This window comes from Mucilaginibacter glaciei (assembly GCF_014773245.1).
Lineage (GTDB): Bacteria > Bacteroidota > Bacteroidia > Sphingobacteriales > Sphingobacteriaceae > Mucilaginibacter > Mucilaginibacter glaciei.
Genome location: NZ_JACWMX010000003.1, coordinates 1 through 230686, shown reverse-complemented (window position 1 = coordinate 230686; position 230686 = coordinate 1). Strand labels below are relative to the sequence as shown.

Sequence of the window (230686 nt, the reverse complement as noted above, 5' to 3'; positions counted from 1 at the left end):
GAGGTACCAGCCACAAAAATCCGGCTAATACAATAAGGTCTACCTGTAAGTTTTTAAGCAAGCTGATCACATCATCAGTTTCGTAAAATTCGTGCCTGGAAAATATGTGCGACGGGATCTCAAAGTTATCGGCGCGTTGTAAAACGTAAGCCTGCGGGTTATTGGTAAGGATCAGTACAACTTCGGCATCTGAATTTTTTTTGAAATGCTCCATTATCTTTTGAGCATTTGACCCTGACCCTGAAGCGAAAATGGCTATTCTTTTTTTCAAAACGACGGATAGATTTTGTATTGCAAATTATAAAAAATAACCTGCTTTTTATTTAGAAGTTGTTCTTTGCCTGATAAAGCCATAACGCTTTATGGTACGCACCTGCGCAGCTGTATAATAAGTTTGCAGATCGCCGGTATTAAACACTAATGAAAATTGCCCTAAGTTTACAAACTGTACGCTTAAAAACGGTTGCGATTTACCCGCAGTCGTGTTATCCTGTACAGTAATATTTGAGTTTAAATACAAGCGGTTACTCGTAATGGAATAATTCCCTTTTGCTGTTGGCTGTATTCTACAATCGAAATTGGTGTAAGTAAGCGTATTATCTTTATTAAAAACGAGTACCTGGGTAGTATCACATTTGGTATTAAGCGTATCTGTTGATATTTTGGAGTCGCCAACATAATGGTCAACAGTTAACGTGGCCAGTTGCCATACCCCTGTAGTGAGCAGGTTAGGGATATTGCTTTGATCTTCCTTTTTGCAGGAATTAATGAAAAAGCTTATGGCGATTACCCCGGTCAATAAAAAGTATAAAGTCTTATTCTTCATTTAAGCTTCAAAGATAGTTAATAACACAATTTAAACCATTGCTTAAGTATAACTGTTTATATAGCTTTATATTTTTGCAGCCTGTTATATTTGTAATATGCGCATTCCCTACTACCAATTGAAAGCGGAGTTTAAACGGATTCTTTCATCCTTAAATTTTACAGAAAAAAAAGCCGACACCTGCGCCGGCATTTTTGCGGACAACAGCCGCGATGGCGTACAAAGCCACGGTTTAAACCGTTTCCCGGTTTTTGTGCAGTATGTCAAAGAGGGCCTGATCGATCAGGAGGCTGAACCCATATTGGTTAACAGTTTAGGCGCTGTTGAACAGTGGGACGGTAAACTTGGCCCCGGAATGCTTAATGCAACCTTTTGTATGGATAGGGCTATTGAACTGGCAAATAGCAGCGGCATAGGCTGCGTGGCCATTAAAAACACCAACCATTGGATGCGTGGCGGCACCTATGGCTTGCAAGCTGCCGGTGTCGGTTATATAGGCATTTGTTTTACAAATACCATTGCCAATGTACCGCCCTGGGGCGGCACCGAGTCCCGGCTGGGCAACAACCCTTTGATTATTGCCATCCCAAAAACTGGCGGGCACGTGGTTTTAGATATGGCCATTAGCCAGTACTCTTTTGGTAAGCTTTACCAATACGATAGCTCCGGCAAACCGCTGCCTGTGCCCGGCGGCTACGATAGCGAGGGCAAATTAACTACCGATGCAACCGAAATATTAGAAACAAAACGCGCATTGCCCATAGGGTTTTGGAAGGGCTCAGGCTTATCTTTGGTACTCGACCTGCTGGCTACATTATTAAGCGGCGGGCAATCAACCGCAGCCATTACGCAATCAGGCAAAAAGGAAACTGGGGTTTCACAGGTATTCATCGCCCTAAAAACGGATAATGAAAAAAACGTTTCACTTATACAGGAGATATTGGATTATACAAAAACGAGTACTACTGAAGCTGGCAGCGAGATCCTTTATCCCGGCGAAAACATGCTGCGCACCCGCGAGCGAAATTTAAAGGAAGGAGTGTTGGTAAATGAAAAGATCTGGAATGAAGTTTTGGCGATGTGATTATTAAAGGCAACTCAAATTACTAATCTTGATTTTGAGTTTCTTAAATCATGATTCCTGGTGCCTACCTCACCAGCCCCTCAAATTTTTCCCAAAAGCCGTCTTTAGGTAAGGGTGCTACTATTAATATCTGCTCGTGTTTTACAGGGTGTTCAAACTGCAGGCGGCGGGCATGCAGGCAAATGCTCTTGCGCAGGCTGCCGCGGGGGTAGCCATACTTATTATCGCCAACAATGGGGCAACCGAGGGTGGATAGCTGCACGCGTATCTGGTGCGGCCGGCCGGTTATCGGGTCAACTTCTATTACATAATAACCATCAAGTTCGCCAACCAGTTTATAATTTAATTCGGAACGCAGGCTGCCTGCTACTTCTTTATCATGCGCCTTGGTTACATTCTTTTGAGGGTTTTTGATCAGGTAATGCACCAGGTTGCCGGCTTCGGGGTACGGGCGTTTGCGCACAATGGCATAATAGGTTTTGTGCATCTCGCGGCCTTTAAACAGTTTATTAATGCGTTCTAATGCCTTGCTGGTTTTAGCAAATAGTATCACGCCGCTAACGGGCCTGTCTAACCGATGAACTACCCCTAAAAAAGCACCGTTAGGTTTGCTGTATTTTTTAGCAATGTATTTTTTTACCTTATCATCTAACGATTCATCGCCGGTATCATCTACCTGTACAATGTCGCCTGCGCGTTTGTTTACCGCTATCAGGTGGTTGTCTTCATACAAAACGTCCTTATCGGTAATATCCAGGCTGGTATAATTATGTTCGGGTCTTGCCATTTGAGTTATTATTTCCCCTGCGCAATTAAACGTTTAGCCAGGGGTTCTTTTACAAAATGCCTGTTATCACCAAAGGTAGTAAAACGCTCAGGGCGTTTAATTTTAGCCAGACCGGCGATGAGGATATCATCATCACCTGTAAACCATAGGATAGCTTCTTTTTTATTTAATGTGCCTTTATACATAAAATCGATCTGAAAGGGTTTTTTTGTAAAGTCAACTATATAAGTTGCCTCTTTTTTGGTACCATCTTCATAAGTAAACGTCACGTTTTGGTCATCAACAAAAATAAGGTGATTGCCTGTTATCTTTTTGAAATTCATATACCAATCGCCTATCAGGTCTTCCTTAGTCGGCAAATGCAATGATTGCGGATTTTTCACTTTGTGATAAACCAATATATTATGATCGTTCGTGTCAATCTTTACCGGCATTTTTTTCTTGTTAACCCTTAAAAGAGTGCTATCATTTAAAAATCTGATGATGCTTGCGGATGAATCTCTGTTGCTTTCTAAATGAGAATATAATACAGACGTATTATCTTCAAAACTCCAGGTTTTATAATTGGTATTAAGTATCATCCCATTTTGTGATACGGTTTTCAGTGTCGAATCATTTGAAAATACAATGCAATAATTTCGGTTTGCAACTTTATAATAAACCTTCCACTGCCCTACAAGATCCTTCCGGGTGTGATGTTGTGCGTAAGTGTTTGTAAGTAAAAAAATAAAAAAGGTAGAAACGAGTAGTTTTTTTAGCATACTAAATGACTTTGTTGTTTACCACAATCAATACCCCTCTTTCTCGTTAGGGAAGCTTTTGGCTTTCACATCGCCTACATAAGTTTGGATGGCATCGTTCATCACATCAAACAGATTACTGTACTGGCGTAAAAAACGGGGTTTAAAGCCTTTATTAATACCCAGCATATCGTGTACAACCAAAACCTGCCCGTCGCAATTCTGTCCGGCGCCAATGCCTATGGTTGGTATAATTAAACTTTCTGTTACTTGTTTAGCCAGTTTAGCGGGTATTTTTTCTAACACTACGCCAAAGCAACCCAGTTCCTGTAATTTTAAAGCGTCTTCCTTCAATTTAGTGGCTTCGGCCTCCTCTTTAGCCCTAACCGTATAGGTACCGAATTTATAGATAGACTGCGGCGTTAAACCCAGGTGGCCCATTACGGGAATGCCTGCAGTTAAGATCCGGCTGATGGATTCGGCTATTTCAACACCGCCTTCCAGTTTTACCGCATGCGCGCCCGATTCTTTCATGATCCGGATAGCCGATGACAAAGCTTCTTTAGAATTGCCCTGGTAAGAACCAAAGGGAAGATCAACTACTACCAATGCCCTTTTTGCAGCACGTACTACCGACGACGCATGGTAGATCATCTGATCGAGCGTGATGGGCAGTGTGGTTTCATGACCGGCCATCACGTTAGACGCCGAATCGCCCACCAGTATGATATCCATCCCGGCGTTATCTACAATGGCAGCCATCGAATAATCGTACGCCGTTAGCATGGCAATTTTTTCACCACGGTTTTTCATTTCCTGCAATATATGCGTGGTAATCCTCTTTACTTCTTTATTTACCGACATGGCTTTTGATGGTTAACGCCTAAACGTACGCAAATGTAAAAACTAATTACACTTTAAGTTAGCCACGCCTTATTTTGTATGGACCGTAAAAAGCAATACATCAACTCAGGGTTAACAACAGGTAAACAATACCACCTTTCAAACAATAATTAAAATAAATATTAACCACTGCGTAAAACTATTAGGAATATTATTTATCTTTATACCAACCTATTACAAAACTACTTTATGAGTAAACCCTAATACTCATGGCAAATAACAAACATCACTGCTTTAGGTGCAAACGCACACTTACCGACCGCATCCCGCGAAGTAAGTTTATCAAAACTTTTTTTCCCTTTTTACATATTAAAGTATTTTTTTGCGGGAATTGCCTTGCTAAAAGGTACGTTTTTGGCAAAGAAAAACGATTAAAGGTTAGTTAACCACCCGCCGACTTTAATTAAGTATATTTTCGACAGTCGTATGCCTGTATTTTTTGAAAATTTGGCTTCGTCCATTAGAAATAAAAACCTATTTTTGCGCCGTGAACAAAGAGGTTATCCACTTCCGCCATCCGGTATTGTTTCACGGGGCCTTTCAACAGGCAAACCGGTTTTTTAATCCTTTCAATTTTTTTGCAAAATGAATCATTTCACCAAACTACCTGCAGTATTGTTACTGGCCGATGGCACCGCTTTTTATGGCAAAGCCGCGGGCAAAATAGGCACCACTACCGGCGAGATCTGCTTTAACACCGGGATGACCGGCTACCAGGAAATTTTTACAGATCCCTCATACTTTGGGCAAATAATGGTGGCTACCAATGCACACATTGGTAACTACGGTATAAATACCGAAGAAGTAGAATCGGGCCAGATCCAGATTTCGGGATTGGTTTGCAAAAACTATAATATTGCCTACAGCCGTAAACAGGCCAATGAATCTATCCAGGATTACTTTCAGGAACAAAATATTGTGGGTATCTCTGATATTGACACCCGCCAGCTGGTTCGTCATATCCGCGATAAGGGCGCTATGAATGCCATCATCTCTTCAGAGATCTTAGATATTGACGAACTGAAAGCCAAACTGGCCGAAGCACCTGACATGGACGGTTTGGAACTTTCTTCACAAGTATCAACTAAAGAAACATATACTTTCGGTAACGAGGATGCCGCCTACCGCGTGGCTGTGCTTGACCTTGGTGTAAAGAAAAACATCTTGCGTAACTTTGACGACCGCGATGTATTTGCCAAGGTTTATCCTGCAAAAACAACGTTCGAAGAAATGGAGAAGGACTTTTCCCCATCGGGCTATTTCATCTCTAACGGCCCCGGCGACCCGTCTGCAATGCCTTATGCCATTGATACCGTAAAAGAAATATTAAAAGCCGACAAACCATTGTTCGGTATTTGTTTGGGCCACCAGTTACTGGCCCTGGCTAATGATATCCCTACAAAAAAGATGTTTAACGGCCACCGCGGTTTAAACCACCCCGTTAAAAATGTGATCATCAACCACTGCGAAGTTACCTCTCAAAATCACGGCTTTGGTGTAGTGCAGGAAGCTGTACGCGCATCTGACAAAGTAGAGATCACACACGTGAACCTGAACGATCAATCGATAGAAGGTATCCGTGTAAAGGATAAGAAAGCTTTCTCGGTACAGTACCACCCGGAATCATCTCCCGGCCCGCACGATAGCCGTTACTTGTTTGATGATTTTATCAATTCGATGAAAAAATAAAGGCGGCTCGCCATATATCGATATATTTAGTCGGGCTTAACACGTTAAGCCCGACTTTTTTTTGACTTGTTATCAAATTATATTAAGCGATTATAAGGCGTAATTACTATATTGATTCAAACTGTATCTATGAAACGACTCCTGCCATTATTAGCGATTCTACTTGTTTTTTTCGGATGCGCACAATCGCAAGACTGTCCGGAAAACATCAACAAATTGCCTATGTATGGTAAATTAAGTAATTTAAAAAAATGCAAGGAACAGATTGCTTTTGACAACGATTTTATAGCGTTGGTTGATAAACAATACAAGAAAAGAGAACAAGGTGCCGATCATATGGTAATGCGAGGATGGCAATATTTAAGGTCGCAGAAGTTGGATACGGCAATGATGCGATTTAATCAGGCCTGGCTTTTAGATAGCACCAATTACCAAATTTATTGGGGTTATGGCGATTTATTAGGTATGCAGAAACTATTTAAGCAGTCTATCCCTTACTTTGAAATAGCATTGAAAATCAATAGTAAAGATGCCAAATTATGGCAAGATGTTTCGACAACTTACGGTAACGTATTTTATGAAACCAGGGACAAGAAATATTTAGACCTGGCTATTAATTCTTTAAAAAAAGCTATTGCCTTAGATCCTAAGAACCCTAATTTATATGGTCAGTTAACTGCTGCTTACAGCTATGTTATGCAAAAGGATAGCGCTCAGAAATATCTTAAGCTGACAGATAAGCTCGATCCTAACGCTGTCAACCAGAAGTAAGGGCAATTCTTAAACAATAACCTATCCGCGCATTTTACCGCCTTTTTCACAAATCAAACACCCCATTAAAAAGGCCGCAAAAGTGTAAACCCACCCTTTTCACATCTATTTGATTATCAAATTTTTAACATAATTTTTTATCGATATATGTAAACCTTTGTAAACCCATTTGCATGTTTTTTAACGCTGTTGAAACGCTGATGTTTAAGTGTATTTACAAACGGTATTTTAATGGTTAAACCATTAAAAGTTTGGGGAGATCACCGATACAGATATTGGTAGCTATTAAAAATGACCTCCGTCTACTCCCTTACGGAATACCTTTACCGACAATTTACCGCTGCTCGCCTAATATCGCTAACGGAGGGGCTGGTTTTGATACAATTTTGTAGTGTTAAAACTAAACACAATCATGACATCATTACTTACAGCCCCCTTAATTTACACCATAATTTGCTTTGTGCATTATGCGGTAATATTGTTCCATCTAATTGGCAGCCTTATTTGCTGATAAGCGCTAAGTCACCGCTTTAAGCCGCACTTACGGCCATTAAGTTATGTTCCTTAATTAATACTGATTGCCGATATTGCTTTTTATTAATGTTTTTGCTTAAGTTAGGCTATCCATCACAATCGCCTAATGCTACAGAAAAACTTAAAAAAGCTGGTGCTATTTGCCTCGCTCCTTTTTGCTTTGCCGGCACTTGGTAATGCGCAGCAGCCCAATCCTGCTGCGCATAAAAACACCGACTCGATACTGGCTGTACTACCGGCATTACCAAAAGAGAGCGTATACCTACAGTTTGATAAAAACAGCTATAATATTGGCGATACCGTTTGGTTTAAAGGCATCATTACCGCGGGCGATGATCATCAAACTTCTGACCTAAGCAATATACTTTACGTGGAGCTGATCGACGCACAAGATTCGGTGATTAAGAGGTTAACGTTATATGCGTCTCGCGGGTTATCCAACGGCGACTTCCCGGTATTAAATGACTACGTTCCGGCGGAGTACCGAATTAGGGCATACACAAAATATATGCTCAATTACGGCCCCGATTTTTTTTTCAATAAGGTGATCCCTTTTGGAGTGGTTGCAGCTCCAAATATGAGCAACGGTAGGCTCGGCCTATCGCTTTATCCTGAGGGTGGTAATTTGGTAAATGGCATAAGGTCTAAAGTGGCTATCGAGCTGATTGCGCCGGGTAATACAGCAGAAGCTGCCTCGGGAACTGTATTCGACAGCGATAAAAACGAAGTAGCCACCTTCATTATCGGTAAAGATGGCTTAGGCGCATTCCCTATTACGCCTGTTGCCGGGAAAACCTACTGGATAGCTATTGATTTAAATGGAAAAACGCTTTCAAAAAATTTGCCCAATGCATCGGCCGCCGGTTTTATATTAACGGTAAACAGCTTTTTGAGAGATAGCATCTACGTTAAAATTTCAGGCAAACTGCCGGCGGCCCAAACCCCGACCGGTTTTAACGTAAGACTTGTAGCACGGGCAAAGGGAGGAACTTATTACAGCAGCCAGGGCAAATTTACGGGTTTGGCTTTGGGCATCAATATTCCCAAAAACATCCTGCCACCGGGTGTCATACAATTTGTTTTACAGTCGGCAGCCGGCGACGTTTTAGCTATAAGGAATATTTTTAATAAAACGAATGATAAACTGCTTTTGGACTTGAAAAACGAAGGGCTCAATACATCAAAAACCATAAATAACTTTACGTTGCAGGTTAAAAACCCTGCGGGGCAATTAACCAACAGTAACTTTGCGGTATCAGTTGTGAAGGTAGATGATGTGCCTAACACTAAACAATACTCCTGGCAGGATTTGTACGCCGATGTTAATTTAACGTCGGCCTATTATGGTGAGATCAAAACGCCAGAAAAATATTTCACTAACGGTGCTGTCGATTTACTACCCGACCTTGATCTGCTAATGCTTACCCGGCCGGATTTTAAGTATAAGTTGGCTGGCGTAAATCAGGTTTATAGTGATAATAGCTTACAGCAACCCGAAAAGAATTTAACCCTTGAAGGCTTAATTAAAGGTATTGACGATAAGCCTGTAAAAGGGGCAAAGGTATCTGTGTTTGCCCTGGCAGAGGGCTTTAAAAAAGACACCCTGACCAATGAGCGGGGCTATTTTAAATTTGATGATCTTGATTTGCCGGATAGCACAAAGCTTTTAATTAGTGCACAAAAAAAAGGGGTGAGATTTTGCAATGTTTATGTTGCCGCACCTGTTTATCCTAACGTGGATGCTTTGCCTGCTATCGATGCGATATCTGACAGCACTTGGTTAGCCGACAATCAAAAAGTACAAACGCCTGACGATAAAAAACAGCCGCAGTTACCCAAAAAAACACGGATATTAAAGGAAGTGAAAATAACTGCCAAAAAAGTGGAGAAGCCAACATTGCTGAATAGGTACGGAACCGATAATTCTTATACCGTTAAGGGCAAAGATTTGAAAGACTGGGGCAAGCTTTCGGTTGGCCTGCGAATTAAATTGCCGTTCGTTTTGTATAATAACGGTGTTTTTTATTCATTAAGGTATCCAAATCCAGCTTTGCATGTGGTATTTAATAATGTTGAAATTGATCCGCAAAGAATAGATGACTATTTAGATGCAGATGATATTGAAAATGTAAAAATATTAGAAGGCCTACATTATAAAACCCTTTATGGTATACCTATCAATCCCAAAGCAATGAATTTGGACGACATTATATTGATTACTACAAAGCAATGGGCCGGTACTGCAAAAACAGCTTACGCGCTCAAAAAAGTGACACTCAATATCGCTGACGAAAATGGCGCGATGAAAGAACGGATCTTTTATACAGGTATGGAGCCGGGTAATAAAATGACTTATAGTTTTCCGGGGTATGCTAAGCAAAGCGTATTCAATCCAAATTTTTCCGGGAATTTAAATTCGGCTAAAACCATATACTGGAACCCTAATATTGATACCAATAGTAATGGCGAAGCATCCATCTCCTTTATGCCACCTGCCAAAGGCAATTATAGGATAGAGGTAACGGGCATTGACCAGGAAGGCAACCTGGGCAGCCTTAACTATCGGTATAAAGTAGAATAGAAACCAAACCATTTTTGAGTGCTGGTTAACTATTTTTTGAAGATTGCCTTCTATCGGAATAGAGGTGTTTTTATTATATTTACCCTATGGCAAAACAACCTATAATCACCGTAAATAACCTGGTAAAAAACTATGACGATTTCCAGGCTGTAAAGGGCATAAGCTTTGAGGTTTACGAGGGCGAGATCTTCGGCTTGCTTGGCCCAAATGGGGCCGGCAAAACCACCACGTTGGAGATCATAGAAACCCTGCGCGATAAAACATCGGGTGAGATAACGGTGGACGGGTTCAACATTGAGACCGATGCCGCCAGCATAAAGCAACGCATTGGTGTACAATTACAAGCTGCCGGTTATTACCCTAACCTTAACCTTTCAGAGTTGATCGTGCTTTTTTGCGGATTGTATGGCGTAAATAAAAGTCCGCTGGAAATGCTGGAGAAGGTTGCGCTTACCGATAAAGCAAAGGCTAAATATAAAGACTTGTCTGGCGGGCAAAAGCAACGCTTCTCTATCGCCACAACGTTAATAAACAACCCACGCATCATTTTTTTAGATGAGCCCACCACCGGCCTCGACCCGCAGGCACGCCGTAACCTTTGGGACTTGATCTTAGAGATACGCGCGGCGGGCACCACAGTTGTTATTACTACCCACTACATGGACGAAGCCGAGGTACTTTGCGACCGCGTAGCCTTTGTAAATGGCGGCCACATCATCGGTATAGATACGCCCGATCATTTTATTGACCAACTGGTAGCCAGCGGATTCGAGCGAAAAAAAGAAACCAAAGGCGCCAACCTCGAAGATGTGTTTATTAACCTGACAGGTAAAGAATGGCGGGAGAATTAGCCACAATGGCAGATACGGTGTACCAACAAAATGACTCAATGATCAATGACTTAATGACAACGTTTTTATATGAAATACAGTAACCTACGCGCTACACTGGCCATTGCCAAAGCAAGTTTCCGCTCCATTATCCGCAGCCCATCGGCGGTAGTATTTAGTCTGGCCTTTCCGCTTATATTTATTGTAGTGTTTGCCAATATTGGCGGCAGTGGGGTATCTGTTGATGTTGGCGTTGTAAAAGGCTGCGATACCTTAAACCCAGTTTACATAGCACTAAAAAACAGCAATGTTATCCATCTTATAAAAGACCAGCCGGCAGATGAGATGAATAAAAACCTGGCTAAGGGCAGTATCGATGCCATTGTTGATATTAAACCTTACACGCCTGGCAAAGCTTTAGGCTTAAATGTGCAATACAGTAAAGCATCAGCGGGCAAGGGTGGTATTTTAAAATCGTTACTGAACAACGTTTTTTATCACATGCAGTCGGAGTTGCTGAAAAAGATCCAGTCGTTCTCCGCATTACAGATCCCTAAAGTGGTCGATCTACAGGAAACCACCATCAGCGGCCGCGAGTATAAATACATTGATTTTATCTTGCCCGGCCAGTTAGGTTTCTCCTTATTAAGCAGCGGGGTTTTCGGTACAGCATTCGTGTTCATCAGTTTGCGGTTAACCCTTGTTATTAAACGCTTTTTTGCCACCCCGGTTAAAAAATACAGCATTGTTTTAGGCGAGGCATTGGCCAGGCTGGTATTCTCACTATTAGGTGCTACATTTATAATTTTGGTGGGCCACTTTATGTTCGGGTTTACGCTCATTCACGGCGTGGTCACGGTGCTGAATATGCTGGCACTTTCAACAATCGGGCTCATTATATTTATGGGCTTTGGCTTTGTAATATCAGGGCTGGCTAAAAACGAAAGCTCCGTACCGCCGATAGCGAACATCGTAACGTTGCCGCAGTTTCTGCTTTCGGGCACTTTCTTTTCGGTAACGGCTTTCCCAAAATGGTTGCAACATTTAAGTAACGCACTGCCGCTAACCCATTTGAATAATGCCATGCGTAAGGTTGCCTTTGAAGGCGCGGGCATAGGCGATGTTACCCATCAGTTATTGATCCTTTTAATATGGGGTATAATTGTGTATTCGGTTGCGGTCAAGACCTTTAAATGGGAATAAAGAAGAGACAAAAGAATTATTAACCTTAAGAATAGTCAAAAGCATTGGCAGGCGCTAACGACTACCGATTAATTAACTTACAGGTCACTATTATCGTTTATTTTTAACGCAACGGGTTAACAATCACTACAAATACAAAATTTCCGTTGCGATTTCCTCTTTTTGCGCTTAACTTAGCCCACCAAATCACTAAAGTAGATCACTCAAAAAATCATACAATAAATTATGAGCTTAATAATTGATGTTCATGCGCGCCAGATACTTGACTCACGTGGCAACCCTACAATCGAAGTAGATGTAATTACAGAAAATGGTGTTGTTGGCCGCGCCGCAGTACCTTCTGGTGCTTCTACCGGTATGCACGAAGCTGTTGAACTTCGCGATAACGACAAAGCCGTTTACATGGGTAAAGGTGTTTTAAAGGCCGTTGCTAACGTAAACGACATTATTGCCGACGAACTTAAGGGTGTTGACGTATTTGAACAAAATGCAATTGACAGCTTAATGATTGCGCTTGATGGTACCGAAAACAAAGGTAAATTAGGTGCTAATGCTATCTTGGGTGTTTCCTTAGCAGTTGCTAAAGCTGCGGCGCAAGAGAGCCGCCAGCCATTATACCGCTACATTGGTGGTGTTAACGCCAACACTTTGCCTATCCCGATGATGAACATCGTTAATGGTGGCTCGCATTCTGATGCGCCTATCGCGTTTCAGGAATTCATGATCATGCCGGTTGGCGCTTCATCTTTTTCTGAGGCTATCCGTTGGGGTACCGAAGTATTCCACAACTTGAAAAAGATCTTGCACGACCGTGGTTTATCTACCGCTGTAGGCGACGAAGGTGGTTTTGCACCAACTTTTGAAGGTACCGAAGATGGTGTTGAAACCATTTTACAGGCTATTGAAAAAGCAGGCTACAAGCCGGGTGTAGATATCTTCATCGCGTTTGATTGTGCTGCTTCTGAATTTTACAAAGATGGTAAATACGACTATACTAAGTTTGAAGGCGACAAAGGTGCTATCCGCACCAGTGCCGAGCAGGCAGATTACCTGGCTGAATTAGCTAACAAATACCCAGTTATATCTATTGAAGATGGTATGGCCGAGGATGACTGGGACGGCTGGAAATTGTTAACCGAAAAAATTGGCGATAAAGTACAATTAGTAGGTGACGATTTATTTGTAACCAATGTTAAGCGTTTACAACAAGGTATCGATAACGATACGGCTAATTCTATATTGGTTAAGGTAAACCAGATTGGTTCATTAACGGAAACCATCAACGCGGTTAGCCTGGCACAAACCCACGGTTATACCTCGGTAATGAGCCACCGTAGCGGCGAAACTGAAGATGTTACCATTGCCGATTTGGCTGTAGCGTTAAACTGTGGCCAGATCAAAACCGGTTCGGCTTCACGTAGCGACAGGATAGCGAAATACAACCAGTTACTACGTATCGAAGAAGAATTAGGTTCTTCGGCTCGTTTCATCGGTAAAGATTTCAAGTACTTTAAAAAGAGATCATAAGCTGTAAAGCATATAAAATTGGAAGCCCCGGGAAATCGGGGCTTTTTTGTGAGTCCACCTTTTTGCAACCGTATTTTAGTTGCAATTTTAATAAACTCTTGCTACCTTTATATCAAAGCGCGATGCGATATTTACAGGATACCAAGGCGGTATACTTTTTTGTTAAATCAGGAAGATAATTTTATGAAAAACGTATTAAAAAAATTGATACATGTCACGACAAGAAAAATTAGTGAGTCGTTTATTATTGGTTCCAAAGGATTTCACTTGGGACGAATTATGTAGAGTTGTAGCTTTTTACGGCTACGAAGAGTTAACGGGTGGGAAAACAGGAGGTTCACGCAGAAGATTTGTTGATGAAAGTAAAAACATCATTACGTTGCACAAACCTCATCCATCAAACATTGTTAAAAGTTATGCGATCCGTGAGGTTATCGCTCATTTAAAAGAAAAAGGTCACGTCAACGATGAATGACATCTTACAATATAATAATTACTATGCATCAGTTCATTTTAGTGCTGATGATGAGGTATTTCATGGAAAAATATTAGGTATTAATGATCTGGTAAGCTTTGAGGGCGCATCTGTTAAAGATCTCAAAAATGCATTTGAAGAAGCTGTAGAAGACTATTTGGAAACCTGCACAATGATTGATAAAACGCCCGAAAAAACGTATAAAGGGACGTTCAATGTCAGGGTATCATCAACCTTGCACAAAGAGGCTGCTATCTTCGCAGCGGTGAACAATATCACACTGAATGAATTTGTCAAACGTGCGCTTTCGTTCACTCTTAGTCACAAGAACGGCATTGTAGTAGATCAATAATTTGGTCGATTTCCTTTTCCGCCTTTCTCTCGTTACTTTAGCCCCAATGAACAGGAAAGGAATTATTCGCACCATTATGATATTGGCTATATTGGCTATTACCATAGCATGCGACCAGATATCAAAATCAATTATCCGAGCGCGGCTGGATGTGTATGATCATTATAACTTTTTAAATCATCACTTCAACGTGTTTAAAGTAGAAAATACCGGCGCATTTTTAAGCTTAGGTAATAATCTGCCTGACCCTTTTCACTTTATCCTGCTAACGTTATTACCCGTTCTGGCACTTTTAGGCGGATTAGTTTATATTATTATTAAACAAGACATCACCAGGCTCACCCTGATCGGAATCATCTTCGTGATCGGTGGCGGTATGGGTAACCTTTACGACCGCATTGCCCACGGCTCGGTAACAGATTTTATGCATATCGATTTCGGGGTCTTTGAAACGGGCATTTTTAATGTAGCCGACGTATCTATCATGATCGGTATCGGATTGATATTTTTGGATGGATTTGTGAAGAATAAGGAAGTGAAAGAGCAGGAAATTTTAGCCTCGGAGTAATGAACTTTTTACAGCTTTTATCAAAATACGTCACAGGTAATTTTCCGACAGATCGGTTATCTGAAATTGGCGTTGTGGCGTTATCTGAAAATTTAGACTCTCCCTCATTACGCATTTTGGCGGGATTGGGAAAAAACGAATCTTCGTCTGTGGTAGAACATTACCTAAAGTTAAGCCTCCAAGAGCTAAAAATTGTGATGCCAGGTAAACGAAAAGCGGCTTTAATATATGCGCTATTTGTAACGAATGAAATAATCTCTGGTGTAAAAGAACTTACAGAGGGCATTTCGGAGATAAAAAGTAAGGCAATTGACAGCTTTGATTTCCGCTCAGAAACTAAGATGTATGTGTATGACAGCATTGGGTTTGAAGAATTACATGGATTATACGTCACCTATGACGACCTGACAGACATCAATCCTCCGTTAAAAACAGATCATGACAACATAATTGAGGTTAAAAAGCAGCTGCAAAACGCCTTGACATCATGGAAGCCACAATTGGAACAGCTGTGTGAGGATAGTTAGTAAATAACTCTTCGCGTTAAGGATTGCAGCGGATACCGGCCTTGTGGCTAAGGCCCGTGCAGTATGAGCGAAAAGCCTGGCCCGCCTCTATCTGCGGGAACGTCCAGGCAATACCAAATCCCCTCCTGCCAACACTCATCCCAAACATTTACTTCTCAATATTGAAAATAGAAAACCACCCTCGCCCGTCACTCAAAACACACAACTCAGCACTCCCTACCCTACTTAATAATAAAAGCGTATCTTTGCGGATAATTACCCGTTGATTTACGGTTTTGATCATTACACACTCTTCAGATCCGCTTAATGCTTCGCGTTAGCACATATACATTACAAACAATACATGTCATTCGAAAATTTAAATTTAATTGAGCCTATTTTAAAGGCTTTAAAAACAGAGGGTTATACAACCCCTACCCCTATACAAGAACAAGCAATACCTTTTATACTACAACACCGCGACCTTTTGGGCTGCGCACAAACCGGCACCGGTAAAACAGCCGCTTTTGCTATTCCTATTTTGCAATTATTGTTTTTAGATAAACAAAAACACAAGGAGCAAAAATCTATCAAGGCCCTGATATTGACCCCCACCCGCGAACTGGCCATCCAGATCAGCGAAAGCTTTACCGCTTACGGTAAAAACACCGGCTTAAAAAACCTGGTGATTTTTGGTGGTGTATCGCAAAACCCACAAGTTGATGCTTTGCGCCGCGGTGTAGATATCCTGATAGCCACACCGGGCCGTTTGTTAGACCTGATGAACCAGCGCCATGTGCACTTAGATCAGATCAAAATGCTGATATTGGACGAGGCAGACCGGATGCTGGATATGGGTTTTGTGCACGATGTTAAAAAGATCATCGCCAAGGTGCCGCAAAACAGGCAAACGCTGTTTTTTAGCGCTACCATGCCTAACGAGATCCAGAGCCTGGCCGATTCTATTTTGCAGAAACCCGCCAAGGTGGAGGTTGCCCCGGTATCGTCAACTGCCGATACCATACAGCAGTCGTTATACTTTGTAGAAAAAAACGATAAGCGTTTATTGCTTAACCATATTTTAAAAGATAAAAACATTAAAACCGCGCTGGTATTTACCCGTACCAAGCACGGCGCCGATAAGGTGGTTAAAGATCTGGTAAAGGCCGGCATCACTGCCGAGGCTATCCACGGTAATAAGTCACAAAACGCACGCCAGCGCGCACTGACAAACTTTAAAAACCGTACTACACGTGTTTTAATAGCTACAGATATTGCCGCCCGCGGTATTGACATTGATGAGTTGACCCACGTAATCAACTACGAGATCCCTAACATACCAGAAACTTATGTCCACCGTATTGGCCGTACCGGCCGTGCAGGTGCCAGCGGTATTGCCCTTACTTTTTGTGATGGCGAGGAAGAAATTGATTTCCTAAAAGATGTGCAAAAGCTGATAGCAAAGGATATCCCCGTACAGGAAGATCATCCTTACCCGTTGAGCATGCAATCGATGACGGAGAAACTGATGAGTAAAGCCAAAAACGCTCCTGCTAAAGGAAAAAGCGGCGGCGGTGGCGGTCGTTCTGGTGGTGGTAACAAACGCCCCGGTGCAGGCGGCAGGCCAAGTAGCCACCGTGGTGGTGGTAGCCCAACCAACAGCCGCGGCGGTGCCAGCGGCATGAGTGGCGCAAGCAAATCATCAGGCCAAAGGCGCAGGGATTAGGTTTTAAAAACTAAGATCAGAGGTTGGAGATTAGAGGTTAGTTAATGCTGGCTTTAACCCTTCAACCTCTTTTTTTGTGCCTTATTTTCAGCACATAACGATATTTTTCCGATCTCTATGCGCTAATCATCAAGCACTAAATTAAATTTGCATCCCTCAAAGAAATTAAATAGCTTTAAAGTGAAAATACAGCCTGCACAAATGAGACGCCTTTTTGACCTTATCAAAAATAAATTCTTTCTGGCAACAGTAGCATTTGTTATCTGGATGATTTTCTTTGACCGCAACGACCTGTTCTCCCAATACGAGTACCACCAGCAACTTAACAAGCTTAAACAGGAGCAGCTATTTTACAAAGCCGAAACCGAAAAGGTTAATAAAGACCTGGATGAGCTGACATCCGATAAGGCCAAACTCGAAAAATTCGCCCGCGAAAAGTACCTCATGAAAAAAGATAACGAAGATATTTTTGTTATTGTGCATGAGAAGAAACAATAACTCTAAACTCTCCAGGCGTCATTGCGAGGTACGAAGCAATCCCCAATAGGGTAGGTCGTCACTTTATCTCTAAGATATAGAACCTTTACTCCAAATACACCTCGCTATCGTTCAGGATAATAACATCGTTTATTCAATCCACCAATATCCTTACTAATACCACTACCCCAATAACCATGAGCAAAAACAGCCAGGTGCCTTTGTGCGCAAAGTTAAAAGTCCAGCCTAAGCCATAGCGCTTGTTAATAATCAGCTTTGGGTTATGCGGATTGTAGTAGATCAGCCCCCATTTCCAGTGGCTGTTGTCATCGTTGTTTAGCTCGTTCATTTATATTAATGATTAGTTGCGGGTATCTATTTTAGGCACGGCAAACATAGCCTCCTTAATATATTTAACCGGCGCACTGCCATAGCTCAGGAATTTCTCGTTAAATTCCTTCAACTTATAAGCATTGGCTTTCTTCTTTTTCCATTCATCGCGCAGGGCGGTAATTTCTTTATAGCCGGTATAATAACTGGTTAACTGCACACTGCTCACGCTTACCCGCTTCCATTTGCTATCTGCCTCGGCCTGTTGTTGGAAAGCGTCTTTAGTCAGCATTTTAACAGCTTGCTCTTTAGTCATATTGTTGGCGTGCACGCTATAGTCCAATATGGTATTACAAACCGATCGCAAGTTCCATTTATACCACATCAGGCGCATCTCAGGCTCACTGTTGCCAAAGCCTGCATCCAGCATCATTTGCTCGGTATAAACTGCCCAGCCTTCAATCATCGCACCATTCCCAAAAACGGATTTGATGATACTTGGCGATTTATTGGCGTAAACCAATTGCGTATAATGCCCGGGGATAGCCTCGTGAATGCAAAGGATCTGTAAAATGTATTGGTTGTACTCGCGCAGGTAACTCTCTGCACGTTCGGGCGCCCAACCCGCAAGGCTACCCACATTGTAGTAAGTATTACCGCCCTTATCATAAGGCCCCGGTGAACTTACCGACGCGCCTGCTACTCCGGCCATATAACCCGGCTCTTTACGTACTACTAAAGGTTTAGAAGGATCGAGCGTTAGCAAATCCTTTTGCTTTATGAAAGCGGTAAGTTTGGGTATCTGTGCCTCAATAGCCGATTGGAATTCGCCCGGTGCAACGTGTTTGGATGAAAGTGTATCTATCATCTGCGCGATTAGGTCAAGTGAATCTTTAGGCATTGTTTTAGTACCAAAATATTTTGGCCACAGCTGGCGGCTCAGTTTAGTCATTTCGCGGTGCAGGTATTTTTTACGCTCAACCGCAGCGTTGTAGGTTTGTTGTGCGGTGCCTTCGGCCTGGATGTCATATTTAAACTTAGCTTCATACAAATCCTTCCCTAACCTAAAGCTGCGTGGTTTATCGTTCTTGAACGCCTTTAACCAGGCTGCAAAGCCCTTTATTGCTTCGGCAGATACCTTGGCACGCTCAACCATCAGCTTTTGTTCTGCGGCGGGGATGCTGGTCTTTTTTAATGAATCGGCAAAGTCGCTCTCTATCACACTAACGCCACCCAGATGCTGATCAATAGCCAGTTGGGTTAATTCTACAACAGGGTTCTTGATCTGTTTTTCGGCTTCTTTATAATAAGCTGGTATAAAGGCCATCTTTTGATAGAAATTACGCAGGCGCTTGGGTAACGGCGCATAATTTTCATTCAGGATATATGCGAATGTGCTGATCACATTGTAAGATGATGGGTTCCACTGGTAATCTTTCAGTTGTTCCAGGTTCCATTGCATAGATTCCATTTGGTTTTGTATCAAACGGTAATCCATTTTATTTGCATCAGATAAACTCCCGACGGGGAACCTGCTTAATGAGTCCATTTGCTGCTTGGTGAAATGGACCATCTCACTATGGCTTTTATCTGTAGGGATAGTAAGTAAACTATCATACTTATGGTAACCAACCGTAGTTGCCCAATCCGGGTTTAACTGCCAAAGTTTATCTAAAAAATGCGTTTCATATAAGGTAAATGCGGCATCATCTTTAGTAGTGAGTTGCTCGCCGCCCTGGCCATCTTTTTTACAGGCTGTGAAAGCCGCTACGTAAAACGAAAGTAATAGTATCTTTTTTATCACTGTTTAATGCTTATTTGCTTGAATGTATAAACTTAAAACATTTGGGGGATATAAAATCAAACCGTTAAATAATTTGTTAAACTGCAAAAGCAATTTATGATGGCCGAGCACCAGATTTTAATAACCGAAATTGTGAAACTTTTAGAAGGCGGCGGCGCGCATGCCACCCTAAAAGATGCACTGGCAGACATACCCGCCGATAAACGCGGTATCAAACCAAATAATTTGCCCTACAGTATTTGGCAACTGGCCGAACACATCCGCATTGCGCAATGGGATATGCTGGAATTTAGTAAAGATGGCAGCCACGAATCGCCCAAATGGCCCGATAAGTATTGGCCCGAAGAGAGCAGCCCGGCCGATGATGCCGCGTGGGACAAAACTATTGACAGCATTAATACCGACCGCAAAGCTTTTATCAGTCTATTAAAAAGCGGGGATATCTATGCACAAATCCCGCATGGGACGGGCCAGACAATTTTACGTGAGGCCCTGCAAATGGCCGATCATAATGCCTACCATACTTCAGAGATCATATTGTTAAGAAGGTTGCTGGGTATCTGGAAATCGTAAAGATGTGCGGATGTGCAAATTTTAAATGTGCAGATGTTTTGATTTGCATATCTGCACATCCACACATTTGCATATCTATTTTAATCCCTTCACAAAGTCAACAATACTGCTAACCAATTCGGGCTTGAGCGGTAAGCTGGGTTGGGTATAGGTAGCACCATTAAGGGCACGGTCGGCCGGTGCTTCTTTCAAAACATGGTTCATACCGGGTATGATCACCAGCTTAGCGTCAGATGGGGCGGCTTTTTTCAACTTTTCCGCATCGGCAACGGTTACTTGTATATCGGTTGTACCTTGCAATATCAGCATGGGTAATTTTATTTTTTTGATCTCTCGGGTGGGGTCGTACCTGAACCATGATGCCAGGTAAGGCTGCATATCCGGCCCGGCAATGGCGTAGATCTTTGGGTCGATGCTTGGAGTGAATTTTCCCTTCTTTAAACTATCCAGCATTGTTTTAAAATTATCAGCAATATATTTAGGCTGCGATTTCATTTGCTCGGTCATGATCTTATCTGCCGACTGGCCCGCACCTGCTACAGATATAAATGCTTTAACCGGCTGGTCGCGGCAAGACAGCATACCCACCAACGATCCTTCGCTGTGCCCTAAAACAATTACTTTTGAGAAACGCTGATCGTCATTAAGCAAGTTTATCAAACCAACGGCATCATCCACATAATCGTCAAAACGCAGTTCTTTTGTTTTGGTTGAGGAGATGCTTTGCCCAATCATGCGTTTATCATATCTTAACGACGCAATACCGCTTTTGCCCAGTTCGTTAGCCAGCATTTTGTAGGTGTTGCCACTTAAACTGCCCATATTGTTGTTACCATCCCTATCTGTAGGGCCCGAACCGGCGATGATCAAAACCACCGGAACTTTGCCTGATACACCTTTGGGCATTGCCAACGTGCCCGATAAAGTACCAGACAATGTTTTGAGTGATACAGGTGACTCGGCAACAGAAGCATCAACCGGGATATTTATTGAGGGATCTTTATAAGGCTTAAAGAAAATTTGCGTGAGTTTGCCCTTTCCGTCTAACGAAAGGTTAAGCAAAAAAGTAATATTCGCAAATACCGATTTATAAATAGCAGTTGGCGCAGTGTACTCCACAAATTCGGTTAGCCCAAGGGTGCCTAATTGGGTTTTTAGCTGTGTTGTTGTTGAATTCCATTTATCTGCCGGAATGCTTGCCTTTAATTCGGGACTAAACATAGCATAAACACTGTCGGGCTTATTGCTATTGTAAAACTGCTTAAACTTATTTAAAGCCGTTGCATAATTTGCCGGAGCAGTTTGTGCAGATATTTGAGCGGAAACCAATAATACCAACGCAATAACATATAATCTCTTCATTCTTTTGGACGGGAAAATTTGTGCTTTGCGAAAATAGCAAAAATAGGGATGCCTTTAAATTTATACTTATCGTAACCAACAACATTTATTTAAAAAGATGCGTAAAAGGTAACATTGAGTATAAACGATAGTAATATTGTTGTTATATTTAACGCTTTCTTTAAAGGAAATACTATCGAAAAATTTCTACAAAACAATTAATGAGGGTTAAATCAGGATGCTATCTGATAGCGTTCATAGCATGTTTTTATAGTTTTAGTTACGCGCAAACCAAACCACCGGTAATACGTGGCTATGTTTTTTTACAAAATAAAACTGCCGCAGAAGCCGCCACAGTAATTTTGTTAAACCAGCAAGATTCGTCAGTAGTATCGTCGGCATTGGTGAATGTTGCGGGTGCTTTTATTCTGCAAAATATTAAACCCGGCAACTATTTAGTTTTAGTTACCAGGTTAGGTTACCAGCGCGCGCTGTCTGAAAACTTTCAGCTCACCGCGGGCCGCGACATTACCGTTCCCCGCATGATATTAATGCCAGCCAATACTGAACTTAAAGCAGTATCGATATTTGCTAAAACGCCTTTTGTTGAAACCCGCCCGGGCAAAATTATTATTAACCCGCAGGCCAGTATCACGGCCGATGGAAAATCAGCATTAGAAATACTGCGGCAATCGCCAGGTGTAAAGGTTGATAACAATGACAATGTGAGTATTAGTGGTAAACAGGCCGCTTTAATATTAATAGATGGCAAAACTACCAACCTGAGTACTTCTGATCTGGCTACCTTGCTTCGGAGCACCCAAGGGTCAACCATAGAAAGGATCGAGCTTATCCGTGCAGGTTCTGCCAGGTATGATGCCGCGGCCGGTGGCATCATCAACATTATTATTAAAAAAGGTAAAAATACCGGCACCAATGGCACCTATACAGCCACCGCAGGCTACGGCCGTTATTACAAAGCCAATACAGGTATATTGTTTAACAGCCGTAATAGCAACGTTAATATTTTTGGCAACTATAACCTCGAATCCCGTAAGAGTTTTAGAGATATCTATACAGACAGAAACATTACCAGCATAGGCGGTTTAAGTAACTATAACTCTACTTATACAAATACGCAGCAGTATTTGAGCCATACCTTTAAAGTTGGTGCCGATTATTACATTAGCCCGAACCACATAATTGGTGTAGTAGTAAACGGGGCAGTTACTAACGTTGACTTTGCAAAAGACAACACACTGAAAATTACTAATAATGGTAATTTAGATTCTGTTATAAAAGCCTCATCAACTATAGCCCGCGCGCTTAATAACATTAATTATAACCTTAACTATAGCGGGAAATTAAATAACAAAGGAGACAATATATCGGCCAACCTCACCTATACCCCTGTTAACCGCCATAATGATGAGTATATCGCCAACAATTTTTTCAATTCGGCAGGCAGCTCCTATCGTAACCCATTGCTGTTACAAAATTTGTCGCCATCTAACCGTAATAACTGGACAGCCTTGTTAGATTACGCTAAATCTATGTCCAAAACCGGGAAGTTAGAAGCTGGGTTAAAGTATAGCACTACCCACAGCAATAACGACTTTGTTTTTGGCCCCAAGGTAGGCAATACTTATGTAAGCGACCCAAATTTTAGTAACCAGTACATTTATACCGAAAAGGTAAGTGCCGGGTATTTGAATTATAGAAATTCATTCGGCCGATACGACCTGGAAACCGGCATCAGGGGTGAATACACCAGTTCTTTAGGCAATTCAATAATTAACAACGAAGTTACCTCCCGTAAATATTTTAACTTATTTCCATCTGTATTGCTCAATTACAGAGCCAACGAAAAGAACCAATTTAATATTGGCTTTAGCCGTGGAATATTAAGACCTGAATATGAAAAACTCAATCCATTTTTCCAGTTTTTAGATCTGTATAGCTATCAGGCAGGCAATCCATACTTAAAACCTTCATATACCAATGCCATTTCTATCGGCCATATTTACGATGAAAAGATCTCAACTTCTATTTATGCCGATTTTAATACAGACCAGATCCTGCCCTATTACATACAAAACAACACCAATAAAATTGCTGTATTAACCAACGTCAATCTCGGCACGTCTAATGTTTTTGGTTTAACGTTAAACATTCCGGTGCGTTTTTTTAATTGGTGGAACAGCAGCTACAGCATAAATGCTTCCTACCAGCATTATAAATCGTACCCGCTATATGGAAATTTAAACCAGCAAACGGGAGATATGGTAGCCACCACTACACAAAATTTCATGCTTAATAAATTTTTAAGTGCCGATATTTTTGGAAGTTATGAAACGGCCAACGCTTACGGCGTTAACCAATTCAAGCCGCAGTATTTTATAAATGCTGGCTTAAAAGCCAGGTTGCCGGGTAATAGGTCGTCTTTAAGTTTAAACGTGTCTGATATATTTAATACCTACAGAGATAGGTATGCCACCCACTTTCAGGGGCTTGACCTAACCCAAACAGATAAATCTGAAAGCAGGATTTTTAGATTAAGCTTTAGTTACCGCTTTGGCAAAAATACGGTTAAGGACGCACCGAGCAGAAAAACAGGTAACGAAGCCGAACAGAACAGAATGAGAAGGGGCATTTAATTCTATAGCCTGATCGTGTTAATTAATTTTCATTTCCGGGTATTTACCCTTTACCTTTTTCACAAAGAAGGCACCTAATGATTCAGCGCTGATAAATTTTTTAAACATGGTTACCTTAACGCCAAAATATTGCCAAACGCCGCCATTATCTTTAAACTCCAGTTCGAGTATTTTGGCCTTGGCATCATAGCCAACACTTTGCAATGCTGTTGATTGTACTGTATGCCTTTGCATATCATAAAAGCAATCGAAAATAAAAACGGTTTTTGAAAGTTATTATCAGCCGGCGTGGCCGCTTACAGCACTCATAATTATAATGAGCAGCACAATAAAGGTGATAACGGTGTACAGGTGGTCTTTCTCCATTATAAACCCAACTGCCGAAAACGCTACCCTTATTACTGGCGTGGCAATCAGTAAGACAATACCGGCCTGTATAATAGCCCTGCCCCTGAAGGTGAGGATGCCGTTAATAACACCGGGAATGGTTTGTACAAAGTCGGGCACGCCTTTGAAATGGCTGTAGTCGGCAATGGTGTGGCCGTGGCGGTACAGGTAAACAACGCCACCAATAAAAACAACAGCCATAGATATGAATACGCCTAAACGCAGCACCCACCCTATTACTACCTGCATGTCTTTATCCTTGAACTTTCCGGTCATTACATTTACGCTGTAATGCCGAAATTAATGGATATAAGGTAGCCTTCCAACTTTAATGTTTCCCTATCTGTATTGTAGTCTTTTATTACTCACCAACCAGTAATCAATCAATTTTGTTATTTTCGCATCCTCACAGGCGGAAATAATAAAATGGACTATCAATTTAAAGATATAGAGAAGAAGTGGCAAAAGTTTTGGGCGGATAACAACACCTTCGCTGCAAAAAACAATTCTGATAAACCCAAGTATTACGTACTGGATATGTTCCCCTACCCAAGCGGTGCGGGGCTACATGTTGGCCACCCGCTGGGTTATATCGCTTCTGATATTTTTGCCCGTTACAAACGCTTAAAAGGTTTTAACGTGCTGCACCCTATGGGTTACGACAGCTTTGGCCTGCCTGCCGAGCAATATGCCATACAAACCGGCCAGCACCCTTCTGTAACTACCGAAGATAATATTGCCACCTACCGCCGGCAGCTGGATCAGATAGGTTTCTCGTTCGACTGGAGCCGCGAGGTACGCACCAGCAGCGCAGGGTACTATAAATGGACGCAGTGGATCTTTATGCAGTTGTTTAACAGCTGGTATAACAAGGATGCTGATAAAGCGGAGCCCATTGCCGACCTTGTTGCACATTTTGAAACTAACGGCAGCAGCGGCATCAACGCCGTGTGCGACGAAGAGATACTAAGCTTTACCGCAGACGAGTGGAACGCCATGAGCGAGCAAAGCCAGCAGGCCGAACTTTTAAAATACCGCCTTACCTACCTGCGCGAAAGTACCGTTAACTGGTGCGCCGCCCTGGGTACTGTATTGGCTAACGACGAAGTAAAAGATGGCTTTAGCGAGCGTGGCGGCTACCCTGTTGAGCAAAAGAAAATGATGCAATGGAGCATGCGCATTACCGCCTATGCCCAGCGTTTGTTAGAAGGCCTGGATAAGATAGATTGGCCCGAGCCCTTAAAAGAAATGCAGCGCAACTGGATAGGCAAAAGCGTTGGTGCCAGTGTGAAGTTTCCATTGGATGAAACCACTCACCTCTCACAACTCGCTACTAACTATATAGAAGTTTTCACCACACGTGTCGATACCATATTCGGGGTAAGCTTCATGGTAATAGCACCCGAGCATGAGCTGGTAGCTTCACTGACCACGCCGGAGCAAAAGGCAGATATTGATGCCTACATCACCTTAACCAAAAAGAAGAGCGAGCTGGACCGTATGGCCGATACCAAAACAGTATCGGGTGCATTTACGGGCAGTTATGTAACTAACCCGCTGAACGGCGAGCAGATCCCGGTGTGGATTGCCGATTATGTTTTGGCCGGATACGGCACAGGTGCAGTCATGGCTGTACCAAGCGGCGATCAGCGCGATTACCTGTTTGCCAAACATTTTAACCTGCCTATTATCCGGATTATGGATATCCAGCAGATGGATACCGAAGCCGACCCTACCAAGGAAGGTAAATATGTAAACTCGGCTTTCATCAACGGTTTAGGTTACAAAGAAGCAACCGCAGCTGTAATTGCCAAACTGGAAGAACTGGGCTTAGGTAAAGCAAAGGTAAACTTCAGGATGCGCGATGCCATTTTTGGCCGTCAGCGTTACTGGGGCGAGCCGGTACCCGTTTACTTTAAAAATGGCTTGCCTTACCTGATCGATGAAAGCGAATTGCCATTGGTGTTGCCAGAAATAGACAAATACTTACCAACCGAAAGCGGAGAACCGCCACTAGGCAGGGCGACGGACTGGAAACATCCAGAAGGAGAATATGAGCTTTCAACCATGCCAGGCTGGGCAGGCAGCAGCTGGTACTGGTACCGCTATATGGATGCTAATAACGACCAGGATTTTGCATCGAAAGAAGCGATTGAATACTGGAAAGATGTTGACCTGTACATTGGCGGAAGCGAACACGCTACCGGGCACCTGTTGTATAGCCGTTTCTGGAATAAATTTCTGAAAGATATTGGCAAAGTGGTGGAAGAAGAGCCGTTTAAAAAGCTTATTAATCAGGGGATGATACAGGGAAGAAGTAATTTTGTGTATCGTTTGAACTTAGTTGATGATGGCAATGTAAGAAGTTATTATTTGTCAAAAAATAAATATCAGGAATGGAAAAAGGCAATATCAAAAGCGGAGCAACAACAACTTTTTAACGAATGGGGGCTTCAATTTCATTTTAGTAGTCTTGACCCACTTGTTGTGACGCAACAGTTAGCATATGAAACTGAACTTCACGTTGACGTAAATATTGTTGATAACGATATTCTTGATATCGCCAAATTTAAAAAATGGCGACAGGAGTTTATGGACGCCGAATTTATTTTGGATGAAGGCAAATACATCTGCGGTGTCGAGGTCGAAAAAATGTCGAAGTCAAAGTTTAACGTGGTTAATCCCGATGACTTGATTGAGCGTTATGGTGCCGATACGTTGAGGATGTACGAGATGTTCTTAGGCCCGCTGGAGCAGAGCAAACCCTGGAACACCAATGGAATTGAGGGTGTTTTCAAATTCCTGCGTAAATTCTGGAGGTTGTTTCATGATGCCGAATGGAACTTTAGCGTAAGCAACTCAGAGCCGACAAAAGCGGAGCTGAAAGCTTTACACAAGATCATCCGCAAGGTGGAGGAAGACGTGGAGCGTTTCTCTTTCAATACCTCCGTATCCAGCTTTATGATAGCGGTTAATGAGCTTACAGATCTTAAATGTAACAAGCGCGCCATCCTGCATGATCTGGTGATCATCCTGGAGCCCTACGCGCCGCACATTTGCGAGGAGCTCTGGGTATTACTGGGTAATGAGCCAAGCACATTATCGTACGCTGCCTATCCTAAATTCAACCCGGCTTATTTAGTGGAGGATGAATTCAGCTACCCGGTATCTATCAACGGTAAAATGAAAACCAATATCAGTTTTTCATTAACAATGGATAATACCGAGATTGAAACCGCCATCCGCTCGCACGCCGATGTGCTGAAATACCTGGACGGCAAGGAGCCCAAGAAAGTGATCGTGGTAAAAGGCCGGATCGTTAATATTGTAGTATAAACATTAATGTCATTTGAGCTTGTCGGACTATTAGCCACGCGATGAGTCTTCGACAAGCTCAACTGACATAGTAAAGAATGATCGACAAGTTCAGAATGACATAGATAAAAGAAACGTTATCCCGAATTTATTTCGGGACCTCTCCGGATAGGCGGCAAGCAAATTCAACATATTGCAATAGGGATACTGAAGTAAATCCAACATGATGGAAGGCTAATCTGAATTAGCCCTTATATAAGCTAACCAACCAGTACCTCTCAGTCGCCTTAGTGTAACATCTACATGACAGTTACAGATATTTTACATAAAACGATAATCGGGCTGTAACATTTTAGCCAATTTCGCCTCTTAATACCAAAATAACCAGAATATGAAACGATTACTACTTATAATTATAATTTTCTGTGCTACACTTTCTGCCAAAGCGCAATTTGGCGTGGGTGGTGGCTCATCTATCAAAGGCCGTATATCGGGTACCGTGATAGACTCACTGTCAAAAAAGCCGGTGGATTATGCAACCATCAGCTTATTTAAAAGCGGCGCAAAAACCCCTATCAACGGTGTATTGACAGACGATAAAGGAAACTTTAAGCTTGACAATATCAGCGCGGGCAGTTACAAGATCACCATATCTTTTATCGGCTACCCAACCAAAACTATAGACCCGGTTGTAACAACTGCATCTAAACCAGATAATAACATGGGTTCGGTAGTTATTGCACCAAGTGCACGTGCTTTAAAAGAAGTACAGATTGTTGGTACAGTACCGCTGATAGAAAACAAGATTGACAAGATCGTTTACAATGCCGAAAAGGATTTAACAGCAGCAGGCGGTAACGCGACAGACGTTTTGCAAAAAGTGCCTTTGGTATCGGTAGATATGAACGGCAACGTAGCCCTGCGCGGCGATCAGAACGTAAGGGTATTGATCAATGGCAGGCCATCGGGTGCAACATCGGCAAGCTTAAGTGATGTGTTGAAAACCATCCCTGCAGATCAGATCAAAAGTATTGAAGTGTTAACCTCACCGTCTGCTAAATATGATGCAGAAGGTTCGGGCGGTATCATCAACATCATCACTAAAACCAAAAATGCATCGGGCGTGAGCGGTAGTGTGAGCGGTGGTGTAGGTACCCGTCAAAACAACGGTAACATGAACTTTAATTATAATAAAAACCGTTTTAACTTCTCTGCCAACTTAGGCGGTAACGCAGGCTGGCCGCAAACGTCTTTTACAGAATTAAACCAAACGCTTACTGCACCTGGCGTGAGCCAACGCAACACCAACAGCTCGAGCAGCGAAATTAAACGCCATGGTATACGCGGATCTATCACAGCAGGCTATGAGTTTAATGGCTTTAATAGTATTAACAGCACACTGGCTTTAAATGACGGTGGTTTTAACAGGACCGGCGGCGGTAACTACAGTTTCGAAAATCTACTCGATCCTACAAAAAACCTGGTTTACACAGGTACAACTACTTCACGTAATAAATTCAGCGGGTTTGACTGGAACGTTGATTACACGCATAAATTCAAAAAAGAAGGCCATGAAATTGTGGTTTCGGGACAATGGAGCCATAGCATTATTAAAACCGACTATAGCAACTTATTCAGCGCGCTGTATCCTAACCAGGCGGGTAATAACAATGGTAAAAATAATGAGTATACCGCCCAGGCAGATTACACCTTACCGATCAGCAAAGTATTTAAGTTAGAAGCGGGTGGTAAAACTATCCAGAGACGCATTAACAGTTTATACGATATTTACGCGGTAAACTCAGACGGCAGCAACCCGATACTGGACAGGCAAAACTCAAACCTTTACGATTACAACCAAAACGTATACGCGGGTTACTCGGTATTTACCATCAACCTGCCTAAAAATTATGCGATATTAGCAGGTGCCCGATTTGAGAACACCCAAATTGAAGGTGACCCGCAAACGCCTTATGCAAGTGGCACTAACGCACAAACATTACAGCCATTCACCGCCAGCTATAACACTTATATCCCAAGTTTAACCCTGCAAAAGGTATTAGGTGCAAATACCATAAAACTATCATACAGCAAGCGTATCCAACGCCCAAGCCTGCAGGTTTTAAACCCGTTTATTGACCGTAGCAACCAGCAAAGCCAAACCGTAGGTAACCCTAACCTTGCGCCGGAAGTATCGCAAACGGTTGAGCTGAATTATAATGCATTCATTAAAAGCTCTGTGGTAAACGTATCTGCCTATTACAAACACACTGCCGATTTGATAGAAGGTATTGCCAGCCCGGTAAATGATAACGGTGTTGTAATTAACCGTACTGTTCAAAACAACGTTGCGGCAAACAATTCGCTTGGTGCAAGCTTCTTTGGGTCTATTAACCCTATTAAGGCCTTAACCATCCGCGCCAGCATCAACGTGTTTACCTACAACCCAAGTGTTTACGCGCAATATGCCAGCTTTATTAACCCCGATGCGTTAAAAACCAGGGTAATGTCTACCATGTTCGGTAGTGCAAGTGTAACCCTGCCTAAAAACTTTATAGTGGAGGCATTTGGTTTCTCTAACTCGGCCCGCAGAACCATACAAGGTTCGAGCCCGGCATTTGGTATCTATGCACTGGGCATCAAAAAACAATTCCTGGAAAAGAAAGCCTCTATCGGTTTCAATACCATACAGCCATTCGCGGTTGATAAATCATTTAACCAGGAAATCTCAAGCCCGGGCTTTACACAAAGCGTACGCACACGGATCCCGTTCCAATCATTCGGTGTAACGTTTAGCTACAGCTTTGGTAAAGTAAGCTTTGCGCCTGCTAACCCTAACAAGAAGAAGAAAGGCGTTAACAATGACGACGTTATACAAGGCGGCGATCAAACCGGTGGTGGTGCAGCCCCAGCCGGCGGTAGATAATAATTTAGAATCAAGATTCTAAGAATCAGGATTCAAGACAATTAAAAGGGCCTTCAGAATCATCTGAAGGCCCTTTCTTATTTTAAAAAGCAATCGTTAATTAATAACGTAACGATAGATCAGCTTAGATCTTTTCCATTTCGGCCTTTACAAATTCGGCCAGTTCTTTTACGTAGCCTGCGCTAAAATCAAATTTTACCCCGGCAGTTTCATAGATCTCTTTAATGGTTTTGGTGTAACCCAGTTTTAAGGCATCCATATATTGCTGCAGGCCTTTCTCCGGGTTTTCCTTATAGTTTTTCCAAACGGCAATGGCGCCTAACTGGGCCATACCGTACTCAATGTAGTAAAACGGAACCTCGAATATGTGCAGCTGTTTTTGCCACAGGTTTTGTTCAGCCTCCTTGTGTTCGCTCCAATCGGCAAAGCCTGCACCAAATGGTTCATAGATCTTTAACCAGGCTTCTGTACGCTCGGCGTCGGTATGATTGGGGTTGGTATAGATCCAATGCTGAAACTGGTCAACCACGGCTACCCAGGGCAGGGTTTTCAACACGTCAACTAACTGATCCCGTTTGGCACGCTTCAGATCCTCTTCGTTATCAAAGTAAACATCCCAGTTATCCATCGAAATCAACTCCATAGACATAGAGGCCAGCTCGGCCACCTCGCTTGGGCAATGTTTAAAATCGTTCAGTTCCAGGTCGGCAGTCAGGAAGGTATGCACCGCGTGGCCCCCTTCGTGTACCATAGTAGTAAGATCGCGGAAGGTATTTGCCGAATTCATGAAGATGAACGGCGCGCCGGTTTCAGAGAGCGGGTAGTTGTAGCCGCCCGGTGCTTTGCCTTTGCGGCTCTCCACATCAAACAGGTTATTTTCTTTCATGATCTCTAAACGCTCGCCCAGGTACCGGTTAATATTACTGAAGCACTGAATAGATTTTTCTACCAGTTCTGCACCGCTGTTGAAGGGCTTTAAGGCTGGTTTGCCTGACGGGTCGACATCCATATCCCAGGGTTTAAGCGAATCAACACCTAAAGCTGCTTTACGTTTTTCGGCCTGCTCGCGCAGGATGGGTACGATCTCAGTTTCAATCGCCGCATGGAAGGCGTAGCAATCCTGCGGGCTATAATCAAACCTGCCCAGCGCCTGGAACATGTAATCGCGGAAGTTCTCAAAACCTGCATTCAAAGCCACCTTATGGCGCAAGGCACGCAGGTGATCAAATAAGGTATCCAATATGGTTTTATCCTGCAGGCGGCGTTCGGTTATCTTTTCCCAAACTTCCTGACGTTTAGCGCGGTCGGTACCTTTTAAAAATACGGAGGCCTGCTCTAAAGTATACTCTTTATCATCGATATGTACCGACATAGCCCCGGTGATCGATTGATATTTTTGCTGCTCTACCTGAATCTCCGTCTGCAAAGGGATATTCTCCTCGCGGAAAAGCTCCAGCGATTTTTTAACCGCGCGCAGCATAATGTAGTATTTCTCCTCGCTCAACTGGCTTACAAATTCACTCTCTACCAGTTTTTTATTCAGGTCGTTATTGTAAGGAGCTGTTTTAGGTTCTATCTCGGTAGCAAAGTACTGGAAATTGGCCAGCAATTCTTCACTGTTGGTATCGCAGGTCATGCGGATGTATCGCCAGGCAAAATCCTCTTCCATGGCAGCCTGCAACTCGCTGCCATCTTTCAGCCATTTTTCCAGTTCTGCTACCGAGCCGATAGGGCGGGCAGATAATTCCTGGTAGATAGGTTCCAGCGTTTCCCATTTGATCTCCAGATCGGCGGGGATATATGTTCTTGTTTTTTTATGTATCATGTTTTTATTGATGTGCAGATATGCAAATGTGCAGATTATTTGAGAAGTCCGAAAGTCCGCAAGAAGGTAAGTGACAAAATGGTTAGTAAAACATAAAAGTCCGGAAGATAAATCTTCCGGACTTTCCGACTGCGGACCTCTTAGCTATTACTGTTTCTTATAAATTGTTTCCGCAACCTGTTTTAACCCATCCTCGTACGATGTTGGTTTAAAGTTAAAGGCCTTTTCAAACTTATCGCTGTTAAAAATATAATCGTGATCGTATTGGTAGTACATCTCTACCACGCCTCCAACGAATTTCTGGAACAAACCAATCGCCCATAGCATCCATTTCTTCAGGCTAAGATACGATGGTTTTACGCCGTAGATATTAGCAGCCAGTTCCAAAAACTCTTTACCCTTACGTGCCGGTGCAGTAGGCAAATGCCAGATCTGATTATCACTTTCAGGGGCTTGGCCCAACAGGTACATCGCGCGGCCGGCATCAGGTATATAGATATAATTGTGCAGTTTGTTAACATCGCCTATCCATTGTGCTGTTTGTTTTTTAGCATATTTATCCAGCACCATCATATCAAATGTACTATGCATATTGTCGGTGCCGTAAAAATCTGGCGCGCGGGCAATAGTCGCCTGGATGTTGCCGGCTTTAACTTCGTCCATGATCATATTGGCAATCATAGCCCTTACTTTTCCCTTTGCGCTTGTAGCGTTATAAGGTGTATCTTCTTTCATAAGGCCGTTAACCAAGCCATACATATAAACGTTATCAAAAAAGATAAACCGGGCTTTAGTTTCTTTCACTACGTTAATCACATTTTGCATCACCACAGGCCATTGCTCTTGCCACACTCTGGCATCGTAAACTAAACCGGCGCATAGGTAAATCACCTTTGACCCACGGGCTGCTTCCAGCACTTCGTTATAGTTGAGCAGGTCGGCTTTTTTCCAGCTGACGTTATCGGCTGTAATAGTTACCGGTTTACGGCTCACTAATCTTACAGTTTCGTTATGGTTGATTAATTCGCGGCTTAGTGCGTTGGCTACCGGGCCGCCTGCCCCTAATATTGTGTGCATCTTGTTTTCCTCCTTATTTGTATGAAACAAATGTAGGTGGTGGCTGATTAACAAAACGTTATCTTAAGATAAGAATTTGGGGTTGTTTTGCAGAGTAGTTAAAAAACGCATTCGCTTGGCTCCAGCCGAGTGACGACTATTTGTCGGCGTCCCGCCGACGGGATGAGGCGGCCGGAGGCCTAATAATACTTGTTACCCGGCTGCAGCCGAGCGACTGCTTGTGATTACCAGAACGTTATCTAAGATAAGAGTATTGGGTTATTTTGTGGAGTAGTTCAAAAACGCATTCGCTTGGCTCCAGCCGAGTGACGACTATTTGTCGGCGTCCCGCCGACAGGATGAGGCGGCCGGAGGCCTAATAATACTTGGTTACCCGGCTGGAGCCGAGCGACTGCTTGTGAAGTAGAGAACTTGAAAAAGTTATGAAATCCACCCTACCGGGGAGGATTTAGGAGGGGCTTAAAATCCTTTTCCTGATCCTGGATAATGATACCGGGGTTATGCCCAAAAAGTTGGCTATGTAATGTTGCGGCATTCGCTGTAAAACCTCGCGGCCTGTTTCTAATAATTTAAGGTAGCGCTCCTCGGGCGTTTGGGTGACAAAAGAAGCAACACGGTCTTCATAACAGATCAGGTAATGCTCGGCTATCAACCTTCCGAAACGTTCCATTTTGTAGGCCAACATGGGGTTAGCCAGCATCAGATCCATATTTTTTTTGGTGATGATTACAATTTGCGTTGGCTCCAGCGCCTGGATATAATTGATAGCAGGTGTTGCTGTCAGGAAGCTTTTATAAGAACTTGTAAATTCGTTCTCGAAGCTGAAGTAGCCCGTCACGTCATTCCCCTCAACCAAATGATAATACCGTACCGATCCTGTTAAAATAAAGCCGAAGTAATTGCAAACTTTACCTGCTTCGGCAAAATGCTGTTTCTTTTTATAGGTTTTAATTGAGATGTGCTGAATAAAGACGATCCACTCCGCCTCGTTAAAAACAATAAAGGGCGCAATACCCGCACGGAAAGCGGAAAGCTGCACATTTGTTATCTCATCCATACCCTATCCATCAAAAAGAAGGCGGCGAATACCACGCTGGCAATACCGTTAGTGGTCATAAATGCGATGTTCACTTTACTCAGATCGTTAGGTTTTACCAAAAGGTGCTGGTAGATAAGCATGGCGCAGAAGAATGCGATACCGATATAGTAAAGCAGGCCTACGTTGGTGTAAAACACGGGCATCAGCACAAAAAAAGCCGATAAAATGTGCAAAAAGGTAGATAACCTTAAAGCATTTACCTTACCCAGCCAGGCTGGGATGGAGTGAAGTTTTTCTTCGCGGTCAAAGTCTTCGTCCTGCAGGGCGTAAATGATATCAAACCCGCTTACCCAGCACAGTACAGAAAGCGAAAAGAATAACGGCGTAAGTGCAAAGGCACCTGTTACCACCAAATAGGCCCCGATAGGTGCTAATGATAAGCCTAACCCTAATACCATGTGGCAAAGCGCGGTAAACCTTTTAGTTGCACTATAACCCAGTACCACCAATAATGCCACCGGCGAAAGATAGAAGCAAAGCGGGTTAATAAACCAAGTTACCAATACAAACAACGCGCAATTGGTTAAGGTAAAGGTTAACGCTGCTGCCGGACTGATCCTGCCCGCAGGGATATCCCTTAATTTGGTACGCGGGTTCTTAGCATCGATATTGCGGTCGAGGTAGCGGTTAAAGGCCATTGCCGAGTTCCGCGCCAATACCATGCATAAAAGCATCATAACCAGCTTTTGCCATTCGAATTGATGATTGGTAGTGGTTACCGCCAAAAAAAAGCCGATAAAGGCAAACGGCATGGCAAATATGGTGTGGGAAAAGGTTACTAATGATAAATACTTTTTCATATATAAGCCCCCTTTTATGAGGGGTTAGGGTGTGTTCTAAAATATGTGTTCAACTTTCTTCATTCCCCTCTTGAGAGGGTTTGGGAGTAAGTTCTAAAATATGCGTTTTAAATTTCTTCATCCCCTCTTGAGAGGGGAAGTATGGTTTGTGCTCAATTTAACTATAACGTTCCTCGTTGTACTCAGGTACTTCAAATTGCTGGTTAATGTTGCTGATAAATGCCAATACTTCTTCCCGGCCCATCATATTGTCTGACGAGGTGATAAAAACCTGCGGCACTTCGTCAAACATATCCAGAATAGCCTTGCGGAACTTGGCAATATTCTGATCGGTTTTGATGCTCGATTGCTTATCGGCCTTGGTAAATATCAACACAAAAGGCAGGCCTTTTTCACCCAGCCAGCTGCAAAATTCAAGGTCTATTTTCTGCGGCTCCAGGCGGCTGTCTATCAGCACCATTACACATTGCAGGCTTTCGCGCTTATCCAGATAGGTTTGGATGAACTTATTCCAGTCGGCCTTTTTACTTTTTGATGCGCGGGCGTAACCATAACCGGGTAAATCAACAATGTACCAGGTCTCGTTCACATAAAAGTGATTGATCAGTTGTGTTTTGCCCGGGGTTTGTGATGTTTTAGCCAACCCCTTTTTTTGGGTAAGCATATTGATCAGCGACGATTTCCCAACGTTACTGCGGCCGATGAAAGCATATTCGGGCTTGGTAGGTGGCGGCAGTTTAGAAATCTGGGTATTACTGCAAATAAAGTCGGCTGATTTAATGATCATACTGCAAAGGTAGTGATTTGTAAATTAAGCAGGTAAAGCACCTCACCCGGTGAGTTTGCCCGGTTTACATCCTCCCGCTTGGAAAAATCATCGCCGGCCCGCTTTTCATTTGCTTATCATCGCTTTTAACTGTGGACTTTGTGAATTTGAATTGCAGGGTCAATAAAAAATACCGCCTGATAATCTGCGATTGGGTATCGGTAACGGAGTTTTGATTAATAGACCGATAGGTGTCGATGTTTTGGTTAAGCAAGTCATAACATGATAGTTTGATCTCGCCGCGGTCATTCTTCAGGAACTGGCGGGCAAGGCTCAGGTTAAGCAGGTTGCAGCTCTTTTGAAAACCGGCCGGTACCAGCGGGTTGTAGCTGTAATTATAGGTACCATCGATATTGGCTTTAAAAGGCATGTAAACGGTAAAGTGGGCGTTTACGTTATGGGTTAGGTATTTTTGATTATTGTAGTCGAAACCGGTATAGGTTGTATAAACCTGGTTAAGCGAATACGTGGGATCTATCTGGAAAATTTCCTTATATTCAAGCGAAAGATGCTCAGAGATAGTACCCCTGTATGAATCCTGGAAACCATCCATTCGGTTTAGCACAAAAAAATCGTGATTTTTTGATATATTAAAATTGGTGGTCAGGCTAAGTTTTAAGTCGCCTTCTTTCTTCACCTGCTTGTTAATGTAACCGCCTGCATTCAAATTATACCGGCCATCTCGGTTAATAGGGGTACTGGTCTCTACCAATTGCGCGTCGAGCGTACGCTGCCTGAAAACGCTGTTATGAGAGAAGCCTGCCGATGCGTTAAAGTTGTAACTAATACCTTTTTGGAAATTGTATTTTGAGTAGTTAAGATTGTAGCTTTCGCTTGTGGCGGGTTTTAGGTTGGGGTTACCGGTAACAGAGTATGACGGACTAAACACGACAGTGTAAGGCACCAGATCGCCAATGTTAGGCAGCGATGTGTATCGGTTATAACTTGCCGAAAAACCCTTCGCACTGAAGTTTATATTCGGCATAAAGAAAACAAATTGTTGGTCGAGATTGGCCGAGTTACGGCCAAACATATTGTTTACCTGTTGAAACTGTGTGTTAAAGTGCAGCCTGATCCTTGCATCCTTTGGCAGGTTAATAGTAACACCGGGGTTAATAGTCTGCATCCATCTATCGCGGTTAAGGTCGCTGCTTTTTTCGAGCAAAAAGCTATCATAAAGCCCGGTTACTGGGTTATAATCGTAAGTAGATATTTTATCTAAACTGTGCGTAAAGCTCCCCTGGGCGGTAAGATCTACCGTAACAGCTTTGGTTAAAGGATAGTTGATCCCTGATGATAAACTGACGTCGGTATTACGGCTGCGGGTATCGCCCAGTTGCCTGAATGAGTAGGATGGAAAAGCAGTTATATACGAGGTGAGGCTGGTGTTATCGTAATTAATATTGTTACGCGGGCTAATGGAAAAGCTATGATCGATATTGATTGAAGCGCCTTTCTTTTTGAGTTGTTTATTATAGTTGAATGATTGTGAAAAACTAAACGTATTACCGCTCGAACTGCCGGTGTTAGCGGAATTGTTTACCGGGTTTATAAAATTGCTGAAACTGTTCGCTGCGTTTGCCGTAGCCGAATTATTGCTATTAATATTTAAATACGGCGTGTACCTGATACGGGTTTTATCGTTTGGCTGCCAAACCACCGTACTACTTATCGAGTGCCCGTAATTATCATTATTCCGCTTAGTGGCCGAGTTGGTAAACAGTATAGTATCGGTCAGGAACTGTTGCCTCCTGGTAACAGAATTATATTCGCCTACATCGCTTTTATAAACATAAGCCAGGTTTATCTTTAACTTTTTGCCATAGTCGGTATTGATATTTACACCGGCGCTGGTGGCCTTTTGCCTGCCACTTCCACCCCCACCAAATGCCAAGCCTGCCCGTTGTATTGCCTCGCCCCCACGGTCCAACCCGCCAGAGGTATAAAGGTCATTAAAATCGAATCCTGTACTGTTCAAGTTATTTGACGAGCCCAATACGCTGATTTGTAAAGTATCCCTGAAAGAGTTCACCAATCCGCCGGCCTGGTAATGCTCGCTCGTACCCGCTCCGCCGTAGCCCTTACCGAAGATGCTTTTCTTGTACTTCTTTTTGAATTTCAGGTTGACAATCTTGTTCAGTTTTGCTTCGAGTACCAGGTGGTCGGGATCGTTGTCGCGGTCGTCATACACCTGGATCTTGTCTATCATATCGGCGTCGATGTTTTTGGTGGCCATCCGCGTATCGCCCGAAAAGAACTCGTGCCCGTCCACCAAAACCTTGCTCACGGCCTTGCCCATTACCGTAATGCTGCCATCGTTTGATACTTCCATGCCCGGCAGCTTTTTCAGCAGGTCTTCAACAACAGCATTCGGCCTCACTTTAAACGCCTCGGCATTAAATTCAATGGTGTCCTTTCGAATCACGATGGGCATCCGTTCGCCGGTTACGGTAACGGTGTTCAATTCTTTGATGTTCAGTTTGATCGTGCCAAGATCTACTACATCAGTCTTATCTGTCGTGATAATTTTTCGGTATTGCTGATAGGCCACAAAAGATATAAATACCTTAATAGGGATGCCCCTCGGAATATTATGCAGGTTAAAGGCACCCGCTTTATCTGTAATGGTGTAAGATAGCAGGGTGCCTGTAGTGTCGCGGTAATCTAAAATCGCCACCGTCGCAAATTCAATAGGTGTATTATTCAATGAGTCAATCACCCTGCCTTTAATTATTGCCTTTGCCTGAACCGTTTTTGTTTGCGCTTGCAGATTAAAACACACAAAAAGCAGCAGCGGCAGCAGTAGAATTTTAGACATGTAACAGGTGGGCTGTAATTATTCCTAAAAATGTGTAAAATATTTTGATAAAGGTCAATATGTTAACATCATAACTAATATTAACCATGTTGTTACAAAGCAAAAATTACAATTACTCTACATCAGCCATTGTGCAATATATGTTTAAACACATATATTTGTTTTATTAGTAAAATTGAAAATGGAAAGTTATAAAATACCCGCTCAAACCCGGATTGGCCATCTGCATTTAAAAGTGAGCGACCTGCAAAAGTCGATGGCTTTTTACTGCGACTTGCTGGGCTTTGAATTAGTGACCATGTACGGCGATCAAGCCGCTTTTGTATCAGCAGGTGGTTATCATCATCACATCGGGTTGAATACCTGGCAAAGTAAAGGTGCTTCCCCCGCTCCCGAATATGCACCGGGTTTGTACCATACCGCTATTTTATACCCTGAGCGTAAAGACCTGGCCGCGATTTTACAACGGCTGATAGACGCTAAGTATACGCTCAGCGGAGCAGCGGATCATGGCGTATCTGAAGCGATTTACCTGAACGACCCTGACGAGAATGGTGTAGAATTATACTGGGACCGCCCCAAAACAGACTGGCCGTTAGATGAGCAGGGCAACCTGACCATGTACACCCGGCAATTGGATATTCCCGGTTTGCTGGCCTTATTAAAATAGGCTTATTCGTTAGTCATGTATTTGTCTATCCCTGCGGCAGGTTTCCATTTGTCGCCGGGTTCAAAGTAATGATATAACAGTGCCGAGATCTTTTTGATCATTACGGATGCCTCATTATCGGCTGTCCAGCGCTGGTCTTTGTTATTGTTGGTCATAATGCTAAAAACGTAGTCGCCATGCGGGGCGTTAACTAACACGGTTTCAGATCTCGAAGCATCTACCGCACCCTGCTTGGAAAACACCTGTACATAGGGCGGGATCTGCGACAGTGCATTCTCGTCCCAATAGATGCGGTTAAGCGTTCGCTGCATACGCTCGCTTGCCGCCGGGCTCACCACTTTACCTTGTTTGATCAGGGTAAACAAGCGTGCCATTTCAAAAGGGGTTGCTACGCCCCATCCAAATATCTTCCGGATGTCTTCGCGCCCGGCCACTCTCGAATTTACCCGGAGTACTTTAAAGCCGTTGTCCTGCAGCCAGTTGTTTATGTACTTGCCATCAACCAGTTTTTGCAGCCAAAGGCTGGCCGTGTTATCGCTCATAGTTATCATCAGCATAGCTACCTTACTCAGCTGGATAGTGTCTTTATCTTTAAAAGAACCCAGGATATCCTCGCCGGCATATAACAACGAATCGCGGTAGACCAGTTTTTGATTGTATTTAAGCTCACCTTTTTCAATCTTATCCATCAGGCCGCTTAATATGCTCACCTTGATCATACTGGCCGTAGGAAACAGAGTATCGGCGTTTATAGCGGCTGTTTTACCCGTTTTTAAATTTTGCACATAAACACCAACCTGCCCGTTAAAACCTTTAACAGCGCTTTGCAATTCGGCGGTGAGTTTTTTATCAGTTTGGGCAAAGGCAGCGACTGTTATAAGCGAAAATAGAATGGCCAGGGTGTACTTCATGTGATTTTTATTGATAGCTAAAGTTATGTATCTTTATCTTATGGAAATTCAAAAAGTTATTAATATCGATAACGATGTTTTAAGCGGCCAACCTGTTTTCACAGGGACGCGGGTGCCTGTCGAATCTTTATTTGACCACTTAGAGGCCGGAGTTTCGTTGAATGAATTTTTAGAAGATTTCCCTTCTGTTGCTAAAGAGCAGGCAGTGGCCTTATTAGATATGGCCAACAAGATCGTTACTTCAAAAGATATTTTAAAGCTTTATGAAGCTGTTGCTTGACGAAAACCTCCCTAAAAAATTAAAACTCGACTTCGCCGAACACGAAATCTTTACCGTTGGAGATATGGGTTGGAACGGAATTCAAAATGGTGAACTCTTAAAATTGCTAATTCAAAATAATTTCGACGCGCTACTTACTTTCGATAAAAACTTACAGCATCAGCAAAATTTCAAAAAATACACCATTTTAGTTTTTGTACTAACTGCGCCAATTAATACCTATGCTGTTTTAACAACTTTAACCGTCAAAATTAAAGAGCATTTACTAAATGGCGTAGCCAACGGCCCGGTAATCATTATTTCATAAGTGCTGTTTTTCCTATCTTTGCACCTTCAATGAAATACTTGCGCCTCCTTTTATTACCGTTTTCAATAATTTACGGTTTAGTAACAACTATCCGCAACTTATTGTATAATGCCGGCATCTTTAAAAGCCGGGAATTCGACCTGCCGGTGATTAGTGTAGGTAACCTGGAGGTTGGCGGGGCCGGTAAAAGCCCTATGACGGAGTATCTTGTCGAATTACTAAAACCCGATCATAAATTAGCTACTTTAAGCCGGGGTTATGGCCGCAAAACAAAAGGATTTCTTACAGCAAACACAACCACTACTGCAGCTAAAGTTGGCGACGAACCCGCGCAATTCAAACATAAATTCCGGGATGTTACCGTTGCCGTTTGCGAAGACAGGGTGGCGGGAATAGAGCAATTGGTTGCTGATCATGAGGTGATCATTCTGGACGATGCCTTTCAGCACCGGGCTGTATTGCCTGGCTTGAGTATCTTACTTTTCGATTATAATAAATTGCAGGACCCGCATTTGGTACTGCCAGCCGGTAACCTGCGCGAGAGCTTTACGGGGCGTTGGCGATCTGACGTTATGGTGGTGACCAAATGCCCGCCAGATATAGATTTTGACAGCATGAACCGCGCCTATTACCGGGTGGAGCCCAACAATCACCAGCCGGTATTCTTTACTTCGATAAATTATCAGCCAATGACGGACCTTAGCGGTAATAAAATCGAGTTTGTAATCGACGCAGATACAGCAGTATTTTTACTTACCGGAATAGCTAACCCTACGCCATTAGTGCAGCATATCAAAACCTACACAGCACAGGTAATTCACCACAATTATCCCGATCATCATCAGTTTAGCTTAAAAAATATCAGTAAACTTGCCGGAGAGTTTACAGCCTGTAAATCACAAAAAAAGATCATCATCACAACAGAAAAGGATGCGCAGCGTTTAGGGGTACGTGAACTTGCTGCCGCCGTGGCCAAATTACCCATTTGGGTATTGCCTATAGGGGTGAGTTTTTTAAATGACGGTAAGCAGGAGTTTGACCAATTAGTTTTAAATTATGTTACAGAGTATACAGAACGCAACTAACTATATTAAAAGCCGTATTGGCGATTTTGTGCCCGAAGTAGGCATTATTTTAGGCACCGGCCTGGGTGCTCTGGTAAATGAAATTGAGGTTGAAAAACAGCTGATGTATAGTAATATTCCCGATTTCCCGATGTCGACACTGGAATTCCATTCCGGCAAGCTAATCTTCGGGACGCTGGGTGGTAAAAAGGTGGTAGCTATGCAAGGCCGCCTGCATTATTACGAGGGTTACACCATGCAGCAGATAACCCTGCCGGTGAGGGTGATGAAAATGCTGGGCATCAAAACTCTGCTCGTGTCAAACGCCAGCGGTTCGCTTAACCCTGATTTTAAAAAGGGCAGCCTGATGGTGATTGAAGATCACATTAACCTGCAGCCGTTAAACCCGTTGGTGGGCCGTAACGACGCCGAACTGGGCCCCCGCTTTCCGGATATGAGCGAGCCTTATCGTCATGATATGATAGATCAGGCTTTGCAAATAGCCGCCGCAAATAATATTACCTGCCACAAAGGCGTGTATGTTGCCGTTACCGGGCCTAACCTGGAAACCCGTGCTGAGTATCGCTATCTTAAAATAATAGGCGGTGATGCCGTAGGGATGAGCACCGTACCAGAAGTAATTGTGGCTAACCATATGGGCTTGCCGGTATTTGCCATATCGGTATTGACAGATGAAGGTTTCCCCGAAGAGTTAAAACCGGTTTCGGTAGAGGATATCCTGGCCGTAGCGCACGAGGCCGAACCTAAAATGACGATCATACTCAAAGAACTTATCGCAACGCTTTAATGGCGCAAAAGCTTAAATATTTACTATTGCTTTTAATCTGCGCTATGGCACAGGAGGGCTTGGCGCAGGTTTACCCCAACCAGCAGCAAAGCCAACCGGTTTACACACGTGATACGGTCAGGAACCAATCCCGGAAATCATCCGATAATCTGGACACCTTGCGCAAGCGCGAGGAGAACCGCAAAGATTCTATTGAGTTCAATTCCAAATACATTAAAATAACCAGCGAACGGTTGTTGAGCGATAGTACCCAGTTATTTCCGCTGGATACAGGTTTGGTAAATTTTGAGAATTACAGCGTACTATCGCAACCGCGTAACCCGAAAATTAGTTTAGGCTATCTTGGGGTTGCCCAGCGCGACCTGCTATTTAATCCCCGCAAAACTATTGGGTTTGATGAGGGACAGCACAGTTTAGACGCCTACCTGCTCAACCCGCAGGATATCAGTTATTTCAATGCTCGGGTACCTTATACACTTTTATCGTTATCCAGCACGATTGGCGGACTCAAAGAATCGCTATTTAAGGTACTGCATACGCAGAATGTTAAACCCAACTGGAATGTAGGTTTCATGATGAATTTTAACGGCTCGCGCGGTTTTTATGCAAGCAATAATATCCTGGCTCAAAATGTAAGTGATGTTAATGTGGCCTTATTTAGCTGGTACCATTCGGTTAACAAACGTTATAACTTACTAACCAACGTGATCTTTAACAATTTGAAAGCACCCGAAACGGGTTCGATACTCAATGATGACGTTTTTACGAGCGCACAGGGTTCGTTAGATAAGACTACAGAAAACGTGCGCCTGCGCAGCAGTTTCGAGAACTGGAAAAATGCCAGCATCTATCTTAAACAGATGTATTACATTGGCCGCATTGATAGTAACCGCAAGGCGAACGGCATTACAAGCGTACTGCCAACGCAACGTATCACCTATACTTTTAACTACGATTCGCGCAAGTATCACTATCTGCAGAACGATGTGGATACCTACAACGTATTCCCTGATTATTACTTTAGCGCTAACCGATCGCGCGATTCATTGAACGTGTTGCACCTGCAAAATGATTTTACTTATAGCTTTTATCTGCGCGGCAAATCGTTAAAGATGGTAAAGAACGAGTTGAAGCTTGACCTTGGCCTAACGCAGGATTTTTATAAATACAGCCAGTTTGTTAGCGACAGCGTGCTGAACGATGTGGGCCGTAAAGAGATGCGGCCGGTGAGGGTACAAAACTCAACCTTGCAAAACATTACACTCAAGGCTAGATTAGGTTACCGTTTCAGCGACAGGATCAACCTGGATGGCGACATCCGCCAGATTATCCAGGGGCGCAATTTTGGCGATCTGTTGTATGACGCCAAGCTAACCCTTGCAGGCGGCCGCAAAACGGGTAAGATCGTATTAGGTGCCTACCTGCAAAGCAGCTCGCCGGGGTTAGTGTACACCAATTGGATCTCCAACCATTATATTTTTAACAACAGCGGCTTCAGTAACCAAAAGATCACTAACCTGAGTTTTAATTATCAGAACGATGCGCTCAAACTCGACCTGAAGGCAGAGTATTTTTTGGTGACCGATTACCTGTATTTTAAATCGCAGCCCGGGGGAATTGATGCCACACCAACACAATATGCCCCGGCCATCAATATGCTGAAGGTAAGTGTGGGTAAAAATCTGGCATTCCGTAAATTCAATTTTGATAATTACGTGGTCTATCAAAAAACAGATAACAAAGATATCTTGCGTACGCCCGAGGTTTACACGTATAGCAGTTTGTATTACAACACCATGCTCTTTGTGCTGAAATCACAGATAGGTATGTCGGTACGATATAACACCGCTTATGTTGCCCCATCTTACGCCGTAGGCTTAGGCCAGTTTTACAATGGCAAGGATGTTACCTTCACTTCCTACCCTATTGCCAGCGTATTTTTTAAAGGAACGTTGCAACGCACCAATATTTTCTTACAGTATGATTATGCCAACCAGGGCTTGTTCAGTAAGGGATTTTACACAGTAAACCGTTACCCGCAAATGGATTCAGCCATTAAGTTCGGCGTAGCGTGGACATTTTATAATTAAGAATTTGGTGTGTGATTCTGGATCGGAGAGCGGACATTGATAGTACGTTTGCCCATCGCCACAGGCGCACCTAACACGCGCACCCCGCTCCTTTACAAACTTTTAATTACGTTTTCTGTTTCTTCTTCTTTGCTGCCGGGAAAAGCACATTGTTTAAGATCAGCCTGTAGCCGGGCGAGTTGGGGTGAAGTTTCAGGTCGGTTGGTGGGTCGCCTACCTGGTGCTGGTAATCTTCGGGGTCGTGGCCGCCGTAAAATGTCCACTGGCCCTTTCCATATTCGCCATGAATATAGCGGGCCTCGTTGCCGGTTTTCATTTCGCCCATAATAAGCACACCGGGTTTTAAACGGTTCTTGTTAAAAGCGGTGGTCAGCCCCATAAAGCCCTTCACCACTTTATCATGGTTTTGGGTAAGCATGCTGGGCACCACATCCCATTTGGCCGAAAAATCAAACAACGTAAAAAAATCGCGGGTACGCTCTACCTGCCTTGTTTGGTTTACATCGATATTGGCAAAGCTGTGCGAGGTAGGGTTCATATCCAGCGTAAAATTCTGGAAGGCGAAGGTGTTGCCAAAATCAAGTTTGGACTGCGCTGCAGGGTCGGCACCATCACCATCAAACATGGCTTCACAAATGTCTGTATTAGCGGCAGCCAGGGCGATATCAAAAGTGTCGGTACCGGAGCACATGGCAAACAGGAAACCGCCACCAGCGCAAAAATCGCGGATATGTTCAACCACTGCCAGCTTCATTTGCGATACTTTTTTAAACCCTAATTTATTAGCAGTAGCCTGTTGGGCCTTAACATCATCTACATACCATGGGGCGTAGCGATAGGCTCCGTAAAACTTGCTGAATTGCCCTGTAAAGTCCTCGTGGTGCAGGTGCAGCCAGTCGTATTTAGGCAAATCACCGCGGATCACTTCCTCATCATAAATCACATCATAAGGGATCTCGGCATATTTTAAAACCATGGTAACGGCATCGTCCCAGGGGAGTTTACTTTTTGGAGAGTAAACCGCCATTTTGGGTGCCTTTTCTAGTTTTACCAGATCCATATTGACGGATGGGTCACTTACTTCCGTCTCGATCTGGGTAACCTTTGCATCAGCAATTACTTCGTAACTCACCCCGCGGATCTTGCATTCTTCTTCCAGGGTTTTATTATATTTCATCATGAAACTGCCGCCGCGGTAGTTAAGTAACCAGTCGACCGTTTCGCCGTTTTTCAAAGTCCAGAAAGCGATACCGTAGGATTTCAGGTGGTCTTTTTGCTCCTCATCCATCGGGATCAGGATGGAGGCCGCTTTTAAGCCAAAAGGCAAAAGCAAAAAGGTAAAGAGCAGTAAGCTTTTAGGTAAAAGGTTAAAGGTAAAAGGCGAAAGGAGCTTCTTGAGAATATTCATGGCCGTTACCAAATGTAACGATTAATTGGAAATGGTATTATATTAGAGGCTCAAAGTTTAAACCAACACGATGGATAAATTTATAAGGGTATTTTTTTCGGTTTTATCATTATTAACGTTGTTATCATTTAGCGCCAGCGCTCAGGAGAAAGGTGATCCACCTCCTGCAATGCCGGGGTTGGAAATAAAGCGTTCGTACCTTATTAAACAAATGCAATCATCAGATAGCACATTAATATTTAAAGAAGTACCTAAAATTGATGGTGAAGAGAGTTATTTAGCTGTGGATAAGGATGGTAGTTCGATGCAATTTTTTGGTAAGGAAAACTATCTCAAAAAGGTTTCATTCACGTTTAAATTTACAACGTATAAAGATGTCAACCTGTTGCAATACAAAAGGATGTCATACTTTGCGTTTTTGATGGGCGGAGATAAATGTTTGAAATGGTTTGAACACTGCGCTGCCGAGTTTGTAAAAGATAAAACTAAGTTCTTTACCGATAAGGCAAATTTCGACTTTAACCGAAAGGGAGTTTATACTTACAATCCTGCTAATAAAGCAATGGTACTTACATTTATTGAATGGTAACCTTTATCCTTTCGCCTTTTACCTTTCGCCTCAAATCCTTACCTTTGCCAACTGTTTAAAATATAACAAAATGAGCAAAGCAATAATCAAAACCGAAAAAGGCGACATGACCGTTCAATTTTTTGACAAAGATGCGCCAAATACCGTAGCAAACTTTTTAGGTTTAGCTAAAACTGGTTTTTATGATAACGTAACTTTTCACCGTGTTATCCCTAATTTTATGGTACAGGGTGGCGACCCAACCGGTACCGGTGCAGGTGGCTCCGGCAAACGTATCGACTGTGAACTGACCGGCGATAACCAATATCACGACCGTGGTGTATTATCAATGGCACATGCGGGCCGCAACACCGGCAGCTCACAATTCTTTATTTGCCATAGCCGTGCAAACACCGCTCACTTAGACCGTAACCATACCGTTTTTGGTAAAGTGGTTGAGAACGTTGATGTTGTTGACGACATCCGCCAGGGCGATAAAATTTTAGGAATAGAGATCATAGAAGAATAAATTAAAGTTGATAGAGTTGGAATTGTTCAACCTTTACAACTCTTACAACTCTTATAACTAAATAGATGAATTTACAGGGAATTGTTGCAGTATCGGGTAAACCGGGTTTATGGAGGGCGCTTGCGCAAAACAAAACCGGTTATGTTTTAGAAAGCCTTGATGCGCAAAAAACGAAGCTGATAGCCAACCTTTCGACCGCTAAATTGGCGGCTTTGAACGAGATCACTATTTTTGGACTGGAAGACGATATTAAACTAACTGATGTTTTTGAGCGCATGAAAGCTGCCGATAGCATCCCTACCGGTAAGGAAGATGGCAAAAAGCTCCGCGAGTTTTTTTACACCGTAGCTGCCGACCATGATGAGGAGAAGGTTTATGCATCTGACATGAAGAAGATCATTACCTGGTTCAACCTGCTGAAAGAGTTGCCTTTATTTAACGAGGAAGCCCCATCGGCACCGATTGCTACAGAACAAGAAATATTAGCACCTGAACCTGTAAAGGAAGAAGTTGCAGCACCAGGCGCCGAAGCACCAAAAGCCAAATCGAAAAAAGCACCTGCAAAAAAAGCGTAAGTTTTTATTCTTTAGAAATATATTAAGCCCCGGTAGGATTGTCCTATCGGGGCTTTGTTTTTTATAAATAATACATTGTGAGGGGCGATAGCGACGTGGCAATCTTAGCATATCCATTTGTCCTATGAGATTGCCACGCTATCGCTCGCAAGGACATGATGGAAATTTAACAAAAAAAGGTGTCATCTCGAGGAGCGATAGCGACGTGGTAATCTTAGGATATCCATTTGTCCTATGAGATTGCCACGCTATCGCTCGCAGGGACATGATGGAAATTAAACGAGTAAAAAAAAAGTGTCATTGCGAGGGGCGATAGCGACGTGGCAATCTTAGCATATCCATTTGTCCTATGAGATTGCCACGCTATCGCTCGCAAGGACATGATGGAAATTTAACAAAAAAAGGTGTCATTGCGAGGAGCGATAGCGACGTGGCAATCTCAGCATACCCATTTGTCCAATAAGATCGCAGCACTATCGCTCGCAAGGACATAATGGAAATTTAACAAAAAAAAGGCGTCATTGCGAGGAGCGATAGCGACGTGGCAATCTCAGCATATCCGTTTGTCCTGTGAGATTGCCACGCTATCGCTCGCAAGGACATAATAGAAATTTAACAAAAAAAGGTGTCATTGCGAGGAGCGATAGCGACGTGGCAATCTCAGCATATCTAAGCGACAACAACATACAGATTCAATCGTACCAACCGTAACTTAAATCATTCCAATCTGGATTTTGACCAATAATAAGATCTGTTTTCTTTTTTCTCGAACCAGCTTTTATTTGTTTTTCGCGTGCGATGGCATCATCAACCCATTGAAAGGTTTCGAAGTAAACTAATTTACCACATTGATACTTCGCAGTAAAACCGGTTTTTATTTTTCCTTTATGTTCCAGCACCCGGTTTTTTAAATCGCTTGTAACCCCGGTATAATATACATTATTGGAGTTATTAGTGATTATGTAGACGCAATATTGATTAATCTGCATGCTTACTTATTGTATGCGTACCAATCCTATGAGATTGCCACGCTATCGCTCGCAAGGACATTGTTAGAGTTAAGGTGTAAATACGGCGTTATTCTAAGGTGCGACAGTGACATGGAGATCTCAGCATATCCGTTTGTCCTATGAGATTGCCACGCTATCGCTCGCAAGGACATAGTTTATCATTTTACGCGTCTACCGCATCATAAACAATTACCTTTTCCCAAAGGTGGCTATGGGTTTTTATAAACTCCTGGTGAATGGGGTGGTTTTGATAGGTGGCCTGCCCCGCCAGATCGGCAAAGAACATCACTTCAGATACACCCCAGCTGTTATCCACCACCTCGCGTTTTTCGGTACTGGCTACAACGCCTACGTGCAGCTCTTTTATGGTTGGGATCTTGCCCAATGATTTTACACCTGCAACCAGTTTGTCGCGATCTTCAATAGAACCGGGGTTTTTTAGCCAGAACAAGGCGTGGTGAACAATGGGATATCTGTTTGTCATGTTTGTAGTTTTTATTAGGGTTGGCATAGCCGATGCCACAACGGTGCCCGCGGCAACGGTAGTTGCGGTAGCAATAAATTTACGTCGGTTAGTGGTGCTCATGGATTGCTAAATTTATTGAAAATATTTACACTTTAAAGCCACGCGTCATTGCGAGGTACGAAGCAATCTCCCGATATGCCAAAGAGGATATGCAAGTTTAGAGATTGCTTCGTACCTCGCAATGACGCAATTTATTATTTTCAAGAAAGGCTCTTAAAAAGATACAACTCTGAAAAAATCCATACTTAACAATCCGGCTGCTCACATTTCTCGTCAGAAAACTCCGGTTCAAAAGTACTGTGACTGATGGAAAGATGCTCTAACCGGTGGCGCAGATCGTGCTTGATATCATCAAACATATTCATATTCTCGGGTTTGACTACCAGGTGGGCAGTCAGCGCGTTTTCGGTAGTACTTAGGGCCCAAACGTGCATATGATGGATGTCTACCACTCCTTTTGCCTTTAACAATTCGGCCTTGATCTTTTTTACGTCTATCTCTTTAGGTACGCCGTCCATTTCTAACCGGAGGCTGTCTTTCAGTAAATTCCAGGTACCCATCAAAATCACGATACCAATGATGATACTTACCGCACTGTCTATCCATGCCAGGCCGGTAAAGTAAATAACAACACCCGATATTACCACGCCTAAAGATACAATGGCATCAACAGCCATATGCAGGTAGGCACCTTTAACATTCAGGTCGCTTTCCTTATCTTTCACAAATAACCAGGCCGTAAAGCCGTTTACACCTATCCCCGCCAGGGCTACCCATGCAACCGTACCGCCTGCAATAGGCTCGGGGTGCATAAAACGGATCACTGCCTCGTAAATAATAAAGCCTACAGCAACTAACAAGATTACGGCGTTGAAGAACGACACGATGATGGTACTGCGTTTGTACCCGTAAGTGTATTGGCTGTTTGATTTTGCCTTAGCCAGTTTAAATGCCAGCAACGCCAACGCCAGCGATGCCACATCGCTCAGGTTATGCCCGGCATCTGTGAGTAATGACAATGATCCGCTCATCAAACCTGCAATCACCTCGATAATGACGAATGCCGAGTTTAACACAATGCCCCAGATAAAGGCAGCATTCAGATGGTCGAGTTTGGGTGTATGATCGTGATGGTGGCCGGAGTGGTCGTGACTGTGCATAATATGATGATGTGCAAATGTGCGGATATGCAAATGTGCGTAAAAAATGTGCAGATGTGCAAATATGCAGATTTCATATTGACTGGATATTCATTCTTTTCATCTGCACATCCGCACATCTAAAATCTGTAAAAAATGTGCAGATGTGCAAATATGCAGATTTCAAATTGACTGGATGTTCATTCCTATCATCCGCACATCCGCGCATTTAAAATCGGCATATCTATTGGTGATGATATGGCTCGCCCTTAATAATACTGAAGGCGCGATATAATTGCTCAGTAAAGAACAGGCGCACCATTTGGTGGGAAAAGGTCATGCGGCTTAGCGAGATCTTATCGTTAGCGCGCTGGTAAACCGAATCATCAAAACCATAGGGGCCGCCCACGACGAAGATCAAGTTCGCCGATGAGGTTACTGACCGCTTATTCAAATAGTTTGCAAACTGCACGGAGGTAAACTCGGTGCCATTCTCGTCCAGCAAGATCACATGATCCAACGGGGTAATTTTTTTCAAGATCAATTCTGCTTCCTTTGCTTTCTGCTGTTCTTCTGTAAGGGCCTTGGTATTTTTAAGTTCGGGGATCTCGGCCATTTCCAGTTTGGTGTAATGCTTTAACCGCTTTACATATTTTTCTATTCCCTCTTTCAGGTAAACATCTTCGGTTTTGCCAACAGTTATAAAAGTGATCTTCATAATTAAGGCGCAATTTATAAAGTTGAAATGTTATGTTATTGTTGTAAAATTGAATTTTGTAAACTATTTAACATTTAGCAGTGATTGCTAACCTATGGAACAGGATATTATAAACGAATATACACGCGCCGGGCAACTGGCCGGCCAGCAAGCCGATAAATTTAAAAAGCTGGCCAACACTTACTCCCTACTGCGCCTCGGGCTTTTTGCGTTGATGATCTTTGCCGTTTATCTGACCATCACACAGGATACTTTTACTATTATGGCCATAGCTTTTGTATTGCTCTTGGCCGGGTTTGCCTGGCTGGTAAGTCGGCAGGGCGAATACGAACGCCAGCGCGATTACTACCTTAACCTGCAGCGCATTAATGAGAATGAGATCAGCAGCCTGCAAAGTAATGCTAACCTATATAATAACGGCCAGCGCTTTAGTAACGAAAAGCATTTTTACACATCCGATCTGGATATTTTCGGCAACGCCTCGCTCTTTCAGCTCATTAACCGTACGGCCACATCTGCCGGTAACAATAAATTAGCCAGTTGGCTGGATGCCCCGGCAGATAAATCAACTATACTCTTTAGGCAGCAGGCTGTTAAAGAGTTGGCCACCAAAAACGAGTGGAAGAAAGAATTGCAAACGCTATTACTTTTTGCAAAAGATGAAGACCTTAACCGCCTGAACAACCTTTTCAAATACCTGCAAATGCCGCTCAACCTTAGCGGCGAGCGGTGGCTGGATATCTATGCTAAAATTGCACCTTATTTGCTGATAGCCGCCATCATCGGCGCGGTGTTTTATCCGCCGGTTAAGGGTGTTGCTATTTTTATCGCGTTAGCAAACATGGGTATCGTATTTTCAAAGGCGGCTTACATCCGCAAGGCCGATCTGATTGCCGATAAGATTGGGAAAATGCTGGGCAGTTATGCCAATGTTTTTAACAAGATAGAATCGCAGGATTGGCATGGGGCGTACAACTTATCGTTAGCGAAAAAGCTAAAGGACGATCAAACATCTATCAAGATAAAGGAACTGTCTAAATTGATCGATAAGCTCAATTACCATTTAAACATCATCGTTGGCGTATTGCTGAATGCCTTTTTATTATGGGACATCCGCCAGATCATCGCGATAGAAAACTGGAAACGTACTAATTCCGCCAACCTGGAAGTGGCTTTTGATGTGATAGCAGAATTTGAGGCGCTCATCAGCATCGCCGTGCCCTCCATCAATTACCCTGAATGGGTTACGCCAATTATATCAGGCACCGGAGGCTACACCTTAACTGCAACCAATATCGCCCACCCGCTGATCCGCAGCGAAAAGCGGGTAGATAACAATTACGATTTGCGGGATACCTTCAAGATAGATATTATTACTGGCAGCAACATGGCAGGTAAAAGCACTTTTTTGCGCACTATCGGCATCAATACCGTATTGGCACTGTCGGGGGCAAACGTTTGTGCATCGGCAATGGAATTATCAGTCATCACTATTGTAAGCTATATGCGCATCAAAGATTCGCTCAACGAAAGCACATCGACCTTTAAGGCTGAATTAGACCGTTTACAAATGCTGTTGGCCGCGGTTGTGCAGGAGCATCGGGTATTCTTCCTGATCGACGAGATGCTGCGAGGTACTAACTCTATGGACAAATACCTGGGCAGTAAGGCCGTGATAGAGCAGCTTATTGCCAAGAAGGGTGTGGGCATGGTGGCTACGCACGACTTGCAGATTGCCCGACTGGAAGATAAGTACCCAGACTATGTACGAAACTATTATTTTGATATCCAGGTGCTGAATGGCGAAATGCTGTTTGACTATAAGATCAAACACGGCGAGTGTAAAACCTTTAACGCATCGTTGCTACTGAAGCAAATAGGGATTGAGGTTGGGGCAGAATAGGTTAAGACATGCAGAGTTGAAATTTACCGGTTAGAAAAACGTTATTACAAAGGCGTAGTATTCTTTTCACTAATATATCAGTGCTATTCAATTAAGGTATTGCTAAATCCTTTTGTAATTCACCAATTTATTTAACCCTATGAACCAGGCCATCAATTTCTTCTGGACGATAATTTGCTTTATCCCGGTTATTGGCTTTTGGGTAGGGATAAACGATATGCGTACCTGTTGCTTGTTTATCGGCATTAGTGTAGTTAGCCTGCTTTTGCCCGCCCGCATCTTACAGCTAAGTGATAAACCGGGGCTGTACGAGCGGCTTGGCGTAAAATTCTTTCGCAAGTTTGTGCAAAACGGCGAGTTAGTCAATCGGTTCATTAAAAAGAACGCTCCACAATACGCGCTGATCAGGAATAAATCTACTGCGGCTAACTATATGCGTACGGTTGCCATGTATGAGCGTTATCATTTGCTTTGCTTTGTATTCTTTTTACTTACGGCCGGTTACGCCATAATTACCACGCATTATGCCATGGGTGCATCCATCCTTGGTTTTAATGTTATTTACAACATTTGCCCGCTACTGTTGCAGCAATATAACCGTTCAAGACTCCTAAAACTCTCGCGATAATTATTATCATGATGGTTAAAAACAGGCAAGTATTATTATACTAAGTTCATAATTACCTATCGTTTCAAAACTTATGTGTGTTTTTCAAGTTACTCCATCTATGAAAAAGATACTCATAAGTTTAAGCCTTGTCCTGCTTACAGTTGCAGGCTTCGCTCAAAAATTGGTACCCGTCAAGATAGACAGCCTGGTTACGGTATCATTACCGGAGAAATATGTTCGTAAAGATACATTAGGGCAAACCAATGTATCCGGCAATAGTCAGTACGGCTACATGGTGGTGATCCGCGCACCCAATGCAGAGGGTAACAAACCCCTGAAAAAAGAGCGCGACTTGAATAAGGTGCTTAAAGATTATATCAACGGCATTAAGGGCCAGTCGAAAGGAAGCGCGCAATATGTACGCGATACCACCATCGGCCACCTGAAGGCCAAAACGTTCACCTTGTCTACCAACGATGGTTCGGGCGTAAAACTGCGCAACTTTATTGTTATTTATACCCAGGAAGTAACCTACACGCTCGAGTATTTTTATGAAGAGGCCCGCCAGGACCTGATAAAAGAAGAGTACAAAGCTTTCAGCAGCTCCATCAAATTATCGCCAGAACTTAAGCGTACGGACCAATACTTAAGCAATGCCAAAGGCATCTCGCCGGGCCTTAAATACGGGCTTATCGGCGGCGGTATATTAATCCTGATCATTGTGATTGTTGTAGTACAGCGCAGAAAGAAAAACCAGGAAGAGGCTTAATCCCCTTTTCTAAGCAGCCCCCGGATCCATCGGGGGCTGCTTAGAAATTCGCGGCGGTCTACCCAGCTTAGCCAGAGCACTGTAACCATTACGCCCACTACAGATCCTGCCATCACATCCTCAAAAAAATGCTGGCTTAAGTACATCCGCGAGTAACCAACCAGTACGGCAACCACAAAAAACAGTATCCCCCATTGCTTATTTTTTAGCAGGTAGGTGAGCACCATCCCTGCCGAAAACGCTGTAACTGTATGCCCCGACGGGAAGCTATGCACGGTAAGGATGTAAAGCCCCTTTACAAAGTGGATCTTACTCAGCTCATGCTCAAAGTAAACCTTGGGACGGGGCGCATCAAACGCGTACTTTAAGGCCTGCGCGGTTAATGAGGTAATGGCATAACTGGTAATTAGCAAAAAAGCAGGGCGGTAACTAAAGAGTGCCAGTATCACCGATAAAATAATTATAGTAGTGCCGTCGCCGATATCGGTAATGTAGGGCGCAATAGCATCTGCCCAATAACTGTAAAGTCTGTTAACCGCAAAATAGATCTCGGGGCGGGTATAAAGCAATTTGATGATCAGGCAGCCACATAGCAAAACGATGTACGGTATCAGGAAAAACCTTACCTTATATAAAACATCCCCGGCGCCTTTATTCATGTAGCACAAAGTAAAGCATATAGTTTTTCATTGCAAAAATTTGGTTATGTTTGGTTTTGAAGAACTAAACTGATCAAATTAATGTCTAAAAGCATATTTCGCCGGAAGTCTGTAGATAAAATACTGGCCGATGTTGCCAACGGTTTCAGCGATAGCGAGCACCCGGGTTCGGCCTCGCAGTTAGAAAAAGCCCTGAATGTAAAAGATTTAACCCTGATGGGGATTGCGGCAGTAGTTGGTGCAGGTATTTTCTCTACTATTGGCGAGGCATCCTTTAACGGTGGTCCCGGTGTTACCTTACTCTTTGTATTAACAGCTATCACCTGCGGGTTTTCGGCCCTTTGTTATGCCGAGTTTGCATCGCGTATCCCGGTTGCGGGCAGCGCGTACACTTATGCCTACGCTTCTTTTGGCGAATTGATCGCCTGGATCATTGGCTGGGACCTGCTGATGGAATATGCCATCGGCAACATAGCTGTAGCCATCTCATGGAGCGAGTATTTTGTAAACCTGCTGGAGGGTTTCAGGATCCATATGCCTACTTACCTCACGATGGATTACTTTTCGGCCTACACAGCGCATGAAAAGATCCAGCAATTCACCGCCAGCGGAAATTTAGCTGAAATTACCGACCGGATGAAGATTGCCGCATCGGCATGGGCAACTGCACCGGGTGCAGGCAACATCAAATTCATCGCTAATATACCGGCGCTGGGTATCGTATTTTTGATCACTTACCTGGTTTATATCGGTATACGCGAAACTAAAAAGGCTACTAACGCCATGGTTTATTTAAAGATAGCCATCGTGATAGCGGTGATCGTTATCGGTTTCTTTTATGTTACACCGGCTAACTGGCATCCATTTTTACCTAACGGTTTTGGTGGGGTGATGAAGGGCGTATCGGGCGTATTTTTCGCCTACATAGGTTTCGATGCCATATCAACTACTGCCGAAGAATGCCAGAACCCACAGCGCGACCTACCCCGCGGTATGATCTATTCGCTTATTATCTGTACCGTTCTGTACATACTGATAGCCTTGGTGCTCACCGGCATGGTGAACTATAAAGACCTTCAGGTTGGCGACCCGCTGGCCTTTGTTTTTGCCAAGGTTGGTTTAAAAAAGATCAGCTACGTGATCTCTATCAGCGCGGTGGTGGCTACCGCAAGCGTATTGCTTATTTTCCAGTTAGGGCAACCCCGTATATGGATGAGCATGAGCCGCGACGGTTTGCTGCCCAAGGCGTTTTCGCGCATTCATCCTAAGTTCCATACACCATCGTTTGCCACTATCGTAACCGGTTTTGTAGTGGCCATACCTGCCCTGTTCCTTAACCTTACCGAGGTTACAAACTTAACCAGTATAGGCACCCTGTTTGCTTTTGTGCTGGTTTGCGGCGGCGTACTGTTATTACCGCGCGAAGCTGCCGTAAAGGGTAAGTTTCATTTGCCGTATATCAACTCGCAGTATATTGTACCTGTGCTATTTGTGATTGGCGTTGCCGCATTCCACGGGAAAGTGGCAGGCCTTTTTAGCGGCGATAACCTGCACGAAAAATTCCCTTATTTCTTGTTCATCTTGCTATCGGCTACCTTAACGGTGCTGGCCTACATCAAAAAACTGTCGTTAATCCCTGTTTTAGGATTGGTTAGTTGTTTTTACTTGATGGCCGAACTGGAATACCAAAGCTGGATCCGTTTCCTTGCCTGGCTCATTATAGGCCTGGTGATTTATTTTAGCTATGGCTACAAGCACAGCGTGATGGGCAAAGGCGACAATGCCAAATTAGCGCGATAATATTAAACTTTAAGATTTGTAGAAGCCGGTTAATAGCCGGCTTTTTTAGTTGGTACCAGTCGCCTGGCTAACTTCGGATGAAAATTTTGTAGCGTCCCACTTCACCTGAGGCGGCCGGAGGCCTTATAATACCAAGTCACTCGGCCGGAGCCGAGCGACTGCAGGAGAGTTAAGATATTTTTCAGCTGCCAACATTTGTTGTGGCGGCCGGAGGCTTATAATACCAAGTCACTCGGCCGGAGCTGAGCGACTGCAAGAGTAAATTCTTTCGTCTTTTTTCATAACCCTCTTTTCGCTTTAGCGAAGAGAGGGTCGGACAGCTTAGCGAATCCGGGGTGAGTTACCTTCGCCGCTCGTGCCCTGTCATGCCTAATTCATTTCGGCATCTCTCCGGAAAGATAACAAACTTACAGATGCGTTGCATGAGGGTTGCTGAAACAAGTTCAGCAACACCGAAAGATTGAAATAAAAAAGCCTGATCGTTTAAATCAGGCTTTAAATATTAGATCCGGCCGTGTGGCGAAGCGGTTACCCGCTGAATATTTACGGTATCGGGCGAGGTAAGCATCAACGGCACTTTTTCGACCGTTACAAAACTCAGGTCGAGGCCAAAGTTGCGCTCTTCAGACAAGCTTACCTTTTTTAATTCACCGTAAATGAACATGATCACCCGTTCAAAAAACGACAGGTTATGCGAGCGCGATAAAACTTTTTCGATCACTACAAACCTAAAATCGCCAACAATTTTATGTTTATTTAACGATGGGTATTGGCTGGTAATATCAATTTCACCCCCCTTAACCAAATCTTCCACTACTTTGCGGAATAACAGGTTGATCTGTTGCTCTACCCTGAAACCAAGTTTAAAATCGATACGGATCAATTTACCAGGCACTAAAAAGTCAACCTCGTATTCGCGTTTGTACGGCTCATCCACCACATCAACATGTACCAGCCAGTATACGTCGGCACGTTTAGGTTGTTTTTGTAAAATGGAATAAATGATCTTTGATTCTATTTCTGAATTGAAGTTTGCGCTGGTTAAATATACCAGTTGCGATGCATATTTGGGCACGCTTTCGTCCTCACTCATTTCTTTGATGATGTTAAAGTAATCATCAATCTCAATAAACTTTACGTAGCGGTTTTTGATGCGGCGGGCAGTATGCCAGGTCCACATTACGATAAACAGTACCAACCCGATAGAAAGCGTAAACCAACCGCCGTGTACAAATTTAACCAGGTTACCCATCAGGAATGTACCCTCGATAAGCAGGTATAATACTAAAAACGTACCTATAATATAAGCGGGGATCTTTTTGCGTTGCAGGAATTTCGACACCAGGATGGTGGTCATTAACATGGCTACGGTAATACTTAACCCATACGCAGCCTCCATCTTTGCCGAATGCTGAAATAACAACACCACGCCGATACAGCCTGCACACAACAACCAGTTTACGCTGGGCACGTACAACTGGCCCTTTTGTTCTGACGGATAATTGATGCGCACTTTTGGCCAAAGGTTTAAACGAACCGCCTCTGCAATTAGCGTAAACGAGCCCGATATAAGCGCCTGGCTGGCAATAACTGCTGCAATGGTAGCGATACCGATCCCGAAAATAAGGAACCAATCGGGCATTATCTTATAGAAAGGGTTATTCACACTCAGGTCTATCACCTTACCTTCGCGCTGTAACAGCCAAACCGCCTGCCCCAGGTAGTTAAATACTAAACAGGTTTTAACATATATCCAGCTGATACGGATATTATCGCGGCCACAATGGCCCAAATCTGAATATAAAGCCTCGGCACCTGTAGTACATAAGAAAACCGCACCTAATATAATAAACGCATCGTAGGTGCTTGAGGTGAGTAACTGGTATGCATAATAAGGGTTTAAAGCTTTAAGTATCCCCGGCGATTGTATGATATAGGATAGCCCCAAAACGCCCATCATAGTAAACCAAATGAACATAATTGGCCCAAATGCCTTACCTACCAATGATGTACCGAATTGCTGAATAATAAACAAGCCCGCTATAATGGCAATAACAATTTGAACGGTGGGCAGCTGCGGGTAGTAGACTTGTAGCCCCTCAATTGCCGACGAGATGGTAATTGGTGGTGTAATGATACCATCGGCCAGCAAAGCACACCCACCAACAACTGCAGGCACTATTAACCATTTTGCTTTACGCCTAACCAATGAAAAGAGAGAGAAAATACCGCCCTCGCCCTTGTTATCGGCACGCAGCGTTATCACCACATACTTTAAAGTAGTTTGCAGGGTAAGTGTCCAAAAAATAAGCGAAACACCCCCTAAAACCAATGCTTGCGTAATAGGTTGTGAATTTGATGAATGCTCTGACCCTATGATGGCCTTGAACACATATAGAGGTGAGGTACCTATATCACCGTAGATTATTCCTAAACTAATCAGGAGGCCGGCGGCCGTTAGTTTTTGTAGATCTTTATGATTTGACACTATATTTTATAAGAGGATGCAAAACTATTAAAAAAAAACCATTACAACTTAAACTATCAATATTCGTACAAGTCAGATAATTAGGTTAACTGACAAATGCGTATTTTGTTAAAAAATGTTAAAAATATTTAATATTGATACATGTATAAAAATGCTGAGCAGTTTATTTATACTTTTGCGTAATAATACTATGGGTAGAAAATTTACTTATCTAAATTCCTGGTTTACCGTAATTGCGCTGGCAATAGCTGTAAATGTTGCGCTTGCGAAAGGAGTTGTTGCCCAAAAAAACGATACATCATACTTAAAGCTGCTGCGAAGCAAGCCAAAGGCCACGTTATTTAAAAATACGTTACACCTGGCTTTGCCGCCGATTAAGCCTGCCGTTATATCAACCACTAAGATCAGTATCCCCCGTAACGACGACAAGCTGCTTACCAACGTGCAGATATACCCTAACCCCGTTACCGAGATCATTAATGTTAAATATAATGTATCGCGTAATGCCTTTGTAAACGTTAAAATAATGGATGTATTGGGTAATGATGTGGTAACGCTGTTTAGCCAACGTGTAGAGAACGGCGAGCAAAACATTACTTATAATGTAAATAACAGGCTAACCCGCGGTTTTTATTTCCTGCGCATAATGGCCGGTTCCGAATCCATTAACAAACGGATCTCTGTTTTATAGGCGGTATATCCTTCATTCCCTTTAATATTTTTTGCTTTTCAAACTATCCCTGTAGGGTAAAAGCCGACTACTACCATGCAATATTTTATTTCTTTGATTTAGCCCGCAGAGTTTCTAAATTCGGCTTCTATGAAAATAATAGCCATTGGCCGCAACTATGCCGAGCATGCCAAAGAATTAAATAACCCCGTACCAAGCACCCCGGTGATATTTATGAAGCCGGATACGGCTTTGTTAAAGGATAACAAACCGTTTTACCACCCCGAATTTTCGCAGGATGTACACCACGAGATAGAGATAGTACTGAAGGTGAGCAAAGAGGGCAAGCATGTGAACGAAAAATTTGCCGCTAACTATTATGAAGAGATAGCACTGGGTATCGACTTTACCGCGCGCGACATACAGACTAAACACAAAGAAAAAGGCCTGCCCTGGGAATTGGCCAAAGCATTTGACGGGTCGGCACCGGTGAGCAATTTTGTGCCTAAAAGCCAGTTTGCAGATCTGTATCAAATAAATTTTAATTTAGATGTGAACGGCGAGATAAGGCAACAAGGTAATACCAAACATCTGCTTTTTTCGTTTGAGCGCATCATCGCCTTTGTATCACAATATATTACCCTTAAAAAAGGCGACCTGATTTACACCGGCACACCGGCTGGCGTTGCCAAAGTAAACATAGGCGATCACCTGGAGGGTTTTTTAGAAGGTACCAAACTACTTGACTTTTACGTTAAGTAATCTTTTCACATATCGACGCTGGCTGCTTATCAAAATTGAAATCTTTGCGCCTTAGCGCCTTTGCGCGAAAACATTAACTAAGCATTACAGTTAAGCTTACTTCTAATAAACTATTATGCCATTCCGAACGAGGAACACGGAGCAATCCTGTTCATTAGCTGTTAACAAAAACACCTTGCAAACTATCCGAATTGCATTCATTTCTGCAGTCCGAAATAACAAGTTCTTTTTAATAGTACTTGCAGTACTTTTATCCGCCACCACCCGGGCCCAGGAAACCATTCAAAGCAAACCCTACCCGAAAGATTATTTCCGCTACCCGCTTGACCTGCCGCCCAGCACTGCTGGTGCCTTTGGCGAATTAAGGCCAAACCATTTCCATTCGGGTTTAGATTTTAAGACCAACCAGCGCACGGGCTACCCGGTACACGCCGTTGCAGATGGTTATGTGTCGCGCGTGCGGATCCAGTTTGGGGGCTTTGGCCAGGCGTTGTATCTAACTCATCCGGCAGGTTACACCACGGTTTATGGGCACATTGCCAGTTTTACGCCCGAAGTAGCTAAATACATTCGCGATTATCAATACAAGTTTCAAACTTTTGAGGCCGATATCCCTTTACCGCCGGGATTATTTAAGGTGACCAAAGGCGATGTAGTAGCCGTATCCGGTAACGAGGGTGCATCGGCAGGCCCGCATTTACACTTTGAGATCAGGGACACCGCCACGCAGGAAACTATCAACCCGCAACTATTCGGCTTAACCATTCCGGATAACATCTCCCCTGCCATTACCAGTATTGGCATTTATCACCTGAACGGCAATCCCTTCAGCGAGAAAACGCCAAAGGAGTTTTTACCGGTTACCGGGGCGGCCGGCAATTACCGCCTGCTTAAACCGCAAACTTTGAACCTGAGCGGCAACATTGGCTTTGCTATCGGGGTAACGGATATGAACAGCGCATCCTTCAACAAAAACGGCTTATACTCGCTTGAATTAAAGCTGGATGGCAAAACCTTTTACACTTTCGCGGTAGAGCGTTTCGCGTTTGATCAAACGCATGCCATTAATGCTTATATCGATTACCCGGCCTTTTTAACATCGCACAGGTGGATGCAAAAGTGCTTTATATTACCGGGCAGCCGAATTTCGCTCTATCCGCAATCCATTAACCAGGGCGTTTTAGTTTTTAACGATGATGCCGAGCATGAGGTAGAATACATCGTAAAGGATGTAGCAGGTAATACTTCATCACTTAAATTAAAGGTAAAATCATCCCCTAACAATTTCACGCCCGATAAACCGGTTGGTAAATGGCTACGATTCGATCAAAAGAGTGAGTTTGTGAACGATAAGGTACACGTTACCATCATGCCGGGCAATTTATATGACAACCTTGATTTTATCTATTCGGCCCAGCCTGCTAAACCCGGCGCGTATTCTGTCACACACAGAATCCATAATAAGTTCACTCCTATCCATGACGAGTTCGAGATCTGGATAAAACCCGATATAAATTTGGGCGCATATGCCGACAAGGCAGTTGTGGTGAACGCGGCAGCAGGAAGCGTTGGCGGTACCTGGGAGGGTGGTTTTGTAAAAGCAAAGGCCCGTAATTTTGGCGATTTTTATATCCGCATAGATACCGTGCCGCCTGTAATTACCCCGATTAACATCCGCGATGGCGGCAATATGCGTTTGGAAAAGGCCATCAATTTACGTGTAGGCGATAATCTTTCGGGCGTAAAATCCGTTACCGCAAAAATTGATGGTAAATGGGTGCTGCTACAACAGAGTTATAAAACAAAGCTATATAGTTATACCTTTAATAACGATATTGCACCAGGTAAGCATAACTTTGAACTGGTGGCGGTCGACTGGAAAAACAACACATCCGCCTACAAGGCAGAATTTAATAAGTAACAAAATGGCAACACTTACAAAAGGCGATAAAGCCCCCGATTTTACAGCTAATGACCAAAATGGCGCACCCGTTTCCCTGTCAGATTACAAGGGTAAAAACGTGATTTTGTATTTTTATCCAAAAGATGATACTCCGGGATGCACGGCAGAGTCATGTGATTTCAGGGACAATTACCAATCATTGGTCGGTAAGGGTTTTGAGGTGATAGGCGTTAGCGTGGATGATGAAAAATCGCACAAAAAATTCGAAAGCAAATACCAACTGCCCTTTACATTAATTGCCGATACCGAACATAGCATTGTAGAGGCTTACGGTGTTTGGGTAGAAAAGAATATGTACGGCAAAAAGTATATGGGTACTGCCCGTAAAACGTTCCTGATCAATGGCGATGGCATTATAGACCAGGTGATTGATAAGGTAGATACCAAGGCGTCGTCGCAACAGGTTTTAGACCTGGTGGGATAACCGTCAAATAAACATATCTAAAACAAAAACGCGTTATATTTATTTAAGAGAATAAATTCTAATAGATGTCCACTCAGGTAGAAGACGAAGAGATACTCAGCAAATTCAGGGAAGATAGCACACGCAACGAAGCTTTTAACCTGTTGCTTAAAAAGTATCAACAAAAAATATACTGGCACGTGCGCCGCATGGTGATAGACCATGACGATGCCGATGACCTGGTGCAGGATGTTTTTATCAAGGTTTGGAAAAACCTGCCGGGCTTCCGTGCCGATGCGCAGTTATACACCTGGATGTACCGTATTGCTACCAATGAGTGCATTACCTTTCTGAATAAAAAGAAGCAAAAGAACAATATATCGCTTGATGACGTTGATTTTTCACTGGCAGATACGCTGGCCAGTTCTGATCAGTTTAGCGGCGACCAAATACAGCGTAAATTGCAGGATGCCATACTAACCCTGCCCGATAAACAGCGGCTTGTTTTTAACATGAAGTATTTTGACGATATGAAATATGAGGAGATGAGCGATGTTTTAGGTACCAGCGTTGGGGCCTTAAAGGCATCTTTCCACCTCGCGGTAAAAAAGATAGAGGCATTCATCACCAATACTGATTAAATTCTGGATAATTTTTAAATTAGCATTAAACCTTTGAGAGAATTATTCATCTATAAAAGAGTATGAAAAGCGATATGGAGAATAAAGAGTGGGCTGACGAAGAAATGTCACTTAAACAGGTTACCAAAAATAACCCGTTCACAGTGCCTGTCAGCTACTTTGAACAAGCCGGCCAGCGCATTTTATCCCTCATAGCAATAGAAGAATTTAATACGAACAACCCGGCACAGGGCTTTACTGTCCCTGCAAATTATTTTGATAACCTGAGTGCTGATATCCAAAGCCGCATCAACATAGAAGCGGCTGTAGAAAAAGAACAGCCTGGCTTTGCCGTTCCTCAGGGTTACTTTGAACAGCTGAACAGCAACATTCAAAGCCGGGTAAAGTTAGAAGCTGTTAATGCAAACGAGCAAAGTTTTGCAGTGCCCGAAGGTTATTTTGAGCAGTTGACTAACAATATCCAAAGCCGTATTAATTTGGAAGCCGCCGCTAAAGCGGACGAAACCAGCTTTAGTGTGCCTGCCGGATACTTTGAAAACCTGCAAAGCCAAATAGCTGCCCGCATAGCGGTTGAAGAGGCATTTGAAGCCGGCAAGCCGGAGTTTACCGTTCCTGATGATTATTTTGAACAGCTTAACAAAAGCATTTTAAACAAAACCGTTAACCAGGATATGGTTATCCGTAAAACAATTGTGCGAAAGTTGTGGGCATCAAACACATTTAAATATGCAACTGCGGCATGCCTTACTTTAATAATTGGTGCCGGTGTATTTTTAAGGCAGGCTGCTGCGCCGGTAACACATACACATACCTACCTGCATACCGAATTATCTGGTGTGCCTGTAAACGAAATAGAGGATTATCTGGACCTGCGTGCAGAGGGCAGCGATCCGTTAATAGAAAACGATAAGCAAATTAATACTGATGCGCTTGATGCAAATCTTCAGGATTATATAGAGCTTAATCAATAACATTTTAAATGAACAAATTGCTCAAATACTTCTTTTCTGCATTAGTGATAATGGGGCTTGGTAATGATGAAACATTTGCACAGGCAGAGAACCTGCGTAGTAATTTTCGCGGCAGTGCCGGCAATACTATACCTAATGCAAATTTAAGGGTAAAACGCAACCCAAAGCTTTACGCTGCCCGCAACAGGTTTTTGTCGCAGCAGTTGGCCTTAAGTGAAGCCGATGCAAGCAAATTTTGGCCCCTTTATAACCAATACCAGGAGCAATTAACCGCCGTACTTATTTTAAGGCGCATGAATAACCAAAACGCGCAGGTTAGCGGCACCGAGCAAATTGACAAGGAGTTAGCTTATGACAGCCAGGTTGTGAGCATTAAAAAGCACTATCGGGATGAGTTTCTGAAAATACTCCCTGCCGATAAGGTTAACTTGCTTTATAAGAGCGAGCGTGAGTTTAACGACGAAGTAAAGCGCCAGCTCAACGAACGCAGCATCCGCGCGGGGAATTAATTAGTGATTTGTTGAATTAGTGTTTTAGTGATTGATGCTTTAAGTTTCAATCATATTGCCGATTTTTGCATTTGAGTTTTAAAATCACTAATTCAATCAATCACTAATTCACTAAATAATTTGCTCACTCTTCGCCAGCTTTTCCTAAACAATAACGCTCAAACAACACATTTCCCGTTGCTGCTCGAATTTGAGCGCGCCGAGGGCGTTTATATGTACGATACCGAAGGGAAGGCACATATTGATCTGATATCGGGCATTGGCGTAAGTAACCTCGGCCATAGCAACCCTAAAGTCATTGCTGCTATAAAAGCCCAGGTAGATAAATATATGCACCTGATGGTATACGGCGAATACGTGCAAACGCCGCAGGTGCGCTTTGCCGAAAAACTGGTATCCATCCTGCCCGATAGATTAAACTCTGTTTACTTCACCAACTCTGGCGGCGAAGCCGTTGAAGGTGCATTAAAGCTGGCCAAACGCTTTACAGGCAGGCAACAGATCATATCGTTCCATAATTCTTACCACGGCAGCACCCACGGGGCACTAAGCGTAATGGGTAACGAAGAGTTTAAGCAAGCCTACCGACCGCTATTACCGGGGGTCAATTTTATTAGCCTGAACAATTATGACGACCTGCAACTGATAACCGACCACACCGCCTGCGTAATTTTGGAAACCATCCAAGGCGAGGCCGGTGTCCGCGTGCCGGATGTGGCCTACATGCAGGCTTTACGTGAACGTTGCACACAAACAGGCACTTTGCTGATATTGGACGAGATCCAGGCCGCATTTGGCCGCACCGGCAAGCTATTCTCTTTTGAACATTTCGATATTGTACCCGATATATTACTATTAGCCAAAGCTTTGGGCGGTGGGATGCCTGTCGGCGCCTTTGTAGCACACGCAAGTGTAATGGAGGTTTTTAAGGAAAACCCTCTTTTGGGCCATATCACCACTTTTGGCGGCCATCCGGTTTGCTGTGCTGCAGGCCTGGCTGCCTTAGAAGTTTTGCTGGATGAAAAGCTAATTGAACAGATGCCCGCTAAAGAAGCTCTGCTCCGCAAAAACCTCGACCATCCGGCTATCAAATCTATTCGGGGCAAGGGCCTAATGCTGGCATTAGAATTTGAAAGTTTCGAGCTCAATAAAAAGATCATCGATACCTGCATAGCTAACGGCGTAATTACCGACTGGTTTTTGCATTGCAGTAACTCCATGCGCCTGGCCCCACCCCTTATCATTACCGAAGAGCAGATCGTCGAAGCCTGCAAGGTGATTGTAGCGGCTATCGAGGAGCATACAGCTTAAATTCGCTAACCATAGCATTCCGGTTATAAAAAACGTAGCCCTACTGCTGTGCTTTTTATCTAATGGGTTTTACATTACAATATTCCTCTTTAGAGTACCACTTTAATGCTAACTTGGTACAATTTATGCTCATATAGGTTTACCTGCACCTTAATATGCTTATTGTCCAATAAACCTTGTTTTACCATGGGCAATGCATAGTATTAAAGTCAGGGTGAGCGGATGCTTGTACAATCTTATTTACATCACTGCTCTTCACAATTAACAGTTTGCACTCAAACATGAAAATAGCCTACATTTCTACCTATCCACCCCGCGAATGCGGTATCGCTACTTTTAATACCAACCTTAAACTTGCCATAGGCGCTAACTTTCCCGATAGGAAACACATCCTTGACGGAGGATTTGTGGTGGCCCTGAACGATTCAGAAAACATGCAGGAGTATGAATACCCTGCAGATGTAAAATGCGTTATCCGCCAAAACCATCAGAAAGATTATATCCGCGCAGCTAACTACATTAACTCAAGTACGGTTGATGCGGTTATACTGGAACATGAATTTGGAATTTACGGGGGCGAGAGTGGTATTTATATTTTACCGCTAATAAACAGGTTAGAAAAACCGCTGATATCTATTTTACATACCATACTTAAAGAGCCCAGTTACGTGCAGCGCATCATCATCCGCGAAATTGCCGAGCAGTCGTCAAAGATCATCGTGATGAGCAAGCGTGCCGTAGAGTTTTTGACCACTATCTATGATGTCCCTGCCGATAAGATCCAGATCATAGAACATGGCGTACCAGATTTGGAAGCCCCGGAAGTTAACCCGGTAAAAAGCCTGAGCCAGTTTAAAAACCACCGCGTATTGTTAACCTTCGGCCTGCTAAGCCGCAATAAAGGTTTAGAGACCGTGGTAAAGGCTTTACCAAAAATTGTTGAGAAACACCCGGATGTAATGTATGTGGTATTAGGTAACACACACCCCGGTGTTATCAAAAACTCGGGTGAAGAATACCGTGACCATTTGAAAAGCCTTGCAGCACAGTTAAAGGTGTCGCAGCATTTATCATTCATTAATAAATTTGTAGCCGAAGATGAGTTGATAGATTATTTGACCGCTACCGAGATCTATGTTACCCCATATCTGAACGAGGCACAAATCACCAGCGGAACGTTATCCTATGCCGTTGGCGCAGGTGCTGCCGTAGTATCAACCCCTTACTGGCACGCTACCGAATTGCTGGATGATAACCGTGGGCGCCTGTTCGACTTCAAGGACTCGGACCAATTAGCTGACACCATCAACGAATTATTGGATAATGATGAAGTATTGAACGAATTAAAGGAAAATGCTTATGAATACGGCCGTCATCTGCGCTGGCCGGTTATAGGTGCAGAATATATCAGAGTTGCTCAGGAAGCTGCTAATGAGCACGACTTTAGCGATAAAATTTTAAAGAACAGCATTGTAGACCCTGAGATACTGCCCAAATTTAGCTTGACGCATGTATTCCGGTTAACGGATGATACCGGAATTGTACAGCATGCCAAATATGGTATCCCTAACCTAAAAGAGGGTTACTGCCAGGACGATAATGTGCGCGCCCTGATCATGGCGTTAATGGCTTATCAGCGCAATAAAAGCGACGAAGCCTTTAAACTTTTGCCGATATATCTGAGTTTCATTCATTATATGCAAACAGAGGATGGTAACTTCCGTAACTTTTTGAGCTTTAGCCGCCAGTACCTGGATGAGATAGGTTCTGAAGATTCATTTGGCCGTACTATCTGGGCCTTAGGGTATTTGATAAGCGGCGCGGCAAGCAACTCGTACCGGGAATTCGCGGTAGAGATCTTCCATAAATCGGTTAAACATTTCGAAAAATTAGAACACATTCGCGGTATCGGAAATACGATTATAGGCGTGAGTCTGTATTTACAGGCTTTCCCAACCGACGAAGGCATGCAGAAAGAGTTGGTAAAGCTTACCCAGCCGTTGATTGATGCCTATGATAAAAACCGCAGCGATGATTGGGAATGGTTTGAAGATAAGATGACTTACGATAATGCCATTATGCCTTTGGCTCTTTTACACTCCTGCGAAATAACGGGTAATGAACGTGCAAAAGAAATCGCGTTAAAAACGATGGCGTTTTTAGATGACCTTACATTAGCTAACGGCTATTTGAGCCCGGTAGGTAACGAGGGTTGGTACAGCCGGGGCGGTACCTTCCCTGTATATGATCAGCAAGCCATCGAAACAATGGCAATGGTGCTGATGCATTTCCAGGCCTACCAGATATTCCGTAAACCGCAGTATATCGAAAAAATGTTCCTGTGTTACAAATGGTTCCTGGGTGAAAACTCCCTGCGTGCACCATTGTATGACCATGAAACCAAAGGATGTTGTGACGGCTTGCTGCCAACCGGTATAAACCGTAACCAGGGTGCCGAAAGTACGCTGGCATATATGATATCGCACCTGACTGTTTTAAAGGCGTTTGAACTGGAGCACGAATACAATAAGATGGATCAGGAACAAAAAGTAAAGATCCTTTAACACGATGAAAGCAGCCATATTAGCCCCCGTTGCCTGGCGCACACCGCCCAGGCACTACGGCCCTTGGGAACAGGTAGCCAGCAACATTGCCGAAGGATTAATAAAATTAGGCGTTGACGTTACACTATTTGCTACCGGCGACTCCATAACTGCGGGTACCTTACAATCGGTTTGCGCAACCGGTTATGAAGAAGACCGTACGCAGGATGCTAAAGTGTTGGAGTGCCTGCATATTAGTAACCTGATGGAGCAGGCGCATGATTTTGATATCATTCATAATAACTTCGATTTTTTACCGCTTACTTATACCGGGCTCATCAAAACGCCGGTAATTACTACTATTCACGGCTTTTCATCGCCAAGGATCATCCCGGTTTATAAAAAATATAATTCGCGCGGGCATTACGTATCAATCAGCAACGCCGACCGTAGCCCCGAGTTGGATTACCTGGCAACTGTTTACAATGGCTTAGATACCAAAGATTTTAAATTTACCGAAAAGCCTAACGACTACCTGGTTTACTTTGGCCGTATTCACCCGCATAAAGGCGCTTCTGAAGCGATAGAGATAGCTAAAAAAAGCAATCGCCGGTTGATGATAGCCGGCATTATCCAGGATGAGAATTATTGGAAGGAAAAGGTAGAGCCACAATTAAATGATCAGATCCAGTACGTTGGCCAGGCAGGCCCTGATAAACGTAACGACCTGTTGGGCCACGCCGCCGCTTTGTTGCACCCCATTAGCTTCGACGAACCTTTTGGCATGAGTGTAGCCGAGTCGATGCTATGCGGTACGCCGGTCATTGCCTTCAACAGAGGCTCGATGCCGGAGCTGATCAAGCATGAAGAAACCGGCTTTTTAGTAAAAACGGTTGATGAGGCCGTAGCTGCGATAGATCAGTTAGGATCAATTAACCGTAACGATTGCTTTGACTGGGCCAGTTCCCAATTCTCTAGAGAGAAAATGGCAAATGATTATTTTGAGTTGTATAAAAAGATATTGGCATAAGCATGTTAAAAAAATATCATTGCGAGCGATAGCGCGGCAATCTGATAGGACAAGGATACACTGAGATTGCCACATCGCTATGCTCTTCGCAATGACATGATATTTTTCTAAAACTTATGTACTACATGAAATGGTTAGGATATATCGCTGTAATCGTGCTCTTTTCGGGTTGTGTGCCTGACGACAGACTGAAAAGTGTGTCTGTTGCTATCGGCTATTGCCCCGGCGGCTGTGGTCTATCGGCCATAGAAATTAAGCGGTCGTTAGCCTATCATTACTTTGGCGATAAAAATGCCGCGCTAAAGGGAAGTTATGAGGGCCAATATGCGAAGGCAGATTGGGATAATTTAGAACAAAACATCCAACGGATAAACTTAGCGAAGCTTAAACCCACCCGCGGCCACAGCGGCGAGGAGTTGATGATCGAGCTGATCATTACCGAACAAAATCAAAGCACCCACGTAAAGTGCGATTACCCTAATCTTCCTATTATTCTAAAACCGTTGGTTAATACCTTACTGGATAGCTATAAAATAGTAAAGCTCACCAAAACTGATGAGCCTTATCTCTTTAAAACCACGTTTCAGGAGGGCGGAAATTTGTTGCAGGATCCTGCTCCTAAACATGATAATTATTAATCTATCCCGTCTTCTTTAAACTTGGCTAACAACTCGTCAAGGTCAACTTCTGCAAATGAGGTTGATGAGTCGGAGATACCGTAAGGTATGATCAGTTTGTTATTATGTACGATAGATCCGCAAGAGTATAATACGTTGGGTACATAACCTTCCCGTTCATCGCTATTAGGAATCAACAGCGGTTCTCTTAAACGGCCTATCTCTACCGCGGGATCGTCCAGCTTCAACAAACTTGCACCCAGCACGTAGCGGCGCATAGGCCCTACACCGTGGGTAATCACTATCCAACCGTCTTTCGTTTCAATAGGTGAGCCGCAATTACCAATCTGTACAAATTCCCAGGTAAATTTAGGTTTTTGCAATAATTCAGGCTTAGCCCAGATATTGATCTTATCGGAATACATGATATAGTTATTACAGCCGTCTATCCGGGAGATCATCGCAAACTTGCCGTTTATTTTACGGGGGAACAGCGCCAGGTTCTTATTCTGCGCACCATCGCCGTATAAAGGCATTATTTTAAAATTATAAAAATCGGTGGTTTGTAACAGCTTAGGCATGATGAGCGAGCCGTCATAAGCCGTGTAGGTAGCATAATAAACAGAGCTGCCGTCTTCATTCATAAATTGTACAAAGCGCGCATCCTCTATCCCTTTGCGTTCGTATTCAGATATCGGGAAGATCACCCTGTCAGAGATATCGGTATCCAGTGAGAAAACGATCTCGTAGTAAGAATCAGCCAACCAAAGTACTTTGTCATACTCCAGTTTCTTCATGTCGCTTTCCTGCAGCTTTTGTGAGTCTAATATAATACGGCGCAGGTTAGAGTATTCGAAGTGATGGTCCAGCTTACTTTCCAGTTCACCTATCACATCAATATTGATTTGGGTGATGGCGGCTTTCTCAAAGAAAAGCTTTTTGTTGTAAACCGCGTTACGTACAATTTCGGCCTCGTCAATATAGTTACCGGCCGGTAAAACGGTTATTTGGTTATCCTTATCTATCAGCGCACGGCGGAAGGTGATTGAGGAAATGTGCCCCTCGCCTACTGCCCTAAAACTGATTATTACGCGGCGTTGCCCTTCTTCCAATTCGGCCTGATCAGGATCTTCTACAATCGACGGGTTAAAAAACGCCGCCGACTCGATAGAATACTCATGCGTAAAATAAGATCCGATAAGCAGCTTGCGGTTAACTGTAAGGCTGTCAAAATCTATCCCCAATTCAACAAAAAGCGGCTTTAACTTGCTGCAATGGCGGTTTAATACGCGGGTAATGTTACGGTGGCGTTTAGAGTACTCCTGCAACAGCGGCGATATAATACCAAAGGCTGTCTCTTCGCTTATATTCATTACCCGTTCTAAAACCTCTTTTGCGCGATCGTTTCCATTAAAGAAAAACCTGGCAATAACACGTTTTGGATCGGGATTTACCCTGATGGGCTTGCGTTCGATGGATAATCTCATACTTAAAAAAAATACGTTTAACTTTTTAACACCAATATGGATGATTTGATTTGGATAATTTCATAAAAGCTGATCATGCTTATTAATAACTACGGACGGTTTAGGTTAGTAAAACCGATCGCTCAACTACGTACGTCAAACCATGCGGTTGCGTTTGATCAGATACTCGCGCAGTATTTGGTTGTAGCCCTGGCTAATGTCGGCATCCACCAGATCAATGTGGTACTGGGCACATTTCAGCTCCAACTGGTGCCGGTATTCGGTTAATGATGATATATAACTGTCGCGAATCTTATTAGGGTGTACCCGCACTTGCTGGCCGGTTTCTATGTCTACAAAATGATGGGGGCGGTTATCAAAGTTAAAGTCAACCTCGTGCTGTTTGCTGGTTACGTTAAAAATTACCACTTCGTGCTTTTTATATTTTAGATGTTGCAAAGCGGCAAAAAGGGCGTTGGTCCTTTCGGTACTCATGCTATTCTCCAGCATATCGCTAAAGATGATCACTAACGACCGCTGGTGCACCTGCCCGGCTATATGGTGTAATACCTGCGATATATTGGTACCCGTGTTAACCTTTGGATTATTATACATGCGCTCCAGTTCGGCATACAAATAAAACAGATGTGCCGATGTGGAGCGTGCCTGGCTCATCCATTCCATTTTATCAGCAAACAGGCAAAGCCCGAAAGCATCGCGCTGTTTTTTGAACAAATACATTAACGAGGCGATGGCGTAAACCGAGAATTGCAGCTTGTTCATCCCAACCTCCGGGAAGTTCATAGACGATGACGTATCCAGCAATAAATAGCAACGGAGGTTGGTTTCTTCTTCAAACTGCTTTACAAATAGCTTATCGGTACGGGCCAGTAACTTCCAGTCAATGTTTTTTACGGACTCGCCATTGTTATACAGCCGGTGTTCAGCAAACTCTACCGAAAAACCATGAAACGGGCTTTGGTGCAGGCCGGTGATAAACCCCTCTACCACTTGGCGGGCAAGCAGTTCCAGATTGGCCAGTTGCCGTATGTGCTGATCGTTGCTGAGTGTGGGCATTAAGCCAAGATAGTAAATATCTTTAACGCGGTGGCAAATGTATTTAGTGCCCTTTGCTTTTAAAACCGCGTATAAAACGCTACTTGTATGACGTGGTTGATGGTGTATGCTGTTGCCGATTTGGTATATTGATTGAGGTAACCCGCTTCTACATCTACCTCCTTGCGGATGCGGTAACCTAAAGCGGCATAAGCCCTGTTTTGATCAAAAAAATGGTTGTTTACCTTTTCTTTGTTTTGCACATTCACAAAAATCTCGTCTTGCAAGGCTGCAAACGGCCCCTTTATAAAAGCCTGTCCGTGCTTAAACGGAACGATGGCACGGGCAAAATAGCGCAAACGCTGGGCAAAGTAATGGTTGTTAGTGTTGGTTGTATTACCCAAAAAACGCTGCTCTAATCTAAAACGGTGCTGCAAAGTATTATTGCTGCCAAATTTAGTATTGATGGTAAACTGCTGCCAGATGCGGCTTTCGGGCCTAAAAGTTTTATCGCCTGATGCTGTGCGGCCATTTAAGGTAACGTATGCATAACCCAAAGCAACCATTTTATTACCATCGAAATGATAATTGACGGATGGGCGCAGCAGGATATTACGCAGATAATCAAAATGGCTGGCTGAACGGAACTGACCGTCGAACGATGCCCCCCAGTGTTTACCAAACCGCTGTGAATGGAAGATAGCCCCCCAACCGGAGAATTGGTTCTCTTGCGCGAATAATTTAAAGGGCGTTAAAAACGCCACGAATAACAATAGTAAAATGCCCCTCTTCATGAAGTAAAATAGATGTATAGTGTAAATTCCGGCTGCGGCAGTGGGGGCATACTTAGGCAACTGGCGTAAAATTAATATTTTTTGGCTTGATTTGTTAATCTTTAAACTTGGCCACGCGTTTGCGGCCAATATCATACGTCAACCGGAATGCTTCCTGGTTACTGCCGCTACTCTCCGGTGTTTGGTGAAAGCTCAGTATAAACTGACCGCGCAGGCCCTTATATAAAAACGGCGTATAAATGATATCCAACCGATTGTAGGTTTTGTAACGGTAATAGGCATCACCAAAGGTTACATTATGGCCCTGGCCTTTGTAAAATTCATCAAATAGGGCAAACCGTTTGTAACTTAAAAAGGCGCTGGCTACAAAGCCGGCTGGTTTTTGGAAACCGTCGATACCGCGGGTGCGCTCTAATGACAGCATCCCACCGGCCTCGAAAGTCAGTGAGTCAAGCATGGTTTTATGGCTCAGATCTAAACCCAAACGTATTTGCGCCGCGCCGTTATCCTGGATATGGTCGTTAGGGATAGCAATTGCCGGCCCTGCATCGTGCAGTAAAAAGAAATAATGCGACACATAAAACGGCCCTCTTAAAGCCGGTTTGTATTTACCCGAAAACCCGAAAAGAAACTGCTCACGGTCGGTATTGGTTTGTCGGCTCACCCAATCTATCCAGATGGTTTCTGATACGTGGTCGCTATGGAATTTGGTGAGCAAGCCCTCCACATTAGGGCGATAGTAGCGCAATGTATCGTTCAGCATGGCACGGGGATAGTCGGTTAGCAGCCCCTCTCGCGGGAACTCACCCGCGTTAAACAGCCAATTTTTGCCCGTAAAGCTGTAATAGGCAACGGGGTTTACCTTTACAAAGAAAGGGTTAGCACCAAACTCATGCAAGGCGTTTACGCCTACAATAAAATGATGTACGCTATCCAGGTTTAATCCCACATCCAAATTGAGCCTCGTACCCGAGTAGGTACGCGAGCGCAATACAAACTCCTTGTATTCGCGGTTATCAAAAAAACCCAGGCCGTTAAAATGCACATCAACGGTTTGCGCGGTAACTGCTCTGGTAGCGAAACAAAGTAGTATAATAAAGTAGAGTTTTTTGATCATGCCTGAATTTATTCAATGGTAAATTTTATCAGCGGGCTGTTTTTGCTGCCGGCAAACGGTTCGGTACGTAACGAGAATAGTAAAATGTATGTTCCCTTTTTATCAGGCGTAATAAAACTAAATCGGTAGGGTTTACTTTGCCCATTTGCTAACGCAATGTTGTTAAAAGTGCTGCCGGCTTTTTGTACATCTATCAAATCTTCACCTTTAAATAAACAACTCTCCAACACCACGGGGTTCGTTTGCCCAAAGTTGGTAAAATTAACAGCAATTGGGTAAGGATTAGTTAGGTTAAGGTCAAATTCTATTTTTTGCCCGGCGTGCGCTTTTATCTCCGTTGTTTTGAGCCCTATGATGATCTTTTGATACGTGCGGGCATCATTAACCCAGCCGCCATACCAGGTGCCAGCCTCGCATTTGATACTATCGGTGGTTAACCCGACAACTTTATTTTGCATCAGGTAATAAACCTTTTGGTGCTGCAAACTATCTTCCATCGGCCATATATCAAACATAGTGCGGCCGTAAAACCGCGAATCGTAAGCAAAGCCTTTTAACGACCGCGTGTAATAAGAATATTTCGACGGATTTTGAAAACCCTCGTCCATCACCACAAAGGCATTGCCTGCTTTTTGATGCACCTTATCGGCCCATTCATGGAAACCGAAATAGCTTTTTAGCGCCTCCACCTGTTTTACAAACGGCAACCCGCTCATCAATGCCAAACGGATGAACAGGATAAGCACTACGTTTGCGATAGCCAGCCTGTAAAACCAAACGGACTCTTTGCCTTTTCGGGTTAAACTGATCAGCACCAAAACTACCAATGGCACAAAGGCAATCAGCGTGTAATGCGGCTGTACATTTACTTTTAGCGTGTTGAATAAAAAGAACCCGAATGTGCCGATAGTATTAACCAACAACGAGCGCATAAACACATCGGTAACTTTAGTGGTAAAGCCACGATAGAACAGATACCAGCCTATTAACACTCCCCCTAAAGCCAACTGCCCCCCTAAGAAAACGTAGCTGAATGAAAAATCATACCCGCCCTCGGCAGATCGCTCGAACAACTTATAATTAACCGCCGGGAACCCATGCGCCTGCTGCCAAAGTATATGCGGGATATATAGCAGCACCCCTGTTGCAAGCGCCAGGTAAAAGCTTTTCCGCGTAAACAGTTTTAGGTTTGATAACACTGTAAAACCGATAAGCAATACCCCATGATACTTGCTGTACAGCAAACAAGCAGTGATGATACCGATTATCAGTGCGGTGATCCAGCTATCCTTATCCAGATATTTTTGGTAGAAATAATAAAACAGCACCGCGAAGAAAAACAGCGGCGCATCGGGCGTGCTGGTAAAACCGTATACATGAAACACCAATATCCCCGACACCAGCAAAATAAACCACCTGGCGCTAACCTGGTATCGTTTAACAATTAGCCATAACAGGTATATAGCCAAACTATTGCTCAAAACTGTTAACAACCTAAGCCCCAACTCATTCGGTATCAGGCTATCCCCTATCTTAATAAAAAGCGCTACCATCGGCGGATGGTAAAAATACCCCCAGTCCAGCTTTTGGGCGAAGAGCCAATAATAAGCTTCGTCAGCATGGAGTTCAAGCGTGTAGGCTTGCAGGGCGTTCAGCAAAGTCCAGCATAAGATGAAATACCAGATGGGTTGATCAGACTGTACAGGATGGCTTGCCTCGGTAGATGTCATTTACGGTGATGAACTGCAAAGTTAAAATAAAAGCTATAACGTAGTTATTTGTTATTCGGTACCTGGTGATAGTCTGTTATGCCTAAATCCGGATAAAAATCCAATATTTGAATCATGACAGCTAAACAAATTGAGATCATTAAACAGCCCCGGTTGAAGGTGCTTGAAATTCTAAACGATTTTATGATTGAACAATTAAATGTTATCCCCGCGGGATACAATAATAACCTGATCTGGAACCTGGGCCACATGGTAGCTACCGATCAGGCTATCTGTTATAAACGCGCCGGGCAGGACACTTGGGTAAATGAAACCTTTTTTGAAGCTTACAAGCCCGGTAGCAAACCCGAAAAATTTGTTACTACTGAAGAGTTGGACGAAATAAAATCCTTATTTGTTAGCAGCCTGGAGCAGCTTAAAAAAGATTATGATGCCCACCTTTTTTCTAACTATCCAGCCTGGACCACCCGCTACGGTGTAGAAATAACCAGTATTGAAAATGCCATTGCCTTTTTACCTTTCCACGAAGGGTTACATATTGGCTATATTATGGCGATGCGGAAGTTGGTGTAGATATTTATTTTCTGTAAATTTGATTGAACAGATCATTAAACATTTGGATATGAATCTCCAATTTATTCACGACAATAAGGGAAATACGACGGGGGTGTTTATTCCTATAGAAGAATGGCAGACTTTAAAAGAAAAGTATGCGGAACTACAAACGGAAGAGGCCGTAAGTACTATTGAACTTGCTTCTTGGCAAACGTATATAATTGATCAACGATTGGCTGACTACTACACCAACCAAACGGATATAGAAGATTTTGACAACATGCTTAATGATATAGAGAAATCTCTGTGAATTACAAATTTGTAAATCGTCCCGGAGTGAGGGGCGATATCATCAATGCCGTTGATTATTATAAAGAAATTTCCCCGAAGCTTGCGAGGCTGTTTTTATTCAGAATAAGAGAGGCTTAAGTTCATATTGGCAGAACACCTTTAGGTTTTCAGGTTAAATATAAAAATGTCAGGACACTGCTGCTAAAACAGTTTCCTTTTCACGTTCATTATTTAGTTGATCCTGATAAACAATTGATTATTATTCTTGCAATAATTCATGCCTACAAAAACCCGAAAGATTATTCTCTTAGATAATTATGAATAAATATTATCTAATGATTTTATTGTTTGCCTTAAGCTCTTGCCAACAAAAGTTTGACAAAAATTTGTGGAGCGAGCGAAATGACTTGGGAATGTATCCCAATAGAAAATCAATGCTTGACGACGTAGTAAAAAATCATAAAATTAAAGGCCAAAGCTATAAACAAATAATTGAGTTGCTCGGTAAATCAACAGGATTAGAAGACAACAAACTTTACTACAATATTATAACGGACTATGGGTGGGATATAGATCCAATATACGCAAAAGATCTTATAATCACCTTTAATAGAGACTCAATCGCAACGGGGTTTAATGTTAAGGAGTGGAAACACTAATCTACGATGCTGTTTTCATTCATCACGCACTTTTAACTGAAATACTAAACCATCCATAAAAAAGTCAATCTTTCCAACATACTAAGATTGCCGCGCTATCGCTCGCAATGACACGCTTTTTTATCGACACAAAAAAAGCCCGGCATAACCGGGCTTCCATATTTTCAATCTATAAATTACACGCCTAACAGTAACCTTGCTGGGTCTTCCAGTAATTGCTTTACACGTACCAGGAAGCTTACAGATTCCCTACCGTCGATGATGCGGTGATCATATGACAGGGCCAGGTACATCATCGGGCGGATAACCACTTGTCCGTTTATGGCAATCGGGCGTTCGATAATGTTGTGCATCCCTAATATAGCCGATTGTGGCGAGTTGATGATCGGGGTAGATAACATCGACCCAAACACGCCACCGTTGGTGATAGTGAAGGTTCCGCCGGTCATTTCTTCGATAGTCAGTTTGCTTTCGCGGGCTTTACCTGCTAAAACAACAATGGCTTTTTCAATCTCGGCAAGGCTCATTCTCTCCGCATTGCGGATAACCGGAACCACTAACCCTTTAGGCGCAGATACAGCAATAGAAATATCGGCAAAGTTGCTGTATATTACTTCCTCGCCATCTATGCGGGCGCCAACAGCAGGCCATTCTTTCAAAGCCTCGGTAACTGCCTTAGTAAAGAACGACATGAAGCCTAAGCCTACGCCATGTTTCTCTTTGAATTTATCTTTGTATTTACCACGCAGTTCCATTATGGGCTGCATATCTACCTCGTTAAAGGTGGTTAACATCGCAGTTTCGTTTTTAACGGCTACTAAACGCTTGGCAACTGTTTTACGCAACGACGACATTTTTTCGCGGCGATCGCTTCTTGGGCCTTGAGGAATTGAAGGGGCAGCAGCAGCTGACACAGCTGCAGATTTTGCGGCTGGGGCAGGGGCAGCAGCAGGCGCGTTCTGCGCGTTTAATGCGTCACCTTTGGTAATGCGTCCATCAACACCTGTACCATTTACTGAGGATGTTTCTATACCTTTCTCTGCCAATATCTTGGCAGCAGCAGGCGATGGTGTGCCTGATGCGTAGGTAGATCCTTTTGAAGGCGCATTTTGTGGTGATTCATTAACCGCATCGGCTACTGCTGGTGTAACGTGTGCAGGAGAAGGGGCACTTGCACCACCTTCAATTGTACAAACTACAGCTCCGATGGCTAATGTATCGCCTTCCTTGGCTATAGTTTTTAAAGTACCTGCTTTTTCGGCAGTTAATTCAAAAGTTGCTTTATCAGATTCCAGTTCGGCAATGGCTTCATCCATTTCTACCTGGTCGCCGTCCTTTTTCATCCAACGGGACAGGGTAACCTCGGTAATAGATTCACCTACGGTTGGTACCTTTATTTCTAAAGAACCGCCGCCGCTTTGGTCAGGTGCAGGTGCGTAACCGTTTGCAGGCACTTCAGGGCTAACCGCTTTTGCAGGTTCGTCTTTAGCGGCTACGGGGGCTGCAGGTGCTTTTTCGGCAGCTGCGGCCAGTGTTGCGGCACCGCCATCTTCAATAGTTGCTACAATTGCGCCGATGGCTAAAGTATCGCCCTCGGCAGCAGTTAATTTTAAAGTCCCGGCCTTTTCGGCAGTAAGCTCAAAAGTTGCCTTGTCTGATTCCAGCTCGGCTACCACTTCGTCCATTTCTACGTGGTCGCCATCCTTTTTTTTCCAGGCTGACAAGGTTACTTCGGTAATGGATTCGCCTACCGGCGGAACTTTTATTTCTAAACTCATATGATAAGTAGTTGTATGTTTTTAATTGGTGCGTATGTTTTTGGAGCGGGGTGCGGAGATAGTTAAAATTTAACGCTCCTCGCTCCCATTACCGGCAACCTCAAATCAATCCGCCCCGGCATTTGCCATTTTTTCTGTTGTCTTTTTGATGCTTTCTTTAACCGTTTTACCGGCAGGTGCTTCAAATGCCTTTGCCACAATATGCGACTGCTGCGCGGCATGCTGCTTGGCAAAACCTGTTGCGGTGCTTGCACCTTCTAAACGAGATATTACCTGTAAATTCAGATGTTTGTCGTTATGGAACTTGCGGCAAATGTACGGCCACGCACCCATGTTTTCCGGCTCTTCCTGTACCCAGATAAATTCGGTAGCCTTTTCGTAGCGGGCCTTCATTTTCAAGATCTGCTGGATAGGTGTAGGATAAAGTTGCTCTACACGTACAATGGCTACGTCCTTGCGTTTATCTACCTGCTGTTTTTCCTGCAGATCGTAATAAACCTTACCTGTACAAAGCAATACGCGTTTAACCTTTTTAGGATCGGCGTAAGTATCTTCTATCACTTCCAGGAATTTACCATTGGTAAAATCAGCCATCGGCGATACGCACTTAGGGCTGCGTAATAAACTCTTAGGGGTAAAGATGATCAGCGGTTTACGGAAATCGCGGTGCATCTGCCTCCTCAATATATGGAAGAAGTTTGCAGGTGTTGAGCAATTAGCCACCTGGATGTTATCGTCGGCACAAAGCTCTAAAAAGCGCTCTACGCGTGCAGATGAGTGCTCAGGGCCCTGGCCTTCGTAACCGTGCGGCAATAGCATCACTAAGCCATTACCACGCTGCCATTTCGTTTCGGCACTGGCAATGTACTGGTCAACAATGATCTGAGCACCGTTAAAGAAATCACCAAATTGCGCTTCCCAAATAGTTAGGGCGTTAGGGTTAGCCAAAGCATAACCATACTCAAAGCCTAATACACCATATTCAGATAGCAAGGAATTAAAGATGCTCAGTTTTGCATCGGTGTCTATAGTTTCTAAAGGAGTGTACTCATCTTCCGAATCAACCAGCGTTAACACCGCATGGCGATGCGAGAAGGTACCGCGCTTAACATCCTCACCGCTTAAGCGAACCGGGAAACCGTCTTTCAACAATGTACCGTACGCCAGCAGCTCGCCCATTGCCCAGTCAAACACTTTGGTTTTATTCACCATTGCATTACGGTCTTCAAATAATTTTTCGATTTTTTTGAAGAACGCCTTACCCTGGGGCAACACGGTTAGCTTATTCCCTATTTCAACAATCTCTTCTTCCTTAACAGAAGTGTCAATTGCACTTATTAATTCTTTATGATTTGCCAGGTGTAAGCCGGTCCAGGCACCCTCAAACATGGCTATGGTGTCGGTAAACCTATCTTCCGCCTTTGATTCATCCAGCATTACCTGTAATTCGGCACGGAAATCTTTTTCCAGTTGTTTGGCGTACTGCTCGTCAATGGTACCATCTGCGATCAGTTTTTTGTTATAGATCTGCAACGGGTTAGGATGCGCCTCGATAGCTTTGTACAATACAGGCTGTGTAAACTTAGGCTCATCAGCCTCGTTATGGCCGTAACGGCGGTAGCACAGGATATCGATAAATACATCCTCGTTAAACACCTGGCGATATTCCATTGCCAGGTTAATTACGTACACCAATGCCTCCACATCATCCCCGTTTACGTGGAACACCGGCGACAGCACTGTTTTGGCCACATCTGTACAATAGGTACTCGAACGGGCATCTTTATAGTTGGTGGTAAAACCTATCTGGTTATTGATAACCAAATGCACGGTACCGCCGGTGCGGTAACCATCCAGTTTTTCCATCTGTAAAACCTCGTAAACAATTCCTTGCCCGGCTACAGATGCGTCACCATGTATTAATATCGGGGCGATCTTTGAATGGTCGCCGTTGTATTTAAAGTCAATTTTTGAACGGGTGATACCTTCTACCACAGGATCTACCGCCTCTAAATGCGATGGGTTAGGGCAAAGGCTCAGGTGAACGTTCTTACCATTCTTAGTTTTTATATCTGTCGAGAAACCCAGGTGGTACTTAACGTCGCCACCGAAAGGTGATTCAGAATCAAAGTTCTTGCCTTCAAACTCAGAGAATACTTCTTTATAAGTTTTCTCCATGATGTTGGTTAGCACATTCAGGCGGCCACGGTGGGCCATACCGATGATGAACTCCTCGATACCCAGTTCAGATCCTTTTTTGATAATAGAATCAAGCGCGGGGATCAAAGCTTCGGCACCCTCTAACGAGAAACGTTTCTGGCCCAGGAACTTGGTGCCCAAAAAGTTTTCGAAAACCACGGCCTCGTTCAATTTAGCCAGCATCATTTTCTTCTCGTCGGCAGTAAATGAAGGCGTGTTGCGTTTGGTCTCCATCCTGTCTTCAAACCATTTTAGTTTGATAGGGTTACGGATATAGCGGTACTCGGCACCAATGGTTTGGCAGTAAGTATCTTCTAATAATTGGTGGATGTCGCGCAATTTCGCGGGGCCAATACCCACCTCAACACCTGCGTTAAACACAGTGTCCATATCGGCTTCGCTTAAGCCAAAAGTTTCCAGCTCTTTGCCGGGGAAGTACTTGCGGCGTTCGCGTACCGGGTTAGTTTTGGTGAATAAATGGCCGCGGGTACGGTAGCCATTTATCATATTCATAACGTTAATTTCCTTCAGCAGCTTATCGGGTGTACCGGTACTTGCCGCGGCTGCCGGTGTAGGCTGCGAACCTTTACCGAAATCAAAGCCTTCAAAAAACTTCTGCCAGCCAAATTCTACTGATTCAGGGTCTTGTTGATACGCTTCGTATAATGAACTAATGTAGGCTGCGTTTCCGCTATTTATATAATTTAGGCGATCCATGAGAAACCGTTATTGTAAACGGCACAAAATTAAACATAATAGTACAATATGCCGAAAATTATATACTATAACTTTTAGGTATAATGCATTTTTTCCTTTTGTGACCTTATTGTGTCATCAATAACCTTTAACATCGAATCTTCACCATCCGCATCCTGCAATAACTGCCAAACCATTACCCCGCCCGCAGTTTTGAGGGCAAGTACTGTTTTCGTCTTGATGGTTTGCGTACCATTGTAGTAAACCACAGCACCGCCCGGCAGGGTTAGCTGGTCCGCATCTTTAGCATCCGGATATTGAACCACAATTTGTTTGTAGGTCATGCTTTCGGGCGCATCAGCCCCAAAACCGTAGCCATAAAAGGGTAAACCCAGGCTTATTTTTTCCTTAAGAATGCCGCGTTTATTAATCCAGTAATCCAGGTCGTTTACTGCCATTTCATAGGGCGCATGCAGGCCGGGTTTATTTGGCCGCCAGGGGCCGGTTTTATCATAGCTCATCACGTTTATAAAATCGTAAAGGGCCAGCACCTTATCGGTGTATTTTTGTGCGTTATAGGTAGCAACCGCGGCGGTCATCAACTTACCGTTTACCTTAAGCGACGCAGCCAGTTTGGTTACAAACCCCTCATAATTATCATTTATCAGCAAGCCTTCCAGGTCAACGTCAATGCCATCCAGGTTGTAACTGATGGCGATATTTGTAAGTGCCGTAATCAGTACATCCTGTTTATCGCCATAAATATTAACTGGCAGATATTTGGGTGGCGTGCCCCCGCCTATCGAAAGTAAAACCTTTACATTTTTAGAATGCGCCAGCAGCACTACATCTTTTAAGCCGGGTGCAACCAGCAGGCTGCCTGTAGAGTCAGGATTAATGAAAGCGATATTGAGGTGGGTGATCCTATCCAGGTTGACCCTTTTAATAGCGTCGGCCAACCCGCGCTGGTTACGCAGGTAACCCACCACCCTAAATTTGGATTGGGCCGAAGTTGTAGCAGCCATTATCAGCAATAACAAGCCTGGCAAAAAGCACTTTAATTTAATCATCGTTAGCAAAGCTACTACTGTTCATAACTTCCTAACTTAATATCAATATTTTGACAAAAAGTTGATAATGCCGTTAAACTATTGCGGCTCTTACCGGTCAAAAAAAAGATACCCCATATTAACATACCCTATATCTTTCCATTTATGAAAACCTCTAAAACCTACCTGCTTTTTGCCATGCTATTTTGCTTTTTCCTCACAGCGTGTGATACTGTTGCTTATCTGGGCGAGCGTTACCCTGTGAAAAACGATCTTAAAGTTTACTATGCTGCCCGCGATGTAAAACGCGACTATAAAGTTATCGGCCATTTAAGCAATGCTGTCGCAGGCAGCGAAGAAACTTCGAAAAATGAGATCATCGAAAAAGCGAAGAAAGTAGGTGCAGATGCTGTGATATTTACCGGATTTGGGACCACTGCAGGTAAAAACGGCAGCGATACGATAACGGCAGATGCCATACAATATACCGACGGCAAACAAAAAGAAACGACCGACTAAGGTTGATATTGATCAGGCAGACACTTTTGCACTGTCGTCTGCAAGAGGCAGCCAGGTACTGATGAAATCGCCTTTGCTTTCTAACTGGGCGACTGGCTTGGCAGCAGTAAAAAAACGGTTACTCTTGGCATCGTTCCCTACACCTGCTATAAAAGCCCAATTACCCCAATTACTCGCCGGTGAGTAATCGATCAATTTTTCTTCGAAGTAAAGCGCGCCCTTTGTCCAATCTACTTTCAGGTCATTGGTGAGGTAGGCAGCTACGGCCTGGCGGCTATAATTGCTGATGAACCCAGTGGCATTCAGCTCATGCATGGCTGCATCTATATAGGGTACGCCGGTTGCGCCATTTTTCCACTGATCGAAAAGCTCATCCTGGTTGTTGGCTACATCAGGGGCTTCGTCGGTAAACCCTTCCGATCTGAAGAATGTTTGCCCATGTTTTTTAAACATAAAGCGGAAATAATCGCGCCACAGCAATTCCAACATTAACGGTTCTAAATTTTGGAGCTGGTGTTCGCGCTGGAATTTCACCACCTCCCAGTACACCTGCCTTGGCGAAATACAGCCCATAGCTAACCAAGGCGATAAAGTAGACGAACATGTTACCCTGCCTTTTGTGCTGTTATTTTGCAGGCAAGTATCCAGATAATTCTGTAATTGCGTTAATGCTGCAGTTTCGCCGCCTGTAAAGATATGAGTAGCGCGCGGGTCGTCTATTGGCTCGGGCACGCCCAGGTCGGCCAAAGTTGGTAGTTCGCCTGCATCAGTGATTTGCGGGGTGATGATAGCCTCCGGGCTAACCGTGCTCGGGCGTACGGTGCTATCGCGTTCAACCTTCTTTTTAAACGTAACAAAACTGTCAGGGATATCCTTTATAGGGAAGGGAAGATCTTCTTTATGGTACATGGTATGCCCTATAAAGTGCTTCAGATTAAGCTTGATCTTCCAAAGAGCAGTTTCTACCGCTTCAGATATAGTTGTTTCATCGGGCGCAACCTCACGGTGATGATAAACCTCGCTTACCTGATACTCTTCGGCCAGTTGAGGTAGTAACTCAGCGGGGTCACCGGTGCGGATAATGAGATCGGCACCAAAAGCCTGCAGATTTTTACGAAGACCGGCAACTGATTCTAACAAGAACCGGGCCCTAAAACTGCTGGTTTTTAAAGCACCTGTACTATCTGTTTTAAAATAGAATGGGTCAAAAATAAATACGGGTAAAACTTTATCTGCCTTGCGTACGGCTTCAGATAATATTTCATTATCGTGTATGCGCAAATCATTTCTAAACCAAACCAGTATTGTTTTTTCACTCATAGGAACAACTAATCTAAACTTATTTAGATCAGTAGCAAAAATGGCAATTATTTATTTCTTCTGCACCGCTCACTGCAATATTTGACATCATCCCAACATTTAGCCCATTTTTTGCGCCAGGTAAAGGGTTTTTTGCACGTTTCGCAAATTTTGCTCGCCAGGTTTTCTTTATTGCCTTTATGTACCACTATAGATTGTAATTTATAGATAATCATCAACGGAACAAAGCACACGCGATAATGTTATTAACGTGATGGTGTTAAGTTAATGCGTTAAGTATTTTTATACGCGTAACCGCTTTATTTACATTGTTTAAGACCTCTCTTGGGGGAACGGTTTTACAAGATACATTGTCATTAAATTATACACAAGCATGATATTTGCTTTGGGTATAAGTGGTAACTTTAACTCATAAATATAAACAACTATGGCTACTATTGAAAGCATCCAGAAAGCGTATATGGATTTTGTACTGACAGAAGGTGCACAACCTAAATCGGTTTATGTATTTGCTAAAAAAAATAAAATGCCCGAAGAGGAATTTTACCGATACTTCGGTTCATTTGACGCTATTGAGCAAAGCGTATGGACAGATCTGGCCAACAAAACCATCCTCGAAATAAAAACACAGGAAGTTTGGGGGCAGTATTCGTCGCGCGAAAAAGCGTTGTCGTTTTTTTACAGCTTCTTTGAATTACTCAAGGGCCACCGCAGTTTTGCTGTTTACAGCCTTAAAAAACAGCCAAAAGGAATGAGCACACCGCGTGTAATGGAGGGCCTGAAAGATGCCTTTGAAAACTTTTCACAGGAAATCTTGAACGATGGTATTGAAAGTACCGAATTAACCGACCGTAAATTCTTCAGCAAGCGTTACAAAGATGCTCTTTGGATCCAGTTTGGTTTTGTGTTGAATTTTTGGATCAATGATATTTCGGCAGGGTTTGAAAGAACCGATGAAGCGATTGAGAAGGGTGTAAATGTAACGTTCGACCTGTTTCAGCGTTCGCCGATAGATAACTTGTTCGAGTATGGCAAGTTTTTGGTTAAGAATGGCGGAATGAAAGAGAGGATGGGTTTATAAACGCCTCACCCTACCCTCTCCAAAGGAGATGGTTTATAAAAATATATTGAGTAATAGTAATCAGAATATTAAGACACACTTGGCCGGAGAGTACTTAGGAAAGTCAGGTTTCGCAGTCATCTTTGATATGGATGGCACCTTGGTTGATAATACGCCGTTTCACTATAAGGCGTGGCAGCAACTTTTTAAATTAAAAGGGTTGCCCGAATTAAGTAATGAAACCTACAAAGCCGAAATTAGCGGGATACCGATAGCCGAAACGGTACGCAGGTACTTTGGCCAGGCTGATGAAGCCACTGTGCAAGCCATTTCAGATGAAAAGAAGCACTTTTATCAGCAAGCTTTTTTACCGTACCTAAAACCTATTAAAGGCTTAGAAAACTTCCTGGCCAAACTTAAAGATGCAGGTGTAAAGATGGCGGTGGCAACATCGTCAGACATGGAGGATGTTGATTTTATTTTTAACGCCATACCTATCCGCCAATACTTTGATGCTGTTATTATTGGCAGCATGGTAAGCGAACCTAAACCAAGTCCGCAGATATTTTTAAAGGCTGCCGAAGAGTTAAGTACCGATCCGGCGCGTTGCGTGGTTTTTGAAGATTCTACCGCGGGTTTAAAGGCCGGCAACAGTGCAGGCATGAAGGTAGCAGGCATCACTACCGCACACCCTGCGGGGGTAATTAGCAAGGTAGCCAGCCTTGTTATTGATGATTATGCGGATTTGACGCCGCAACAACTGGCTGTATTATTTGAGTAAAAACAACATGAGCGATAACACATCGAAAGAACAAAATAGTATCCCCACCACTAAGGTGGAACGTAGCGCCAAATTTGTAAAAACAGGCTTTAAAATTGGCGGTAACTATATTAAACACTACTCCAAAAAACTGTTTAACCCGGATATGGATAAATCTGAGTTGAATGAGGATAATGCTGCGGATATATATCAATCGTTAAGCGAGTTAAAGGGCAGTGCATTGAAAGTAGCGCAGATGCTGAGCATGGATAAAAACCTGCTGCCGCAAGCGTATGTAGATAAGTTCACGCAATCGCAATATAATGCGCCGCCTTTATCCGGGCCGCTTATTGTGCAAACGTTCAAAAAATATTTCGGTAAAAACCCCGATCAGATCTATGATAAGTTCAATATCCGATCTACCAACGCCGCTTCTATTGGGCAGGTGCACCGGGCAGAACTGAACGGTAAAAAGCTGGCGGTAAAGATCCAGTACCCAGGCGTGGGCGATTCTATTTCATCCGACCTGAAACTGATCAAGCCCTTTGCATTCCGTATGCTCGGCATGAGCGAAAAGGAACTGGATGTGTACATGCGTGAGGTGGAAGAACGTCTGTTAGAAGAAACCGACTACGAGCTGGAAGTACGCCGGTCCATCGAGTTTTCTGAAGCGTGTGCCAACCTCGATAATATTGTATTCCCTAAGTATTACCCCGAATTATCCAGCAAGCGTATCATTACTATGGGTTGGCTGGAAGGAATGCACCTGAAAGAGTTTTTGGCTACTAATCCATCTCAGGAATTACGTAATACCATTGGCCAGGCGTTGTGGGATTTTTATAACTTTCAGCAACATGAAATGCGCGCTGTGCATGCCGACCCGCACCCCGGCAATTTTATGATAACCCCGGATGGTAAGTTAGGCGCCATCGATTTCGGTTGCATCAAGGTAATGCCCGATGATTTTTATTATCCTTTCTTCTCGCTTACCTCTACAAATTTATTCGACAGTAAAGAAGATACTATCAAAGCCTTCCGTAAGCTGGAAATGATATTGCCAAACGATACCCCGGCGCAGGTTGACTTTTATTATACCACCTTTAAGCAGATGATCAGCCTGTTTGCCAAGCCCTACATTACAGATCATTTTGATTTTAGCGAGACCGCCTTTTTTGAAGACTTGTTCAGTTTTGGAGAAAAGGTAGCTAAGATGCCTGAGTTTAAACAGGCGCGTGGCGTTAAGCACTTTATTTATGTAAACCGTACCAATTTTGGGCTATACAATATATTGCACGAATTAAAGGCTAACGTAAAAACAGATACATACAAGCCGCATGTGGAGGCTGTTTTATAGTTATAAAATCATAAGTATAAAGCCGATTGATAAACCGCCGGAAAGTATCCAGCTAAAAGCTGCTTTTATAGACCATGCCTCGATTTCGGCTACCCGGCCCGTGCCGATGTAAGATTGCGATTTATTCCGGCAGTAAAGGGCCAATACTACTAAAGAGATAATCAGCATTAAAAAAAGCGTAATCAGTAGTTTTTGAAAATGTGGCGACATCATGGCGTTATTCCTTTATTGTTTAAACAGTATTTTGTATCAGTTCAACCCGTAGCGGGAAGGTTTTAAAATGGTTAGCCTAATTGTGGCCATTGTTACTTTTATCGGGCAATAATTCCCCTTAAACTTGCGCCGGGTTTATTCATTTAGGTTAGATACGTAAATAAACCATCCACGGATACTAATAATGACCAAGAATAATACCATAAAATTTATTCAAACCAAAATGGGGCGAAACAAAGCAGCAACCATTAATTTTTTGCTGCGGTATCAATCAAAACACACGGCCATTTCTGTTGTTGCAATACTATCATGAAAATACTACTGGCAGGCGCCAACGGATATATAGGTACACGGCTCATCCCGGTGCTGCTGCAGGCGGGCCACAATGTGGTGTGCCTGGTACGCGATAAGCGGCGTTTTCATGAACAAAGCGATTATACCGATAAGGTTACCCTCCTCACCGGCGATTTGCTGCACCCCGAAAGTATAGAACATTTTCCCGCAGATATTGACGCCGCTTACTACCTGGTGCATTCCATGTCGCAGTCCGGCGATTTTGGTAAACTGGAGGCACAATCGGCAGAAAATTTTGCCAGGCAGATAGATCAAACCAATTGCCGGCAGATAATTTATTTAAGTGGTATCACCAATGATTCTGACCTGTCTGATCATTTGAGCTCGCGCAGGCATGTGGAAGATGTACTCAGTGAAAGCAAGGCAGCGTTAACCGTATTGCGGGCAGCCATAATTATCGGCTCGGGGAGTTCATCGTTCGAGATCATTAGAGATCTGACCGAAAAATTGCCTGTAATGACCGTACCGCGCTGGGTAAATTCCAAATGCCAGCCAATTGCCATCCGCGATGTGCTGGGTTATTTAGAAGGTGTGTTATTAAATGAAGTTGCATTCAACAAAACATTCGATATCGGCGGCCCGGACATCCTTACTTTTAAAGAGATGATGCTCACTTATGCAAAGGTGCGGAAACTAAAAAGGCATATCATTATTATACCATTCCTGTCGCCCAAGATTTCTTCCTACTGGTTATACTTTGTCACCTCTACCAGCTATTCGCTGGCGCAAAGCCTGGTAGACAGCATGAAGAACGAAACCATCATGAAAAATCATGATATAGATACTGTAGTAAAACGCCATTGCATCACCTATGAAGAAGCACTGGAACTGGCCTTTAACAAGATAGAACAAAACTCGGTAGTGAGCAGCTGGAAGGATGCCCTTAACAAGGGTTATCTTACCTCAGGTTTTATGGACCAGATAAAAGTACCCCAAAACGGCACGGTAGAATATAAGGTAAAACAACCTTTTGAGCGTGATACGAAAGAGGTGCTTAACAACATCATGGCAATTGGCGGTAACCGCGGCTGGTACTACTGGGACTGGATCTGGAACTTGCGCGGTTTTTTAGATAAACTGGTTGGTGGCGTAGGCATTCGGCGCGGCCGCACCAGTAATGTTACGGTATCTGCCGGTGATGTGATTGATTTTTGGCGCGTGCTACTGGCCGATAACGTTAACTGCCGCCTGTTACTTTATGCCGAGATGAAACTGCCCGGCGAGGCCTGGCTGGAGTTCAAAATAATTGAGCGCAACCAAAAAACTTTTTTAAGCCAGGTAGCTACCTTTAGGCCCCGCGGCCTTTTCGGAAGGTTATATTGGTACACCATGTGGCCTTTCCACTTGTTTATTTTCAAGGGTATGGCAAGGGAAATTGTGAATTATAAATTGTGAGTGGTTATTGGTGAGTGGTGAGTGGTGAGTGGTGAGTGGTGAGTGGTGAGTGGTGAGTGGTGAGTGGTGAGTGGTGAGTGGTAAGAAGTTATATTAAAAGAACTAAGTTTTAATGAGTACTAAAAAAAATATATTAATTACCGGCGGTACCGGGCTGATAGGTAAACAACTTACACTGGCCCTATTGGCAAAGGGCTACCGGGTATGCCACTTAAGCCGTACGGAAGGCAAAGACCCTCAGGTAAAAACCTTTTTATGGGATGTGGATAAAGGGCAGATAGACGAAGCCTGCCTGGATGGGGTAGACACGATTGTACATTTAGCCGGTGCCGGCATTGCCGATAAACGGTGGACAGACGAGCGCAAAAAACTACTGGTAGACAGCCGCACCAAAACCATCGGGTTGATTTACAGCCTGATGAAAAAGAAACCCAACCAAGTAAAATCGGTGGTATCGGCATCGGCGACGGGGTATTACAGTGACCGGGGCGATGAACTGCTTACCGAAGACAGCATGCCGCAACACGATTTTTTAGGCACCTGCTGCATAGAATGGGAAAAGGCAGTGGATGAAGGCCAGGCATTCGGCTTGCGTATTTTAAAATACCGTACGGGCGTTGTTTTGACTAAAGACGGCGGCGCATTGCCGCAGCTGGCACTACCCGCAAAGTTTGGCGTCGGCTCGCCTATTGGCACCGGCAAGCAATGGATTCCCTGGATCCATCACCGCGATGTGGTAGATATGTACCTGGATGGTATTGAGAGCGAAACCATGGCAAGTGTGTATAACATGGTTGCCCCCCACCCGGTGACCAACACGCACATGAGCCACGCAGTGGCCAAACAACTTAACCGCCCATTTTGGGCGCCTAACGTGCCTGAATTTGTAATTAAACTATTATTGGGCGAAATGGGCGCTGTCGTATTAGGCAGTACGCGTGTATCTTCACAAAAAATACAAGATGCCGGTTATAGCTTTGCCTACTCCGATATCGCATCGGCATTAAAAGAAATATATGGATAAGAGCACCCCTGTAAGCATTTTTTGGTTTCGCCGCGATTTACGGATGGAAGATAATGCCGGCTTGTACCATGCCCTTAAAAGTGGCAACCCGGTTTTGCCCCTGTTTATTTTCGACAAAGAGATACTGGATAAACTGGAAGATAAGGACGATGCCCGGGTAACCTTTATTTACAAGGCTATTGAAGAGATCAACAAAGAATGCCACAAGCACCATAGCGGCTTGTTGGTTGTATATGACAAACCCGAACACGCCTGGGCAGCGCTCATCAAGGAATACACTATTGCAGGCGTTTATACCAATCATGATTACGAGCCTGGTTACGCCAAAGAGCGTGATGAAGCAATTAAAAAGTTGTTGGCAAAACACGATATCCCGTTCAATACCTACAAAGACCAGGTCATATTTGAAAAAGACGAGGTAACCAAGGATGATGGCAAGCCCTATACGGTTTATACGCCTTATAAAAACAAATGGTATCAAAAGTTAAAGCCCTTTTACCTAAAGGCCTATCCTACCGAAAAGTATTTTAAAAACCTGCTCACATTCCGGTCACCTGCGGTGCCGTCTTTGCAGGATATGGGTTTTGAGAAAAGCCCTATCACCTATCCCGAAAAAGAATACGATAAGGTAATTGCCGACTATGCAAAAAACCGCGATTTCCCGGCCATAACGGGCACATCGCACATCGGCATACATTTACGCTTTGGCACGGTAAGCATCAGGCGCTGCGCACGGGATGCCAACAAAGCGCACGAAAAAACCTGGCTGAATGAACTGATCTGGCGGGAATTTTACAGCGTTATAATGTATCATTTTCCGCAAACGATAGATTATGCCTTCCGGCCCGAATATGATAACATCAAATGGATAAATGACGAGGAACAGTACCAGGCCTGGTGCAAGGGCGAAACAGGTTTCCCGCTGGTAGACGCCGGCATGCGCGAGCTGAATGCCACCGGTTATATGCACAACCGGGTACGCATGGTGGTGGCCAGTTTTTTATGTAAGGACCTGCTGATCGACTGGCGCTGGGGCGAGCGGTATTTTGCCCGTAAGTTGTTAGATTATGAAGCCGCAAGTAACGTGGGTGGCTGGCAATGGGCGGCCGGCAGCGGTACAGATGCCGCGCCTTACTTCCGTATTTTTAACCCGGAGAGCCAGTTGAAAAAATTCGACCCGAAATTACAATACGTAAAAAAATGGGTTCCGGAATATGCCGACTTTAGCAAATATCCAAAACCCATTGTAGATCATTCCTTTGCCCGCGAACGCTGCTTAAAAGTATTTAAGGAGGCGCTGAGCAAATAATATTTTATGCTTAATTAGTTACCGTAACTATTTGAAAATCGAAATATAAAGGAGCGTTAGAAGGAATTGTAGTAGAACTCCCCGAAATGCCGTAAGCTAACCTGGACGGTATTATCATGGAAACTGCAGACCCGACGGATTTGCCCAACAAAATCTCTTTGACACCCGCAACCGGCTCTGTTGCCGACACCCCGTTAGTAAACGAAGTATTGGCTGAAGTACCAACTTCTAACTGAACATTATTTAAAAGCTTTAACGTGTAATTTGCCGAATAGGTAGAATTGCTACCAATAATAGCCACATTATCGCCGGCCACCACATTTTTATAATAAATACCGCTGGCTGTTTTGGAGTAGCCTGTTAAATTATTGGCTGTTATATAATTGCGTATCACCAGGTCGTCATACACCTGCTGGTCATTTATAACGTGTACATAATACTCCAAGCTTTGGTTACCTGCAATATTGGTATTAACATTTGTAATACTGCCATTTTGAATCCCTTTTGTACCGTATGCCAATCGCGAAGGGATCAGCAAACGCATACTGCCATCACGATATTTCAGGATGTTTTTGATAGCCTGCTGCAAACCTATCGGCAAGTTTGCCGACGATGCGGCAGCCACGGTAGCAGACGGTGCCAACTGGCCTAAGTATCTATAAATATGATTTGTAATAGTATCGCTTGAAGTGTATTTACCATCTAAAGTCTTCAACGTAAATACAAGTGAAACACGGTCAGAGTATTCTAATGGCACACCGGTGCCTTTGTTAATGATCTTGTAATACATGCCCGAGCTATCCGCGGCTACGGTATCCTTAACAAATCCGGTCAGGCCATTGGCAGCTATATATCCCTGTATTTGCTGGTCATCGTATTGTTTAATATCAGGATCTGCTTCCTGGCTTTTTTTGCACGCAGTAAAGCCGGTAACGGCTAATAGTAATAAAGTAAAAATTCGTTGTTTCATCTAAATCAGTTCGTTACATCTATAAGTGTAATATCAAAATCCACCACAGAGTTTGCAGGCAGGCCTATATCCGGCTGGTCATAAGCGCCGTATGCATAACGTGATGGGGTTAATATTCGTATTCGCCCGCCTTTTTTAATTTGGGGGATAGCTAATTTCCAGGCCCTTATTACAGCGCCTAAAGCATAGGTAGCATGAAAGTTATTGGCGTTGGTAAACAATTTGCCGGTTGTCAGTTCCTTACCCGTAAAATCTACCGTGATATTGGTCGAGTTGGTAAACAGCGCGTTGCCAGTGCCGGGTGCCAGCACCACATAGTAAATACCGGTAGCCACGCCGGCACTATCCAGCTGTTTTGCGGTACTGCTTAGGCTGTTCGTAGCTAAATAATCTAATATGATCTTATTATCTACGCCCGCCTGCACGTTTATCTTATCAACCTCGCTCACTGCTTTTTTGCAGGAGGCAAAGCCAACAACACACACCAGTAAAATGAGTAATACCCTATTCATCCCGTTTTCAAAAGGCAAATTTATTGTTTTATAATTCAAAAACGGCAGCTTAACACTTTTTAACAATTGGCAGCTTCATTTAAGGGATGTTTCAGGGTTTGTAATTAACCGTAAGCTGGTTTATTTTCTTAAGCATATCCGTCAGGTATTGCTTATCGGCCTCGCTGATGTGGGCATTCAGATAATTATTAAATTGCTTCACTACGTCTTTAGCTTGCTGGCGTTTTTCCTTACCCAGGTCGGTCAAAAAGATCTTTACAGACCGCTTGTCTCCCTGGTTACTTTTGCGGTAAATAAGGCCGGTTTCTTCCAACTGGTTAAGCATACGCGATAAGCTGGTCGATTTTAAGCCCAGCAATGCCGCCGCCTGTGATACAGTTGTACCCTCCTCATCGATATTAATAAGCAGGTACCCGATAGATTGTGTAATGCCAAATTCGGTAACTATCTGGTTGTAACGGTTAGCAACCGTTTGCCAAACTATCTTCAAAAAATAATCGATAGTTTCCTGTTGTTTTACACTGCTTCGCATAGCTGGCAAACATAACGTTTTTTATGATAGTTCATTGTGGGCGTCAATAGCTTTTATTGGGCGTTGCCTGCGGCCGGGCTATCCACTTATACGCCTACAGGCATTATGCACAAGGCCGGTATCCGCTCCTATCCCTAACGCCACCTTGCATACGGGCCACAAGTGAGGACACTTGCGGCAGCGGGGCGATCCGATATGCTAAGATTGCCACGTCGCTGTCGCTCCCCGCATGACATGATTATTAAATAACCAACGCACGCGTGCCGCCTGTGCATGATTTGACTTGTAGCGGCAGGGTCACACGCCACCGGCGTACGCCAGCTTGTGATCCAAACGCCAAATATCCCCAAAAGAAGTGTAAACCCATCTTTTTCATAAAAAACTGTTTTACAATTGATTAAGTCATTTTTTAGCTGAAATATGTAAACCTTTGTAAACCCATTTTGCGTTTTTAGGCTAAATTTCCTAATCCAATAAATAATCTTACCAACCCATCTTCGTATCATCGCCCCTTGGGTCAGCACCACCTTCATAGTAGCCCCATTTGGTTTTCAGGATGCCGTCTACCCGGCCTATCGGGCCGCGCGGGGTGATCTTATAACCTTTTTGTTGCAATTTATCGGTGGTCAGGCTATCCAATGCGTCCTTCTCTATATAAAGCAGGTCGGGCATCCACTGCGAGTGGAAACGCTTGGCCGCAACCGCCCCCTGGATGCTTTTATCAAATTCGATCACGTTCAATACCGTCTGGAAAACTGAGGTAATAATGGTAGAGCCACCCGGTGTGCCCACCACCATGAATAGTTTACCGTTCTTCTCCACAATAGTCGGCGTCATGGCCGAGAGCATGCGTTTATTGGGCTGGATGCTGTTGGCCTTACCGCCCAGCAGGCCGTACATATTGGGCACGCCCGGTTTCGAGCTGAAGTCGTCCATCTCGTTGTTCAGCAAAAAGCCCGCGCCCTTCACAAAAATATGCGCGCCGAAAGTATCATTCAAAGTTGTGGTGATAGATACCGCGTTGCCCTCCCTGTCCACTATGCTAAAGTGGGTGGTTTGCTCGCTTTCATAACCAGCAATGGCCCCCGGCTGGATGCTGGTACTTGGCGTGGCCGCATTCCAGTTAAAGTTTTGCATTCGGCTTAAAATGTATTTGGTATTCAGCAGGCTATCTACCGGGACTTTGTAAAAATCCGGGTCACCCAGGTATTTGGAGCGGTCGGCATACACCCGGCGCTCGGCCTCTACCATCAGTTGCACGGTCGAATCTTTATTGAACCCCCACTGGTGCATCGGGTACGGCTCAACAGATTTAAGCAGCTGCAGTAAAGCAACACCACCGCTTGATGGTGGCGGCATGGTAATGATCTTATACTCCTTATAATTACCGGTTACCGGTTTGCGCCAGATGGAATGATAGTTTTGCAGATCGGCTTTGGTAATCAGTCCGTTGCCCAGCTTCATTTCGGCAACCATCATATCGGCAACGGTGCCATCATAAAAGCCTGCACGGCCCTTATCACGGATCTGCTCCAGCGTGTGACCCAAGTCTTCCTGCACCAGCACGTCGCCCTCCTGCCAAACTTTGGTAGTCAGATAGTTTTTATCCGGGTTGTATTTTTTAAACTGGCCGGCGTTCCGGTTAATATCGGCTGCCAGCCGCGCCGTCATTTTAAAGCCGTTCAAGGCCAGCTTTACGGCAGGGTCAACCAGGTCGGCCCATTTGAGCTTACCGTACTTTTTATGTGCTTCTACCATCCCGTCTACAGAACCGGGTATGCCAGACGCCTGGTGGGTATATAAGCTTTTGTTGGGTATCACGTTCCCCGCGGCATCCAGGTACATGTCGGTACTGGCTTGCGCGGGGGCCTTTTCCCTAAAATCGAGCGTATTGGTTTTACCTGATGCCGACCGGTACACCATAAAACCGCCACCGCCAATGTTGCCCGCCTGCGGGTGGGTTACGGCCAGCGCAAACTGCACCGCCACGGCTGCATCTACCGCGTTACCGCCCTTTTGCATGATCTCTATCCCTATTTTGGCGGCATCGGGGTAGGCGCAAACCACCATTCCGTTTTTGTAGTGCCCGCTTATATTTTGGCCCAGCTGCCCCCTTACACACCCTGCCGAAAAACCTGCTAAGAAAACAAGCCACAATGCTTTTATATATAATCCCGATGTATATTTCATGCAAATAAAGTTGAAGATTTTTGAAGCAATTTAGTTTATTTCGGCTAAAAAATGGCATGTAATATCAGGTCAATCGTTACCCGTAATTTATTCAGATTAATTTTTACAACCATAAAAGGCTTATTTGTGCGTTATCATTTCCGAGGTCAAATAACTGACACCGGAATACATTTATCACCAGGCTGCTACCTGCAAAAGGATCAACAACCTACGTTCAACCCAAATGAAAAAACTAATTACAATCACCCTTGTCTTGTTTTGCTTTTTATTGATCACCAACCGTGCCGCCGCACAAGATTATAAAATGGCCATCGGCTTAAAATTTGGCGGATATGAAAACGGCATCTCCGGGAAATACTTTCTCAACCAAACCAGCGCGCTGGAAGCGATCATTGGTTTGCGGAGTCATGGTGCAGCACTGACAGGTTTGTATGAATTTCATCTACAGGCATTTAATGTCCCCGGCCTAAACTTCTATTATGGCGCAGGCGGCCACCTGGGTGGGGTTGGCAACAGGGTCGACAAATCCTTTGGTAACGATAACTACTACCGAAGCAAAGTTTTAATAGGGGCCGATGGTGTTTTAGGCCTGGAATATAAGATTGACCGGGCACCAATTGCCATCAGCCTTGACCTTAACCCGCGGATAGAATTTGCCACCGGCCCCTTCTTTGACCTGGCACCTGGGCTGGGATTGAAATACACTTTTTAACCCCGTGGTGATCGCGGCTACGCTTATTTGGTGATGATGATCTTTTTAGAATACGACTTTTTATCGAGCGATACCTTTAGCAAATAAGTACCCGGCAACTGGCCTGCTACATTAATTACCGTGCTAAAATTACCTGCCACTATACTTTGCTGCTGCTGGTAAATAATCTGCCCCGCTGTGTTTATTAACGACAGGGTGAGGTTGCCTGCAGCCAGTGCAACAAAAACAACATTAACATTGGCCACCGCCGGTACAGGAAAAATAGCTAACCCAATATCAGTCGACTTATCGGGGTTTCTGGCAATAAGCGCATAGTTAAACACATCCGATTTACTTAAACACCCGTTACCTACGGTTACACCTACCTGGTATTTGCCGCTTTGCAATGGCGAATAAGTAGCACCTGTAGCGCCTTCTATCTCCTTATCGTTTAAAAACCATTGGTTGCCGCTCGCAAAGCTGGAGTTAAGTACTTCGCCATTTTGGGTGATAACGGGCTTATTCAACGCAACTGCCTGCCGCGCCGCCGAAGGGCAACTGGTGCTTTTCACATGCACATCGTAAAAAAAGTAGTAGAAGTTTTTATAGTAGGTAGTATCGCTTGCATTTGTGGGCGACGTTGCATTGTTACCCGTGATGCTAAAAATATTACCGATGTTAAAAGGGTAGCCGGTAACGCCGCCATTGTTACGGTATAAAGTAGCTCCGTTTTCGTACGTGGTTGAGATGGTATAGTTGCCTGCTGAAGGCAGTGTAAGGTTAAGATTGTAAACTCTCCCCTGGTCGGTCGGGTCATCTGTAAGAGCGCCGGCAGCCGGGTTTATCCGCGTAGCCGCGACATTTAACGTGGTTGATGATACCACCTGGCCATTATCGGCCTTTACAGTAAAGGTTACCTTGCCGGGGTTACCAATGTACAGTCGGGCGGTTTCTATCACAACAGGTATACTGGTGCGCACTTTTACATCGGGTGTAAACTGGTTATATCCACCCGCCGGGAAAGCGCTTTTATTTACCGGCCCCACGTTCCCGCTAAAATCGTTAAGCCCCGCATAGAAGGTGCTATTGTTGGGTGCTTGCGCTGTTATTACCGTATTACCATATGCAAACGGCAATACATCGGTTAATGATCGGTACCATAGCAGCTGCCCATCGCCATTCCCTGTTAGCAAATAGGTGTTATTGTTTGCACACAAGTAGGCCGAAAGGTCATTAGCTACCGGTGGCTGGCTAATGATAATAGAACCCGTTGCCCGGTTATTGGTGGCAATAGGGTCGCCGGCCAGGGTTGTTTGCGCGGAAATGGTGTAAGTTGCACCTGCCGTAGTATTAAACTTGCCGGTTAAAGTAAAGTCCACCTCGTCGTTAACGGCAATGGTATTTGTGTACACTTCATTAAAGGTGACTACCGTACCCGCAGGCGATGTTACGGTAACGGTAACCGGCACATTGCTTATGACTGCGCTGCCGTAGTTCTTTATTCTTACGGTTACCGCCGTAGCTACAGCGCACGATGTGCCCGCCTCGCCGTTCAATACATTAGTAATCCCCGCGTCGGCTGTTGGTTTAAAGAATTGGACGCGGTAATCCTGCGTTTCTCCCTTTAAATAGTTGCCACAGGGTGTTATCCTGGCGGTATCGGCCGTTTCTGTAAGCACTACCCGTAACAAACCAAAGTTGCCCGCCACAACAGATAGCGGCACGGTAATGTTGCCTGTGTAAGTGCCGGTACCATTAATAACGCTTGTAACGGCAGCAAGCTCGTTATTGTCAAAAATGCCGTTGCCATTCCAATCGACATACACCTTAGCGGCCTTGTTAAAATTAGCACCGCAAGTACCCAACGTTATACTAAATGGATAGGTGCGCGCCTGCTCCAACTGTATGGTGCTGCCCGTGTTATCGGTATAGCCCGTGCAACCTGCGGGCGCGGTATAGTTAACGTTCGAGACTGTAAAATTATTGATCTTAGAATCGGCAGTAAATGTTGGGGCGGATGTGCAATAGGCCGATCCGCCAATACCAGTTGCGATAACAGCATACGCCTGGCTGCCCGATGTTAAGGTGCCTTTATGCGTAATAGTAACCGTATATTTTTTACCGGGAATAGCATTGGCAATGTAAACCTGCTCTATATTATCACGGATATTATCACCTGTTGTCGCAGCGGCTGCCGGGTTATCGGGCATTAGCACCCACGGACTAAAAGTATTAGTGCCATCGCTTATGCGGATATCTAAATCATTAACCAGTTTGGGGGTGCGGCTGTTAACCGTACCATCGGCAGTAATGGTACCTTCAGGGTCTGTCCAGCAAATGGTCACCGCTAATGGCCCATTCCCCGAAGCTACGACATCAAATGTACGTCGCTGGCCCTGGGCAAGGGTAGCCTCGTTGATCATGCTTTTTACGCCGTTATCGGTAATGGCCTGTGCCGCGGTGGGCATTCTTAATAATCCCCATCCATAAATATAATCGGGCCCAACCCTGCCGGCGTCGAAAGCGGTGTGGCAGGCCAGGCCTTTTAAAGTAGCCGCGCGCATAAAGCTGCCCGCGTTTTTTTGCAAATAATATTCCTGCAGCAAATACAAGGAGCCTGTAACATTTGGTGCCGACATAGACGTACCCGACAAGGTTAAATACGCCGTCGGGCCGGTAACACCTGTCGACAATACATTCTCGCCGTCGCCAACCAGATCAGGCTTGATGCGTCCATCATCCGTAGGCCCCCAACTGCTAAAAAACGAAATCTTTACGTCGTCGCGGTTAACGGGCCCGTTAGGTAACCCGGCAACTGCGCCTACCGTTAATATATTCTTTGCGTTGCCCGTTGTGCTGATAATATCGTAACCGCCATTATTGCTGATCCCTGCGGGCCGCGGGCCTTTGTTAACAACATTGGCATTGGTGCGGCTTTGATAGCCATAATAGGTTTCGCCAATAGCAGGGCCATTACTGCTCCGGCTATTACCTGCCGATTCAACTATCAGGTAATAAGGTGCATTATAAGCGATCTTGTCCCAGGCTTGCACCCGTTCGTCATAAAAACCAAAGTTGTAATCAACCGAGTCGCCCGGCAAACCGTACCATTCCCACCGGGCTGCGCTGCTGTTATAATCCCAGCCCGCAACATCGCCATAGGAGTGATTAGATAGCAATAAACCCGGTGCCGCAGTGCTCATTTCGGCCACGTCATTATCAAAATCCCAGGCAGATAGGGTGCTTGCATTGAAGGCCATCCCCTTAGCAGGCGCGTAAACCCCTTTTGCCAGCATGGTACCGGCAACGTGTGTGGAGTGATCTAAAATAGCCGAGCCATCTTTAGCCGTAATAGTTTTACCGGCAAATTCCTGGTGCTGGCTATACACTTGCCCGCCATCCCAAATGCCCAGTTTGTTATTTAAAACCACGGTTGATCCCGATAGGTTGAGCCCCAGCGCACCGCCGGGCTGTACTGCGTTTGTGCCTGTTGTAGCGGCGGCAATGGTGTTATTATGCGTAACCAGGTAAATGGGGAACCCCGAATTATTAACCCCCTGTAACTTAATTAAGTTACCTGTTTTTGTTTTGCGCTGCGTTGCCCAGCCTCGGGCCGGTGCCAGCAACAGAGCCCTTAGAAAATTGGCGTCAAACTTTTGGCCTGCTGCAACAGCAATCTGATCCAGCTGCTTTTTGGCAACCGCATCAACCAATTGCCTTTGTGCAAACACCTGCGTAACACAGCAAAAAAATAGAAAACTAAAAAGGGTTGCCGTGTAAATTTTACGCATAAATTATAGTCAATTCCAGTGAGGGAAAGTTCATCAATAATTAGCGAAAATAAAACCCGAATTAGGAACATTTATACGGTTAGAAGAATGCCATTACTCCTTATGGGAATACCAACAGTTGGCTATTAAATCCACATATTAAATACTAAGAAAATATTTGTCCATAGAGCAATTTATGCGCAATTAATTACCCATATCGGGTATTCAATTACACATTTATAGCAGACATTAATTACGTGGATTCCTTTATTTGGAAAATCTAATTGTTTAAATTTAGCGTAATTAACATCACAATATTAAATAATAATTATAAACTGCCGTTTGCCCATTGCTTGCACCATTTTTGCAGTATGCGCGCGAGCAGCAATGTTCAATCCTAAGCTCCTGATTAATGATGAAACTTTTACTCAGATATATAATTTTATCCGTATTATTTTGCTGTTTGATCGGACGAAAGGGATACGGGCAGGCCCCAAGCATTAGTTATACCACTCCTCAATCGTTAACTTTAAACGTTGCCTTATCAACGGCTATAGCGCCTACGAATAGCGGAGGTGCAGTACCTGCAGCCGTATATGGCACTGTATCCACTTTTGCAGGGAGCGGCGCAGCAGGAAGAACTAACGCGACAGGTACCGCAGCCTCGTTTAGTTCGCCACGCGGAGTAGACATTTCAGCTACGGGTAATCTTTATATTGCCGACCAAGTTAACAATGAAATCAGGAGAATTACTCCTACCGGCGCAGTAACGCTATTTGCAGGAAGTGCTACCGGCGCTGCCGGCAGCACAAATGGCAATGGATCTGGCGCACTATTCAATGGCCCATATGGAATAACTGAAGATGGGGCATCTCTATATGTAGCTGATTATGGTAATAATCAAATCAGAAAGATCAATGCCGCGGGCGATGTAACTTTATTTGCAGGAAACTCGGGAGGCACAAGCGGTACTACCAATAATGCCACAGGAACTTCTGCATTATTTAATGGTCCAGTGGAATTTGCGTATTCCCAATCCGCAAACGCGATATACATGTCGGATTTTCTCAATAATCAAATCCGAAAAATTTCACTTACCAGCCCCTACGCAGTAACGCTTTTCGCAGGTAATGCAGCAGGCACGGCTGGTTCTACAAATGGTACCGGTAACGGTGCAAGTTTTAACGGACCCAATGGGATGGCGGTAGATAATTCGGGAAACTTATATGTTGCAGATCAAAATAACAACCTCATCAGAAAAATCACTCCCGCTGGCGTAGTAACAACGCTTGCTGGTAATACTACGGGAGGATCGGCTGATGGAACGGGTACAGCAGCAAGTTTTTTAACGCCTCGTGGATTAACTGTTGATATTTCAAATAATGTTTACATCAATGATAGCGGCAATAACACTGTCCGTTTTATCACTCCCGCGGGAGTGGTAACAACCATCGCAGGTGTCGCTGGTACAACCGGTTCAGCAAATGGTGTAGGTACGGCAGCCTCTTTCAACGCTGCAAGAGGATTGAATTTCGATCCCACATCCGGTAATATTTTTCTCGCAGATTATGGCAACAATTTAATCAGAAAAATTATAACTACAGGTTACAGCATAAGCCCTGCCTTACCTACGGGATTAATTTTCAACGCAACAAACGGGCAAATTACGGGAACTCCCACAGCATTATCACCTGCAACAGATTATACCATAACTGCATTTAACCAAAATGGCAGCTCGGCCACAACCTTAAATTTAGCGGTTGTTAATCCACCTGTTTTCAGCTATACTAATCCACAGATTTACACATCGAATGTTGCAATTAGCAACCTGACACCCACCAATAGTGGCGGCACTATCATTAGCGCATCAACAAGTCCTGCATTGCCTGCCGGGCTTAGCATAAGTACAACAGGCGTTATATCAGGCACACCTACGGTTGTTTCAATTCCTACAACTTACACGGTTACCGCCAGCAGTTCGACCGGCAGCAGCACGGCAAACGTTAACCTAACCATTAACCCGAAAGCCCCGGTGATTACTTACACTACGCCGCAAACCTTTATTACAAACGTTGCGGTTTCGCCGGTAGTGTCGCCTTCAAATACAGGTGGCCCGGTGGGCACTTTCGGGCCTGCAACAAGCATTCTTAATGTTCCTTCTAATAACAACACTAATAGTAATGGCATAACGGTACGTACAACAACGGGTGAGATATATGTAACAAGTGAAAATAACAAAGCCTGTTATGTATACAATTCTTCAGGCACGCTTACTTTTACTCAAAACACTGCTGCAGGCATTTCTTATACCCGCCCTGCCGGGGTGATAGTTGATGCGGCAGGCACTACCTATGTTGCCGATAGAGGCATTAACGGCAGTACAGGCACAGGTAAAATTTTTAAAACCACTACAGGTGGCACTAAAACCCAGATCACGGGTTTTGACGAACCTACGGCATTAGCATTTGACCCGACGGGAAATTTCATCTATGTGGTAGACAGAAATAGCACGATTGCCAATGGCGGAAAGATTTACAAGATAGCCACCACCGCCACTAGTGCAGGCACTGCATACATCAGTAATTTAAATGCGCCCTGGGGTGTAGCTGTTAACACCGCCGGTGATATGTATATTTCGGTACCCGGAGCATTCCCGAACAATAGTGTCAATTCTATATTAAAGGTGCCGGCGGGCAGCACCGTCCCATCAACCTTTGTTGCGGCAAATACGTCATTCAATTCGCCTCGAAACATGGTGGTAGATGCATCCGGCAATATTTATGAAGCTGACGCCGGAAGCAGCTCTATCAACATAATCAGCCCGTCAGGTGTGGTTAACCGGATTGCTACTACAGGCGATTCGCCGCCTGCTATAGCGATGGATGCATCCGGCAACTTATACTATTCTGACTATAATTTCGGCGGCGTTAAAAGGATCCTGGCAGGGGGATATGCAATCACACCAACGCTTCCGGCAGGTTTATCATTCAGTACCTCTACCGGTGTCATCAGCGGTACTCCAACTGTTGTATCTGCGGCCACTAATTATACGGCCAGCGGCAATAATATTACCGGCAACTCGTCGACAACTATCAACATTGCAGTTCTTGCTGCCAGTTTAACAGATGCAAATGCGTCTGCAAACGGCATTACACAAGGTACGCTGAGGCCAGGCCAAACTTCTGTTGTTTTATTTGGTTTCGGCATTACTTCGGGCAGTGCAAATACTTATAATAGTTTTACAATAAACACAACATATTCAAGTCAAAACCCTTCATTTTATTTTACAGGCTATAAATTGTACAAGAATACTGCGGCAAACACGTTTACAGGCGCTGTGCAAGTTAGTGGAGCACAATTTTCTTACAATTATTTATCGTCAGCAATTGCTTCACTATCTATCACCAATATCAGCGAGGTAATTACAACTGGTAGTACCCCTACCTACTATTTTATAGTTGCTGATATCAACTACAACTTTAACACCCTGGCGCAAGCTGCCGGCACTATGCAGTTTAGCTTTGCTACATCCCAAACTAACGCCCTAACCACAAGCACTACCAACATAAGCCCGAATGTTAACATTACAGGAACTACCTTTACCATTGCGCCGCCAACGCTCACATCAACCGATAATAATTTTACGGCAAATGGTATAACCAGCGGGTCGCTTTCGTATGGTCAAACAAACATCGTACTCTTCAGTTTTAAGATGGTGGTTGATGGTGTTTTCACTATCAATCAATTTGATATACCCAGCAACATTAGCGTTAACCCATATTTTCAAAACGGACAGATATACAGATCTACTACCCAATATTTTTCTGATGCGCAACCCATAACCGCTACAGTTGCCTTTAACGGAACCAATACGGCAGTTACCGGGATGACGGAGAATTTCAATAGTTATACAGGTAGCAGCACGTTTTATTATTTTTTGCTTGGCAACCTAACTAATACCAATGCGGGTACAGGGCCTCTCAATTTTTCTTTATCAACAGCTACCAATGCTTTTACCGAAGCAAATCCATATAAACAATACGCATCATCCGGCAACATAACCGGCGTATCTTTTACGGTTTTAACAACTTACAAATGGGTTGGCACAAACAGCGCTGACTTCAATGCTGCAAATAATTATTTAACGCTTAATAATAACACTATAACCACCGCACCGAACGCAGCCAGCCCGGCAGCCAACATTTACATTCCTAACGCGAATACGCGTTTACCTATCTTATCTGCAAGTTTAACAGTAGGTGCATTAACTTTTGATGGAAATGCCACACCCGTATTGGCGTTAAATAGTAAAACTCTGACTCTTAGTAATAGCTTAACCACCACCGCAAATACAGTTGCAACCATCAACGGTGGAGCTGTCGCATTGACTAATGCTGCTTTAACTTCAAACTTAGGCGCAGGTTCAATATTAAATATGACAGGAAGTGCTGCTTTAACAAATGCCGGCATATTTACCATGGCATCTACATCAGCATTAAATGTAACCAGCGGAACGGTCGCAAATAGTGGTACCTTTATCTTAAAATCTGATGCATCGGGCTCGGCAACTATCGGCCCTGTTCCAAGCGCGACTACATTTAGTGGTAATTACCAAGTGCAGCGGTATGTAACTGGATCAAGTTCGGCCGCGCCTGCATACAATACTACCCGCGGAAACTATACTTACAGAAATTATCGTATAATGTCATCTCCTGTATCTACGGGTACAAATGCCACTTTTCCGGTTTCCTCGCTAACGTATGTGCCTTTAAGTGCAATTGTAACCGGTTTGACGTCTTGTACGGGATGTACAAATACGCCTACTGCAACTGGTAACCCAACGTTATATTTATACCGTGAAGACTTTGCTGGCACCAGTACTTCTTTTACAAGCAGCAATTTTAGGCCAATAACTGCAATTGGTGCACCTGTACTCAATGTTACAGGAACACCGTCTACAGCATATTTATATGCAGGTATGGGTTACTTATTTTACTTTAGAGGAGACAGGATTAATAATACAACTGCAAAAATAGTTTCACCATACGTAGCGCCAGAAAATGTTGTTTTTTCAAACACAGGCACACTTAATCAAGGTGATATTAAACTTATAAACTGGACTAATAATTCAGTTACATTAACGCGTAGTGCTCTTAGTGCAGTTGCATCTTACGGTTTGCAGCTGGCAGGTAACCCCTACGCATCATCAATAGATTGGGATAATAGCGCAGGCTATACAACAACCGGAACTATTTCTACAAGTATTTATCAGTTCAATCCAAAAACTAATCAATATGATACCTACGTAAGGGGTACCGCTGGTGGTAACGGCACTGGTGGCAGTAACGAAGGTATCATTACCAGCGGGCAGGCATTTTTTATACGCGTAACAACCGCTCCTGCTACATTTACATTTAAAGAGGCGGCAAAAACAACAACACAATTAACTGCCGCCACAAATCTATTGCTAAGTAGTGCTTCAACAACTGAATCAGATAAAGGCGGCTTTATGAGAATCAGGTTGGCTATAGATTCAACCAACCACGACAACGTTATTTTGTCTTTCAAAAAAGGTGCAAGTGAAAAGTATATCGAAGAAGAAGATGGTATCGATTTAGGTGGTAGTGGCGCTTTTGAAAGCTTATCTGCTTACTCAAAAGACGATGTAGCATTAGCGGTTAGCACAATGCCATTGCCAAGTACAAATGCCCAAATTGTGCCATTATCAGTTAACGGAAATGTAACCGGGATATATCAGTTACAACTAAACGATATACAGGGAATACCTTCGTTATACGATGTTTGGTTGATGGACAAGTTAAAAAACGACTCTTTAGATTTACGAGCTCATTCTACTTATAACTTTAATTTAGACAGGACAAACGCAGCCACTTTTGGAAAAAACAGGTTTCAAATAATTATCCGAAAAAATCAAAATAAGATTTTGAGAATGCTCGACTTCACTGCTAATAAAATACTTAGCGGTGCTAAAATAGCATGGACCACCGAGAACGAATTTGACTACACCAAGTTTGTGGTTGAAAGAAGTATTGATAACGGCAAAACGTTTGAAGTTTTAGGAGATGTAAAATCAAACAATTTAGGAAATTATTACTTCCTGGACAATTCGCCAATTATAGGGCTGAACCAATACCGCTTGAAAGAAGAAGACTTCGACGGAACGGTCACTTATTCGAAAATAGCAACTTTAATGTATTCAAATACATCGGGAAACGTTATCAATAATATGTTAAGCGTATATCCAAATCCTACTGCAGACATCATAAACGTCGCTATTAATGCGCCTTTAACAATTACTCCAAGCTATACTATAAAAATCACAGATGGTGTGGGAAGGGTTGTTAAAACTGCAACATCCACACAATTAACTTGGCGAGACAATATTGCCGGCTTAAAGCCCGGAACTTATTTTGTTCAATTAATAAATAATCTGACAAAAGAAATTGTAGGCAATAATAAATTCATCAAGCTATAACACTAAATGAGTATAATTAAAAAGATTTTGTTTACAATTTCAATAGTGATTCTTAATATTTCTTTTGCATTAGCTCAAGGTGATATTGATCCTAACCCTTGCGGCGGAGATGCAGATCCAGAAGATGTTGGGGCATGCCCTGTCCCACTTGATACCTGGGTTTATGTATTAGTTGTTGCTGCACTTATCTTTGGCGCTTACAGGCTTTATAAAAATAATAAAGCGTTAGCAGCATAATTTTAAACAGCATTAATTATGCCTTGTAATTAACAAATTAACAGTTAGTTACAAGGCATTTCCTTTTTCAGGCCAAATATTTATTAGTATTATTTAAAACTAACAGTAGAGCGTGGGGTTGTGCGCTCCCCTCGGTTTGTAACTTGTGTATCGAAGATATACAATGCTTACATGCTTTTACCACCCGATGAGTGCAGTTCAATCGTAAAGTCCTACTTAAGAATAGTTATTCTCCTTGGCTTATTCTTGGGCATTTGCATACATGGCAATGCACAAAGTATCACCATAACTTCGCCCGCAACTAACCCGGCCACTTATGGTGTGGGCACTCCTATCCCCGTAAGCGCAAATGCAAATCCGGGTATTGGGTTTGTTACCAGTGTAGTTTATACATTACCGCCACTTAGTGCTGTAACGGGCACAGGTGGTTCGTACACGGGCTCATTCAACACATCTACGTTAGCCATTGGTAACTATACGCTTACGGCTACCATGAGCTACACGTTTACGGTAGTTCCACAAACTCCAATAAGCACTTCAACCGCTATTGTTATTGTGCCGGCCGCACCAAGCGCAACCGCCCCGGCAACTTGTATAGGCAGCCCAGCGACCATATCTGTATCTGGTGGATTGCCAGCAGGAGGCACATACAATCTCTATACGGCGTCGGCAGGCGGTACTTTGCTATCATCTACCAGTGGCAGTACAATTATAACTCCGGTTGTCACCGCAAATACCACTTATTACGTTAGTTATAAATCTGGCACTTTTGAAAGCTTTCGTACAGCGGTAACAATTACTGCCAGCACCTCTCCCGCCACACCTGTGTTCACTGCTACGTCAACGGTTGCTACAGGTGCTAATGCCACTATAACTCTTACACCCGTGGCCGGTTTAACTTACAGTTGGGATTTTTCAGGCGGCACGCCTGCTACCGGTACCGGCAACGGGCCTTTTTCTGTATCATGGGCTACAGCTGGAGCAAAACTGATCACAGTTACGGCAACCAATGCCGGTGGGTGTACAAGTACCGCCACTCAAACCGTTACGGTTACTAAAACAGTAGCGTCGGGCAATTACGCATTTAGTCAATCTATTACTTTAAATGAAACGGGGGCGGGCATGGTTGGAGCGGTTAGCAATTTTCCGGTACTGGTTTATATCAAAGAAGATGCGCTTAAATCGGGCGTTAATTGTGCCACTAACGTTAAATTCCCAACAGGGGGTACAAACGGTTACGACTTTGCCTTTACTGCAGTTGGCGGCACTAACGAGTTATTTTACCAGGTAGAAAGCTTTGACGCCAGCACAGGCACTTTGCTTGCCTGGGTACAAGTACCTGTTTTAAATACAACTACCACTAACTTAACCTTCTATTTCGGATCATTAATACCGGCGCACAACACCAGTTTTGGTAATGCCACCTGGCCAACCGACTACCAGGCTGTTTACCACTTTAGCGAAGCCGCGGCAGCAGGTAGCACCACTGCCGATGCAACCGCCAACCTGCATACCGGTACAACCAGTAACCTTACGGCTGCAAGCAACACAACAGGTATTATTGGTAGCAACGCCTACACTTTTAACGGCACCAATACGCGGGTAGCCGCCAATGCAGTAAACATTTCTTCTTCGTTTACGCTATCGGCATGGATCAAACTAAACGCTACCGGCATCGATCAAAAGATCATGACCAACCAAATAGCTACCGGTAGTGCCAGCGGTGGATATAAACTGGGGGTTTATACTGATAATACAATAGAAGCCGAATCGCCACAAATAAACAGAACCAGCACACCTGCCGCCCCTGCCTTTACCACTACCGGCTGGCATTATGTACAGGGCGTATTTAATACTACCGATAATACGCTACGCACGTATACTGACGGTATTGCTAACAAAGTATTGACAACAAACACGTCGCCAAGTTCATTAAACCCGCTGTACATCGGTGTAGGCGAGGGCGGTTTTAATTGGTGGTTTAATGGAATTATTGACGAAGCCCGGATATCGAATACTGCCAAAACAGGTGATTGGATAAAGGCCGAGTATTTTAATCAGTTAAACTATCTGACCTTTACTACCAGTACAGGTACCATAGTAGGCAATGTTGCAAACGCTGCGGCTATAGGCGGATCAATTGTTTACACCTGGACAGGCACAACAAGCACCGATGTAAACGTTGCAGGTAATTGGCGCACTCCAGCATCGGGCAACCCGGTTGCATCCGCTGCCCCGCCTTCAGATGGCACCGCCAGTCTAAATATCCCGAGTGTAACCAATAAGCCTATATTAACGGCTAATGGGGCTTATTATGGGGTAACTATTGCATCCGGCTCCAGCTTAAATCTAGGTACGTTTACATTAACTGTGGGTTGTAATGTATACAACAGCGGCACTATGAATACAGCCGCAGTAGCTAATACATCAACCATTGCCTGGAACGGAACATTCACCCCGCAGCTATATACCGGCACAAATACGGCCGGCACCGCCCAATTTGGCAGTTTTATAGTAAATAACACAGCTTCATCGGGAATTGTGAGGATAACCGGCGGGCCACTTGATGTTTACAATACATTAACCTTAACAGCCGGTGGTTTGGCTATTGATAATGCTGGCAACGGTGCACTTACTCTAAAAAGCACAGCTACATTAACGGCTTCGGTACCCACTTATGCGGGCAGCGGTACAGTTACAGGTAACGTTTTCGCGGAGCGTTATATCCCCGGCGGGGCTAACCGGCGGGGTTACCGCTTGCTCTCCGCTCCGGTCTCTTCACAGTCGCCGGGCGCTATTGACAGCTATGACTTTATCGAGCCGATAAAAACAACCTTAGTATCAGGCCCGGGTAACTCCAGCTTTACCACGGGAGCTGTGAATAATAATGGGTTCGATGCGTCACCAAATAATAATTCGGCCCCCTTGGTTTATAAGGAATCGGACATAGACCCAACCACGAGGAACGTTATCGGCAGCGATTACAAGGGATGGGCGAGTATCAACGAGTATATCCCGATGGGAAACGGCGTCCTGTTCTTTTTTAGAGGCGACAGAGTACTCACACAGGCTGGTAATACATCAGGCAATTCATTTATACCGCCATATCCCAATCCAAATAATACTACGATAAGGTTTACGGGTAAAATTGTTACCGGCGATGTATTGGTGCAAAGGCCGGTATTTACTTCGGCAGCCACTTATTATAATATTAAAAATACGGCTGTTGCGCCAAGTAACATACAAACAGTTACCTCTTTTTCGTCTGCGCTATCGTTTACAAATAACCCGGGCAATAAGAATGGTTTTAACCTGGTTGGCAACCCCTACCCCTCTACTATTGATCTTGAAAAGATAGTTCTTACCAATATGGCGGGTACCCGGCCCACAATTTACACGTTAAATAACGTAAACGGGCTTGGTTTCGGCACCTATCAATTATCAGGAACGGGCAGCGGTGCCAGTAATATAGACGGTTCGGCATTGAATGGCGGCAGTCGGTATGCCTTATCGGGAGAAGGCTTTTTTGTGAAAGCCACAAATTCCTCTGCAACGGTAACATTTAAGGAAGCGGCCAAGGTAGCCTATCCGGCGGTGGCGAATATCCCTACCGTATTTTCAATTGCCCTTAAAAACCCTTCGTTAAGAATAAAACTGGTACAAGACAGTATTTTGTACAACGAAACCCTCATCAACTTCAAAGAAGCCTCCAGCAACAACCTTAATGAAAATGAGGACGTTGTTTACCTTACTGCGCCAAGCCAACTCATTTTCATGTACAGCAACACCGCCGATGGTAGCCCTTGTGTTATCAATAATATGGGCAGTTTGCGTACCATAAAATCGGTAAGCCTATACGCCGAAGCTTCTTCTACAGGTATTTATCAGATACAATTTACAGGGGCAGAAACCATTGACAGCCACTACCGCATCTTTTTAAAAGATGCCTTTACGAAAGATTCGCTCGAAATTACCGCCCATCCTACTTATAATTTCAACATTAACCGGGCAGATCCAACTACTTATGGCGCAAACCGCTTTTCGTTGGTGGTGCATACCGATGTTACAGGGCCTTACAAATTTGTACGGTTAACGGGCAATAAAACACCAAACAGTATTCAGCTTGATTGGGAAACACAAAACGAAAGCGATGTGGTAACCTTTAGCGTACAAAAGAGTACAGACGGCGGCAATAGTTTTGTAACGCTCGCTACCATTCAATCTGCAAACAAGGGGGGCTATACTTACAATGATGATAACGCCGACCTGGGCATTGACAACATTTACCGCATTAAGCAAGCGGATGTTGCCGATGTAGTTACCTACTCAGATCTGTTGACGATAACAAAACCGTCAGCCATAGCTAAACCTGCTATTACCGGTGGCATAATGGTTTACCCTAACCCGGCAAGTGAAAGCATTAATGTGATTATCACAAAAAGTGTTATTGCGCCGGTCGAGCTGCATATCGTGAACGCTAACGGCAAGATAATCAGGAAGGGCAATTTTTCCGCCGCACAACAATTTCAGCAAAATGTTACCGGCCTTCAGCCGGGCGTATACATCATTGACGTTTTTGAAACTACCACCAATAAAAAATTAGCCACCACCAAATTCATTAAAAATTAAAGGATATGGCAAGGATAGAAAAATGTTCCCTCATCATAATGCTCCTGTTGCTGATTAGCCTTAACGCGTTCAGCCAATGTGCGGTCGACCCAAACAACCCAGATATACCTATCGACGAGGATGACCCTACATGCCAGGTACCCTTAGATACATGGGTTTACGTTTTAGTATTAGCAGCTGCTATATTTGGCGCTTATCAACTGTATAAAAAGCAAAAAGCCACTCTCAGTTAAATGAAGTGGCTTTGTTATCCTACATCCCGTTTACACGGGTATTATCATTATGATTTTTTTGCGACAGGTGCCAGCTCCAGCTGTTTGATGATGCCTTCAACAACTTTAGGAATCTCACGCATAGTTTGCTTAGGGTTGGTTAATTCGCCTACACCATAACCACGCCACACAATGGTGTTGGTTCTGGTATCTATCAGGTCGATAATTATGGTTCCTTCTTTATAGTGCACTTTTTGGCCGTAGCCTCCACCGAAACCATAGCCACCGAAACCATAACCGCCATAAAACGGACTATATCCAAAACCAAATCCCCACGGGCGATAAAAACCACCGTAACCGAAGCCATAACCCCAGCCACCGTAGTAAGGCGAGTAGAATTCGGTTTTGGTACCCTTTCCGGTAACCGCAGCATAACTCACTAACAGATCAGGATTTTGCTGCTCTAATACCAGCCCCTTTTGCTGCAGTGCAACTTTAGTGGCTTCTTGTATTTTCCCGTTTCCAATCTCATCTAAAGGGCGCCATTGTTTATTGGGGTTTTTACGCTGCGCAGCCCAGGCAAATGTTTTATATTGTGTGAGGTTGGTTTTATTTGCAGCGGCAGTATAATAATTATAGCTGCTGCAGGCCGACAGTGCCGAAACCAAAACTACTGCCAGCATTAAGTGAATATATTTTTTCATGATGCGTGAGGAATAAATTATATAGTCTTAGACCACCTATTGAACAAAGGTTTAACCAAAAAAGTATTAAATGTAAAAATTAATTTTACGACAAATATTTACCCACAATTGGCATACGCCTGCCCATACCAAAAGCCTTTGGCGACACCCTTAAAATAGGCGGGGTTTGGTAGCGTTTATGCTCGGCCAGGTTAATCAAACGGATCACCCGTTGCACGGTAGGCGCGTCGTATCCCAGTTTAACAATCTCTGCCGACGAGCATCGGTGCTCCACATATTCCTCTATAATTTTATCTAAAATATCATACTCCGGTAACGAGTCAGAATCCTTTTGGCCGGGCCGCAATTCGGCAGATGGTGGTTTAATGATAGAATTGATCGGGATGATTTCCTTATCTTTATTGATATGCCTTGCCAGTTCAAAAACCTGGGTCTTGTAAACATCCCCCAAAACAGAAATGCCACCGCACATATCACCATATAAAGTACCGTAGCCTACGGCAGCTTCGCTTTTGTTGGATGTGTTCAGCAAAATATACCCAAACTTATTACACATGGCCATGAGCACTACCGCTCTACTACGCGATTGAATATTCTCTTCGGCAATGTTAAACGGCAGATTTTCAAACTGAGGGTGTAATTGCTCTTCAACGGCATCGGTTATTTTAGCGATAGCCACTGTTTGGCTCATACAGCCTAAGTTAGTAACAAGATCCTCTGCATCCTTTATAGAATGGTCACTGGAGAATTTGGACGGCAGCAGCACCGCCATTACGTTTTCCGCGCCAAGTGCTTCGGCAGCTAAGGCACAAACCACGGCAGAATCTATCCCGCCGGATAAGCCTAAAATGGCCTGCTTAAAGCCCGACTTATAAAAGTAATCGCGAATGCCCAATATCAAACCTTGGTGTATCTGCTCAATATTACTTTCTCGCCCGGGCTTAATAGTTGAGGTATGATCAAAGCTGATCTGTGCATTATCATCAAGCGTGTAATAAGCCATGCGCTCAACAAAATAGGGCATTTCATCGGCCAGTTTACCTTGATTGTCAAACACCAAACTGCCGCCATCAAAAATTAGTTCGGTTTGCGCACCTACATGGTTTACATAAAACAGCGGCAAATTATAACGGCTGGCATTGTCGCTTAAAATATCTATGCGTTCTTCATCGTGATTATAAGCAAATGGCGACGCAGCGATATTGATCATCACATCGGGATTTTGCTTCATAAGCACGTCCATAGGCCTTGTTATGTACAAGGGGTTTTCGATGGTGTTCCACAGATCCTCGCAAATAGTAAGGGCAATACGTTTACCCTTGAAATTAATACAGTTAAACGATGTCGACGGTTCAAAATAGCGGTACTCATCAAATACGTCGTAGTTGGGTAAAAGTGCTTTATTAACGATAGCCTTTACCTTACCATCTTCAATAAAGTAGGCGGAGTTGTTAAGGTCCTTTCCTTCGGGGTTATTGTTAGGTGTAGGCAATCCTATTATACAGGCAATGCCTACGCACTCCTCCGCAATTTTATTAGCGGCTTCTTCGCAAAGGTTGATAAACTCCCTGAATTCCAGGAAATCACGTGCGGGGTAACCGCAAACACATAATTCCGAAAAAACAACCAGGTCGGCACCTTTTTCCTTTGCCTCATGGATATGGGCTATGATTTTGTTGGTGTTTGATTCAAAGTTGCCTATATGGTAATTAAGCTGGGCTAATGCGATCTTCATGGGTATACAACAAGTAATGCTTACGCGTAATGCAAATAAAAAAATTATTTTTGCTAAAACGTTATAAATGATGTCTTATTCCCCAAAAACAATACTAATCTTCTTAAGTTTTTACACCTGCCTGTTATTTACAGCATGCAGCCACAAAAACAAAGTTGATGTAAGCAATATAGCTGTTGATGTGAAGATTGAACGTTTTGACCATGACTTTAACCAGCTTAAAACTAAACCCATTACCCCTCAAATAGCTATTTTACAAAAAGAGTATGGTGTGTTTTACAACGATTTTATTGAAAGGGTAATCAAATTAGGCAGCACAGCCGATACCAATTATTATAAAAACCTGCGCGATGTTTTTGCCGGTACGGCCTACAGCGACCTGAAACATGACGTGGATGCCCTTTATCCCAATACTAATAAGCAAGATGCCGAACTAACCGATGCGTTCCGCAGGATTAAATATTATTACCCGGAAAAAAAATTGCCACGGATTTATGCCTACATATCGGGCTTTCAGGCACAAGTATCATTGGGAGACGGGTACTTCGCAGTTGGGTTAGACTTGTTTTTAGGCGCCGACTCCCGGTTTTATAAATCGCCGGCATTGGTAGAAACCTTCCCGATGTATATCTCCCGCCGCTTTACCCCTGATAATATCACACCCCGCGTTATTGAAGGCATAGCACGCGAAGATATGTTCCCGGAACCCGACGAGAATAAATCGTTGCTAAGTAAAATGGTGTACAATGGCAAGATCATGTATTTTATGGACCAGGTACTGCCTGATCTGGCCGACTCGACCAAGATAGGTTTTACCGCTAAACAGATCAAATGGTGCGATGATTACAAAGGCAATATTTGGCGCTACTTTTTAGAGGAGAACTTGTTGTATGAAACAGATTATCAGAAGATCCAGAAATACTTAAACGAAGCCCCCTTTACGCCGGGGCTTGGCGCGGATAATGAATCGGCACCGAAACTGGCGGTGTGGACCGGCTGGCAAATTGTAAAACAATACATGGAAAAACATCCAAATGTTACCTTGCCGCAACTAATGACCGATAACGACGCCCAAAAAATATTAAACGAAGCCAAATACCGGCCAAAGGATAAGGAGTGATTTTTAAAGACAATTTAAGTTCTATATCGATTGTTTTAGACGAAAAATTCAATTACCAACCTACAAAAAAAGCGCTCATGATGTTCATGAACGCTTTTAACTATATTTTAATCAGGGTTTATTTCAAGATGCCGAATACTGCTTTCAGCGCAACGAAAGATGCAACTAATAATACCAGGTTTGATACCAGTGTAGCGTGAGGAAATTCAGCAAAACGTAAATAAACACCCACCAAACCTGCAACTATTGTAAGAACTAAAAATTTGTAGTGCCCTTCTGCATTGGCGTTTTCCATTGATTCCATTGTACTGTGTTTTTTATCTGAAGCAAAAATATAAATGTTTGCCGAAAAACCCAGCATGTTTTTTGATTTTAATCTAATTATTAGCAACCGGTTGGGCCAATACAGCAACTGCCTGTAAAAACCAGGCCGCATGCGGGATCCATTGTTCGGTCCAGCGCCATTCGTTGCCTTGAGCCTCTGTTTTAAAGTCGATACCGCTGCCGTCGGGGTTGTCATCTTTTCCGGTTATGCCGTTATTGATGCCCCCCTTTTCGGACCCATGCCCAAAGCTGGATTTCATGTAGGGAACGTTGTTATTGCCAAACCCATATACAAAGCAGCGGCTGTAAGGATTGCCGCCCATTATCCACCCTAATTGGTTATTGGCAAACGCTGCTAAAGCAGCATTAGTACCCCAGTTGCCTTTTGCCGGGTAAACCAACCTGCCGCCAACAACCGCAGCGGTAGCCAGCGACCCCAAACGGGCATTTTCGCCCTGCCACCACCAGCCGGTTTCATTTTCGTGCGGGATAAAAAAGCCATCCCTTACCTTACCTTTAAACATAAAGCTTTGGCGGGCATAACCAAATGGGTTGTTTACCCTGTTGGTGACCGTTAAATTATAATCAAGCGCTTTTTTGATGGTTGTCAAAGCAGGTGTACGGTACGCTTGATCCTTTTCCGCATCCAGGTAGCGGCTTAAGGCTACTACAGGCAGTCCCGCGTCTGATGCGTGCCAGTACGGCCGGCCGGTATCGTTTGCATAAAAGTAGCCTGCAGGGCTCATGCGGGTGGCTAGTATTTTGGCTCGCTTCCTTGCTTCGTCACGATAAACAGGTTTTCCGGTGGTTATCCAGAGCTCGGTGGCGGCCATAAGCGCGCAGTAATCGTCAATGATGTTCTCTTTGTGATCATCATCATATTTCAGGTTGTTCTTTTGCAAATGCTCAAAGGCCCGCTCGGCACCTGCCAGGTATTGTTCGGAAGTGAAGTTGCCATTCTTTTTCCAGCGGGCAATGCGGGCTAAAGCGGCAATGGCCATGCCCCCGCCCTCACGGTACGCGCACTGGTAGTCGGCAGTAGTTTTACTATCGGCCAGCAAGCCAACCACATGGCGGGCATTGGGATCTTTATTAAAATAACTGAACACGATCATGTAAAAATAGCCTTCCTTGCTTAAGGCCCGCATCATATAATCGGCACCGTAAAGGGCTTCGTTGTCCAGCGAGTCTTTTACGCCCCATTTGGTAAGTAAGGCGGGGATAGCCTCAGACGCGCTCACCATAGACCAGGTGACCAGCGGCGTTTGCTGCGGCGACATATAATTGGCGTAAGCCAGGTGCGAAAAGTACTTACTGACATCGCCCGAAGCATCGCACCAGCCACCGCGCATATCGACCGTTTGGTTGCTACCGAATAATTGCATTTTAGCATCTGCTGCTAACTCCTGCGGGGTGTTGGCGCGTTGCCTATTATAATAGTGGATGATAGCGCCTATGGTTTGCTTCGCGATAGCATGTTCGCCGATCTCGAAAGCGTAAGAAGTATAAACCTTGCCGCCCGAAGTAACGGTCAGTTGATACTTACCCGGCTTGTTAAACCTTGAGAAGTCTGCCTTGTAATACATTTTGTCCGGGAACCATTCTGTGATAAATTGCGGATCTGTTAAGTGGCCTTTAAAAACGGCTTTGCCCGAAGCTGTATTGGTTATTGTAAAAGCAAGGTTAACCTTTTGCGGTGCATCAAATTGCACCACCGCCGTTTTTGGGGCGTTGCTGTCAAAAGCTATCTGGTTCACGTAAATGATGGGGTTGGCCAACGCCGTAGCATTAAACAATATTAGCCCGAAGAGAAGCACTTGCCTTTGAATATTTTTCATGGTAAGGTAGTTAATGAGGCGCAAAAAAGGTTTACAAAAGTTTACATATTTTGCAAATGTTTGTATTTAAAATACAAACAATCAGCAACTTGCAAAAAAGCTGGGTTTACATATAAACGTAAAAACGGGATGCCCTGCAAAAGCAAAACATCCCGCCTAAAATAAGCATTTTAATAATACCTAATTCTTTAAAGCCCAAACAGACACAGAGCCGGCCCTGGTAAAGAATTCGGCCCAGCCATCTTCGTTTACGGTTACCTCGGCATCGTGCTTACTCAGGTAGTCAACAAATACTTTACCGGCATGCGCTTTACCTATCTCCATCGTCTTTGAACCTTCGTCGCCGTTAGACAATACCACTGCACAGCCCGAGTTTTCATGATCGCCATCGCCTTCGCGTGTCCACCCTATACAGTTGGGGTGGTCAAAGTAATCGCGCTGCTGCCCGTAGGCTAAATGCTTGCGCACGTAAAGCATCGGTTCAAGTTCTTCAACTTTAGCCAATATGATCTCCTGCTCGTTGCCTTCGGCGTCTTTATCTTTATAGGCTGCCCCGTACAAATCCGGATAAAAAATGCAGGGGTAACCATCCGCGCGCAATAAGATCAGGGCGTAACCAAGCGGTTTGAACCAATAGTCTACCGGCTGCTCTAACGATTGTAAAGGTTGCGTATCATGATTCTCTACCAGGGTTACTGCCAGCGCCGGGTTTGCCGCCACTAAGGAGTTATCAAATATTTTACTTAGGTCGTAATCTTTCCCTTTAACGGAAGCCACGTGAAATGCGTTATGCAACGGCGCGTCAAAAAGCGACATGCGGCCACCGGTAGCATCGATATATTTTTGCAGATCACCTATCTCAAAACTCCAGTATTCGCCAACAGTAAATAGTTCCTGCTGTAGTTCGCCTCGCAGGTGATCGAGCCAATCATTATAAAAGTCAAACGACATATGTTTAATAGCATCTAAACGCATCCCATCAAATTGGGCTGTTTCTACGTACCATTTGCCCCAGCGCTTTAGCTCGTCGCGCACGGCGGGGTTGCGGGTATCGATATCGTTCAGCATCAGGTAATCAAAGTTGCCGTTCTCATCGCCTATTACATCTTCCCAAGCTTCACCTGCCTCGTTCTGGATACTATAAATAGCAGTCTCTTGCGTGTTGCTGTCATAATCAACGCCCGAGAAGCATTTCCAATCCCAAACGAATTGAGAATAATTACCCTGCCTGCCCGGGAATGTGAACTTTGTAAACGATTCTATCTCGTAAGGGTCACTTATAAATTCGTTGCGGTTATCGGGGTTTACCTTGCGCACCATAAACTTTTCAGCTTCTTCTGCCCCGCCCATGTGGTTCAGTACAATGTCTGCATATACGCTAAGACCTGCACCTTTTGCTGCCTGTATAGCATCCAGGTACTGCTGTTTTGTACCGTATTTGGTACGTACCGAACCCTTTTGATCAAACTCGCCCAGGTCATAAATGTCATACACATCATAACCTACACTGTAGCCGCCGGCCGCACCCTTATAGGCAGGTGGTAACCATACCGCATCGATCCCTATACTCTTTAACCTTCCCGACTCATCTTTTAAGTGATCCCACCAATTGCCATCGCCATTGGTATACCATTCAAAAAACTGCAGCATTGTAAAATTTTCCATCCTGTAAGTATAATTATGTTAGCCTAAACCTTGTAATCATGATATAGTTTTTAACGGATATATAAATTATTGCAATTAGTTTTACGTCAATAATAGTTTTACTGGATGTTAAAATTATTATCGAGCCCTAAGCGTCCCCGTTATTTTACTATACCCTTTAACCTTTAGCTGTATTGGCATTATAGTTGTACAATTATCATACATTTATAATAAAAAACTTAAATCATGGGCTTACTAAAATTTATAGCTGTTGGCGCTGCCATCGGATACGGAATAAACTATATTACTAAAAAAGGCGATAATGGCCGGTCTATTTTAGATGACATCACCGAGGATGCACCGGAATGGTTTGAGAAAGCCAAAGCATACGCGACCGAAAAAATTGACTTGGCTGTTGATGAGGTTAAGCAAAAAAGAAACGATTACCAGTAAAAGGTAAACACGTTGAAAACACAGGTTCTTGCCGTAAAGGTAAGGGCCTTTTTTTTACGCCTTTTTTACCGGGTTATTATAATTTGGCTTTTAACATCATGGCCGCCTGGGTGTACCCACCTTCAGATCCATCTACAAAGTGGATATGATCATCAACCATATCGCGTACGTAGCACGACATTACCGACTCTTTACTAACATGCAATCCGTAAATAATTTCGCCCCGGGCTTCAAACACATCTAACGCACGCTGTAAAGCGATACGTTGTTTGGCAGTGCCCGATATTACGGTATTTATCTTCCCGTCTATCACCAGCGTATCAGACATTTCTACCAGATTTTCCAGGTAATTTTTACCATGGGTAGTACGGAAATATAGCGGACCCAAAAAAGTAAGCACCCAGGTTTTAACAAACTCAAACACCTTAATCTTACCCATCCGGGCGCGGATCTCTGCACCAATCTTATTAAACGTGGTTTTTAGCTTTAATTTTGGAATAGATATCGGCTGCCGTTTTTGCGGCGAGCCGTAAAACTCATCTATTTTTATGATCACCTTTTTAAAAGCTTCAGATTGCCTTACCCCCTGGCCTGCTATCACTAACAAGGTTACAATTTCTTCCTTATTCTCTGGCGGGGGGATCCTGTCCCAACGGCATTGCATCCCGGTAAGGTCAAGCGCTTCGGTTTGTGCCGGCAAGGGCGCTAAAAGGTAATTGTTGCCTTTAACCAATTTTTCGGCATAATTGAGGCCGTTCCCTAATAAAACAGGAATAGAGAATGATTTGCCCGCACAAAACCGGGCAATATGCAGTTCGTTGCCGTTAGCGTATATTTCCTTTACAGGCACGGTACCAATGCGCAATTCCAGTTTAAAATTGGCCATTGTGCTCTCTTTATAAAGGGCTAACGCCTGCATCACTTTATCGATAATTGACGGAGGTACTATAAACGTAGCCCCATCGCCGCCAAAAAAGAATGGGGCCGTAACATGAAGCGCATAGGCAATGTTCATCACCGTAACAATGCTGCCGGTTGCCATTAAGTTGATATCCTCGTGCCGACCAGTTTGCACTGCCTTTGTAGAACCAATAATATCGGTTATGATCACATGCCAATCGGCAGGTATGTTGGCAAAAAGCTTAGCGCTGGTCAGCAGGTTACTCAGCGGTATTTGATGTACCGGCAAACGGGCGTAAAACTGATCGTTTGTTGACGACATATTTATAATTTAACAACTTAATAGACGAAAAAATGTATCGCTAAAGATCAAATAACTTAGGAACACAAATGGGCTACTTAATTTAATGCCTGCTTGCACCATAAATAAAATAGCAATTTACAACAAGGTAGGTGGCCAATAAAACCTGCGCGCACCAGAAATCAAACCGCTTGGCTTGCTCTACCTTTTCCCGTTTGATCAATCGTAACGAGTATGACGTACAAATAATTACTGTCAGGATAAATAGCAAGGTGGTGCCATGCAGGGTATCAACAAGCGTAAAGGTGGTAGACTCGGGCAGGGCCGAATCGATAATATATTTATTACCTATCACCGCAAACAGGGCGCCTACACTCAGGCCAAAGCGCGAGTCGATACTATCGGTATGGATATAAAAGCACATATAGGAAATTAGGAAGGCCACATACATGCCCAAAAACATTTTCCAGAAAAGGCCCATTGCGTCACGGTCTATTTGGAGGCGTACCTTAAAGTTACTGTACTCCGTATGTGGTTTGGCCAGGCTTGCATCGCCAAAGCCTGTTTCATAAGTTTTGATGCCGGTAGAGATATCCAGGCTGTCGATATTCCATCCGCGCAAGGTAAAACGCGGGTCGAAGTTTTTGCCGAGTGTATCTGCCTTAAATACTAATGATTTCGAGTCGAACTGAGAATTTTCTATCGAGAACCGAAGTTTCTGCCTGTCGAAAGGGAAATTATCTATCGCCCAGGAGTCTTTCATTACGCACTGCAGTTTCATTAACAGATAGATTTTGTTATCGCTCGAATCGACAGTGGAAAAAGAGGTAGTTACCGATTTAGCCTGCGGCACCTCAAGGTTATGCAAAAAATCGAATTTTTTATTCTTGTATTTTAACCAAAGCCACATGTTTACATTGTACTCTTTATCCTTAAAGTTAATATCATGGATACTGGTTATGTAAACGCCGGTTGTAACCGTATCGGGGGCAATCTTTTGCGCTTTTGATAATGTTGGGATCAGAATAAAAACCGTTAAGCAAACAGATATAATGACCTGTCTGACAAAATATTTCAGCATAAAAATCAAGGTTTTAGAATATGCCAAAATAAGCTTTTTGTTTGATGTGTAAAGGCCTGTGAGCAATTTTCCGATTGAGCTATCCGAGGAGCTTCGCTAAATAAGCCTATGCTGGCTACCGCCGGCAAAACGGTTAACTTTTTTAACAAAATCGCTTAACTCAAAAGGTTTTGCGATATAGTCGTCTGCACCGCAATCTTCTTTTATTTGTGCCAGGTCGGTATTTGCCGAAACCAATATTACCGGTACATGCTTCAGGTCGGCGTGCGATTTGATATAGCGGCACATAGAATGCCCGCCTTCACCGGTCAAATTAAGATCGAGCATGACCAGCGCAACCTCGTTCGACTCCAATTTTTTCCGTGCCATGCCGGTGTCGCTCAGGCTGATCACTTTATAACCCTCCATCTCCAATAATATACACATCATCTCGCCAATAATCGGCTCATCCTCTATAACAAGTATTTTTTCACGCATAATTGCTAACTCGCAAATTAAAGGCCACTATTTACAGGTGCCAAAAGTTATTACGCTGACGATGTTAGTGTTGCGCTTTGAAAATAAAAAAAGCCTGACCAAAGCCAGGCTACGTCAACATAATTTTTGTTAATAGGAAATAACCCGTAATGGCAATTGGCTGGCGGTAGCCAGGTCAATGAGCTGTTTTGTCCCTTTCGACATTCCATCCCAAAAACAGATGCAAGCATCAGCAAATTTCAACATTTGACTGTTGCAATAACATTCCACCATGTCTCCTTCGACATGATCATACGGGAATTCGGCAACCTCATATCCAAATTCACAAGCATACGCCTCGCCCAGCATATCGCCACCCCGGACTGTGCTGGAAACAATGACAATTTCAAATTCAGCAACCTTATCTGCCAGGAGATCACTCACGCTATCTTTTAAAAGCGCATAATCAAAAAAATCACGCCCACCGGCAATGATCAAATTAAAATATTTCATCTTATAAAGTATTTTAAAATTGAGGTATCCAAAGCATGAAATTAAGTATTCGCTTGTATTAAAGCAAATTATGTAAAAATTATAATAATGTAATAGCTTACTTAGCCGGGCCAATACTATGGTGTAATTTTCAAGCCATTCAATTTCTCTTCAGAAACCGATAAATCTGCTATCAGCAAATCAATAAAACCCGAGGCTTGGCCCGGCAGATCATTAAACAAGCTTTTATAATAAATGATACCTGATTGTAATTGTAACTTAAACCGTTCCAATTGCATCGTCTTTTTCTCTGTTAATTGTTTAAGATGTGATTGCAGGTCAGATTGCAAATATTCTATATAAAGATTTAGTTCTTTGATAAAAATATGTGGTCGTTTAATCTTATCTAACAAATCAAGACTGCCGTAGATATGGCTAACCATTTCATCAAGTGAATACGTCCGGTTAAAATAGGCCAGGTTCGGCCCCGGGCAAATAGCTACCGCACTGTTCTCTTTAGGCTTAGTTATCCGGTATTTAAGGTACGCTGAGGAACATAGACCTTCGCACAAGCATATTTTTTCGGTGATCGTTTGATACCGCTGGTCGTATTCTTCCTTTATTAAATGGGCAGCTTGCAGTTCTGCTATTTTCAATCCCTGGTATTTACTGGAGGCCGTACAAATAGGTAACTCTGTAAACTCGGTGTTGGTGCATAGATATTTTTTGGTGCAGGGGCTGCCGGGCCTGCCGGTTGCCAATCGCTCCAGTCTTTGTTTCTCGATAGAACTGCCTTTAAAGTTATTGAATAATATACCTAAAGGCGATGAGTTGCTCAGGTAATAATCCGGCTCGCTTGCCCCAGTCAGTTTGATGAGTGTTTCATCATCAACATTTGTCGCTTCGGGTACTAATAGAAAAGGGCTTCCCCAACCGGTGGCATCCAGGTGATAGTGTTCCATAAGGAATGTATTTTCATCAGATGTACCGATGCCTCCCTGTACGCTTAAGCGTTGCATAGGTTCGGTCACCAATTCCAGCCCTTTATTAACCATAGCTGACCGGTAAAGTAAAATTAATTCAGTAAGCATATCTAAACGCTTCACTTTAAACTCTTCCAGGATAGGCCCCAACAAGTATCCTTCTGTTGCAAATGCATGCCCACCGCAATTCAGTCCCGATTCCACCCTAAATTCAGAAACCCAAAGTCCTTTTTTTGCCAGGAACTTCGCTTGTATAAAAGCCGAGCGAAAATCGCTTACTTTTAGTATGATCTTTTTTTTGAAGACCCCGTGTTCATCAGGTAAAAATGCATCAAACTTTTCCAGGTAACTGTACAATCTCGGATTCATTCCGGCAGACAAAACAACTGATGATCTCAGGTTGCTTTCGACGAAGCCGCGCAAAGCACACAGCGCGTCAGTGTTTTCATCGCCAAGGTATGCACCATCTGTATTAAAATTCATCTTATCTACTTTGGCCATAATGTTTACATCCATCGCTCCGGGTTTGATTAACCGGCGCAGGATATTTTGGAAAATGGTTTTGCTTTCACAGGCAGGATATTCCATCATCAAATCGAAACCTTGTCTCAACTGTGACCTTTCGGGTAAAAGCTCAAAATAACGGCAGATATCGTTTCCCTTTTCAAATGCCTGCTTTTTTAAATTATCCATTTGCTGATCGACAAGTTTGCTGATCAAATTCAGATAAGCGGTAATGCGCTTAGTTCTGGAATCAAATGCTGATTTATAAATCGGCATAAACGGTTCATTATTTTCCAGCGCATGATATTCGCGCATACGCTCTACCAGGTCATCGTCTACAATAGACATTGTTGACTCAATGCCATATCGAGCGACTTTTAAAGGAGTGTCGATAGAAAAACCCAATCCTAATACCGGAATATGAAATGTGTGGCCCATGGTGATCAATATTTTCCGCCAAAGTAAGCAGTCATAACGGCGGCCAAGGTGACGAGCGTCACTTTAAAAAAAGTTCTTCGGCATTATTTAATCAAAATTATAGTACATTATTACCGGAGTAGTCTCTAAAAGGCTTATCGTGCTTTTAGGCCGGGCTTTGGGTAAGTCCACGGGTATAAGCATTAACAGATCGGGACAGGAACGAAATACTAAGGCCACTTTACCCGGATAAATAACATGGAATATATTGAACGGAAAGGTTGGAATAAAGTATTGACCCTAAGGGCTGCGGCAAAAGAGTTTACTAAAACAAATGCCTGAATAGGTTATTAGATGCGTATTAAATTAATACAAAGACCAGATTTATCCAATCAGAATGAATTCAGATTTCTAAACTAACTTTACAAAATAAGTTTCAGACATATTATGCATAAAGAACATCATGTAACCGGTTCAGAAATTATCAGAGATATTGTTATAGGGATGTCAGATGGTTTAACTGTCCCCTTTGCACTTGCAGCAGGTTTAAGCGGGGCCATCAGCTCGTCGGGCATAGTTGTTACCGCCGGTATTGCGGAGATTGTAGCAGGTTCTATCGCAATGGGCCTTGGTGGCTTTTTAGCCGGGCGTACAGAAGCTGACCACTATAATTCTGAATTAAAGCGCGAATACGATGAAGTGGAACGTGTACCTGAGCAAGAAAAGGCAGAAGTAAAGGAAGTATTTGCGGCGTTCGGCTTATCCGAATCGTTACAGCAGCAGGTAGCCGATGAGATGGCAAAAGACAAGCATAAGTGGGTGGATTTTATGATGCGTTATGAATTAGGGCTGGAAGAACCTCAAGCGAACCGGGCTACCAAAAGCGCTATTACCATTGGCTTATCCTATATAGTGGGTGGTATTATCCCACTTTCTCCTTACATATTGGAAAGTAAATCCCAAACAGCGCTGGTTTATTCGTGTATTGTTACCCTCATAAGCCTTTTTATTTTTGGCTATTTTAAAAGCAAACTTACCGGCCAGCCGGCTATAAGCGGCGCGTTTAAGGTAGTTGTTATAGGTGCATTGGCTGCAGGTGCTGCATTTGCGATGGCCAAACTCATTAATGGAAAATAAATTTAGTAGGCCCATCATTTATATTTCTAACAATAGTGCCGATTTCATTTTAACTACAGATTTGTAATTTATAATTGTAAGAAAGTTACACCCATTAGTCGATACAATAAACGCATTTGTCCATACATCCACTTAAACTAATTGATTTGACAATATTTTTATCTAAAACAATAGTATTATGGATAGGAAAGAATTTCTTTCGGCAATTGGGGTAACTGCCGCGTCGTTTGCATTAATAAATTGTGTGGGCTGCGCTAAAGGTGGCGAGGCCTCATCGGTATCGGTGAACGGGCCAACAGGTATTGATTTCACGTTAGATTTAACTACAACGGCAAACGCTGCTTTGTTAACTAATGGCGGCTATTTAGCAACCAATGGCATAATTGTAGCCCGCACAACCGTAGGTGCCTATATTGCTGTTCAGCAATCCTGCACGCATCAAAGTTATAATTTGGTTTATCAGGCCAACAGTCAACGGTTTTATTGTAATAACCACGGGGCTACCTTTTCTGAAGCCGGTGCGGTAACTGCAAGCCCCGCACCACGATCATTAACAACCTACACTACAGTATTAACAGGTACATCTTTAAGGGTACATTCATAACACTAATCATGAAACAAATACTTGCTATAATATTATTTGCTTTTGCAACGCCGGCAATCAATTGGTCGGGTGATTTTAGCGAAGCGCAAAAGGAAGCACAGAAAACCCATAAGCTAATTATTGTAAACTTCTCGGGCAGCGACTGGTGTGGCCCGTGTATCCGTACCCGTAAGGAAATTCTGGAAACTAAGACGTTTGACGATTACGCTTCCAATCACCTGGTGTTAGTGCGGGCGGATTTTCCGCGTCAAAAGAAAAACCAACTCCCTAAAGATCAGGTAAAAAGAAACGAGGCTTTGGCAGATAAATATAACCCCGACGGAGAATTCCCGCTAACGCTGCTCATTGATGAAAATGGAAAGGTGTTAAAAAAATGGGAAGGTTTCCCAAATGTTACGCCTCAAAATTTTGTAGACCAAATTAATCAAACAGCAAATGCAAGCCGCTGAAGCAACTATTAGTGAGACCGTTCACAAAAGGGCGCTCAAATTGATGGGGAACCGGTTTGAGATAAGTGTGGTTGCTGATGACAAGCACTGGGCTGAAGCCAGAATCGACCTGGCGATAACCGAGATCCAACGGATTGAGAAATTGCTTACTACATTCAATGACAATAGCCAAACCAACCGGATAAATGCCAATGCCGGCATCGCCCCCGTTAACGTAGACCGGGAAGTATTCGATCTTATCGCACGGTCTTTAAAAATATCGGAATTAACACAGGGTGCTTTTGATATTACCTATGGTTCGATTGACAAGAGCCTTTGGAATTTTGACCAGTCTATGAAATCGTTGCCCGACATTGCTACCGCACAGGCCTCTGTCCGGCTGATCAATTATCAAAACGTAATACTGGATAATCAAAACACAACGGTGTTTTTAAAAGAAGCCGGTATGCGGATTGGTTTTGGCGGCATTGGCAAAGGTTATGCTGCTGACAGGGCAAAAGCGGTGTTGCAGGCTAATGGAGTGACGAGTGGTATCGTAAATGCCGCCGGCGACTTGGTTACATGGGGTACACAACCTAATGGTAAGCCCTGGACGATAGCAATTGCCGACCCAGACCAGGAAGTAACACCATTTTCAACACTGAACATTAGCAACATGGCTATAGCTACCTCCGGTAATTATGCCAAGTTCGCCGTTATAAATGGAGTCAAATATTCACACACTATTGACCCTAAAACTGGCCTGCCGGTGAGTGGGATAAAAAGCGTAAGCATTATAAGCCCAAGCGCAGAGTTTGCAGACGCTATGGCTACACCCGTAACGGTAATGGGCGTAAAAGTCGGGCTGGATCTGGTTAATCAATTGCAGCAAATTGCCTGTGTAGTTATTACGGATAACAATTGTTTGTATACATCAAAAAACATCAATATTAAATAATATGATAAAAGCCCCCCTACGAATGATAATTATCATTTGCGCATGCGCAATGTATAGTCTTTCGTCCTGCGTATCCGTAAAGCCTTATCAGAAAAACAGGTTAAACGATACTGAAATGGACCTTACAGCCCGGAAGTCGCAAAAGTTTGAACAAAGTTTCCAGCTTTACCGCGAAGGCGGTTCCGGCGCCAATGGTGGCAAAAGTGGTGGTGGTTGTGGTTGTAACTAATTAAACACTTAAATGAGAAAAATATATTTAGGTGTACTGGCCATGTATATGGGCATTTTAGCATCGCACGCACAAACTAAGCCGCAACCGGTTAAAGATTCTACAAATTACCAATCGCGCAAACTTAAAATTGACGAGATCAATTTTGTTTCGGCTTACTACCATCAGGATGGTAATAACTCTGCTGTAACCGGTGGTATCGGTACGGAGAAACTGACGGATTTTGCCAATACATTTGATCTGCAAATGTCTAAGTACAGCAAAACTGGCAAAAAACACACCTTAAATTTTGAGCTTGGGGTTGACCATTATACCTCTGCATCGTCAGATAAAATAGATCCGTACAGCGTTTCATCGGCGTCCAGGCAGGATACCCGCATCTATCCATCGTTAAACTGGACGGTATCTAATGATAAAACCGGTAATGCTTTTGGATTGACGGGCTCTTATTCGCATGAATTTGATTACCAGTCTTTCGGTGGTGGAATTAACCTGACACGTGTTTCAAAAAGCAAAAACACACAGTTTGACTTTAAGGCCAATGTATTTTTAGATACTTGGAAAGTTATCCTTCCGGTCGAACTTCGGCCGCCTGGCTATGGCTCCGGCTCTGAACGGGATGACAACCGCCCGGTGGATTATAAGCCCCGAAATTCATTCAGTACATCGTTTTCGATTTCGCAGGTTTTAACGCAGCGGTTACAAATGGCCTTAATTGTCGAGCCATCGTATCAGCATGGTTTGCTGGCCACAAAGTATCAGCGTGATTACTTTACAGATGGATCGGTACGGGTTGAGAATTTGCCGGACAGCCGTTACAAGCTGCCAATAGGTATAAGGTTCAATTACTTTCTGGATGATCACTTTATCATCCGTACTTTTTACCGGTACTACATGGATGACTGGGGTATAAGGGCGCACACTGCCGAAATTGAAATCCCGGTGAAGTTAACCTCATTTGTATCTGTGAGCCCTTTTTACCGGTATAATACACAAACAGGCACCCGTTATTTTGCACCTTATGGCCAGCATGACCCATCAGCACAGTTTTATACCAGCGACTATGACCTGTCCAGCCTGCACAGCAATTTTGTAGGTGCTAATATCAGGTTGTCGCCTCCAAACGGCGTGTTTGGTTCGGAACACTTCACTTCTTTAGAATTAAGAGCAGGGCATTACATGCGGTCTACCGGGCTAAACTCTAATATCGTTACGCTTGCGCTAAAGTTTAAGTAGAAGGGTGTAAAACGATGGATTGATATAGAAACTTATTGTGTGAAAAAGGAACTTTAATAATCAGTTCAGTTTCAACTAACCTTTTTAAGTGGCCATAAAATGAACTTATACTCATTTTATGGCCATTTTTTGAAAATTCCAACCATAGAAATTCCGCATCCTTCGGTTCGGCCAACGTGTTAATAAATTCAACAATAAGGTGGTTTATCTCATTGTATTCTATTTGTTTTGCAGTTAACCGTGATTTGGATGCCCTGTATATGTGCAACTGCCGTTCCATTAATTATGGTCGCTGCCGCCATTGATCATGTCAGATACAATGCCCCTGCCGTCTTTACGTTCCGCTAATAATACGCCTACAAGGTGTACTACTATAAAAGCGATTATCAGGTACATGCAAAACCCATGAACTTCTTTCACAGAGTGACGTATAGATTTGTATGCCGCCAGTGCATCTTCAAAGGCCAGAAATAAGCCTGTTAAAACTATAACAACAAGCAACAAATAGAATATCGCATAGATGATCTTTACGGTCAACTCGTGCCTGGCCACCTCTCTTTCCTTTTTGATAGTATTGAATTGATGATAAGCGCTTTTGAATTTTCGTATGAATTTTTGATCTGCTAACTGAAAAAATTCCAGTATCAATCTAAAAGCAAGCAACGCTGCCAACGCGTACCCAAAATAAATGTGTACACCCCAAACGCTATCGCTTAAGGCATGCGCGGCAGAACGTGTTTGTTCGTCATTTACTGACGCCCCTGCTTTTTGCAATTCCCCTTTCATTAATGAAGCGGTAGCCCGGTCATCTGTAATTGTTGAATTAATCAATACCGTTATCAACGACCCGCTTATTACAATAAAATTTAGCCAATGCCAAAGCCTTAATGGTGAAGAGTATTTTTTGATTTTGGACGGATTTTGGACATCCCTGCGGGTTGGTTCTATAATAGCCATATGATTTTATTAATTATTTTAAAGATAAATGGTAAAACTGAAGTAAAACTGAATTTAACTTAAAATTATGACTACGTCTATCTCATCACGCCGCAGAAGCCAGTACAGATTATATTCAGATTGTTTATGTAAATCGCACTAAAAGCAACCATAACGTGCCAGACTGACCAAGGCAGGTTCTCAAAAAGCTGATCGCATTTTTAACCACTATTATAAAGTGAATTATTGCTGTTTTTATTTGTAAATTAAGAGATTGTGAAGATACTGATTGTTGAAGATGAGCAAGGCCTGCGGGAAAATATGCTTACTTATTTAAGTGAGGATAAAAACGTATGCGAAAGCTGTACAAACCTTGCTGATGCACTATCAAAACTCGGTTTATATAATTACGATTTTGTGCTTTTAGATATTGGTTTGCCTGACGGCGAAGGTTTTGAAGTGCTGCGTTATCTGAAAGATAAAATGCGGGAAGAAGCAGTGATTATTATCTCTGCAAGGAACTCGCTCGATGATCGCATCAAAGGGCTTAACATTGGCGCAGACGATTATCTTACCAAGCCTTTTCATTTATCTGAATTGAAGGCAAGGATAGTTGCTGTATTTCGCCGAAAGTCTACCAATAGCAGCAATAAACTCGTTTTTAACGAGATCGTAATCAACTTAATGGAAAGAACAGTTACCATAAATGAAACGGAGATTATTTTAACCCGCAAGGAATTCGACATGCTGTTATACTTTGTTGCCAATAAAGGAAAAGTGATATCAAAGACGGCCCTTGCAGAACATTTATGGGGCGACGAAATGGATATGCATGATAACTTTGACTTTATCTACTCGCACATTAAAAATTTAAGGAAAAAGATTCTTGATTTTACTACCAACGACTATTTAAAGTCAATATATGGTATTGGCTATAAATTTACCGACAAATGAAATTAGCCTCGCACTACAATAAGGTTACCATTATTGTAACCTTGTCTGTTTTGATGATTGGTGCAATCATCTATTATTTTGCCATTAATCACATAGCAAAAACGTTGCTGGACGATCATCTATCTGAAGAAGTAGCAGAGGTTATTGGCTATGTAAACTTTAATAAACAACTACCAAAGCAGGTTGATTTTGATGAAGATCAAACCAGGTTTTTCAAATTGAAAAATAAGCACTTGCCCACCCGGTTTTATGACACAACTTACAGCAATCCAAAGCTCAGGGGCGAGAGAGCCGGCCGCGCGGTAGAAGGTACGTTAACATTTAATAATGAGCTCTATAAATTCAATATCATTATTTCTAAAGAAAGCACGGAATACCTGGTACAAATAATAGCTACCATCACGCTATTTTTGGTGCTGGGGCTGTTTATGGTGTTGTTTTTAACAAACCGGTATTTGTTAGGCGATCTTTGGAAACCGTTTTATAAGATCCTCGGCCAGTTAAAGGCATTCAATATATCGGAGCCCGTAGACTTTGACCCTGTTAAAAGTAAGGTAGATGAATTTAAAGAATTGGACGATGCTGTTCAGTTGATGGCAAAACGGGTAAAAGGCGACTATCAGAATTTGAAACATTTTACAGAAAATGCGTCGCATGAAATGCTAACACCTTTATCGGTTATTACTTCTAAATTAGATACGTTTATACAAGATGATACCCTGCGGCAGGAACAGTTTGAACAAATACAGGATATATACAGCGCAGCAGGAAAGCTATCAAGGCTTAACCAATCATTATTACTATTAGTCAAAATAGAAAACGATCTTATAACCGGTGCAGACGAATTAGATCTTCAGGAACTGCTTATCGAGAAACAAAGGCAATTTCAGGAACTGCTTACTTCAAGAGAAATAACGTTACAAACAGCTTTAGTTTCTAGGGAGCTAACTGTTAGTAAATATTTAATAGACATTTTATTAAACAACCTTTTTAGCAACGCCATTAGGCATAATGTAAATAAGGGTGATATTACAATTGAGTTAAAAAATACCCGGCTTGTTTTTCTTAACTCAGGGAATGGTAACGCCCTCGATCCGCAGACAATTTTTAACCGGTTTCAAAAAGGGAATAATTCCGACGGTGCAGGCCTGGGATTAACCATCGTGAAAAACATCTGTAGCGTTTATGGATGGGCGCTCAGTTACGATTATGCTGACTCTTTGCATAGGTTTACAATTGTTTTTTAGTACGCTGCCGTCAATACAGATTGTCTTCAGTATATTCTTTTAAAATTGCTATCATTACATATAATAGCAATTACAATGAAGAAGTTTTTTTGTGTGGCAGCAATACTTGCTGCGTTTAGCATTTGCCGGTTTCCTGTTCAAGGTCAAACAGTAAGTGAAAGAAAGATAAGTGATAACTGGAAAAAGAACCGGAAAAGTGATAGCCTGCATAAAGCTCCAAAAGAACCTGCTAAGGCTAAAAGATCCAATCAGCCCATTCCAAAAAAAATCATGAAGCCTGTTCAATAGATTCAATCAATAAAATCTTCACGTTGATTCCATCTTTTTTATGATTGACCGTATTATTGAATTCTCTGTACGCAATAAGCTCATTATAGGGTTATTTGTGTTAATACTTATAGCCGCAGGCGTTTATTCAGCTTCTAAGTTACCCGTTGATGCTGTGCCCGATATTACGAACAACCAGGTACTGATCATTACGGTTTCTCCGTCGCTGGCAGCCCCCGAGGTAGAGCGCCTGATCACGGCTCCAACCGAAAGGTTAATGGCCTCTTTGCCACAGTTAAAAGAGATGCGTTCAATCTCTCGTTTTGGCTTGTCAAATGTTACCGTAGTTTTTGATGACGGGGTAGATATTACTAAAGCCCGGCAGCAGGTAAGCGAACGTTTAAATCAGCTTAAGGGAATGATCCCCCCGGGAATTGGCGAGCCGGATATGGGGCCGGTAACAACAGGCTTAGGCGAGGTATATCAATATTACGTGGTACCAAAGCCCGGCTACGAAAACAAGTACACTTTAACCCAGCTGCGTACACTGCAGGAATGGATAGTGCGCCGCCAGTTACTGGGCGTGCCGGGTGTGGCAGACGTGAGCAGCCTGGGCGGAAAGTTAAAACAATACCAGGTAGTTGTTGATCCCGCTAAGATCAAAAGCTTAGGCATCACGCTCGATCAACTTTTTAACGCTGTACAGCAAAATAACGAAAACACAGGCGGGGCCTATATAGAAAATGGCCCAAACGCTTATTACATTCGTACCGAAGGAATGGCTTCCTCAATAGAAGACCTGCAAAGTATTCCTGTAAAAACATCCCGCGGCATACCTATGCGGCTGGCAGATGTTGCCGGGGTTACAGAAGGCAGCGCCATCAGGTTTGGCGCCATGTATAATAACAAATATGGTGAAGTAAGCGGCGCGGTTGTATTGATGCTCAAAGGCGCCAATGCGATGGATGTTGTAAAACATGTGAAGGAAAAAGTTGAGCTCATCAAAAAACGCCTTCCCGAAGGAGTGACCATAATACCCTATTACGAACGCAGCAAAATGGTGGGTAATTCGATATCTACCGTAAAGCGCAACCTGATAGAGGGAGCATTGATCGTAATCTTTGTACTCGTTGTATTCTTAGGTAATCTGCGCTCGGGGCTGGTGGTGGCCTCGGTTATACCACTTGCCATGCTATTTGCGCTCATCATCATGAATCTTTTCCATGTGTCGGCAAATTTGATGAGCTTGGGCGCATTGGATTTCGGTTTAATTGTTGATGGTGCGGTAATTATTGTTGAGGGTGTAATGCACCGTTTTAGGGATAAGATCAATAACCATCCAAATGAAAATGAATTTTCGCAAGACGAGGTTGATGATGAAGTTAAACAATCAGCCTCCCGGTTAATGAGCGCGGCCATTTTCGGTCAGATCATTATCTTAATAGTTTACCTGCCCATATTGAGTTTAGAAGGCATAGAGGGTAAAATGTTCAGACCGATGGCCGAAACGGTAGCTTTTGCATTATTGGGTGCATTTATATTATCGCTTACGTATGTGCCTATGATGACAGCGCTTACCATGAGTAAGAAAACCAAAAAGAAAACTAATCTTTCCGATAAAATGATGGCCGCAATCCAAAGGCGGTACCAACCCTTATTAAAAGCAGCAATCGGACACACCAAAACAGTCATATTTATTGCCGTTTTACTATTTGGATTAGCCTACTGGGTTTTCAATGGCTTAGGTGGCGAATTCATCCCGCAATTAGAAGAAGGCGACTTTGCCTTAGATGCCCGCTTTTTACCCGGTACATCTTTAACACAAACCATTAAAGGAATGAAGATTGCAAGCGAGGAATTGAAAAAGTTCCCTGAAGTGCAACAGGTAACCTGCAGGATCGGTTCGGCAGAGATCCCTACCGACCCGATGTCACTTGAACAATGCGACGTTTTTATAACCCTTAATGATAAATCTACCTGGACCACTGCTAAAGACTATGCGGGTTTACAGGAAGCGATGAGTAAAAAACTTTCGCAGATACCGGGCTTAAACGTTGGTTTCGAGTATCCGGTACAAATGCGCTTCAATGAATTGATATCCGGTGCTAAGCAAGATGTTGTTGTGAAAATATTTGGTGATGACCTTACCCAACTGGCAAAGCTGGCAGGTAAACTAAGCGGTTTGGTGTCAGGTACAAAAGGTGCAGTAGATGTTTATTCTGAAAAAATTGGTGGCCTGCCGCAAATTGTGGTGCATTACAACCGGGCAGCGCTGGCACAATACAATGTAAGCATCAGCCAGGTTAACCACATTGTAAACGCAACTTTTGCCGGCGAAAAAGCAGGTAATATATATGAGGGCGAAAGGCAGTTTGACGTAATGCTGCGTATAGCAGATACCGCGCGTGCTAATTTTGATCATATTGGTGAGTTGCTCATTAATACGCCCAATGGCAACCAGGTTCCGTTAAGTCAGCTGGCTTCGATAGAAATTAAAGACGGGCCCAACCAGGTACAGCGCGAAAATGGTGAACGGAAGATTTCGGTATCTTTTAACGTTCGCGGGCGCGATGTGGAAGGCGTAGTAAAAGACTTGCAGGCGCAGGTACAGCAAAAACTAAAATTACCGCCCGGCTATCACGTAGAATATGGCGGGCAATTTGAAAACCTAAATTCGGCTAAAGCACGATTAGCCATAGCGGTACCAGCATCATTGTTCTTCATATTTATACTTTTGTATTTTGCCTTTAATCAATTCAGGGAAGCTTTAATCGTGTTTTCTGCGATACCACTGGCGGCAACAGGTGGTGTGTTTGCATTATGGATACGCGGAATGGCATTTAGCATATCTGCCGGTGTTGGTTTTATTGCGCTTTTTGGCGTAGCAGTATTAAATGGCATTGTTTTAATAAGTGAATTTAACCGCCTGAAAGAAGAAGGCGATGATGACGCCGACGAACGTATCCAAAAAGGTACGGCTAACAGGCTTCGCCCGGTGTTGATGACCGCAACCGTGGCATCCTTAGGTTTCTTCCCAATGGCTATATCAACACATGCCGGGGCAGAAGTGCAAAGGCCTTTGGCAACAGTAGTAATTGGTGGGCTCATCACCGCTACTTTGTTAACCCTCGTAGTATTACCGGCCTTGTATAAGCAGTTCGCTTCGAAACCAAAAGATAATGGAAGAGGGAAAGGCAAAGCTAAAAAAAGCGCTATTATAGCCGTATTGCTTTTGTGCTTTGTATTGCCGCTAAAAGCACAAACAGGTAGTGAAAAACGCATTACGGTTAATGAAGCGATTAAGCTGGCATTAAGCAATAATTTATCTTTAAAAGCGGCTCAGAACCAGACATTAGCCGGCAAGGCAAACGTAGGAAGTGCTTACGATATCGCTAAAACACAGTTGTCTTACGATGCCGGCAATATTAACAGTTCAAACACGGATAACCGCGTTTCTGTGACCCAAAACTTTGCATTGCCGGGGTATTACACCAACCAGCGTAACTATTACAATGCAGAGGCCGGGCTGTCGGCGTTACAGGAACAAAGTTTACGCAACCAGCTGGCCTACCAGGTACGGGACGTGTACCTTCAGTTAACCGCCTCAACCGCTAAATTGCAGTTGTTAAAAGATCAGGATTCTGTTTACACCAATGTAATCAAACTGGAGCAGCTTCGATTTAAAATGGGCGAAACTTCCAGGATCAATTTAACAAGTGCCGAGGCTAAAGCAGGTATGCTGATAAACCAGCGTCAATTAGTTGAATCTGAAATTGGGGTGCTGCAAAGCAAGCTAATGCTCTTAACGGGCGGCAGCGTGGCTTATCTGCCAATAGAGCAGGCACCGCCTGCATGGCAAAATATTTTTTTACCAGATACTGTTAAAGCATTGGACAACCCCGAAGTAAAACAAGCACAACAGCAAGTGCTGATTGCCGGGTGGAAGATGAAAGTCAGCAAAGCCAAATCATTACCTGAATTGAGCCTGAGTTACAGCAACCAAAGCTTTGCCGGCCCGGATATACGCAATTCCAACCTGTACCTTAACAAGGGCGACCGGTTCTCGTCTTACATGGTTGGGGTGAATATCCCATTATTTTTTAACCAACATAAGGCTGCGATAAAATCGGCCGACTATCAGAAAAAAGCATCGGAATATACCTACACGGTCAGGCAACTGGAGTGGCGCGGGCAATGGCTGCAAAGTTATCGGCGCTACAATCAACAAGTTAAGGCACTTAACTATTACGAATCAGCAGCGCTCAAACAAGCTTCAGAATTGGTGCGCACAGCTACGTTATCGTTTAACAACGGCGGTATTAGCTACCTGGAATGGGCCAACTATTACAACCAATCCATTCAATTGCGAACAGACCGGCTTGATGCGTTGCTGCAATTAGACCAAACAATTAATCAACTCTGGTATTACCAGGGCGAAACAGAGAAACCATGAAACTATTATATTTATTGATTATCGCAGCTTTGCTCACTGCGTGCGGCGGAAAAAAAGATGACAAAAAGGACGGTGGTAGTGATACTACACAACAGCAAAATAAGGCTAAAGGTAATACCATAAGTTTTACGCAAGAGCAAAACAAAAATGGCGGGATCGACACCGGTAAATTACCTATGCATTTACTCAACGCCACAATAAGTGTTAACGGCCAGGTAGATGTGCCGCCAGAAAACTTAATTGCGGTAAACGTGCCCATGGGGGGCTTTTTGAAACGAACCACCATGCTACCGGGCGAGCACGTACTTAAAGGGCAAGTAATAGCGCAAATAGAAAATCAGGAATACATCACTCTACAACAGGATTATTTAACTTCCGTAAGCAAAATAACCTTTCTAAAACAGGAAATGGAGCGCCAAAAAGTGCTGAGCCAGCAACAAGCAAGCCCGCTAAAGCTTTACCAGCAGTCACAATCCGAATATAACAGCGAGCTGGCACAGGCAGCTGGTTTAGCACAAAAACTCCGCATGATAGGCATTGATTCAAAAAAATTAACACCGGCAACAATACGTTCTGTCATTAATATTCCCTCGCCCATTACCGGCTACGTATCGCAGGTAAATGTTAGTGTAGGTAAATTCACCAACCCTACAGATATTGTAATGGAATTGGTGAATACCGATGATATACATGCCGCCCTTACAGTATTTGAACAGGACATATCAAAAATTGCCATTGGCAATACGGTAGATATTAAATTACCAAGTGTGCCCGGGAAAATTTACCCGGGGAAAATAATTTTGATTGGCCGGGTTTTAGATTCTACACGCAGCGTGATGGTTCACTGCCACTTTTTAAAAACCGACAAAAACTTGCTGCCTAATATGTTTATCCAGGCTAACATTAACACCAAACCACAAAACACGATGGCTGTTCCAGATGCTGCGTTGGTAAACTTTAGCGGACAAAAAGGCATTTTTTTAGCTATTAAAAAAGGCAATAATACCCTATACAGCTTAGTACCGGTAAAGACGGGTGTAACTCAGGATGGATGGAACCAAATTACCTTAAACAAGCCCGAGCTAAAGGATGGTACTTTTGTGCTAAAAGGTGCCTTTTCCATATTATCCGCATTGAAAAATACAGGTGATGATAGTGAATAGACAGATTAAGACGTGGCTACGGAAACAGATAATGTGCAACTAATTAAAAACGATTGCACAACATTATGGTGTATACCCTGTATTACCCTGGCATATATCTAAACTAAACCCGGCAACCGGTGTTATCACCACGTGAAGTTTAAGCATATTCATTTCATTATCAACCCCGCCGCCGCTAAAAAAGAGCCGGTTTTATCCTACATCAGCCTGGCCTTTAAGAATAGCCGAACGGACTGGGATGTTTCACTCACTAAAAAGAGTTTGGGCGCTGGTGAAATCGCACGTAAATTAATCGGCAACACCGATCTGATAGTGGTATACGGCGGCGACGGTTGCGTGACTGCTGTAGCGGCAGCCCTTAACGGCAGCAAACAACCAATGGCCATCCTGCCTGGAGGGACCGCCAATGTGATGGCCGGGGAACTTGGCGTACCAACTGATACCGAAGCTGCGTTGGAAATATTAAAAAAAGGCCGGTTTCATTTAAAAGCTGTAGATATGGGTCGCGTCAACGGCGAACCATTTCTTTTACGTGTCAATCTCGGCATTATGGCTGATATGGTCATTGGAGCGAATCGGGAACTGAAGAATAACTTTGGCCAGTTGGCGTATGGTATAACAACTATTCAAAAGGTGGCAGAAGCAGAGCCGATCACTTATGAACTGCAGCTGGACGATAAAAAAAAGTTCCGGGCCAGCGGTGTGGCTTTAACCATTACCAATTCAGGTAATATGGGCATGGGTGGTCTTGAACTGCAGCCTGGTATCAGTATCACCGATGGGCTGCTGGATGTGATCCTGATGCCTGATAAGAATCTATTGACTTTGTTGAAAGTGGCAGGCAGCACCTTGCTTCAAAACGAAACCACGGCGCTGCAACACTGGACGTGTTCTAAAGCAGTCATTACGTTGCCAAAAAAGCAGAACTTTATTTGTGATGATGCTAAACGGAATACCAAAAAACTAAAGATAACGGTCATGCCAGGTGCAATACTCATGCTCGTCCCTTTTAAATCCAAATAAACATGATAGCCAAACTCAAAAGTATATTCAGACTGGCAGGCCTTTTCGTCCAATATAATTCCGATAACCTATACCGCGTAATCTTCGGTATGCCCAGGCTCAAGCGCTGTGAGATCACGGCTAACCTATATTTGGGCAGCCAGTATAATCTTGTTGGGTTACGTAAATTGAAAGACCTGGGGATAACCGGCATTGTCAATATGCGGATGCATTCTATCTATTCAGGCTCGCACTATGAGGGTTTCCATTACTTGCATTTACCAACCCCGGACAATACGCCGCCGCCGCTGGATATATTGATACAGGGAGCAGATTTCGCTGATAAAGAGATCAGAGATGGTGGAAAAGTGTATGTTCATTGCCGTCAGGGACTTGGCCGCGGCCCTACTATGGCGGCGGCTTACCTGATAAAAACCGGCCTGACTGTTGAAGATGCTTTGGCGCTGATCAAAAGAGCGAGAACTTTTATCAATCCCAGACCAGGGCAACTGACCAGACTAAAGGAACTGGAAAATCATTATAAAAGATCGAAGTTTACTGCTTAATGTAGTTCGCCGTTATCAATAGCAGCAAGGAACGGTCGACTATCAATCTGTCGTGATTTTCTTGAAGCAATTTTCTAAGATGCTTTTTTTTGAGTTTGACCGCTGACATCTGGATAACCCGGCAGGAAGCCATTTCTACGCTTTCCAAATATATTATTATAGCGTGTTATGTTAAATTATAGCGATATTGGTTGCTAGTACAATTTACCCTGGCACATTTATTATGATTGAAACCCAGAAGGACTTAAAATTAGCAGTACTGATAGACGCGGATAATGTCCCTTATGCCAGCGTGAAAGAGATGTTCGAAGAGATCGCTAAATATGGAACTCCGACGTTCAAACGTATTTACGCTGACTGGACAAAACCAACGGTGTCAGGCTGGAAGAAAGTATTATTGGAGAATGCGATAACCCCCATCCAGCAATACAGTTATTCTACCGGAAAGAATGCTTCAGATAGCGCGCTGATCATAGATGCAATGGATATTTTATATACCGGCAAGGTTGACGGGTTTTGCATTGTATCAAGCGACAGTGATTTTACAAGACTGGCAACAAGGTTACGCGAAGCCGGGATGAAAGTTATCGGGATCGGCGAAAAAAAGACCCTGAACCCCTTTATTACTGCTTGTGACAAATTTATTTATATCGAGATACTAAAGAAAGAGCTGCCTGCCATAATTGACAATGAGGCTAAGTCGCCATCAAAGGCCAAAAAACAAGCTAAGCCTAAACCGTTAAACAGTGTCGATCCTGAAATTATCAAGCTATTGTCGGCCAGTATTGCCGACCTTGCAGATGATAATGGCTGGGCGTTCCTTGGAGAATTAGGTAACTTAATGCTAAAGAAGAAACCGGATTTCGATCCAAGAAACTACGGCTTTTTAAAGATGCTGCCGTTTATAAAAAGCATGGAGCGTTTTGAAGTGGATGAGCGGGAGAGCGGCAAAAATCATCATATAAAGCATATTTACGTCAGGAAAAAGCTGTAACGCCCAATTGCCACTTTAGGTAGGAATATTAACACACTTTTAACTTTAAAAGTAAATAAGAATTTTGTGCTGCTTAAATCTTAATAGCAGGTTATATTTGAACTGATATTACACCTGACGAAAAGCGAATCGCTTCTTGCCATAACCAATAAAAAAATGTTAAGGCATTTAGGCGCGAAGCGAACCCCAAATCACAATTTAAAGCTGGCTACACTGCTGGGATTGACGGCCGGATTTGTAAATGCAGAGGGGTTTCTGGGTTTTTCTGTGCTCACTACAAATGTAACCGGTCATGCCGCCTTACTGGCCGAACGGATAGCTTTTATGGACTGGAAAACAGCGGCGGTAATTGCGCTCTGGATGCTGCTTTTTTTAACCGGTGCCTTTTTTACCAGCCTTATCCTTTCTTTTACCGGCAAGAACCAGCGGTTCTCTTACTTTATTCCGGTCATTATTGAAGTGTTGATATTATTGGTTTCGGCGCTCTATGGACAGGATACCAATGGCTCCATAAGTGGACGACAATATTTTGCGGGAAGCCTGTTATTTGCCATGGGCTTGCAGAACGCCCTCGTTTCAATGGTTTCAGGCTCGGTGGTCAGGACGACCCATTTGACAGGGACCTTTACTGATCTGGGCATCGACCTGGCGCAGGTTATGCACGGCGATAAAATCCGCCGGCCCGAGCTAATATCCAAGATCAGATTGCGCCTTTATATCATTTTCTTTTTTTTGGCCGGGGCGATTTTTGGGGCCTTTCTGTTTCAGCGTTTCAGTTTTCGGTCTTTCTTTGCACCTGTAGTGATCTTATTATTCGCACTGGTTTACGATCTGCTCAGGATCAAAGCGCAACGGTACTACCGGACGGGTATAAATGCGGTCAGGCAACGGATCAGGCATATAGACTAAGCACTGATCAATCAGCTACCACAACAGGCAACGGTAAGGAGATACTAAATGTACTGCCTTTTCCCATTTCACTTTCGACAGTTATATTGCCGTTAGCGGCATCTATAATTTTTTTGGCCAGGTATAAGCCGATACCCTGGCCTTCCATTTCTTTATTCAACCTTCCGTACATACCAAAAATGATGTCCAATTGATTTTGAGCGATACCAATGCCGTTGTCGTTAACCGAGAGTAAAATATGTTCGGAATTTTTGATAACTGCGATATGGATTACCGGACTATCTCCGTTAGCGAATTTGATCCCGTTTGCAACCAAATTATAAAGAATGCTACGCAAGTTCTTTTTGGAGAACAGTATCTTTTTGATCTCCAGATTTTTGGTGATCACCGCGCCTGTTTTTTTTATCCTGCCTTCCAGGCTCCATTCAATATTAGCGATGATCTCTTCCACGTCTACCATTTCCATGGTCAGCATATCGCCCTCGATCCGGGCGATAACGGAAATATCGTTGATCAGTGTGCGGAATTTTTTAACCGATGAATTGATGATGGAGATGAATTTAGTCAGATTAGGATCTGTTATTTTGATGAGATTCATTATCCCGACGCTGGTTTCAATGTTGGCCAGCGGAGCCAGCAAATCGTGCGAAGCGGTATGCACAAAGTTGTCGAGATCGCCATTAATTCGCTCCAGGCTTTTATTTTTGCGGTTTAGTTCTACCTGGGTAGCTTTTAACTCGGTAATGTCGTTAAACGTAACAATGGCACCATTCCTTTTTTCATCAACTAATTGTACGTAAGGCATGGTCATGATCTGGTACCATTTGCCGTTATTAGTTTCGATCTCCTTAGTTATGACAGTCCCTTCCTCCAATACAACTTTAATATCTTCTATAATCGTCTCAAATTTGATATTGGTCGATATATTACTTAGCGGCCGGCCGATATCCGTTTCCAGCAGGTTGATCTGTTTGACCGTACCCGGCGAAAACTTCATCAACAGCAGATCATTGTTGATAAACAGCTGCCCGTTAACGTTGCTCCGAAAATAATTATTCAGATCGTCATTGATTTCCAGCAATTCTTTATTTTTTAGCTGATAGTCTGCATTTATCGTATGCAGTTCTTCATTAACCGATTGCATCTCTTCATTGGTGCTTTGCATTTCCTCGTTAGCCGAAATCAGTTCTTCATTGAATGACTGCATGTTCTCATTCGAGGCATCGAGCCTTTCGTAAGCCGAATGCAGTTTTACCTGCAAATCCTTCAACTCTTCTTCCAGGTTCAGCGTATACTGGTCCTGATGTATCTTATCATCAAATACCATGTTATCCGCTATTGTTGTATCCATTGGTGAATCCTTGCATATAGTAACCATCTGCAGTTTCTGTTCGTTTTTATTTACTTTGAGCGGGCTGATGATCAGCGTGACTTTGATCACTTTGTTTGCATGTTTGATTTTAATACCACTTAACGTGGCCGGTTCATGAGTTTGACCAACCTTTCGTTTAAGAGTACTAAAAGCGACGGCGAGCGGTTTGGGCAGTAGTTCCGCAAGGTTTAAGTTAAAATGTTGCTTAAGCAAATATTTGGTATCACCGTATGATTTGACCACTGAATTGTTTTCATCGATGCAGACAGCCAGGTAATCCTGTTGTTCGGCAAGGTGGGTATTCATCGCTTCCGCAACCGTGCTGCTGGTACTTATATTGCTTTCTTCGCGCTGTACTGCCGGTGTGCGTTTAATATCAAGTAATTCCGGGAGCGTAAACGCATCAAAGCTGACTTCGCGTCGTGCTTTCAAATTTCTGTAAATCTTCCATTTTTTATTAACCACCTCCAGGTTCTTGATAATCGGCATAGGGTTCTCACTGGTGCCGAGAAAAAGGTAGCCATCCATTTTCAGCCCAAAAAGCATCATGGAGAAGATCTTTTTCTGCAAAACCGGGGTCATGTAGATAAGCAGGTTCCGGCAGCTGATAAAATTCATATTGCAGTACGGAGGGTTTTTTACCAGGTCATGCTGGGCGAAGATGACCATATTGCGTATCTCGGGCTTTACCCGGTAAGAATCGCCTTCTTTGATAAAATATCTTTCCAGCCTTTCTTCCGTAACATGTTTGGTGATATCCTTGTTATAAATGCCTCTACCAGCATGTTCCATAGCGAGGCTGTCAATATCTGTAGCAAAGATCTTAACAATGATGTCCTTGTATTTTCCGGTGAGCTGTTCTGCAACCAGAATAGCAATTGAATAAGCTTCCTCCCCGGTTGCGCAACCGGCAACCCACATTTTTAATTCTTCGCCGGGTGCAACTTTTTCCAAAACAACAGGTAGTATTTTTTTTTGGATAAAGACAAATGCTTCTTTATCTCTAAAAAAAGAGGTTACACTGATCAGGAAATCTTTCGCCAGGGCTTCCACCTCTTCTGTATTAGACTTAAGAAAGTGCAGGTATTTTTCAAGCGATAAAAAATTCCCCTGGTTTGCGCGCCTTTTGGTCCTTCTGAGTATGGTTGGTAATTTATAGTCCGAAAAATCCAGCGGCGACTTTTCTTTGATCAGTTCGATGATCTGTTTAACGAATTTTTCGTCGTGGGGATGTTCGCTCAATATCGCCAAACCCAATTTTACATAATCTTCGATCGCGTCCGGCATCGCTGCAGGTTCCAATATATAATCAACCAGTCCTGTTGCTATGGCGTGAGCTGGCATGCTGCTGAAATCCGTCGTATCCGGATTCCGGGCAATCACCATACCACCTGCTTTTTTAATATTTTTCACTCCGTCTGTGCCGTCGGAGCCTAAACCCGATAACACTACCCCAATGGCCTTGTTTCCGCAATCTTCTGCCAGAGAATTAAAAAACGCGTTAATTGTCAGGTGCGGGCCTTTTACGTTGGTCTTAGTACTCAGGTGTAAACGGCCGCCCGATATGGTCATGAATTTATCGTTGGGGATCAGGTAAACCTGGTTACTTTTTATCTCTGAGCCATCCTCTGCTTCTAAAACTTCCAGCTTACTATGTTTACCCAGGAGTTCCACCATCCGGCTTTTAAAGTCAGAAGATAAATGCTGGATAATGACATAGGCTACTCCGTCTAACGGGGTGTGGTCAAAAAAGGAATTGATCTCTTCCATCCCTCCTGCAGAAGCGCCGATGGCAATGATATGATGAGGGACGATATTCTGCATGATAGAGGATTAATTAATGTTTAAAAAAGCAATATTGATCCTAACAAAGGAGAGTGAGCATCTCAAATGTAAGCTAATTAACCCGCAATATCTTTTTTATCAATTATTTAACGATTAATTAATGAACTATAGCCCAGATGGTTTGAAACCTCGAAATTTTCCTGGTAGCAAAAGGTGTTTTCTTCATATATCCAATCTAAAACCAATCGCCATTTGCCGGTATTGCAGGCGCTGATCGGAATCTCCAGTAAGCCGTCATTATCGATAAGGATCGTCAGGCTTTGAGGCGCAAACGTGTTCAACTGAATCAGGTTAGCCCGGCCTTTAAAGGGATGGCTAAAATTGAATTTTAAGAATTTCATAATGGGTTTTTTGATCAGTAGTGATTGCAAAGATGCTGCGTATCTGCCGGCTTAAATATGATATGGCGCATTAAATGGACTGACACTGGTCATTAGCGGGGCTCTTTGAATTGATCAGTTTTGCATCATGAAAAAATTCCTTGTGCCTACAGACTTTTCAGCAACTGCCAAGCACGCTGCTGAATACGGCTACCAACTCGCAAAAAGTTTAAAAGCCGACATAATCTTGTGCAACGCAATTACTGTTCCCGCAGAATCACCGCAGGCTGGTTTGGTTGTGTGGCCTATGGAAGAAATGGGGTTGCTTATTGACGATAGCGAGAAGAAATTAAAAAGGTTAAAAACAAGTATGCAACAGCATGATCTGGCTGACGATTTTAAACCAGCCATCTCCTTTATTGATAAGTCAGGTACGGTGATAGATGTTGTGAGCAATATTATTGAAACACAGGCAATCGACCTGGTTATAATAGGTGCACATAGCAATGATTGGATGACTACATTTCTTCTGGGAGATCATAGCAGTCAGTTGATAAACGATTCATCAAAATTGTTACTGATCGTTCCGCAAGCAGCAAAGTATACTCCTATTAAAAAGATCGCATTCGCTATCGACGTTGAAAGTTCTGAAGATGAATTGGAGGAGCTTTATAAACTCATCCCTTTGGCTAAATCACTAAATGCTGAAATTTTAATCACGCATATACAACACGAGAAAAAGCCAACCTTCGCGTTTGAAAAATGGATGGACCATTTCCTGACAGAGGTTTCCAATAAGGCCGATTATGATAAAATATATCAACGGACAGTAATAAGCGACAATACAGAAAAAGGCCTTAAATGGCTTTGTGAACACGGTCAGGTAGATATGCTGGCGATGTTACACCGCCACCACGGTTTCTTTGATTCGCTGTTCAACGGCAGTCATACTGAACGTATGGCCAGCCGAATCGCGATCCCATTGCTGGTGATCTCAGCCTAATCGGGTGTCGCGTATCATTATTCCGGCTGACATCTGTCACGCTTTATGATAAGGTTATAGCGGATATTTGCATACAAACAAATCAATATGCAAAAGCCTATTCAACTGATTCCCTGCTGCAAAGTATTTGCCCAGGTAAGTGTGATCATCGGTGTCATCTTCCTTATATTAGCCCTAACGGTAAATGCAAATGCGGCAAACAGTAACCGGGATACTTCCATATCAGCGAGCCTGAAAACGCAGCTCGCCGATCGGCCCTTTTTGAACTATCCGCGATCTGTTGAGCGATTTTATAAAGATACCCGTTATCAGTTGGCCTGGATCGCCCCGGACACTGTGAAGACCCATGCCTGGGATGCGATGCTGCTATTAGATTGCGCCCTGCACTATGGTTTAAGTCCTACAGACTTTCATCCCAGGGAGCTATTGTACGAGCGTTTGAATGCGATGACGACCAAACATGAAAAGGTCGGTAATCAGCAAAAAGCCGCTTACGATATCTTACTGACCGATGCGATGATCACGATGATCAACAATTTGCATTTCGGGAAACTCAACCCGGTTTATACGGCTGATGTACTGGATAAAGGGAATGCGGGTGATTGCAGGTCTGCCGATGTGCTGATCACCTGCCTGAAACAAAAAGATTTTATGACGGCTATCGAAAATACGCAGCCTGTTTCAAAAGCCTACCTGAGTTTGCAGCGCCATATGCGCCTGATAACCGGCCAGCAAGCCCTCGATTGTTATGAAACCCCGCCTGAAGATATCCAGATCATAGCCATCAACATGGAACGGCTACGATGGATTAACCGGGCTGACACGGTCTATATTAGCATCGACATACCCAGTTATACTTTGAAATTTCACCAAAAAGATACGACTTATCAGTTCAAGGCGATGGTTGGCAAACCGGAAACACCTACTGCTTTAGTGCAAAGTAATATCACAGCAATTATCAAAGACCGGGTTGGTATCACTTTTAAACTCTCCGGCAATTCATTAGCCATGGCCGGGGTTTCCCCAAGAACAGTCATCAGCAAACAAGCTTTAAGAGCACTAAGCGACGGCACTATTCAAATACCCGAAGCCCCGCGTTTAGCGGCGCTGATCTTAAAGAACAACAGGGCGAACCTTACTGCCGGTGAACTTGGCAGGCAAGGCATCCCAAAGCAAATGAGGGCTTATACGCTTAAGAAACCTATACCTGTGCGGGTAACTTATCTAACCTGCGCCATCGGTGATTGGGGATTGATCCGCTACAAAGACGTTTATGAACTCGATCAGCGTTTGACAAATGCGTTTTACCAGGTTCCTGAAATGATTGCCCGCAGATCAAATACAAAATACAGGAAATAGTCAGCTTCCCAATTACAACAACATGGAAAACAACATAAAAACGGACCGCAATAGAGATCCGTTCATTATGTAACGATTACCGAAGCGATCAATACCCTCCGGGCGCCTGGACACACCACGGATTTTAATTTAGCTGAAAATGGGATCAGGCGGACTGCCGCAGCCATTGCCATGGAAGAGTGTAAGATCATGGACATTTATTGTTATGAGGGGAATTCAGATCCCGCAGACGAGGCGATTGTTTATGCGATTACTTCGTCTGCAGGCGTTAAAGGGATTTTGGTGACCGGTTGTGGAGATAACCCGGATACAGTTTCGGCACATCTCCTGGAGAAACTGCATTCTTAAATAAAACGGTCAAGCCGCGTTTAGCTGCATTGCTCGGTTATAAAGTTAACCAGCTGTTCTTCCAGCAACTCGGTATTATAAACATGTTCTACCGCATTATCAGAAACGCTGATCGCATCATCAGTAACGGTTACCGTTAAAGCCACCCCTTCGATCACTTCCGGAAACAATATATTGATCACGTCATATACGTGCGCGAAGTCGATGGCCAGGCTGGAATCTAATTTTGAATTAATGTAATCCGGAAATTCCTTCTTTAACAGGTCAAATAATTTCTCAGCGCTCACCGGCTGTACATTGGCAATTGTTTTCATATAGTCTTGGTCATTAAATATTGGTACGTTCAGAAAGCAGGTAAAAGCCGGTTATCCTCATTGGCCGTATCAAGATCTTCGATCATCTTTTCTGCGATGCCGGTTAACGCTGCTAAATTATCACTGGCCTGCCGTTTAATAATATATTTGATGCCCATCCCGCATAATTCATTAGTCAATTCATTAGAGGATATAAAATTTTCCGGCAGGATGATGGCCTCTTTCCCTTCTGCGTAATGCACGGTGTCTATACCCAGCGGGTTAGCAATGAGTGTAATATCATGCTTTTTTTTATTGGCTTTGGCAAAGTATTCTTTCTCAAAAGCCAGGACACCGTAGGCTACTGCTTTCATAATTATTGTATTTACTATACAAAATTAAGCTTCAGGAAGCAGATAACGCATGCGCTGCGTTGCATATAAGTATGACGCTGGTCAGTTTTTCATTTTAGCAAGTGCGTTTAATTTTAAGATCGTTATCACACTTCCTTTTTTATCGATCAGTCCTTCTTCCTTAAAATCGGTCAATGTCCTGCTTACAGACTCCGTTGCCATACCGGTAAGGGCGGCAAGGTCTTCACGGGAAATCTTAAAGCCATGTTCCAATTCCGGATGTTGCAGCTGCAGGCGCACCATCGCTTCGGCCATTTTTTTTCGCACCGAGTGATACGCCATCTGGAGCAACTGTTCTTCTTTTTCCTTTATATCGTGCGCTAAAAGTTTTATAAACTCCCGGGCCACATCCGGATATTGATTTAACAGTTGTTCCAGTAGGTCTTTCGGGATGAGGCATAACACGGAATCCTCCATCGCAGTTGCCGTATCGGAATGTTCTTCGTTCAAAAGCATAGCGTTTATGCCCAAATATTCATCCGGACCATAAAGCCCGGTCATGAGTTCGCGCCCGTCTTTAGCGAGTTTGATGCATTTAACCTTACCGCTTAGCAGCAGGTAAAGTCCGTTTCCTTTATCTCCCTCGTAATAGATAACCTGGTTCTTTTTAAACGCTCTTGTCCGGCGTTCCTGGATAATCTTTTTGAGCTCAGAAAGCCCGTCATTTTTACTGAACAAGGTATGTAGCCGGTCAAGTGATTTGCTATAAAATTTTTCCTGTGCCGCCTGCTTTTTCAAACGGACATCGATAGCGTTCAATAACTCCAGATCATCAAAAGGTTTGGTCAGGTAGTCATCCGCACCCATTTCCATACCTTTTCGCAGGTCAAGCCTTTCCGCCCGTGCAGTTAGAAAGATAAAAGGGATATGCTCCGTTTCCGGATTCTTGTTGAGCATGTACAATACACCGTAACCATCCAGTTCCGGCATCATAATGTCACAAAGGATGAGGTCGGGGTGGTGCTGTGCGGCCAGGTCAACCCCTGTTTTTCCGTTGGGAGCCTGGTGAACGTTGAACCCGGCCAGTTCCAATATTTCGACCACATTCTCGCGAATGTCATCATTGTCTTCAATAATTAATACGGTCTTACTCATGATTTGGAAATGAAATGGTAAATAATGTTCCCTGGTTTACTTCGGATTTGAAATTTACCGAACCATTCATCAGGCCCGCATACCGGGTCACAATGTTTAAGCCCAGGCCTGTACCTGGTATGGTACCGGTATTATGCGCCCGGAAAAACGCTTCGAACAGATGTTTCTGATCGGCTTCGGGTATGCCGATGCCATTATCCTTTACCGTAATAATACAATGGGTTTCATTGATCTCGGTATTAAAATCGATAAAGGTGTTTTCGCCGGAGTATTTAATGGCATTGGTGATCAGGTTATTAATACAGTTCTTCAGCAAGTTCTGATCAAGCCGCACCCTACTGTGGATGCCGGAATGCAGGTAAATGATATGCTGGTTCTTTTTAGCCATAACCTGCATTTCCTCCGCGATTTCCTCAGAAAATTTGACGAGGTCAAAGTCCACGTAATTCACTTCTTCCTTACCGGCCTCCAGTTTTTCAAGAGAAAGGAAATCATTTAATATGGTGGTCAGGTTACCAACCGCGTTTTTAATCTTGCCGACATGCTTGGTAATGCTTTCACTTTTAAGTGGTTCGGCATATTTTTCGATGAGGGATGCAGATAGTTTGATCGATGTAAGCGGAGTACGGAATTCATGCGAAGCCATGGATACAAACCGGCTTTTTAACAAGCCCAGTTCCTTTTCTTTGTCAAGCAGCACATTCAGGTCATCCTGCGCAACTTGCAAAGCCTTTACGGTGTTCTTTAAAGCCATCGTCCGCACTTCCACCAATTCCTCTAAATGCGCCGCGTAATCTTTCAGCTTGCGCTCCGCTTCTTTTTCCTTACTAAGGTCGTGTATAAAACCGGTAAAGATGCGGCGACCGGAAAACTGCACTTCGCTCAATCCTAAACGAAAGGGGAAGATCGTACCGTCTTTTCTAAGCCCCAGTACCTCACGGCCAACGCCCATAATATTGGCTTTCCCGGTGGCCTGGTAGCGATAGAGAAAATTATCGTGCTGGTTCTTGTCAGGGTCGGGCATTAATATTTTAATATTCTCGCCTATCACCTCATTGGGTTCGTAATCAAACAAAGCGCAGGCTGCGGGATTGATCAGCTCGATCGTGCCTTTGTCATCAATGGTAATGATCCCATCTATTGCATTTTGTATAATGGCAATTAATAGCGCGGTGTTTTCCATAATTGGTGAGGACCTGACTATATGATCGCCAAAACGAATATCAGCAAATTAAAGTGTCATTAACTGACGAATCGCATGAAAATTAATGACGCTTGTCATTAAAAAGCAATTGAAAGTCTTTTTGTTATAAAAAGCCTAACAAAGGTCACTTTCCATAGCAACTGCATTGCATATAAAAGGTACCGCCTGATGTAGTCGTTGTAAAAACCGACCGATCAGGAATAATCGGGAAATGATTATTGTGTTTCTATTTTAATCATATAAATACATCCGGTGAAGATCAGTGCGACTGATATTCAGGTGCGACAAACATAATCCAACGGATGATTAACTTTTAATGCCGTTGACGCATTTATTCCAACCGTTTATTGTTTTATCGAAACTTGTATAAGATGATAAATCAGCCAAATTTCAAATTAGCAATACATTGTGATGAGGGTCATCTATTGCCGTGTTCCCTGTCATCGCGCACGGAAAGCATTAGTCCACCTTTACGGCATACGAATTAAACACCATCAATGTATGTCAGATACTACGAAAATTCCGGATGCAACAACAGATTTCAGGACCGAACATGATAGCATGGGCGAGGTACGTGTCCCTTTGAAAAGTTACTGGGGCGCGCAAACAGAACGCTCCCGTAATAATTTCAAGATAGGCCCGAAAGCCTCGATGCCGACGGAGATTATAAGTGCCTTCGCACAATTGAAAAAAGCTGCAGCCTATGCAAATACCGACCTCGGTGTTTTAACGGTTGAAAAACGCGACGAGATCGCCGGTGTTTGCGACGAGATCATTGCAGGTCAACTACCCGATGAATTTCCATTAGTGATCTGGCAAACCGGTTCAGGCACACAGTCTAACATGAACGTGAACGAAGTAATCGCCAACCGTGCGCATGTATTGGCCGGACATACTTTAGGCGAAGGTAAAACGGAGATTCACCCCAATGATGATGTAAACAAATCACAATCATCAAATGATACCTTCCCTACCGCTATGCATATCGCAGCATATAAGATGCTGATTGATGTGACCATCCCCGGTATAAAGAAATTAAGGGAAACTTTAAAAGCGAAATCCATCGCTTTCAAAGATGTGGTAAAGATCGGCCGCACGCATCTGATGGACGCTACGCCACTAACCCTCGGACAGGAAATGTCCGGCTATGTCTCCCAACTTGACCATGGCTTAAAAGCTTTAAAAAATACTTTAGATCACTTAGCCGAACTGGCCTTAGGAGGCTCGGCTGTTGGTACTGGTATGAATACACCGAAAGGTTACGATGTGAAAGTCGCTGCCTACATTGCGCAATTCACCGGACTGCCTTTACGCACGGCTGATAATAAGTATGAAGCACTATCAGCCCATGACGCTATCGTAGAAAGCCATGGCGCGCTTAAACAGATCGCGGTATCCCTGATGATGATTGCCAATAATATCCGTATGCTAGCCTCCGGCCCGCGCTGCAGTGTCGGCGAACTGCATTTACCCGAAAATGAACCCGGGTCGTCTATTATGCCGGGTAAGATCAATCCTACTCAAAATGAAGCGGTAACAATGGTGGCTGCCCAGGTTATGGGGAACGATGTCACTATTTCTATAGCGGGCTCCAACGGGCAATTCCAGCTAAATGTATTTAAACCTGTCATGGCGGTTAATTTCCTGCAGTCGGCCCGCCTGATTGGCGAAGCCTGCACTTCCTTCGAACAGCACTGCGCCCGGGGAATCGAACCTAATTACGGGGGTATCAAGAAGCATCTCGAAGCATCCTTAATGCTGGTGACTGCACTTAACCCTCATATCGGTTATGAAAACTCCGCTAAAATTGCCCAAAAAGCGATGAAAGAAAACCTAACGCTTAGAGAATCTGCTATCGGCTTGAAATTGGTTACCAACGGACAATTCGATCTTTGGGTAAACCCGGCAAATATGGTAGGTAGCCTTTAGCCGCCCAATTATAATTTTAATTAACAACCCCCAAGTGAAAAATTTATATATCCCTCTCTCGATACTGCTGTTCTTTTCCTGTCTTAAGGCGGCGGCACAACAGACCGCTGCAACACCACATGTAAATACCGATACCATCAAAAATTTCTCTACCTATCATAGATCTATCACCTTCGCCGGTCTTTTACAGACAAGATTTCTTGGCTCGCTTACCAAAAATGTTGATGTGAATGGCAAGAATTTCGACCCGACGGCAACAACGGGTAAAATCACCAATACTTTCATGTTGAAGCGTGTGCGTTTTGTTGTTAAAGGCACGGTAAACGATCACTTTTCAGCCAACCTGCTGATGAATTTTGCCGAGTTCAGCAGCGATCCTACTAACAAAGTACTGGAAAATGCTTTTGTTAAATACACTTTAAATAAATATCTGAATGTACAGGCCGGGCAGTTCCGGCCGTTTTTCGGGATCGAGGATGTCGTTCCCAATGATATTATCCGCACACTGGATTATTCCAACCAATATTATGCGTTCGGAGCCAGCGGCTGGCAGAGCTTTCAAACCGGCGTTGCCGTATTCGGCAATATCAATGCCAGCGGTAAATTAAGATATTATGCCGGGGCCTACAATGGCAATAACCGCAACCAGGCCAATGATAACGATAATAGGAAAAACTTTTATGGACGTATCGAAGCTGACCTGCTAAAAGGTTTTACTGTGGGCGTTAATGCGGCACAAGGTAGCTTAGGTGCGGGAACCGGCGATGCACTCGGTATCGACGTAAAAAGCAGCGTGCCCCTGAACGAGCGCTGGGAAGTATCCCTGGGCGGTGAATATAAAACGGGGACAAATTTTGCACTCTATAATTCGCTAACGGTTAAACCTACTTTAAAAGATGTGCGGATGCAGGGCTTTTACATATTCCCGATCGTTCGATATAATTACAATATGCGGCGGGTAAGGGCGATCGAGTTTTCGTCTCGTTATGAATATTTTAACGAGAATTATCAACTTAACCACAATTCCAGGCAAACCGTCATCCCCAACGTATCATTAATCTTTGCCGATGATTTTTATGCTGCCCTGCAATTAGGAGTATCGATTGATATGTACCAGCACACCATCCCCTTAACTACTGCCAACAATCATAACCTGGCTTATCTGCAATTGCAGGTCCGCTTTTAACATTCAACCATGAAAGACATTAACTTAAAAACGCTGGCTATTACCTTAGCGGTCGGCCTCATCATTTGGTTCATTCCTGTCCCGGAGGGCGTTAAATCCAATGCCTGGCACCTGCTGGCCATTTTCGTTGCAACCATTGTAGGTATTATTTTAAAGGCCGCACCAATGGGTTCGATGGCCATGCTGGGTATTACTGTTTGCGCAGGCACACAGGTATTGGCTCCCGGCGACCCGGTGGCTTCTATTAAAAATGCATTAAGCGGGTTTGGTAATTCTACCATCTGGCTGATTGGTTTAGCCTTCTTTATTGCCCGCGGATTTATCAAAACGGGACTGGGGACCAGGCTGGCCTACAACTTTATTAAGCTGTTTGGCAAAAGTACTTTAGGTTTAGCGTATGGCTTGAACACCGCCGACCTGATCCTTGCCCCGGCCATTCCGAGCAATACCGCCAGGGCCGGCGGCGTGATTTTCCCGATCATGAAATCGGTCGCCGTCAATATGGGTTCAACACCCGAAAAGCCGGAAACGCACCGCAAGATCGGCGCTTTTCTAACCCTGAGCAGTTACAACGCAAATATGATTACTTCGGTGATGTTCCTGACGGCTACCGCCAGTAACCCGATGGCGCAGAAATTTGCTAAGGATTTGGGCGTTACTATTACCTGGGGAGGCTGGGCTTTAGCCGCGGCGGTTCCCGGTTTAGTTTGCTTTTTACTGATCCCGTTATTCTTATATAAGGTATATCCGCCAGAACTGAAACAAACGCCGGAAGCACCAGCCATTGCAGCCAAGGAACTTGAAAAAATGGGCCCGGTCAGCATCCAGGAATGGCTAATGGTAGCCACCTTTATCATTCTGCTTGTGCTTTGGATCTTTGGTAATTTGATGTCTATCGATGCCACGACAGGCGCACTCATCGGTTTATGTATACTGCTGCTTTGCGGCGTGCTCACTTGGGATGATGTCAAATCTGAAAAAGGTGCCTGGGATACCATCGTTTGGTTTTCCTCGCTGGTGATGATGGGTTCATATCTTAACTCTTTGGGCCTCATTGGTTGGTTCGGTCACCTGGTGGGCGCACAACTTGGCCATTTAAGCTGGCAAATCGCCTTCCCTCTCATTATAATCGTTTACTCCTACTGTCATTATATGTTTGCCAGTGCTACGGCGCAATGTGCGGCCATGTTCTCTGTATTTCTTACAGTGGGTATCGCAGTAGGTATCCCCGGCACCATGCTGGCTATCTTTCTGGGTGCCTGTGCCACACTAATGGGTTCACTAACCCATTACGCTCACGGGCCTGCACCTATATTCTTTGGCAGCACCTATGTAGATATGAAAGACTGGTGGAAACAGGGCTTTTTTATGAGTGTGCTGTTCCTGCTTGTGTGGTTTATTGTCGGCGGAATGTGGTGGAAGGTGATCGGCTTGTGGTAGTCCTGCAAATACTCAACTCCAAAACTACCAAACAAACAACATTTATGAAAACAAGCAGCATTCAATATAAACTCATCATGGCGGGTACAGGACTGTTCCTGTGCTTCTTCCTGGTGATCCATTTGCTGGGCAACCTGCAATTACTACTACCGGCGGCAGAAGCTAAAGAGCAGTTTAACTGGTATTCGCATTTACTGGCCGGGAATCTATTCATCAAGATCGTTTCCTGGGTACTATTACTGTCTATCATCGCTCATGCGGTATATGCGCTGATCATCACCCGTAAAAGCAACAAGGCTAACGGCACCAAATACGCCTACGACAAGCGTGGTGCCTCCAGTACCTGGAACAGCCGCAATATGGGTCTGTTAGGTACCGTGATTCTTGTTTTCCTGGTGATCCACCTGAAAGATTTCTGGTATGTATCGGATTTTACGACCATGAATTTGGATAAGCAGGGAAATAAAGATATGTACAGCGTGGTGGTGCTTACTTTTCACGAATGGTGGTATGTACTCATCTACGAGATCTCATTTATTGCCCTGGGCTTTCACCTGCTCCACGGTTTTTTCAGCGCCGCAAGAACACTGGGCATCTATCATCCCAAATATGTAAACCTGGTACGTTATACCGGCTGGGTGTATACCGCCTTTATTACCGGCGGCTTTATGTTGATCCCTATCTACCTCTATTTTAATAATTGACCTTATGTTAGATTCAAAAATACCCGATGGCCCGCTGGCCGACAAATGGGATAACTATAAAGAGCACGTTAAACTGGTCAATCCCGGCAACCGGAAAAAACTGGATGTGATTGTAGTAGGTACTGGTTTGGCCGGAGCTTCCTGTGCGGCCTCGCTGGCTGAACTTGGCTATAATGTCAAATCCTTTTGTTTTCAGGATTCTCCCCGCAGGGCACATAGTGTCGCAGCGCAGGGTGGCGTGAACGCGGCTAAGAATTATAAAAATGACGGAGACAGCGTATTTCGTATGTTTTCTGACACCATCAAGGGCGGAGATTTTCGTTCGCGCGAGGCCAACGTTTACCGGCTGGCAGAATGTTCGGCCAACCTGATTGACCAGGCTGTGGCGCAGGGCGTACCCTTTGCCCGTGAATATGGCGGTTACCTGAATAACCGTTCGTTCGGTGGTGTGCAGGTTTCGCGTACCTTTTATGCCCGCGGGCAAACCGGCCAACAACTATTATTGGGCGCTTACCAAGCGCTGATGCGGCAGGTGGGTTCCGGTAAGGTAAAAGCCTACACCCGCCATGAAATGCTGGAATTAGTAGTAATTGATGGCAAAGCAAAAGGCATCATCACCCGTGACCTGGTGACCGGTGAAATCGAACGTCATGCGGCCAACGCGGTGGTATTAGGTACCGGCGGTTATGGCAAGGTCTATTACCTATCTACGCTGGCCATGGGCTGTAATTCATCCGCTATCTGGCGGGCGCACAAAAAAGGCGCTTACATGTCCGGGGTCAGCTGGATCCAGTTCCACCCGACCTGTTTGCCGCAATCCGGTGAGCATCAGTCAAAGCTAACGCTGATGTCGGAATCATTGCGTAACGACGGCAGGATTTGGGTGCCCTTAAAGCCGCATGATGACCGCAAGGCTATTGATATACCTGAAGCTGAACGAGACTACTACCTTGAAAGGCGATATCCAACCTTCGGTAATTTAGCGCCGAGAGACATCGCTTCCCGGGCGGCAAAGGAACGCATTGATGCGGGTTGTGGGGTCGGTGTGATGAAGAACGCCGTTTTTTTGGATTTTTCTAAAGCGATCAAAGAGCAGGGACAGGAAAAGATCAAAGAGAAATACAGCAACCTGTTTAAAATTTACGATAAGATCAATGCGGTCAATGCCTACGAGGAACCGATGCTCATATCACCGGCGGCCCATTTTACCATGGGCGGCCTTTGGGTGGATTATGAACTGATGACCACGATACCGGGGCTGTTCGCATTGGGTGAAGCAAATTTTGCTGATCATGGTGCTAACCGTTTGGGCGCAAATTCTCTATTACAAGCATCGGTTGACGGTTATTTTATCGCGCCTTACAGCATCCCTAATTATTTAGCAGGGGAACTGAAAGCGGAAAAGATAACCACAGACCATCCGGCTTTTGCCGAAGCAGAAAAAACCGTTAGGGAACAACTACGCAATTTCCTGACGATCAACGGTCGCCTTTCTGCTGACCATTTTCATAAAAAGTTGGGGCAGCTGCTTTATAACGGATGCGGGCTGGCGCGCAGCAAGGAAAGTTTGACCAAAACAATTGCGGAGATCACCGCATTAAGAACGCAATTTTATCAGGACCTGAAAATCACTGGGGATGAAAAAGTAAACAGCGAACTGGAGAAGGCCGGTCGCGTGGCCGACTATTTTGATCTGGGCCTGCTGATGTGTGACGATGCCTTAAGCCGTGAAGAATCCTGCGGCGCGCATTTCCGCGAAGAGTATCAAACCCCTGACGGCGAAGCTTTACGTAATGATAAAGACTATTGCTACGTGTCTGCCTGGGAATGGAAGGGCGAACTGGAGCCCCACGAATTACATAAGGAACCGCTTGTGTTTGAGAATGTATCCTTAACGGTAAGAAGTTATAAATAATCACAAAGCAACATCAAATGAAAATATATCTGAAAATCTGGCGGCAGGATAGCCTGGCTACGGCGGGCGAAATGGTTGTGTATCAGTTAGACGAGGTATCATCTGATATGTCCTTCCTGGAAATGTTGGACCTGTTAAATGAATCGCTGATCCAAAAAAGTGAACGCGTGATCGAATTCGATCATGATTGCCGGGAAGGTATCTGCGGGCAGTGCGGCGTAATGATCAACGGCCGTGCACATGGCCCGCTGGCGCATACCACCACCTGCCAGCTGCATATGCGCAGTTTTAAAGACGGTGATACCATCCATATTGAGCCTTTCCGCGCGGCCGCTTTCCCAGTGGTACGCGATTTGAAAATAAACCGTCATTCACTGGACAAGATCATCCAGTCTGGCGGGTTTATCTCTGCTTCGAGCGGAGAAGCACCCGAAGCGAACGGCTTATTGATCTCGCACCCGGTAGCGGAAGCTGCTTTTGATGCCGGTTCCTGCATCGGCTGTGGTGCATGTGTCGCTACCTGTAAAAATTCAAGTGCCGACCTGTTCACTTCTGCCAAGATAACTCAGTTTGCGTTATTGCCCCAGGGAAATATTGAAAGGACAGAAAGGGTGCTGGCTATGGTAGACCAGATGGATGCCGAAGGATTCGGGCATTGTACCAATACCGAGGCTTGCGAAGTGGAATGCCCGCAGGAGATCTCGGTGCTGCATATTGCCCGCATGAATTATGAATATAGTAAAGCATTATTGCTTAAACGGAACTAAAATAAGTATGATGTGGTATGTACCGGGAATATTGGCGCTCTGCCTTCTGATCATTGTAATCAAACGTCGCCTTACTGCCAAAGAATTTGAACAGGAGGTCACCGAACTGTTCGCCCTGCCGGATGGGTTGACCAACCAGGCTTTCAGTTATACCCAACTGGTTGATCTGCCTGGACCTGTACAGGCTTATTTCCGGCATGTGTTGAAAGACGGCGAACCTTATATTAACTATGTCCGGTTGAAACATAACGGGCAGTTTAAAACGGGCCTGAATAAAAAATGGGTTGATATTAAAGGTGAACAATACTTTACTGTTAAAAAACCCGGCTTTATATGGAAAGGAACTACCACGCTATTCACAGCCCGTGATATGTATATCTCCGATAAAGGGCGGCTGGTGGTATCACTCTTTTCACTTTATAACATCGTGAACGCAAAAGGCAAAAAGTTCAATCAGGGTGAACTCTTAAGGTGGCTGGCCGAAAGTGTCTGGTTTCCAACTAACTTGTTACCCAGTGAGCATTTGCGATGGCAGCCCGTAGATACCCAAACGGCGAAACTGCTCTTCACTTATAAAGGCCTGTCCTTATCTTATATTGTAAGCTTCCGGAACGGCGAAATCATTCAGTTTGAAACAACCCGTTATATGGGTGACGAGAAGCTCGAAACCTGGATCGGAAAACTCGGCGCTTATCAAAAGATCAACGGGATAATAGTGCCTACCAAAATTGAAGCGATCTGGCGGCTGGCTAAAGGAGATTTCAGTTATGCCAAATTCAATGTGCTGCGGATCGATTATAACCTTCCGAAAAAGTTTTAAGTGAACGGTCGCAGTTTCTTATTATAACCAGCCGCACGCATTTAACTGACGGGCATCATTTATTCAAAAGACTTGCCGGCGTAGTTTTGCTTACCAACGAAAGCATTCTATGAAAAATTAAGTTTCACTATTCATCGTCGTGAGCATCCCATCAAACGCGACAGCGTCTGAATATCACTGCCAATAATACGATGTTACGCGCTTATACGTACATTATTAAAAAAATTATGAAACCAGAAAAAAATCTGGGCATTTGGATGGATCATCAAAGTGCCCACATAATGGAATTTACAACCGATCCCATTGGCACCCAAACGGTCGCTAACAAATTTACCCATGAAGTCAAGGAAGATGCACTGGATAAAGGCGAAGGCCTCATGCACCATAAAGAGCAGCAGGAAACGGGCGCGTATTACAAAGAATTGGGTGAAGTTATCAGGGCATACGACCAAGTCATTCTCTTTGGCCCGACAGAAGCCAAAGTTGAACTTTATAACCGTCTAAAAAGGGACCACCATTTTGATCAAATTAATATCAAGATCGAACCGGCCGATAAAATGTCTACCAATCAACAACACGCGTTTGTTAAAGCCTATTTTTCAAACCGCCTATCATTAATTTAAAAACTAAACGCATGAAAACTAACCAGGAATTAGCAAAAGATGTTCAGGACGCCATACAATGGGAACCTGTACTCAGAAATACAAAAATTGGGGTTACCGCCTTTGACGGGGTGATCACATTAACAGGAGATGTAGATAATTATCTTAAAAAATCAAAAGCCGAGGAGTCGGCCAAAGGGGTCACCGGTGTCAAAGCTGTAGTGGAAGAAATAGACGTTATCTTTAAAAATGCCCATGATAAGACTGACAATGAAATTGCGATTGAGGCTATTAACGCTCTAAAAAACAACGGACAGATTCCGCATGACCGTGTGAAAGTAAAAGTTGAAAATGGTTGGGTCACTTTAGAAGGCAACCTGCCCTGGAATTATCAAAAAGAAGCCGCCAGGGATGCCGTCAGGCATTTGGACGGTGTAAAAGTATTTACTAATGATATCCGGGTGCAGCCAGAGAACGAAGATGAACTGGAACAGGAAGCTATCCAGCGCGCACTGCGCCGTAGCGCGGCTCTGGAAGATCAGGATATCCAGGTGTATGTAACCGGGAATAAGGTCACGCTAAATGGGGTGGTCAATTCGCTTTATCAGCAGGACGAAGCCAGCCGGATCGCCTGGAAAGCTCCGGGGGTGACAGCGGTGAATAATGAACTGGCTATTGATTTCAGAGACTAAATGATGACCCTGACTACACAGATTACCTGGCTGCTATTGTTAGCCATACCCATCGCCTGCGTTGCCTGGACGGTAACACATGAAGAAGTTTTTCGCGAACCCCGGGAATACTGCTTGCGGCGGAGTAAAGAAGACCGCGCATTATTGGTGCGAAAGTTTTTCTACCTGTTTACTTGTGAATACTGCTTTAGCCATTATGTAACGATCATTTTTCTTTTTTTGACAGGCTATCATTTACTGATGGCAGATTGGCGTGGTTACCTGGTTGCGGGCTTTGCGCTGGTTTATGTAGCCAATGCCTATATGAGTTTATTCGGCCTGATAAGGCAGGATATCGTGAAGGAAAAAGCGGAGATTAAGTGTCTCAATAAAGAGGCTAAAGAACAAAAACCGGAGCGGCATGTATGATGAACAAAAAAAATATCCGAACGACCAGGTATTGCCATTAATGATGCGCGCCATGGTGATGGATGCTCCGGGTCAGCCGTTGGTGCTTAAAGAACTACCCTTACCCAAGCCATCGGCTAAACAGGTGCTGGTGAAGATCATCGCCTGCGGCGTTTGCCGTACCGATCTGCAAATCATGGACAGTGAACTGGTCCATCCCAAAATGCCGCTGATCCCCGGCCACGAAATTGTGGGGATTGTTGCAGCGCTGGGGAGTGAAACCAGTAAGATGAAAAAAGGTGATTTAGTAGGCATCCCCTGGTTAGGTTATACCTGCGGGCATTGCCGTTATTGTTTAAAAGACCAGGAAAATCTATGTGAGAATGCATTGTTCACCGGCTACACCATAGACGGTGGCTATGCGGAATACACCGTGGCTTTTGAAGATTATTGTTTCCTGCTGCCGATTCAATACGGAAACGCTTCGGGTGCGCCACTGATGTGCGCCGGGCTGATTGGTTACCGTTCTTACAGGATGATCGCTCCCGACACCCAAAATTTAGGAATCTATGGTTTTGGTGCAGCGGCCCATGTTTTGATCCAGCTGGCTTTACACCAGGGTAAAAAAGTGTATGCTTTTACCCGTGATGGAGACGTAGCCGCACAGGGTTTCGCCAAAAAATTAGGTGCGGCCTGGGCCGGAGATTCCACTGCGACCCCGCCCGAGCCCATGGATTCTTCCATTATTTTCGCACCGGTGGGTTCACTCATACCCAAGGCCCTTAAGGATGTAGGCAAAGGTGGCCGGGTCATCTGCGGGGGCATTCACATGAGCGATATCCCGGCCTTTCCTTATAAATTATTGTGGGAAGAACGGATGGTCAAATCCGTTGCTAACGTTACCCGAAAAGATGGCGATGAATTTATTGAGCTGGCCGCGCAGGTCCCGGTGCGTACCGCTTACCGTGTATTTCCGCTACATGAGGCGAACGAAGCCTTAGCAGCTCTCCGCAATGGTTTGATCGAGGGTGCTGCTGTATTAGTGATGTAAAGCTTAATTCATGAAAAATATTCTCCTTTTTTTTGAATTATAAAAAGGCGCTGATCCTTCAGCACAAAACTGATGCTAAACATTCTCAGGTATGACCGGTGTCATTCTCCTGACTGTAAATAGTACGCACCTTTGACGTATCAGGAAGCCAATTAAATTAAAACTCCTGAGAACATCGAAAATGAGAACAAATGAAGAATTACAACAAGACGTTGAAAACGCGATCAAATGGGAGCCGTTATTAAACGCAGCTGAAATTGGAGTAACTGCTAAAGATGGAGTAATCACACTGAGCGGAACGGTTGACAATTATCTCAAAAAACAAGAGGCTGAAAATGCTGCTAAAAGCGTTGCCGGTGTAAAAGCGGTGGCCGAAGACATTACGATTAAATTTCCAAGCGACTTCAGAAAAAGCGATACAGAAATTGCTAAAGAGGTGATCGACGCTTTAAAAGCTAACTGGATCCCTGACGGCAAGGTGAAAGTATTCGTTGAAAACGGCTGGGTGAAGCTGGAAGGCGCCTTGCAATGGAACTTCCAAAAAGACGCCGCTAAAAACGCGGTTAAACCACTAATGGGTGTGATCGGCGTATCGAATGAGATCAAGATCCAGGCCGAAAGCCATGACGAGATAGAAACCAAAGAGATCGAAGAAGCGCTTGCGCGTAACTGGTCTGTCAGTAATCAGGGTATTGAAGTAAAAGTTAATGGCAGCCGGGTTACTTTAAGTGGCTCGGTACATTCCCTTTATCAAAAAGATGAAGCAGACCGCATCGCCTGGAATGCGCCCGGTGTATGTATAGTGGATAACGAATTGTATATCGACTATTACGAAAATTAAGAATTAAAGCGGGAGGTCGGCCTCCCGCTTTAATTAATCATCATTCACTTTTAATCTTCACCAGGCATGTTACTACAAACACCATTACACCACAATGTATTCGAGATCAAAGGCTGCCAGGAGATCCCGGAAGTATTAGTTGATGCGGAGTTAGCGCTGGCTGAAGAGAGATTGGAAAAGTGGGAAAATAAAAGCTACTATCAAAAAGTAGCTTCACTGGCAAAGGTCGCCGACCAGTTACCTAATCATACGGACCAGCTTTCCGTTCTGATCAAGGCAGAGATTGATTCCCTACTTGCGCAAAGTTACCGGGATATCGCGCTACTATAAAGCTTGATACCGGAAGTCATTTACCCAATATAAAATCAAACAACATGTTTTACAACTATAGTTTTTGGGGCATGGACCCGCTCTGGTGGTCAGCCTGGTTTATTATGCTGGTCTGGATCTTCATTCTTCCTTATAATATTCCGGGGCAACGCAATAAAAAAGATAGCCCGCTGGATGTTTTACTAAAGCGGTATGCCGCCGGAGAGATTGGCAAAGAAGAATACCATGAACGGAAAAGATCATTGAGATAGAGATGATCAAAGCAACCTAAGTAACAAATACAAATATGCCATTACTGACAAATACACGAGAGTTCTTTGACGAGACTGGCAGTATTACCAAATTTACCGGGCGCTTTTTTTCACACGGGATGAAACCCAAGTACGAACTGAACGAATTGATGGCGCAATGCTATATCATCGGCTATAAGTCTTTACCGCTCGTTGGGCTGACCGGTTTTATCATGGGCCTGGTACTCACCATGCAGTTAAGACCATCGCTGGTCAGCTACGGTGTTGAATCCCAGTTACCAGTTATGGTGGGTATTGCTATCGTCCGCGAGATCGGGCCGGTGATCACTGCGCTTATATTTGCGGGTAAGATCGGCAGCAGTATTGGTGCTGAACTCGGTTCCATGAAAGTGACCGAGCAAATCGATGCCATGGAAGTTAGCGGAACAAATCCGACTAAATACCTGGTAGCAACCCGTGTTATCGCTACAACTTTAATGCTGCCAATACTGACCATCCTGGGCGATGCGATATCTTTATTTGGTGCCTACATCGGCGTGAATATCAATTCGGTAACCAGCATCAGGTTTTTTTTTAACCAGGTGTTTCATAGCATTGGCTATAGTGACGTGATGCCGGCGGTGATAAAAACCATTTTTTTCGGTTTTGCAGTTGGCATTATTGGTTGTTATAAAGGTTTCAACTCTACAAAGGGTACGCGAGGTGTGGGCAGTTCAGCCAATTCGGCAGTAGTGCTGGCCTCCGTGCTCATTTTCGTGATCGACCTTTTAGCGGTTCAGTTCACTAACTCATTAGGCTTAAATTAAAACGATGAGCACGCCCGAAAAGACAGTATCGGTCAAGAAAGAAGAGCCGAAAGTTGCGGCAATTACGATTTCGCATGTTTACAAACGCTTTGGCCCCAATGTGGTGCTGAAAGATTTTAACCTGGTGGTCAATAAGGAAGAGAACGTAGTGATACTGGGTAAATCGGGTTCGGGGAAATCTGTGCTGATAAAATGCATTATCGGCCTTTTAAAAGCTGATAAAGGCAGCATCAACGTTTTGGGTGACGATGTCACCAAATTAAGTGACGATGGACTGGCCAAAATTAGGACAAAAATTGGCTTCCTTTTTCAGGGCAATGCGCTATATGACTCGATGACCGTCAGGGAGAATCTGGAGTTTCCGTTACGCCGGCACTGGACTGACCTTGCACCATCAAAAGTGAATGCGATGGTGAAGGAAGCTTTGGAAAATGTAGGTCTGGCCCATACCACCGAGATGATGCCGGAAGAATTATCCGGTGGTATGCTCAAAAGGATCGCCCTGGCACGGACAATGATCCTCAAGCCGGAAATCATTTTGTATGATGAGCCGACGACGGGATTAGACCCGGTTACTGCCCGGGAGATCGATCAGCTGATTTTAACCTTGCAAAAAAAATACCACACGTCTTCCATCATCATTTCGCATGATATGAATTGCGTGAAAAATATATCTGACCGGGTGGTGCTGCTATTTGAAGGCAAATGCTATGCGGACGGCACTTATCAGTCACTGGAAAACTCTGCTGATAAAAACATCAAACAATTTTTTGAATCATAGATCATGGCAAATAAAGGCGAAAATAATATTAAACTGGGTGTATTTGTGCTGGCAGGATTGCTGGTGCTGATGGTTTCGTTTTATATGATCGGTAAGAACCGGAACATTTTCGGCAGCGGCTTTGAACTGAAGGCCCGCTTTGACAACCTCAACGGATTAATGGAGGGGAACAACGTGCTTTTCTCAGGTATCCAGGCAGGAACGGTTAAAAAAATCACGATGATCAACGATACGCTGATCGAAGTAACCTTAGCCATTGACAATAAAACAAGCGCGTTCATCCACAAAAACGCGTTGGCCGCTATAGGTACAGAAGGTTTAATGGGCAATAAAGTGGTGAATATCCAGGCAAATAAAGGAAGCAGCCTGATGGTCGAAACCGGGGATATCCTTGCCGCACAGAAAATGATCAGTACCGATGAGATGCTGCTGACCCTATCCAAGACCAATAATAATATTGCCACGATATCTGAAAGTTTGAAAAAAGCGGTACTGGGTATTGACAGTAGCGCGCTTGTCAAACTACTGAACGACCAGACTATTGGAATAAGCCTGCGAGCTTCCTTAAAGAGTATCAATAATGCCAGTACCAACGCAGATAACCTGACAAGAGGATTGAACAATATGATCGTGCGGATCAAGCAAGGCAAAGGCACTGCCGGGCTCTTAATATCAGACCCGGCATTGGCAGGAGATCTAAAAAGTGCGGTAAGTAATATCCGCTCGGCGAGTGAACATGCCAATCAAATGACAGGGCAGCTCCAGGAGATAGTCAAAAATGTTAATCATGACCTTTCTTATGGGAAAGGGCCGCTTCATAGCTTGCTAAGGGATTCAACGATGACCAAAAAAATCAGCATGAGCCTGAACAATGTGCAGAAAGGCACCAATGGGTTTAATCAGAATATGGAAGCTTTAAAGCACAACTTCTTTTTTAAAGGTTATTTTAAAAACCTGGCTAAACAGCAAAAAAAGGACAGCCTGACCCGAACCGGCAAATGATCATGAACAATAATACAAACCTGCTCATCATGGAACCGCGAATTTCGATAAAGAAAAAACATATCTTAACACTTGAGCGGATCGGTCAGCTGGAAATAGAAAACGCACTGTTAAATAGGCTGCTGCAAAAGCAAATCGATATTAACCAAGCGAAAACCACTTTCCTTGCTAACGTATCACATGAGCTGCGTTCCCCGTTAACTAATATCCAGCTATCCGCTTCCCTGATCGAACATTACTACCAGCGCATGAATGAAGAGAAGATAATCGGTCACTTAGGCAAAATAAAAGACGCAGTAAGCGATTTTGTCGTAATCCTCAATAATTATCTCCTCACAGAACAAAGTCAAAAAGCTGATGAAGATCAGTTTACCGGGTGACCGGCGACATCGCCCCTACGCTTTGTAATCGCCAATTTTGCAGATAGAAAGCGTGACCCTAATATAAGCGGTCAAATTATATAACTAACCAATTATGTCTATAGCAACCATTAATCCTTTTGACAACAAAGTTGTTAAAACATTTGAAGAAATGACGCCCGAAACTGTCAACTCCGCCATCACACAAGCCGAAGATACGTTTAAGACCTGGCGCACCCAACCATTTTCCCGCAGAACGGAGATTCTTCACCGGGTCGCACAGATCATGCGCGAAAGATCGGACGATCTCTCTAAACTAATTACGTTAGAAATGGGGAAGTTATACGCGCAGAGCCAGGGCGAGATCGCGTTAAGTGCAGATATTGTTGACTATTACGCGACTAATGGCGAACAGTTTTTGGCTGACGAGCAATTGAAGCCTGAATTTGGCGAGGCATATATTAAGAAAAGCCCGATCGGGGTGCTGCTTGGCGTGGAACCGTGGAATTTTCCGTTCTACCAGGTTGCCCGGTTCGCGGCGCCAAATATCATGATCGGCAACGTGGTGCTGGTCAAACATGCTTCCAACGTACCACAATGCGCGCAAGCTCTTGAAGATATATTTTTAGAAGCTGGTGCACCTAAAGGCCTGTATACAAACCTATTTATTTCCGGCACGCATGTTTCCAATTATATCGCAGATGAACGTATCAAAGGTGTTTCGCTCACTGGTAGTGAACTGGCAGGTGCAAGCCTGGCCGCAGCAGCCGGCAAAGCATTAAAGAAATCTGTTTTGGAATTAGGGGGCAGCGATGCCTTCATCGTTTTAGAAGACGCGGATATTGACCAGGCAGTGGCCTGGGCAGTTATCGGGCGTATGAATAATACCGGTCAGTGCTGCGTCGCGGCAAAGAGGTTCATAGTTGTAGAAGCGGTGGCCGACGAGTTCCTGGCTAAATTTAAAGCAAAGCTAACGGGCTTGAAAGTAGGCGACCCTATGGATAGCACTACAGAACTTGGCCCTTTAAGCAGTGAAGGTGCTGCTGTACAGCTTGCAGACCAGGTACAGCGTTCAGTTGATGCCGGGGCTAAAGTGATCCTGGGTGGTAAACGCATTGACCGTCCGGGTGCTTTCATGGAGGTTACGATCTTAACGGATATTAAGCCAGGCATGGCCGCTTATCACGAAGAGTTGTTCGGGCCGGTTGCTTCCTTTTATCGCGTTAAAGATGAATCACATGCCATCAGGTTGGCTAACGACTCGCCGTTTGGCCTGGGTGGCACAGTGTTTACCGCTAATAAAGAAAGAGGTAAAAAAGTAGCCACGATGATCGATACCGGTATGGTATTCATCAATCACCCAACCTGGACACAGCCGGATCTTCCTTTCGGGGGTACTAAGCGTTCCGGTTACGGCCGTGAGCTGTCTGCACTGGGCGTAGAAGAATTCGTCAATAAAAAACTGATCAGGTTTAGTGAGTATGCAGACCCGTTTTAGTCTGATACATTTAAACGAATAAGAAAATCCATTTCAGATCGGAGTCTACTTTGTATTCTCCGATTTTTTTTTATTAGCAGCTAAGCTCATCAGCGGTTATTGTGTTGCAAATCACTTTTTTTCCTGACGGGTATCATCAAGGCTTACAGGGCGTTTCCTGAAATTTACACCATCAATACACCATAGACCCCTGAACAGGGCGATATCTCAAATCAAACAATTCAAATGGAAAACGTAACTGAAATGTCCGACCGCGCAGAACAATATTACATCAGCACCAAACGCTGGGTGTCTGATCTGGAATTCTTTCAAATTGAAACCGACTTTCTATGCCATTTAGAGCAGGATTATTTTATCCGCTTATTTGACCCTACGGATGTTGCCAAATTAAAAAACGTAGGGAATAAAATAATGAAACTGCAATTAGACATGAAAGAGGCCCATATGCAGTGCAGTATGCAATTGGATCGTTTAAGCCTGATCGCTGAAAATGAAGCTACCGAAGACATCTCTTACTTAGCGATAGAAAACAATACATTATCTAACCTGATCAGCATGCTTACAACGGAATATTACGATGTGAAAAAAGAAATGTTCAAACTGGCAGAAGGCGTGATGCGTGAAAATAAATTTTTACTGGCGTAAATGACAGAGAATAATTTGCTATGCATTTGAAACAAAAATAAAAGTATGTTAAGAGAACTCAACGATACACAAATAGAAGCTTTACTGAAAAGCGAATTGATCGGTAGGATCGGTTGTCAATCAGACGGAATGGTCTACATCGTTCCGGTAAATTATGTTTATGACGGTACAAACATCTATTGCCATTCCGCTAAAGGGATGAAAATCGACATGATGAGAAAAAATCCCGAAATATGTTTCGAAGTAGAAAATATCAGGGATGTAACGAATTGGCAAACTGTAATTACCTGGGGAAGATTTGAAGAAATCACAGATATGGCCGAAAAGCAAAAAGTACTGCAACAATTAACTGACAGGATAACGCCCTACATCATCGATGATTCGGTTACCCGTGAACATGGTTTTGCGGATGGGGAAAGCGATATTGGTACCAGCATTGAATTGATCATGTATAAGATCATTATCCATAAAAAAACTGGCAGGTTTGAAGACAGATAAGCCCGCATTGAAAGCGCCTCAGTTGCAGTTTAAAATGCATTGCTATTTATAGCTGCGCACCTGCCCAGTTACATCAAACCCCAACAGGCGTTTAAAATGCTCCAAACCAATATAAAAAGCGGATATGAGTGAGCCAGCAACAACAAGTAAAAAATATGTTTTAACCGTCAATGGCGGTTCATCCAGCATTAAGTTTGCTTTATTCCAAATCAATAATACATTAAGGCTATCTCTTTCTGGCGAGATAGCGGATATTGGAACAAAGCAAATCAACTTGAATTTTCAGGTTGGTACTCATCAATCCAACAAAAAGGTTGATGTTTCAGATGTGCACCAGGATTCGGCAACGCAATGGCTGATGGATTGGCTGGAAAAAGAGATAGATTTTTCGTTAGTTGTCGCGATCGGTCACCGGGTTGTGCATGGCATGGAACATTCAAAGCCTGAAAAGGTCACTCCAGGTTTGCTTAACGACCTCAAAAAGATCAGTAGCTACGACCCTGAACATCTGCCGGAGGAAATAAAAATGATAACGATCATTCAATCCCGTTATCCTGAAATAGATCAGGTAGCTTGCTTTGATACCTCATTCCATGCTGCCATGCCCCGGGTTGCAAAATTATTGGCTATTCCGCGGAAATACCAAAATGCCGGAATTAGGCGCTATGGCTTTCATGGCCTTTCTTATGCATATCTGATGGAGCAGCTCAGATTGGACGAATTGAACCTTATCAAAACCGACCGGGTGATCCTGGCCCATTTGGGCAGCGGCGCAAGCCTGGCGGCAGTAAAACACAATCAGTGTATCGATACCAGCATGGGATTTTCGCCCGCCTCAGGTATACCCATGGGCAGCCGTACAGGTGATCTTGATCCGGGGGTAGCCTGGTACTTTATGAAGCAGGAAAAAATGAGCCCTGCAAAATTTGGCCATTTGGTAAATCATGAATCCGGGTTGTTGGGAATTTCGGAAACCAGCTCGGATATGCGGGAACTCATCAAAATCCAGGGAACTGATGATAGAGCTGCAGAAGCGGTGGATCTTTTTTGCTATCAGGCTAAAAAGTGCATCGGCTCTTTTGTCGCGGCACTACATGGCGTAGATACGCTGGTATTTAGCGGTGGAATTGGTGAAAACTCGCCCGAGGTACGCGAGCGTATCTGCCATGGGTTGGAATTTTTAGGGATCGAACTGGATAAAGACAAAAACACGAATAATGATCCCATTATTTCGGCTGATACAAGCACGGTATTGGTTCGTGTGATCAAAACTAACGAAGAATTAATGATCGCAAGATCGGTATGCTATACTTTGAATTATCCTATTAAATAACACTCCCATTATGGAAACAGTAATCAACGATCCGGAAGCTCAAACTTTATCACCGGAATTACTAAAAAAAATTAACGCCTATTGGCGGGCAGCAAATTATATTTCTGTGGGGCAGCTTTATCTGCGTAATAATCCCTTACTCAAAAGGCCTCTTGAACTGGAAGACGTCAAGCATATGCAACTCGGGCATTGGGGTACAACGCCCGGTCAGAATTTCATCTATACGCATTTAAACCGGATCATCAATAAATATGATCTCAATATGATCTACGTATCCGGCCCAGGGCATGGCGGCCCGGCGGTAGTAGGCAGTACCTACCTGGAAGGTACTTATACCGAAGTCTATCCTAATATTACGCAGGATGAGGACGGCCTTAAAAAACTATTTACCCAGTTTTCTTACCCGGGGGGCATTTCCAGCCATGCATCACCCCAAACACCGGGTTCGATCCATGAAGGTGGCGAGCTGGGCTATTCGTTAAGCCACTCATTTGGCGCAGTGATGGATAACCCCGATCTGATTGTTGCCTGCGTAGTTGGTGACGGTGAAGCAGAAACCGGGCCATTGGCCACCGCCTGGCATTCTAACAAATTTTCGAACCCGCTATCTGATGGTACGGTACTGCCGATATTACACCTTAACGGGTATAAGATATCTAACCCTACTATTTTGGCAAGGATCACACATGAAGAGTTAGAGCAATTGTTCTTTGGTTATGGCTGGAATCCAATTTTTGTAGAGGGAGACGATCCGGATACAATGCACCAAGACATGGCTGCAGCACTTGAATATGCTGTAGACCGGATCAAACAGGTAAAGTATGATGCCGTACATCCTAACGGTATACGCCCACGCTGGCCAATGATCATTTTACGCTCGCCAAAAGGCTGGACAGGCCCCAGAGAAGTTGATGGTTTCAAAATTGAAGGTAACTTTAGGTCCCACCAAATCCCTCTTGCGGTTTCTGCATCTGCTCCGCCGGCTCATTTAGCTTTATTGGAAAATTGGATGAAAAGCTATAGACCCGATGAGCTATTTGACGACAGCGGAAAGTTGATCCCCGAGCTGGCCGAATTGGCCCCCAAGGGAGAAAGGCGCATGGGTGCTAACCCACATGCCAATGGCGGCGGGTTGTTGCGCGATTTGCGCTTGCCCGATTTCAGGAATTATGCAACAGTGGTTAAATCACCTGGTGTTACCGGTGAGGGTGACACTTATGTATCGGGCAGATTTCTACGCGACGTTATCAAAGAGAACCAGGCCAACCGCAATTTTAGAATATTTGGCCCCGACGAAACCGTATCGAACCGGTTAGATGTCGTTTTTGAAGCAACCAACCGGCAATGGCTGGCACCGATAATCCCTACGGATGAATTTTTGGCTCCTGAAGGCAGCGTGATGGAAATGCTGAGCGAACACCAATGCGAAGGCTGGCTGGAAGGCTATCTTTTAACCGGAAGGCACGGTTTATTCAATTGTTACGAAGCCTTTATCCATATCATCGATTCTATGTTTAACCAGCATGCCAAATGGTTAAAAACTTGCCTGGAAATTCCCTGGAGGCGCAAAATAGCTTCCCTTAACATACTCCTAACTTCAACGGTTTGGCGCCAGGATCACAATGGCTTTACTCATCAAGACCCCGGTTTTATAGATCACGTAGTTAATAAAAAAGCGACCATCGTGAGGGTGTATCTTCCGCCTGATGCGAATTGCCTGTTATCGGTAATGGATCATTGCCTGCGGAGTTATCATTATGTAAATGTGATTGTCGCAGGCAAGCATCCCGCACCGCAATGGCTCAAAATGGACGAAGCGATAGAACATTGTACAAGAGGGATCGGCATCTGGAACTTTGCCAGTAACGATCAGCACGGCGAGCCGGACGTAGTAATGGCCTGCTGCGGTGATGTACCTACTTTAGAAGTTTTAGCCGCGGTTGCCATTTTAAGGGAGCATTTGCCAGATCTCAAGATCCGGGTAATCAACGTGGTCGATCTGTTTAAACTGCAAAAAAGCACAGAACATACGCACGGACTGACCGATATGGATTACAATGCTTTATTTACAACCAATAAGCCGGTGGTGTTCGCATTTCACGGTTACCCGTGGTTGGTACACCGCTTAACTTATAACCGCGCTAACAACATCAATATGCACGTAAGGGGATATAAAGAAGAGGGAACGATCACGACCTCTTTTGATATGACTGTACTCAATGAAATGGACAGATTCCACCTGGTGATCGATGTAATAGACCGTTTACCGCAAACCGGTAGTAAGGGAGTTTATCTGAAACAGCAATTGTTGGATAAACTGATTGAGCATAAACATTATATTGGTTTGCATGGCAAAGATATGCCCGAAATACTGGACTGGAAATGGAGCGCGCTTAAATAAAAGCACAACAACTGGAATTCAACGGCCGTAAACCGAATAGAAAGTTTTTTAAGCTGTTGCTTAACCAGCATTTTGCAGCGAACGCAAACCATGTTCTTGATCTTATCATTTGTAGTTCGTGCGCTCACCAGGATCTTTTTAGGTTATTACCCCGCGCTAAAGGCTTCAAAATTAGATTCTATCGAGGCGTTACGTTGTGAATAAACCATGCCAGCTTTTCGGAAGTTCATCGGGAAGCTTCAATGTGGCTACGCCAATGCAATTATCAGCCATCCCGTAATAAATATCCAAACGGGTGGGCTGGCCTAAATCATCCCGCCTGTCAATTCCTGTAGGAAATATAACATTAGCAACCTGCCCGGAACGCTCGCCAGCTGTTTCGGGACTCATTATCGGATGCGCAGACCGGTAAAGCACCCGCTCGGGATGATTAATATCAAGGATCATGATCCCTGCAGCATACACCAAATTATGCGGATAGTCTGAAAGTGTGCGGGTCGCATGAACGCCATGATAGATTAGCAGCCAACCGTATTTAGTTAAAACCGGTGGGGTGCCGGCACCTATTTTAATTTTTTCCCATGGCGCCTGGGGCAACGCCAGCGGACTATTGGATTCGAACTCTTCCAATTGGCCTTCTACCCGATTTTCTTTTTTATGCAAATGGCTGTAGGAAATCCATATACATTCATGATGATCCCTTATTCGTCTGTCTATCGGGTCGTGCATAATATCTTCCGGCGATGTACCGGGGAAAAGCGGCCGGTGCAGCATGATCATAGAGGGATGACCATGGGGGCTGATCATGGCTTTAGGGAATATACAGGCATCTTTATTGTTGACGTTGTTAAATTGAATGTATTTGTAGTCGGCAAAATCCGCAAGGCCTAAACGTGTCCAATGGAAAAGGTCTTTAGAAGTGGCTATAGCAATTCTTGGTCCGTTGGCGGAGAAAGCGGTGTAAGTCATAACATACTCTTTCAACGGCTCGAAATAAGTGATCCTCGGATCTTCGCAGCCACCACCTCCGGGCCTCATCTCATATTCAGCCTGGGGTTCTAAAGCAACCCCCAGCCTTTTGACACCGATAGGATCCCCTGCCTCATTAAATATTACTTTTGCAATGCCGATCCTTGAATAATTCCCTTTCGCAACAATCCGGGGGAATAAGTATAATTCGCCATCCGGACCGCGAACAGCTGCCGGGTTTAAAACCCCCTCTTCTTCCATTTCGTTGCCAGGTTCCGATGCCATGATGATTCCAAGGCGATGCAATTTAAAATCACTCATGCTAAATAGTTGGTCATGTAGTAGAATAGTTTACTGGCCTTTTTGTGTTATTTAAATCGAGTTAGTTTCGAGTTACCGGCAAATGTTTGTGTTTGTAGAACGTAGCCGGAATCTATCACAGCAAATGATAGGTTATCCAAAATGCCCCTTTACATAGTTCTTGGTAGGCTCATGATCCGAGCAGTAGAAGATTTGGCGCGTACCACCTGCTTCAATAATCTCTCCCTCATAAATAAATAGTTTTATCTGCAATGCGCTACGACTGTTACATATTGTTGGCAACAATCACAATGGTGTAGCCGTTTTTACGCTTTAGAATCAGTTCTCCAAATTGTGCGATGCCAATGGTGCTGAATACCAAGGTATCTAAAATATCAGCCAGTCCACCGGCCGCCTTAAAGACACAGGTTCGGGGTAATCCTTCACATATCCTGTTCGTAATATAAACTGCACCGGATCTGTTAAACCTGTAGATGAATTTAGGTTATGCTGAATAGCAGGCTCCTCCAGTATCTGGGTCATGGGGTGTATCGCAATATTCTTATCCCGAACTTTGAGGAAGAGCCTTTGCATCCGCTTCCCTGCTTCAATCAGGTTAGTGACAGAAGCATCTTTACTTGTTATTAAGAACCAGCCCGCAGAAGAGGCAACCTGCTTTTCTGCCTCGCCAATAGTCTGATCTCTGAAACTTTTGTTCATTACGTTAGATCTGCCATAAAAATTTCGTACGACCCATCCGGGAAAGCCATCAATTTCCATACTACCAGGGGTTAAGCCGTCACGGTATTTTTCTGCATCTTTGTTCGTAAACCTGATCCAATCCGCCAGTTCTTTTTGTGCTGAATTACGGTGGGATTGGACTTTATTAGCTTCGATAGTCTGTTCGTTCAGGTATTGATAAATTTTGGTTGTACGGGGTATGAAGAGAATCCGATCTAATTCATTATCAGTCAATAGCTTGATATGTTCCTTGTTTAATGGATCAGAAAGTATGTTTGATCTTACTGTGCGCCGGTGTATCATATTTTTGGCCTCATACCTGACTAGTTTTCCGGCCCGCAACAGTTTAATTTCCATTACTTTTTCGTCCTGATTGGTATTAGCTATTAAATCGAATTGACACTTATAGCCGAGGTTGTTGGCAGCATACTCTAAATTTTGAATAAATGCGCCAATAGATAACATCGTTTCCCGTTGCGTTGGATCAACGGCCGGCAACCATTTACTTTTATCATTGCAGATGATCCAGTGAAAAGGTTCCAGATATTTGATCAACCACGGCTGCGTGTTATGGCCGCTTGGTGCAAGGGAAGTCAAGTATAATATCTGCCGCTCGGTAGCCATTAACCGCTTGGTGAAAGTGGTTAATGGCTTTAAATCAGCTCTCAGATAATTGCTCCTGTCGCTGAAGGCATAATACGTCACACCTGATGTAATTACCGATCCTCCCACTATACCTAAAAATTTCCGTCTGGTCATGATGTGATCTTATTGTTATTAGCCTTGCCGGCAGAGAAACGTTTCTGCCGTTTAAAAAGTTCAAACCATATTACAGACAGGAAACCAAAGCTGACACTTAACGACAGTTCTCTTATGGTCAACCTCTCGAAGCCAAAGAACTTTGCAAAAGGGTTAAAGTAGATAAGCGATACGGAGACAAGGACAGTAATGCCTATGATCAATAAAACCAGATTGTTTTTATACCTGATGGTGGTTAAAAGTGAGTAATAAAACGAGCGGTTCACCAGCGTAAGCAGAATATTGGCGGCGATTAGGCAAATAAACACCATTGTGCGGGTGAGTCGCTCATCAGCGCCCTTGGCGACAGCATATTGATAACTGAGCAGCGTTCCGGCCGTAATGACCAATCCCTGGATAACACTGGTCATTAATTCTTTCCAATTAAAAAATGTTTCACTGAACGGTCTGGGCTTCTGCAACATGGTGTTTTTTTCCATAGGCTCATTCTCATAGATGATCGAGCAGGTAGGCCCCATGATCAACTCCAAAAAAATGATATGTACGGGCGAAAAGATATTGGGATAAACCCAGCCCAGTGCCAGAGGGAGGAACACAGTCAATACGATGGGTATGTGAATGGAGATGATATACTGAATGGCTTTTTTGAGATTGGCATAGATCCGTCGTCCCATTGCTACCGCATCAACCAGCTTTGAAAGATCATCTTTCAGCAGGATCAGTGAAGCGGCCTGTTTAGCGATCTCGGTACCTTTTTGCCCCATGGCAATACCTATGTGTGCTGCCTTTAAAGCCGGACCGTCGTTCACGCCGTCACCGATCATTGCCACGATCTCGTTATTGGCTTTTAACGCATTAATGATCTTTAGTTTGGCGTCGGGGAACATTCGGCTAAAGATGCTGATCGATTCCACTTTTTCCCCAAGTACGCTTTCACTCAACTTCATCAATTCATCGCCGGTTATTCCATCCTCGAAACCATGAAGGCCAATTTCCCCTGCGATAGCCCTGGTGGTTTCTGCATTATCACCTGTAATGACCTTTATGGCTATACCTGCGTGGTAAAATCCATTCAATACTGTGGCGATATTTTTTTTAGGCGGGTCATAAAAGGCAACCAGGCCTTTAAGGGTAAACTTGAACTGCTGCTGAGTGGCCGGAAAATCATTTCCCTCGAAAATGGCCTGCCCAACCGCTAAAACGCGGTACCCAGCTTCAGCCAGTTGTTTGATGGCAGTTTCTATATGGTCTTTTTCAATACTGTAAAGATTACTGACCTTGATCAGCGCTTCCGGCGCTCCCTTCGCAGCAATAATTCGCCTGCCAGACTTACCTTCAAAAATATGAGTCATCATTGGTGGATGTCCATTCAAGGGATATTCATGGATCAATTGATAATCAGGCCTTTCATCTACGGTAGCAGCTTTAGCGTAAGCTTTGTGCAGCGCGATCTCCATGGGATCAAACGGCATGGGCTCACTTGCCCACATGGCGAGATTGATCAATTCCTTCTCAGGCCTGTTTAAATCGCCGGCAGCGTCTCCAATAAGGTGTTCCCGGAGTGTATAAAGTTTGGCCAGACCCATCTTATTTTCCGTAATGGTGCCGGTTTTATCGGTACAGATCACCGAAGCGCTACCTAACGTTTCAACGGTCTTAATTTGTTTGACCACGATACCCATCTTCATCAGCCGCCAGGCACCGAGAGCCATAAAAGTGGTGAAAGCTACGGGGATCTCTTCCGGTAGGATGCTCATGGCCAGTGTAAGCGCTTTGATCAGACTATCCAAAACATCAGCGGAGCGAAAGTAATTGATCCCCCAAACGATGAAGAAAACGATCACACCGGCGATCACCATCTTTTTTACAAAATTGTTGATCTGTCCTTCCAGCGGGGTTTGCTCGGTAACGATTGACTCCATACTTTTGCCGATCTTACCCAGGCGGGTGCCGTTGCCGATGGCTGTTACGGTTATTATGGCTGAGCCACTCGAAACCGTTGTGCCATGAAATATGAAAGGCTCGGCAACCGAAAGGTCTTTATACACTGCTAACGATTCGCCGGTTAGAATACTTTCATTGACCGAGAAATCATTGGAATGTATGATCTTACCATCCGCAGCAATAGAAGATCCTTCGTCAACCATCAGGCTATCGCCAATTACGATGCCGTCACTTTTAATCTCTTTGACGGCACCGTTTCTGATGACCTTACAATCCGGCTGACTAAAATCCTTTAGTTTTTCAATGGCGTTGCGGCTACGGGAATCCTGAAAAAAAGAAATGCCGGCCACCAGTACAACAGCCGAAGCCAGAAAAATACCGTCGCCGGTTTTTCCGCTGATAAAGTAAATGCCCGAGGTAACCAACAATAAAAGAACCATCGGCTCTTTGGCCAGGCCTTTAATGGCGTCAATAAAGCCATTTTCTTTTTTGAACGAAAGGCTGTTCGGGCCATATTTCAACCTGGCAGCGTTTACTTCAAGATCGCTGAGACCTGTTATATTCAATTTATCTAAGGTCATGGATCTCAAATTATATTTTTAATTATCGAACGAAAAGATCAGGCGGGCGAAGTGTAAGTATTCATGATAAGTTTGAAAATATGCCTGCGCGAGGAACCCGGATCGTTCCCGGCGTTTTCGATCACTTTTGAATAGTCTGAAAGCTGCGGATCTTTAATAGAATTGCGGAACCAATTAGAATAATCGTGGCGGTGCAAATGATATAACCAGGTGTCATCATCTACGCCGGTGGCCATTTGTATAAAAACCATCAGGTTATTAGCCTTAAGATGGAGTTTATGGTTAGGCCCTGTAAAATAAAAGCTGTTCGCATACATATCACCGCTTGCGTATTTACGTTTATGGCGCATCAGAAGTTTCGCCGGTATATTACCCGTTATGGTAAAAGACAGCTTTTGTTCTTTTTGCCATACCAAAGCAAAGTTTCTTTGATAGATTAAGTTATCAGGAAATTTAATAGCGGAGGATGTGATGCCTGAAAAAGAGCCCATCGTTTGCTCCGGGCACTCCCCCATTGCTATAACCAAATTGATGCGCTGCAGGAAAGCATGAGACAGCAATGCCGGTTTGGTGGTGATCGCCATGATGTTGGTCAAGTGTTCTGGTAACGCACTAACGATCTCCCGGTCGTCTTTTGGCAGTAAATGATGCGCTTCATCAATGATGATAAAATGCGGGTGGCCTGTCGAATCGCGCAATTTCACCAGCTCGGTTAACAGTCTTTTGAAATGGGCCGGGCGTTCGCCCAATGGTATAGCCAAAAAGCACACGATAGCGTTTTCCGAAGTTTGCGTCAGCACTTTGATCACATGATCCGTTAACGGGGGCTGGCTCCCATCACCAATGGTCAGTGCTCCGGGCAGGTCCTGGTAATCGCCTTCCGGGTCAATCAAGCAGAATTGATATTGCTTCAGTATTAGCTGCTCAACAAATGCCGCGGTAAAGGTTGTTTTACCACAACCTGAAGTGCCTGCCAGCAAAATATTATTTCCATAGGGGCTAATCGTAAATGGAATACCTGCTGCTTTTTCGCCTAAGGGCAGGAAATGTCGCGATAACTTTTTATCTAACAACAAAAGGTCGTCTGCTATCAATTGGTCTATCAGTTCTACTACACCCGCACCGCGCGAGTTATTGGTGACCCAATCCGCGTTTTCCTTTAATAGCGGTAAAGCGTTGTTTACCGCCACTGCGCATTCCGCCGCTTCGAGTAAAGCATTGTCATTCTCCGCATCGCCCACGGCTACGGTATTATGTTCCGAAAGGTTAAGTTCAATAAGCGCCGCATGCAGACCTGTTGCCTTGTTAATACCCGGCGGCAAGATCATGATCGCACCTTTGTTAAAGATCAGCTGGTATTCCAAACCGAATGATTTGATGGCTTCCAGCACTACCTCTTGGTAGGGCTCCCACGTGGCTACAATCACTTGACCCACCGATACTGGAATATTTTTATCCTGTAGCAACTTGATAAATGTTTGTGGGGGCCTGGTGCCCAATAAGATGACCTTTTTACTGGCAGAGTTATATATCAAAGCTCCATTTTCCGCAACAATGATATCGAATATCCCATACTCCGGAAAAACGGTCTGCAATTGATCAAGTTCGCGGCCGGTTACCAGTATCAACTTGCGGCCGGTGGCTTTCAGTCTGCTCAATGCGTCTATCGTTGCTTTTGAAACCCGTTCATTTTCAGCAATGGTTCCGTCATAGTCTGTCACAAATGTATGGTATCTCATTGGCCAATTATTTACAACTAACCGGTTTGAAATGAAACCTGCTTTTGGAAAAATCGAGCGGCTTATTTTTATCAAAGGAGGAGCGTCCCAGGTAATTGACGATCACACCAGCTCCCAGGATCAGGGTACCCTTTTTTAATAATAGCGCAATCGGGTTGGAATAAATTGTTTTATTCATCGTCCCGCTCGTGAACATGTAATTAGCAAATAAAGTGTCGCCTTTATACTCACCATTGATCTTTCCAATGTTAAGTTCGTTTTCCAGGGCCATTTCTTCAATCTCGCCGTATCTGATATACATTTTTCCTGTAACTTTTCCGTCCGGAGCATTATGTAGCGTCAGGCTTGCACTATCCTTTTCAAAAAGAGCGACAAAACACTGTTGGTCCGGTCTTCGGGCACCTGACATTGAGGTCAAACTATCTATCATTTTGGTTTGATCTTTTTTGCCCTGGTTACAACTAAGAATAACGGACAAGGCGACTATGGCAATTAAATAACCGGAGTTTTTCATAGTATAAAGTTCGCCCTTTTATGAGTTCTACGTAGTAATCAATGTCATTAAGGGGCCTGATATACATCACATTTGTGCAGCTATTTGCTCCTACCTTGGATAAAAAAATCATGAGTCAAACACACATCCATTTACTGATCACCCACCTGCCGATATTCGGTTCTATTTTAGGAGGGTTCGTTTTGATCCATGGAATATGGAGAAAAAACAACACTACATTAATCGCCGCTTATAATATTCTGATCATCTCTGCCATTGGAGCCGCTATCGCTTATGCAACCGGTGAGGGCGCAGAAGAGACCGTCGAGCATATACAAGGAATTTCAAAAAATACCATCGAAGAACATGCTGAATCTGCGCTGACATCTTTGGTCGGTTTGACTGTCGTCGGAGTAGTTTCAATGGCCGGGATTTTTGTGACCTGGAAAAGCCCTTCGCTGGTGAGGCCGCTTGCTTTAATCGCATTGATTGTTTCTCTCATAGGGTTTGGGCTTATTGCCAGAACAGGTTATTTGGGAGGACAGATCAGGCATACCGAGATCGGAACTAATGCGGTGTTACCGGCGAACCGGGGAAATGGCAAAGACAACGATTAAGCACATATAACCACAAGGCGATTTTTATCATGAATACAGAAATTAAATGCCTGCCTGTAACTGTAAAACGAGCTATAGAATTAGTGGGGCTTTTTATTTTAGGTACGATCATTGTCACCGGCAGCACAATCATTATGCCCCTTTTAATGGCATTTTTTTTTAGCCTTGTGCTATTATCGGTTTTTCGGTTTTTTAGGAAGCTGAAATTCCCGGAAGCAATTGCCGTTATGTTGCCGATCCTATTACTAACCATTGTTTTGGCACTGATCATCTGGCTGTTCTCCAGCCAGGTAGGCGCACTGATAGCTGATTTTCCGCAAATACAGCGGACTGTAACCAAGCATTTTGATAATTTAAGTATCTGGATCAGTAATTCATTTGGCTATTCACCGGCGGAACAGCTCAAATTTATCAATACACAAAGCAAAAAATTATTCAGTTCCCTTGGCGGCTTGTTAAGCGGCGCAGTGGGCTCATTGTCTGGAATCGTAATATTTATTGGTTTATTGCCCATCTATATTTACCTGATCCTGCTTTACAGGAACCTCTTTTTAAAATTCGTGCTGATGTGGTTTAAAAAAGATGAGTATCAAAATGTAGAGGAAGCTATCCGGCAGACCGAAAAAATGGTTAAAAGCTACCTGGTTGGCTTACTGATCCAGATTACGTATATCATCGTTTTACTTGCAGGGTCTCTATGGGTATTTGGTATCCAAAACGCTTTACTGATAGGGATTATTTTTGCTTTCCTTAACCTGATTCCATACCTCGGTGCGTTGACCGGCAATATTCTCGGTATCTTACTAACGCTTGCCTCGTCAGAAAGCATTACCGACGTGCTGATCGTATTGGCAGCAATCACTTTTGTACAGTTATTAGATAACAATATCCTGATGCCACGTATCGTTTGGTCGCAGATCAAGATCAATCCACTTGTCTCTATCGTCGGGATCATTGTTGCCGGAACCATGGCCGGTATATCAGGCATGTTCCTGGCCATGCCGGTACTATCTTTATTAAAAATAGTGTTTGACCATACCGAACGTTACAAACAATGGGGCGTATTGCTGGGCGATGACCGACCATCAAAAAACCGGCTGAATGTTTTAAAGTGATTTATGCAGCCTATATTTTTGAAAAGCTTTCCAGCACTGAATAACAAATAATGGAAGCAAACTGATGGTTATTGCGGTTATCCATAATTTGATTGGAAGTACCGCTAACCCCAACACAAGCCGCATCCCGGGAACAGCGAAAACCATTAAAGTCAGTCCGCTACAAATAAATAGCGCGATCCAGACAAATTTGTTCCGGGTGATCTCGTTTTTAAAGAAAGCCGACCCAGAAGAAGACATGTTAAATACATGAAACAGCTGCGTTAAGGTGAGTGTAATAAATGCCACATTATTACTTACCCGGTCATCCGTGTGCAATACCTCGCGACAATAAACCACCGCAAGGATTACTGCTGAGGTCATGGCTGTTGAATATAGCGCGATGACCAGCCATTTCTCGTTGGTGATAATATTCTTTTTAGGGTCGCGGGGCGGTCGCTGCATCACTGTATCATCCCCAGCCCCTAACCCTAAGGCTAGTGCCGGGAAAATATCGGTGACCATATTCAGAAACAGGATCTGCAGGGGAAGTAAAGTAGCGGCTGGTATGACCACTCCCAATACCGTAACAATAAAGATCTCGCTCAAGTTACAGGATACCAGGTAGACTACAAACTTTTGAATATTCTGAAAGATTTCGCGGCCGTGGGCAACGGCTTCGGCAATTGAAGTAAATGAATCATCCTTTAAGATGATACTTGCTGTCTCCTTAGCTACCTGTGTCCCCCTGATACCCATTGCGATCCCGACGTCCGCTTTTTTTAACGCCGGTGCATCGTTGACCCCGTCACCGGTCATAGCAACGATGGAGCCGTCCTGCTGGAACACACCTGCAATTTCCAGCTTTTGTTTTGGTGATGCGCGCGCAAAAACAGCGGTATCCAGTATGCGTTTCCTCCATGCTTTAGTTAACAGATCGCTTTTCGGTAATTCTTTACCGGTGATCACTTTTTTGTTATCTTGTTCAATCAGGCCAACTTTCCGCGCAATGTTCAAAGCGGTTTGAGGATGATCGCCTGTGATCATAACCACTTTGATCCCTGCGTTACGACAGTCTAAAATTGCCCCTTTGATATCCATACGCGGCGGGTCAAGGAAACCGGCCATGCCGATATAGATCAGATCGGTCAAAAAACCGCGTTCATCCATCTTTTTGTCTACACGGTAAGCAAATGCCAGTACGCGCAATCCTGAAGCTGCCATTTGCTCTGACTTGAGTAATATCTCTTCTTTCGAATGGCTATCCATCTCCCCGATATGTTCGCCGGATTGTATCCTGCTGCATTTTTCCAGCAAATGTTCCACCGAGCCTTTGGCGGCTACAAAATCCTCGTCAGGTGTTCGGTTTAACGTGCCCATCATCATGATCTCCGAACTAAAGGGTACTTCGCCAATACGTACATACTTTTTCAGTAGTGCTGAAGTGTCTAACCCTGCGGCCATACCAAGCTGGAGCAGGGCCACTTCAACCGGATCCCCTGAAAGTTTTGGTTTGCTGTTATTGATTTCGTTGACATTAACCACGGCATTATTACATAGAATGCCTGTAAATAAGAGTTTATCAAAGTTTTCAGCGCTTGATTTAATCGCCCCATCCGGAAATTTTAGTTCATGATCTTCTATATGAACTTTCACACTTTCATCGGGAAAAGCGAAAGTATCCGCAAATATTTTATTCTCTGTCAAGGTGCCGGTTTTGTCTGTCAGTATCACACCCGTGCTTCCCAGTGTCTCTACTGCCGAAAGTTTCTTTACGATGGCGTTCCGCCGTGCCATTAATAACATACCATATGATAAAGCTACCGTTGCCACAATTGGCAAGCCCTCCGGAATGGCGGCTACCGCCAGTGCTATAGAGGTTTCAATGATCATTAAAAGCGATTTACCCTGAATAAAACCTGTTGCTGCGAAAATTGCAGTCATACCCAGCGTGATCCAGATCAATTTCCGGCTCAGTTTATTCAGCTTTTTATCTAGTGGGGTGACGGTATCAGCAGAACTATCTACCAGCGAAGTTATCGTGCCTAATTGGGTCTCTGCCGCTATGCCGGTAATCACTATTTTTCCATTGCCGTTAATGACAGAAGCGCCCTTAAAAGCCATGTTGTGCTGGTCACCGATAACGGTATCTGCTTTCAAAGCCTCAATAGTTTTATCAGAAGGGAGTGATTCTCCGGTCAGTGAAGATTCATCGCATTGCAAGCGGTTCACAGCTACCAAACGGCCATCAGCAGGAATAATATCTCCGGCTTCCAGCGGTACAAGATCGCCCGGCACCAATTGTTCGGAAGGGACCGATCTTGTTTTACCATCGCGGATCACTTTGGCCAAAATGACATCCATCTTTTTTAATGCATTCATAGAACTCCGGGCCTGCATTTCCATGAAAAAGCCAATAAGTGCATTGATCACGATGACGGCCAGAATGGCTATGGTCTCTAATACATCCTTAAAATAAAGAGATACAGCTGCGCCAAATACCAGTAAATAAACAATAGGGCTTTTGAACTGGACCAGCATGATCAACCAAAGGCTTTTTTGCTTTTGGGATTTAAATGTGTTAAGTCCGTAAGTTTGCGAGCGCTTAACCGCCTCATTTTGTGTGATGCCTTTAAGAGCGTCGGATTGAACCTGCGAAATTACTGCTTTGGTCGCTAATGAATAAGGATGGTCTAAAGGATATTTCATTAGCATTGGAAAGGATGTTATTACTAAAGATGAAGAGATTGCAAGGAGGCGTATTTAATTACTTTCATTTTTATTGAAGGTAAGCATCGGTATTTTTCCATAAAAAGAATAATCCTCGGCATTGGATGGGTAAAACAGTTTTTCAAACATTGACCTTGACTGGTGCGTAAATAAAATTAAAACCGAGGGTTTGCTGACTTTGATCGCTTCGTCGATATCCTCCAGCAAGTCGTTAGTAATATCTCGTTTCCGGTTAACAATGGTTACTTCGTAATCCGCTTTTTTCTTTAAAGTCGCTTCCATCAATTTCTTATCAAAAGCAAACTCAAACGAATACGATATGTGCATCATTTCAACGCTCGCGTGAATGGGCCTTGCAAAAGCTACAACTTTGGCTAACTCTCTTTCGTAGTCCGTCATATCAGATGCATAAAGCACATGCTTTATTTCTTTTAAATGATAGGCACTTGGTATGCAGATTACCGGTACAGGCGACTGATTGATTAGTTTAGCTGTATGTGTACCAAATATTTTGGTCAGGATGCCTGCGCCGCGCGTGGCGATACAGATATAAGAACAAGCGTGCCTGGTTGCGTACTCCATAACGCCGTCTACCATATCCATGTTGGATATCAATACCAATTGATGCCGAAGTTCCGGCTCATGCATCTCATGATAAATGTCGGCGATAAAGGAAGTTAATTCTGTCATGGTTTTTTCCCTAAAGATATCGCCATGCTTTTCAAAAGCGTTATCTGTCCAGTTAAAGGGTTTCAAAAGGTGATAGACATAAACTATAATGAGCTCTGCTTTTCGCTGTTGAGACAGTTTAATGGCGAATCGGATAGCAGCTTTTGAATTGCCGGATTGATCGGTCGTAACGAGTATCTTTTCCATAATTATTTTGGCAAGTAATCTTTTAAAATTATTATTGATTAATGATAATAGGGCATGAACTTCCAGTCTGATCGGGGCTGCCTGTTTGGCAACACAAATATTTCATTAATTATCGGCTGATAACATGACGCGGGGCAAGAAGATTAATGACCCGCGTCACATTATGGTGTAAGGCTTTTGGCCGCTGCAATGTGATAAAAATTCCGGGCACAGAAGGGTTATCTGTTGTAGAAATGAATTTTTGGAACCCCATTTTTTCATCCTTGACCATTGAACTGTCAGCGGCAATTCTTAATGGCCTGGCAATACCGGTAAACTGGACTATAAAGGAAGAACTGATCTACAGCTGGCATGCCACAGATGCATTCGGTAAATAGAGCCTGAAAAGCATAGTGAAGTTTTTTAAGCGATCATTTAACATATTCCTGGACAATTTCTACGATATTTATAATTAGTTGTGTGGTCGTAAAGTCCATCGGTTTAAATTGATTAAATGAAGGAAGCCCTGATGTAATGGCTGAAAAAAAGCTAGAATGATTCGCTTTTTTAAGATTAAAGTCTTTGTAATTACCGAAGACTTTAGTCTTAGATCGTTTTAATTTTTAAAAAACCAGCATTAATCGCGACAACAACCGTACTTACAGTCATTAAAACAGCTCCAACTGCCGGGCTCAAAATAATGCCCTGATTATACAAAACACCTGCTGCTAACGGCAGCGCTATCACATTGTAATCTGTAGCCCAAATTAGGTTTTGAACCATTTTACGGTAAGTGGCTTTACCAAACAAGATGAGGCTAACAATATCTTTGGGATTACTATTCACCAAGACAATTCCAGCTGTTTCGGCAGCGATATCACTGCCTGAACCCACTGCAATGCCGATATCCGCCTGAGCCAGCGCAGGAGCATCATTGACACCGTCCCCGGTCATAGCTACAAATTCTCCTTTAGCTTGTAACGCTTTGATTTTTTCTAATTTTTGATGAGGCAATACTTCGGCCATATAACTATCCATACCCAGTGTTTTACATACACTGGCCGCTACCTTGTTATTATCACCGGTAAGCAGAATAGCTTTGATATGTATTTCTTTTAAAGTTTTAATAGCTGCCGCTGACTCAGGGCGGACCTCATCAGACAGAGCGATATATCCCGCCAGTTTTTGATCTATCAGCACAAATACTACCGTCTCCGTGTCATCATTAGTAAACCCTTCCGGCAGGATTAGCTTATTTTCTTTTAAATAACCCGGACTAACTACTAATACATTTTTACTTTCTACTATCGCTTGAACGCCTTTTCCGGTTATCGCCTTAAAGTTTTCTCCCAGCGGAATGGAGAGTTTAAGGTCTTTTGCTTTTTGCAGGATTCCTGTCGCTATAGGATGCTCTGATGCTTGCTCCAATGCTGAAGCAAGGCGGATCAAATCCTTTTCGGTAAGGTTTTTAAGCAGGGATTCGACTCTTGACACCTCAAATCTACCAACCGTCAGCGTACCGGTTTTATCAAATACGACTGTGGTTATCTTTCTTGAATTTTCAAATGCCGCCTTGTTTTTGATCAGTAAGCCATGCTTAGCCGACAACGCAGTTGACTTGGCGACCACTAATGGGACTGCTAAACCTAACGCATGCGGGCAGCATATCACAATAACTGTTACCATTCTTTCCATGGCAAATGCTAAGGATTGACCTGTAAAATACCAATACAAAAATGTGCCGATGCCGGTTACAAGCGCAATGACAGTTAACCATTTAGCGGCGGTATCAGCCAATAATTGCGTTGGAGATTTCGACTTTTGTGCATCATTTACCAATTTAACCACTTGTGCCAGATAAGAGTCATCAGCCGCGTGTGTTACAGTAACTTTGAAAGATCCGTTTCCATTGATTGACCCTGCGATTACTTTATCGCCCTTCCCTTTTTGTACAGGCTTAGACTCACCCGTAAGCATAGATTCATTCAAATAACTCTCGCCTTCCAAGATAATACCATCCGCCGCAACCTTTTCGCCGGGCTTGATCAAAATAATATCATTTGCTTTCAGGGAATCTGTTTTTACATCATGAACCATGTCCTTCATGACCAGGTGCGCATCAGCGGGCATTAATTTTACCAATAATTCCAGTTCATTTGACGCGCCCATCACGGACTTCATTTCGATCCAATGGCCTAAAAGCATAATGAGGATAAGCGTAGCTAGTTCCCAAAAGAAATCCATCCCTTTCAGACCAAAAACGATCGCAACGCTATAGCTGTAGGCTACAGTTATCGCAAATCCGATCAGGAACATCATTCCCGGATTTCCCGACTTCACTTCACTAACAAATCCCGTTAAAAACGGCCAACCGCCATAAACAAAAACTATAGAAGATAAGGCAAACAGTAAATAAGAAGAGCCAGCGAACTGCCAGTTAACCCCCATAAAATGCTGTATCATCGTTGACAGTAGCATGATCGGAATTGTTAATGACAGAACCACATAAAATCGCTTTCTAAAATCAGCGATCATCATAGCATGGTGATCATGCGCCGACATTCCCATGTGCGCATCTGTTGCTTTGTGCATAGTATTATCCATTTCTTCAGGTATTGTGCACATATTTACATTCGCGGATTCAATTCTACTAAATTGGTTATTAAGTCTATCAATAGACTGATAAACAGCATGATAATTAGTGCCATCGATCACTAATAAGTTAAAAATTAAAAATAGTCGCACTCCGGGTCTGACAGTGACTTTTTATCAAAAAAGAATAATGGCGTTCAGGAAGACGGGCAGAATTTCGACGTCATCGCTAAAATTTATGGAAGGCGCCATAGGTGGTATTTGCCTTAAAAATGGTCAATAAGGTGCAAATAAAAAAGCTATAGGTTTTTACCTACAATAAAAAAAAGCCACTTACTTGACTTGTAAGTGGCTGATTATCAATGTGGAGAATATCGGAGTCGAACCGATGACCTCTTGCATGCCATGCAAGCGCTCTAGCCAGCTGAGCTAATCCCCCGTTTTAAGGAGCGCAAATATAATCTTTAATAACACAATTGCCAATAATCTTTAAAACTTACAACGATGCTTGCACGGGATAAACCCAGGCACTCAATTCCGTATAATATCATGGTAATGCCTAACAAACATTTTCAATACTTTTCCATTATGATTGTATTATGTTCAACCTAATGAAGCCCTTTATCCTTATCCTATTTCTCTCTGTTTTTTCTATACACAGCATAGCGCAAAAAATAGCACCCTCGGCCTGGCAAAAATTCCCGGATAGTACCGTTATCAAAGTCCACCCGTCTTATAACAAAAGGGGCAATTTTCATAAATTATTCTTTGGCGAAAATTACCGTAAGGAATGGGCTGTACCCGTTAAACTACCTGTGTTTAAAATATCGCAAGTAAATGGCGGCCTTACTGTTGTTAAAGAAGGTGGGGGCACGCAAACAAAATCTTTAAGGCTTGCTGACAAAAGCGGCCGCGAATGGGTATTACGCACGGTTGCAAAAGTTCCGGATGATTTGCTACCCGATGAACTGCAGGAAACTTTCGCCGTAACATTAGTTGATGATGAATTTAGTGCCCAGCATCCGTTTAGTGCCCTCATAGTACCACCGTTGGCCGATGCGGCCAGTGTGTTGCACACAAACCCCGTAATTGGGGTTGTAGGTAAAGATGCTGCTTTAGGCAAATACAGCAAACGGTTTGCAGGCAAGGTATGCCTACTGGAAGAAAGGGAGCCGGCAGGCGAGTCGGACAATACCTTAAAGATGGACGAAAAGGTTATTGGCGATCACGATAACCGCTTAGATGGCGAAGCATTTTTTCGCGCCAGCCTGCTAGATTTTTTAATTGGCGACTGGGACCGCCACGCTTCTCAATGGGGCTGGTTAGATATAGTTAAAGGTAAGGGTAAATATTACGAGCCTGTACCTAAAGACCGCGACCAGATCTTTCATGTTAACCAGGGCGTTTTTCCATGGATCTTGTCGCAAACTAATATTGTACCGGCGATAGGTAGCTTTAAGGGTGATATCGCTTTCAGTAACTACTGGTTCTATAAAACCAAATTCATGAAGGCATATCCGGATATGCAGATGAGTTACGACCGCATGATGCAGATCACGAGGGAATTTATGGCAGCAGAAACCGATGCTGTTTTAGAAAAGGGTTTAAGGCGATTGCCACGCGAAGCATACGCGATAAGGCATGCCGAATTATTAAAGGCACTAAAAGAAAGACGCGAACACCTGCCCGAAGTGATAGACAAATATTACAAGTTCTTATACCATATAGTTGATTTACGCGCTACCAACAAGAACGAACTTTTTACATTTGACGATGCCCCCAACCAGGGCTTGAAGCTTACAATTACCAATTTAAGTAAAGAAGGCCAGCCGCAAGATTCATTACTCAACATGGTTTACGACCCTAAGATCACCAAAGAAATAAGGTTGTATACAGAGGGTGGAGATGATCAAATAGTGATGAATAATGCCAGGTCGCCAATTAAGTTGCGCATTATTGATAGCGTAGGCAAAAAAACCTATGATGTAAAGCAGGGCGGCAAATTCAGGGTGTACGGACGTAAAGATAGCACCAACCTAACCGGTGATTTGGGCAAAGTGCATACTTACTTCTCTAACGATAGTTTGAACTCCAAATATTTGCCCACCTATCAGTATGATTTTTGGGGGCCACTTGCCACTGCGGGGCTTAACCGCGATGACGGCGTTTTATTAGGATTAGGTGTTAGGCACACGGGTTACGGCAATTTCCGCAAGTTCCCCTACTCTACTTTACAGGAGGTGATGCTAACGCACTCCTTCTCAACCAATGCATTCCGTATTCGCTACCGCGGGGAATGGATCGGCGTAGCTTGGGGTGCCGATGTGATACTGCAGGCCTATATCCAGGCGCCCGACAATACTCAAAACTTTTTTGGTTACGGCAACGAAACTATATTGAATAAAAACGGCGACTACCGTACTTTTTATCGCAGCCGCTTTAACACCTACGAGTTTGATCCGTCTTTACGCTGGCGCACAAGCAAACACAGTACTATTTCTGTAGGTCCATCGGTTGAGTTGTATAGCCTGAGTCTCAATGATAACTCCGGCAGGTTTATCACACAGCAACCTTTGCTGCACTCGTATGATAGCTTAACTGTAGATAAAAGCAAAGCACATGCAGGCCTAAAATTCAATTTCACAACAGATCACCGTAATAACAAGGTGTTTCCATCGTCCGGCTTTTTCTTTACCGTTACAGCAACCGGGTATAGCGGGTTAAATTCAAATTCAGATTCGTACGCGCAACTACGGCCGGAGTTTACCTATTACCAAAAGTTAACCTCAAGTGGTTCTGTAGTGATATATGACCGTATTGGCGGTGGTGTAAGTTTAGGCAAGCCTGCGTTTTACCAATCTATGTATTTGGGCGGGCAAGGCAACCTGTTAGGTTACCTGCAATACAGGTTTGCGGGCAAGCATATGGCCTTTAACAACTTACAGGCGAGGGCGAAAATAGCAAAGATTGACGGCTATATTTTACCAGGCGAGCTTGGTGCAATAGGTTTTTATGACACTGGCCGGGTTTGGGTCGACAATGATAATTCAAGCAAATGGCACAGCGGCATAGGTGGTGGTGCCTATTTTGCGCCGGCGTCGCTCATCGTTGTTGAAGTGTTGGCCGGCCACTCTACCGAAGGCTGGTACCCTTATGTATCGTTGAATTTCAGGCTGTAACAGAATTTTGCAGCCGCAGCAGCTTTCGTCCTTAAATCATTAGTCTTAAAATTTCGTTATTAGTCGGGTTTACAAAATCTTTAAAAAAAGTAAAGCCCCTGATGGGCAGGGGCCTTTACTAACCAATTATAAACCTAAATTATGAGAAGACTTGTTTGTTATTTTAATAGTGTAAAAGTAACACTAAGTTTTGATATGCAAAGAATTTATTTGTAATTATTTTGTAAGTTTTAAATAGATACAACATTTAATTTATCGCCTTTGCAATTATACGCATTAAACGTTAAGAATTTTTAAATTAAATGTGATTTTAATATTACCATTTGTTAATAAATGTTTAAGATTTTTGCAAATATCTAATCAAATGGCTGTTACAACACATAAACCAGAACTTACTACCATCACCTTATGGGTAATGACCCTCACTACCGGGCTTGTGGTGGCTAACCTTTACTACAACCAACCATTGTTAAACGATATGGCCAGTACTTTTCATGTAAGTAATGGTAAGGTGGGCCAGGTATCTATGCTCACCCAAATTGGCTATGCCGTAGGTATGCTGTTTGTTGTACCAATGGCCGATATGGTAAAACGTAAACGCCTTATGCTGATAGATTTTGCCTTTGTTGTTGCGGCCCTGCTACTAACCGCTTTGGCGCCAAACGTACATGTGTTGATACTATCAGGCTTCTTGCTGGGTGCAACTTCTATTATACCCCAGTTATTGGTACCCATGGCAGCCCACCTGGCAAAGCCCGAGGAACGTGGTAAAAAAATTGGCTTTATTATGAGCGGTCTTTTAATAGGTATCTTGCTATCGCGCACCTTAAGTGGCTTTGTAGGCGCACATTTGGGCTGGCGCGCAATGTTCTATATTGCTGCAGGTATTATGCTGGTGATGTGGGCATTTATTTATTTTTTACTGCCCGAAGTTGAACCGGAGTATAAAGGCACTTATAGTTCTTTAATGAAAACATTGGTCGACCTGGTAAAGAACGAGCCAAAATTAAGATTAGCCTCTTTACGTGGTGCCTTATGTTTTGCCTGTTTCAGCGCGTTTTGGACCACCCTTGTTTTTATGCTTAAACAAAACTTCAATGAAGGCAGCGACGTAGCGGGTGCATTTGGACTGGCAGGGGCGTTTGGTGCCATTGCCGCCGGATTGATGGGCCGCCTGAGCGATAAAATGGATGCCTACAAATTATCTACCATAACCCTATCGTTAGTACTGATCTCCTTTATCATGTTCCTGTTCTCGGGCCATAGCATTGCGGGCCTTGTTGCCGGTGTTATTATAATGGATATGGGCGTGCAGGCAACACATATTTCTAATCAGGCTATTATCTTTTCATTAGATGCCAGCGCGCGTAATCGTATCAATACTATATATATGGTATCATACTTTGTGGGCGGTGCCTTGGGCACCTTCCTGGCAACGCGTGTTTGGGACACCTACCAGTGGACAGGCGTTTGTACAATAGGCATAACCTTATCAGCAATTGCTATAGTGATACACCTTTTGACGCGCAAAACCATGCAGCGTGCTGTCTGATTTTGAACAGACTGCCCGTACGGTTTTATGCTTGCTGACCTTGTTTAACAACAGCTTGTAGCAGATAGCTGTACCTTTTTTCATTCATACCCTATTCAATATCGGTCTAAAACATTCGTTTTGGGCAGTATTTGTTTAAGGGGGGAAAAAACATTGCAGTCAATATCATTTTTTATCGCTCAAACACATTTTTTGGCACTGAATTGGAATATCTATTATCAAACAGAGACAAAATGGTAATCGACGAGAAAACTGAAAAATCTGGTGAAGAAAAACTTTGGGAAAACCCAAAGGCACCGGAAGAGACCTCTGACGCCAGAGACAGGGATCAGATAGCAAGGCAATACAAAGAAGCAAAGCGCAGACATGATAACCTTAGCGAAAACCAGGATCAGGATAAAACTAAAGAAGATACAAAAGATTAATTAAAATATCGACCATGAAAACTTACTCAAAACCGTCAGTTAGCAAATTAGTAGCCCGCTTTGACAAGGAGTTAAAAGCAATTTTATTAAACGATCTGAAAGCTATGAGAGCTAACGTTCAGACCTTGAAAGCAGCTTAGTTAAGTATATTACAAAACAGCCTATCTACCTATGAAAACTTATACACCAACCACTACCAGCAAATTAGTTAAACGCTTTGACGACGATTTGAAGAGTTTGTTGACAGAAGATTTAAAGTATTTCAGAGAACGTAATCAATTTTCCACAAGCAACAAACAGGCAGTTACGAACCAACAGTTGAAGGCTGCCTGATCATCATATATCTATTCTATTTTAAACATGACCTTGAGAAAAATAAGGCCCGCTACAAAATAGCCGGGCCTTATTTTTTTGACGCGTATTTGATGATGAGTGCGGCCGTTTTGGCGGATGCACCGGGCGAGCCCATCTTCTGATCCAGCAGATCATAATCAGTCAGCATTTGTTCGCGATGATGGCGATTGTTGATGAGGTTGTTTAATTCACTATAGATCTCGGCTGGGTTGCACTCTTGCTGAATTAATTCCTTCACTACCGTTTTATCCATAATCAAATTTACCAGGGAGATAAACCTGATCTTGATCAGCATCCGTGCTATACCAATCGTAATAGCGTTACCTTTATATATCACAACCTGCGGTACGTTAAACAAAGCGGTTTCTAAATTGGCAGTGCCCGATGCAACTACCGCAGCTTCGGCAACATAGAGCAGGTCATACGTAGCCCCAAATATTACGGGAATAGTTTGATCCTTTAAATATTGTTGATAATAGTCCGGGTGGAATGAGGGAGCTCCTGCTACCACAAACTGATGGCGCGGAAACTTTTCGGCCACAACCAGCATATCGGGCAGTAAACGGCTTATCTCCTGCTTACGGCTGCCGGGCAATAACGCAACAATCTTTTTATTGGTCAGGTTGTTATTTCGCAGGAAATTTGTGTCGGGTTTAAACGCATCAACAGCATCCAATAAAGGATTGCCTACATAGTCAATCTCCATCCCCCAGCTTTTGTAAAATTCCACTTCAAAAGGCAGAATACAAAACAGGTGATCAACAATCCGCTTGATCTTTAACACCCGCTTCTGGTTCCAGGCCCAAACCTTGGGGGAAATATAATAGCACACCAGCAAACCCTTCGCTTTGGCAAACTCCGCTATCTTCAAATTAAATCCCGGGAAGTCGATCAGTATTAGCACATCAAGTTGATAGGCTGCAATGTCTGCCTTGCACAGCTTCAGGTTTTTGAGAATGGTGCCCAGATTAGCCACTACTTCCACAAATCCCATAAAGGCCATATCGGCATAGTGCTTTACCAGCGTGCCCCCTTCGGCAGCCATCAGATCGCCGCCAAAGTAGCGAAACTCTGCCTGTCCGTCCAGCTCTTTTAGGGCTTTCATGAGGTTGGCTCCATGCAAATCGCCAGAAGCTTCTCCCGCTACCAGGTAATACTTCATCGGGCCTGCATTTTAAAAATGAACACTAATAGCATGCACACAAAAGTGATGAGCATTATACCTCTTGACATCTCGTCCAGATGCTTTTTAGCGGCATACCGCAGTAACAACAAATTTAAACAGATAGCGATCAGATAAGGTGCAGCAGGTTTGTCCATTACAAAGGCTTCGTTATTTAAAATATAGTTACATAATAACCAAACCAATAATGACGGTATAAAGCCGTAAAGCATCCCTAACGGTAAACTGTTTTTGCTGAACATATTTTTCAAAAATACATCATCAATATTCATTTTACTATTTTAGCGTTCTAATAAATAAAAGAACTATAAATGAAGAAGATATTTCTGTCAACTACTCTCGCATTGTTAAGCATTAGCGCTATGGCCCAAAAGATGGTGCCAAGTATTCAAAACGGCACTGTACTTAACTATTCGGCATACATCAAAGCCTTCGACAGGAATTTACCGGTTACCATAACGGCAACTGAATTGACTGCACCTGTACATTTAAAATGGGCAGCAGGCGGTATGGGATCAGGCATTTTCGAGGTATCTGCCAAAGCTGTCGATAGCGGTACCAAAATAGGGATCAGACAGCCGGGTTATGACGAGATTACGAAGTTGAAAGACGACGAGACCCTGATCTTCGTATCCAAAAGTGTTTTCAACACGATGACCAGCACCAAGGCGTTTGAGCTGAACAAACAAAAATTTAAAATTGCCGACATAGCCGTACCATTTACTTTAAATGACAAAGAGGTTGACACCTACTACGCCATAAGCGAAAACGGTAAAACAAAACTTTGGATCCTGAACAACCCTGCCTTCCCTTTAATATGTAAAGCCGAAGGTGTACAGGGCGTTGATCTTACCCTAATGAGTCTTCAATAATTACAGGTTGAACTTCCAGTTGTTTAATACCGGGATGGCGTGATGCGCGGTCATGTCAAATTCTACCGGTACTACCGATACGTAATTATGCTCCAGTGCCCAAACATCGGTATCCTGTCCGTTATCGTTATTCTGGAAAACGCCGGTTAACCAGTAGTAAGGGCGCTTGTACGGGTCATGGCGCATATCAAATTCTTCGGCCCATTTGGCATTAGCCTGGCGGCAAATTTTGATGCCTTTAATGTCATCACCAGCGGGAAAGTTTACATTTAACACCGTACCTACCGGCAGGCCATTGGCCAAAACTTGCTGTGCAATTTCCTTTACATATTTAACACAATGCTCAAAATTGGCTTGTGCGCTGTAATCATCTAAAGAAAAACCTATTGATGGGATGCCTTCTATAGCCCCCTCAACCGCCGCCGACATGGTGCCCGAATACAACACATTGATAGAATTATTGAGCCCGTGGTTAATACCCGACACACAAAGATCAGGCTTTTGGCCCTTCAGCACCGCATTAACCGCCAGCTTTACACAATCTACCGGGGTGCCGCTGCAGCTATACATCTCTATACCTTCGTAAACGTCTACCTTATCTAACCTAAGGGGTTTCCCTATGGTAATAGCATGCCCCATTCCCGATTGCGGGCTATCCGGGGCTACAACCACTACCCTGCCCAGATCTTTCATGGCATGCATCAGGGCTTTGATCCCTTCGGCGGTTATACCATCATCGTTTACTACTAATATGGTGGGGCGGGTTGCTTTTGTCATGCGGCAAAAATAGCTATAATTGGGTTAAGCTATCGGTTGGGTTAGATTAAATAATCTTATTTCTGCAAGAGAATTTTCAACAAAAAAAGCCCCGAATATTCGGGGCTTGCGTAATTATAAGCTTTTTAACCAGCTGATGAGATCTTCGCGGGTTTTACCTGTTTTTTGCTGCAGGCGGCCCAGTGTTTCATCGTCCTTACCTTCTTCGTGTTTCAAATCGTCGTCGGTCAGGTCGCCGTACGCTTGTTTTATTTTTCCTTTCAGCTCGTTCCAGCCGCCTTTTAATTCTAACTTGTCCATGATTTGTTTCTCCTTAACTTAGATGTATAGAGAGAACAGATGGAAATTGGTTTGGTTTGCGGGGGGATTCAAGAAAATAAGCGCCAGGACCCATTACCTATAGATATTATTATCGTGGCTCTTGATTCTAAAAATCTCACCTCCCTTTACAACGCCCCTTCCTTAATTTCATCTACTATTGCGGGGTCAAGCAATGTACTTGTGTCACCTAAATTACCGGTGTCTCCTTCGGCTATCTTCCTTAAGATCCGGCGCATGATCTTTCCCGACCGTGTTTTAGGCAAACCGCTTACAAACTGGATCTTGTCCGGCTTGGCAATGGCACCAATAATCCGCGATACGGTCATAATGATATCCTTTCGGGTAAGCTCATCATCGCCATGCTTATTAGGGCTTACCACGAAAGCATAAACACCCTGGCCCTTAATATCATGCGGATAGCCAACAACGGCACTTTCTACTACGCTGCTGTGCATATTAATGGCGTTCTCTACCTCGGCGGTACCAATACGGTGGCCCGATACGTTCAGCACGTCATCCACACGGCCGGTAATGCGGTAATAGCCATCCTCGTCGCGCAGGCAGCCATCGCCGGTGAAATACAAGTTTTCATAAGTAGCGAAGTATGTTGTTCGGCATCGCTCATGATCGCCATAAGTTGTGCGCAGCATACCCGGCCACGGAAATTTGATACAAAGGTTACCGCTTACGCCATTACCTTCAATCTCTTTACCGTTCTCATCAACCAGCAGAGGTTGCACTCCCGGCAATGGCAGTGTTGCGTAGCCCGGTTTCAAGGGCGTAACATTAGCTATGGGCGATATCATAAAACCACCAGTTTCTGTTTGCCACCAGGTATCAACTATCGGGCATTTGCCCTGGCCTATCTTTTCATCAAACCAGTGCCAGGCCTCTTCGTTCAAAGGCTCGCCTACCGATCCTAACTTTTTAAGCGAGCTAAAATCTTTTCCTTTTATCACATCATCGCCAAAACTCATTAACGAGCGGATGGCGGTTGGCGCGGTATATAATATATTAACCTTATGCTTTTCTACAATATCCCACAGTCGGCCTGCATCCGGCCAGGTAGGGACACCCTCAAACAATACCGAAGTTGCCCCCTGGGTGAGCGGACCATAGGCGATGTAAGAATGACCGGTGATCCAACCGATATCTGCCGTACAGAAATAAACCTCGCCAGGTTGATATTGGAATGCGTTGGTAAAGGTGTAACCCGTGTAAACCATATAGCCGCCGCACGTATGTACCACACCTTTCGGTTTACCTGTGGAGCCGGATGTATACAGGATAAACAACATATCTTCAGCGTCCATTTCTTCGGCAGGGCAATCGGGGTTGCCTTGTGTTTCTACTTTTTTAACTTCGTCTTCCCACCAAACATCACGGCCCTTGATCATGGATACAGGGGTGCGGCTGCGGGTTAGTACGATCACCTTCTTAATGGTTGGGCACTGCACCAACGCATCGTCAATAACAGATTTTAATGGCACTTCTTTTGTCCCGCGGAAACTACCATCTGCCGTGATCACAATATTACATTCGGCATCCTTTATCCTATCGGCAATAGATTGGGCTGAAAAACCGCCGAATACCACGGAATGAATTGCACCGATACGGGCGCAAGCCAAAACCGCAATCTCCAATTCGGGAACCATAGGCATGTAAATACAGATACGATCGCCTTTTTTAGTACCGTTGTTTTTAAGCACGTTTGCAAACTGGCAAACCTTTGCGTGCAGCTGGGAGTAAGTTAATATGCGGTGGTCTTCGGTGGGGTCATTTGGTTCCCAGATGATAGCCGGGGTATCGCCGTTGGTTTCCAAATGGCGGTCCAGGCAATTCTCGGTAATGTTCAGTTTAGCACCCTGAAACCATTTAATGCTGGGCTCTTTAAAGTTCCATTCCAATACTTCATCCCACTTTTTTCTCCACAAAAAGTTATCTGCTATTCCGGCCCAGAATTCTTCGGGTTGATCTACACTTTGCTGATAGACTTGATGATATTCTTCTATTGATTTGATTTGCATAATAGGTTGTAAATGGTGGGCGTAAATTAGGTATTTTCCCCTATAAAAGTGAAGTTTAAAGCGTTTACCGGTGTCTTATCTATAAGTAAAGATTATCTGCATAGTAATTAGTCTGATAATATCCATTTTCGAACAAACATTATTTAAACGTTTATAAGCTTAATTTTATACTGGATAAGCCTAAATAACCGCAAACAAATCTTTTTAAAAAATATTTGAAAACACTATTGCCTATTTGCTTTAAAAACCTGATATTTGCAAACTCTTTTTAGGAAAAGAGCGAAGATTTAAAAAAATATTTGTCATGTCAAGAATTTGTGATTTAACCGGAAAAGCCTATATGAACGGTAATAGCGTATCAAACTCTAACGCTAAAACCAAACGTAAGTTCTATCCGAATCTGCAACTAAAAAAGTTTTATATCCCTGAAGAAGATAAATGGATCACTTTAAAAGTGTCTACTTCTGCTGTTAAAACTATCAGCAAATTGGGCATTACTGCTTGTATCAACAAGTTTGTAAAAAAAGGTTCTATTTAATAAGTAAATAGTGATGAGTGGTGGGTAATGAGTAGATTCTCAAAACTCAAAACTTGTAACTCAAAACAATATATAAGATGGCTAAGAAAGGTAACAGGGTTCAGGTAATATTAGAATGCACAGAGCATAAGACCAGCGGCATGCCGGGTATGTCTCGCTACATTACCACCAAAAACAAAAAAAACACTACAGAAAGATTGGAAATGAAGAAATTCAACCCGGTTTTGCGTAAAGTAACAGTTCATAAAGAAATTAAATAACAATTGGCTGTAAAGTTTATTGGCGGTTTAAGTTTTGAATCACTAATTCACTCCATCACTAATTCAATAATTAAACAACATGGCAAAGAAAGTAGTTGCAACCCTGAAAGTTGCGGGTAAAGGAAAAGAGTTTTCAAAAGTAATTACAATGAACAAATCACCTCGTACAGGTGCTTACTCATTCAAAGAAGCTATCGTAGCTAACGATAACGTTAAAGATGCCCTTACAGGCAAATAATAATTACGTTTGTTAAAATATTAAAGCCGTCTTGTTTTATCGAGAGGGCTTTTTTTATTAAGGTCTGAATCAGAATTAACTGCAGTAAAGAATTTGAATGATATTTCAAATTCAACCAATATGCTTCTTAGCTTTTTTTATTCGGACAATTCTAAAATTCTGATCACCTATGGGACTATTTGATTTTTTTAAGAAAAAAGAAAGTACGCAGCAGGAACAGCAGGCGCTTGATACCGGGCTGGAAAAAACCAAGGACAATTTCTTCTCGAAGTTAACTAAGGTAGTAGCCGGCAAGAGCACCGTTGATGATGACGTGCTGGATGACCTGGAAGAAGTGCTGGTTACATCAGATGTTGGTGTGAGCACTACGCTAAAGATCATTGGCCGCATCCAGGAACGTGTTGCGAAAGACAAATACGTTGGCACATCAGAACTGAACGGCCTGCTGAAGGATGAGATCCAGAAACTCCTTGCCGAAAACAACAGTAACGATTTCCGCACCTTTGAATACGGTACGCAAAAACCCTATGTAATTATGGTGGTTGGGGTTAACGGCGTGGGCAAAACCACCACCATTGGTAAGCTGGCCCATAAATTAAAGCAGGCGGGTAACCAGGTAGTTTTAGGTGCTGCGGATACGTTCCGCGCGGCGGCGGTTGACCAGATCAAACTTTGGGGCGAGCGTGTGGGCGTAAAGGTTGTAGCGCAGGCCATGGGCAGCGACCCGGCTTCAGTAGCGTTTGATACCTTGCGTTCGGCAGTGTCAAATGGTGACGATGTGGCAATTATTGATACCGCGGGCCGTTTACATAATAAGGTTGGTTTGATGAACGAACTTACCAAGATCAAAAATGTAATGCAAAAGGTTATTCCCGGTGCCCCGCATGAAATATTGCTGGTGCTGGATGCATCTACCGGGCAAAACGCCATTGAGCAGTGCAAACAGTTTACAGAAGCTACAGCGGTTAATGCTTTAGCCCTGACTAAACTGGACGGTACCGCAAAAGGTGGTGTGGTAATAGGGATTTCTGATCAGTTTAAGATCCCCGTAAAATATATAGGTGTAGGCGAAGGCGTAGACCATTTACAGCTGTTTGACAGGAACGAATTTGTGAATAGCTTATTTAAATAATAGAGAAATTTCCATGCGTCATTGCGAGGAACGAAGCAATCTCCCGATTAGCATATCGGATCTGCATAGTTTGGAGATTGCTTCGTTCCTCGCAATGACGCTTTGAGTAATAACAATGAGAACAAAAATAATCAGCAAGCCGATACTTACCGTAAAACCCCGTGTAAACGTGGTTACTTTAGGCTGTTCAAAAAATATTTACGATAGTGAAGTACTGATGGGCCAGCTTAAGGGCAACGCCTATGATGTAGTTCATGAAACAGATAAGCTGCGCGATAACGATATCATCGTGATTAATACCTGCGGGTTTATTGATAACGCCAAGCAGGAATCTATCGACACTATCCTGCAATACAGCGAGTTGAAGGAACAGGGTAAAGTAGGTAAAGTAATTGTAACCGGTTGCCTGAGCGAGCGCTACAAGCCCGAGCTGGAAGCCGAAATCACCAACGTTGATGCTTATTTCGGTACAAACGATCTGCAAAATATCCTGACTAACATTGGTGCCGATTACCGACACGAACTGATTGGCGAGCGTTTATTGACCACCCCGTCGCACTTTGCTTATTTTAAAATTGCTGAAGGCTGTAACCGCCCCTGTTCTTTTTGCGCCATCCCGTTGATGCGTGGTAAACATGTAAGTACGCCTATTGACCAACTGGTTAAAAATGCTGAAAGCCTGGTAAAGAACGGCACAAAAGAATTGATCCTGATTGCCCAGGACCTCACCTATTATGGCCTCGACCTATACGGCAAACGCAATCTGGACGAACTTTTGCGCCGCTTAAGTGATGTTTACGGTGTGGAGTGGATCAGGATGCAATACGCTTACCCGGCTGGTTTTCCGATGGAAGTGTTGGATGTAATGAACGAGCGCGACAATATTTGTAAATACATGGATATGCCCCTGCAGCACATTACCGATAACATGCTCAAATCGATGCGCCGTGGCTTAACCAAGCAAAAAACGATTGACGTCGTGAACCAGATCCGCGATATGGTACCGGGCATTGCCATGCGTACCACGCTGATTACCGGCTACCCAGGCGAAACACAGCGCGATTTTGAAGAAATGGCCCAATGGGTAGAAGATACCAAATTTGACCGCCTGGGTTGTTTTACCTACTCGCACGAGGAAAAAACACACGCCCATTCTTTAATTGACGATGTGCCCGAAGAAGTAAAACAGGAGCGTGCCGACGCTATTATGGAAATTCAGCAAGGTATCTCTTTCGATAAGAACCAGGAGAAGATTGGCCATACTTTTAAAGTATTGATTGACAAGAAAGATGAAGGCTATTTTGTTGGCCGTACCGAATTTGACTCGCCGGAGGTAGATAACGAAGTTTTGATTGACGCCAGCATCGATTATGCTGCAGTTGGCAGCTTTGTTAATGTAAAAATTGACAATGCCGAAGACTTTGACCTTTATGGACAAATTGTAAAATAAGACCGATTTTGCAGTACAATGTTTGATTTAGAATTTTAAAATCTAAATTCGGCATACGGATGTTCGCGAATTAACGCTGCATGAGTGAAATGTAATTTCTCGCAAAGTCGAAAAGACGCTAAGAAAAAGCTTTGCGGCCTTGGCGCTCTTGCGAGCTAAAACTCTTAACCAAGCAAGTCAAATCCGAAATTGAACATCCGAAATCCGAAATTATATGGACGCAGCCTGTATTGACTATAAAGACACCGGGTACTTTTCCCAAACGGTTATCGATTACCTGGACGATGTTCCGGAATTAAGATCTTTTTATAGTCACCGCCCCACCATGCAGGGCTTTGCCGAAAAGCTTGGCCACAAAAAGGTAGTTGCCGATAGGGCGATGTTAGTAAACGTCTTACAGGAGCAATACTTCAAAAAGCACGAAAGCACCTCCCCCACCAAAATTGAACTGGACGCTGCCGAATACATCAGGCAGCAGATCAACCTGCTGGGTAATGACCATACTTACACCGTTACAACCGGCCATCAGCTGAACATTTTTACCGGCCCGCTTTATTTCATTTACAAAATAGTTACGGCTATTAAGCTTTGTCGGCAGTTAAAAGACTCTTTTCCCGATAAAAACTTTGTACCTGTTTACTGGATGGCGTCAGAAGACCACGACTTTGCCGAGATCAACTACACCAACATAGGTGGTAAAAAAGTGCATTGGTGGTACGAGGCTTCGGGCGCTACGGGCCGTATCAACCCGGATACCATGCGCCAGGCACTTAACCAATACAAAGGCGTTTTAGGAATTGACGGCCACGCCGATGAATTGGGCGAAATGGTTGAAACTGCCTACACCAAATTTGATAAACTAGCCGATGCCACCCGTTACCTCGTAAATGCTTTATTTGGTCAATACGGATTAGTGATAATTGATGCCGATGATCACCGCTTAAAGGAGGAGTTTGCCCCGATAATTGAGCAGGACATCATCGAGCAAAATAGTTTCAAAAACATCAGCGCCGTTAATGAGCAGTTAACCAAACTGGGCGTACACATCCAGGTGAATCCACGCGAGATCAACTTTTTTTATTTAAAAGACGAATTGCGTGAACGGCTGATTTTTGAGAATGATCGCTACAGCGTAATGAATACCGACATCAGTTTTACTGAAGACGAACTGAAACAGGAAATCAAAACCGCACCCGAACGATTTAGTCCGAATGTAGTCATGCGACCTTTGTACCAAGAATGTATCCTGCCCAACATTGCTTACATCGGTGGTGGTGCCGAGGTGGTTTACTGGCTGGAACTGAAATCAAACTTCGACCATTATGGTATTGATTTCCCGATACTGATCTTGCGGAACAGCGGTTTGGTCATCAAAAAAGAAACCGCTGCCAAGATCAACAGCATGGAACTTTCGCCGGCTGATATTTTTAAAAGTACCGACGAAATCAAGAGCAGTTGGGTACAAAAACACAGCAGCCACGACCTGACCCTGAATGAAGAATGGCGCGAAATAGAAAGCGCCTTCGAGAAGATCAAGCTGCGCGCCCATAAGATCGACAGCACTTTAGGGCCATCTGCCAGTGCCGTACAAGCCCGCTTAAAGCATGCGATGGACAACCTGCAAAAGAAACTGGTAAAAGCCGAAAAACGCAATTACCATACCCGCCTGGAACAGATAGAACATATCAAAGAAGACATCTTCCCGAAAAATAGCTTACAGGAACGCAGTGAGAATTTCGGTCTTGCCTATGTAAAATGGGGCCAGCTATTTATCGATGAACTGATCCGCAACTTCGAGCCACTGGATTTTAAGTTTACAGTGCTGACAGAGTAAGGCTCTACACCATGTCATTGCGAGAAGCGCAGCGACGTGGCAATCTTATAGGACTTGCGGATATGCTAAGATTGCCACGCTATCGCTCGCAATGACATAATTTTCACACGAAAAACAGGAATTGCTATTTTTGCCTTATGCTAATATCCGAACTGATCCTCCGCACCTTTACTCAAAATATTTTCATAGCCATGGGCTGCAGCGAATATCATGCTGACCTGGCCGCCGATGTGCTGATAAAGTCAGATCTGCGGGGTATTGATTCGCACGGTGTGGCGCGCTTAAGCGGCTATGTTAGGCTATGGGAGAAAGGCCGCATCAACACCAAACCCAACATCCAGATCATTCATGAAACGGCCACAACAGCCACCGTTGACGGCGATGCAGGCTTGGGCCTCATAGTAGCTCCCGTTGCGATGGATATCGCCATAAAAAAAGCGTCCGAATATGGGTCGGGGTGGGTGTCGGTACGTAACTCTAATCATTTCGGCATTGCCGGTTACCATGCGTTGATGGCGGTAAAACGCCATATGATCGGCTTTGCCATGACTAATGCGAGTCCGCTGGTTGCACCTACTTTTTCTAACGAACGCCTGCTGGGCACCAACCCTATGTGTTATGCATTCCCCGCGGGCCAATATCCACCGGTCGTGATAGATATGGCCACATCAGCAGCAGCGAATGGTAAACTAGAGATTGCCCAGCGCAGCGGCAAACAAGTGCCCGAAGGCTGGATCCAGGACGGGCAGGGCAATTACACAACAGATCCGCATGCGCTAAAATCCGGCGGCTCCCTCCTGCCATTGGGCAGCGACCGGGAACATGGCAGCCACAAAGGTTTTGGTTTAAGTGCTACCGTTGATATTCTATCCGGTGTATTATCGGGCGCAAATTATGGCCCATGGGTGCCGCCTTTTGTTTCGTTTTTGGAACCTCCTGCAAACCCGCCCGGTTTAGGCCTGGGCCATTTTTTAGGAGCGATGCGGGTAGATGGTTTCCGCCCGATTGAAGAATTTACTGCTGATATGGATAACTGGATAAGCAGATTTAAATCGGCAACTACTAATGATCCTACTCAAAAAGTAATCATCCCCGGCGAGCCGGAACTGGAAGCAGAAAGGGATAGGATGGCAAATGGTATTCCACTGGTTGATTCGGTTTATCAGGAGTTGAATGAGTTGGCGGTGAAGTTTGGGGTAACGAAGTTGTAAAATAATTTGTCATGCTTGAGCGATAGCGAAGGATCTTCCGCATGTTTTCCACCCGGAAGATCCTTTCGCTTTTTCACTACCTGTAAGATCCTTCGCTATCGCTCAGGATGAAAGGCTTTTTTGTCGCTCGGCGACCCTGATTAAACAAGAAAAAGGTACCCGCCTAAGCTAAAGTACCTTTTCACGACATATATAGTAATCAATCTCACTTATTAAAATGGTGGCGGGCTGCCAGGGGCCTGATCCACCCAAATCATAGCCACCCGGGCTGCCTATACCACCATTAAGTTTTTAACCGGCGAACTATTTAGCGTTAACGTAATGTTGCCAGATTACTGCCACCAATCTTACTTCTTAAAACGGTGGCGGGCCGCCAGGGCCTGGTCCACCCGGACCACCCGGCCCGCCCGGGCCGCCGGGACCATTATTTGGTTTAGCACCGGCAAACTTTTGCAGCCTTAGCGTAAACGTAGCCAGGAAGTATCTGCCTAAACGGTTGGCATTAGTTTGCGTGATATAGCTCCCGCTTTGTGTGGTCGTATAGCCCGTATTTTCGTTAAATACGTCGTTCACAGCAAAGCGCAGGGTGCCAACATTTCCTTTCAGAAAACGACGTTCTACATAAGTATTCAGGATGTTCGGATTGGTAGATCCCGTATAGCCGTAATAGATCTGTTTGCTGTAATCATAGCTCAGTGTCCAGTCTTTAAAGAAGTAGTTTTTACCATTCAGACCCAAATTCAGGGTACTAAATTTGTTATTGACGTTGGCCTGCTGGATAGAATTGTTAGAACGGTTTATCGCGTATGTAGTGCTGGCTTCGGCATCAACAACATCGGTTATATTCACCCTAAAGCGCACCCCTTGCGACAGCACGATATTTTTAGAAACGTTCTTCAGGTTAGTGAGCGCATAACTGGTAGCATCCACATTACCAATGTAAGAGATATTGTTGCTGTATGTAGCATTACCTATAAAGAACAGATTGTATTTACGCTTAGCCCAGGGTTTGGCAAACACATAGAAACCATTTGCAGAGTAGTACCCATCCGCATTTAAGTACTGGGTTAATATGGTACCGGCCAGTTTGCTATCCGGCGCGTAAACTTTAGGGTAGGTAATGGTATTAGCTACAATCTTATTATCTGTTTTAGTGAACGACAGGTTGCTGAAGAAAACATTACCTGATGCAAAATCGAACTTATTATAACGCATAGACAAGGTCTGGTTAAACTCCGGATCAAGATTAGGGTTACCTTGTACCGGGTATGATGCGTTAGAGAAATCCGTCACTGGCTGCAGCTCGGTATAAGTAGGCTGCGCGCTTTGTCCGTTATAGTTCACACTCAGCGACTGGCTACGCGAGAAGTTATAAATAAAGCGGGCATTCGGCGCGATATTGAAATTACTGCGGCTATTGCCATCGCTGCCGACCAATAAAGTTGGCTGCGCTAAAACACCTAAGGTGTAGTTGTATTTTTTATCAATGAAGCGGTAGTTTAACCCGATACGGTTAGTGGTAAACTGGTAGTTATAGCTATTACTCAACAAGTCGTAGCGGTTGCGGTTACCTGCGGCAGTTAGGGTATCGGTCAGTTTATCGGCACTGGTGGTTGAGTATTTATAACCGTAGGTTCCCTCTATATATGATTTTTTACCCATCGGCTCCAGGTAACTGAAATTAACACCAACGCTATCCGTACGGCTATCAGTGTTGATAAATTGGCTTAACGGCGCATTTGCTGCCCCCTCAATATAGGTATAAACCGGATTTTGATACTGATTAGTAGTGTACGACCCAGCACCAACATTCACGCTGAAGTTACGTCCCTTAGTTTTGAAACGGTGATTGTACAAAACGTTAGCGCCATAATTTGGCGAGGTCGATTTTAAATAAGAGGTGAAGGTATAGTCAGAGATGGTTTGTGTGGCATTCACCAGCCTGTTAGCAGCATCCTGATTAGTGGTTACACTTGCGTAAGAGAACGACGGTGTGATCTTTAAATAATTAACCGTATCCGGCTTGTACTCGATATTAAAGTTGAACCGGTGGTTCAGGTTCTCATCCTTTTGTACACTGCTTTGTGTATTGGTGCTTGGGTTGGTTAACGATAAATTATTTTGGATAGTGGTACTGGTGGTATTCACCGTATTATCGGCGAAGCTGTAGCTGCCGTAAACGGTTATCTTTTTACCCCATTGGTCGCGGTAGTTAAACCCTAACGACCGGGCTGTTGTGATGCCATTAGCCGAGCTGCTGCTGCTTCCCGGGGGGCCACCCGGGCCACCGCCGGGGCCGCCACCGCCACCGGGCCTACCACCAAACGTAAACAGGTTGGTGTTGGTATTATTCAGGTTGCCCAAAACGGCTATCTGCCGGCTGCCATCAAAGCGGAATAAGTTGCCCTGTGCTACATAGCGATTACCCTCTTTATCGCTTGATACGCCGGGAATCATATCCTGCCCCTCGCCTACGCTGGCCTGTCCAAAGTAGCCGTAATTTTTACTTGGTTTAATGGTAATGTTCAGCACCTTTTCGGGCTCGCCGGTTTTAACGCCAGTGATGTTAGCCTGGTCGCCGTAATCATCTATCACCTGGATGTTTTGCACGATATCGGCAGGCAAGTTCTTAGTAGCAGTTTTCAGGTCGCCTCCAAAAAAGTCTTTTCCGTTTACTCGCACTTTGGTTACGCTTTTGCCTTGCGCGGTTACGTTTCCGTCCTTATCCACGTCTATGCCCGGCAGTTTCTTCAATACATCCTCTACGGGTGCACCATCACGCACCTTATAAGCGGCAGCATTAAATTCAATGGTATCTTCCTTCAGCTTAACCGGGTTCACATCGGTAATGGTAACCAGGCCAAGCATGCGTGTATCTGATTTTAAAACGATTACCGGCAGTTTAAACGGCGTAGCGGCATTGTCCAGCACAAAGCGGCGCTTAATGGGAACAAACCCTACCGATTGGATAACCAAACTAAACTGGTTTATGGTAACCGCTTTAAAGGTAAAGCTGCCATTTGCATCTGTAATGGTAGTGGTGCTGTCTTTACCCGTCAATATTTTAATGGTGGTGCCCGGTAAGGTTACGCCGGTACTGTCTTTTATAACACCGCTTACATCGCGGGTGGTTTGTGCCATACTGTTAAAACTGAGCAACAACGCAAGGATTGATAGAAAGTATTTGATCTTCATATATTGTGATTTCGATATGCAAAGCAATACTTTTAGCAAAGCACTCAAAAACGCGGTAGACAGAGACCGTAAACAAATAGACGAATGCCCAATTTTAACCTTCGACAAGCAGATTTTTAGTCGACGGTACGTTTCGGCCGTTTTGGCGGTAGTTTTTGCCCGCTCGTCGGGGTTCCGGGCAGCATCGCCGATTTTGATTTGGATATGCCGTGATCATTTGTAATATTGTAATGCCCTGTAAATAAATCAAAAGCATGATCATTCAAAAATCCCGGAGCATCTTAGGCAACATACTCATCCAGATCTTAATTTGGATAGTATTAGGCGTAGTGCTTTTATTTTACCAACCCTTTTTAAGAAATATAGATGTACCCTACCAATTCTGGGTGAAGCAAAATATCGTGTTCGTGATGTTGATTGCTTCGTATTATTTAAACGCCTATGTATTGGTTCCGCAGCTGCTGCTTAAAAAGAAAACAGGTTTTTACTTCCTGTCCATCATAGCCATCATAGCCGTGATACTATTCATGACAGGTTTTGTGGATAAAATTCTAAATGTGCGCGAACTATTGGAAGAGGCCTTTCACCGCAGCGGCCCGCCAAAACGTGGCGGCGGCGGTGGCGGCAGGCGCGGTTATTTCGACACCTTTTTAGTTACGGTTACATCATTGGTATTAGGTATCAGTACCAGCGTTACCACTACGCAAAGCTGGCAAAAGAACAGAGCACTGCATAAAGAGATGGAGCAGAAAAAGATCTCGTCAGAATTATCGTTCCTGAAAGCACAGATCAACCCGCATTTCTTTTTTAACACCCTTAATAATATTTACGCGCTCACCCTGGTCAATGTCGAAACCTCGCGTACTGCATTGCACCAGCTCTCGCGCATGATGCGCTATGTGTTATACGATACCCAAAACAGCGCGGCCTTATTTAGCCAGGAGATCGCCTTTATTAAAGATTACATCAGCCTGATGCAGTTGCGGCTAACCGATAAGGTAACCGTTATATTTAACACCCCGGCACCTTTGCAAGAGTTCCCTGTGGCGCCGATGCTGTTTTTACCTTTCGTAGAAAACGCCTTCAAACACGGCGTAAGCGACAGCCTGCCCAGTACCATTTTGGTTGATGTGCAACAGGTAGATAATAAGATAACTTTATTGGTTCAAAACAGTATCTTTAAAAAACAGGGTGCCGACCTGGAGGATAACAAAGGTATCGGCCTGAATAATACCATCCGCAGGCTCGATCTTTTATACCCCGGCAAACACGAGCTGGTGGTAAATGAGTCGGCGGCCGAAAACCTGTACACTGTTAACTTAACGCTTTACTTGTAATGGTAGTAAATTGTATAGCCGTTGATGACGAACCTTTAGCACTGGGCATGGTGTGCGCCTTTATTGAGCAAACGCCTTTTTTAAACCTGGTGGGCCGCTACAGCAGCGCGGTTGAAGCATTGGGCGCGTTCCAGGATAAAAAGATAGACCTGATTTTTCTGGATATCCAGATGCCTAACTTAAATGGGATAGAACTTGCCCGGGTACTGGATGCGCGCGGGCCAAACAAACCCCGCATCATTTTCACTACCGCTTATAACCAGTTTGCTTTAGAAGGTTACCGGGTTGATGCACTGGACTACTTGCTGAAACCCTTTAATTACGAAGAATTTTTGCATGCTGCCAACAAGGCTTTGGCTTACACCGAATTGGTAAGCCGCTCCCAGACAGAACCTGCAGCCGCCGCCCCTGCTCCTGTAGCAGCCCCCGCTGCCGAAGAGCGTATCGAAGACGACTACCTTTTTGTAAAGGTAGAATATCAATTGGTACGCATTGCCTTGAGCGACATCCTTTACCTGGAAAGCCTGAAGGATTATGTAAAGATTTTCCTGAAGAACAGCGATAAGGCATTATTGACTTTGAGTACCCTGAAAGCTTTGGAAGAAAAGTTGCCGGCCAAACGTTTTTTGCGTGTACACCGCTCTTACATAGTATCTTTGGATAAGATCAACTCCATAACCCGTAACGCCCTGCAAATAGGTAAGATCAACATTACTGTCGGCGATCAGTATAAAGATGAGTTTAATAAGTTTTTGAGCAGATGGGTATAATAGCGTGCAGTTGAGTCGCTCGGCTCCTGCCGAGTGACGACTATCGCGCGGCTTCTGGCCGCCGAGTGCTGCTGTCAGCGGCCTTATAATAACGGTCACCCGGCAGGAGCCGAGCGACTGAATAGTTTTTTATCTTATTTCGCTACCAACACAATCTTATCCGAAGCCAATCCCTCACCCGTTGCGGTAACGGTAATACTCCCCGGTGTTTCACTCCCTCTGATAACAGCTAATGCCAAACCGTGGAACGCTTTAATATTATCGGCCCTAAAGCTGTCATGGCTTACCGGATCGCCATTGTCTACGGACGCCAGCGTACCGCCACTTACCGTGAATTTGATACGATTGTCTGTATTTGGGACAAGGTTGCCGTCTTTATCAAAAATCTTCACGGTTATAAATGACAGATCTTTCCCGTCTGCAGCGATTGTTTTCCTGTCTGCGGTTAATTCAATTTTGGCCGCTGCGCCTGCTGTACGGATCTCTTTAATAAGCACTACTTTTCCATTTTTACGGGATACCGCCTTAAGCGTTCCCGGTTCAAATTTCAAACGCCACATCACGTGCAGATCGTCGCCGGTTTTCTTTTTAATGCCTATCGATTTTCCGTTCAGATAAAGTTCTACCTCATCGGCATTGTTATAATATGCCCATAAATCTACCATTTTACCAAGTTCCCAGTTCCAGTGCGGGAAAATGTGCAATACCGGCTTGGTTGTCCACTCGCTTTGGTACATGTAGTAAACATCCTTAGGGAAGCCCGCTAAATCGATAATACCAAAGTAGGAACTGCGCGACGGCCACGAAAAAGGCGTTGGTTCGCCCAGGTAATCAAAACCCGTCCATACAAACATGCCCGATAAATGGTCATACTTCTTCATCACCTTCCAGGTAGCTTCGTGGGTTGAGCCCCAGGGCGGGCGGGTGTTATCATAGGCAGATACATTATTGCCCGGCCTAACCAGTGGCTTATCCCACTGCGGCGGCCAGATCCTGATACTATCTGAAGGCATTTCGTAATAACCACGGGTTTCTAAACCTGATGTGGTTTCTGTGGCGATGAACTTTTTACCGGGAAACCTTTCATGAAACTTAGCATAATCAAACTCATGATAATTATATCCGATCAGATCAAGTGCCCCCGATGCGATGATGTTATTGGTGCGCGACGGGTCATTATTAGCCGATGTAATAGGCCTGTTATCGTACTGCCTTACAATACCGGCCAGTTCGCGCGCAATATTACGGCCCGCGGTATCTGTTTTACTGTACTGCTCGCCAATTTCGTTACCGATGCTCCACACAAATACCGACGGGTGGTTACGGTCGCGCAGTAATTGGTCTTGCAGGTCGCGCTTGTGCCATTCATCCCAAAAAAGATGATAATCGTACTTTGTCTTTTCCATCTTCCACATATCAAAGGCCTCATCCATCACAATAAAACCCATTTTGTCGCAAAGATCCAACAGTTCGGGCGCGGGCGGGTTATGTGATGTACGGATGCCATTGCAGCCCATCGCTTTCAGGATCTGTAACTGGCGTTCTAAGGCACGGGTATTAACGGCCGAGCCTAAACTCCCCAGGTCGTGGTGATCGCAAACGCCTAAAATTTTCATGGGTTTACCATTCAGGCTAAAGCCTTTGTCGGCATCAAAATTAAAATACCTGATGCCTAAAGGTGTGGTATAACTATCAACAACTGCTTTATCAACCAAAACCTGTGTAACTACTTTGTACACGTGAGGCTTTTCTACCGACCATAGATCAGGCTTGATTATCTTGATAGTATTTTTCACGGTTGCCATGGTATCTACAACCTGCGCCGACGATGGAAGCGACCCGCCTTGGGCCACTAATTGACCAGATGAATTGTAAACCAGGTATTTGATACTGTAAGTTGCTTGTGCCGGTTTTTTTACCTTAACCTCAATCGATATGGTTGCAGAGTCGGCACTTACTTTCGGCGTGGTCACGTAGGTGCCCCAATGATCAATAGCAACTTTATTGGTGGTTACCAGCCATACGTTCCTGTAAATACCCGAACCGGAATACCAGCGCGAATTAGGCTGCTCGGCATTATTCACTTTTACGGCTATGACGTTGCTGCCCCCAAAGTTTAAGTAAGGTGTCAGTTCATACCTGAAAGAGATATACCCGTTAGGCCTGAAACCTAAGTGGTACCCGTTGATCCAAACATCGCTGTGCTGATATACGCCGTCAAAATCTATATAAACAAGCTTGCCTTTTGAAGCAGCGGGCACGGTGAACGTTTTACGATACCAACCAATGCCGCCGGGCAATGCGCCACCTTCTGGCGTGGCGGGGTTCTCCTTTTTAAATTCGCCCTCAATGCTCCAGTCGTGCGGCAGGTTGAGTACGCGCCATGCTTTATCGTTGGTAGTGATTTTTTCTGCTGATGGCACATTGCCTAAATTAAACTTCCAGCCTTTGTCAAAGTCAGCTATGGTACGGCCGTTTTGGGCGTTTGCATTCACGGAAAAAACAATGATCGCCAGCAGGGCGATTACAAACGGATTACGTGTTATAGCGGAATTTTTAAGCATAGGTAATAAATGTATAGTAGACAGTAAATATAACTTTTACCCTTTATATCCGGGGCGAAAAGGTAAATAAAAATTTATAATAACGCTGGTAAACAAACAACAGGAACAGGTTGAGGCCGAACATAACCACCCCTAAAACAAGCAATTGCGGGCCCAGGAATATATCAAACATCAAAATATTAAAAGTTACCGGGAACAAGCCGATGATAAATAAAGCGGTGTAACGGTTGATAATTAAACCCAGGCCTCCCAGTATCTCGATGGTTTTAAGGATGGGGAAAAAGTATTCAGCCTTGTTCAATGAGTCCAGATAATTGTCGGCATGTTTGGTTAAATGTGGCAGGGATACGATGCCCGGGACGAAATCAAAAAAGTAATCGAGGCCGAATACCAGGAATAAGATACCCAATATCAGCCGTGCAATTGTTGCCGCAGTTTTCATAAGAAAAGGATTTGGTTAGGTTATTGGGTCAATCAACTAAGGGGATCGACATGTTAAATATACGCAGTAATATTAATAAACCAAATGGGTAGTGTGTTCGTTATCAGATTAATATGGGCACTAATTTATTAACTGAAGTAGGGCAGAAAATTAGTGATACAAAACCGGAGACCGCCATCAGAATTATTATAACGATAACCTAATGAAACCCCGTTGCGCTTTTGTGATACAACCTAAATTAACGAAGTTTGTTAAAGAGTTCATCGGCAAAGTATAGCCGGAATTATTGTAAGCCCCCTACCCCATCAACACATGAAAAAATTACTTCCCTGCCTGCTGATCTGTTCTTTATTAACAAGTGCTTGCTCCACGTCAAAAAAAGCAGCAGTTGCCGTAAAACCGGAAGGCACATCTTTAGCTAACAGCGGCAAAGTTTGGGCTTCGCTTTGGCAGCAACGCTCTGCCGAGTATAGGGCCCTTTGTTTCCAGGCGTATAACCTGGCTAAACTGCGATTGGATGAATCGTTAAAGCAACCCGGCGGCAAGCCTTTAGCCGTAGTGACCGATATTGACGAGACCGTTTTGGATAACAGCCCTTATGATGCGATGCGCGCCGTTAATAATCTAGATTATAGCCAGGCTACCTGGAAGGCTTGGACCGCCAAAGCAGCAGCCGATACCGTGCCTGGTGCCCCGGCATTTTTTAAGTATGCTGCAGCTAAAGGCGTAACCGTGTTTTACATCACCAACCGGGATGAGGACGAACGCGCGAACACCCTTAAAAACCTGCAAAAATTCAACATGCCCAATGCAGATGATGCACACCTATTTTTGAGGCAAACCACATCGAGCAAGGAGAGCCGCCGGCTGCAGGTTTTAAAAACACATCAGATAGTTTTACTATGCGGCGATAACCTGCCCGATTTTGACCTGCTGTATGATAACCACCCCGCCGAAGCAAACCGGACCGCTATTACAGATCAACTGCGAAAGAAGTTTGGCAGCCGGTATATCATCATCCCTAACCCATCATATGGCGATTTTGAAGGGGCTATTTTTAATAACAATAACAAGCTGAATAACCTGCAAAAAGATTCGGTCATAAAATTGAAGTTGAAGGTTGATCAACGATAGCTGCATATAAATACAATTGGTAAAAAGCGCCATTAATCCGGTGCTTTTGCTATTTTTATTCAACAATACAAACAGCCTTAAAACTAATTTGTTGCTAACCGTACCAAATCAAACAGCATGACGATCCTCGAAAACGAATATCTGAAGGTAGCTATCGCTACCAAGGGCGCACAACTTTCCTCGTTATATAATAAGCAAACCGGTATCGAGCAGCTTTGGCAAGCCAACCCCGACATTTGGGGTTACCATGCGCCCAACCTGTTCCCTATAGTAGGGCAACTGACTAACGACGAATTATTGGTCGATGGGGATACTTACCCTATGAAAAGGCACGGTTTCGCAAGGCAGTCGGAGTTTATTTTGCTGGAAAGTGATGATGCTCATGCAGGCTTTTCGCTCCCTTATTGCGAGAAAACGCTGGCGGTTTACCCTTATAAATTTGATTTCCAGGTTTTATACACCCTGATAGATAATGCATTACGCGTTACCTACAAAGTGATTAACCGCGATAAAAAGCCGGTTTACTTTTCGGTAGGCGGGCACCCGGCATTTAATGTGCCTTTCCACCCTGGAGAAAACTATGAGGATTATTATATTGAATTTGAGGTACAGGAGAAATTAGAAACCCACCTGCTCACCGCAGATGGCACGTTCAACGGCGAAACCCACCCCGTACCTACCCCGCAAAAGAAATTGATACTCACCCGGGATATGTTTGCGGCGGATGCATTAGTATTTAAAAACTTGGCGTCGCGTATGGTGACCATTAAATGCACCAAACATGAGGAGAGCTTATCTGTAGAGTTCCCGCATTTTAACTACTTGGGGCTTTGGGCTAAACCCGGTGCCGATTTTGTTTGTATCGAACCCTGGTTAGGATGCGCAGACAGTGCCGGCGAAAAGAAGGAGTTCCCTAAAAAGGAGGCTATCCAAAAGGTAGTGACCGGCCATGTGTTCGAGGCTTCTTTTTTTATCAGCATTTAACGATGCAACCATTTAACTGATTTTTACGTCTTACCAATAAACACCATTATGAAAAAGAAGCTTTATATAATTGCCCTCACCGTATTATTTGCTTTAACCGCTTTTAACAGTAATGCAGCAACGGCTACTAACGGTAAAGAGAACTTTAAAGAAGCCGCAGCTGCCATGACCAAGGAGCAAAGGCAGGCCCGAATTGTTGAGATCGAAACCCGTGTTGAAGAAATTAAGGAGATGGACAAATCCCATCTGAACAAAGCCGAAAGGAAAGAATTAAAAAGCGAATTGAAAAACTTGAAACATGAAGCCCAGGCGATGAGCGGCGGTGGCGTTTTCCTTTCCATTGGTGCTATCCTCATTATTATTTTAGTGATATTACTGATCCTGTAAATTAACACGTATCCTGTAGGCAACAAAAATGGCACCCAATAGATGCCATTTTTTGTTACTAAACGCTCTAAATATCTCTGATATTCTTTATTTATCTGTCTTTTTCTCTTCGTTCAACACCGGATGATCAAGCGTTGAAAGCTCGGTATGGTTGCCCAGCAACTCGTCAAAAACAACCAGTTCATTGGTGCCTTTCTTTAACCAGGTTGCCGGTACATACAAAGTTTGCTGCGGGCCAATTTCCCAATACTTACCCAGGTTGTGGCCATTCACAAATACAAAGCCTTTACCAAAGCCATGCATATCCAAATAAGTGTCGCCTGTGATGCGGAGCGAGAATGTACCGCGGTATAAGGCGGGTTGCAATTCGCCTTCATTTTGTGCGGGTAGGTACTTAAACCCGGTGGTGGCAGTAAAAGGCAGCAAATACATCTTCCAACCAAGCAGCTCTTGCCCGTTTAAAGTTACCTTATCGGTAATACCCTGGCGGTTATCTGTGAGGAATGGCCCATAGTTGATACGGCCGTTGTTCTCTACTAATATATCCAAAGTACTATTAGCTGTCGGGCTATTTAATTGCAACGAATCCTGCTTTAAACGGCGGTCTAAAACACTAATGCGCTTGCCGTTAAGGTACACGGTTGCATAATCGCGCATTTCTTTGATCTTCAGCAATCCACTTGCGGCATTTTGCAGCGTAGTGCGGTATAAAACAAATCCGTATCCCTGGTCAAGGTCTTCAAAACTCATAGGCTTATCCGATTCTACAGGTTTGCCCAGGTTGCTGAACAAGTTGGCAGTGCCTGTTAACTTAATAGCTTCTAATGCATAGGTGCGTTTCTTTTTTTCGGGCACTTCGGGCAGGGTAGTTCCAGGCGGCAAGTGTTTGGCTATTACCGTGCGGAATTTGTAAAACTTAGCGGTTGGGTTACCGGCTTCATCCAACGGGGCATCATAGTCATAACTTGATGTTTGCGGCGCATAGGCTTCGGTTTTATTCATATTGGCACCATTCATAAAATCGCGCGTGGTGCCACCGTGGAACATATAAAGATTGATAGAGATTCCCGCCGAGAGCACCTCGTCAAGTTTCTTAGCATCCGCGTCAGCATTACTGCCACTGTGCGGCTTGCCCCAGCTATCAAACCAACCCGGGTACCATTCTGCAATGTAGTATGGGCCTTTACCATTATGGTACTTATTAATTAACTCCTTAACCTTTGTGGGGTTGTCCTCACCATTTACAGCGGGCAGGTAGCCCGGTAAATACCCAGCAGGCATTTGGGTTGCGCCATCGCAGGTAAACAGCGTACCATCAAATCCCGCCTCGCGAAAGATCTTTTCGTTTTGTGCCAAATATACCTTATCACTCCCGTATGACCCGTATTCGTTCTCTATTTGCACCATCAGGATATTGCCGCCGTGGTTTACCTGCAGGGGTGCCAGTTGCTTGCCTACTTCTATCATATAGTTATGATAGGCATTAATAAATTTAGGGTCCTGGCTGCGCACTTTAAGTGTTTTGTCTTTAAGCAGCCACCATGGATAACCGCCAAATTCCCACTCAGCACAGGCATACGGGCTGGGGCGCAGTATTACCCAAAGGCCTTCTTCTTTAGCTATCCGTACAAACTCCGCAATATCATTATTCCCCGTAAAATCATACTTGCCTTGTACCATTTCGTGCTGGTTCCAAAACATGTAGGTACCAATAGTATTTAAGCCCATAGCTTTGGCCATTTTCATCCTCTCGCGCCAGTTTTCACGCGGGATGCGGTAACAGTGCATTTCACCGCTGATAATCTGCAAGGGTTTACCATCCAGCATGAAGGTGCTGTCGCTAAAGGCAAAGTTGTGGTTGGTAGTTTGGGCGTTAGTTGCAACTGTGCTCAAAAACAGTGCACAGCAAATAAGTATCTTCTTCAGCATATAAAACTCTTAACAATTAAAATAAGCCCAGCTGGCCTTTGTCATCAATATCAATATCATCCGGGTTGGTAATTTCAAAATCTACTTTCTTAACAGGTTTCTCCGGCTTTGATTCCGTGGGCTCTGGTCCTTCCATTTTCGGTTTAGCCTCCGCCTTTGGCTCCTCAAGTTGTTGTTCTATAACGGGATTTACGGACGCAGATTGCATAACTTGTGGTGCTACAGCCGGGGCCGCATCTATCGCATCCTTGTCTTCTGCGGTGATGGTGATCTCGGTATCTTCTACCGTATCCGGTGCAGGGTCTGGCACGTCGCTTTCGTCGTCATGTTCGGCAATCAGTTCTACACTTTTTACCTGGTGTACCGACAGGCGGTTACCCATCGCTTTCATCCCCTTCACATCAATCAAGTCGGTAAGGTTCAGTTCGGCCATTTCTTCTACCAGGCTCTTGCCTTTGAGTTGCTCTATTTTCACAACAGGCTGCGCTGCGCCGGATATGATTACCAATTTAGACCCGCTTTCTTCGCTGATAATGCTGGTTTGCTTACCAATAACGGTATTCTCGAATACAAAGCGTTTCACCATGTAATTCTTTGATTTACCCTCGTAATGCACCACCGCGAAAACCTTGGCAGGATCGTACTTCTCGATCAGGATCATCTTATCATCAAAGTGATTATTGAGGTCGAAACTGGTTAGCTCATATAAACCATTGCTTAACAGGTTCAATATGCGGTCGTCGCCGTCAAATTCGCCAAGATATTTGCCACGGCCATCTGCATTGAGGCGTTTCAGGATATCGTCATACCAGATCTTGCGACCGGCCAGCGTACTGATGCCCTTACTTTTTAGCAGCACCTTTTTGACCGGGTATTTGGTCACCATATTACCAATAGATGCGCGGCCTTTAATAGCTAAGGATGCAAAATCCTCGTCGAAATTCAGTTTCTTTAATTTAGCATGCGGTTTTAGCTGAACGGTAATTATTTCGGCTTCGCCATTTGGGTTGGCGGTAAAGTACAGCATTTTTGAGCCTTTACTGCCTTTTGTCAGGTCGTACTCCTTATCGCGGGTTACGCCCGTTACCGAGAAACGTTTGATGTAGCTTACGCCGCTTTGCCCGTCTTTATAGATCATGTTATAAACGGTGCGCTCGTCGTTCTTTTTAAATACGGCTACATGCTCTATATCCTTACCTACAAAAACTTTGTCCTGCACTTTGGTCACGATGAAGCGGCCATCTGCGCGGAATACAATGATCTCGTCAATATCCGAGCAATCGCAAACAAACTCGTCTTTCTTCAGCCCCGAGCCTATAAAGCCATCAACCCGGTTCACATACAATTTCACATTGGCTAAAGCTACCTGCGATGCCTCCACCCTGTCAAAGGTGCGCAGTTCGGTTTTGCGGCCCCTGTCTTTGCCATACTTTTCTTTCAGCTTTTCGAACCATGCAATGGTGTAATCGGTAAGGTGTTTAAGGTGATTTTTAACCGTTTTGATCTCGGCCTCCAGGGCTTTGATCTGCTCGTCCGTTTTCTTAACATCGAAACGCGTAATGCTGCTCATCGGTTTATCAATCAGCTTTTTATAATCTTCATTGGTGATAAGCCGGTAGAATTGCGGGAAGAACGGCTCGAATAACCTGTTCAACACGCCTACTACCTCTTCAAAATCTTTCGAGCTTTCGTAGTCGGCGTGTTTGTACATGCCCTCCTGGATAAAGATTTTCAAGAGCGAGCTGAAGAAGATCTTCTCCATCAACTCCCTAAGCTTGATCTCCAGTTCTTGTTTTAAAAGCTCTTTTGTATAGAAGGTGCTTTCGGTAAGCATATCGTTCACGCTCATAAAGCGTGGCTTATCGCTTTGAATTACACAGGTATTGGGCGAAATAGACACCTCGCAATCGGTAAAGGCGTACAAAGCATCAATAGTTACATCGGGCGAGATGCCCGGCGCCAGGTGAATCACGATCTCGACATTCTGCGCCGTGTTATCCTCTATTTTTTTGATCTTGATCTTACCCTTATCGTTGGCAGATATTACGCTGTCAATCAACCCGCCGGTTGTGGTGGTAAAGGGAATCTCGGTAATGGTCAATGTCTTCTTATCCCGCTCAATGATCTTGGCGCGTACCCTCACTTTACCGCCACGCTGACCTTCGTTGTAAGCCGAAGCATCGGCCATACCGCCTGTTGGGAAATCGGGCAGTAAATTCGGCCTGTTGCCGTTTAACACAGCGACAGATGCATCAATTAATTCAATGAAATTATGTGGTAATATCTTGGTAGCCAAACCCACCGCAATACCCTCGGCACCTTGCGCTAATAGCAGTGGAAACTTTACGGGCAGGGTGATTGGCTCGCGGTTACGGCCGTCATAACTGGCCTGCCAAACGGTAGTATCCGGGTTGAAAACAACGTCTAAAGCGAATTTAGACAGACGTGCTTCGATATAGCGCGGGGCAGCTGCCGAGTCGCCCGTTACCGGGTCACCCCAGTTACCCTGGCAATCTATCAGCAGGTTTTTTTGGCCTATCTGCACCATGGCATCACCGATAGAGGCATCACCGTGCGGGTGATACTTCATGGTGTTACCGATAACGTTGGCAGCTTTGTTAAAACGCCCGTCGTCCATTTCCTTTAACGAATGCAGGATACGGCGCTGAACAGGCTTTAGGCCATCGTTGATGTGTGGAACAGCACGGTCTAATATGACATAGGATGCATAATCCAGGAACCAGTTTTCGTACAGTCCGTCAAGAGAGGTAATTTTCTGAAGTTTAGTGTCTTCTATATGGTCAGGACTATCGGGATTGTTTAGATCTTCGCTCATTCGTTAGCTAAAAAAATTTGGATGGGTAAAGATAAGATAATGTGCAGAAAATTAGATATTGAGGCAGACGGATTGCGAATATCTAACTTAATTTTTATTAACATTAAAACGTGACATGCGCATCATTTAAAAATATACGTATATTAGTAATATGAAAAGCCGATTGAACTTAACAATAGAGGATAGCTTATTAACGAGCATGAAGAAATATGCCGAGAAAAAAAACACAAGTGTATCTAATTTAGTAGAAGCATATTTTAAAAACCTCACAAAACCTGCAAAGCGCGAAACATTTATGGATATGGTAGAAAAACTCGGGCCGCATAACATTGACCCAAAAGCAGATTTGAAAGAGCTATACTATCAAAATAAAAAACATGGCTTATAGAATATTTTTAGATGCCAATATTTTAATTGATTACGCCCTTAAAAGAGACGACTACGAGGATGCTGAAGAGATTGTCGAAATGGTCCAAAAAGGTTATGTAGAAGGATTTATAACATCGTCAGTTTTACATATTATTGGTTATTGGATCTCAAAAGCCTATGGCGCAGAAAAAACTAAAGAATTACTTTTAGTTCTGTTAACAGACGTTGTAGTTATAGACATCACACACGACATCGCTTTGCTTGCATTACATTCTAAGATAGATGATGTAGAAGATGCTTTACAATACTATACAGCAATTCATCACAAATTAGATTATTTTGTAACAAGGGATAAACAGTTGCAGAAAAACGGTATACCGGCATTACAAGTTATCGGCCCCAAAGAATTCATTAATCGTTTGTAGTTTACTCAATCTACTCCCTCAACTTTTTCTGCTCCCTTAACATTGCGCCATAATCCATTCGCCTAACCGCTGCGCCGAGGGTTTGTGCTATCCGGTTGGCACGGGTCTGTTCTGTTTTGGCGTCGTTGATCCACTTGATAAAATAGCCACGGTGCGACTTAGATAAGCCATTAAAATACTCCAGTGCTTCCGGCTGTTCGTAATCAAAGCAATCCTGTAAATCATCCGGCATTTCTATTTTAAAATCGGCATCATGTTCCAGCCGTACCCTTAACATGGCACCCTTATTTTTATGAACACCCTTGCGCATGTCGGCGTTTACCGGTAAAATATAATTCCCATCGCCATGAGGAAGTAAGGATTTACCTGCGAAGGCGAAATTGTCCAAAAACCCCTTTACCCGGTAAGCCCGCTTTTCGCCGGGTTTTATTTGCTTCGACACATCTGCCGGGATCTCAATATACGTCCACCCGGTTTTGTCGCCAAACTCCCCGAATTGCAGGATGATGGTATTAAAATCGACCATAGCCAAATGTAAGGGATAAAAAAGGTTAATGTTAAATGTTTGTTAAATCAACGGTTTTAACACTTTCGGCTGTAACGTTATCAATTTACAGGCATCTTATAGATGTAAATAAATTACAACAAACCTCAAAAACAAAAACCATGAAAACTTTAAAATCAATTATGTTGGGTTTAGCACTGCTTATTATCGGCGGAACCGTTAAGGCCCACACCCCTCCCGTTAATGATAACCTGACCAAAACATACGCCGTAAATACTTATATCAATGCGATTACCCGCGGTAAAATGGACGGACTGAGTGATGTCCTGGATAAATCCGTAAAATTTAGCATGCTGCGCGGAAACGATGTATTAAGCTTCGACAAAAAAGAAATGCTTGACTTTATGAGAAAAGACCGTAACGTACAGCAAAGCTGTTTAACCAGTACCCACGTAGTAGAAAGCAGCAACGACATTGCAATGGTGCGGGTAGATATGCAATACGACAATTTTGTACGCAGCAATTACGTGACCATTGCCAATACCGGCGCCGGTTGGAAAATAACCAGCGTTTACAGCGTATTTAAATAGAAATAGTTAATTAGTGTGTTAAGTGTAAGCTGCCGGTATGATGCCGGCAGCTTTTTTTATTTTACCCAAGGCGTTAACGCGGCCTGCCATTTATCATAGCCGGCTTTATTTAGGTGCAGCATATCGCTTTCAAATAATGCTGGGTTAGGCTGTTTGGTTGCCGGATGTAATATAGGTGTAGACACATCAATAAAGTGGCCTTTCGTACGGCTTAATAAGTAGATTCTGATCAGCCGGTTAGCGGCATTAACCTGGTCGAAATACTTGGCCCTGCTTGGGCTCGGCTTAACCGACATAAAGTAGATATCGGCCTTCGGTAGTTTTTTTTGCAGCATACCCCACAGTTTAATAAACTCCTGAGCCACAAACACCCCGCTTTTCCCTTCGGCAATATCATTCTCTCCGGCGTAAATAAATACTTTCCGTGGCTTGTAGGGGAATAAAATATAAGGTGTAAAATATTCAGTCAATTGTTCCAGCGTGCAGCCGCCTACGCCCCGCCTGATAATGGGCAGGTCGCTAAAGCGCGATTCCAGATCTGTCCATTTACGGATAGACGAACTACCAATAAACAGGATACCATTTTTTGCGGGCATGCTAATGCTATCCTGCGCCTTAAAATCGCGGATCTCGTTATCAAAAGGGAAACCAGTTTGCGCATGTGCAACACCGGTAACGGCTAAAACTAAAAGCAGTATTATTTTAAATTTCATGTAGATTGTACTAAGCGTTCTTCAAAAAAGGCAAACGGCATCAAGCTGTCTACCCCATCTAATACCCAAACCGGGCCATCAATGCAGTATAACAAAACCTTCATCGGGCTGTTTTGTCTTTTTTCGCATTCGGCCATTACCTGCAGGCAACCACCGCAACACGTTACCGGTTTAAGTATAGGGAACTCGTTGGTGTGGGCGGTAACCGCCATACTTACAATTGGATCATCGGAGTGATTGGCGCTCCAATGGAATAGGGCCACTCGCTCCGCACAAAGTCCGGATGGATAGGCTACATTCTCCTGGTTACTTCCGTGTAAGATCTTTCCGCTTTTGAGCAAAAGGGCAGCGCCAACCTTAAATTTAGAATACGGTGAGTGGGAAGATGCCAGTGCTTTTTCTGCCTCCAGGCAAAGCTGAAGATCGGCCGGGATTAACTCCTCCACAGAGTCGAAGTCGGTAAAGGCTATTTTTATTTCGTGTTTTGTCATTCTCGTAGCCGCTCAAAAAAGAGGGGCATACAAGATAGGAGTTATTTAAATAGAAACCAAACTACACCGCAACATCCAATTCCACACTATCCACCTGCTCGGCAACCAATGGATTGATAGTTTCATCGTCTTTCTCCACCCGCAGGTTGTTTACAATATGCTGCTGGCGGGTTGGCGTGTTCTTACCCATAAAATATTCTAACAGGGCTTTGATGTTGGCATCCTTCAAAAATACAGGATCTAAGCGGATATCTTTACCAATAAACAGCCCAAATTCATCCGGCGAGATCTCTCCCAAACCTTTAAATCGGGTAATTTCGGGTTTAAGGCCTAAGCTGGCAATGGCATTGCGGCGTTCTTCGTCGCTGTAGCAATAAATGGTTTGTTTTTTATTACGCACACGGAACAAAGGTGTTTGCAGGATCGATACGTGCCCCGCCTTTACCAGGTCGGGGAAAAATTGCAGGAAAAAGGTCATCAGTAACAACCGTATGTGCATACCATCCACATCGGCATCGGTAGCTACCACAATGTTATTATAACGTAGCCCATCTATCCCGTCCTCTATATTGAGCGCATGCTGTAACAGGTTAAATTCCTCATTCTCGTAAACCACCTTTTTGGTCAGCCCGAAGCAGTTGAGCGGCTTACCTTTCAAGCTAAATACTGCCTGCGTCTGCACATCACGCGATTTGGTGATGGATCCGCTGGCCGAGTCGCCCTCAGTGATAAACAGTGTCGTTTCCTGCCTGCGCTCATGATTATCATCGAAATGCAGCTTACAATCGCGCAGTTTACGGTTATGCAGCGATGCTTTTTTAGCGCGGTCGTTAGCCAGTTTTTTGATACCGGCAATATCTTTCCGTTCCCGTTCAGATTGTAGGATCCGTTTCAGCAAAGCATCCGCTACCGCCGGGTTTTTATGCAGGTAATTATCCAGTTCCTTTTTTAGGAAATCATTAATAAAACCACGAACCGACGGTCCCTCCGGGCCGATGTTTTGTGAGCCCAGTTTAGTTTTAGTTTGCGATTCAAATACCGGCTCCTGTACTTTTATAGCAACAGCCGCCACAATAGATGCGCGGATGTCAGATGCGTCGAACTCCTTTTTATAAAACTCGCGAATGGTTTTTACCACCGCCTCACGAAAGGCCGCCTGATGCGTACCGCCCTGTGTGGTATGCTGCCCGTTCACGAACGAATAATATTCCTCTCCGTACGATTGGCCGTGCGTCATGGCAATCTCTATATCTTCGCCTTTCAGATGAATGATGGGGTAACGCAGGTTCTCGGCATCGGCGTTGCGCACCAGCAGATCATAGAGGCCGCGTTCTGATAAATATTTTTGTCCATTAAAATTAATGGTTAAACCGGCATTCAGGAACACATAGTTCCAGATCATGTTCTCTACAAATTCGGGTATAAAACGGTAATGGCGAAAAATGCTGTCGTCCGGAAAAAAATTAATGGCCGTACCGTTGCGTTGCGATGTTTCCTTTTCCGGCTCGTCACGTACCAGTTCACCTTTTTCAAACTCGGCAATTTTGGTACGCCCGTCGCGGTAAGATTGTACGGTAAAAGAGTTTGAGAGTGCGTTAACTGCCTTGGTACCCACACCATTCAACCCAACCGATTTTTGGAAGGCTTTGCTATCGTACTTACCGCCTGTATTTATTTTAGATACACAATCTATCACTTTACCCAAAGGGATGCCGCGGCCATAATCACGCACAGCAACTTTATGGTCGCTCATGTTGATGTCAATCGTTCTGCCGGCACCCATCACAAACTCATCAATAGAGTTATCTACGATTTCTTTAAGCAAAACGTAAACGCCATCGTCAAATGCGGAGCCATCGCCCAACTTACCAATGTACATACCGGGGCGTAAACGGATGTGCTCTTTCCAATCGAGCGAACGAATACTATCGTCGTTATAATTTACAGTTTCTGCCATGTTTAAATCAAAAATCAGGGGAAGCGAAATGCCCTTGTTGCAAAAATAAAAGTAAGCCCGTTAAATTGGTATTTAAATGTGCCAACTTATCAACATTCGCATAGTTTAGGGTTTAAACTTTAAGCAATTGCTGGCCTTGTCCATATTCTTAAAAAATTCCGGACTTTTCTCATTGGTCAAACAAACTGCCAGTATAGTGCCAATCTGGTCCCTTTGCAGCGTAATTAAAAGAGCGTATTTATAATGTTTAGTTACCGCCATATTGGGCAGGTTTAGCAGGTAAGATTTACCAGCATCTGCATTATACCTATCTAAAATACGCGCAGGTATGTTACGGGGGGTAAAATCCCGGCTGCCGCTAAATGCTATCGCCTGCGCATTACCCAAGGCAATGTAAAGTGAATCGGGGTTTTCCTGGCGCGTATTTTTATTGTCGAGCGACCGCTCGTAAGCAGTGTAATTTTCCTTTTGTGATCTTACCTGAAACCAAACCTCAAACCCAATTCCGGGTAACTCCATTCCGTAATCAAAGGTATAATCTTCATTATTGGGTGCTTTAATCTCTTTAAAACCGGGCGGCGGAGTGAATGAAACGCTAGCAGCAGCGGCGGTATGCAGAAACCCGGTAAGCTGCGGGCTTATATACGGCATTTTTTTTACAACTACTATCTGCGCTTTCTTAACAGGTTTTTTCTTAGCCTGCGAAAAACCGGGCATAACGCAAAACAACGATATCCCCGTAAGCAATAGCTGTTTTATTTTATTCAATGTGGTTTTAATTAGGGTCGAACTAAAATTAACAATCGAATTTAAATACTTTTAAAGACAATTGAAATATAAATTTAAAAATTAAACGTTTAGGTAAAATAGATAAATGAATAAATGTGTTGAAAACCTTTTTAAATTATTTTAAAAAGTACTTGATATGTACGATATACTTTATTAAGTTTGTATTAGTGACAGCACAACAATCATTACATAAGCATTTTAGTTTTTCCTCGGTGGAGGATTTAATTTTTATAGTCAATTGGTTTAAAATCCTCACTTCGGTGGGGATTTTTTTTGTGTCGTTTTTTTAACACCTATTACAATTAGATAATATTTTATGGCAAGATTAAATTTATTGGAAGAGACGCGATATGAGAAGCTGCCGGTAAGCGTTTACGCTGACCAGGCTGCGGCTTCACTGGCAGTAGCCGCAAGGATCGCAAAACTGATCC

General features: G+C 43.9%; 202 protein-coding genes, 1 tRNA gene and 1 pseudogene (1 of these 204 cut by a window edge). 122 read left to right on the top strand and 82 right to left on the bottom strand.

The features are described 5' to 3' along the window. A protein-coding gene (purN, locus tag IDJ76_RS08585; protein WP_191162785.1) for a phosphoribosylglycinamide formyltransferase crosses the window boundary here: on the bottom strand, window positions 1–271 show its beginning. The gene continues 308 nt to the left of window position 1, outside the view; only the first 271 of its 579 coding nucleotides appear in the window; its start codon is at window positions 269–271; the stop codon falls past the left edge of the window. A gap of 48 nt (window positions 272–319) precedes the next feature. Continuing rightward, window positions 320–826, bottom strand: coding sequence for a DUF5004 domain-containing protein (locus tag IDJ76_RS08580; protein ID WP_191162783.1), 507 nt, complete (start codon window positions 824–826; stop codon window positions 320–322). A 97-nt stretch (window positions 827–923) separates the two neighbouring features. On the opposite strand from IDJ76_RS08580, the gene yiaK reads away from it, so the two are divergent. Further along, a complete protein-coding gene (gene yiaK, locus IDJ76_RS08575; RefSeq protein WP_191162781.1) occupies window positions 924–1910 on the top strand; it encodes a 3-dehydro-L-gulonate 2-dehydrogenase in 987 nt (328 codons plus the stop codon). 64 nt (window positions 1911–1974) lie between these two features. Here yiaK and IDJ76_RS08570 read toward each other — a convergent pair whose 3' ends face one another. The 3 genes from IDJ76_RS08570 to panB form a co-directional block, all read right to left on the bottom strand. Beyond that, the gene (locus tag IDJ76_RS08570) at window positions 1975–2697 is read right to left on the bottom strand and encodes an RluA family pseudouridine synthase (RefSeq protein WP_191162779.1); all 723 of its coding nucleotides are present in this window, start codon (window positions 2695–2697) and stop codon (window positions 1975–1977) included. Window positions 2698–2705: 8 nt separating this feature from the next. Further along, window positions 2706–3278, bottom strand: coding sequence for a hypothetical protein (locus IDJ76_RS08565; protein ID WP_224746256.1), 573 nt, complete (start codon window positions 3276–3278; stop codon window positions 2706–2708). 207 nt (window positions 3279–3485) lie between these two features. Beyond that, window positions 3486–4301, bottom strand: a complete 816-nt coding sequence (gene panB / locus IDJ76_RS08560; protein WP_191162775.1) for a 3-methyl-2-oxobutanoate hydroxymethyltransferase — start codon at window positions 4299–4301, stop codon at window positions 3486–3488. Between the two features lie 624 nt (window positions 4302–4925). Here panB and carA point away from each other — a divergent pair. From carA to IDJ76_RS08510, 10 genes are all read left to right on the top strand, one after another. Then, entirely contained in the window at window positions 4926–6029 is a 1104-nt protein-coding gene (carA, locus tag IDJ76_RS08555) for a glutamine-hydrolyzing carbamoyl-phosphate synthase small subunit (RefSeq protein WP_191162773.1), read from the top strand. Window positions 6030–6140: 111 nt separating this feature from the next. Next, window positions 6141–6800 carry a tetratricopeptide repeat protein gene (locus IDJ76_RS08550; RefSeq protein WP_224746255.1) on the top strand — a complete coding sequence of 220 codons (660 nt, stop codon included), beginning with the start codon at window positions 6141–6143 and terminating at the stop codon, window positions 6798–6800. 640 nt (window positions 6801–7440) lie between these two features. Beyond that, entirely contained in the window at window positions 7441–9915 is a 2475-nt protein-coding gene (locus tag IDJ76_RS08545; protein WP_191162771.1) for a hypothetical protein, read from the top strand. Window positions 9916–10001: 86 nt separating this feature from the next. Beyond that, window positions 10002–10766 (top strand): ABC transporter ATP-binding protein, encoded by a 765-nt coding sequence (locus tag IDJ76_RS08540; RefSeq protein ID WP_191162769.1) that lies wholly within the window; start codon window positions 10002–10004, stop codon window positions 10764–10766. A 69-nt stretch (window positions 10767–10835) separates the two neighbouring features. Next, a complete protein-coding gene (locus IDJ76_RS08535; RefSeq protein ID WP_191162767.1) occupies window positions 10836–11948 on the top strand; it encodes an ABC transporter permease in 1113 nt (370 codons plus the stop codon). A gap of 225 nt (window positions 11949–12173) precedes the next feature. Continuing rightward, window positions 12174–13475, top strand: coding sequence for a phosphopyruvate hydratase (gene eno, locus IDJ76_RS08530; protein ID WP_191162765.1), 1302 nt, complete (start codon window positions 12174–12176; stop codon window positions 13473–13475). A gap of 211 nt (window positions 13476–13686) precedes the next feature. Then, window positions 13687–13950 carry a type II toxin-antitoxin system HicA family toxin gene (locus IDJ76_RS08525; RefSeq protein WP_191162763.1) on the top strand — a complete coding sequence of 88 codons (264 nt, stop codon included), beginning with the start codon at window positions 13687–13689 and terminating at the stop codon, window positions 13948–13950. Continuing rightward, window positions 13943–14302, top strand: coding sequence for a type II toxin-antitoxin system HicB family antitoxin (locus IDJ76_RS08520; protein ID WP_191162761.1), 360 nt, complete (start codon window positions 13943–13945; stop codon window positions 14300–14302). Before IDJ76_RS08525 ends, IDJ76_RS08520 begins: the two co-directional genes overlap by 8 nt. Before the next feature lie 46 nt (window positions 14303–14348). After that, window positions 14349–14870 (top strand): signal peptidase II, encoded by a 522-nt coding sequence (lspA, locus tag IDJ76_RS08515; RefSeq protein WP_191162759.1) that lies wholly within the window; start codon window positions 14349–14351, stop codon window positions 14868–14870. Continuing rightward, window positions 14870–15397: a hypothetical protein gene (locus IDJ76_RS08510; RefSeq protein WP_191162757.1), complete on the top strand. Its 528-nt coding sequence runs from the start codon at window positions 14870–14872 to the stop codon at window positions 15395–15397. The genes lspA and IDJ76_RS08510 overlap by 1 nt, the downstream gene beginning before the upstream one ends. 16 nt (window positions 15398–15413) lie before the next feature. On the opposite strand, the gene IDJ76_RS20955 is transcribed toward IDJ76_RS08510, so the two are convergent. Next, window positions 15414–15536, bottom strand: coding sequence for a hypothetical protein (locus IDJ76_RS20955; RefSeq protein WP_262892215.1), 123 nt, complete (start codon window positions 15534–15536; stop codon window positions 15414–15416). Between the two features lie 204 nt (window positions 15537–15740). Between IDJ76_RS20955 and IDJ76_RS08505 the strand changes: the two genes are divergently transcribed. Together IDJ76_RS08505 and IDJ76_RS08500 are read left to right on the top strand one after the other, a co-directional pair. Next, window positions 15741–17102, top strand: coding sequence for a DEAD/DEAH box helicase (locus IDJ76_RS08505; protein WP_191162754.1), 1362 nt, complete (start codon window positions 15741–15743; stop codon window positions 17100–17102). A gap of 201 nt (window positions 17103–17303) precedes the next feature. Continuing rightward, on the top strand, window positions 17304–17600 hold the full coding sequence (locus IDJ76_RS08500) for an FtsB family cell division protein (RefSeq protein WP_191162753.1): 297 nt from the start codon (window positions 17304–17306) through the stop codon (window positions 17598–17600). Between the two features lie 133 nt (window positions 17601–17733). Here IDJ76_RS08500 and IDJ76_RS08495 read toward each other — a convergent pair whose 3' ends face one another. After that, window positions 17734–17928, bottom strand: coding sequence for a DUF5808 domain-containing protein (locus IDJ76_RS08495; RefSeq protein WP_191162750.1), 195 nt, complete (start codon window positions 17926–17928; stop codon window positions 17734–17736). A gap of 12 nt (window positions 17929–17940) precedes the next feature. Beyond that, entirely contained in the window at window positions 17941–19713 is a 1773-nt protein-coding gene (locus tag IDJ76_RS08490) for a DUF885 domain-containing protein (protein ID WP_317173956.1), read from the bottom strand. A gap of 132 nt (window positions 19714–19845) precedes the next feature. Here IDJ76_RS08490 and IDJ76_RS08485 point away from each other — a divergent pair, with 132 nt between their 5' ends. Then, window positions 19846–20286, top strand: a complete 441-nt coding sequence (locus IDJ76_RS08485; RefSeq protein WP_317173955.1) for a DinB family protein — start codon at window positions 19846–19848, stop codon at window positions 20284–20286. A gap of 75 nt (window positions 20287–20361) precedes the next feature. Here IDJ76_RS08485 and IDJ76_RS20780 read toward each other — a convergent pair whose 3' ends face one another. After that, the gene (locus IDJ76_RS20780; protein ID WP_224746254.1) at window positions 20362–21648 is read right to left on the bottom strand and encodes a serine aminopeptidase domain-containing protein; all 1287 of its coding nucleotides are present in this window, start codon (window positions 21646–21648) and stop codon (window positions 20362–20364) included. Window positions 21649–21848: 200 nt separating this feature from the next. On the opposite strand from IDJ76_RS20780, the gene IDJ76_RS08475 reads away from it, so the two are divergent. Beyond that, on the top strand, window positions 21849–24284 hold the full coding sequence (locus IDJ76_RS08475; RefSeq protein WP_191162746.1) for an outer membrane beta-barrel family protein: 2436 nt from the start codon (window positions 21849–21851) through the stop codon (window positions 24282–24284). Between the two features lie 18 nt (window positions 24285–24302). Here the strand turns inward: IDJ76_RS08475 and IDJ76_RS08470 are convergent, their stop codons facing one another. Together IDJ76_RS08470 and IDJ76_RS08465 are read right to left on the bottom strand one after the other, a co-directional pair. After that, the gene (locus IDJ76_RS08470; protein WP_191162744.1) at window positions 24303–24518 is read right to left on the bottom strand and encodes a KTSC domain-containing protein; all 216 of its coding nucleotides are present in this window, start codon (window positions 24516–24518) and stop codon (window positions 24303–24305) included. 45 nt (window positions 24519–24563) lie between these two features. Next, window positions 24564–24947, bottom strand: coding sequence for a DUF1634 domain-containing protein (locus IDJ76_RS08465; RefSeq protein WP_191162742.1), 384 nt, complete (start codon window positions 24945–24947; stop codon window positions 24564–24566). 150 nt (window positions 24948–25097) lie between these two features. Here IDJ76_RS08465 and IDJ76_RS08460 point away from each other — a divergent pair, with 150 nt between their 5' ends. Then, a complete protein-coding gene (locus IDJ76_RS08460; protein ID WP_191162740.1) occupies window positions 25098–28007 on the top strand; it encodes a leucine--tRNA ligase in 2910 nt (969 codons plus the stop codon). A 370-nt stretch (window positions 28008–28377) separates the two neighbouring features. Beyond that, the gene (locus IDJ76_RS08455; RefSeq protein ID WP_191162738.1) at window positions 28378–30912 is read left to right on the top strand and encodes a TonB-dependent receptor domain-containing protein; all 2535 of its coding nucleotides are present in this window, start codon (window positions 28378–28380) and stop codon (window positions 30910–30912) included. A gap of 124 nt (window positions 30913–31036) precedes the next feature. Here the strand turns inward: IDJ76_RS08455 and IDJ76_RS08450 are convergent, their stop codons facing one another. The 6 genes from IDJ76_RS08450 to IDJ76_RS08425 form a co-directional block, all read right to left on the bottom strand. After that, window positions 31037–32737 (bottom strand): M3 family oligoendopeptidase, encoded by a 1701-nt coding sequence (locus tag IDJ76_RS08450; RefSeq protein ID WP_191162736.1) that lies wholly within the window; start codon window positions 32735–32737, stop codon window positions 31037–31039. Window positions 32738–32884: 147 nt separating this feature from the next. After that, window positions 32885–33814, bottom strand: coding sequence for an NAD-dependent epimerase/dehydratase family protein (locus IDJ76_RS08445; RefSeq protein ID WP_191162734.1), 930 nt, complete (start codon window positions 33812–33814; stop codon window positions 32885–32887). 448 nt (window positions 33815–34262) lie between these two features. Further along, window positions 34263–34871, bottom strand: coding sequence for a Crp/Fnr family transcriptional regulator (locus IDJ76_RS08440; RefSeq protein ID WP_191162732.1), 609 nt, complete (start codon window positions 34869–34871; stop codon window positions 34263–34265). Next, on the bottom strand, window positions 34859–35713 hold the full coding sequence (locus IDJ76_RS08435; RefSeq protein ID WP_191162730.1) for a UbiA-like polyprenyltransferase: 855 nt from the start codon (window positions 35711–35713) through the stop codon (window positions 34859–34861). Before IDJ76_RS08435 ends, IDJ76_RS08440 begins: the two co-directional genes overlap by 13 nt. A gap of 157 nt (window positions 35714–35870) precedes the next feature. Continuing rightward, complete coding sequence (yihA, locus tag IDJ76_RS08430) at window positions 35871–36500, bottom strand: ribosome biogenesis GTP-binding protein YihA/YsxC (RefSeq protein WP_191162728.1); 630 nt, start codon at window positions 36498–36500, stop codon at window positions 35871–35873. Between the two features lie 64 nt (window positions 36501–36564). Next, entirely contained in the window at window positions 36565–39357 is a 2793-nt protein-coding gene (locus IDJ76_RS08425) for an outer membrane beta-barrel protein (protein WP_191162726.1), read from the bottom strand. A gap of 181 nt (window positions 39358–39538) precedes the next feature. On the opposite strand from IDJ76_RS08425, the gene IDJ76_RS08420 reads away from it, so the two are divergent. Continuing rightward, window positions 39539–40027, top strand: coding sequence for a VOC family protein (locus IDJ76_RS08420; protein ID WP_191162724.1), 489 nt, complete (start codon window positions 39539–39541; stop codon window positions 40025–40027). Between the two features lie 2 nt (window positions 40028–40029). Here IDJ76_RS08420 and IDJ76_RS08415 read toward each other — a convergent pair whose 3' ends face one another. Further along, entirely contained in the window at window positions 40030–40938 is a 909-nt protein-coding gene (locus IDJ76_RS08415) for a serine hydrolase (RefSeq protein WP_191162722.1), read from the bottom strand. 40 nt (window positions 40939–40978) lie between these two features. Between IDJ76_RS08415 and IDJ76_RS08410 the strand changes: the two genes are divergently transcribed. Genes IDJ76_RS08410 through IDJ76_RS08390 form a run of 5 tightly spaced genes read left to right on the top strand, consistent with a single transcriptional unit; the run spans window position 40979 to window position 45487 of the window. Further along, window positions 40979–41218, top strand: coding sequence for a DUF433 domain-containing protein (locus IDJ76_RS08410; protein WP_191162720.1), 240 nt, complete (start codon window positions 40979–40981; stop codon window positions 41216–41218). Further along, window positions 41202–41525 carry a DUF5615 family PIN-like protein gene (locus IDJ76_RS08405; RefSeq protein ID WP_191162718.1) on the top strand — a complete coding sequence of 108 codons (324 nt, stop codon included), beginning with the start codon at window positions 41202–41204 and terminating at the stop codon, window positions 41523–41525. Before IDJ76_RS08410 ends, IDJ76_RS08405 begins: the two co-directional genes overlap by 17 nt. A 29-nt stretch (window positions 41526–41554) precedes the next feature. Beyond that, the gene (lpxK, locus tag IDJ76_RS08400; protein ID WP_191162716.1) at window positions 41555–42610 is read left to right on the top strand and encodes a tetraacyldisaccharide 4'-kinase; all 1056 of its coding nucleotides are present in this window, start codon (window positions 41555–41557) and stop codon (window positions 42608–42610) included. Continuing rightward, window positions 42582–43397 (top strand): purine-nucleoside phosphorylase, encoded by an 816-nt coding sequence (locus IDJ76_RS08395; protein WP_191162714.1) that lies wholly within the window; start codon window positions 42582–42584, stop codon window positions 43395–43397. Before lpxK ends, IDJ76_RS08395 begins: the two co-directional genes overlap by 29 nt. Before the next feature lie 44 nt (window positions 43398–43441). Then, window positions 43442–45487, top strand: coding sequence for a putative porin (locus IDJ76_RS08390; RefSeq protein ID WP_191162711.1), 2046 nt, complete (start codon window positions 43442–43444; stop codon window positions 45485–45487). Window positions 45488–45593: 106 nt separating this feature from the next. Here IDJ76_RS08390 and IDJ76_RS08385 read toward each other — a convergent pair whose 3' ends face one another. Then, entirely contained in the window at window positions 45594–46775 is a 1182-nt protein-coding gene (locus IDJ76_RS08385) for an asparagine synthetase B (RefSeq protein WP_191163157.1), read from the bottom strand. A gap of 190 nt (window positions 46776–46965) precedes the next feature. Between IDJ76_RS08385 and IDJ76_RS08380 the strand changes: the two genes are divergently transcribed. From IDJ76_RS08380 to IDJ76_RS08370, 3 genes are all read left to right on the top strand, one after another. Further along, complete coding sequence (locus IDJ76_RS08380) at window positions 46966–47484, top strand: hypothetical protein (RefSeq protein WP_191162709.1); 519 nt, start codon at window positions 46966–46968, stop codon at window positions 47482–47484. A gap of 70 nt (window positions 47485–47554) precedes the next feature. Continuing rightward, window positions 47555–47992 (top strand): peptidylprolyl isomerase, encoded by a 438-nt coding sequence (locus IDJ76_RS08375; protein WP_191162707.1) that lies wholly within the window; start codon window positions 47555–47557, stop codon window positions 47990–47992. Window positions 47993–48057: 65 nt separating this feature from the next. Then, window positions 48058–48567 carry a DUF5606 family protein gene (locus IDJ76_RS08370; RefSeq protein WP_191162705.1) on the top strand — a complete coding sequence of 170 codons (510 nt, stop codon included), beginning with the start codon at window positions 48058–48060 and terminating at the stop codon, window positions 48565–48567. Between the two features lie 692 nt (window positions 48568–49259). Here IDJ76_RS08370 and IDJ76_RS08365 read toward each other — a convergent pair. The 4 genes from IDJ76_RS08365 to rlmH all read right to left on the bottom strand — a co-directional run bounded on the left by IDJ76_RS08365 (window position 49260) and on the right by rlmH (window position 51960). Next, the gene (locus tag IDJ76_RS08365; RefSeq protein ID WP_191162703.1) at window positions 49260–49556 is read right to left on the bottom strand and encodes a GIY-YIG nuclease family protein; all 297 of its coding nucleotides are present in this window, start codon (window positions 49554–49556) and stop codon (window positions 49260–49262) included. A 184-nt stretch (window positions 49557–49740) separates the two neighbouring features. Beyond that, entirely contained in the window at window positions 49741–50163 is a 423-nt protein-coding gene (locus IDJ76_RS08360) for a Dabb family protein (protein ID WP_191162701.1), read from the bottom strand. Between the two features lie 185 nt (window positions 50164–50348). Then, complete coding sequence (locus tag IDJ76_RS08355) at window positions 50349–51263, bottom strand: cation diffusion facilitator family transporter (protein WP_224746253.1); 915 nt, start codon at window positions 51261–51263, stop codon at window positions 50349–50351. 223 nt (window positions 51264–51486) lie between these two features. Continuing rightward, window positions 51487–51960, bottom strand: a complete 474-nt coding sequence (gene rlmH, locus IDJ76_RS08350) for a 23S rRNA (pseudouridine(1915)-N(3))-methyltransferase RlmH (protein WP_191162699.1) — start codon at window positions 51958–51960, stop codon at window positions 51487–51489. 94 nt (window positions 51961–52054) lie between these two features. On the opposite strand from rlmH, the gene IDJ76_RS08345 reads away from it, so the two are divergent. The 3 genes from IDJ76_RS08345 (at window position 52055) to IDJ76_RS08335 (ending at window position 55242) form a co-directional block, all read left to right on the top strand. Then, a complete protein-coding gene (locus tag IDJ76_RS08345) occupies window positions 52055–53863 on the top strand; it encodes a MutS-related protein (protein WP_191162696.1) in 1809 nt (602 codons plus the stop codon). Between the two features lie 139 nt (window positions 53864–54002). After that, a complete protein-coding gene (locus IDJ76_RS08340; RefSeq protein ID WP_191162693.1) occupies window positions 54003–54491 on the top strand; it encodes a glycosyl-4,4'-diaponeurosporenoate acyltransferase CrtO family protein in 489 nt (162 codons plus the stop codon). Between the two features lie 100 nt (window positions 54492–54591). Next, window positions 54592–55242, top strand: coding sequence for a hypothetical protein (locus IDJ76_RS08335; protein ID WP_191162690.1), 651 nt, complete (start codon window positions 54592–54594; stop codon window positions 55240–55242). Here IDJ76_RS08335 and IDJ76_RS08330 read toward each other — a convergent pair. Further along, window positions 55239–55901, bottom strand: coding sequence for a phosphatase PAP2 family protein (locus tag IDJ76_RS08330; protein ID WP_191162688.1), 663 nt, complete (start codon window positions 55899–55901; stop codon window positions 55239–55241). The genes IDJ76_RS08335 and IDJ76_RS08330 overlap by 4 nt on opposite strands. An 81-nt stretch (window positions 55902–55982) precedes the next feature. Here IDJ76_RS08330 and IDJ76_RS08325 point away from each other — a divergent pair, with 81 nt between their 5' ends. Continuing rightward, window positions 55983–57701, top strand: coding sequence for an amino acid permease (locus tag IDJ76_RS08325; protein ID WP_191162686.1), 1719 nt, complete (start codon window positions 55983–55985; stop codon window positions 57699–57701). A 502-nt stretch (window positions 57702–58203) separates the two neighbouring features. Here IDJ76_RS08325 and IDJ76_RS08320 read toward each other — a convergent pair. After that, complete coding sequence (locus tag IDJ76_RS08320) at window positions 58204–60189, bottom strand: KUP/HAK/KT family potassium transporter (protein ID WP_191162684.1); 1986 nt, start codon at window positions 60187–60189, stop codon at window positions 58204–58206. Window positions 60190–60379: 190 nt separating this feature from the next. Between IDJ76_RS08320 and IDJ76_RS08315 the strand changes: the two genes are divergently transcribed. From IDJ76_RS08315 to IDJ76_RS08265, 11 genes are all read left to right on the top strand, one after another. Next, window positions 60380–60880 (top strand): T9SS type A sorting domain-containing protein, encoded by a 501-nt coding sequence (locus IDJ76_RS08315; protein ID WP_191162681.1) that lies wholly within the window; start codon window positions 60380–60382, stop codon window positions 60878–60880. 129 nt (window positions 60881–61009) lie between these two features. Further along, a complete protein-coding gene (locus IDJ76_RS08310) occupies window positions 61010–61621 on the top strand; it encodes a fumarylacetoacetate hydrolase family protein (protein ID WP_191162679.1) in 612 nt (203 codons plus the stop codon). A 115-nt stretch (window positions 61622–61736) separates the two neighbouring features. Then, window positions 61737–63542, top strand: coding sequence for a M23 family metallopeptidase (locus IDJ76_RS08305; RefSeq protein ID WP_191162677.1), 1806 nt, complete (start codon window positions 61737–61739; stop codon window positions 63540–63542). Between the two features lie 4 nt (window positions 63543–63546). Further along, window positions 63547–64008, top strand: coding sequence for a thioredoxin-dependent thiol peroxidase (gene bcp / locus IDJ76_RS08300; RefSeq protein ID WP_191162675.1), 462 nt, complete (start codon window positions 63547–63549; stop codon window positions 64006–64008). 65 nt (window positions 64009–64073) lie between these two features. Next, on the top strand, window positions 64074–64628 hold the full coding sequence (locus IDJ76_RS08295; protein WP_191162673.1) for an RNA polymerase sigma factor: 555 nt from the start codon (window positions 64074–64076) through the stop codon (window positions 64626–64628). 62 nt (window positions 64629–64690) lie between these two features. Then, the gene (locus IDJ76_RS08290; protein ID WP_191162671.1) at window positions 64691–65599 is read left to right on the top strand and encodes a hypothetical protein; all 909 of its coding nucleotides are present in this window, start codon (window positions 64691–64693) and stop codon (window positions 65597–65599) included. A gap of 8 nt (window positions 65600–65607) precedes the next feature. Then, a complete protein-coding gene (locus IDJ76_RS08285) occupies window positions 65608–66108 on the top strand; it encodes a hypothetical protein (RefSeq protein ID WP_191162669.1) in 501 nt (166 codons plus the stop codon). Between the two features lie 120 nt (window positions 66109–66228). Further along, window positions 66229–67419, top strand: coding sequence for an aspartate aminotransferase family protein (locus IDJ76_RS08280; RefSeq protein ID WP_191162667.1), 1191 nt, complete (start codon window positions 66229–66231; stop codon window positions 67417–67419). 281 nt (window positions 67420–67700) lie between these two features. Next, window positions 67701–69983: a glycosyltransferase family 4 protein gene (locus IDJ76_RS08275; RefSeq protein WP_191162665.1), complete on the top strand. Its 2283-nt coding sequence runs from the start codon at window positions 67701–67703 to the stop codon at window positions 69981–69983. Between the two features lie 4 nt (window positions 69984–69987). Beyond that, the gene (locus IDJ76_RS08270) at window positions 69988–70992 is read left to right on the top strand and encodes a glycosyltransferase family 4 protein (protein WP_191162663.1); all 1005 of its coding nucleotides are present in this window, start codon (window positions 69988–69990) and stop codon (window positions 70990–70992) included. Window positions 70993–71117: 125 nt separating this feature from the next. Next, window positions 71118–71630 (top strand): DUF6438 domain-containing protein, encoded by a 513-nt coding sequence (locus IDJ76_RS08265; protein ID WP_191162661.1) that lies wholly within the window; start codon window positions 71118–71120, stop codon window positions 71628–71630. Here the strand turns inward: IDJ76_RS08265 and IDJ76_RS08260 are convergent. The 5 genes from IDJ76_RS08260 to IDJ76_RS08240 form a co-directional block, all read right to left on the bottom strand. Next, window positions 71627–73096 (bottom strand): glycoside hydrolase family 130 protein, encoded by a 1470-nt coding sequence (locus tag IDJ76_RS08260; RefSeq protein WP_191162658.1) that lies wholly within the window; start codon window positions 73094–73096, stop codon window positions 71627–71629. The genes IDJ76_RS08265 and IDJ76_RS08260 overlap by 4 nt on opposite strands. Before the next feature lie 135 nt (window positions 73097–73231). Then, window positions 73232–74152, bottom strand: coding sequence for a DUF58 domain-containing protein (locus tag IDJ76_RS08255; RefSeq protein WP_191162656.1), 921 nt, complete (start codon window positions 74150–74152; stop codon window positions 73232–73234). A 59-nt stretch (window positions 74153–74211) separates the two neighbouring features. Beyond that, window positions 74212–74925 (bottom strand): DUF2490 domain-containing protein, encoded by a 714-nt coding sequence (locus tag IDJ76_RS08250; protein ID WP_191162654.1) that lies wholly within the window; start codon window positions 74923–74925, stop codon window positions 74212–74214. Window positions 74926–75019: 94 nt separating this feature from the next. Continuing rightward, window positions 75020–76042, bottom strand: coding sequence for a hypothetical protein (locus IDJ76_RS08245; protein ID WP_191162653.1), 1023 nt, complete (start codon window positions 76040–76042; stop codon window positions 75020–75022). A gap of 8 nt (window positions 76043–76050) precedes the next feature. Next, window positions 76051–77772: an ArnT family glycosyltransferase gene (locus IDJ76_RS08240; RefSeq protein WP_191162651.1), complete on the bottom strand. Its 1722-nt coding sequence runs from the start codon at window positions 77770–77772 to the stop codon at window positions 76051–76053. A 114-nt stretch (window positions 77773–77886) separates the two neighbouring features. Here IDJ76_RS08240 and IDJ76_RS08235 point away from each other — a divergent pair, with 114 nt between their 5' ends. The 3 genes from IDJ76_RS08235 to IDJ76_RS08225 all read left to right on the top strand — a co-directional run bounded on the left by IDJ76_RS08235 (window position 77887) and on the right by IDJ76_RS08225 (window position 79277). Then, window positions 77887–78345: a DinB family protein gene (locus IDJ76_RS08235; RefSeq protein WP_191162649.1), complete on the top strand. Its 459-nt coding sequence runs from the start codon at window positions 77887–77889 to the stop codon at window positions 78343–78345. 49 nt (window positions 78346–78394) lie between these two features. After that, window positions 78395–78637 carry a hypothetical protein gene (locus IDJ76_RS08230; RefSeq protein WP_191162647.1) on the top strand — a complete coding sequence of 81 codons (243 nt, stop codon included), beginning with the start codon at window positions 78395–78397 and terminating at the stop codon, window positions 78635–78637. 298 nt (window positions 78638–78935) lie between these two features. Then, window positions 78936–79277 carry a hypothetical protein gene (locus IDJ76_RS08225; RefSeq protein WP_191162645.1) on the top strand — a complete coding sequence of 114 codons (342 nt, stop codon included), beginning with the start codon at window positions 78936–78938 and terminating at the stop codon, window positions 79275–79277. A gap of 176 nt (window positions 79278–79453) precedes the next feature. Here IDJ76_RS08225 and odhB read toward each other — a convergent pair whose 3' ends face one another. The 3 genes from odhB to IDJ76_RS08210 form a co-directional block, all read right to left on the bottom strand. Continuing rightward, window positions 79454–81055: a 2-oxoglutarate dehydrogenase complex dihydrolipoyllysine-residue succinyltransferase gene (gene odhB, locus IDJ76_RS08220; protein WP_191162642.1), complete on the bottom strand. Its 1602-nt coding sequence runs from the start codon at window positions 81053–81055 to the stop codon at window positions 79454–79456. A gap of 105 nt (window positions 81056–81160) precedes the next feature. Next, complete coding sequence (locus tag IDJ76_RS08215; RefSeq protein ID WP_191162641.1) at window positions 81161–83971, bottom strand: 2-oxoglutarate dehydrogenase E1 component; 2811 nt, start codon at window positions 83969–83971, stop codon at window positions 81161–81163. 74 nt (window positions 83972–84045) lie between these two features. After that, window positions 84046–85020, bottom strand: coding sequence for a glycosyl hydrolase family 18 protein (locus IDJ76_RS08210; protein WP_191162639.1), 975 nt, complete (start codon window positions 85018–85020; stop codon window positions 84046–84048). Between the two features lie 144 nt (window positions 85021–85164). Here IDJ76_RS08210 and IDJ76_RS08205 point away from each other — a divergent pair, with 144 nt between their 5' ends. Next, window positions 85165–85518 carry a hypothetical protein gene (locus tag IDJ76_RS08205; protein WP_191162637.1) on the top strand — a complete coding sequence of 118 codons (354 nt, stop codon included), beginning with the start codon at window positions 85165–85167 and terminating at the stop codon, window positions 85516–85518. Window positions 85519–85530: 12 nt separating this feature from the next. Here the strand turns inward: IDJ76_RS08205 and IDJ76_RS08200 are convergent, their stop codons facing one another. Continuing rightward, the gene (locus IDJ76_RS08200) at window positions 85531–86838 is read right to left on the bottom strand and encodes a DASH family cryptochrome (RefSeq protein ID WP_191162634.1); all 1308 of its coding nucleotides are present in this window, start codon (window positions 86836–86838) and stop codon (window positions 85531–85533) included. Window positions 86839–86885: 47 nt separating this feature from the next. Beyond that, window positions 86886–87053, bottom strand: coding sequence for a DUF2256 domain-containing protein (locus tag IDJ76_RS08195; protein ID WP_191162632.1), 168 nt, complete (start codon window positions 87051–87053; stop codon window positions 86886–86888). 212 nt (window positions 87054–87265) lie between these two features. On the opposite strand from IDJ76_RS08195, the gene IDJ76_RS08190 reads away from it, so the two are divergent. From IDJ76_RS08190 to IDJ76_RS08180, 3 genes are read left to right on the top strand one after another with little or no spacing between them, the layout of a single operon-like run. After that, window positions 87266–87919, top strand: coding sequence for a TetR family transcriptional regulator C-terminal domain-containing protein (locus tag IDJ76_RS08190; protein ID WP_191162630.1), 654 nt, complete (start codon window positions 87266–87268; stop codon window positions 87917–87919). Window positions 87920–87947: 28 nt separating this feature from the next. Continuing rightward, a complete protein-coding gene (locus IDJ76_RS08185; RefSeq protein WP_224746252.1) occupies window positions 87948–88679 on the top strand; it encodes an HAD family hydrolase in 732 nt (243 codons plus the stop codon). 7 nt (window positions 88680–88686) lie between these two features. Next, entirely contained in the window at window positions 88687–90012 is a 1326-nt protein-coding gene (locus IDJ76_RS08180) for an ABC1 kinase family protein (protein ID WP_191162626.1), read from the top strand. Here the strand turns inward: IDJ76_RS08180 and IDJ76_RS08175 are convergent, their stop codons facing one another. Next, entirely contained in the window at window positions 90013–90225 is a 213-nt protein-coding gene (locus IDJ76_RS08175; protein WP_191162624.1) for a hypothetical protein, read from the bottom strand. A 309-nt stretch (window positions 90226–90534) separates the two neighbouring features. Here IDJ76_RS08175 and IDJ76_RS08170 point away from each other — a divergent pair, with 309 nt between their 5' ends. The 3 genes from IDJ76_RS08170 to IDJ76_RS08160 all read left to right on the top strand — a co-directional run bounded on the left by IDJ76_RS08170 (window position 90535) and on the right by IDJ76_RS08160 (window position 94307). Next, window positions 90535–91974, top strand: a complete 1440-nt coding sequence (locus IDJ76_RS08170) for an SDR family oxidoreductase (RefSeq protein WP_191162622.1) — start codon at window positions 90535–90537, stop codon at window positions 91972–91974. 112 nt (window positions 91975–92086) lie between these two features. Further along, window positions 92087–92998, top strand: a complete 912-nt coding sequence (locus IDJ76_RS08165) for a TIGR01777 family oxidoreductase (RefSeq protein WP_191162620.1) — start codon at window positions 92087–92089, stop codon at window positions 92996–92998. Then, on the top strand, window positions 92991–94307 hold the full coding sequence (locus tag IDJ76_RS08160) for a cryptochrome/photolyase family protein (protein ID WP_191162617.1): 1317 nt from the start codon (window positions 92991–92993) through the stop codon (window positions 94305–94307). Before IDJ76_RS08165 ends, IDJ76_RS08160 begins: the two co-directional genes overlap by 8 nt. A gap of 10 nt (window positions 94308–94317) precedes the next feature. Here IDJ76_RS08160 and IDJ76_RS08155 read toward each other — a convergent pair whose 3' ends face one another. The 4 genes from IDJ76_RS08155 to ggt all read right to left on the bottom strand — a co-directional run bounded on the left by IDJ76_RS08155 (window position 94318) and on the right by ggt (window position 98511). Continuing rightward, complete coding sequence (locus IDJ76_RS08155) at window positions 94318–95277, bottom strand: FKBP-type peptidyl-prolyl cis-trans isomerase (protein WP_191162615.1); 960 nt, start codon at window positions 95275–95277, stop codon at window positions 94318–94320. Window positions 95278–95282: 5 nt separating this feature from the next. Beyond that, complete coding sequence (locus IDJ76_RS08150; protein ID WP_191162613.1) at window positions 95283–95789, bottom strand: FKBP-type peptidyl-prolyl cis-trans isomerase; 507 nt, start codon at window positions 95787–95789, stop codon at window positions 95283–95285. A 91-nt stretch (window positions 95790–95880) separates the two neighbouring features. Then, on the bottom strand, window positions 95881–96321 hold the full coding sequence (locus IDJ76_RS08145; protein WP_191162611.1) for a MarR family winged helix-turn-helix transcriptional regulator: 441 nt from the start codon (window positions 96319–96321) through the stop codon (window positions 95881–95883). A 483-nt stretch (window positions 96322–96804) separates the two neighbouring features. Beyond that, the gene (gene ggt / locus IDJ76_RS08140) at window positions 96805–98511 is read right to left on the bottom strand and encodes a gamma-glutamyltransferase (protein WP_191162608.1); all 1707 of its coding nucleotides are present in this window, start codon (window positions 98509–98511) and stop codon (window positions 96805–96807) included. Between the two features lie 223 nt (window positions 98512–98734). On the opposite strand from ggt, the gene IDJ76_RS08135 reads away from it, so the two are divergent. Further along, on the top strand, window positions 98735–99223 hold the full coding sequence (locus tag IDJ76_RS08135) for a hypothetical protein (protein WP_191162606.1): 489 nt from the start codon (window positions 98735–98737) through the stop codon (window positions 99221–99223). 23 nt (window positions 99224–99246) lie between these two features. On the opposite strand, the gene IDJ76_RS08130 is transcribed toward IDJ76_RS08135, so the two are convergent. After that, window positions 99247–102993, bottom strand: a complete 3747-nt coding sequence (locus IDJ76_RS08130; protein WP_191162604.1) for a S8 family serine peptidase — start codon at window positions 102991–102993, stop codon at window positions 99247–99249. A gap of 442 nt (window positions 102994–103435) precedes the next feature. Here IDJ76_RS08130 and IDJ76_RS08125 point away from each other — a divergent pair, with 442 nt between their 5' ends. From IDJ76_RS08125 to IDJ76_RS08110, 4 genes are all read left to right on the top strand, one after another. Then, complete coding sequence (locus tag IDJ76_RS08125) at window positions 103436–109468, top strand: putative Ig domain-containing protein (RefSeq protein ID WP_191162601.1); 6033 nt, start codon at window positions 103436–103438, stop codon at window positions 109466–109468. Window positions 109469–109474: 6 nt separating this feature from the next. Next, complete coding sequence (locus IDJ76_RS08120) at window positions 109475–109705, top strand: hypothetical protein (RefSeq protein ID WP_191162599.1); 231 nt, start codon at window positions 109475–109477, stop codon at window positions 109703–109705. Between the two features lie 171 nt (window positions 109706–109876). Next, complete coding sequence (locus IDJ76_RS08115) at window positions 109877–114334, top strand: Ig-like domain-containing protein (protein WP_191162596.1); 4458 nt, start codon at window positions 109877–109879, stop codon at window positions 114332–114334. A gap of 5 nt (window positions 114335–114339) precedes the next feature. Beyond that, window positions 114340–114567 (top strand): hypothetical protein, encoded by a 228-nt coding sequence (locus tag IDJ76_RS08110; RefSeq protein ID WP_191162594.1) that lies wholly within the window; start codon window positions 114340–114342, stop codon window positions 114565–114567. Window positions 114568–114614: 47 nt separating this feature from the next. Here IDJ76_RS08110 and IDJ76_RS08105 read toward each other — a convergent pair whose 3' ends face one another. Together IDJ76_RS08105 and IDJ76_RS08100 are read right to left on the bottom strand one after the other, a co-directional pair. After that, entirely contained in the window at window positions 114615–115250 is a 636-nt protein-coding gene (locus IDJ76_RS08105; RefSeq protein WP_191162592.1) for a DUF4136 domain-containing protein, read from the bottom strand. A gap of 85 nt (window positions 115251–115335) precedes the next feature. Next, window positions 115336–116985 (bottom strand): NAD+ synthase, encoded by a 1650-nt coding sequence (locus IDJ76_RS08100; RefSeq protein ID WP_191162590.1) that lies wholly within the window; start codon window positions 116983–116985, stop codon window positions 115336–115338. Between the two features lie 67 nt (window positions 116986–117052). Between IDJ76_RS08100 and gldB the strand changes: the two genes are divergently transcribed. Next, a complete protein-coding gene (gene gldB, locus IDJ76_RS08095; protein ID WP_191162588.1) occupies window positions 117053–118105 on the top strand; it encodes a gliding motility lipoprotein GldB in 1053 nt (350 codons plus the stop codon). Window positions 118106–118223: 118 nt separating this feature from the next. On the opposite strand, the gene IDJ76_RS08090 is transcribed toward gldB, so the two are convergent. From IDJ76_RS08090 to IDJ76_RS08080, 3 genes are all read right to left on the bottom strand, one after another. After that, on the bottom strand, window positions 118224–118409 hold the full coding sequence (locus IDJ76_RS08090; protein ID WP_191162586.1) for a hypothetical protein: 186 nt from the start codon (window positions 118407–118409) through the stop codon (window positions 118224–118226). 73 nt (window positions 118410–118482) lie between these two features. Continuing rightward, window positions 118483–120267: a glycoside hydrolase family 9 protein gene (locus IDJ76_RS08085; RefSeq protein ID WP_191162584.1), complete on the bottom strand. Its 1785-nt coding sequence runs from the start codon at window positions 120265–120267 to the stop codon at window positions 118483–118485. Window positions 120268–120447: 180 nt separating this feature from the next. Next, window positions 120448–121932 (bottom strand): alpha-amylase, encoded by a 1485-nt coding sequence (locus IDJ76_RS08080; protein WP_191162582.1) that lies wholly within the window; start codon window positions 121930–121932, stop codon window positions 120448–120450. Between the two features lie 225 nt (window positions 121933–122157). Here IDJ76_RS08080 and IDJ76_RS08075 point away from each other — a divergent pair, with 225 nt between their 5' ends. Beyond that, the gene (locus IDJ76_RS08075) at window positions 122158–122364 is read left to right on the top strand and encodes a YtxH domain-containing protein (protein ID WP_191162580.1); all 207 of its coding nucleotides are present in this window, start codon (window positions 122158–122160) and stop codon (window positions 122362–122364) included. A gap of 76 nt (window positions 122365–122440) precedes the next feature. On the opposite strand, the gene IDJ76_RS08070 is transcribed toward IDJ76_RS08075, so the two are convergent. The 5 genes from IDJ76_RS08070 to IDJ76_RS08050 form a co-directional block, all read right to left on the bottom strand. Then, complete coding sequence (locus tag IDJ76_RS08070) at window positions 122441–123586, bottom strand: DUF3095 domain-containing protein (RefSeq protein WP_191162578.1); 1146 nt, start codon at window positions 123584–123586, stop codon at window positions 122441–122443. 82 nt (window positions 123587–123668) lie between these two features. Then, entirely contained in the window at window positions 123669–124646 is a 978-nt protein-coding gene (locus IDJ76_RS08065) for a ligand-gated ion channel (RefSeq protein WP_191162576.1), read from the bottom strand. A 96-nt stretch (window positions 124647–124742) separates the two neighbouring features. Continuing rightward, window positions 124743–125123, bottom strand: coding sequence for a response regulator transcription factor (locus IDJ76_RS08060; RefSeq protein ID WP_191162575.1), 381 nt, complete (start codon window positions 125121–125123; stop codon window positions 124743–124745). A 129-nt stretch (window positions 125124–125252) separates the two neighbouring features. Beyond that, window positions 125253–125615: an SLOG family protein gene (locus IDJ76_RS08055; RefSeq protein WP_191162573.1), complete on the bottom strand. Its 363-nt coding sequence runs from the start codon at window positions 125613–125615 to the stop codon at window positions 125253–125255. A 116-nt stretch (window positions 125616–125731) separates the two neighbouring features. After that, on the bottom strand, window positions 125732–127519 hold the full coding sequence (locus IDJ76_RS08050; RefSeq protein WP_191162571.1) for a hypothetical protein: 1788 nt from the start codon (window positions 127517–127519) through the stop codon (window positions 125732–125734). A 426-nt stretch (window positions 127520–127945) separates the two neighbouring features. Between IDJ76_RS08050 and IDJ76_RS08045 the strand changes: the two genes are divergently transcribed. From IDJ76_RS08045 to IDJ76_RS08020, 6 genes are all read left to right on the top strand, one after another. After that, on the top strand, window positions 127946–128635 hold the full coding sequence (locus IDJ76_RS08045; RefSeq protein WP_191162569.1) for a VIT1/CCC1 transporter family protein: 690 nt from the start codon (window positions 127946–127948) through the stop codon (window positions 128633–128635). 178 nt (window positions 128636–128813) lie between these two features. After that, a complete protein-coding gene (locus tag IDJ76_RS08040) occupies window positions 128814–129239 on the top strand; it encodes a QcrA and Rieske domain-containing protein (protein ID WP_191162566.1) in 426 nt (141 codons plus the stop codon). Between the two features lie 8 nt (window positions 129240–129247). Continuing rightward, the gene (locus tag IDJ76_RS08035; RefSeq protein WP_191162564.1) at window positions 129248–129688 is read left to right on the top strand and encodes a thioredoxin family protein; all 441 of its coding nucleotides are present in this window, start codon (window positions 129248–129250) and stop codon (window positions 129686–129688) included. Continuing rightward, window positions 129675–130625 (top strand): FAD:protein FMN transferase, encoded by a 951-nt coding sequence (locus tag IDJ76_RS08030; protein WP_191162562.1) that lies wholly within the window; start codon window positions 129675–129677, stop codon window positions 130623–130625. The genes IDJ76_RS08035 and IDJ76_RS08030 overlap by 14 nt, the downstream gene beginning before the upstream one ends. A 49-nt stretch (window positions 130626–130674) precedes the next feature. Beyond that, window positions 130675–130854, top strand: a complete 180-nt coding sequence (locus IDJ76_RS08025; protein ID WP_224746251.1) for a DUF4266 domain-containing protein — start codon at window positions 130675–130677, stop codon at window positions 130852–130854. A 12-nt stretch (window positions 130855–130866) separates the two neighbouring features. After that, window positions 130867–132090, top strand: a complete 1224-nt coding sequence (locus tag IDJ76_RS08020) for a DUF3570 domain-containing protein (RefSeq protein WP_191162558.1) — start codon at window positions 130867–130869, stop codon at window positions 132088–132090. A 279-nt stretch (window positions 132091–132369) separates the two neighbouring features. Here IDJ76_RS08020 and IDJ76_RS08015 read toward each other — a convergent pair whose 3' ends face one another. Further along, window positions 132370–133047 (bottom strand): cytochrome b/b6 domain-containing protein, encoded by a 678-nt coding sequence (locus tag IDJ76_RS08015; protein WP_191162557.1) that lies wholly within the window; start codon window positions 133045–133047, stop codon window positions 132370–132372. A gap of 255 nt (window positions 133048–133302) precedes the next feature. On the opposite strand from IDJ76_RS08015, the gene IDJ76_RS08010 reads away from it, so the two are divergent. From IDJ76_RS08010 to IDJ76_RS07970, 9 genes are all read left to right on the top strand, one after another. Next, window positions 133303–133980, top strand: coding sequence for a response regulator transcription factor (locus IDJ76_RS08010; protein WP_191162555.1), 678 nt, complete (start codon window positions 133303–133305; stop codon window positions 133978–133980). Next, window positions 133977–135227, top strand: coding sequence for a sensor histidine kinase (locus IDJ76_RS08005; RefSeq protein WP_191162553.1), 1251 nt, complete (start codon window positions 133977–133979; stop codon window positions 135225–135227). The genes IDJ76_RS08010 and IDJ76_RS08005 overlap by 4 nt, the downstream gene beginning before the upstream one ends. Window positions 135228–135302: 75 nt before the next feature. Further along, window positions 135303–135515: a hypothetical protein gene (locus IDJ76_RS08000; RefSeq protein ID WP_191162551.1), complete on the top strand. Its 213-nt coding sequence runs from the start codon at window positions 135303–135305 to the stop codon at window positions 135513–135515. Window positions 135516–135555: 40 nt separating this feature from the next. Beyond that, window positions 135556–139947 carry a CusA/CzcA family heavy metal efflux RND transporter gene (locus IDJ76_RS07995; RefSeq protein ID WP_191162549.1) on the top strand — a complete coding sequence of 1464 codons (4392 nt, stop codon included), beginning with the start codon at window positions 135556–135558 and terminating at the stop codon, window positions 139945–139947. Beyond that, on the top strand, window positions 139944–141110 hold the full coding sequence (locus IDJ76_RS07990; protein ID WP_191162547.1) for an efflux RND transporter periplasmic adaptor subunit: 1167 nt from the start codon (window positions 139944–139946) through the stop codon (window positions 141108–141110). Before IDJ76_RS07995 ends, IDJ76_RS07990 begins: the two co-directional genes overlap by 4 nt. Window positions 141111–141242: 132 nt before the next feature. After that, window positions 141243–142133 carry a diacylglycerol/lipid kinase family protein gene (locus tag IDJ76_RS21125; RefSeq protein ID WP_191162545.1) on the top strand — a complete coding sequence of 297 codons (891 nt, stop codon included), beginning with the start codon at window positions 141243–141245 and terminating at the stop codon, window positions 142131–142133. Window positions 142134–142135: 2 nt separating this feature from the next. Continuing rightward, window positions 142136–142678 (top strand): protein-tyrosine phosphatase family protein, encoded by a 543-nt coding sequence (locus IDJ76_RS07980; protein WP_191162544.1) that lies wholly within the window; start codon window positions 142136–142138, stop codon window positions 142676–142678. A gap of 223 nt (window positions 142679–142901) precedes the next feature. Next, a complete protein-coding gene (locus tag IDJ76_RS07975) occupies window positions 142902–143672 on the top strand; it encodes an NYN domain-containing protein (protein ID WP_191162542.1) in 771 nt (256 codons plus the stop codon). 156 nt (window positions 143673–143828) lie between these two features. Beyond that, on the top strand, window positions 143829–144581 hold the full coding sequence (locus IDJ76_RS07970) for a YoaK family protein (protein WP_191162540.1): 753 nt from the start codon (window positions 143829–143831) through the stop codon (window positions 144579–144581). A gap of 7 nt (window positions 144582–144588) precedes the next feature. Here IDJ76_RS07970 and IDJ76_RS07965 read toward each other — a convergent pair whose 3' ends face one another. Both IDJ76_RS07965 and IDJ76_RS07960 read right to left on the bottom strand, forming a co-directional pair. Next, window positions 144589–147777 carry a chemotaxis protein CheB gene (locus IDJ76_RS07965; RefSeq protein WP_191162538.1) on the bottom strand — a complete coding sequence of 1063 codons (3189 nt, stop codon included), beginning with the start codon at window positions 147775–147777 and terminating at the stop codon, window positions 144589–144591. Window positions 147778–147884: 107 nt separating this feature from the next. Next, window positions 147885–148139: a hypothetical protein gene (locus IDJ76_RS07960; RefSeq protein WP_191162536.1), complete on the bottom strand. Its 255-nt coding sequence runs from the start codon at window positions 148137–148139 to the stop codon at window positions 147885–147887. Window positions 148140–148266: 127 nt separating this feature from the next. On the opposite strand from IDJ76_RS07960, the gene IDJ76_RS07955 reads away from it, so the two are divergent. Then, complete coding sequence (locus tag IDJ76_RS07955; protein ID WP_191162535.1) at window positions 148267–149121, top strand: universal stress protein; 855 nt, start codon at window positions 148267–148269, stop codon at window positions 149119–149121. Window positions 149122–149208: 87 nt separating this feature from the next. Continuing rightward, window positions 149209–150480 carry a L,D-transpeptidase scaffold domain-containing protein gene (locus tag IDJ76_RS07950; RefSeq protein WP_191162533.1) on the top strand — a complete coding sequence of 424 codons (1272 nt, stop codon included), beginning with the start codon at window positions 149209–149211 and terminating at the stop codon, window positions 150478–150480. Between the two features lie 368 nt (window positions 150481–150848). On the opposite strand, the gene IDJ76_RS07945 is transcribed toward IDJ76_RS07950, so the two are convergent. From IDJ76_RS07945 to IDJ76_RS07930, 4 genes are all read right to left on the bottom strand, one after another. Then, window positions 150849–151142, bottom strand: coding sequence for a hypothetical protein (locus tag IDJ76_RS07945; protein WP_191162531.1), 294 nt, complete (start codon window positions 151140–151142; stop codon window positions 150849–150851). Window positions 151143–151171: 29 nt separating this feature from the next. Continuing rightward, a complete protein-coding gene (locus tag IDJ76_RS07940) occupies window positions 151172–151495 on the bottom strand; it encodes a Rossmann-fold NAD(P)-binding domain-containing protein (protein ID WP_191162529.1) in 324 nt (107 codons plus the stop codon). An 81-nt stretch (window positions 151496–151576) separates the two neighbouring features. Continuing rightward, a complete protein-coding gene (locus IDJ76_RS07935; RefSeq protein ID WP_191162527.1) occupies window positions 151577–152629 on the bottom strand; it encodes a response regulator in 1053 nt (350 codons plus the stop codon). Then, window positions 152622–153812, bottom strand: coding sequence for a PAS domain-containing sensor histidine kinase (locus tag IDJ76_RS07930; protein ID WP_191162526.1), 1191 nt, complete (start codon window positions 153810–153812; stop codon window positions 152622–152624). Before IDJ76_RS07930 ends, IDJ76_RS07935 begins: the two co-directional genes overlap by 8 nt. 522 nt (window positions 153813–154334) lie before the next feature. Between IDJ76_RS07930 and fumC the strand changes: the two genes are divergently transcribed. The 23 genes from fumC (at window position 154335) to IDJ76_RS07815 (ending at window position 176071) form a co-directional block, all read left to right on the top strand. Next, window positions 154335–155762 carry a class II fumarate hydratase gene (gene fumC, locus IDJ76_RS07925; protein ID WP_191162524.1) on the top strand — a complete coding sequence of 476 codons (1428 nt, stop codon included), beginning with the start codon at window positions 154335–154337 and terminating at the stop codon, window positions 155760–155762. A 34-nt stretch (window positions 155763–155796) separates the two neighbouring features. After that, a complete protein-coding gene (locus IDJ76_RS07920) occupies window positions 155797–156948 on the top strand; it encodes a porin (RefSeq protein ID WP_317173954.1) in 1152 nt (383 codons plus the stop codon). A 9-nt stretch (window positions 156949–156957) separates the two neighbouring features. Then, window positions 156958–158388, top strand: coding sequence for an anion permease (locus IDJ76_RS07915; RefSeq protein WP_191162522.1), 1431 nt, complete (start codon window positions 156958–156960; stop codon window positions 158386–158388). A gap of 44 nt (window positions 158389–158432) precedes the next feature. Further along, complete coding sequence (locus tag IDJ76_RS07910) at window positions 158433–159092, top strand: succinate dehydrogenase cytochrome b subunit (RefSeq protein WP_191162520.1); 660 nt, start codon at window positions 158433–158435, stop codon at window positions 159090–159092. A 4-nt stretch (window positions 159093–159096) separates the two neighbouring features. Then, window positions 159097–161007, top strand: coding sequence for a fumarate reductase/succinate dehydrogenase flavoprotein subunit (locus tag IDJ76_RS07905; protein ID WP_191162518.1), 1911 nt, complete (start codon window positions 159097–159099; stop codon window positions 161005–161007). A gap of 17 nt (window positions 161008–161024) precedes the next feature. Continuing rightward, a complete protein-coding gene (locus tag IDJ76_RS07900) occupies window positions 161025–161774 on the top strand; it encodes a succinate dehydrogenase/fumarate reductase iron-sulfur subunit (RefSeq protein WP_191162516.1) in 750 nt (249 codons plus the stop codon). Further along, window positions 161737–162594: a DUF6544 family protein gene (locus IDJ76_RS07895; RefSeq protein ID WP_224746250.1), complete on the top strand. Its 858-nt coding sequence runs from the start codon at window positions 161737–161739 to the stop codon at window positions 162592–162594. The genes IDJ76_RS07900 and IDJ76_RS07895 overlap by 38 nt, the downstream gene beginning before the upstream one ends. A gap of 227 nt (window positions 162595–162821) precedes the next feature. Beyond that, window positions 162822–163217 (top strand): hypothetical protein, encoded by a 396-nt coding sequence (locus tag IDJ76_RS07890; protein WP_191162514.1) that lies wholly within the window; start codon window positions 162822–162824, stop codon window positions 163215–163217. Window positions 163218–163228: 11 nt separating this feature from the next. Further along, on the top strand, window positions 163229–163888 hold the full coding sequence (locus tag IDJ76_RS07885) for a BON domain-containing protein (protein ID WP_191162512.1): 660 nt from the start codon (window positions 163229–163231) through the stop codon (window positions 163886–163888). Then, window positions 163889–164296: a hypothetical protein gene (locus tag IDJ76_RS07880; protein WP_224746249.1), complete on the top strand. Its 408-nt coding sequence runs from the start codon at window positions 163889–163891 to the stop codon at window positions 164294–164296. Then, complete coding sequence (locus tag IDJ76_RS07875) at window positions 164289–165326, top strand: zinc-dependent alcohol dehydrogenase family protein (protein ID WP_224746248.1); 1038 nt, start codon at window positions 164289–164291, stop codon at window positions 165324–165326. The genes IDJ76_RS07880 and IDJ76_RS07875 overlap by 8 nt, the downstream gene beginning before the upstream one ends. 181 nt (window positions 165327–165507) lie before the next feature. Then, complete coding sequence (locus tag IDJ76_RS07870) at window positions 165508–166167, top strand: BON domain-containing protein (RefSeq protein ID WP_191162510.1); 660 nt, start codon at window positions 165508–165510, stop codon at window positions 166165–166167. Window positions 166168–166233: 66 nt separating this feature from the next. After that, window positions 166234–166497 (top strand): hypothetical protein, encoded by a 264-nt coding sequence (locus IDJ76_RS07865; RefSeq protein WP_191162508.1) that lies wholly within the window; start codon window positions 166234–166236, stop codon window positions 166495–166497. A gap of 71 nt (window positions 166498–166568) precedes the next feature. Continuing rightward, window positions 166569–166748, top strand: a complete 180-nt coding sequence (locus tag IDJ76_RS07860) for an SHOCT domain-containing protein (protein WP_224746247.1) — start codon at window positions 166569–166571, stop codon at window positions 166746–166748. Window positions 166749–166783: 35 nt separating this feature from the next. Further along, window positions 166784–167554 carry an MlaE family ABC transporter permease gene (locus tag IDJ76_RS07855; RefSeq protein ID WP_191162504.1) on the top strand — a complete coding sequence of 257 codons (771 nt, stop codon included), beginning with the start codon at window positions 166784–166786 and terminating at the stop codon, window positions 167552–167554. A gap of 4 nt (window positions 167555–167558) precedes the next feature. Then, a complete protein-coding gene (locus IDJ76_RS07850; protein WP_191162502.1) occupies window positions 167559–168335 on the top strand; it encodes an ABC transporter ATP-binding protein in 777 nt (258 codons plus the stop codon). 3 nt (window positions 168336–168338) lie between these two features. Then, a complete protein-coding gene (locus IDJ76_RS07845; RefSeq protein ID WP_191162500.1) occupies window positions 168339–169337 on the top strand; it encodes an MlaD family protein in 999 nt (332 codons plus the stop codon). A gap of 2 nt (window positions 169338–169339) precedes the next feature. Then, window positions 169340–169717 carry a histidine kinase dimerization/phospho-acceptor domain-containing protein gene (locus IDJ76_RS07840; protein ID WP_224746246.1) on the top strand — a complete coding sequence of 126 codons (378 nt, stop codon included), beginning with the start codon at window positions 169340–169342 and terminating at the stop codon, window positions 169715–169717. A gap of 94 nt (window positions 169718–169811) precedes the next feature. Further along, a complete protein-coding gene (locus IDJ76_RS07835; RefSeq protein ID WP_191162496.1) occupies window positions 169812–171194 on the top strand; it encodes an NAD-dependent succinate-semialdehyde dehydrogenase in 1383 nt (460 codons plus the stop codon). Window positions 171195–171419: 225 nt separating this feature from the next. Continuing rightward, window positions 171420–171839 (top strand): hypothetical protein, encoded by a 420-nt coding sequence (locus IDJ76_RS07830; RefSeq protein ID WP_191162494.1) that lies wholly within the window; start codon window positions 171420–171422, stop codon window positions 171837–171839. A 45-nt stretch (window positions 171840–171884) separates the two neighbouring features. Next, window positions 171885–172337: a pyridoxamine 5'-phosphate oxidase family protein gene (locus IDJ76_RS07825; protein WP_191162492.1), complete on the top strand. Its 453-nt coding sequence runs from the start codon at window positions 171885–171887 to the stop codon at window positions 172335–172337. A 124-nt stretch (window positions 172338–172461) separates the two neighbouring features. Continuing rightward, window positions 172462–173670 carry an acetate/propionate family kinase gene (locus tag IDJ76_RS07820; protein ID WP_191162490.1) on the top strand — a complete coding sequence of 403 codons (1209 nt, stop codon included), beginning with the start codon at window positions 172462–172464 and terminating at the stop codon, window positions 173668–173670. A gap of 10 nt (window positions 173671–173680) precedes the next feature. Continuing rightward, on the top strand, window positions 173681–176071 hold the full coding sequence (locus IDJ76_RS07815; RefSeq protein ID WP_191162488.1) for a phosphoketolase family protein: 2391 nt from the start codon (window positions 173681–173683) through the stop codon (window positions 176069–176071). A gap of 189 nt (window positions 176072–176260) precedes the next feature. On the opposite strand, the gene IDJ76_RS07810 is transcribed toward IDJ76_RS07815, so the two are convergent. The 5 genes from IDJ76_RS07810 to IDJ76_RS07790 all read right to left on the bottom strand — a co-directional run bounded on the left by IDJ76_RS07810 (window position 176261) and on the right by IDJ76_RS07790 (window position 183618). Continuing rightward, a complete protein-coding gene (locus IDJ76_RS07810) occupies window positions 176261–177325 on the bottom strand; it encodes a glycoside hydrolase family 130 protein (RefSeq protein WP_224746245.1) in 1065 nt (354 codons plus the stop codon). Window positions 177326–177727: 402 nt separating this feature from the next. Next, complete coding sequence (locus IDJ76_RS07805; RefSeq protein ID WP_191162485.1) at window positions 177728–178840, bottom strand: Acg family FMN-binding oxidoreductase; 1113 nt, start codon at window positions 178838–178840, stop codon at window positions 177728–177730. Continuing rightward, the gene (locus IDJ76_RS07800) at window positions 178837–181365 is read right to left on the bottom strand and encodes a cation-translocating P-type ATPase (RefSeq protein ID WP_191162483.1); all 2529 of its coding nucleotides are present in this window, start codon (window positions 181363–181365) and stop codon (window positions 178837–178839) included. The genes IDJ76_RS07805 and IDJ76_RS07800 overlap by 4 nt, the downstream gene beginning before the upstream one ends. Window positions 181366–181403: 38 nt before the next feature. Next, the gene (locus tag IDJ76_RS07795) at window positions 181404–183104 is read right to left on the bottom strand and encodes an HAD-IIB family hydrolase (RefSeq protein WP_191162481.1); all 1701 of its coding nucleotides are present in this window, start codon (window positions 183102–183104) and stop codon (window positions 181404–181406) included. Window positions 183105–183111: 7 nt separating this feature from the next. Beyond that, window positions 183112–183618: a hypothetical protein gene (locus IDJ76_RS07790; protein ID WP_191162479.1), complete on the bottom strand. Its 507-nt coding sequence runs from the start codon at window positions 183616–183618 to the stop codon at window positions 183112–183114. Window positions 183619–183713: 95 nt separating this feature from the next. Here IDJ76_RS07790 and IDJ76_RS07785 point away from each other — a divergent pair, with 95 nt between their 5' ends. Then, window positions 183714–184214 (top strand): hypothetical protein, encoded by a 501-nt coding sequence (locus IDJ76_RS07785; protein ID WP_224746244.1) that lies wholly within the window; start codon window positions 183714–183716, stop codon window positions 184212–184214. Window positions 184215–184243: 29 nt separating this feature from the next. Further along, window positions 184244–185329, top strand: coding sequence for an AI-2E family transporter (locus IDJ76_RS07780; protein WP_224746243.1), 1086 nt, complete (start codon window positions 184244–184246; stop codon window positions 185327–185329). Here IDJ76_RS07780 and IDJ76_RS07775 read toward each other — a convergent pair. Together IDJ76_RS07775 and IDJ76_RS07770 are read right to left on the bottom strand one after the other, a co-directional pair. Further along, on the bottom strand, window positions 185321–188017 hold the full coding sequence (locus IDJ76_RS07775; RefSeq protein WP_224746242.1) for a cation-translocating P-type ATPase: 2697 nt from the start codon (window positions 188015–188017) through the stop codon (window positions 185321–185323). The two genes, IDJ76_RS07780 and IDJ76_RS07775, sit on opposite strands and share 9 nt — an antisense overlap. A 54-nt stretch (window positions 188018–188071) precedes the next feature. Then, window positions 188072–188914, bottom strand: a complete 843-nt coding sequence (locus IDJ76_RS07770) for a universal stress protein (RefSeq protein ID WP_191162474.1) — start codon at window positions 188912–188914, stop codon at window positions 188072–188074. Between the two features lie 146 nt (window positions 188915–189060). Here IDJ76_RS07770 and IDJ76_RS07765 point away from each other — a divergent pair, with 146 nt between their 5' ends. Further along, the gene (locus tag IDJ76_RS07765) at window positions 189061–189291 is read left to right on the top strand and encodes a hypothetical protein (RefSeq protein WP_191162472.1); all 231 of its coding nucleotides are present in this window, start codon (window positions 189061–189063) and stop codon (window positions 189289–189291) included. A 208-nt stretch (window positions 189292–189499) separates the two neighbouring features. Here the strand turns inward: IDJ76_RS07765 and IDJ76_RS07760 are convergent, their stop codons facing one another. After that, window positions 189500–191497, bottom strand: a complete 1998-nt coding sequence (locus tag IDJ76_RS07760; RefSeq protein ID WP_191162470.1) for a copper-translocating P-type ATPase — start codon at window positions 191495–191497, stop codon at window positions 189500–189502. A 353-nt stretch (window positions 191498–191850) separates the two neighbouring features. Continuing rightward, window positions 191851–191924: transfer RNA gene (locus IDJ76_RS07755), tRNA-Ala, on the bottom strand. A 172-nt stretch (window positions 191925–192096) separates the two neighbouring features. Between IDJ76_RS07755 and IDJ76_RS07750 the strand changes: the two genes are divergently transcribed. From IDJ76_RS07750 to IDJ76_RS07735, 4 genes are all read left to right on the top strand, one after another. Next, window positions 192097–194664 carry a BamA/TamA family outer membrane protein gene (locus IDJ76_RS07750; protein ID WP_191162468.1) on the top strand — a complete coding sequence of 856 codons (2568 nt, stop codon included), beginning with the start codon at window positions 192097–192099 and terminating at the stop codon, window positions 194662–194664. Window positions 194665–195028: 364 nt separating this feature from the next. Beyond that, window positions 195029–196216, top strand: coding sequence for an MFS transporter (locus tag IDJ76_RS07745; protein WP_224746241.1), 1188 nt, complete (start codon window positions 195029–195031; stop codon window positions 196214–196216). Window positions 196217–196449: 233 nt separating this feature from the next. Then, a complete protein-coding gene (locus tag IDJ76_RS07740; protein ID WP_191162466.1) occupies window positions 196450–196641 on the top strand; it encodes a hypothetical protein in 192 nt (63 codons plus the stop codon). A gap of 171 nt (window positions 196642–196812) precedes the next feature. Then, window positions 196813–196974, top strand: a complete 162-nt coding sequence (locus IDJ76_RS07735) for a hypothetical protein (protein ID WP_191162464.1) — start codon at window positions 196813–196815, stop codon at window positions 196972–196974. Window positions 196975–197044: 70 nt separating this feature from the next. Here IDJ76_RS07735 and lpxB read toward each other — a convergent pair whose 3' ends face one another. Beyond that, the gene (gene lpxB, locus IDJ76_RS07730; RefSeq protein ID WP_191162463.1) at window positions 197045–198157 is read right to left on the bottom strand and encodes a lipid-A-disaccharide synthase; all 1113 of its coding nucleotides are present in this window, start codon (window positions 198155–198157) and stop codon (window positions 197045–197047) included. Further along, window positions 198154–198450 (bottom strand): hypothetical protein, encoded by a 297-nt coding sequence (locus IDJ76_RS07725; RefSeq protein WP_191162461.1) that lies wholly within the window; start codon window positions 198448–198450, stop codon window positions 198154–198156. The genes lpxB and IDJ76_RS07725 overlap by 4 nt, the downstream gene beginning before the upstream one ends. Window positions 198451–198489: 39 nt before the next feature. On the opposite strand from IDJ76_RS07725, the gene IDJ76_RS07720 reads away from it, so the two are divergent. Then, window positions 198490–199050, top strand: a complete 561-nt coding sequence (locus IDJ76_RS07720; protein ID WP_191162459.1) for a hypothetical protein — start codon at window positions 198490–198492, stop codon at window positions 199048–199050. On the opposite strand, the gene surE is transcribed toward IDJ76_RS07720, so the two are convergent. The 3 genes from surE to acs all read right to left on the bottom strand — a co-directional run bounded on the left by surE (window position 199051) and on the right by acs (window position 202175). Continuing rightward, window positions 199051–199827, bottom strand: coding sequence for a 5'/3'-nucleotidase SurE (gene surE / locus IDJ76_RS07715; RefSeq protein ID WP_191162457.1), 777 nt, complete (start codon window positions 199825–199827; stop codon window positions 199051–199053). 114 nt (window positions 199828–199941) lie between these two features. Beyond that, the gene (locus IDJ76_RS07710) at window positions 199942–200127 is read right to left on the bottom strand and encodes a CsbD family protein (RefSeq protein WP_191162455.1); all 186 of its coding nucleotides are present in this window, start codon (window positions 200125–200127) and stop codon (window positions 199942–199944) included. 146 nt (window positions 200128–200273) lie between these two features. Continuing rightward, on the bottom strand, window positions 200274–202175 hold the full coding sequence (acs, locus tag IDJ76_RS07705; protein ID WP_191162453.1) for an acetate--CoA ligase: 1902 nt from the start codon (window positions 202173–202175) through the stop codon (window positions 200274–200276). Between the two features lie 304 nt (window positions 202176–202479). Here acs and rpmB point away from each other — a divergent pair, with 304 nt between their 5' ends. From rpmB to IDJ76_RS07670, 7 genes are all read left to right on the top strand, one after another. Further along, complete coding sequence (gene rpmB / locus IDJ76_RS07700; RefSeq protein WP_191162451.1) at window positions 202480–202713, top strand: 50S ribosomal protein L28; 234 nt, start codon at window positions 202480–202482, stop codon at window positions 202711–202713. Between the two features lie 77 nt (window positions 202714–202790). Beyond that, window positions 202791–202973, top strand: coding sequence for a 50S ribosomal protein L33 (gene rpmG / locus IDJ76_RS07695; RefSeq protein WP_067063463.1), 183 nt, complete (start codon window positions 202791–202793; stop codon window positions 202971–202973). Between the two features lie 79 nt (window positions 202974–203052). Then, window positions 203053–203211 (top strand): DUF4295 domain-containing protein, encoded by a 159-nt coding sequence (locus IDJ76_RS07690; protein ID WP_191162449.1) that lies wholly within the window; start codon window positions 203053–203055, stop codon window positions 203209–203211. Window positions 203212–203380: 169 nt separating this feature from the next. Further along, window positions 203381–204343, top strand: coding sequence for a signal recognition particle-docking protein FtsY (ftsY, locus tag IDJ76_RS07685; protein ID WP_191162447.1), 963 nt, complete (start codon window positions 203381–203383; stop codon window positions 204341–204343). A gap of 115 nt (window positions 204344–204458) precedes the next feature. Then, window positions 204459–205793, top strand: a complete 1335-nt coding sequence (gene rimO / locus IDJ76_RS07680; RefSeq protein ID WP_191162445.1) for a 30S ribosomal protein S12 methylthiotransferase RimO — start codon at window positions 204459–204461, stop codon at window positions 205791–205793. 214 nt (window positions 205794–206007) lie between these two features. Then, window positions 206008–207627 (top strand): bacillithiol biosynthesis cysteine-adding enzyme BshC, encoded by a 1620-nt coding sequence (bshC, locus tag IDJ76_RS07675; protein ID WP_191162443.1) that lies wholly within the window; start codon window positions 206008–206010, stop codon window positions 207625–207627. A 137-nt stretch (window positions 207628–207764) separates the two neighbouring features. Beyond that, window positions 207765–208838, top strand: coding sequence for an Ldh family oxidoreductase (locus tag IDJ76_RS07670; RefSeq protein WP_191162441.1), 1074 nt, complete (start codon window positions 207765–207767; stop codon window positions 208836–208838). A 354-nt stretch (window positions 208839–209192) separates the two neighbouring features. On the opposite strand, the gene IDJ76_RS07665 is transcribed toward IDJ76_RS07670, so the two are convergent. Beyond that, window positions 209193–212033 (bottom strand): outer membrane beta-barrel protein, encoded by a 2841-nt coding sequence (locus IDJ76_RS07665; protein WP_191162439.1) that lies wholly within the window; start codon window positions 212031–212033, stop codon window positions 209193–209195. 254 nt (window positions 212034–212287) lie between these two features. Between IDJ76_RS07665 and IDJ76_RS07660 the strand changes: the two genes are divergently transcribed. Both IDJ76_RS07660 and IDJ76_RS07655 read left to right on the top strand, forming a co-directional pair. After that, window positions 212288–213370, top strand: coding sequence for a sensor histidine kinase (locus tag IDJ76_RS07660; RefSeq protein WP_191162437.1), 1083 nt, complete (start codon window positions 212288–212290; stop codon window positions 213368–213370). Further along, window positions 213370–214140, top strand: coding sequence for a LytR/AlgR family response regulator transcription factor (locus IDJ76_RS07655; protein WP_191162435.1), 771 nt, complete (start codon window positions 213370–213372; stop codon window positions 214138–214140). The genes IDJ76_RS07660 and IDJ76_RS07655 overlap by 1 nt, the downstream gene beginning before the upstream one ends. 134 nt (window positions 214141–214274) lie before the next feature. Here IDJ76_RS07655 and galB read toward each other — a convergent pair whose 3' ends face one another. Both galB and IDJ76_RS07645 read right to left on the bottom strand, forming a co-directional pair. After that, the gene (gene galB, locus IDJ76_RS07650) at window positions 214275–216704 is read right to left on the bottom strand and encodes a beta-galactosidase GalB (protein ID WP_191162433.1); all 2430 of its coding nucleotides are present in this window, start codon (window positions 216702–216704) and stop codon (window positions 214275–214277) included. Between the two features lie 43 nt (window positions 216705–216747). Next, complete coding sequence (locus IDJ76_RS07645) at window positions 216748–217146, bottom strand: DoxX family membrane protein (protein ID WP_191162431.1); 399 nt, start codon at window positions 217144–217146, stop codon at window positions 216748–216750. 312 nt (window positions 217147–217458) lie between these two features. Here IDJ76_RS07645 and IDJ76_RS07640 point away from each other — a divergent pair, with 312 nt between their 5' ends. The 3 genes from IDJ76_RS07640 to IDJ76_RS07630 all read left to right on the top strand — a co-directional run bounded on the left by IDJ76_RS07640 (window position 217459) and on the right by IDJ76_RS07630 (window position 219651). Continuing rightward, complete coding sequence (locus tag IDJ76_RS07640) at window positions 217459–218280, top strand: 5'-nucleotidase, lipoprotein e(P4) family (protein ID WP_191162429.1); 822 nt, start codon at window positions 217459–217461, stop codon at window positions 218278–218280. A 117-nt stretch (window positions 218281–218397) separates the two neighbouring features. Beyond that, a complete protein-coding gene (locus IDJ76_RS07635; protein WP_191162427.1) occupies window positions 218398–219264 on the top strand; it encodes an aldose 1-epimerase family protein in 867 nt (288 codons plus the stop codon). Window positions 219265–219312: 48 nt separating this feature from the next. Continuing rightward, a complete protein-coding gene (locus tag IDJ76_RS07630) occupies window positions 219313–219651 on the top strand; it encodes a hypothetical protein (RefSeq protein WP_191162425.1) in 339 nt (112 codons plus the stop codon). Window positions 219652–219738: 87 nt separating this feature from the next. Here IDJ76_RS07630 and IDJ76_RS07625 read toward each other — a convergent pair whose 3' ends face one another. Both IDJ76_RS07625 and IDJ76_RS07620 read right to left on the bottom strand, forming a co-directional pair. Further along, window positions 219739–221580, bottom strand: a complete 1842-nt coding sequence (locus IDJ76_RS07625) for a glycoside hydrolase family 35 protein (RefSeq protein WP_191162423.1) — start codon at window positions 221578–221580, stop codon at window positions 219739–219741. 16 nt (window positions 221581–221596) lie between these two features. Then, window positions 221597–224416 (bottom strand): DNA gyrase/topoisomerase IV subunit A, encoded by a 2820-nt coding sequence (locus IDJ76_RS07620; protein ID WP_191162421.1) that lies wholly within the window; start codon window positions 224414–224416, stop codon window positions 221597–221599. 151 nt (window positions 224417–224567) lie between these two features. On the opposite strand from IDJ76_RS07620, the gene IDJ76_RS07615 reads away from it, so the two are divergent. Both IDJ76_RS07615 and IDJ76_RS07610 read left to right on the top strand, forming a co-directional pair. Then, window positions 224568–224804: a DUF6364 family protein gene (locus IDJ76_RS07615; protein ID WP_191162419.1), complete on the top strand. Its 237-nt coding sequence runs from the start codon at window positions 224568–224570 to the stop codon at window positions 224802–224804. Then, a complete protein-coding gene (locus tag IDJ76_RS07610) occupies window positions 224794–225210 on the top strand; it encodes a type II toxin-antitoxin system VapC family toxin (RefSeq protein WP_191162417.1) in 417 nt (138 codons plus the stop codon). Before IDJ76_RS07615 ends, IDJ76_RS07610 begins: the two co-directional genes overlap by 11 nt. Before the next feature lie 10 nt (window positions 225211–225220). Here the strand turns inward: IDJ76_RS07610 and IDJ76_RS07605 are convergent, their stop codons facing one another. Continuing rightward, window positions 225221–225736 carry a YdeI/OmpD-associated family protein gene (locus IDJ76_RS07605; RefSeq protein WP_191162414.1) on the bottom strand — a complete coding sequence of 172 codons (516 nt, stop codon included), beginning with the start codon at window positions 225734–225736 and terminating at the stop codon, window positions 225221–225223. A gap of 140 nt (window positions 225737–225876) precedes the next feature. Between IDJ76_RS07605 and IDJ76_RS07600 the strand changes: the two genes are divergently transcribed. Then, window positions 225877–226305 carry a nuclear transport factor 2 family protein gene (locus IDJ76_RS07600; RefSeq protein WP_191162411.1) on the top strand — a complete coding sequence of 143 codons (429 nt, stop codon included), beginning with the start codon at window positions 225877–225879 and terminating at the stop codon, window positions 226303–226305. A 56-nt stretch (window positions 226306–226361) separates the two neighbouring features. Here IDJ76_RS07600 and IDJ76_RS07595 read toward each other — a convergent pair whose 3' ends face one another. The 4 genes from IDJ76_RS07595 to IDJ76_RS07580 all read right to left on the bottom strand — a co-directional run bounded on the left by IDJ76_RS07595 (window position 226362) and on the right by IDJ76_RS07580 (window position 230234). Further along, the gene (locus IDJ76_RS07595) at window positions 226362–227018 is read right to left on the bottom strand and encodes a GDSL-type esterase/lipase family protein (protein ID WP_191162407.1); all 657 of its coding nucleotides are present in this window, start codon (window positions 227016–227018) and stop codon (window positions 226362–226364) included. Then, window positions 227015–227509: a cytidine deaminase gene (locus IDJ76_RS07590; RefSeq protein ID WP_191162405.1), complete on the bottom strand. Its 495-nt coding sequence runs from the start codon at window positions 227507–227509 to the stop codon at window positions 227015–227017. The genes IDJ76_RS07595 and IDJ76_RS07590 overlap by 4 nt, the downstream gene beginning before the upstream one ends. A 61-nt stretch (window positions 227510–227570) precedes the next feature. Then, the gene (locus tag IDJ76_RS07585) at window positions 227571–229466 is read right to left on the bottom strand and encodes a DNA topoisomerase IV subunit B (RefSeq protein ID WP_191162402.1); all 1896 of its coding nucleotides are present in this window, start codon (window positions 229464–229466) and stop codon (window positions 227571–227573) included. Window positions 229467–229571: 105 nt separating this feature from the next. Continuing rightward, complete coding sequence (locus IDJ76_RS07580) at window positions 229572–230234, bottom strand: hypothetical protein (RefSeq protein WP_191162400.1); 663 nt, start codon at window positions 230232–230234, stop codon at window positions 229572–229574. A 337-nt stretch (window positions 230235–230571) separates the two neighbouring features. Between IDJ76_RS07580 and IDJ76_RS21280 the strand changes: the two are divergent. Next, a pseudogene (locus tag IDJ76_RS21280) lies at window positions 230572–230686 on the top strand (glucosamine-6-phosphate deaminase); the annotation flags it as partial.

What these genes read in the sequence shown, in the direction of transcription:
- IDJ76_RS08580 (WP_191162783.1), bottom strand. Translation starts at nt 826, where the DNA reads ATGAAGAATAAGACTTTATACTTTTTATTGACCGGGGTAATCGCCATA.
- yiaK (WP_191162781.1), top strand. Translation starts at nt 924, where the DNA reads ATGCGCATTCCCTACTACCAATTGAAAGCGGAGTTTAAACGGATTCTT.
- IDJ76_RS08570 (WP_191162779.1), bottom strand. Translation starts at nt 2,697, where the DNA reads ATGGCAAGACCCGAACATAATTATACCAGCCTGGATATTACCGATAAG.
- IDJ76_RS08565 (WP_224746256.1), bottom strand. Translation starts at nt 3,278, where the DNA reads ATGATACTTAATACCAATTATAAAACCTGGAGTTTTGAAGATAATACG.
- panB (WP_191162775.1), bottom strand. Translation starts at nt 4,301, where the DNA reads ATGTCGGTAAATAAAGAAGTAAAGAGGATTACCACGCATATATTGCAG.
- carA (WP_191162773.1), top strand. Translation starts at nt 4,926, where the DNA reads ATGAATCATTTCACCAAACTACCTGCAGTATTGTTACTGGCCGATGGC.
- IDJ76_RS08545 (WP_191162771.1), top strand. Translation starts at nt 7,441, where the DNA reads ATGCTACAGAAAAACTTAAAAAAGCTGGTGCTATTTGCCTCGCTCCTT.
- IDJ76_RS08540 (WP_191162769.1), top strand. Translation starts at nt 10,002, where the DNA reads ATGGCAAAACAACCTATAATCACCGTAAATAACCTGGTAAAAAACTAT.
- IDJ76_RS08535 (WP_191162767.1), top strand. Translation starts at nt 10,836, where the DNA reads ATGAAATACAGTAACCTACGCGCTACACTGGCCATTGCCAAAGCAAGT.
- eno (WP_191162765.1), top strand. Translation starts at nt 12,174, where the DNA reads ATGAGCTTAATAATTGATGTTCATGCGCGCCAGATACTTGACTCACGT.
- IDJ76_RS08525 (WP_191162763.1), top strand. Translation starts at nt 13,687, where the DNA reads ATGTCACGACAAGAAAAATTAGTGAGTCGTTTATTATTGGTTCCAAAG.
- IDJ76_RS08520 (WP_191162761.1), top strand. Translation starts at nt 13,943, where the DNA reads ATGAATGACATCTTACAATATAATAATTACTATGCATCAGTTCATTTT.
- lspA (WP_191162759.1), top strand. Translation starts at nt 14,349, where the DNA reads ATGAACAGGAAAGGAATTATTCGCACCATTATGATATTGGCTATATTG.
- IDJ76_RS08510 (WP_191162757.1), top strand. Translation starts at nt 14,870, where the DNA reads ATGAACTTTTTACAGCTTTTATCAAAATACGTCACAGGTAATTTTCCG.
- IDJ76_RS20955 (WP_262892215.1), bottom strand. Translation starts at nt 15,536, where the DNA reads ATGAGTGTTGGCAGGAGGGGATTTGGTATTGCCTGGACGTTCCCGCAG.
- IDJ76_RS08505 (WP_191162754.1), top strand. Translation starts at nt 15,741, where the DNA reads ATGTCATTCGAAAATTTAAATTTAATTGAGCCTATTTTAAAGGCTTTA.
- IDJ76_RS08500 (WP_191162753.1), top strand. Translation starts at nt 17,304, where the DNA reads ATGAGACGCCTTTTTGACCTTATCAAAAATAAATTCTTTCTGGCAACA.
- IDJ76_RS08495 (WP_191162750.1), bottom strand. Translation starts at nt 17,928, where the DNA reads ATGAACGAGCTAAACAACGATGACAACAGCCACTGGAAATGGGGGCTG.
- IDJ76_RS20780 (WP_224746254.1), bottom strand. Translation starts at nt 21,648, where the DNA reads ATGAAGAGATTATATGTTATTGCGTTGGTATTATTGGTTTCCGCTCAA.
- IDJ76_RS08475 (WP_191162746.1), top strand. Translation starts at nt 21,849, where the DNA reads ATGAGGGTTAAATCAGGATGCTATCTGATAGCGTTCATAGCATGTTTT.
- IDJ76_RS08470 (WP_191162744.1), bottom strand. Translation starts at nt 24,518, where the DNA reads ATGCAAAGGCATACAGTACAATCAACAGCATTGCAAAGTGTTGGCTAT.
- IDJ76_RS08465 (WP_191162742.1), bottom strand. Translation starts at nt 24,947, where the DNA reads ATGACCGGAAAGTTCAAGGATAAAGACATGCAGGTAGTAATAGGGTGG.
- IDJ76_RS08460 (WP_191162740.1), top strand. Translation starts at nt 25,098, where the DNA reads ATGGACTATCAATTTAAAGATATAGAGAAGAAGTGGCAAAAGTTTTGG.
- IDJ76_RS08455 (WP_191162738.1), top strand. Translation starts at nt 28,378, where the DNA reads ATGAAACGATTACTACTTATAATTATAATTTTCTGTGCTACACTTTCT.
- IDJ76_RS08450 (WP_191162736.1), bottom strand. Translation starts at nt 32,737, where the DNA reads ATGATACATAAAAAAACAAGAACATATATCCCCGCCGATCTGGAGATC.
- IDJ76_RS08445 (WP_191162734.1), bottom strand. Translation starts at nt 33,814, where the DNA reads ATGCACACAATATTAGGGGCAGGCGGCCCGGTAGCCAACGCACTAAGC.
- IDJ76_RS08440 (WP_191162732.1), bottom strand. Translation starts at nt 34,871, where the DNA reads ATGGATGAGATAACAAATGTGCAGCTTTCCGCTTTCCGTGCGGGTATT.
- IDJ76_RS08435 (WP_191162730.1), bottom strand. Translation starts at nt 35,713, where the DNA reads ATGAAAAAGTATTTATCATTAGTAACCTTTTCCCACACCATATTTGCC.
- yihA (WP_191162728.1), bottom strand. Translation starts at nt 36,500, where the DNA reads ATGATCATTAAATCAGCCGACTTTATTTGCAGTAATACCCAGATTTCT.
- IDJ76_RS08425 (WP_191162726.1), bottom strand. Translation starts at nt 39,357, where the DNA reads ATGTCTAAAATTCTACTGCTGCCGCTGCTGCTTTTTGTGTGTTTTAAT.
- IDJ76_RS08420 (WP_191162724.1), top strand. Translation starts at nt 39,539, where the DNA reads ATGGAAAGTTATAAAATACCCGCTCAAACCCGGATTGGCCATCTGCAT.
- IDJ76_RS08415 (WP_191162722.1), bottom strand. Translation starts at nt 40,938, where the DNA reads ATGAAGTACACCCTGGCCATTCTATTTTCGCTTATAACAGTCGCTGCC.
- IDJ76_RS08410 (WP_191162720.1), top strand. Translation starts at nt 40,979, where the DNA reads ATGGAAATTCAAAAAGTTATTAATATCGATAACGATGTTTTAAGCGGC.
- IDJ76_RS08405 (WP_191162718.1), top strand. Translation starts at nt 41,202, where the DNA reads ATGAAGCTGTTGCTTGACGAAAACCTCCCTAAAAAATTAAAACTCGAC.
- lpxK (WP_191162716.1), top strand. Translation starts at nt 41,555, where the DNA reads ATGAAATACTTGCGCCTCCTTTTATTACCGTTTTCAATAATTTACGGT.
- IDJ76_RS08395 (WP_191162714.1), top strand. Translation starts at nt 42,582, where the DNA reads ATGTTACAGAGTATACAGAACGCAACTAACTATATTAAAAGCCGTATT.
- IDJ76_RS08390 (WP_191162711.1), top strand. Translation starts at nt 43,442, where the DNA reads ATGGCACAGGAGGGCTTGGCGCAGGTTTACCCCAACCAGCAGCAAAGC.
- IDJ76_RS08385 (WP_191163157.1), bottom strand. Translation starts at nt 46,775, where the DNA reads ATGGATGAGGAGCAAAAAGACCACCTGAAATCCTACGGTATCGCTTTC.
- IDJ76_RS08380 (WP_191162709.1), top strand. Translation starts at nt 46,966, where the DNA reads ATGGATAAATTTATAAGGGTATTTTTTTCGGTTTTATCATTATTAACG.
- IDJ76_RS08375 (WP_191162707.1), top strand. Translation starts at nt 47,555, where the DNA reads ATGAGCAAAGCAATAATCAAAACCGAAAAAGGCGACATGACCGTTCAA.
- IDJ76_RS08370 (WP_191162705.1), top strand. Translation starts at nt 48,058, where the DNA reads ATGAATTTACAGGGAATTGTTGCAGTATCGGGTAAACCGGGTTTATGG.
- IDJ76_RS08365 (WP_191162703.1), bottom strand. Translation starts at nt 49,556, where the DNA reads ATGCAGATTAATCAATATTGCGTCTACATAATCACTAATAACTCCAAT.
- IDJ76_RS08360 (WP_191162701.1), bottom strand. Translation starts at nt 50,163, where the DNA reads ATGAGCACCACTAACCGACGTAAATTTATTGCTACCGCAACTACCGTT.
- IDJ76_RS08355 (WP_224746253.1), bottom strand. Translation starts at nt 51,263, where the DNA reads ATGCACAGTCACGACCACTCCGGCCACCATCACGATCATACACCCAAA.
- rlmH (WP_191162699.1), bottom strand. Translation starts at nt 51,960, where the DNA reads ATGAAGATCACTTTTATAACTGTTGGCAAAACCGAAGATGTTTACCTG.
- IDJ76_RS08345 (WP_191162696.1), top strand. Translation starts at nt 52,055, where the DNA reads ATGGAACAGGATATTATAAACGAATATACACGCGCCGGGCAACTGGCC.
- IDJ76_RS08340 (WP_191162693.1), top strand. Translation starts at nt 54,003, where the DNA reads ATGAACCAGGCCATCAATTTCTTCTGGACGATAATTTGCTTTATCCCG.
- IDJ76_RS08335 (WP_191162690.1), top strand. Translation starts at nt 54,592, where the DNA reads ATGAAAAAGATACTCATAAGTTTAAGCCTTGTCCTGCTTACAGTTGCA.
- IDJ76_RS08330 (WP_191162688.1), bottom strand. Translation starts at nt 55,901, where the DNA reads ATGAATAAAGGCGCCGGGGATGTTTTATATAAGGTAAGGTTTTTCCTG.
- IDJ76_RS08325 (WP_191162686.1), top strand. Translation starts at nt 55,983, where the DNA reads ATGTCTAAAAGCATATTTCGCCGGAAGTCTGTAGATAAAATACTGGCC.
- IDJ76_RS08315 (WP_191162681.1), top strand. Translation starts at nt 60,380, where the DNA reads ATGGGTAGAAAATTTACTTATCTAAATTCCTGGTTTACCGTAATTGCG.
- IDJ76_RS08310 (WP_191162679.1), top strand. Translation starts at nt 61,010, where the DNA reads ATGAAAATAATAGCCATTGGCCGCAACTATGCCGAGCATGCCAAAGAA.
- IDJ76_RS08305 (WP_191162677.1), top strand. Translation starts at nt 61,737, where the DNA reads ATGCCATTCCGAACGAGGAACACGGAGCAATCCTGTTCATTAGCTGTT.
- bcp (WP_191162675.1), top strand. Translation starts at nt 63,547, where the DNA reads ATGGCAACACTTACAAAAGGCGATAAAGCCCCCGATTTTACAGCTAAT.
- IDJ76_RS08295 (WP_191162673.1), top strand. Translation starts at nt 64,074, where the DNA reads ATGTCCACTCAGGTAGAAGACGAAGAGATACTCAGCAAATTCAGGGAA.
- IDJ76_RS08290 (WP_191162671.1), top strand. Translation starts at nt 64,691, where the DNA reads ATGAAAAGCGATATGGAGAATAAAGAGTGGGCTGACGAAGAAATGTCA.
- IDJ76_RS08285 (WP_191162669.1), top strand. Translation starts at nt 65,608, where the DNA reads ATGAACAAATTGCTCAAATACTTCTTTTCTGCATTAGTGATAATGGGG.
- IDJ76_RS08275 (WP_191162665.1), top strand. Translation starts at nt 67,701, where the DNA reads ATGAAAATAGCCTACATTTCTACCTATCCACCCCGCGAATGCGGTATC.
- IDJ76_RS08270 (WP_191162663.1), top strand. Translation starts at nt 69,988, where the DNA reads ATGAAAGCAGCCATATTAGCCCCCGTTGCCTGGCGCACACCGCCCAGG.
- IDJ76_RS08265 (WP_191162661.1), top strand. Translation starts at nt 71,118, where the DNA reads ATGAAATGGTTAGGATATATCGCTGTAATCGTGCTCTTTTCGGGTTGT.
- IDJ76_RS08260 (WP_191162658.1), bottom strand. Translation starts at nt 73,096, where the DNA reads ATGAGATTATCCATCGAACGCAAGCCCATCAGGGTAAATCCCGATCCA.
- IDJ76_RS08255 (WP_191162656.1), bottom strand. Translation starts at nt 74,152, where the DNA reads ATGCCCACACTCAGCAACGATCAGCACATACGGCAACTGGCCAATCTG.
- IDJ76_RS08250 (WP_191162654.1), bottom strand. Translation starts at nt 74,925, where the DNA reads ATGAAGAGGGGCATTTTACTATTGTTATTCGTGGCGTTTTTAACGCCC.
- IDJ76_RS08245 (WP_191162653.1), bottom strand. Translation starts at nt 76,042, where the DNA reads ATGATCAAAAAACTCTACTTTATTATACTACTTTGTTTCGCTACCAGA.
- IDJ76_RS08240 (WP_191162651.1), bottom strand. Translation starts at nt 77,772, where the DNA reads ATGACATCTACCGAGGCAAGCCATCCTGTACAGTCTGATCAACCCATC.
- IDJ76_RS08235 (WP_191162649.1), top strand. Translation starts at nt 77,887, where the DNA reads ATGACAGCTAAACAAATTGAGATCATTAAACAGCCCCGGTTGAAGGTG.
- IDJ76_RS08230 (WP_191162647.1), top strand. Translation starts at nt 78,395, where the DNA reads ATGAATCTCCAATTTATTCACGACAATAAGGGAAATACGACGGGGGTG.
- IDJ76_RS08225 (WP_191162645.1), top strand. Translation starts at nt 78,936, where the DNA reads ATGAATAAATATTATCTAATGATTTTATTGTTTGCCTTAAGCTCTTGC.
- odhB (WP_191162642.1), bottom strand. Translation starts at nt 81,055, where the DNA reads ATGAGTTTAGAAATAAAAGTTCCGCCGGTAGGCGAATCCATTACCGAA.
- IDJ76_RS08215 (WP_191162641.1), bottom strand. Translation starts at nt 83,971, where the DNA reads ATGGATCGCCTAAATTATATAAATAGCGGAAACGCAGCCTACATTAGT.
- IDJ76_RS08210 (WP_191162639.1), bottom strand. Translation starts at nt 85,020, where the DNA reads ATGATTAAATTAAAGTGCTTTTTGCCAGGCTTGTTATTGCTGATAATG.
- IDJ76_RS08205 (WP_191162637.1), top strand. Translation starts at nt 85,165, where the DNA reads ATGAAAACCTCTAAAACCTACCTGCTTTTTGCCATGCTATTTTGCTTT.
- IDJ76_RS08200 (WP_191162634.1), bottom strand. Translation starts at nt 86,838, where the DNA reads ATGAGTGAAAAAACAATACTGGTTTGGTTTAGAAATGATTTGCGCATA.
- IDJ76_RS08195 (WP_191162632.1), bottom strand. Translation starts at nt 87,053, where the DNA reads ATGATTATCTATAAATTACAATCTATAGTGGTACATAAAGGCAATAAA.
- IDJ76_RS08190 (WP_191162630.1), top strand. Translation starts at nt 87,266, where the DNA reads ATGGCTACTATTGAAAGCATCCAGAAAGCGTATATGGATTTTGTACTG.
- IDJ76_RS08185 (WP_224746252.1), top strand. Translation starts at nt 87,948, where the DNA reads ATGGTTTATAAAAATATATTGAGTAATAGTAATCAGAATATTAAGACA.
- IDJ76_RS08180 (WP_191162626.1), top strand. Translation starts at nt 88,687, where the DNA reads ATGAGCGATAACACATCGAAAGAACAAAATAGTATCCCCACCACTAAG.
- IDJ76_RS08175 (WP_191162624.1), bottom strand. Translation starts at nt 90,225, where the DNA reads ATGATGTCGCCACATTTTCAAAAACTACTGATTACGCTTTTTTTAATG.
- IDJ76_RS08170 (WP_191162622.1), top strand. Translation starts at nt 90,535, where the DNA reads ATGAAAATACTACTGGCAGGCGCCAACGGATATATAGGTACACGGCTC.
- IDJ76_RS08165 (WP_191162620.1), top strand. Translation starts at nt 92,087, where the DNA reads ATGAGTACTAAAAAAAATATATTAATTACCGGCGGTACCGGGCTGATA.
- IDJ76_RS08160 (WP_191162617.1), top strand. Translation starts at nt 92,991, where the DNA reads ATGGATAAGAGCACCCCTGTAAGCATTTTTTGGTTTCGCCGCGATTTA.
- IDJ76_RS08155 (WP_191162615.1), bottom strand. Translation starts at nt 95,277, where the DNA reads ATGAAACAACGAATTTTTACTTTATTACTATTAGCCGTTACCGGCTTT.
- IDJ76_RS08150 (WP_191162613.1), bottom strand. Translation starts at nt 95,789, where the DNA reads ATGAATAGGGTATTACTCATTTTACTGGTGTGTGTTGTTGGCTTTGCC.
- IDJ76_RS08145 (WP_191162611.1), bottom strand. Translation starts at nt 96,321, where the DNA reads ATGCGAAGCAGTGTAAAACAACAGGAAACTATCGATTATTTTTTGAAG.
- ggt (WP_191162608.1), bottom strand. Translation starts at nt 98,511, where the DNA reads ATGAAATATACATCGGGATTATATATAAAAGCATTGTGGCTTGTTTTC.
- IDJ76_RS08135 (WP_191162606.1), top strand. Translation starts at nt 98,735, where the DNA reads ATGAAAAAACTAATTACAATCACCCTTGTCTTGTTTTGCTTTTTATTG.
- IDJ76_RS08130 (WP_191162604.1), bottom strand. Translation starts at nt 102,993, where the DNA reads ATGCGTAAAATTTACACGGCAACCCTTTTTAGTTTTCTATTTTTTTGC.
- IDJ76_RS08120 (WP_191162599.1), top strand. Translation starts at nt 109,475, where the DNA reads ATGAGTATAATTAAAAAGATTTTGTTTACAATTTCAATAGTGATTCTT.
- IDJ76_RS08115 (WP_191162596.1), top strand. Translation starts at nt 109,877, where the DNA reads ATGCTTTTACCACCCGATGAGTGCAGTTCAATCGTAAAGTCCTACTTA.
- IDJ76_RS08110 (WP_191162594.1), top strand. Translation starts at nt 114,340, where the DNA reads ATGGCAAGGATAGAAAAATGTTCCCTCATCATAATGCTCCTGTTGCTG.
- IDJ76_RS08105 (WP_191162592.1), bottom strand. Translation starts at nt 115,250, where the DNA reads ATGAAAAAATATATTCACTTAATGCTGGCAGTAGTTTTGGTTTCGGCA.
- IDJ76_RS08100 (WP_191162590.1), bottom strand. Translation starts at nt 116,985, where the DNA reads ATGAAGATCGCATTAGCCCAGCTTAATTACCATATAGGCAACTTTGAA.
- gldB (WP_191162588.1), top strand. Translation starts at nt 117,053, where the DNA reads ATGATGTCTTATTCCCCAAAAACAATACTAATCTTCTTAAGTTTTTAC.
- IDJ76_RS08090 (WP_191162586.1), bottom strand. Translation starts at nt 118,409, where the DNA reads ATGGAATCAATGGAAAACGCCAATGCAGAAGGGCACTACAAATTTTTA.
- IDJ76_RS08085 (WP_191162584.1), bottom strand. Translation starts at nt 120,267, where the DNA reads ATGAAAAATATTCAAAGGCAAGTGCTTCTCTTCGGGCTAATATTGTTT.
- IDJ76_RS08080 (WP_191162582.1), bottom strand. Translation starts at nt 121,932, where the DNA reads ATGGAAAATTTTACAATGCTGCAGTTTTTTGAATGGTATACCAATGGC.
- IDJ76_RS08075 (WP_191162580.1), top strand. Translation starts at nt 122,158, where the DNA reads ATGGGCTTACTAAAATTTATAGCTGTTGGCGCTGCCATCGGATACGGA.
- IDJ76_RS08070 (WP_191162578.1), bottom strand. Translation starts at nt 123,586, where the DNA reads ATGTCGTCAACAAACGATCAGTTTTACGCCCGTTTGCCGGTACATCAA.
- IDJ76_RS08065 (WP_191162576.1), bottom strand. Translation starts at nt 124,646, where the DNA reads ATGCTGAAATATTTTGTCAGACAGGTCATTATATCTGTTTGCTTAACG.
- IDJ76_RS08060 (WP_191162575.1), bottom strand. Translation starts at nt 125,123, where the DNA reads ATGCGTGAAAAAATACTTGTTATAGAGGATGAGCCGATTATTGGCGAG.
- IDJ76_RS08055 (WP_191162573.1), bottom strand. Translation starts at nt 125,615, where the DNA reads ATGAAATATTTTAATTTGATCATTGCCGGTGGGCGTGATTTTTTTGAT.
- IDJ76_RS08050 (WP_191162571.1), bottom strand. Translation starts at nt 127,519, where the DNA reads ATGGGCCACACATTTCATATTCCGGTATTAGGATTGGGTTTTTCTATC.
- IDJ76_RS08045 (WP_191162569.1), top strand. Translation starts at nt 127,946, where the DNA reads ATGCATAAAGAACATCATGTAACCGGTTCAGAAATTATCAGAGATATT.
- IDJ76_RS08040 (WP_191162566.1), top strand. Translation starts at nt 128,814, where the DNA reads ATGGATAGGAAAGAATTTCTTTCGGCAATTGGGGTAACTGCCGCGTCG.
- IDJ76_RS08035 (WP_191162564.1), top strand. Translation starts at nt 129,248, where the DNA reads ATGAAACAAATACTTGCTATAATATTATTTGCTTTTGCAACGCCGGCA.
- IDJ76_RS08030 (WP_191162562.1), top strand. Translation starts at nt 129,675, where the DNA reads ATGCAAGCCGCTGAAGCAACTATTAGTGAGACCGTTCACAAAAGGGCG.
- IDJ76_RS08025 (WP_224746251.1), top strand. Translation starts at nt 130,675, where the DNA reads ATGTATAGTCTTTCGTCCTGCGTATCCGTAAAGCCTTATCAGAAAAAC.
- IDJ76_RS08020 (WP_191162558.1), top strand. Translation starts at nt 130,867, where the DNA reads ATGAGAAAAATATATTTAGGTGTACTGGCCATGTATATGGGCATTTTA.
- IDJ76_RS08015 (WP_191162557.1), bottom strand. Translation starts at nt 133,047, where the DNA reads ATGGCTATTATAGAACCAACCCGCAGGGATGTCCAAAATCCGTCCAAA.
- IDJ76_RS08005 (WP_191162553.1), top strand. Translation starts at nt 133,977, where the DNA reads ATGAAATTAGCCTCGCACTACAATAAGGTTACCATTATTGTAACCTTG.
- IDJ76_RS08000 (WP_191162551.1), top strand. Translation starts at nt 135,303, where the DNA reads ATGAAGAAGTTTTTTTGTGTGGCAGCAATACTTGCTGCGTTTAGCATT.
- IDJ76_RS07995 (WP_191162549.1), top strand. Translation starts at nt 135,556, where the DNA reads ATGATTGACCGTATTATTGAATTCTCTGTACGCAATAAGCTCATTATA.
- IDJ76_RS07990 (WP_191162547.1), top strand. Translation starts at nt 139,944, where the DNA reads ATGAAACTATTATATTTATTGATTATCGCAGCTTTGCTCACTGCGTGC.
- IDJ76_RS07980 (WP_191162544.1), top strand. Translation starts at nt 142,136, where the DNA reads ATGATAGCCAAACTCAAAAGTATATTCAGACTGGCAGGCCTTTTCGTC.
- IDJ76_RS07975 (WP_191162542.1), top strand. Translation starts at nt 142,902, where the DNA reads ATGATTGAAACCCAGAAGGACTTAAAATTAGCAGTACTGATAGACGCG.
- IDJ76_RS07970 (WP_191162540.1), top strand. Translation starts at nt 143,829, where the DNA reads ATGTTAAGGCATTTAGGCGCGAAGCGAACCCCAAATCACAATTTAAAG.
- IDJ76_RS07965 (WP_191162538.1), bottom strand. Translation starts at nt 147,777, where the DNA reads ATGCAGAATATCGTCCCTCATCATATCATTGCCATCGGCGCTTCTGCA.
- IDJ76_RS07960 (WP_191162536.1), bottom strand. Translation starts at nt 148,139, where the DNA reads ATGAAATTCTTAAAATTCAATTTTAGCCATCCCTTTAAAGGCCGGGCT.
- IDJ76_RS07955 (WP_191162535.1), top strand. Translation starts at nt 148,267, where the DNA reads ATGAAAAAATTCCTTGTGCCTACAGACTTTTCAGCAACTGCCAAGCAC.
- IDJ76_RS07950 (WP_191162533.1), top strand. Translation starts at nt 149,209, where the DNA reads ATGCAAAAGCCTATTCAACTGATTCCCTGCTGCAAAGTATTTGCCCAG.
- IDJ76_RS07945 (WP_191162531.1), bottom strand. Translation starts at nt 151,142, where the DNA reads ATGAAAACAATTGCCAATGTACAGCCGGTGAGCGCTGAGAAATTATTT.
- IDJ76_RS07940 (WP_191162529.1), bottom strand. Translation starts at nt 151,495, where the DNA reads ATGAAAGCAGTAGCCTACGGTGTCCTGGCTTTTGAGAAAGAATACTTT.
- IDJ76_RS07935 (WP_191162527.1), bottom strand. Translation starts at nt 152,629, where the DNA reads ATGAGTAAGACCGTATTAATTATTGAAGACAATGATGACATTCGCGAG.
- IDJ76_RS07930 (WP_191162526.1), bottom strand. Translation starts at nt 153,812, where the DNA reads ATGGAAAACACCGCGCTATTAATTGCCATTATACAAAATGCAATAGAT.
- fumC (WP_191162524.1), top strand. Translation starts at nt 154,335, where the DNA reads ATGTCAGATACTACGAAAATTCCGGATGCAACAACAGATTTCAGGACC.
- IDJ76_RS07915 (WP_191162522.1), top strand. Translation starts at nt 156,958, where the DNA reads ATGAAAGACATTAACTTAAAAACGCTGGCTATTACCTTAGCGGTCGGC.
- IDJ76_RS07910 (WP_191162520.1), top strand. Translation starts at nt 158,433, where the DNA reads ATGAAAACAAGCAGCATTCAATATAAACTCATCATGGCGGGTACAGGA.
- IDJ76_RS07905 (WP_191162518.1), top strand. Translation starts at nt 159,097, where the DNA reads ATGTTAGATTCAAAAATACCCGATGGCCCGCTGGCCGACAAATGGGAT.
- IDJ76_RS07900 (WP_191162516.1), top strand. Translation starts at nt 161,025, where the DNA reads ATGAAAATATATCTGAAAATCTGGCGGCAGGATAGCCTGGCTACGGCG.
- IDJ76_RS07895 (WP_224746250.1), top strand. Translation starts at nt 161,737, where the DNA reads ATGAATATAGTAAAGCATTATTGCTTAAACGGAACTAAAATAAGTATG.
- IDJ76_RS07890 (WP_191162514.1), top strand. Translation starts at nt 162,822, where the DNA reads ATGAAACCAGAAAAAAATCTGGGCATTTGGATGGATCATCAAAGTGCC.
- IDJ76_RS07885 (WP_191162512.1), top strand. Translation starts at nt 163,229, where the DNA reads ATGAAAACTAACCAGGAATTAGCAAAAGATGTTCAGGACGCCATACAA.
- IDJ76_RS07880 (WP_224746249.1), top strand. Translation starts at nt 163,889, where the DNA reads ATGATGACCCTGACTACACAGATTACCTGGCTGCTATTGTTAGCCATA.
- IDJ76_RS07875 (WP_224746248.1), top strand. Translation starts at nt 164,289, where the DNA reads ATGTATGATGAACAAAAAAAATATCCGAACGACCAGGTATTGCCATTA.
- IDJ76_RS07870 (WP_191162510.1), top strand. Translation starts at nt 165,508, where the DNA reads ATGAGAACAAATGAAGAATTACAACAAGACGTTGAAAACGCGATCAAA.
- IDJ76_RS07865 (WP_191162508.1), top strand. Translation starts at nt 166,234, where the DNA reads ATGTTACTACAAACACCATTACACCACAATGTATTCGAGATCAAAGGC.
- IDJ76_RS07860 (WP_224746247.1), top strand. Translation starts at nt 166,569, where the DNA reads ATGGACCCGCTCTGGTGGTCAGCCTGGTTTATTATGCTGGTCTGGATC.
- IDJ76_RS07855 (WP_191162504.1), top strand. Translation starts at nt 166,784, where the DNA reads ATGCCATTACTGACAAATACACGAGAGTTCTTTGACGAGACTGGCAGT.
- IDJ76_RS07850 (WP_191162502.1), top strand. Translation starts at nt 167,559, where the DNA reads ATGAGCACGCCCGAAAAGACAGTATCGGTCAAGAAAGAAGAGCCGAAA.
- IDJ76_RS07845 (WP_191162500.1), top strand. Translation starts at nt 168,339, where the DNA reads ATGGCAAATAAAGGCGAAAATAATATTAAACTGGGTGTATTTGTGCTG.
- IDJ76_RS07840 (WP_224746246.1), top strand. Translation starts at nt 169,340, where the DNA reads ATGAACAATAATACAAACCTGCTCATCATGGAACCGCGAATTTCGATA.
- IDJ76_RS07835 (WP_191162496.1), top strand. Translation starts at nt 169,812, where the DNA reads ATGTCTATAGCAACCATTAATCCTTTTGACAACAAAGTTGTTAAAACA.
- IDJ76_RS07830 (WP_191162494.1), top strand. Translation starts at nt 171,420, where the DNA reads ATGGAAAACGTAACTGAAATGTCCGACCGCGCAGAACAATATTACATC.
- IDJ76_RS07825 (WP_191162492.1), top strand. Translation starts at nt 171,885, where the DNA reads ATGTTAAGAGAACTCAACGATACACAAATAGAAGCTTTACTGAAAAGC.
- IDJ76_RS07820 (WP_191162490.1), top strand. Translation starts at nt 172,462, where the DNA reads ATGAGTGAGCCAGCAACAACAAGTAAAAAATATGTTTTAACCGTCAAT.
- IDJ76_RS07815 (WP_191162488.1), top strand. Translation starts at nt 173,681, where the DNA reads ATGGAAACAGTAATCAACGATCCGGAAGCTCAAACTTTATCACCGGAA.
- IDJ76_RS07810 (WP_224746245.1), bottom strand. Translation starts at nt 177,325, where the DNA reads ATGGCATCGGAACCTGGCAACGAAATGGAAGAAGAGGGGGTTTTAAAC.
- IDJ76_RS07805 (WP_191162485.1), bottom strand. Translation starts at nt 178,840, where the DNA reads ATGACCAGACGGAAATTTTTAGGTATAGTGGGAGGATCGGTAATTACA.
- IDJ76_RS07800 (WP_191162483.1), bottom strand. Translation starts at nt 181,365, where the DNA reads ATGACCTTAGATAAATTGAATATAACAGGTCTCAGCGATCTTGAAGTA.
- IDJ76_RS07795 (WP_191162481.1), bottom strand. Translation starts at nt 183,104, where the DNA reads ATGAGATACCATACATTTGTGACAGACTATGACGGAACCATTGCTGAA.
- IDJ76_RS07790 (WP_191162479.1), bottom strand. Translation starts at nt 183,618, where the DNA reads ATGAAAAACTCCGGTTATTTAATTGCCATAGTCGCCTTGTCCGTTATT.
- IDJ76_RS07780 (WP_224746243.1), top strand. Translation starts at nt 184,244, where the DNA reads ATGAATACAGAAATTAAATGCCTGCCTGTAACTGTAAAACGAGCTATA.
- IDJ76_RS07775 (WP_224746242.1), bottom strand. Translation starts at nt 188,017, where the DNA reads ATGAAATATCCTTTAGACCATCCTTATTCATTAGCGACCAAAGCAGTA.
- IDJ76_RS07770 (WP_191162474.1), bottom strand. Translation starts at nt 188,914, where the DNA reads ATGGAAAAGATACTCGTTACGACCGATCAATCCGGCAATTCAAAAGCT.
- IDJ76_RS07765 (WP_191162472.1), top strand. Translation starts at nt 189,061, where the DNA reads ATGACCCGCGTCACATTATGGTGTAAGGCTTTTGGCCGCTGCAATGTG.
- IDJ76_RS07760 (WP_191162470.1), bottom strand. Translation starts at nt 191,497, where the DNA reads ATGGATAATACTATGCACAAAGCAACAGATGCGCACATGGGAATGTCG.
- IDJ76_RS07750 (WP_191162468.1), top strand. Translation starts at nt 192,097, where the DNA reads ATGAAGCCCTTTATCCTTATCCTATTTCTCTCTGTTTTTTCTATACAC.
- IDJ76_RS07745 (WP_224746241.1), top strand. Translation starts at nt 195,029, where the DNA reads ATGGCTGTTACAACACATAAACCAGAACTTACTACCATCACCTTATGG.
- IDJ76_RS07740 (WP_191162466.1), top strand. Translation starts at nt 196,450, where the DNA reads ATGGTAATCGACGAGAAAACTGAAAAATCTGGTGAAGAAAAACTTTGG.
- IDJ76_RS07735 (WP_191162464.1), top strand. Translation starts at nt 196,813, where the DNA reads ATGAAAACTTATACACCAACCACTACCAGCAAATTAGTTAAACGCTTT.
- lpxB (WP_191162463.1), bottom strand. Translation starts at nt 198,157, where the DNA reads ATGAAGTATTACCTGGTAGCGGGAGAAGCTTCTGGCGATTTGCATGGA.
- IDJ76_RS07725 (WP_191162461.1), bottom strand. Translation starts at nt 198,450, where the DNA reads ATGAATATTGATGATGTATTTTTGAAAAATATGTTCAGCAAAAACAGT.
- IDJ76_RS07720 (WP_191162459.1), top strand. Translation starts at nt 198,490, where the DNA reads ATGAAGAAGATATTTCTGTCAACTACTCTCGCATTGTTAAGCATTAGC.
- surE (WP_191162457.1), bottom strand. Translation starts at nt 199,827, where the DNA reads ATGACAAAAGCAACCCGCCCCACCATATTAGTAGTAAACGATGATGGT.
- IDJ76_RS07710 (WP_191162455.1), bottom strand. Translation starts at nt 200,127, where the DNA reads ATGGACAAGTTAGAATTAAAAGGCGGCTGGAACGAGCTGAAAGGAAAA.
- acs (WP_191162453.1), bottom strand. Translation starts at nt 202,175, where the DNA reads ATGCAAATCAAATCAATAGAAGAATATCATCAAGTCTATCAGCAAAGT.
- rpmB (WP_191162451.1), top strand. Translation starts at nt 202,480, where the DNA reads ATGTCAAGAATTTGTGATTTAACCGGAAAAGCCTATATGAACGGTAAT.
- rpmG (WP_067063463.1), top strand. Translation starts at nt 202,791, where the DNA reads ATGGCTAAGAAAGGTAACAGGGTTCAGGTAATATTAGAATGCACAGAG.
- IDJ76_RS07690 (WP_191162449.1), top strand. Translation starts at nt 203,053, where the DNA reads ATGGCAAAGAAAGTAGTTGCAACCCTGAAAGTTGCGGGTAAAGGAAAA.
- ftsY (WP_191162447.1), top strand. Translation starts at nt 203,381, where the DNA reads ATGGGACTATTTGATTTTTTTAAGAAAAAAGAAAGTACGCAGCAGGAA.
- rimO (WP_191162445.1), top strand. Translation starts at nt 204,459, where the DNA reads ATGAGAACAAAAATAATCAGCAAGCCGATACTTACCGTAAAACCCCGT.
- bshC (WP_191162443.1), top strand. Translation starts at nt 206,008, where the DNA reads ATGGACGCAGCCTGTATTGACTATAAAGACACCGGGTACTTTTCCCAA.
- IDJ76_RS07670 (WP_191162441.1), top strand. Translation starts at nt 207,765, where the DNA reads ATGCTAATATCCGAACTGATCCTCCGCACCTTTACTCAAAATATTTTC.
- IDJ76_RS07665 (WP_191162439.1), bottom strand. Translation starts at nt 212,033, where the DNA reads ATGAAGATCAAATACTTTCTATCAATCCTTGCGTTGTTGCTCAGTTTT.
- IDJ76_RS07660 (WP_191162437.1), top strand. Translation starts at nt 212,288, where the DNA reads ATGATCATTCAAAAATCCCGGAGCATCTTAGGCAACATACTCATCCAG.
- IDJ76_RS07655 (WP_191162435.1), top strand. Translation starts at nt 213,370, where the DNA reads ATGGTAGTAAATTGTATAGCCGTTGATGACGAACCTTTAGCACTGGGC.
- galB (WP_191162433.1), bottom strand. Translation starts at nt 216,704, where the DNA reads ATGCTTAAAAATTCCGCTATAACACGTAATCCGTTTGTAATCGCCCTG.
- IDJ76_RS07645 (WP_191162431.1), bottom strand. Translation starts at nt 217,146, where the DNA reads ATGAAAACTGCGGCAACAATTGCACGGCTGATATTGGGTATCTTATTC.
- IDJ76_RS07640 (WP_191162429.1), top strand. Translation starts at nt 217,459, where the DNA reads ATGAAAAAATTACTTCCCTGCCTGCTGATCTGTTCTTTATTAACAAGT.
- IDJ76_RS07635 (WP_191162427.1), top strand. Translation starts at nt 218,398, where the DNA reads ATGACGATCCTCGAAAACGAATATCTGAAGGTAGCTATCGCTACCAAG.
- IDJ76_RS07630 (WP_191162425.1), top strand. Translation starts at nt 219,313, where the DNA reads ATGAAAAAGAAGCTTTATATAATTGCCCTCACCGTATTATTTGCTTTA.
- IDJ76_RS07625 (WP_191162423.1), bottom strand. Translation starts at nt 221,580, where the DNA reads ATGCTGAAGAAGATACTTATTTGCTGTGCACTGTTTTTGAGCACAGTT.
- IDJ76_RS07620 (WP_191162421.1), bottom strand. Translation starts at nt 224,416, where the DNA reads ATGAGCGAAGATCTAAACAATCCCGATAGTCCTGACCATATAGAAGAC.
- IDJ76_RS07615 (WP_191162419.1), top strand. Translation starts at nt 224,568, where the DNA reads ATGAAAAGCCGATTGAACTTAACAATAGAGGATAGCTTATTAACGAGC.
- IDJ76_RS07610 (WP_191162417.1), top strand. Translation starts at nt 224,794, where the DNA reads ATGGCTTATAGAATATTTTTAGATGCCAATATTTTAATTGATTACGCC.
- IDJ76_RS07605 (WP_191162414.1), bottom strand. Translation starts at nt 225,736, where the DNA reads ATGGTCGATTTTAATACCATCATCCTGCAATTCGGGGAGTTTGGCGAC.
- IDJ76_RS07600 (WP_191162411.1), top strand. Translation starts at nt 225,877, where the DNA reads ATGAAAACTTTAAAATCAATTATGTTGGGTTTAGCACTGCTTATTATC.
- IDJ76_RS07595 (WP_191162407.1), bottom strand. Translation starts at nt 227,018, where the DNA reads ATGAAATTTAAAATAATACTGCTTTTAGTTTTAGCCGTTACCGGTGTT.
- IDJ76_RS07590 (WP_191162405.1), bottom strand. Translation starts at nt 227,509, where the DNA reads ATGACAAAACACGAAATAAAAATAGCCTTTACCGACTTCGACTCTGTG.
- IDJ76_RS07585 (WP_191162402.1), bottom strand. Translation starts at nt 229,466, where the DNA reads ATGGCAGAAACTGTAAATTATAACGACGATAGTATTCGTTCGCTCGAT.